The following is a 225,398-nucleotide window of genomic DNA, read 5'->3' as shown; positions in this document are numbered from 1 at the left end:
GGGAGGGGGACGACAGCCTCGCAGCGGGGCGGCGGGGCCGCCTAGGCCCTTGCTCGCTGTCTCTTTGCTGGTTTGTGCCAGGTTTGACGCCTTGCTGCAAAACCTGTGGCAAGGCTTGGAAGGGGCGAACAATTAAAATCACGCTTTATGACTTTTATCGACATGCTGCGCGACGCGTCCACGCGCAATGACTCCATGCTGTGCGTGGGTCTGGACCCTGAACCCAGCCGTTTTCCTGGCGCCATGCAGGGCGATGCGTCCAAGATCTACGACTTCTGCGCAGCCATCGTCGATGCCACCCATGATCTGGTCAACAGCTTCAAGCCCCAGATCGCCTACTTTGCCGCCCATCGCGCCGAAGACCAGCTCGAGAAGCTGATGGAGCACATGCGTCGCGTGGCACCCCATGTGCCCGTCATTTTGGATGCCAAGCGTGGCGATATCGGCTCCACAGCCGAGCAATACGCCAAGGAAGCTTTCGAGCGCTATGGTGCCGATGCCGTGACGCTTTCGCCCTTCATGGGTTTCGACTCCATCACGCCCTATCTCAAGTACGAGGGCAAGGGGGCTTTTTTGTTGTGCCGCACCTCCAACCCCGGCGGTGACGACCTGCAGGCCCAGATCCTGGCCGATGTGCCCGGCAACCCCCATATGTTCGAGCATGTGGCCAAGCTGGCCCAGGGCCCCTGGAACACCAACGGCCAGCTGGGCCTGGTGGTGGGTGCGACCCGTCCCAACGAGATCGAGCGCGTGCGTGCCGTGGCCCCCACCTTGCCGCTGCTGATTCCCGGCGTGGGTGCACAGGGCGGCGATGCCGTGGCGACCGTCAAGGCCGCCCGCATCGGCGGCGGGCCCATCATCATCAACTCCTCGCGCGCCATTCTGTACGCCGGGCAGGGCGATGACTTTGCCAAGGCTGCACGCGAAGCCGCCATCGCTACGCGCGCCACGCTGCAGGCTGCAGCCCAGAGCTGAGCCAGGGTAGGCTCTGGCCATGCAAAGCAAATGGCTGGAAGACTTCCTGCTTCTGGCTCAGGAGCGCAGCTTCACCCGCGCGGCAGAGCTGCGCCATGTCACCCATCCTGCCTTCGGCCGGCGCATTCGTGCGCTGGAGGAATGGGCTGGAACGCCGCTGATCGAAGCAGGTGGCGGGCCGGTCCGTCTCACCCCGGCCGGTGAAGCCTTTCGCGACACCGCCGAGCAGATGGTGCGCACCCTGGCCCAGTCGCATGACGAGCTGCAGGCCGTGGCCGGCCGGCAGGCCCATGTGGTCACGCTGGCCACGGGGCGTACCCTGGCGCGCACCATCGTGGCCGACTGGCTGGCTCGCTACGGCAGCGTGCTGCAGACGGCACAGATGCGCATCGTTACCCGCACACTCGACGAAACCGTGCACATGCTGCAGCGAGGCGAGGTCAGCTTTGCCCTGCTCTATCACCATGCAGCCATTGCCGTGCGGCTGGATGGCCGTCAGTTCAGCTATCTGACGGTGATGAGCGACAAGCTGGTGCCCGTGGCGCGTGCCGATGCCGAAGGCAAGCCCTTGTTTGCACTGGCGCAGGCCCTGCTGCCCGGTGCCAGCCCCGTGCCTTATCTGGCTTTCTCGCACAGCATGGCGCTGGGGCGGCTGGCTGAAGACCATCTGGCCAGCCATCCGTTGTGGCCGCGTCTGCGCCGCTGCATCGAATGCGATTCGGCGGATGCCAATTACGAGTACGTGCTCAAGGGTCTGGGCGTGGCCTGGATGCCCTGGTCCATGGTGCAGCGCGACTGCCAGGACGGTCGTCTGGCGCTGGCCGGGGATGGCAGCCTGGACGTGCATTTCGATGTGCGGCTTTATCGGCCCAAACGCCGCTTGAGCACCGCTGCGGAGCAGTTCTGGACCGATATCACGGGTCGGTAAATGAGCAGTCACTCCTTTTTTGCCTGCGGCCAGACTTGAAGCTGGAAAAACAACAGTGGGTATTGGACTCCTGGCGGTATTGCTCCCTCTCGATGTGCTCAAAAACGCATTGATGTGCTGAAATGGCACGGAAATGTGCCAGATCAGCACCGAAAGGTTTTCTCCGTATTCGGACAATTGCCTCATACAGATTCGGAATAGTTTCATGCAGAACACAAACATTCTCCGCCGTACCGCCATCGCTGCGGGCCTGCTGCTGGGCGCTGCCGCGGCAGTCCCTGCCATCGCCGCCGACAACTATCCCAGCAAGGCCATCACCATGGTCGTGGGCTACCCGGCAGGCGGCAGCACCGACCTCGTCGGTCGTCTGGTGGCCGACGGCCTGGCCAAGCACCTGGGCCAGCCCGTGGTGGTGGAAAACCTGGGCGGTGCCGGTGGCGCCATCGGTGCGCAAAAAGTGGCCAAGGCCCCTGCCGACGGTTACACCATCATGGTGGGTGCCAACAATGAGCTGGCCATTGCCAGGCTCATCAACAAGGCCGTGAAGTACAACATTGGCGACTTCACTCCCATCGGTCTGGTGGGTTCCCAGCCCATGGTGCTGGTCGCATCGCACAAGGCCGGCGTGAAGAACGCGGCCGAGTTCGTGAGCCTGGTGTCCAAGAACCCCGACAAGTTCAGCTACGGCAGCTCCGGCGTGGGCACGGCGCTGCATCTGGCCGGCGAGCTGGTCAAGGAGCAGGGCAAGCTGCAAATGACCCATGTGCCTTACAAGGGCGTGGCTCCGCTGACCACCGACCTGGTGGGCAATAACATCGAGTTCGGCGTGTTCGTGCTGTCCTCGGGCCTGCCCCATATCAAGGCCGGCAAGGTCGTGGCCCTGGGTACGACCGAAGCCAAGCGCTCGGCCATCACCCCCGATATTCCTGCCCTGTCCGAGCTGCCCCAGTTCAAGAACGTGGACATCAACAGCTGGTTTGCACTGATGGCCCCCAAGGGCCTGCCCGCTCCCATCGCCGCCAAGCTCAAGAAGGCGCTGGAAGAAACCATGGCTTCGCCCGAGTTCCGCAAGAAGATGGAAGAGACCGGCAATGTGGTGGCCGATCCCAAGGTGGATGCCGGCAAGTACATCAACACCGAAATTGCCAAGTACGCAAAGATTGTTCAGTTCGCACATATCGAGAACTGATCTTGCTTGGGCTGATGGTGACCTGAGGTCGCCTAGGTTTGAAAACGGCTTGTGCCTCTGGGGCGCAGGCCGTTTTTGCGTTTGGGCTTTTGCGGTGTCGTGCCTGATTTGTTGGTAGGGGCCGGGGCGAACTCCCGGTCTCCGCCCTGAAATAAAGCAAAAATCAGGCTATAGCGCAGTCCCGCAAAGCACAACCAGCTATCAATTCTGAGACGCCAGCTGACAACGCGCAGTCGACACGGCCCCCACATTCACCCTCTGCGCGGCCAGCGCTGCATCCAGCGTTTCGCCGAGCAGCAGATTGCGCGCCAGCAGGCTGTAGCCGGCGGCGCTCTGGATGCCATAGCCGCCCTGGGCGGCAACCCAGAAAAAGCCCGGTAAGGGCGTGGGCGAGGCATCCCAGCCGATCACCAGCTCGCCATCGGCGACAAAACTGCGCAGGCCGGCCCAGGTATGCGAGGGGCGGCGAATTTGCAGCGTGGTGGCTTCCTCGATGTGATAGATGCCGGTCGCAATGTCCAGCTCCTCGGGCACCACATCGTGCGGTGCCACGGGGTCTGCATTGGCCGGCGAGCCCAGCAGTTGGCCGGCGTCGGGCTTGATGTACCAGTTTTCATCGGCGCTGATGATGGCGGGCCAGTGCGTGGCATCCACGCCTTCGGGGGCCGGGAAAGTGAAGGCGCTGCGGCGCTTGGGCGTGATGCCGATGGGAGCGGCGCCCGCCATGGCAGCCACGGCATCCACCCAGGCCCCGGCGGCGTTGACGATGACCTTGGCACGAAGGCTCAGTCCCTGGGGCAGGGCGATATGCCAGCAGTCGTTGACCCGGGTGATGGCCTGGACCTCGGCGTTGCACCACAGGTCGCCGCCGCGCTGGCGCAGGCCGCGGATATAGCCCTGGTGCAGGCCGTGCACATCGATGTCACGCGCACCGGTATCGAGAAAGCCGTCCACCAGCACCTCGGTGTCGAGCACGGGAACCAGGGCCTTGAGCTGTGCGGCGCTCAGGCGCTGGGCATCGGGGGAGTGAACCCGGGCCTCGGCGTAGGCGGCATCCACCAGATCCCTCTGATCGGCCGTGCCCACATAGAGCACGCCGCGCGGCGTGAGGATGGGGGCTTCGGCAAAGCCGGCCGGCGGCGCATCGTAGAAGGCGCGGCTGGCGCGGGTCAGGGCCTGAACCTGGGCGGGACCGTAATGCTCTTCAAACAGCGCGGCCGAGCGGCCGGTGGTGTGATAGCCGGGCTGCGATTCGCGCTCCAGCACCAGCACGGAAGGCGGAGTATCGCCACCCGACTGCGCCAATTGCCAGGCGGTGGATGCACCGGCCATGCCCGCGCCCACGATGACGAAATCCCAGACATCTTTCTGCATTGCTTCTCTCCTCGGTGTAGCCGGTCATGGCCCTGCATGGCTGGCTGAGCTTGGTCAGTCCTGGCCTGTTGTCGATCTGGCTCTGGATTTGGCGGGCGCCTTGTCCAGATAGGGCTTGAGGTAGCGGCCCGTTACGCTGGCCGGGTTGGCCGCAACGTCCTCCGGAGTGCCCTGGGCCACGACCTGGCCGCCGCCCGAGCCGCCCTCGGGGCCCATGTCGATCAGCCAGTCGGCGGTCTTGATGACGTCGAGGTTGTGCTCGATCACGACGATGGTGTTGCCCGCATCGCGCAGCTGGTGCAGCACTTTCAGGAGCAGGGCAATGTCGGCGAAGTGCAGGCCGGTGGTGGGCTCGTCCAGTATGTAGAGGGTGCGGCCCGTGTCGCGCTTGGACAGCTCCTGCGCGAGCTTGACGCGCTGGGCCTCGCCGCCCGACAACGTGGTGGCGCTCTGGCCCAGGCGGATATAGGACAGACCCACGTCCAGCAGGGTCTGCAGCTTGCGCGCAATGCTGGGCACGTCCTTGAAGAAGGCATGAGCGTCTTCGACCGTCATCTCCAGAATCTGTGAGATGTTCCGGCCCTTCCACTGCACTTCCAGCGTCTCGCGGTTGTAGCGCTGGCCGTGGCAGAGGTCGCAGGGCACGTAGACATCGGGCAGAAAATGCATTTCCACCTTGACCACGCCGTCGCCCTGGCAGGCTTCGCAGCGACCGCCCGAGACGTTGAACGAGAAACGCCCGGGGCCGTAGCCGCGCTCCTTGGCGGTATTGGTTTCGGCCATCAGCTCGCGGATCGGCGTGAACAGGCCGGTATAGGTTGCGGGGTTGCTGCGCGGCGTGCGGCCGATGGGGGACTGGTCGACGTTGATGACCTTGTCGAAATAGTCGATGCCCGCGATATCGTCATGCGCCGCCGGCTCGGTGCCTGCGCGGTGTATCTGGCGTGCCGCTTCGGCATACAGCGTGTCGTTGACCAGGGTGGACTTGCCCGAGCCGGAGACGCCGGTCACGCAGGTGAACAGGCCGACGGGGAAGTCCACCGTCACGTTCCTGAGGTTGTGGCCGCGCGCGCCTTGCACGGTCAGCGCCTGCAGGTCGGTGCGCGCCTTGCTCGCGGACTCCCGCTTCTTGGCGGCAGTGACGGGAAAGCGCGATGTACTCTGGACGGCCTCGGCTTCACTTTCCTTGCGCAGCACGGGCAGCCAGGCGGTGCGCTGCCTGGGCACGGGAATGCTCTGTACGCCACTCAGGTAGCGGCCTGTGGGCGAATCGGGGCTGGCCTTGATGTCTTCGTAGCTGCCCTGGGCCATGATGCGACCGCCATGCACGCCGGCGCCTGGGCCCATGTCGATGATCTGGTCGGCCGCCCGCATCATGTCTTCGTCATGCTCGACCACGATCACGCTGTTGCCGATATCGCGCAGGTGCTCAAGTGTCGCAATCAGTTTGTCGTTGTCGCGCTGGTGCAGGCCGATGGAGGGCTCGTCCAGCACATACATCACGCCCGTCAGGCCCGAGCCGATCTGGGAGGCCAGGCGGATGCGCTGGGCTTCGCCGCCCGAGAGCGTGTCGGCGCTGCGATCCAGGCTCAGGTAGGACAGGCCGACATCGTTGAGAAACAGCAGGCGCGAGGCGATCTCGCGCACGATCTTGTCCGCGATCTCGGCCTTGGCTCCGGCCATGCTCAGCTGCTTGAACCAGCCCAGCGCATCGGCCAGCGTGGCATGACTGACTTCATAGATGGAGCGGGCCTGCTCGCCATCGCCCACGCGCACAAAGCGCGCTTCGCGGCGCAGGCGCGTGCCTTCACATTCGGGGCATTTGCGAATGCTGCGCAGCTTGGCCAGATCGTCGCGCACGACCTGCGATTCGGTCTCGCGGAAGCGGCGCTGAATGTTGGGGATGATGCCTTCGAACGGGTGCGACTTGATGAAAGCCTCGCCCTTGCGATCGCCGCTCTCGAAAACATAGTTGAACTCCATGGACTCGTCGCCCGAGCCGAAGAGAATCACGTTGCGCACTTTCTCTGGCAGCTCCTCGAACGCCGTCTCGGTGCTCACGCCATAGTGTTTGGCCACGCTCTCCAGCATGGAGAAGTAGTAATTGTTGCGCTTGTCCCAGCCCCGAATGGCGCCGCTGGCCAGGCTCAGCGACGGGAAGGGCACGACGCGGTCGGGGTCGAAGGCCTCGCTGTTGCCCAGACCGTCGCAGGCCTGACAGGCACCCATGGGCGAGTTGAAGGAGAACAGGCGCGGCTCCAGCTCGGGCAGGGAGTAGTCGCAAAGGGGGCAGGCGAACTTGGCGCTGAACAGATGCTCCTTGCCTCCGTCCATCTCCAGCGCGATGACGCGGCCGCCGGCATCGGCACCGCCGGCGCGCAAGGCGGCCTCGAAGCTCTCGGCCAGGCGCTGCTTGACGTCTTCGCGCACCTTGACGCGGTCTATCACCACATCGATGTTGTGGCGCTCGTTCTTCTCCAGCTTGGGCAGGGACTGGGCGTCGTAGATCTGCCCGTCGACGCGAAAGCGCACATAGCCCTGGGCCTGCAGCTGCACGAAAAGCTCGGCGAACTCGCCCTTTTTCTCGCGTGCCAGGGGGCCGAGGATCATCAGCCTGGTGTCCTCGGGAAGCTGCAGCACGCTGTCCACCATCTGGCTGATGGTCTGGGCCTGCAGCGGCAGATTGTGGTCGGGGCAGAACGGTGTGCCGGCACGGGCGTAGAGCAGGCGCAGATAGTCGTTGATCTCGGTCACCGTGCCCACAGTGGAGCGCGGGTTGTGACTGGTGGCCTTTTGCTCGATGGAAATGGCGGGCGACAGGCCCTCGATCAGATCAACGTCGGGTTTGTCCAGGCGGCCCAGAAACTGGCGTGCATAGGCCGAGAGGCTCTCCACATAGCGGCGCTGGCCTTCGGCGTACAAGGTATCGAAGGCCAGGCTGGACTTGCCCGAGCCCGACAGGCCGGTGATCACCACCAGCTGGTTGCGGGGAATGTCCAGGTCGATGTTCTTGAGGTTGTGCGTGCGTGCGCCGCGAATGGCGATGCGTGTCTGCGCCAGAGAACGGCCTAGGTAGAGGCTGTCATCATGGACTTCAGATGGCGAATCAGGCTTCAGGGACACGGGCGCTCCAGACGGGGGAAAACTCTCCATGATAGTCAGACGGGAATGAGCGTGACTAGGGTCTGTTGAAATTTGGTCGCTGCAACCCAAAGGGAAGGTGCATGGCCGCGACCGCCACTCGTCGTTGCGCTCCTTGTGCGTGTGGCACCCGCACTGCGTCACGCGCCTGGATTGGCAATCGGCCCAATACCTTCGCGACTCCGCGCAAACCTCAATAGACCCTAATGGATCCAGGTTCACGGACAATCTATGGTTTTATTTCCTCTCTTTTGCCCGGCAGTGATTTAGTTAACCTGGGCATAAGACTTTGACTCTTGGCAAAATCTGAGCGTGAAAAAAATCAATACATCCCCCAGCGCGGGCACGCAGGGCACGGACAAATTCTCCACCACCATGACCTCCCAGGAACGCCGCTCCAGCGGCGCCCTGGCGCTGATCTTTGCGCTGCGCATGCTGGGCCTGTTCCTGGTGCTGCCTGTCTTCATGCTGGAGGCGCGCAAATACCCGGGTGGTGACGATCCGGCCATGATCGGCCTGGCCATGGGTCTGTATGGCCTGACCCAGGCCCTGTTTCAGCTGCCCATCGGTCTGGCCTCCGACCGTATCGGCCGCAAGCCGGTCATCGTCGCCGGCCTGCTGGTATTTGCGGCGGGCAGCCTGATTGCGGCCATGGCCGACTCGCTGACCGGCCTGATGGCGGGGCGTGCCATTCAGGGCGCAGGCGCCGTGTCTGCTGCGGTCACGGCCCTGCTGGCCGATCTGACGCGCGATGGCGTGCGTACCAAGGCCATGGCCCTGGTGGGCGGCAGCATCGGTCTGATGTTTGCACTGGCACTGGTGCTGGCACCGCTGCTCAACGCCTGGATCGGGCTGTCCGGCATCTTCGGCCTGACCTGCGCGCTGGCGCTGGCCGGCATTGCCGTGGTTTTGTGGGTGGTGCCGCCCGAGCCCAGGCAGCATGCCAATGCGCCCAAGGGCCGGTTCAGCGAGCTGCTGGGCCAGTCCGATCTGCTGCGCCTGAACTTCGGCGTCTTCATTCTGCATACCGTGCAGATGTCCATGTGGGTTGCCGTGCCGGCCATGCTGGTACAGGCCGGTCTGGCCAAGGAGCAGCATTGGCACATCTATCTGCCGGCCGTGCTGCTGTCCTTTGTGGCCATGGGCCTGCTGTTTTCCATGGAGCGCAAGGGCAGGCTGCGCACCGCCTTGCTGGGGGCCATCGGTCTGGTGCTGGTCGTGCAGATCGGTCTGGGCATGCTGGCCGCCAGCGGCACCATTCCCACGGTCTGGTGCATGGCGCTGCTGATGTTTCTGTTTTTCTGCGGCTTCAATGCTCTTGAAGCCACCCAGCCAAGTCTGGTCTCGCGCATGGCGCCGGCGCCGCTGCGCGGTGCGGCCTTGGGGGCCTACAACACGCTGCAGTCGCTGGGGCTGTTTGCCGGCGGCGCTGTCGGCGGTGCAGTCGCCAAATTTGCCGGCGTGCCGGGCTTGTTCGTCATGACGGCTGTGCTCGTTGCCCTGTGGCTGGTCGTGACCTGGCCGCTGCGTCCGGTGGGGCGTCACTGACTTACAGCAACACCCCCTGAAGCGCTGTGCGCCTAGGCGGCCCCGCCTTCCTCTCTCTACTACGCGGAAGGGGGGACGCAGCCCTCGCAGCGGGGCTGCCCTTGCTCGGCTGCTCGCGCGCAGTGGCCCCTTTCCTGCTGGGGCGCCATGTATCGCCGTGATGGGATATCGGGAAATCCCGAGCTCTTCATGGCTGGCTTGGGGCAAAATACGAGGTTCATTGGTTCGGGACCTTTCCTAATAGCCCGGGCCACTTTTTGAAAAGGTATCTCTATGGCATCCGTCAACAAAGTCATCATCGTCGGCAATCTGGGTCGTGACCCCGAAATGCGCACCTTCCCCAGCGGCGATCAGGTGGCCAATGTGACCATCGCCACCACAGACCGCTGGCGCGACAAGAACACCGGCGAAAACCGCGAAGCCACCGAATGGCACCGCGTCGTCTTCAACGGCAAACTGGCCGAAATTGTGGGTCAGTACCTGCGCAAAGGCAGCCAGGTCTATGTGGAAGGCAGCCTGCGCACCCGCAAGTGGACCGACCAGGCCTCCGGCCAGGAACGCTACGCCACCGAAATCCGTGCCGATGCGATGCAGATGCTGGGCAGCCGCCAAGGCGGCGGTCAGCAGCAAGGCGGCTACGGCAGCGATGATGGCTATGGCGAAAGCAGCTACGAAGCAGCACCCCGCCGTCAGGCTCCTGCACCCATGCAGCAGCAGCGCCCTGCACCGGCACCCATGCAGCAGCGTGCTGCTCCTGCTCCCATGGCTCCTCCTCCCCAGCGCGCAGCTTCGGGGTTTGACGATATGGATGACGACATCCCGTTCTAAATCACGGACAGGTGGCTGCCGCCACTTTGCAAAGATTTGCAAAAAGCCCGCGCTTTCAACGAGCGTGGGCTTTTTCTTATATGGCGACTTGATAGATTACGGGTGCGATTCCAAAGATGCTGCAGGCGAATGGCAGCCAGGTTGAAAATTTCAATCGGTTATCTGGCTTCATCGAATTAGTGAAATAAGATGCTGCATACGAGCGCGTTTCATCCAGTTACGATTGATGATTGAGCGCTGAATCACCCACTCAAGTGGGAGTGGTCCTAGCCAGTGCTGCCAAGCGGGACTTGGCGTTTCCTCAGGAGCTTCGAGCATGCCGACTTTGGTCATCTCAATCGACGGCGCAGTCATCAAGGAAGTACAGCTCACCAAGGAGCGCACGACCGTGGGGCGTCGTCCTTACAACGACATCGTGATCGAGAATCTGGCGGTCAGCGGCGAGCATGCCGTGCTCACCATCTCTGGCGGCAAGGTCAGCATTGAAGACCTGCGCAGCACCAACGGCACCTATGTCAACGGTCGCGCCATCCAGAAGCAGGACCTGCTCAATGGCGACCTGCTGGACATTGGCCGCTACAAGATCCGCTTTCTCGATACCGTGATTGCTGACTCGAATGCCCCGTCGCCTGCCCAGAGCAGCAAAAAGGCGCTGGCGCATATTTCCGAAGAGGCAGACAGCGGTTACGCAAAAGTCGCCAGCCCCTCCGGGTTTGGTGAAATCTCCAGCTTCAGCTCCACCATCCAGGGCTCGCTCGCCGCGCTGCCGCAGCGCCACGCCGTGATTCGCATGCTCACCGGCAGTCTGGCCGGCAGGGAAATACCTCTCTTCAAGGTCGTCACCACTCTGGGCAAGCCTGGTGTAGCCATCGCCTCCATCACCCAAAAACCTCATGGCTTTGTGCTCACCCAACTGGAGGGCGCAAGCGAAGACCTCAAGCTCAATGGTCAGGTCGTGGGCCCTCTGTCTGTGCCGCTGCTCAATGGCGACACGGTGGACCTGGCGGGCAGCACCATGCGCTTCGTCGTGGAGTGACTTGCTGGCTTGACGGGTGTTAAGCGTCTGACAAATTTGTCACCGCTTGCGATTGGATCGCCAAAATTGTTACTCAAACTCGCGTTCGTGTTGCCAAACGTGTCGTCTGTTGCAGGCTCTGCCTCTGTCAAATTGTTGGCATGCAGCTTGCTTGATACGTTGGGTCTCATCCAACTAGGGAGTTTGAAGTGAAGCGTTCCATTCAAAAGGGTTTTACCCTGATCGAACTGATGATCGTTGTGGCGATCATTGGTATTCTGGCTGCCGTGGCTCTGCCTGCTTATCAGGATTACACGGCCAAATCGCAAGTCACTGCCGCCTTGGCAGAAATTACGCCAGCGAAGACAAACATTGAAGCAAAGTATGCTGAAGGCCTGACTACGGCTATTGCTTCTGCAAACGATGCTACAACAGCTCAATCTGTTGGCCTAAGCAGTAATGTCACTTCTCGTTGCAGCGGCATTACTGTTGCCGCTGCTACTGATGGCGCGGCCTCTGTTGCTTGCGCACTCAAGGGTGCTTCTGTATTGGGTACAACACCTACTGTGACATGGACTCGTGCGGCTGATGCTGCTGGTACTGCTGGTGTTTGGACTTGCTCAACAAGTGCGAAGCAAAAATACTCTCCTAAAGAGTGCTCTGGTACAACCTAATTTCATATGAAATGATCAAAAAGGAGCCTTCGGGCTCTTTTTTTATTGGTAGTAGGTGAGGGAGTATTTAATGAATGAAAAATTCATGAAGAATGGATTGTATTTAATATGTCCTATATTGTTTACTCTTTTTTATCTGGTAAATGATACTTTGTTGCCATCGCTTAGTTGGCATGACTCTCAGAGAATTGGTTAGATTGCATTAATAGTATATGCTATTTTTTTTGGTGTTATTTTTAAATTATTTGAGATAAAGGTAGAGCAATTTTACTTTTTACTTGGATTTTTAATATTGGGAGGTATTTCTTCTTTTCAAGCAAATTTGACGATATGGTCATTTACGGAGATGGCCATGCTCCTTGGTTGCTACGGCTTTGGCTTATTCATATGTAAAATATTTTGTTTGAATCAAAATCTTGAAAAAATTTCATTTTTTATATTTTTTGTGACGGCTTCTTCTTTGGTTTTATATTTCATAATTTCTTATATTTCTTCTCTTTTTTTGGGGCTTGGGTTTGATGTGTGGGGGTTTATAAAAGGATTTACGAATCCAAGATTTTTTGGTCAATTTTGTACTTTGATAATTCCCATTATGATTGCCCCAGTTTTGATGAAAAGTAAATGGAATAAAGCTTTTCATACGCTGGTTTGCATGGTTGCATTTATGGCCATTGCATCAGGAACTCGTGGAACTTTTCTTGGAATTGGGGCTGTTGCTGTGCTCTATTATTTTCTGAATTCGGTATGTAGAAAATTCTCATTAACGATAGGGAAAATTTTTCTAACTGCATTTTTTATGCAATTATTTTTTATTGACTTTTTGCCAAAGTATTTAAATATCTTTGTTGAAAACAATGCCTTGGAGAGAAAGGTAATTGGTTTGTCAGCTAGAGATTTTCTTTGGTTGCAAGCGGTGGAGATGATCGCAGATAAACCATTTTTTGGTTTCGGGCCAATGCACTTTGCAAATATTCAAAAAACAATTGCGAGTCATCCGCATCAATTGTTTTTGCAAATTTTCTCAGAATGGGGAATGATTTTCGGATTATTGTTTATTATTGTTTTTATTAAAGTCATCAATCTAATTATAGTGGAAGTAAAATATTCTTATATTAATAATAGTGAAGAATCAAAAATAATATATATTTGTTTGGCTGCATCAATTTTTGCATCTCTAGTGCAGAGTATGGTAGACGGAGTTTTCGTAATGCCGTATACGCAAATATTATTTGTTTATATGGCTGCATGGATTTCATCGATGCATTGTAGGAATATTGAGGTGTTGAATAATAAAATTTTATCCTGGAGAGGGGGAATATTAAGTTTAATACTTATATGTTCCGCATGTATATTGATTTATTCTTTTTTTCCAGGAAGTCATACACATATAGATGCTGAGAGAGATAAATATTTATCTAATTTTGGGTTTTTAAAGCCTCGATTCTGGTTAAACGGTGAAATCTAAATCCATTGCGGTCAATCAGATTTCCCCCCTCGCTTCTCCAGCACCCTAACCCCCTCCATCACCATCCCCTTGTCCACCGCCTTGCACATATCGTAGATGGTCAGCAAGCCGACCTGCACGGCGGTCAGGGCTTCCATTTCCACGCCGGTCTGGCCTTTTAGCTCGACGGTTGCGGTGCAACGGATGGAATTGGATTCGGGCTCCAGCTCGAACTCCACGGCGACGCGGGTCAGGGCCAGGGGGTGGCACAGCGGGATGAGGTCGCTGGTCTTTTTGGCGGCCATGATGGCAGCGATGCGGGCCACGCCCAGCACGTCGCCTTTTTTGGCCGTGCCGGCCTGCACAATGGCCAGGGTCTCGGGCTTCATGGTGATGCGGCCTTCGGCGACGGCGATGCGGTGGGTGCTGGGTTTGGCGCCGACGTCCACCATATGGGCCTGGCCCTGGGCGTCGAAGTGGGTAAGAGAGGACATGGCGGTTCTTTCCGGCAGCAGACGGGTTCGGCTCTGCGGCGCAATCAAGGTTGAGCGGGTGGTGGGTGGCGGCTATACCTGGGCATCACAGGCGGGCATCTCGCCGCATCCCTCAATCAAGGCATCATAGTGGGGTGTTGAATGGTCGGCATATGGAAGATCCGTATGTCGGCAATGCTGTGATTGCCATGCCATTTTTGATGCCAAAACTGCGTACTGTTCATATTCTAAAAGCGCTGACAGCTTCTGTTTTGATAGCTACTCAGGCCGTATCCCCATTGACTTGCTCTGTGCAGGCGGCGGGCTTGCCGACCCTGGGCGACGGTGCATCGTCGCTGACCACGGGTGAGGAGCGGCGCCTGGGCGATTCCATCGTCCGCGAGCTTTACCGCGACCCGGACTATCTGGACGACCCGGTGCTGCAGGAGTATGTGGAAGGTATCTGGCTGCATCTGCAGGATGCGGCGCGCAAGAATGGCGAGCTGTCGCCCGAGCTGGAGGAGCGCTTTGCCTGGACGCTGCTCCTGGGCAAGGATCGCCAGGTCAACGCGTTTGCGCTGCCCGGCGGCTATATGGGCGTCTATCTGGGCCTGATCGGCGTAGTCAGCAGCGGCGATGAGCTGGCCTCGGTCATTGCCCATGAAACCAGCCACATCACCCAGCGCCATATTGCCCGCATGATGGCGCAGCAAGGCAAGCAGACACCGCTGATGCTGGCTTCCATGCTGCTGGGTGCCCTGGCGGCCACGCGCAGCCCCGATGCGGCCATGGCCATCATGATGGGCGGGCCGGCGGCCGTGATGCAGAACCAGCTGAATTTCTCGCGCGCCATGGAGAGCGAGGCGGACCGCATGGGCTACAGCCTGATGTCTCCCGCCGGCTTTGCCCCCCAGGGCTTCGTGAGCATGTTCGGCAAGCTGCAGCAGGCCAGCCGGCTCAATGACAACGGCAGCTGGCCCTATCTGCGCAGCCATCCCTTGACCACCCAGCGTATCGCGGACATGGATTCACGCATTCCGCCCGGCAAGCGCGCGGCCGACCCCGTGCCCACGCTGGAACATGTGATGATGTCGGCCCGTGCGCGCGTGATCTCCAACCCCGGTGTCGAGGTGCGTCGCCAATGGGCCAGGCTGCCGCGTTCCGGCAGTTTCTCCAGCCTGAGCTCGTCCGAGCAGGTCGCTCAGCTCTATGCAGCCACTCTCAGCGCCATGTATCTGCGCGACTGGCCACTGGCGCGCGAGATGGTGCAGCGGCTGCTGGCGGCGACGGCGGGTAATGCGCCAGCGAATATTCAGGCCAGATGGCTGAATGCCGAGCTGGAGTACAAGGCCGACAATCCACAGGCGGCCCTGGCTGCCTTGCCCTTGCAGTCCGGCAATGCGCCCCAGGCGGCACCCAGGGGCACGGCCAGCGGCAATCTGGCCGGGCCGCGCGAGGCCGGGCCCAGCCTGGCCACGATTGATGTAGTGGAGCGGGTTGCGCCGCGCAGGCCCGAGTTGTTGCTCAAGACGGAAATCCTGCTCAGGCTCAATCAGGCAGGCCCCATGGCCAGCCCCTTGCAGACCTGGGTGACGGACCATCCCCGCGATGGCTCGGCTTGGCAGACGCTGGCGCGCGTATGGCGCAGCCAGGGTCAGGAAATGCGTGCCCTGCGGGCCGAAGCCGAGGCCCAGGTGGCGCACTATGACTACGCAGCAGCGGTGGATCGCTTCAAGGCGGCGCAGGATCTGGCCCGCAAGGCCGGTGCCGGTGCCGATTACTTCGAGGCTTCCATCATCGACACGCGCCTGCGTGCTGTCGAAGAGTTACTCCGGGAACAGCTGCGCGACAAGGCGATCAATAAGTAGGCCCAGCACCGAGTAGATCAGCGCACCCAGCATGGCGGCCCAGAAGCCGGTGACATGGAAGCCGCCAAGGATGCCGGAGGCCATCCAGAACATCAGGCCGTTGACCACCAGCAGGAACAGACCCACGGTGATGATGGTCACTGGCAGCGTCAGTATCACCAGGATGGGGCGAATGATGGTGTTGAGCAGGCCGATGACCAGGGCCGCAATCATGGCCGAGCCGAAGCTCTGTACCTGAACGCCGCTGTAGACATAGGCGACTGCGAGAAGAGCCGCCGCGCAAAGAAGCCATTTGACGAGGATTTTCATGCTGGCCAGCATAGCAGCAGGCTGTGTCTGCGGTCATCGCGGCACATCATAAAAAAAGCCTTGCGAGGCTTCGGCCGCGCAAGGCTTTTTCAGAGAGTGCCTGATGCTCTTAAATCGAGAGCGAGTCCTCGATCACAAAGCCCATCATGGCGGCAATCGCCGCCATGGTGCCGGGCAGATTCCAGCGGCCGCCGGTGGCGCCTGTCTTGGCGTTGGCCTTGACGGGGGCGGCTTGCACGACCTCCTGCTTGGGGCGGCGGGCGTCGATGATCTGCGCTGCACCATGTTCCTGCTGCAGCTCGGCGACCAGCTCGGTCAGCGGGCCCTTGGCCAAGACAGGCGTGACCTTGCCGCCGCTCGTCGCCATGACGGGCATCAGCGCCGCAAACAGCTTGTCGGCCCATTTGCCGCGCCAGTTCTCGCGAGCGCGATGGCTGACCCATTTGCTCACACGGTGGGTCATGCGCGGAGCACAGGCCACCAGCAACCAGTGGGAGGAAGCCGCCTGGCTCGATCCCGCCAGTGCCTCGAGCATAGGCTGGGCGTATGTGGCGTCATCCACGTAAACAATGATGGGGTTCAAAGTGCGTCCTAACTGGAACGAAGGTTGAAAAATGCGGCACATCTGTAGGAATGTGCCGACTTGTTTCTATTGTGAGTCGTGAAGGCTGCGGTCAGTTCCCGCATTCCTTCACGAATTGCTGGGTTTTCCAGACTTAGTGGGCTGCAACCGCAGGGCGGCGGCTGGCAATGAACTTGCCAAGGGCCAGAACCAGCAATGCGCCGCCGATATGGGCTGCCCAGTACAGGGTCTTGGAGATCTCGGCCAGACCTTGTGCATCAGTCGTGCCCAGCTTGGGCATCCACAGCCACTTATCGGTGTTCACGAACACGGGGTCGGTCACGAACATGCCGCCCGCAATCCAGCCCAGCAGCATGCCGCCGGCCACGATGATCATGGGGAAGCGCTCCATCAGCTTGATGACCAGCTGCGAGCCCCAGACGATGATGGGCACGGAAATCAGCAGGCCCAGCACGATCAGCAGCATCTGGTGGTCGCCCGAGCTCTGGGCGGCGCCGGCGATGGCGATCACGTTGTCCACGGACATCACCAGGTCGGCCACGATGATGGTCTTGATGGCGGCAAACAGCTTGTCGCTGCCTTGGATGTTGTCGTGACCTTCGTCATCGGGAGCAATCAGCTTGATACCGATCCAGATCAGCAGGACGGCACCCACGACCTTCAGGAATGGCAGCTGCAGCAGCACCATGGCAAAGGCGATCAGGATGATTCGCAGGATGATGGCGCCGGCAGTACCGTAGATGATGCCCTTGCGACGCTGTTCGGGGGGCAGCTTGCGGCAGGCCAGTGCGATCACGACCGCGTTGTCGCCGCCGAGCAGGATGTCGATGATGATGATTTGGCCCAGCGCAATCCAGAAGGGCGTGTGGGTCAGAAAGTCCAGATCCATGTGATTTTTCCTCGTTGTGGAATGCCGCCGGTGCAGTCTGCATAGGTTTAGCACTTGACGCCAGCGGGTGAAGACCAAGGTGACGTAAGTCGAAGCGCAAACCCGCGCGAGGAATCGTGCAGGGGCAGACACTTTGATTGACCGTCATCGGCCTATCAAAGGTCTTGCTCGATTGCAGCTTGGCTGCAAACCGTATGGCCGGAAGCTTGCGCTTCGTATTGACGACCATCCGCTCATGACGCAAAGCATGCGCCCGATAAGCTACTCCCCTTCGAAGCTGCGCATTTCAACACAGCAGGCATGGGATTTCAAGTTTCAAACCCCATCTAGTTCACAGGTTTTATATTGAGTAAACGGCTTGCAGCGCTTTTGCACACAGCATAGGCAGCTACCAAAAACGAAGCAACCTTGCTGAAACAGGTCTCATGGCCGCAGCTTATGATCCCTGCTCCATGACTGCTATCCACATCACCGACATCGAAGCTGCCATCAATTACTGGCGAGGCCGTGCTCCATCGCCCGACGGCGTGCTGCTGGCACCCGAGCTCAAGGCTCTGGCCGAGGTGTATGCGCTGATGATTTATGCCTGCGAGTCGGAGGTGGCGGTGGAGGGCTTCCCGTCACATGCCATGGCTGCCTGGCTGGCCTGGTTCGACACCATGCCCGATACGCCTTGCATTGCCATCTGCTCGACCAGTCAGGGCGACGAGAAATGCAAGGGCTGCGGCCGCAGTTTCGACGAGGTGCAGCACTGGACGGCCATGGAGCCTGCCGATAAGCGGGCCGTATGGCGCCGCATCACGGTCGAGGGCGATTCCTGGCGCTTCACCCGCTATGCGGAACGCGCGGCGGAGCGGCGCGGCCAGAGTTTCTGAAGCTTATTTCCAGCGCGTGGGCTCGACAAACACGGTGCCCAGATTGCTGGACAGTGTGAGCTGGCCTTCCTGAATCGTGGCCTGCAGCTGCATGCTGCGCTCGGCCATCGAACCCAGTTGCTGGGCCACTTCCGAGTCGATGTAATGCACTTCCAGCTTGCTTTGGCGCGCCAGCTTTCCTTCCAGGCCCTTCCACCAGACATGGGAGGCGTGGTTGAAGGGGTAGACCAGCATATGGTCCGACTTGTTGCAGGCTTTGGTGATGGGCTTTTCGTCGGGCTGGCCGACTTCGATCCACAGACGCTTCTGGCCGGTGTAATCGGTGATGTGCACGTCCGGATCGTCGGGGTCGGACAAACCAATGCCAAAGCCCAGCGTGCCATCACCATTGCACAGGTCTTGCAGCTTCCAGGCGTTCAGCGCCAGGGCCACCAGGCGCACCATCATGCGGTCATCGGTTTCGCTGGGGTGGCGCGCCAGTGTCAGATTGTGGTCGGCGTAGTAGTTGTGGTCGATGTCGGCAATCGACAGATTGGCTTTGAAGATGGTGGACTTGATGGCCATAAGAACTTGTTGTTGGTGTGTGTTGGGCTGCTAGATCAAGTCCCAACGCGCACAGTCTTGGAAACTGGCGCGGCGCAATCAGGGGGACACCGAGCAAGGGCCGCCCCGCAGCGAGGGTGTCGTCCCCCTCCTGCATTGCGCAGCAAAGCGAGAGAGGGGGAAGGCGCAAAGCGCCTCAGGGGGAGTTTTGCTTAAACGCGCTTGGCCAGCTCGGCAGCCTTGCCGATGTAGGAGGCGGGCGTCATGGCCAGCAGACGGTCCTTGTCGGCCTGGGGAATTTCCAGGCTGTGGATCAGCTTGTGCAGGTCTTCGGCCAGCACGGTCTTGCCGCGCGTGACTTCCTTGAGCTTTTCGTAAGCGCCTTGCACGCCATAGCGGCGCATCACGGTCTGGATGGGCTCGGCCAGCACTTCCCAGGCGTGGTTCAGGTCGTCCTGCAGGCGCTCTTCGTTGAGCTCGAGCTTGTTCAGGCCGGTCATCAGCGAGGCGTAGGCCAGCGTGGTGTAGCCGAAGGCCACGCCGATGTTGCGCAGCACGGTGGAGTCGGTCAGGTCACGCTGCCAGCGGCTGATGGGCAGCTTCTCGGCCAGGTGCTTGAGCATGGCGTTGGCCATGCCCAGATTGCCTTCGCAGTTCTCGAAGTCGATGGGGTTGACCTTGTGGGGCATGGTGGACGAGCCGATCTCGCCGGCCTTCAGGCGCTGCTTGAAGAAGCCCAGGGAGACATAGCCCCAGATGTCGCGCGACAGGTCGATCAGGATGGTGTTGGTGCGAGCCATGGCATCGAACAGCTCGGCCATGTAGTCATGGGGCTCGATCTGGATGGAGTAGGGCTGGAAGCTGATGCCCAGACCCTTGGGTTCGGCGGATTCCACCACGTTCTGGCTGAAGGCTTCCCAGTCGAACTCGGGCCAGGCCGACAGGTGGGCGTTGTAGTTGCCCACGGCGCCGTTCATCTTGCCCAGGATCTTCACGCCGGCGATGTTGGCAGCGGCCTTTTGCAGGCGCACGACCACATTGGCCAGTTCCTTGCCCACGGTGGTGGGGGAGGCGGTCTGGCCGTGCGTGCGGCTGAGCATGGGCACTTCGGCGTAGAGGTGGGCCATCTCGCGCAGCTTGGCGATGATGCCGTCGATGGCAGGCATCAGCACGGTGTCGCGGCCGACGCGGATCTGCAGGGCGTGGCTGGTGTTGTTGATGTCTTCGCTGGTGCAGGCAAAGTGCACGAACTCGGCCGCCTTTTGCAGCTCGGCGCGACCGTCGAACTTGGACTTGATCCAGTACTCCACGGCCTTCACGTCGTGGTTGGTGGTCTTTTCGATGGCCTTGATGGCGTCTGCATCGGCTTCGGAGAAGTTGGCCACCAGTGCGTGCAGATAGTCACGCGATTCGGCCGACAGCGCGGGGAATTCGGCAAAGCCGGCATCCGACAGGGCGATGAACCAGGTCACCTCGACCTGAACACGGCGGTGCATATAGCCGTATTCGCTCATGATGGGGCGCAGTGCGGACAGCTTGGCGGCGTAGCGGCCGTCCAAGGGAGAGATGGCGGTGAGGGAGGACAGGTTCATGGTGGCGCAATTGTAGGTGCGCGGCATCAGTCGCACGCAGCGCTGGGTTGCTCGGCGGCTGTGGCTGGCATGCCTACAAGCCCTGTGCAGCAGCAGCCGGGCCGCCATGGCAGCGCATAGAATCGTTGCACCGGCCCGTCGCCGGTGACTCGTGTCATGGAACCGCTGCTATGAAACTAATAGGCTCCACCACCAGCCCCTTTGTGCGCAAAGTCCGCGTCGTGCTGGCCGAAAAGAAGCTGGACTATCAATTCGTCGAAGAGAACCCCTGGGAGCAAGCGCTTTCACCCGGTACGGGCAATCCTCTGGGCAAGGTGCCGCGCCTGGTCATGGACGGCACTGAGGCCATGTTCGACTCGCGCGTCATCGTCGAATATCTGGACACGCTTTCGCCGGTCGGCAAGCTGATTCCGGGCACGGGCCGCGAGCGCGCCGAGGTCAAGACCTGGGAGGCCCTGGCTGACGGCATGCTGGACGCTGCGGTTCTGGTGCGGCTGGAGGCCACCTGGCCCGGGCGCAGCGCAGAGCAGCGCAGCCAGGCCTGGATGGATCGCCAGATGGGCAAGGTCCGGGCCGCGCTCAAGGTCATGTCGCAGGGATTGGGCGAGAAGCCGTTTTGCTGTGGTGGCACGCATCTGACGCTGGCCGATATCAGCGTCTGCTGTGCCCTGGCCTGGCTGGATTTCCGCTTTCCCGAGATGGACTGGCGCGCCGAACACCCGAATCTGGCCGCCTTGCTGGCCAAGCTGGCGGCACGCCCCAGCTTTTTGAACACAGTGCCCCACTGAGTGGCAGCATGTCGTCAAAGAAAAGGCCACTCGGAAGTGGCCTTTTTTGAGGGCATAAAAAAGCTGCGAAGCATCCCGAAACGAATTAAGAGAGGGAGGGAGGAGAAGCGCTCCGGGGATTGTTCAATGGGCGTACCCAAGGGCTTCGCAACTGGAAATTGGTGAATGCAGACCTGTCAGTTCATTGCACTTGACTATCAGATAAGACACTGTTGCAGAAGTTCCAGCCCCCGTGGGTTTCATTTTTGTAACAGTTTGGCAATGCCTGTAGGCAAATCTTGACGGATGCTGCCAGCGCCTCGAAAAGCAGGTGCTCACCAATCTCCAGGCCCTTCGAGCCGCTAGCTGCTTTGCGTTGAGGCGACAGGCCCGAACACCGCAGCCCAGAGCTTGAGTACCGCTTCACGCTGGACTTGGGCCTGCTCTGGCTCCAGCTGTCCGGAGCGCTCATCCAGTCTTGCCACGTGTTGCAGGCGACGCAGCTCGCGGTAGGCCTTGGCTGCTTCGTAGCCCACTGCCTTGGGCAGCAGGCCCGCGTCTTCGGCGCGCTGCAGCAAGGCGATATTGCCCACGTTGGCAATCAACTCGCGGTGTGCACCGGATTCGGCCAGCACCAGGTACTGCACGGCAAATTCCACATCCACCATGCCGCCAGGGCTGTGCTTGACGTCAAACAGGCCGCCGCGTACCGGATGGGCGCCGCGCACCCGCTCACGCATGGTTTCAATCTCGTTGCGCAGCGCCGCGGCATCGCGCGGCGCGGTGATGACGGCTTCGCGCACAGCATCAAAGCGCTGATGCAGGTGCAGATCGGTCGCAGGCTCGCCTGCCGGCGAGGGAAAGTCGCGGCTGCCCAGGACAAAGCGGGCACGCGTCATGGCCTGGTGTTCCCAGGTCCAGGCGGTGTTGCTGCCGCGCTGCTGCTGGTAGTTGGCATAGGACTCGAAGCTGGTCACCAGCAGACCCGAGTTGCCGTTGGGGCGCAGCGCGGTGTCGATCTCGAACAGATCGCCTTCACCGGTCTTGACGGTCAGCCAGTTGATGAGCTTGCGCACATAGGCCGCGTAGACCTCGGGCGCGCGGTCATCGTCGTCATCGAAGACGAAGACGATGTCCAGATCGCTGCCGTAGCCAAGTTCCTTGCCGCCCAGTTTGCCGTAGCCCACGATGCCGAAGCGCGGCGTATCGCGATGGCGGCTCTTGAGCCGGCTCCAGCACCATTGGGCCGTGATGCGCAGCACGCTGTCGGCCAGCGCGCTGAGGTCGTCGGCCACCTGCTCCACGGTAATGCGGCCTTCGATATCGCGCGCCAGCGTGCGAAAGACCTCGGCATGGTGGGCGCGGCGCAGCAGATTGAGCAGGGTTTCGTCGTCGTCCTCTCCCGTCGATTGCAGGGCGGCCAGACGCATGGCCAGCTCGTGCTCGAAGTCTGCTGCGACAAAGCGCTCCTTGAGGATGGCATCGCTGGCCAGCTCGTCGATCACGCCGGGGTGTTGCTGCAGGTAACGTGCCGGCCAGCGTGCCGCGCCTAAAAGATGTAGCAATCTCTCGTGAACTGCCGGGCGTTCCAGCAGCAGCGCGAGATAGCTTTCGCGGCGCAGCAGGGGCTCCAGCCATTGCAGAAAGCGTTTGGCGGCTTCTTCGCCGGACTGGCCGCTTTCCACCCATTGCGCGGTGCGCTCCACCAGCCTGAACAAGCGCGCACGGGCCTCGTCGCGCAGGCCGTTGATGCGGGTGTTGCTGCGCCAGTCGGCGACCTGCCCGGCCAGTGAGGGGGGCAGGGCCTCGATGAGGTCTTCGATGTCTCTGGGCGTGGGCGGTCCACCTGCCGCTGCCTTGGCGGCATTGCAGTGGCCGTTGCTGCATTGCTGTGAGTCACCGCCGAGCAAGGTGTCGAACTCCTGTGCCACCAGTTCGCGGTGCTCGTCGAGCTGGTGCAGAAAGCCGCAGGCATCGTCATAGCCCAGGGTGCGCGCAATCCACAGCAGATCATCGTCGCGTGTGGGCAGCACATGGGTCTGCTGATCGTCCAGATACTGGATGCGGTGCTCCACCTGGCGCAAGAAGATGTAGGCGCGGCTCAGCGCATCGGCAATCTCGGCGCTCATCAGATTGGCCTGCACCAGGCGCTGCAGGGCTTCCAGCGTGGGTCGGCGGCGCAGCTCGGGGAACTGGCCGCCGCGCACCACCTGCAGCAGTTGCACGATGAATTCGATCTCGCGGATGCCGCCGCGCGAGAGCTTGACGTCGTTGGCGCGCTCGGGATGGCCCGCACTGCGCTTGGATGCGTGGTCGCGGATCTGGCGGTGCAGGCTGCGCAGCGAGTCGAACACCGCATAGTCCAGATAGCGGCGGAACACAAAGGGCAGCACCACGCCGCGCAGGGCCTGGACGTTGGGGGTCTGGATATCGGCCAGCGGCGCCACGATGCGGCTCTTGAGCCAGGCAAAGCGCTCCCACTCCCGGCCGTGAATCTGCAGATACTCCTCCAGCGAGGACAGCGAGACGGCGGGGGCGCCGGAATTGCCGTTGGGCCGCAGGGCCAGATCGACGCGAAAGACAAAGCCGTGCTCGGTGGTGTCGCCGATCAGGCTGAAGATGCCTTTGACGGCACGGCCGAAGTACTCGTGGTTGGAAATCACGCCGCGCCCGTCGGCCTGGCCCCGGGTGTCGCCGTCATGTTCGTAGACGTAGATCAGGTCGATGTCGCTGGAGACATTGAGCTCGCGGGCACCTAGCTTGCCCATGCCGATGACCCAGAACTGGACTTCCTGACCTGCCGGCCCCTGAGGCGCGCCGTGCCGGGCATCGAGTTCGGCACGCACCTGGGTGCAGGCACGATCCAGGGCCAGCTCGGCCAGCTCGGTGACGGCCTTGGTCACCACGGCGAGAGGTGCCTGCTGTTCGCAGTCCAGAACGATGATGCGCTCCATCACCAGCTGGCGCAGCACGCGCAGCGCCGCGGAGAGGTCCAGGCTGCGCGACTGCAGCGTGCCCAGGGCCTGCTCCATCAGGGAGCGGTCGGGGGCTCCCGGCGGCAAGACGTCAAACCAGTTCTCGTAACGGCGGTGAAGGCGCTGCACAAAGCGCGAGTACTGGGCCGGGGAAGGAACGTTGAGGGCGTTTTCTGCCATTGCTTGCTCTGGGGACTGCATGCGGACCGTAAAAAATGGTGTCAGGCAGGCAGGTAATCAGCTCGGCAACGTGTGGTTACCGAAACGCGCACGGGGCGCCGGTCATAATTCCTGCCATTGCTAGGCCACCGATGATCGAACCGAAACCACTCCCAACTCGCCAAATTCATCGGCTGGCCAGCTTGGCACGGTGGTCTTTGGGACTGGTCCTTAGCCTGTGGCTGCTGCTGGCCACCGTGTGGGGGGTGCTCCATTTCTGGATTGTGCCGCGAATCGAGCAGTGGCGTCCCGAGCTGGAATCCCTGGCCTCACGCAGCCTGGGTATACCGGTTTCCATAGGCCGGCTGCATGCGTACCGATCGGGTCTGGTGCCGACTTTCGAGCTGGGCGATGTGGTCCTGCATGACCCTGCGAACAAGAGTGAGGCCTTGCTGCTGCCCAAGGTGGTGGTGGCGGTCTCCGCCCATTCGCTGATGACCCTGGGCGTGGAGCAGATATACCTTGAAGCGCCGGATCTGACGGTCCGCCGCGATGCCGACGGCCAGATTTTTGTCGCCGGCATTGCCGTGTCATCCGATCCGGGGCATGGGGGCGACTCCGACTGGATCTTCTCCCAGCCCGAAATCGCCATTCGCAGCGGCAAGCTGCAGTGGGTGGACGAGCTGCGTCATGCCGCGCCCTTGCAACTGCAGGATGTGGATCTGGTGCTGCGCAACAAGCGCTGGCATCACTCCCTGCGGCTGGATGCCACGCCGCCAGAGGGCTGGGGCCAGCGCTTTACGGTCATGGGCAATTTCAAGGAGCCTTTGCTGTCGGTGCATGAAGGGCGTCTGGAGCGCTGGAGCGGACAGGCCTATCTGGACTTCACGCATATCGACCTGTCCCATCTGGGCCAGTATCTGGATCCGCAGGACTGGAAGCTGCAGCAGGGCAAGGGCTCGGTCAGGGCCTGGCTGGATGTGGAGCGCGGCCAGCCCGTGGGCGGGGTGGCCGATGTCGCCGTGCAGGCGTTGCAACTTCAATGGCGGGACAGACCTGAGCCCCTGGCCCTGCAGGCCTTGCGCGGGCGCCTGCGGGCCAAGAATCAGAACGGTTACCAGTTTTCCGTCCAGGGATTGCAGTTCACGGCCGAGGACGGCCTGAACTGGCCCAGGGGCGATTTCAGCCTGCGCTATGTGCCCACCGGCGCTTCCGAGCAGGGCAGCCAGGGCGAGCATGGCGACGTTCAGGCCGATGGCATCGACCTGGCCATTGCGGCGCAGATGCTGCAGCGTCTGCCCCTGCCGCAGGCCGTGCAGACCCAGCTCAAGGCGCTTTCGCCGGCAGGACAGCTGAGTGATCTCAAGTTGTCATGGCGCGGACCTCTGCAGCAGCTGGCGCAGTACAAGGCTTCGGGGCGGTTCGAGCAGCTGGGATTGCGCTCCCAGGCTTCGCAGGAGGGCCCTCACAGCATAGGCATTCCAGGCGTGCGGGGCTTGAGCGGCAAGTTCAGCCTGGACCAGGACAGCGGCGAGGCTACGCTAACCAAGGCGCCGGCCGTCAATCAGGCCATGCTGAGCTTTCCCGGCGTGTTTGAAGACCCCGACATCCCGTTCGATCAGCTCGACAGCCTGGTGCGCTGGCAGTTGCTGGACAAGGGCCGGACCATCAAGGTGCAGGTGCCCCGGCTGCGTTTCGCCAATGAGGACACGGCTGGCCAGGCCCAGGCCAGCTGGCAGTCCGGTGCAGGGACCAAGGAGCAGCCGCGCTTTCCGGGGCTGCTGGATCTGCAAGGGCAGCTCAGCCGCGCCAAGGGGGAGCGCATTTATAGCTATCTGCCCCAGGATCTGGGCAGCGATGCGCTGCGCTATGTGCGCGAGGCCATCACCACGGGTCAGGCCAGCGCGGTGAACTTCCGCGTCAAGGGCGAGCTCGAGCATGTGCCGTTTGAAAAACCGGGCAAGGGCGAATTCCACATCAGTGCCCAGATGCATGATGTGAACTACCAGTTCGTGCCCGGCTATCTGCTCGGGCCCGGTGAAAAGCCCTGGCCGCCGCTGACCAGGCTGTCGGGCGAGCTGGTGTTCGAGCGCAACTCCATGCAGGTGCGCAAGGCCAAGGGCTTTCTGGGGCATACCGCCATCGTGGTTGATGAAGCGCAGGCCGGAGTGGCCGACTGGAACCTGACCGAGGTGGAGGTCAACGCCAAGGCTCATGGAGCCCTGGGCGATATGCTGAATCTGGTTCAAGGCTCTGCCCTGTCTGCGCTGACCGCCCACGCGCTGGATAGCAGCAAGGCCACGGGCAATGCCAAGCTCAGCCTCAGGCTGCATCTGCCCACCATGCATATGGAGCGCAGCAAGGTACAGGGTGAAGTGGCGCTGGCGGGCAATACGCTGCAGCTGATGCCCGAGGTGCCCGCGCTCAGCCAGTTGCGCGGCAATGTGCAGTTTTCGGAGACCGGCTTTCAGCTCTCGGGTGTGCAAGCCAAAGCGCTGGGCGGTGATGTGCGCATAGAGGGCGGCATGAAGCCTGCCGCCGATGCCGCCACGGCTGCGGTGCAAGTGCGTGTGGACGGTATTGCCACCGCCCAGGGCCTGCGAGATGCCAGGGAGATGAGCGATTTGGCGGCTTTGGGCAAGCATCTGCAAGGCCAGGCCCGTTATGGCTTGCAGATCAAGGTGCTGCACAGCGTGCCGGAAATCAGTCTGCAGTCCGACCTGCAAGGCATGGCGGTCATGTTGCCAGCTCCTTTGGGCAAGGCGGCCGACAGCTCCCTGGCCTTGCGTGTCAACCGCACAGTGCCAGCCGTGGCCAGGCCGCTGACCGATCAGTTCAGCGTGCAATGGGGCAATCAGGCCGCAGCCTTGCTGGAGCGCGATATCAGCGGGGCGCAGGCTCGCATCACACGCGGCAGCCTGGAGCTGGTGGAGGCGGGCAAGGCGGAAGCCGCTTTGCCGCCTGCGGGCCTGCAGGCCAGGGTGCAGCTGCCGGTGCTTGATCTGGATGCCTGGAGTCGTTTGTGGCCCGATGGCACAGGGGGCGCTGCCGATGGTCCCGGTGCCGAGGAAGAGAGCTGGCGCCAGTTTGTGCCGCAGCAGTTGGCGCTCAAGGCGCGCGAGGTCAAGCTCCATGGCCGCTCGCTCAATGATGTGTCCCTGCAGCTCAGCCATGCCAACAGGGTCTGGACCAGCCAGATCCAGGCACGCGAGCTGGCGGGGCGTGTGGAGTATCGCGAGTCATCTGCGCAGGAGCCGGGCGGCCTGGTCATCGCCAAGCTCTCGCGTCTGAGCATTCCCGACGGCCCGGACGACGGGCTGGATGCTGCTGCTGCGGAACAGAGCGGCAATGTGCGCGAGTTACCGGCATTGCAGGTCAGCGTGGACGACTTCCAGCTGGGCAAGCGTTCGCTGGGCAAGCTGGATGTGGTGGCGCGCAATCAAGGGCTGTCCGCCGGCGCGGGGCAGCGCGAATGGCAACTGTCGCGCTTCAATATCAGCACTCCCGAGGCGACGTTGACGGCCCAGGGCTCCTGGGGGCTGCGCTCCAGTGACAAAAAGCACCCGGGTCAGACCCAGCTGCAGTTCCAGCTCAATCTGCGCGATGTGGGCAAGCTGCTCAATCGCTTTGACATGCCTGGCGTGGTTGCCAATGGACAGGGTCAGCTGCAGGGTGAAATCAGCTGGACAGGAGCGCCCGTGACGCCGGAGTTCAAGACCATGTCCGGCGCTGTACATCTGGAGGTGCAAAAAGGCCAGTTCCTCAAGGCCGATCCGGGGCTGGCCAAGCTGCTGGGCGTGCTCAGCCTTCAGTCCTTGCCCAGGCGGCTGACGCTGGACTTCCGCGACGTGTTTCGCAACGGCTTCTCGTTCGACTTCATGCGGGGCGATGTCACCATAGAGCGCGGCATAGCCAAGACGAATAACATGCAGATGAAGGGCGTGAACGCGGCCGTGCTGATGGAGGGCTCTGCCGACATCGACAAGGAAACCCAGGACCTGCATGTGGTGGTGGTGCCGGAGATCAACGCCCTGTCCGCCTCCCTGGTCGCCACGGCCATCAACCCCGTGGTGGGGCTGAGCAGCTTTCTGGCCCAGATGATTTTGCGTGGCCCGCTGATTGCGGCCACGACCAAGGAGTTCCATATCCACGGCAGCTGGGAAGACCCGCAGGTGACCGAGCTGCCCAGGCGCAGCGTGCCCAAGGCCGGTGCCGACGGTGTCGACAAGCCGCCCGCTGCCGCTCCAGGCTCACAGGAGAAGCCATGAAGATTGCCGCTCTACAAATGGTCTCGGGTCAGGATGTCGCCGCCAACCTGGCGCAGGCACGCAGCCTGATGCAGCAGGCCGCCGCCCTGGGCGCGGAGCTGGTGGTGTTGCCCGAGTATTTCTGTGCCATGGGTGCCAGGGACACCGACAAGCTGGCCTACCGGGAGGCTTTTGGCCAGGGGCCGATCCAGGACTTCATGGCCGCTGCCGCCAGGCAGCTGGGGCTGTGGGTGGTGGCCGGCACGCTGCCGCTGCAGGCCGCTGACGACAGCCACGTGCTCAACACCAGCCTGGTCTATTCACCCGGCGGCGAATGCGTGGCCCGCTACGACAAGATCCACCTGTTTCAGTTCGACAACGGGCGCGAGAGCTATACCGAGGCGGCCGTGGTGCAGGCGGGCAGCCAGCCCGTGGTCTGCGACATACAGGCCAGAAATGGCGTGAGCTGGCGCCTGGGCCTGAGCGTCTGTTATGACCTTCGCTTTCCCGAGCTGTACCGCGCGCTCAGCGCACAGGGGGCCGATCTGCTACTGGTGCCAAGTGCCTTCACCTACACCACGGGCCAGGCGCACTGGGAGGTGCTGCTGCGGGCGCGGGCGATAGAGAACCTGGCGTATGTGCTGGCGCCGGGCCAGGGCGGCGTGCATGAAAACGGTCGTCGCACCTGGGGCCACAGCCTGCTGATCGATCCCTGGGGCGAGGTGCAGGGCCTGCAGGCCAGCGGCGCCGGCGTGGTGGCGGGAGAGCTCAATCGTGACCGCTTGCTGCAGGTGCGCCAGCAATTGCCGGCCTTGAGCCATCGTGTGCTGTGACTGATCCGCTCAATACCACTCTTGACGAGCTGCCCGAGGACCATCCTGCGCATTGGCCCTGGCGGCGCTGGCGCATGGCCTGGAAGCGCTGGTCGCTATGGACCTTGCTGGTGGCACTGGTGGTCAGCATGCTGGTCACCATGGTCTGGCTGGCCGGACGCTATGAAGCATCGCAGGTGCAGGAAAAGCTGGAGCGCGATACCGCCAATGCCGTTGGCGATATCCGTGCAGCGCTGGGACGCAATCTGCAGGACCTGCTGGCGCTGAGCGCCTACAGCGGCAAGCACTCGAGCTGGCGTGAGCATGCGAGCGAGCTGCTGCAGCAGCGCCGTGACCTGATGCGCATCGAGTGGCGGGGCGAAAACATGCGCCTCATCGAGCATGCAGAGACGCCTTATCGCACCCTGCTGGTCGAAGACGAAAGCCATTTGCCCGAGCTGCATTCGGGCGAGGCACTGACCTGTACCCAGGCCAGACGCGTCAACGGGCCATCGTATTCGCCCAGCCGCTTCCAGCTGCTGGGCGAGGGCCTGGGCACGGAGACCATGCAGGTCTGCATGCCGCTGACGGAGAACGGCCATGTGGTGGGCTATGTGCTGGGCACCTACAGCCTGCAAGGCATTCTCATGGCCCAGGTGGGCAAGTCCCTGCCGCGCACCCAGGAGGTTTCGTTCACCGAGCCGGACGGCACGCGTCTGGCCATGGTGGGGGCGGCCTGGCGCGGCTCGCGCATGTTCACGGCCCAGCAACTGCTGGATTTGCCCGGCAACACCCTGGTGCTGCGCATGGACAGCTGGCATCACGCGCCCAGCGTCTTTCCGAATGTGATGACGGCGCTGGTGACAGGCATGTCGATCGCGCTGGTGACCGTGGTGGTGGTGCTGGTGCGCGACAACCGTCGCCGCCTGCGGGCGGAGCGAGATCTGGGCGATGCGCTGGCCTTTCGCAAGGCCATGGAGGACTCCCTGGTCACGGGCATGCGTGCACGTGACCTCCAGGGCCGCATCACCTATGTGAACCCGGCCTTTTGCAATATGGTGGGCTTCAGTGCGCAGGAGCTGCTGGGCCTCAATGTGGCGCCTTACTGGCCGCCCGAGCTGGCCCAGGAATATGTGAGCCGGCGCGATCAGCGCCTTGCCGGCTTGCTGCCCACACCGCGCCAGGGCCACGAGAGCGTGTTCATGCGCAAGGACGGCTCGCGCTTTCCGGTGCTGATTTTCGAGGCACCGCTGATCACCGCCCAGGGCCAGCACACGGGCTGGATGAGCGCCTTCATCGACATCAGCGAGCAGCGCCGCATGGAGGAGATGTCGCGTGCCTCTCAGGAGCGCCTGCAGGCCACGGCACGCCTGGCGACCGTGGGTGAGATGGCCTCCATGCTCAGCCATGAGCTGACACAGCCGCTGGCCGCCATTTCCAGCTATGCCACGGGCTCGCTGAATCTGCTCGAGCATGAGCCTAGCGACCCTCATGCCCCGCATATCAAGGACTTGCGCATGGCTCTGGAGCGCATCAGCTTTCAGGCCGATCGCGCGGGCAAGGTCATCAAGAGCGTGCGCGATTTCGTGCGCCGGAGAGACAATTCCAAAGAGGTGGTGCCGCCCGTGGAGCTGATCGATGCCGTCATGCCTCTGGTCTATCTGCAGGCGCACAAGCTCAATGCAAATGTGCAGCTGGAGCTGGAGCCCGATCTGCCGGGGGTGCTGTGCGATGTCACCATGGTCGAGCAGGTTCTGCTCAATCTGGCGCGCAACGGCATGCAGGCCATGGACCTGCCCGAGCTCAAGGAGAGGGTGTTGACCATGGCTGTCAGGCGCAGTTCTGACGGTAATAACGCGCGTTGGGTAGAATTTTCCATCATGGACTGCGGCGCCGGCATTTCTTCGGAAGTCGCCGAGCAGCTGTTCACCCCCTTCTTCACCACGCGCACCGAAGGCATGGGCCTGGGCCTGAGCCTGTGCCGCACGGTGGTGGAGCAACATGGTGGTCGCCTTGATTACCGCCCGCACCTCCCGCAGGGCACGGAGTTTGTCTTCACGCTTCCGGCCCACAGGGAACCCAGAAAGAACTAGGCTTCATGGAACCTGTCACCGACGCTACCGTCTACGTTGTGGACGACGATGCCGATGTCCGAGAGGCATTGGCATGGCTGCTGCGTTCGCGCCGATTGCTGAGCGAGTGCTATCGCAACGCCGAAGAATTCGAGCAGGCCGTGCTGCAGACCACCCCCGTGACGCGCCGGCCCTGTTGCCTGCTGCTCGATATGCGCATGACGGGCATGAGCGGCCTGTCGCTGTTCAACCGCATGCTGGAGCGCGGCCAGATCGAGGCCATGCCCGTGATCTTTCTGACCGGACATGCCGATGTCCCCACGGCCGTGGATACGGTCAAGCGCGGTGCCTTCGACTTTTGCGAGAAACCGTTTTCCGACAACGCGCTGGTGGACCGTGTGGAGCAGGCTCTGGCGCTGTCTGCCGAGCATCTGGCCGCCTTGCAGGCGCGCGAAGAGGTGCGCAGCCGTTTGGACGAGCTGACCGATCGGGAAAAGGACGTGATGAAACTGGTCGTCGAGGGCGTACCGAACAAGCTGATCGCCGATCAGCTCGACATCAGCGTGCGCACCGTGGAAGTGCACCGCGCGCGGGTCTTCGACAAGATGCAGGTCAAGTCGGCCGTCGAGCTGGCCAATCTGCTGCGCAACGCCTGAATAAAAGCCTCCGAGACCAGCAAAAAAGCCCCGCCAAGCGGGGCTTTTTTGCTGGTCTCGCGCTGGCTTATTGAGGCGCACGTTCGCCCACGAAGATTTCCACGCGGCGGTTGCGCGCACGGCCTTCGTTGGTGGCATTGGAGGCCACGGGCTGGTGCGAGCCCATGCCCTGCACCTGGATGCGGGCGCCGTTGACGCCGCGCGATGTCAGATAGTTGCGGGTGCTCTCGGCGCGCTGCAGCGACAGAGGGTTGTTGATGGCATCGGAGCCTGTGCTGTCGGTGTGACCGATGATGCGCACTTCTGCGTTGGGGTTGTTGCGCAGACCTTCGGCAAAGCGATCGAGGATGGGGGCGAAGTTGCCCTTGATGTCGGCGCGGCCGGTGTCAAAGGAAATGTCGCTGGGGATGTCCAGCTTGAGCTGGTTGTCCGCAGTCTGTGTCACGCCCACGCCTGTGCCCTGGGTCGCGGCTTCCATTTCACGCTTTTGCTTCTCGAGGTTCTGCGACCAGATATAGGAGCCCAGGGCGCCGACACCGGCACCGATCAGTGCACCCTTGCCGGCATGGCCGCCAGCAATGGCTCCGATGGCAGCGCCGCCCAGCGCGCCCACGCCTGCACCGGTGGCAGTACGACGCGTGGTGTCCGACATGCCGCCGGTATTGGCGCAGCCGGTGATCAACAATGCAGAGGCCAGAGCGGCCGTCACAGCCATTTGTTTGCGCATAGAAAACTCCTTAGTTTGATAAACGACCCGGAGGGTCTTGCAAACCAGCTTCGCGTAAAAGCTGCAAGGCCACGAGCGTACTGCCAAGAGAAGGCAAAAAAAGTAGGACGTGGGCCAGCGAGCGGTTTCTGATGCAAAAGATTGTCACATCCGGCCCGCGCTGCAGTGGCTGCAGCGCCATGGGCTAAGCTCGATTAGAGCGATCTTGTTCGGGGTCTGCAAGCACTTCTTTGTGCGGCGCCGGCTCGACCGGGGCCGGCAACTCACCCTTTTTTCGACCCGAGAACATGGTCCACCACACAATAGCGACCAAAATGGCCAATGCCAGCAGTGCTTCAAGCAAAATCAGACCCATGAATTTCCATCTCCTGCGCCGAGCTTCACTGGCGCTGATTGTAGGAACCCTGGTGGCATGCACCACCACCAAGCAGCAAAACGACCCGGCACCGGTGCCAGAGATGGCTCCGCATGGCGGGCCGGCTTCCGCAGCCAAGCCGCCGTTCACCGCCAATGTACCGACTAAAAGCCGCTGGGTGGCGGTGGACTGGGGCGAGCTGCCCGGCGTACCCCAGGATTCTCTGAACGAGGCCTGGAATGCCTGGATCAAGAACTGCGAGCGTCCCAGCACCGTGTTTGCGAATCTGTGCGGCGAGGTGCGCCGCCTGAGCATTGCCTCGGAAGACGAGCAGCGCAGCTGGATGATGAACACGCTGCAGCCCTATCGCATCGAAGCGACCACGGGCAGCCCCGACGGCATGCTGACCGCCTATTACGAGCCCCTGTACGAGGCGCGCCGGGTGCAGGGCAACGGCTTCAATGTGCCCATCTATCAGGTCCCGCAGGGCTTTGGCAAGCGCAAGCCCTGGTTCACGCGCCAGCAGATCGACACCAACCCCGAGGCGCAGGCCGCGCTGGCCGGCCGTGCCATTGCCTGGCTGCGCGACCCGGTGGACATGCTGGTGCTGCATATCCAGGGCTCGGGCCGGCTGATGCTTACCGAGGCCGACGGTCGCCAGCGCATGATCCGCGTGGCCTATGCCGGCACCAACGATCAGCCCTACAAGAGCGTGGGCCGCTGGCTGCTCGACCAGAACCTGGTGCGCGACGCCACCTGGCCCGGCATCAGCGCCTGGATTGCCGCCAATCCGTCGCGGGTCAACGAGATGCTGTGGAGCAATCCGCGCTATGTGTTCTTCCGCGAGGAGGCGCTCAATGACTTCGATGCCCAGTTCGGCCCCAAGGGCGCGCAGGGCGTGGCGCTGACGCCGGGCCGCTCCATTGCCGTGGACCGCAACAGCATCCCCTACGGCACGCCGGTCTGGCTGTCCACGCCCGGCCCCACCGTCTCGCTCAACCGCCTGGTGTTTGCGCAGGATACGGGCAGCGCCATTCTGGGCGCCGTGCGCGCCGACTATTTCATGGGCTGGGGGGCCGAGGCCGGCGATGTGGCGGGCCGCATCAAGCAGCCGCTCAAGCTCTGGGCCTTCTGGCCCAAGGCCCTGGCCGGATCGGCGCCGCATCTGCGCTGATGCAAAAAACAGGAGCTGCAAGCGCTTGTCAGTCAATGGATTTCAATGGATAACTATCTGAAATCCTTGCACTGAAAGCGCTAGCAGCTCTCTTTTAGAGAGCGTCGGTGAAGTAGCGCTGCACCACGGGCGGCTCCTTGCCCTTGTGAAAGCTCAGCTTGCGGTCGCGCAGCGCCACATCGGCGGTCGTCACGCGCTCGAAGCGGCGCAGGTGCTCGGTCCAGGACTCGTCGGTGATCTGCTCCACGAAGCGCTCGGGATGGCTCATGCTGTGCAGCAGGCTCCAGGACAGCGCGCCCTGGCGCAGGCGGCTGCGCCGGCTCAGCTGCATCAGATCGCGGAAGGCGCCGGCCCTGGCCGGATCGATCAGGTACTCGATGGTCACCACCACGCGGCCGGCTTCGGGCGGCAGCGCGGCCGTCGGCGGCGTGAAGGCGCGCGACGGGCTGAGGTCTTCCTCGATGTCGCGGTCCGGGTTCAGGCGCTGCACGATCAGCAGGGCCGTCAGCCCGCTGACGGCGGCCACGGCCATGCTGATCTGCACCGAGCCCAGGCTGGCGACCTTGCCCCAGATGGCGGCACCAATCGCCGTGCTGCCCATGATGGACATCTGGTAGATGGACATGCCGCGTGCCCGCACCCAGTTGGGCAGGGCCATCTGCGCGGCCACGCCCAGCGTGTTGGCCGTGGCCAGCAGGGCCATGCCCGAGAGCATCATGCCCGGCACGGCCACGGCGATATGGGGGGCGAAGGCCACGGTCAGCGTGGCCAGGCTCTGCGCGGCCACACCGGCCAGCACCGTGCGCTCGCCCGACATCATCTGGCGTATGCGCGGCAGCAGCATGGCGCCCAGGATGGCGCCCGCGCCCATGGACGCCAGCAGCAGCGTGAAGGTGCCGGCGCTGCCGCTGCTGGCCGTGCCGTGGTCCAGGCGCTGGGCCGTCAGCGGCAGCAGCGCCATGATGGCGGCGGCCTGCAGAAAGTAGCAGACGGTGCGCAGCAGCACGGCATGCATGCGCGGCGACTCCTGGATGAACTGCAGACCCACCCGCATGGCCGAGCCCAGGCGCTCGCGGCCCAGCGGGTTGGCAGGCTGCTGGCGCTTCCAGCGCAGCAGCACAAAGCCCGAGACGATGGACAGAGCTGCGTTGAGCACGAACACCCAGGCGCTGCCCAGGCTGGCAATCAGGGCGCCCGCCACCAGTGGGCCGATGATGCGCGAGGCATTCATGGCCACGCCGTTGAGCGCCATGGCAAAGGGCAGGTGGTGCTTGGGCACCAGCTCGGGGATCAGCGCCGAGAACACCGGCCAGCGCATGGCCAATCCGATGCCGTTGGCAAACACCAGGGCCAGCAGCAGATAGGGCGTCAGCTGGCCCGAGAGCACGGCCAGGCACAGCAGCAGCGCCACGGCGGCGACCCAGAACTGGGTGACGATGAAATAGCGGCGCCGGTCCAGAATGTCGGCCAGCGCGCCGCTGGGCAGGGCCAGCAGCAGCACCGGCAAGGTGGAGGCCGATTGCACCAGCGCCACCAGCACGGGCGAGGTGGTCAGCGATGTCATCAGCCAGGCGGCCGCCACATCGTTCATCCACATGCAGATATTGGCCGTCATCCAGATCATCCACAGCATGCGGAAGGTGGGGGTGGCCAGTGGTGTCCAGACGCCCGGGGCCGCGGCAGGCGGCGCGCCGCCGTCATGCATGGCCGAGGGATCTTCCAGCAGCTTGCCTGCTGGGACCTGGCCGGATTCTGAAATGTTTGGGGGGTGGGAAGCGCGTGCTGCGGAATCATCGTGGGCCATGGTGCACGATTCTGTCGCAGGAAAGTTGTGCTGACAAATACGTAGTTTCTCAAACCTGCCCGGCCCGGCGCTCAGTGCTGGTCATGCACTGGATGCTATCTATATGTGAGCTTATGGCGCTTGTTCAATAATGATTTCAATATAGATTGAGTCTGTATCGCTTATGAATAAAGCGGTACATGCTTCACTTTTGAAGGATGCCGGCCTGGAGCGGGCGGCACTCAGGCGGCACTCAGGCGTGCGTCAGCGTGCTGGGCAGCGGCAGCGCGCTGCTGGACTTCACTTCGCCCAGCGAGAAAATCGTGTGCACGTCTTTGACGTTGGGCAGGCGCAGCAGCACATTGCGCACAAAGCCGGAAAAGCTCTCCAGATCCCGGGCCACGACCTGCAGCTCGAAGGTGCCCGCGCCGCTGATGTAGTGGCAGGAGGTGACCTCGGGCAGCAGGCGAATCGCTTCCTCCATGCGCAGCGTGATGTCGGCCGTGTTCTGTGCGGCATCCACGCGCACAAAGGCCAGCACGCCCAGGCCCAGCTTGTGGCGGTCCAGCGTGGCGTGATAGCCGGTGATATAGCCCGACTCCTCCAGGGCGCGCACGCGCCGCCAGCAGGGCGCGGCGGACAGACCTACGCGTTGGGCCAGCTCGGCATTGGTGAGGCGGCCGTCCATTTGGAGCTCGTTCAGGATGGCCCAGTCGAAGCGATCAAGTTGATTCATGATTCGAAATTTACAGCAAGATTCTTTCAAAAACTAGGTTAATCCCGGCAATAAAAAGAAAGCTCTATTCAGGGCGTTTTCCGTAAACTTTGGTCAAACAACCCGCGTTCCATGCCTCTGGCGCAGGAATGCCCAAAGCAATATGCTGCTCTGGTAGCCAACAGCTGCCACGGGTGGTCACCCACATGGAGACAAGCCATGAATGCCCCTTTGCCCGATGAAGTCCGTCGTGCCCTGGAGTCTGTGACTCTGGACGACAAATATTCCCTGGCCCGCGGCCGCGCCTTTATGAGCGGCGTGCAGGCCCTGGTCCGACTGCCCATGCTGCAGCGGCTGCGCGATGCGCAGGCCGGACTCAATACCGCCGGCTTCATCAGCGGCTATCGCGGCTCGCCCCTGGGCACTTACGACCAGTCGCTGTGGGCCGCCAAAAAGCATATGGAGGCGAATCACATCGTCTTTCAGCCCGGCGTGAACGAAGAGCTGGGCGCCACGGCCGTCTGGGGCACGCAGCAGCTCGATCTCTATCCCGAAACCAAGAAGTTCGACGGTGTCTTCGGCATCTGGTATGGCAAGGGGCCTGGCGTGGACCGCTGCTCCGACGTGTTCAAGCACGCCAATATGGCGGGCACGGCAAAGCATGGCGGCGTGATTGCGATCGCGGGCGACGACCACATCAGCAAGTCCTCCACGGCCGCGCACCAGAGCGACCACATCTTCAAGGCCTGCGGTACGCCGGTGTTCTTCCCCAGCAATGTGCAGGACATCCTGGACATGGGCCTGCATGCCTTTGCCATGAGCCGCTTCTCGGGCCTGTGGTCGGGCATGAAGACGATCCAGGAGGTGGTGGAGTCCTCCTCCTCGGTCCTGGTGGACCCGGATCGCGTCAACATCATCCTGCCCGAAGACTTTCAGATGCCCGACGGCGGCCTGCATATCCGCTGGCCCGATCCGCCGCTGGAGCAGGAAGCGCGGCTGATGAACTACAAGTGGTATGCGGCCCTGGCCTATGTGCGCGCCAACAAGCTCAACCACAACGTGATCGAGGGACCGAGCGACCGCTTCGGCATCATCGCCAGCGGCAAGGCCTATAACGACACGCGCCAGGCCATGGCCGATCTGGGGCTGGACGAGGACACCTGCCACCAGCTGGGCATCAGGCTGCACAAGGTGAATGTGGTCTGGCCGCTGGAGGCCACCATCACGCGCGATTTCGCGCGCGGCCTGCAGGAGATTCTGGTGGTCGAGGAAAAGCGCCAGGTCATCGAATACCAGATCAAGGAAGAGCTCTACAACTGGCGCGACGACGTGCGCCCCAATGTGGTGGGCAAGTTCAGCGACGAGCATGGCGGCGAATGGTCGCTGCCCAACCCCAGCACCGACTGGCTGCTGCGCCCCACGGCCGATCTGACCCCCGCCATCATTGCGCGCGCCATTGCCCAGCGCCTGAAGAAGCTGGGCGTGCCCGAGCATGTGCAAACGCGCATGCAGCAGCGTCTGGCCGTGCTCGACGCCCGCGAAGCGGCGATCAAGGCGGCCAAGGAAGTCTCCACGGGCGATCGCACGCCCTGGTTTTGCAGCGGCTGCCCGCACAACACCTCGACACGCGTGCCCGAAGGCTCGCGCGCCGTGGCCGGCATCGGCTGCCACTACATGACCACCTGGATGCCCGACCGTCGCACCAGCACCTTCACGCAGATGGGCGGCGAGGGCGTGACCTGGGTGGGACAGGCGCCCTTCACCAAGGAAGCCCATGTCTTCGCCAATCTGGGTGACGGCACCTATTTCCACAGCGGGCTGCTGGCTATTCGCCAGAGCATCGCGGCCGGCACCAACATCACCTACAAGGTGCTCTACAACGACGCCGTGGCCATGACGGGCGGCCAGCGCGTGGGCGAGCGGCCCGAAGGCCATTCGGTGCTGCAGATCATGAACAGCCTGCTCTCCGAAGGCGTGCGCAAGCTGGTCATCGTCACCGACGAGCCCGAGAAATACGATGGCGTGAAGCTGGGCGAGGGCGTGACCGTGCACCACCGCGACGAGCTCGATGCGATCCAGCGCCAGTTCCGCGAGCTCACGGGCTGCACGGCCATCATCTACGACCAGACCTGTGCCACCGAAAAGCGCCGCCGCCGCAAACGCGGCCTGCTATCCACGCCCGACAAGACCGTGGTCATCAACGAGCTGGTCTGCGAGGGCTGTGGCGATTGCTCGGTGCAGTCCAACTGCCTGTCGGTGGAGCCCGTGGAGACCGAGTTCGGCCGCAAGCGCCGCATCAACCAGAACAGCTGCAACAAGGACTATTCCTGCGTCAAGGGCTTCTGCCCCAGCTTCGTCACCGTCGAGGGCGGTCAGCTCAAGAAGCCCAAGCAGGACAAGAAGGGCAGCCTGGAAGCCCTGCCCAATATTCCCGAGCCCATCGTGCCCGTGGCCGAGCAGGCCTGGGGCATCGTGGTGGCCGGTGTCGGCGGCACGGGCGTGATCACCATCGGTTCGCTGCTGGGCATGGCCGCACACCTGGAAGGCAAGGGCGTGGTTACGCAGGATGCGGCCGGTCTGGCGCAAAAAGGCGGCTCCACCTGGAGCCATATCCAGATCGCCAACCGCGCCGATGCCATCTACACCACCAAGGTGGACATGGCCAAGGCCGATCTGGTCATCGGCTGCGACCCCATCGTGGCGGCCACGCCCACCACCTTGTCCGTGATGCAGCCGGGGCGCACCTATGTGGCGCTCAACAGCCATGCCGCGCCCACGGCCAGCTTTGTGGGCAACCCCGACTGGCAGTCGCCTGCCGCACGCTGCGCCACGGCGCTGGCCGAGGCCGTGGGTCATGGCGCCCTGGGCAGCTTCGACGCCGAGAAGGCCTCCACGGCCTTGCTGGGCGACAGCATCTACGCCAACCCCATGATGCTGGGCTACGCCTGGCAAAAGGGCAAGGTGCCGCTGAGCCATGCCTCGCTGATGCGCGCCATGGAGCTCAACGGCGTGCAGGTGGCGCGCAACCAGGAGGCCTTTGAATGGGGCCGCCGCTGCGCCCACGATCTGGAGGCAGTGCGCGCTCTGTATCAGGCATCGCAGGTGATCCAGTTCGTCAAGAAGCCGTCGCTAGCGGAAATGCTGGACAAGCGTGTGGAGTTCCTCACGGCCTACCAGAACGCGGCCTATGCCCAGCAGTACAGCGACTTCGTGGCCAAGGTGCGCGCGGCGGAAGAGCCGCTGGCCCAGGGCACGCGCCTGTCCCAGGCCGTGGCGCGCTATCTGTTCAAGCTGATGGCGTACAAGGACGAGTACGAGGTGGCGCGTCTGCACACCGAGGCGGCGTTCACCCAGAAGATCAGCGACATGTTCGAGGGCGACTACAAGCTCGTGCATCACCTCGCGCCCCCCGGTTTCGCCAAGAAGGACGCGCAGGGCCATCTGCTCAAAAAGTCCTATGGCCCCTGGATGCGCAAGGCCATGGGCTGGCTGGCCGGCATGAAGGGACTGCGCGGCACGGCACTCGATCCCTTCGGTCGCACCGAGGAGCGCCGCACCGAGCGCGCCCTGATCGTCGAATACCGCCAGTGCATCGACACCTTGCTGGCAGGTCTGACGGCTGACAAGCTGGCGCTGGCTGTGGAGATCGCCTCCATCCCCGAAGACATTCGAGGCTACGGCCATGTGAAGGAGCACCATCTGGCGGCTGCGCGCATCAAGTGGCAGTCGTTGATGACGCGCTGGAATGGCTCGGCTGCACCCGCTGCACCAGCGGTCAAGCTGATGGCAGTGAACTAATTGCGCCGAGGCGCATCACAACAAGGCCGGGGCGACCCGGCCTTTGTATTCATGGCCAAAGGCGCGACGCTGGTGGCACTATCTGATTGATAGTTGCAAGCGCTTGTATTGACTGATATTCAAATATAAAACATTAAAAAATAATACAGGTAGTGCGCTGATAGCTATGCTTTTTGTAGGTGTTGTTGATGTGGGACGGGAGGTCCGCATCGCATCAGGGAATGCCTGTGCTGCGCGGCTGCCCATGCCAATCTTGGGCACAAGCCAGCCGAATACAATGTCCCGCTGACCTGGCGAGATCGCGCAAGTGCGTGCCTGCCGGGACCTATTCCTGACAAATTCACTCTTTCGGAGTCTTTTTCGTGTTCATTTCTTCTGCTTTCGCCCAGACCGCTCCTGCCGCCGCTGCTGAAGGCGGCTTCATGGGTTCGCTCACCGGCATGCTGCCTCTGGTGCTGATGTTCGTGGTGCTGTACTTCGTGATGATTCGTCCCCAGATGAAGCGTCAGAAGGAACACCGCTCCATGATCGAGGCGCTGGCCAAGGGTGATGAAGTGGCTACCGCCGGCGGCATCATCGGCACCGTGACCCGTATGGCCGAGCAATTCATCTACATCGAAGTGGCCTCCGGTGTGGAAGTCCAGATCCAGCGCTCCGCTGTGGTGCAGGTGCTGCCCAAGGGCACGGCCAAGTAAGCCTGCCTGCTGTGGATTTTGAGGGGTACGGCGCTCGAGCAGAGTGCGCGTACCCGTTGTGCGTTGCTGTAAAACAAAGAGCGCGATCATGAACCGATACCCGGTCTGGAAGTACGCGATCCTCGTGATCGCGCTGCTGGTGGGGGTGCTCTACACCCTGCCCAATTTCTTTGGTGAAGCGCCTGCCGTGCAGGTGTCCTCGGCCAAGTCCACCGTCAAGGTGGACAACGCTGTGCTGCAAAAGGTGGAATCTGCCTTGAGCGCGGCCAGCGTCAAAGCCACTTCAATGTCGCTGGAAGGCACTTCGGTGCGCGCCCGCTTCGATACGCCTGATGAGCAGCTCAAGGCCAAGGACGTCATCGAGAAGGCTCTGGTTGCCGATCCCACCGACCCCTCCTACATCGTGGCGCTGAACCTGGTGTCGCGCTCGCCCGACTGGCTGACGGCCATCGGCGCCAAGCCCATGTATCTGGGCCTGGACCTGCGCGGCGGCGTGCACTTCATGCTGCAGGTGGACATGGCAGCGGCCCTGACCAAGAAGGCCGAGAGCTATGCGGGCGATCTGCGCTCTTCGATGCGCGACAAGAACATCCGTCACGGCGGTGTCAGCCGCGACGGCAACAACGTCACCATTCGCGTGCGCGACGAAGCCACGCTGACGGCGGCGCGCAACCTGATTACGGATCAGTTCCCCGATCTGGTGGCCGCTTCCTCGCCCGATGGCACTGGCTTCAAGCTGGTGGCCTCGATCAAGCCCGAGGCCCTGCGCAAGGTGCAGGAGCAGGCGCTCAAGCAGAACATCGTCACGCTGCACAACCGTATCAACGAACTCGGCGTGGCCGAGCCTGTGATCCAGCAGCAGGGTCTGGACCGCATCGTGGTGCAACTGCCCGGCGTGCAGGACACGGCCAAGGCCAAGGACATTCTGGGCCGTACCGCCACGCTGGAAGTGCGCCTGGTGGACGAGTCCGCCGAAGCGCGTGCTGCCGAGATGGGCTCCGGCCCCGTGCCTTTCGGCTCCGAGAAATACCTGGACCGCAACGGCCAGAGCATCATCGTGCAAAAGCAGGTGATCCTGACCGGTGAGAACCTGACGGATGCCCAGCCCGGTTTTGACAGCCAGACCCAGGAGCCCACCGTCAACCTGGTGCTGGATGCCAAGGGCGCGCGCATCTTCAAGGACGTGACGCGCGAGAACATCAACAAGCGCATGGCCATCATCCTGTTCGAAAAGGGCAAGGGCGAAGTGGTGACGGCTCCCGTGATTCGTGGCGAAATCGGCGGCGGCCGCGTGCAGATCTCGGGTCGCATGACTACGGCTGAAGCCAACGACACCTCGCTGCTGCTGCGCGCCGGTTCGCTGGCCGCTCCCATGGAGATCATCGAGGAATACACCATCGGCCCAAGCCTTGGCGCCGACAACATCGACCGAGGCATCCACTCCGTGGTCTGGGGCATGGTGGCCGTTGCTGCCTTCATGTGTGTCTATTACATGCTGTTCGGCGTGATCTCCACGATCTCTCTGGGCATCAACGTGTTGCTGCTGCTGGCCATTCTGTCCATGCTGCAGGCCACGCTGACCCTGCCCGGCATTGCCGCCATGGCGCTGGCGCTGGGTGTGGCCATCGACTCGAACGTGCTGATCAACGAGCGCATTCGCGAAGAGCTGCGTGCCGGTGCCTCGCCCCAGGCGGCGATCCATGCCGGTTACGAGCATGCCTGGCACACCATTTTGGACTCGAACGTGACCACCCTGATTGTGGGTCTGGCACTGCTGGCCTTTGGTTCTGGTGTGGTGCGTGGCTTTGCCGTGGTGCACTGCATCGGCATTCTGACCAGCATGTTCTCGGCCGTGTTCTTCTCGCGTGGCCTGGTCAATCTCTGGTATGGCGGTCGCAAGAAGCTCAAGAGCCTTGCCATCGGTCAGGTCTGGAAGCCTGAGGGTGAGGGTCACCGTTCCGTGGCCGGCCGCGGCGGCAACAACTAAGGAGGAAGATCATGGAGTTCTTCCGCATCAAAAAAGACATTCCGTTCATGAAGTACGCGTTGGTCTTCAACGCGATTTCCTTCATCACCTTTGCGCTGGCCGTTTTCTTCCTGTTCTCGCGCGGCCTGCATCTGTCCGTGGAGTTCACGGGCGGTACGGTCATGGAAGTGGCCTACACCCAGCCTGCCGACATCGGCAAGGTGCGTGAAACCGTTTCCAAGCTCGGCTATGCCGATGTGATCGTGCAGAATTTCGGTACATCCAAGGATGTGATGATTCGTCTGCCCGTGCAAAAGGGCGTGACGACTGCTCAGCAAAGTGAGCGGGTGATCACTGCACTGAAGGCCGAGGATGCAGAGGTCACGCTGCGCCGCACCGAGTTTGTCGGCCCGCAGGTGGGCGATGAGCTGATGCACAACGGCCTGATGGCGCTGGGCATGGTGGTGCTGGGCATCATCATCTATCTGGCCTTCCGCTTCGAGTGGAAGTTCGGTGTGGCGGCCATCATTGCCAACTTGCACGACGTGATCATCATCCTGGGCTTCTTTGCCTTCTTCCAGTGGGAGTTCTCGCTGTCCGTGCTGGCAGGCGTGCTGGCCGTGCTGGGCTACTCGGTCAACGAGTCCGTGGTGATCTTCGACCGTATCCGGGAGGCCTTCCGCAAGTTCCGCAAGCTCAGCACCCACGAGGTGATCGACCACGCCATCACGTCGACCATGAGCCGGACCATCATCACTCACGCCTCGACCGAAGCCATGGTGCTGTCCATGTTCTTCTTTGGCGGCCCCAGCCTGCATTACTTTGCACTGGCGCTGACGATCGGTATCTTGTTCGGTATCTATTCTTCGGTGTTCGTGGCGGCTGCCATTGCCATGTGGCTGGGCGTCAAGCGCGAAGATCTGGTCAAGGCTCCAGCCAAGTCCGGGCCGCAGGATCCGAATGATCCCAACTCGGGGGCCGTGGTCTGAAGCTTTGACCATTGCGGCAGGTGCATAACTGCTTCTGCCGCCATTACACTTAGGGAATGGCTCTCTCGCAGTCTTCCTCCACCGCGCCTGCGGCCCCGCAACAGCTGGGCTGGCAGGCGCGCTTGCGTTGGGTCCATGGCATTTGTCAGGGCCTGCCCAAGGTCGCTCAGCAACTGGATGAATTCCTCTCCAACCAGAGCAGTGTCGTCTCCACTGCCAAGGAGATGCAGGAGTGGCGCGAGGCCTGGGTCGGCTTTCAGCAGAACAAGGATGCGTGGTTGCAGGCATGCGCCCAGGCGCTGCAGCAGGCTGCGCGCAAGCCGCGCTCTGGCAGTGCGGAGAGCCACTCGTCGGGCTCGGCTCCGCTGACCTTCGAGCTGCTCAGCGACGAGGTCGTCGAAAACAAGATTCTTGCCTCTCGCATGGCCCTGGCCATGGGAGAAACGCTGCAGCCCGGTTTCGAGGCCATGCGCCTGCGTATCCAGGCACTGGAGGGCCATGAACTGGCTTCCCAGGACATGTTCCGTGCAGAGACCATCTGCCTGCATCTGGTCGAGCAATGGCTGGGCAGCGGCATGGAGCGCAAGCATTTGCTCAGGGCCGTGGAGCCCTTGCAGAATGCGCTGGCTCCGCTGATGGAGTCGGAATACAGCATCCTGCACAAGCTGCTGGATGCCAAGGGAGTCAGCAAGGCCCAGGATGCTCCGTTGCGCGTGCGACGTACCGAGGGCGGCCCGTCCACCGGTGCCATGCATCTGGGTGCCAGCAGTGGCTATGGCAATGCGTCCGATGCGGGTTGGGCCAACTCTGCCATGCAGTACATGCCGGCCGGTATGGCAGCCGGCCTGGGCGCCGGGCCCGGGATGGCCCCAGGACTGATCCTGCCGCCAGGCGCCAGCGCCGGCCTGGGCATGCTGGCGCGGGCGCGACATCGCGCGCTGGATGCCATGAATCAGCTGCGCCAGGTGCTGAGCCAGCCTGCGGTCGGCATTCCAGGTCTGATGCCAGGCACGCCTGTCGTTCCCATGCCGCCGGCGTCTGCCGCTTTGGCGCAGGCGCTGCAGGAGCAGCAACATCTGATGGCGGCCGAGCTCCAGGCCCAGTATCCGTCCGGGGTCGGTTCGGCAATGGCCATGCCTGCCATGGACTACAGCCAGGCAGCGATCGGCCAGCTGGTCAATCTGGTGCGCGAGCGCTCGGCTGACTGGAAGCAAAAGGCCGAGACCAAGAGCGAGAAGGCGACCATCGAGGTGGTGGCGCTGATGTTCCAGAGCATTCTTTCGGAAGACCGGCTGCCGCCGTCCATTCGCGTGTGGTTCGCGCGCTTGCAGGTCCCCGTTTTGCGCGTGGCCCTGGCCGAGCCGCAGTTCTTCAGCGATCTCAACCACCCGGCGCGCAAGCTGATCGACCGCATGGGCTCCTGCGTCATGGGCTTTGATGCCAGCAGCATCAATGGCAATGCGCTGGAGACCGAGATCCGCCGCGTGGTCCAGGTGATAGAGCAGTACCCTGAAACCGGGCAGAAGGTCTTCGCCCTGGTGCTGCGCGAGTTCGAGGAATTTCTCACCAGGCACTTTGCCCAGCATCGGTCCACGGCCAAGATCACCAGCGTGGCTCAGCAGGTGGAGCAGAAGGAGACGCTGGCCATCCAATACACCATCGAGCTGCGCAATATGCTCACTGATATGCCGGTGCGCGAAGAGGTGCGAGACTTTCTCTTCAAGTCCTGGGCCGATGTGCTGGCCATGGCCACTGTGCGCTATGGCGCCAAGGATGCGCGGGCCATGCGCCTCAAGCAGGCGGCCAGCGAGCTGGTCTGGTCGGCCAGCGCCAAGCCGCTGCGTCAGGAGCGCGCGCGTGTCATCCAGGGCTTGCCGACCTTGCTGCAGACCTTGCGTGAAGGGCTGGAGCTGGTGAGCGTGACGGGCGAGGCACAGTCGACCGCGATCAAGATGTTGACCGATACGCTGGCACAGGCCTTCATGTCCAAGACGGCGGCCATTCCGACCGAGCGTATCGAGGCCATGGCCAAGCGCCTGGCGGAGCTGGAAAAATACATCAGCGAGGATGGCAAGCTCGACGATCTGCCGCTGTCCAGCGAGAGCATAGAGCTGATGCTGGGCGTGGATGCGGGCGATCTGAACGTCATTGCCAACACGGACAGCCCGGTGGAGCCCGCCATGCTGGAGTGGGCTCAGTCGCTGGAAAGCGGTCGCTGGTTCACGCTGGACCACAACGGTGCCCGTGTGCAGGTGCAATATGTCTGGCATAGCCGTCGCAAGCATCTGCATTTGTTCGCCTCGCTGGATGGACATTGCTATCTGCTGCAGGCGCAGCGCATGGCGACCTATCTGCAGGCCGGCTTGCTCGCGGTGCATGATGCCGAAGCCCTGACGGTGCGCGCCACGCGCGATGCACTGCAGAAAATCCAGGCGAATCCGGAAAGACTGGTCTAAGCACCTGAGGTGCTTTGTATCTTTTCCCTTTCTCTAGGCGCTGCGCCAGGGAAGGGGAGTGAAACCTTCGGCGCGGAGCGGCCCCTGCTTGGCGTGGTCTTGTCGGGATATGCCGGTTTTGGGGCGTTTCAGCTTTGAGTAAGTCGCTGGTAGAGGCCGCCAGGCAGGCGCGCGACCAGGCCGTCGAGCTCCAACTCCATCAACTGCGCCTGCAAATGGGCGGCATCCCAGCCCGTGCGATCGCTCAAGGACTCCAGTGTCATGGGGTCATGGCCCAGCGCCTGCAGCAACGGGCTCTCGGGTGTCGGCGCTTTATTTTTGATAGCTTCTTGCGCTTGCTCGGCTTTGGTTGGTACGAGCTTCAGTCCTTGAAGCTCTTCAAGCACATTGTCAGCGGTTTCCACCAGCTTGGCCCCCTGGCGTATCAGCGCATGGCAGCCCTTGGCCTGCGGCGCGTGGATGGAGCCGGGCATGGCAAAGACTTCACGCCCCTGCTCGTTGGCCAGACGGGCCGTGATGAGCGAGCCAGACTGCAAGGCGGCTTCCACCACCAGGGTGCCTTGCGACAGGCCGGAGATGATGCGGTTGCGCTGAGGGAAATGCCTGGGCAAGGGCTCGCTGCCCAGCGGGTATTCGCTGATGACCAGCCCATGGAGCGCAATTTGCTGCGCCAGTTTGGCGTGCGCGCGCGGATAGACCTGATCGAGTCCGGTGCCGACGACGGCAATGGTACAGGGGTTGGGGCCTGAGCGGGCCTGGAGTGCCCCCTCATGGGCTGCTGCATCGATGCCGCGTGCCAGACCTGAGACTATGCACAGCCCTTGCTCGGCCAGTGCCTGCGCCATGCTGCGCGCATTGATGACGCCCTGGGCGGATGGATTGCGGCTGCCCACCATGGCCAGGGTGGCGGGATAGGGGAACCAGGGCCGGGCAGATGCCAGCAGTGTTGCTGGACCTTGGACAAACAGCAGCAGGGGGGGGTCTTCGGTCTGCAGCAGGCAGTCCGGATATTGAGAGTTGCCCAGATGGATCACGGTGTGCAAGGTCCCCGGTGCGGGCGAGGCCAGCCATCGAGCCAGGGTGGTGCAATGCCTTTCCCAGTCAGCCGGAAGCGCTGTCAGAGCCTTGATCTGAGCCTGAGTGGCGCATTCCGCCCATGTGGACAGCGGCAGCTGCCAGACCGCGTCTGCACTACCGGCGCTGGCCAGTAGGCGGCGTGCCGTGGTGCGTCCAAGACCTGGTGTCAGCAGCAGGCGCAGCCAGGCCAGAGCTTCGGCATCGGGTAGGGCATGGTGCGCATCTTGTGACGGGGGCGATACCATGCTCACGCTCCATTCAGGGCAGGGGTGACTGCAGGCCATCGCCCACATTCACTCCGCGCTGGGCCGTGGTGATGAGCGCGTAGGAAACTCGGTCAAACACCTTGAAGACCATGGCATAGCCATTGGCCTCGTCGGGCAGCTTCACTCGGTCACGGCTGGGACTGGTCTTGTCCACGATGACATTGCCCCTGTTGACGAGTTCCAGCACCGTGCCGACGTCCATGCCGTCCCGAGCCCCCTTGTTGATGGCAATGACCTGATTCTGAGCCGCGTTATAGCCCACCGAGTCGCCGTAGATGGAGACCACGGCGGCATCCACCGCTTGGCGCGGGGCATGGGGCACATAGCTCAGATACTGCTGCTCGGGCGAGGGCAGCAGACGGTCACCGGCGCGGATTTCGTTCTTGGAGCGGATGATGTCCACTGTTCCAGGCGTGGTCTGTACAGGCTGGCCTGGCGCGGATTCAAGCAATGTTTCACTACGTGCCACGGTGGCACTGCCCAGGTACTTGGCTTCGTAGCCCAGGATTTCTCCGGTGACGGGATCCTTGAGGGGCGTGGCATCGCGGAAGATGCGGTAGCTCGCGGGCTGGCCCTTGCCGGTGGTGATCAGCGCACCGCCGGAGTTGCGCACATAGGCGCGATCGCCATTGGCCATGAGCACGCGCTTGTCCTGGGTGGCGATGATGCGCGGTGCCTGTGCCAGGGCCATTCTGTCCACCACCAGCGGCTCGGCCAGGAAGGGCTCGATCAGATGCGGCGGCAGCGTGGGCAGGGCCAGGTCGTTGAGTGACGATTCACGCGTTTGCGGCGACAGACGCACTACCTCGGAATCGCCGTTGGGGGCAGTGGTCGACAGGCGGGCATAGCCGTTGCTGCGCACCAGATACAGCATCTGGCCGGGGTAGATCAGATGAGGGTTGGCGATGCTGGAGAGGTTCATGCCCCAGAGGTCGGGCCAGCGCCAGGGCTGGCGCAGATACATGCCCGAGATGCTCCATAGAGTGTCGCCACGCTTGACGGTGTATTGCGCGGGAGCGTTGGACGCCAGTTCGTTCTCGGGGATGCCTTGCTGAGCGACTTGCTGTGCGGTGGAGCGCTGGGTGGCGGTCACAGGATAGCTTTGGGCATGGACCGAAGTCAGGGCTGCAAGCAATGTGGCTCCAATGCTCAAGGTGCGTGCAGTGGCAAATGCGGTCATGAAATTCCTTCTGGCGGGATTCGTTTGCTGCAGCGTCCCTCGCGTCGCCGCACTGTGGCCGATCTTGGCATAGCCAGCCAATAAGTCCTACAAATGTGTCGAAATTCTCGATGCAAGGCCTCGATAGATCAATGTTTATTGAGGGCGTGACAAGCGTTTGGCGTCAAATGTTGGGACAATAACGACAGATTTACCAAGACACCATGGCCATTCTTTCCATCCTCTGCTATCCCGATCCCCGTCTTCACAAGGTCGCCAAGCCCGTGGCGCAGGTGGATGAGCGCATCCAGACTCTGGTGAAAGACATGCTCGAGACCATGTATGACGCCCAGGGCATCGGCTTGGCCGCGACGCAGATTGATGTGCATGAGCGCGTCATCGTGATTGACGTGTCCGAGAAGCGCAATGAGCCCATGACTCTGATCAACCCCGAGATTCTCTGGGCCAGCGAGGAAAAGCAGCTTGGCGAGGAAGGCTGCCTGTCCGTGCCCGGCATCTACGACGGCGTGGAGCGCTCCATTGCCGTCAAGGTCAAGGCCCTGGATGAGCGCGGCAACAGCCGTGAGATCGACGCCGAAGGCATGCTGGCCATCTGTATCCAGCACGAGATGGATCACCTGCTGGGTAAGGTGTTTGTCGAGTACCTCTCGCCGCTGAAGCGCAATCGCATCAAGACCAAGCTGGTCAAGGCACAAAAGCAAGCCCTGAGGGCCTGATCGGAGTCCCATGTCCCTGCCTCGCCTGCAAACACTGTTGACCGCCAGTCTGCTGACGTTGGGTTTGGCGGGTTGTATGGTGCCCCAGTGGCAAAAGCCCGGCCTGCCTCAGGCCGAGGTGGAAAAAGGCATGGGCAAACCCACCCTGGTCGTGCCTCTGCCCGACGGCGGCCAGCGTCTGGTCTATAGCCAGCAGCCGGCTGGTCAGCAGGTCTATCACATGGATTTCGATGCCCGGCACAAGCTGGTGCGTGTGGAGCAGGTGCTGAATACGGCGCATTTTTTCGCGTTGCGCAACGGCGTTGACACCCGTGACGATGTCTACCGCGTGTTTGGTCCGCCCGCCATAGTCGAGAGGGTCTACAGTTTCAAAGGTGACATCTGGACCTACCGTTTTCTGGACAATACCTTTGCTCGGCGTGCCCACGTGCACATAGACCCGCAAGGGGTGGTTCAGAAGGTCATGTTCACCGATGAGAGCATCTACTTCAAAGAACCGCATCTTTGAACATCTGGCAGCCGACGGCTGCCTTTTTAATTTGTGAGCCCCATGAAAGTCATTTTTGCCGGCACGCCCGAATTTGCGCGCGTGGCCCTGGAGAGTCTGCTGGCTGCAGGTTTTGAAGTCCCGTTGGTGCTGACGCAGCCGGATCGCCCCGCCGGGCGCGGCATGAAGCTGCAAGCCTCTCCCGTCAAGCAGTGCGCTTTGGAGCATGGCATTGCCGTGGCCCAGCCGCTGAGCCTGCGTCTGGACGGTAAATATCCCGAAGACGCCGCTGCCGCAAAGGTCGCTATCGATGCCGCCCAGGCCGATGTGATGGTGGTGGCTGCCTATGGCCTGATCCTGCCCCAATGGGTGCTCGATACGCCGCGCCTGGGCTGCTTGAACATTCACGCCAGCCTGCTGCCGCGCTGGCGCGGTGCAGCGCCGATTCATCGCGCCATCGAGGCCGGCGATGCCGAAACCGGCGTCACCATCATGCAGATGGATGCCGGCCTGGATACCGGCGATATGTGCGTGATCGAGCGTCTGCCGATTTCTGCGCACGACACCACGGCCAGCCTGCACGACAAGCTGGCCACGCTGGGCGGCCGCCTGATTGTGCAAGCGCTGGAAATGGCGGCCTGCGGAGGTCTCAATCGCACGCCACAGCCTGCCGATGGAGTGACCTATGCACACAAGATCGAGAAGGCCGAGAGCCTGATCGACTGGAGCGAAAGCGCCGACGTCATTGCGCGCCGCCTGCGTGCTTTCAATCCCTTCCCCGGCGGTGCCACCAGTCTGGGCGGCGAAGCCATCAAGGTCTGGGAAGCACAGGCCCAGCAAGGCAGCGGCGCGCCCGGCTGCGTGCTGTCAGCCGATGCCCGGGGCGTGCGCGTGGCCTGTGGCAGTGGCGTCCTCAATATGACGCTGCTGCAGCGCGCGGGCGGCAAGCGCCTGGCCGCAGGCGATTTTCTGCGTGGCTTCGAGTTGCCCGCAGGCGCGCAACTGGGCGAGGATGCTGGCGAGGTATGACGGATATGGTGCTCACGCTGGGTCAGCGTGCGAAATCGATAGTCAGGGATCCGTTCTTCTGGGTCGGCTCCAAAGAGATGGGTGGCACCGCTCTGGGCATTGCCGCCTGGGGTCTGGTGACCGGCGTGGCCATGGTCAAAAGCGGCCTTTCCGTTCCCCTGGCGCTGCTCATGGGCTTGACTGTCTATGCGGGCAGTGCCCAGTTGGCCGTGCTGCCGCTGATGGCCGTGGGAGCTCCGCTGTGGGTGGTCTGGTTCACCGCCATCTGCGTGAACCTGCGTTTTGTGATCCTGTCCAGCATGTGGCGCAGCTATTTCGCCAACCTGAGTCTGCGTCACCGTCTGGCGGTCGCCTATTTCAGCGGCGATGTGATTTTCGTGAACTTCATGCGCCGCTACCCAGAGGCCAGGCCGCAGCCCGAGCAACTGCCCTATTTCTGGGGTGCGGCGCTGACCAACTGGGTGGCCTGGCAGATCCCGTCCACGCTGGGCATTTTCCTGGCCGATCAGATTCCTCTGTCCTGGGGGCTGGGCTTCGCCGGCGTGCTGGCGTTGTTGGGCGTGCTGTTGTCCATGCTCAAGGACCGCGCAACCTGGGTGGCCTCGATCGTAGCCTGTACGGCAGCCGTGGCGGCTTTTGCGCTGCCGCTCAAGCTCAATATCCTGGTGGCGATCGCTGCCGCCGTGGCTGCAGGCCTGACGGCCGAGCAGCTGCAAAAGCAGGCCAGCCGGCTGCCTGCGGTGAAGGATGAGGAGGAGCGGTCATGATGAGCAGTTTCTGGGTCATCGTTGCCTGCATCGGTCTGGCGCTCATCACGCTGATCACGCGTGCTTTCTTCATGATCCCCGAGCGTGAGCTGCCGCTGCCCAACTGGCTCAAGCGCGGGCTCAAATACGCGCCGTTGGCGGCCCTGGCAGCGGTGATTGCGCCCGAGATCGTGATGAGCAATGGTCAGCTGATAGGCAGTCTGGCCGATGCGCGATTGCCTGCGCTGGCTGCTTCGGTGGTGTATTTTTTTTACAAGCGCAGCATTCTTGGCACCATTGCTTTAGGGATGGCGATTTATCTGCCGCTGCATATCGGTCTGGGCTGGTAGCCTCAAGACCCGACAAAACAGGAGCTGCGTGCTCCTGTTTTCATATTAGCTCCCGATAGAAAGGCTTGAAATCCAGTTACAGAGCGCACAAGATGCTCCTGTTTTTGAGTCGAGTAAGCGTGTAAAAGCGATGCCTGAAAGAGGTGATCGCCCTAGAATGCAGGCAGATTTTTTGTTTTCCAACCTTTGTATGGGCGACTTTCGGAGTCGCTTTTTTGCTGCATGAACATCATCCGCTTCTCCGATCTGTGCGCCCAGGGCAATGCCCAGGGACAACGTGTTTTCATCCGTGCCGACCTGAACGTGCCCTTGAACGACGCCGGTGAAATCACCGAAGACACGCGTGTGCGCGCTTCCGTGCCGGCCATCGAAATGGCTTTGAAGGCCGGCGCTGCGGTGATGGTCACCAGCCACCTGGGCCGCCCCACCGAAGGCGAATTCAAGCCCGAGGACTCGCTGGCACCCGTGGCCAAGCGCCTGTCCGAGCTGCTGGGCCGCGATGTGCCCCTGGTGGCCAACTGGGTGGACGGCGTGCAGGTCGCGCCCGGCCAGGTCGTGCTGCTGGAAAACTGCCGCGTCAACGTGGGCGAGAAGAAGAACAAGCCCGAGCTGGCCCAGAAGCTGGCCAAGCTCTGCGACATCTTTGTGAACGATGCCTTCGGCACCGCTCACCGTGCCGAAGGCACGACCTACGGCATCGCAGAATACGCTCCCATCGCCTGCGCCGGCCCGCTGCTGTCGGCCGAGATCGACGCGCTGAACAAGGCACTGGCTGCGCCCGCCCGTCCCCTGGCCGCCATCGTGGCCGGCTCCAAGGTGTCCACCAAGCTGACCATCCTCAAGAGCCTGGCCGACAAGGTGGATCAGCTCATCGTGGGCGGCGGCATTGCCAACACCTTCATGCTGGCTGCCGGCCTGAAGATTGGCAAGTCGCTGGCCGAGCCCGATCTGGTGGCCGATGCCAAGGCCGTGATCGACGTCATGGCTGCCCGTGGCGCCAATGTGCCCGTGCCCACCGACGTGGTCACCGCCAAGACCTTTGCAGCCGACGCCGTGGCCACCGTCAAGAAGGCCTCCGAAGTGGCGGATGACGACATGATTCTGGACATCGGCCCGGAAACCGCAGCCCTGCTGGCCGAGCAGCTCAAGAAGGCCGGCACCATCGTCTGGAACGGCCCCGTGGGCGTGTTCGAGTTCGACCAGTTTGCCAATGGCACCAAGGTCATCGCCCAGGCGATTGCCGAGTCCCCCGCCTTCAGCATTGCCGGCGGCGGTGATACTCTGGCCGCCATTGCCAAGTACGGTATTGAAAAGGATGTGGGCTACATCTCCACAGGCGGCGGTGCCTTCCTGGAAGTGCTGGAGGGCAAGAAGCTGCCTGCCTTCGAGATCCTGGAAAAGCGCGCCAATGGCTGATTTCCATTGAAAAGTGGCGCTAACCCAACTGGGAAGAGCGATGTAAGCTATCAAAAAAGGATCGAATCATCGATCCTTTTTTGCTTTGACGCGGATGAAGAGGCAGACACTTTGGGGAAGTGACAGTAACTCCTCACCGCAAGTGATTGGCGGGACTGTCAGAGTCGCTTAGCATTCAGCCTGCGTTGATGGCGAGCCATGGCGCGCTATGAATTTCTTTTACCCTGAGCGGCCGGGATGTGTATCCGGATTTGTCCAACCGGATGACATGCGGCGTTCGCGTTCTACCCACTGCTTATGTTCGCTTCAACACCTCAGGATTTGTCGGCGCTGATCCAGGCGATGACGACCTCGGTTGCCACCGATACCGCTCAAAACGTACTCAATGCCGCTCAATGGGAGTTGTTGGCGCCGTATCTGCAGCCGATCAATCTGGCAGCCAGCGAGGTGTTGTTTGCCGAAGGGGCGCTGGACCGCAATCTGTACCTGGTGGAGTACGGCTCGCTGAGCGTGCATTACCAGGATTCGAAAGAAAGAATCCGCCTGGCTTTGGTGGGGCCGGGGGCGATTGTGGGGGAAGGGGCTTTTTTCGCCCATCGACCACGCAAGGCCACGGTTCAGGCCGCAGCGCCCAGCCGTCTATGGTGTCTGACTGCGCTGCGTTATTCCGAAATTGCCAACCGCCAGCCTGCTCTGGCGCTGGCGCTGTTGACCATGGCAGGTCAGGTGCTGGCCCGCCGCGCAGGGGACACTCGTCGCCGGGTGGCCAGCACCTGAGTGAAGATTTTTTGTTTTTCGACCGGGCTTGGCGCTTGATCCACGTCGGACAAAGGCTAATATTTCGTTAAATGTCACGAGCTGCTCCAGACCTGGAGGCAGAATGTGTCTTGTTGTAAATACTGCTTGTTCGAGTGTGCTCATGTCCCTGTTCCGATGGTTTTCTCGCGGGCCTCGCCGAGAAGGTAGCACGCAAGCACCGCGCCACGAGGATGATCCTGTAGCGCGTCAGTCGCAGCGCCGTGAGCGCTCTGCCAGACGCGAGCAGCTGTACGTCATCGTGCGTGAAGCCATGGTCAGGGTCGGCATTCTTTCGGCCGGATACAAATTCAAGGTGCTCTCTCTGGACAGCGTTGGCCTGCGCTTTGTTGTGATGGTGGATCTGGCTCCTGCATACGCTGCGGATGCTCAGCAGCAAAGACATATCGAGGCAATGATTGCTGAGCTCGCCAGAACCCGTATGGATGCAGGGGTTCACGCCGTTTACTGGCGCGTGAATGGGCAGCTTCAAAGTGCTGCTAGCCCGGATTTTGTGCAGACGCAGTTTTTTGACGGGGCTGTACCCCCGATGCAGGCACCTCGCCATGCTCCGGTTGCGGCACATTCAGGCCGTTCTTTCGAGCCCATTGACGCGCAGGAAATGGATGCGTTCAAGCAGGCGGTGGCCATGGCTGCTGGATCGCCTGCTAGTGTGCGCCAATCACGCCAGGTGCCATTGCTGGGCCCTGGCTCTGGTCATGAGGAGGGGGGCGAATTTGCCGTGTCTGGACTGGGCTCTCTGGGCACGACCCAGTACGGAGAGCTGCGCTGATCCAGGGCTGCTGCTGGGCTGCTCAGTGCCCGGTAAAGTCAACCAGAGTGAACAGGGGCAGTCCGCTGTCCTTGAGGTGCTTGGAGCCGCCCAGTTCCGGCAGATCCACAATCGCTGCGCCTTCCACCACGGTAGCCCCCAGCTTTTCCAGCAGTTTCTTGCCGGCCATCATGGTGCCGCCGGTGGCGATCAAATCATCAATCAGCAACACACGGTCGCCGGACTTGACAGCATCGGTGTGCAGTTCCACGGTAGCGCTGCCGTATTCGAGCTCATAGGTTTCCTCCACCGTGGTGAAGGGCAGCTTGCCTTTTTTGCGGATGGGTACAAAGCCGATGTTGAGCTCGTGAGCGATCACTGCACCCAGAATAAATCCGCGCGCATCCAGGCCGGCCACCACGTCAGGGCGCAGCTTGGGGTCCATGTAACGGTGAACAAAGGCATCGGTCATGATGCGAAAGACCTTGGGATCTTGCAGCAGGGGTGTGATGTCGCGGAATTGCACGCCCGGCGCAGGCCAGTCCGGCACGGTGCGGATATGGTCGCGCAGATAGTCGTTGACGCTGGTGGAAGTTTGCATGGGGCATGCCTGAGTTCTTGAATGCTCGCCAGTGTATGGGCTCAGGTCTGAAATGCGGGCCAAAGGGATGTTGCCCGCTGCCCGGCAAGCATGGGCTGGCTAAAATCCGGGCATGAATTCTGATGCTGCCAATTCGCGTCTGATTGACGCACCGCGAGCTTTGAGCCTGGCCCGCGAGGCCCTGGATATAGAGGCCGCCGCCTTGGGTGCGATGTCGGCGCGCCTCAATGGCGCATTCACGGCTGTGGTTCAGCGCATTCTGCAGCTGCCGGGCCGTGTGGTGGTCATGGGTATGGGCAAAAGCGGGCATGTGGGCCGCAAGGTGGCCGCGACGCTCGCGTCCACAGGGACCCCCTCCTTTTTCGTGCACCCCGCAGAAGCCAGTCATGGCGATCTGGGCATGCTGACGCAGGACGATCTGGTGCTGGCCTTGTCCAACAGCGGCGAGACCGATGAGCTGACCGGCGTGTTGCCCGCCATCAAGCGCATGGGCGTGCCCCTGGTGGCCGTGACCGGCGGTCTGCAATCGACACTGGCCAAGCATGCAGACTGGGTGCTGGACACCCATGTGGACAAGGAAGCTTGCCCCTTGAACCTGGCACCCACTGCCAGCACCACGGCTCAGCTGGCCATGGGAGATGCGCTGGCCGTGGCCTTGCTCGATGCCCGGGGCTTTGGTGCCGAGGATTTTGCTCGCTCGCATCCCGGAGGAGCTCTGGGTCGACGCCTGCTGACCCATGTGCGCGATGTGATGCGTCGTGGTGTCGATGTGCCCCAGGTTGTCCAGGATGTGAGTAGCGTGGACCTGATGCGCGAAATGAGTGCCAAGGGCCTGGGCTGCTCCGCTGTGGTCAACGCATCCGGTGAGCTGGTGGGGATCTTTACCGATGGTGATTTGCGCCGCTGTGTGGAAGCAGGCGTGGATCTGCGCAGCCGCTCGGCGCAGGACGTCATGCATGCCAGGCCTCTGACGATCAAGCCTGATCTGCTGGCGGTTGCTGCGGCACGCATGATGGAAGAGCATGGCATTACTGCAGTGTTGGTGGCCGACGACAACCAGCTCCTGCAGGGCGTGGTGCATATTCGCGATCTGATGCGTGCCAAGGTGATTTGATGAACCGACCTGCTCTGACACCCCGCCAGCAATGGGATCCACAGCTGTTGCTCAAGGCCCAGGGAATTCGTGTGGCCTTCTTCGATGTGGATGGCGTCCTGACCGACGGCGGCCTGTACTTCTCGGGCGAGGGTGAGGTCCTCAAGCGCTTCCATACGCTGGACGGTCATGGCCTGAAAATGTTGCAAAAGGCCGGCATCACGCCGGCCGTGGTGACGGGGCGAGACTCCGCGCCGCTGCGTTTGCGCTTGAAGCAACTGGGCATTGAACATGCGCGCTTTGGCACGGAGGACAAAGTGCCGGCTGCCGAGTCCATCCTGGCTGAACTGGGTCTGCAATGGCCGCAGGCCGCCGCCATGGGAGACGACTGGCCCGATCTTCCTGTCATGCGTCGCAGCCACTTTTCCTGCGCACCCGCCAATGCCCATGACGAGGCATCGCATGTGGCGGACTGGGTCAGTGCCAAGAATGGCGGAGAGGGGGCGGTGCGGCAGTTCTGCGATCTGCTCCTGGCCGCCAATGGCGCTTATGCGGCGCTGCTTTCGGGGTATGGCTCATGAGTGGGCAATGGCGCCGTGTGGGCGACAAGGCCTCGATGTACCTCCCCGTGCTCATCATGGGCCTGCTGGCTCTGGGCACCTGGTGGCTGGTGCGCAATGCTCCCAAGCCGATTGTCAGCGGCGCGGAGAAGGTCGTGCGGCACGATCCGGACTATTTCCTCAAAGACTTCGTCATCAAGAATTTCGAAGCATCGGGCCGCCTCAAAAATCGACTGAATGGCACGACAGGTGAGCACTTTCCCGATACCGATACGCTGGAGGTCTACGACGCACGCATGCTGAGCTTCACGCCTGATGGGCGCAAGACCGTGGGCAGCTCCAACCGGGCACTGAGCAATGGCGATGGCTCGGAAATCCAGATGTTCGGCCAGGCCGTCATTGAGCGCGAGCCGGTGCCTGCAACTGCAACCCAGAAGGCTTTGCCCGCCATGCGGCTGGAGAGCGAATTCCTGCAAATCTGGCCCAATGACGAGCGCGTCAGTACCAACAAGTCTGTGGTCATGACCCGTGGCAATGACAGATTTACAGGTGACAGCATGCAGTACGCGCACCTTGACCAGATTCTGCAGATGCAGGGACGGGTCAAGGGCGTCATCCAGCCCAGCCAGAAGCCATAAGCCATGGCAGGACATGGGTCCGGACTCGTCTACATCACCGGTGCCTCCAGCGGCATAGGTCAGGCCCTGGCCTGGCACTACTACCAGCTGGGCTGGTCGGTCGCCTTGGTGGCAAGACGTACCGCAGTCATGGAGCAGTGGGCGCAGTCCATGCGAATGGATGCATCCCGCTACGCCGTTTATGGTGCGGACGTCACGAACATCGCAAGTGCTTGCAGTGCTGCGGATGCCTGTCTTGAGCGCCAGGGCCTGCCCGATGTTGTTATTGCCAACGCGGGTGTCAGCTGGGGCGTGGATACCTCCTTGCGCGAGGATCTTGAGGTCATGCAGCAGGTACTGGCCAGCAACACCATGGGGCTGGCTGCGAGCTTTCAGCCGTTTATTGCTCCCATGGTGCGACGCGGCTCCGGGCGTCTGGTGGGTATTTGCAGTGTGGCCGGTATTCGCGGCTTGCCCGGCCATGCCGCATATTCGGCCAGTAAAGCGGCAGCCATTGCTTACTGTGAGAGTCTGCGCGTTGAGTTGCAGAAATCCGGGGTCTCTGTGACCAGTTTATTGCCTGGCTATGTGGACACTCCGTTGACGAAAAATAATCCGTACTCCATGCCTTTTCTGCTCTCGCCCGAGGAGTTCGCAAGGCGTGCCTTTCGGGTTATCGAGCGCAAAGCCAGATATGCGATTATTCCCTGGCAGATGAGGATTGTCGGCAGTGTAATGCGGATGCTGCCCGCTTATCTATGGGATAGATTGACTCTGGGGAAAACCAGAAAGCCCAGGCATCTAAAAAAGGATTGAGTGGAAGACATTGGTAAAATGACTATGCATTTGAATGCCTTCAGAAATAAATAAAGGCACGTTATCGTGCCTTTATTGCCGAGCTGCTAAAAGAAGCTCATTCGCCGTGATTATTGCCACCGCCGTAGCCGCCGCGACCACCGTGGCGTGGGCCTGAGCCATAGGGACTGCGGAAGCCGCCTTCGCCGCGACCACCACCGCCATAGCCGCCGCCGCTATCGCCACGACCATAGCCACCACCTTCACTGCGGCCACCGTAACCGCCATCGCGATTACCGCCGCCAAAACCGCCTTCACTGCGGAAGCCGCCTCCATAACCGCCGGTGCGAGGGGGGCGGGGTTCCATGGGGCGTGCCTCATTCACGATGAGGCTGCGACCCCCGAGGGGCTGGCCATTCATGCCTTGAATGGCAGCTTGTGCTTCTGCTTCGCTGGCCATTTCCACAAAACCAAAGCCTTTGGAGCGGCCGGTGTCTCGTTCCATCATGACGCGTGCACTTGCTACGGCTCCAAACTGGCTGAATGCCTGCTCCAGATCGTTGTCGCGCACACCATAGGGAAGGTTGCCGACATACAGCTTATTGCCCATTAATAACTCCTAGCTCCTCAATGCTTCAATGGCGCGATCGAATTCAGGATGGCCGCCGCATATTCATGGGAAAACATGCCAAAAATCCTGAAAACCTATTCGCTTGTGAACGGGAAATGCCCGAGAAAGGAATTATGACGGAGAACAAGGAAAAAAATAAATGCTCGAAAACCGCGTTGCTAACGTTTAGCAACAAAAAAAGGATCCGAAGATCCTTTTTTTGTTATTGGCAATAACTGATTAGTAGCTATTGCGACGGCCATAGCCGCCACCGTCGCCACGGCCGCCGCCAAAGCCGCCGTCACCACGGCCGCCGCCGAAGCCGCCGCCACCACCTTCACGGCCACCGCCGAAGCCGCCACCAAAGCCGCCGGAGCGGGGAGGACGAGGCTCCATGGGACGTGCTTCGTTCACGACCAGATCACGGCCGCCACGGTTTTGGCCGTGCAGGCCTTGGATAGCGGCTTGTGCTTCGGCATCGCTGCCCATTTCCACAAAGCCGAAGCCCTTGGAGCGGCCGGTGTCACGCTCCATCATCACCTTGGCGCTGTTCACAGTGCCGAATTCGCTGAAGCTGTCTTGCAGATCTTGGTCGCGGAATGTGTAAGGCAGATTGCCTACGTAAAGCTTGTTGCCCATGCTGGACTCCTGAAAAAACTTGAAAACGCGATGGAGCCCTAGGGAGTCAGCCTTGGATGACAACATTAGAGACGCTAACGCACTTGCTTCGATCCGAAAATTGCTTTCCAGACGAAGACTCATACATTATGAGTCACAAGAGAAGCCGTTGTATTACGAAAAGATCAAATTTCGTGTTGGTAACAACATTGTCCCGATGGGAGTTACCCTGAAATACAAAATTTTGAATATTCAAATAAGCAGTTGTCTTACAGGGTTAAACAGATAGAATGATGACTTACTTTCTTTGGGGAGTAGGCCGTTCGGCAGCCAGCTGCCGGATGCATGCGTCAACAGACTTGGGTCCTCGTGACCTATGGCGCATGCGGTACCGCGTGCAATGCGTGGTGCGACCGGTCGAGACCATTGATTACGTACCGAGAAAACCTATGAAGAGATAGGCCGGAGTCGGTGCGTGATCAATGCGCTCTGGCAACTCCGGCCATCTACCCCCATCATGGAAGCCTTTCTCATATCCACCTCCATCGTCGCCCTGGCCGAGATGGGGGACAAGACCCAACTGCTATCATTGGTATTGGCGGCCAAGTTCCGCAAACCCGTCCCCATCGTGGCCGGCATTTTTGCCGCGACGCTGGTCAACCATGCTCTGGCCGGCGCCGTGGGCAACTGGATCACCACGATGCTAGGTCCCGACGTGCTGCGCTGGATCTTGGGGATTTCGTTCATCCTCATGGCGGGCTGGATGCTGATTCCCGACAAGTTGGATGATGACGATACCGGCAATGGCGCCGGGCGTTGGGGTGTCTTTGGTACGACGCTGATGCTGTTCTTCCTGGCCGAGATGGGGGACAAGACCCAACTGGCCACGGTGGGCCTGGCCGCCAAGTACCCTCTGTCGTATTACTGGGTGGTGGCTGGCACCACGCTGGGCATGATGCTGGCCAATGCGCCGGTGGTGTGGTTTGGCGAGAAGATCACCAAGAAGCTGCCGATCAAGACGATTCACCGTGTGTGCGCCGTGATCTTCCTGGTGCTGGGTGTGGCGGCGCTCCTGACCAAAGTGTGACACTACCAAAAGCATAGCTATTTGCACAAGGCTCAAAAGGCCTGGACAGCTATGACTGTCTCCTTTTGAGCTCGGTGCAATGAATGCAGTACACTGCACTTTTCACGCGCCGATTTGCCAAAGCTTGCGGGCGCTTTATAAATCCAGCTAAAGACCCGTCCGCGAAGTGACAGTACACCGACCCGGCCTCGTTTTTAGCGATGCCGGGTTTTTTCATATGTCCTTCATCGCGACACCTCAGTTCATGCATTTTGATGAACCGCTGCCCTTGCAGAGCGGCGGCTCCATCGCCGATTACGACCTTGCCTTCGAGACCTATGGCCAGCTCAATGCCGACAAGAGCAATGCCATCGTGGTCTGTCATGCGCTCAATGCCTCCCACCATGTAGCCGGCAGCTACGAGGGCCAGCCCAGGAGCGAAGGCTGGTGGGACAACATGATCGGCCCGGGCAAGCCTGTCGATACCGACAAGTTCTTTGTCATCGGCATCAACAATCTGGGCTCCTGCTTCGGCTCTACCGGCCCGATGCACACCAACGCGGCCACGGGCAAGCCCTATGGTGCGGATTTTCCCGTGGTGACGGTGGAGGATTGGGTGGATGCGCAGGCCCGCCTGCTGGACCGCCTGGGCATCGTGAGGCTCGCCGCCGTGCTGGGCGGCAGCCTGGGCGGCATGCAGGCCCTGTCCTGGTCGCTGCGCTATCCCGAGCGCATGCGCCATGCCGTGGTGGTGGCCAGCGCGCCGAATCTGAACGCCGAGAACATTGCCTTCAACGAGGTGGCGCGTCGCGCCATCGTCACCGACCCGGATTTCAACGGCGGCCATTTCTACGAGCATGGCGTGGTGCCCGCGCGCGGCCTGCGCATTGCGCGCATGATCGGTCACATCACCTATCTGAGCGATGACGTGATGAACCAAAAGTTCGGCCGCAGCCTCAGGGCCACCACGCTCCCCGCTGCACCTGAATCGCTGCCCCCTGAGGGAGCTGGCCCGACTCGGGGCGGCCCAGCGTCGGATCGGCGCGATTACCTGTACAGCACCCAGGATGTGGAGTTCCAGATCGAGAGCTATCTGCGCTACCAGGGCGAGAAGTTCAGCGGCTACTTTGACGCAAACACCTATCTGCTCATCACCCGTGCCCTGGACTATTTCGATCCGGCCCGTTCCCATGATGGCGATCTGACCCGGGCGCTGGCCGTGGCCAAGGCCAGGTTCCTGCTGGTGAGCTTCACGACGGACTGGCGCTTTGCCCCGGCGCGCAGCCGAGAGATCGTCAAGTCACTGCTGGAGAACAACCGCGACGTCAGCTATGCCGAGATCGACGCCCCCCATGGCCATGATGCGTTTTTGCTTGATGACCCACGCTATATGGGCGTGATGCGCTCCTATTTTGAAGGCATTGCCAAAGAACTGAACACCGCCGAGCGCGCAGGAGACACCGCATGACCGAGTTGACCACCATGAAAGCCATTGCCCAGCTGGTGCCCGAGGGCGCACGCGTGCTGGACCTGGGTTGCGGCGACGGCGCGCTGCTGGAGCATCTGGTGCGAGAGCGCGGATGTACGGGCTATGGCGTGGAGCTGGACGATGCCAATGTGCTGGCCTGCACGCGCCGCGGCGTGAACGTGCTGCAGCTCAATCTGGAGGACGGCCTGGCCATCTTCGGCGACAACAGCTTCGATGTGGTGCTGCAGATCGACACGTTGCAGCATTTGCGCAATGCCGAGGTGATGCTGCAGGAGACGGCCCGCATCGGCAAGCAAGGCGTGGTTGCCTTTCCCAACTTTGCACATTGGCAAAATCGCTTCTCCGTGTTGCGTGGGCGCATGCCGGTCACGCGTCGCCTTCCCTATCAGTGGTATGACACACCGAATATCCGCGTGGGCACCTACAAGGACTTCGAGGTGCTGGCCACCAAGAACCGCTTGCGCATTCGCGACTCCTTCGGTCTGCAAAACGGTCAGGTGGTGAGAAGCTTGCCCAATCTGTTGGCGACAACGGCGGTGTTCCACTTCGAGCATGCCTGATTGCTGCTCTTGAAACAGTAGCTGATTGCGATTCATGGGCAATGAATTGGGTATTGATTCATATCGAATTCATTGCCTGATAAGAGTCGGAAGCTCTTAAATTTGAGAGGGCCGCACTCCTGAGGCAAAGCGGTGCTGCTGCCGCAATGCAAAGATGTAAGCATCTGATTCATAATCAACTGCTTATTTCTTTTTGATCTGAATCAATGCACTGAAGCTTCGGCCGGTGCGCGCCTTGCCATGCGTTTTAGTTCCCGTCTCATTTTTTGCTCGGCTGCACCTGCAGCCTTGTTTGTTTTGGCGCTGCTTAGCAGCCAGTGGGGGCTGACCCGCACACAGTCCGATTTCAACGACTACCTGAGGAACAACCAGGCCGTGGTGGCGCAGCTGCAGGAGCTGTATGCCCAGGGTCTGCAATCGGGCCAGGCTCTGCGCAATATCGTGATGGATCCGTCGGACGGGCAGGCCGTGCAGAACCTGGGCAATGCCCGTCAGGCCTATGACGCCGCCTATGACGATCTGAGCCGGCGCGTGCAGGGCACGGCCATGGAAGTCGCCGTCAAGAGCTTGCAGGCCTTGCGTCAGGCCCAGTCCGAAGCGCAGGACCAGATCGTGACTCTGGCGGCCGAGGACTATGACGCCGCCGCCGCCGCGCTCAAGACCCGGGAAACCCCGGCTTGGCGCAAGCTGCGCGAAGCCGTGCTGCAACAGCTCAAGGCGGCCCGCGATGCGGCCGAAGCATCGCATGCGGCCACGCGTGCCAGCGCCCAGCGCATGCAGCTGTGGTCGGGTCTGCTGGCCCTGCTGGCCGTGGCCATCTCGGCCGCGCTGCTCTGGGTGATGGTGCGCACGCTGCGCAGCGAGCTGGGCGGAGACCCGGCCGATGCGCGCAAGGCGTTACGCCGCGTGGCCGATGGCGACCTGACCGGTGGAAGCTCGGGCGGCATGGCACGGGGCCTGATGGCCGATCTGCAAACCATGCGCGGTGCGCTGCGCGAACTGGTTCAGCGCGTGCACGGCGCATCGGTGCAGATGCAACAAGCATCCAGCGAGATTGCCCAGGGCAATGCCGACCTGTCTGCCCGTACCGAAAGCCAGGCCAGCGCGCTGGAGGAAACGGCGGCCAGCATGGAGCAGCTCAACGCCACCGTGCGCCAGAACGCCGACAGTGCCCAGACGGCCAATCAGTTGGCGCAGAATGCCTCGCAAGTGGCCCGGCAGGGCGGTGCTGTGGTGGCGCGCGTTGTACAGACCATGCAGGACATCAACACCAGCAGCTCGCGCATTGCCGACATCATCGGCGTCATAGACGCCATCGCCTTCCAGACCAATATCCTGGCACTGAACGCGGCCGTGGAGGCTGCACGCGCCGGTGAACAGGGCCGGGGCTTTGCGGTGGTGGCCAGCGAGGTGCGCGCCCTGGCGGGGCGCAGCGCCGATGCGGCCAAGGAAATCAAGACGTTGATCACTGCCAGCGTGGAACGCGTGGCAGACGGCAGTGCGCTGGCCGACCAGGCAGGTCACACCATGGACGAGATCGTCGCCGCCATTCACCGCGTGACGGACATCATGGGCGAGATCAGCGCAGCGAGTAACGAGCAGAGCGCAGGTGTGGCCCAGGTCGGCGAGGCGGTCATGCAGATGGACCAGGCCACGCAGCAAAACGCTGCCCTGGTGGAGGAAAGCGCAGCCGCTGCCGAGGGGCTGCGGCAACAGGCCGAAAGCCTACTGACAGAGGTTTCCCGCTTCCAATTGGAGCGCGGGGCGCTGGCATTGCACTAAACCCTGATCCGCCATGTCAATGCCTGGGAGGCAGGCACCGCCACCAGCATTGGCGCACAATCACGGGCATGGCGCGAGCCCGTCATGGCTCGCAGCACCGTCACTGAAGGAGCCGACCATGAACGCACGTACTCCCACCAATCTGCTGCAGCCACAGGATGCGCTGCAGCACATCACCGAGCAGTGGGATCAGAGCATCGTCCCCGAGCTGACGAACTACATCACCATCCCTGCCAAGTCGCCCATGTTTGCCCCCGACTGGGAGCAGCAAGGCCATATCGCCACCGTACTGCGCAACGCTGCGGCCTGGGTGGAAGCGCAAAAAGTGGCCGGGCTGAAGCTGGAAGTGATTCAGCAGCCGGGGCGCACGCCGGTCATCTTCTTCGAGGTGGAAGGCACGGCCGAGAAAGCCTCGACCAGCCCCACGGTGCTGATGTACGGCCACCTCGACAAGCAGCCCGAGTTCGAAGGCTGGCGCAGCGATCTGGGCCCCTGGACGCCTAAATACGAGGACGGCAAGCTCTACGGCCGTGGCGGAGCCGACGACGGCTATGCGGTCTATGCCAGCGTGGCGGCGATTCAGGAGCTCAAGCGCCAGAACGTGCCTCACCCCCGCATCGTGGCCATCATCGAGACCTGCGAGGAAAGCGGCTCGGCCGATCTGCTGCCCTATGTGGATGCCTTGCGCCCGCGTCTGGGCGATGTGGGCCTGGTGATCTGTCTGGACAGCGGCGCCGGCAACTACGACCAGCTGTGGCTGACCACCAGCCTGCGCGGCATGGCCAGCGGCACGCTCAAGGTGCAGATCCTTACCGAGGGCGTGCACTCGGGCGATGCCTCGGGCGTGGTGCCCTCGTCCTTTCGCATCATGCGACAGGTGCTGGATCGTCTAGAGGACAGCAAGAACGGCCGCGTGCTGCCGCAGAGCTTTCACTGCGAGGTGCCGCTCGAGCGCATGGCGCAGATCCGCGCCACGGCAGACATCCTGGGCGAGGATGCCTATGCGCGCTTTCCCTGGGCGCATTACGACTGCGGCGGCTCGGCCCGTGTGTCCCTGCCCACGACTACCGATCCCGTCCAGGCTCTGGTGCGCCGCACCTGGGAGCCCACGCTGAGCGTGACCGGTGTGGAGGGCATGCCCAATCTGCAAAATGCCGGCAATGTGCTGCGCCCCTACACGGCCTTCAAGCTCAGCCTGCGCCTGCCGCCGCTGGTCGATGCCGCAGCCTGCGTGCAGGAGATGAAGGCTTTGCTGGAGGACAACGCGCCCTATGAGGCCAAGGTGACCTGGGAAGGCCTGTCCAGCTCCAGTGGCTGGAATGCGCCGGGCATGGACGGCTGGTTCGAGAATGCGCTCAATGCCGCCAGCCAGGCCCACTTCGGCGCCGGTTGCGGCTATATCGGCCAAGGCGGCACGATTCCGCTGATGAACATGCTGAGCAAGGGCTTTCCCAAGGCGCAGATGATGGTCTGCGGCGTGCTGGGCCCCAAGAGCAATGCCCACGGTCCCAACGAGTTCCTCCATGTGCCCTATGCCAAGAAGCTCACGGCTTCGGTGGCCGAGGTGATCGCCGCCATGGCCCGCCATCAGACGGAGCCGGCGCAGGCCTGACGTAAGCATCGAGAAGACAGCCGCTGGCGCTTGTACCCAAAGCGTCTGGTGCTATCTATCTTTGATAGCACCATGGCTGGTTTCCTTGGTTGGACCGGGGACTGCCACGGTTGACGTGCGCTGGTGCCGGCTGCATCCTGCAAACTCTTGTCAGACTGAAGAGATCGTGCATGACGCCCACCGATTCCAGTACCTATCCGTCCCGGCTGCTGCATATGGCCGCATCTGACGCCACCCAGCTTGCGCTGCGCGACTGGCCGCTGGCGCCGGGCGTCAAGCCCCGTGCCCAGGTGCTGCTGGTCCATGGTCTGGGCGAGCACAGCGGCCGCTATGCCGCGCTGGCCCGGCGGCTCAATGACTGGGGCTTTGCGGTGCGGGCCTATGACCAGTACGGTCACGGCCTCTCGGGCGGGCCCCAGGGCGGTCTGACCAGCGATATGCGCCTGCTCGACGATCTGGCGGTGGTGCTGGATGCCACGCGTGCAGCCATGCCCAAGCATCAGCCTCTGGTGCTGCTGGGCCATAGCCTGGGTGGGCTGGTTGCTGCAGATTTTGTCGCTTCGGGCCTGCGCCATGTGGACGGGCTGGTGCTGTCCTCTGCGGCGCTGGCCCTGCATCTGTCGGGTGTGCAAAAGGCGCTGGTGGCGAGCTTGCCCAGACTGCTGCCCAATCTGCGCGTGACCAATGGCCTGCAGTCTGCCCATCTCTCGCATGATCCCGAAGTGGCGCTGGCCTATGACGCCGATGCGCTGCAGCACCGGCGCATCAGCGCCCGGCTGGCGCGCTATATGGCCGAGGGCGGCCGCCATGTGCTGTCCAAGGCGCCGGCCTGGTGCGTGCCCACGCTGCTGCTATGGGCGGGCGATGACAAGCTGGTCAACCCGGCCGGCAGCGCCGCCTTTGCCGCCCAGGCGCCACGCGATCTGGTGCAGTCCCAGTGCTTTGAGACGGCCTATCACGAGATATTCAACGAGAGCCCTGAACTTGCCGCGCCGGTATTTGCGCGGCTCGAGCAGTGGCTGGACCAGTGCTTTCCTGCGGCTTGAAGATCACAGCAGGGGCGGCGGCTGCTTGCGGCCTTTTTCCACCGGGTTGGCACGCAGCTTTTCCGCAGGGTAGGGGCGCAGAAACTCCTTGGCCTTGTTCACCTTGGCATTGAGCCAGGCGTCATATGCACCTTCGTTGAGGATGGCGGGCATGGCCTTGTCGTTGCCGGGCTGGCCGTAGCGGTTCATCAGCGCATGGGCATTGGCATTGATGGTGATGAGGGCGTAGCTGACGATGACCTCGCCGTCCTCACCGACCCAGCGCGCCCAGACGCCGGCGGCGCCCATGGGCTGGTTGTCCACGCGGGTGATGCGGGTGGGCAGGGGCTTGCCGGGGCGCAGGTCGTCGACCTGAAAGGCCTGCATGGGCACGATGCAGCGCTGGCCAGCCAGCCAGGCATCGCGAAACGCCGTTCCCGTGGTCAGATTGTCTATTTTTGCGGTCACCAGCTTGAGCGCGCGCAGGCGGCCGTCAGACGCGGACTTGACCCAGTGCGGCACCAGGCCGAAGCTGGCGGGCACCAGTACTCGCTCCACTGGCAGCGCAGGTGCTCCTTCTTCGGGAGCTGCAAACGGTTGACCCAAAAGCGCTGCAGAGGATTCTGCAGCTGCATTGACGATGATGAGACCCATGCGACGCGGGGTCAGTACAGCCTCGGGCAGAGACTCGGGAGCCTCCACGCGAAAGTTCTGCAGATAAAACTCGGGCTTGGCCAGAGAAAGGTGACAGCTGCTCATTGATTTACTCCAGGGCCAGCAGGGACAGGGTGGCAACAGATGCTGTTTCGGCGCGCAGCACGCGGGAGCCGAGGCTGGCAGGTTTCCAGCCTTGCTCCAGGGCCCAGTCTTCTTCCTGGGCGGTCAGGCCCCCTTCGGGGCCATGCAACACCCAGACTGCCTGGGCATCGCCGGCGGCAGCGCGCAGCGGCTGATTGCCCTCGCGCAGCGACAGCACCAGACGCGCTGCATCGGCCGCAGGCGCCTGCTTGCTGCGCAGCCAGTCGGCCAGCGACAGTGGGGCATGAATCACGGGTACCTGGTTGCGCCCGCATTGCTCGCAGGCCGAGACGGCAATCGACTGCCAGCGCTCGATCTTCTTGTCCGCGCGGTCGCCCTTGAGCTTGAGCACGCTGCGAGCCGCCATCACGGGCTGGATGCTGGCAGCGCCCAGTTCGGTGGCTTTTTCCACCAGCCAGTCCATGCGCTCGTTGGCGGGCATGCCCACCACCAGATGCACGGCACGTGAGGCTTCGCGCTCGGCGGGGCTGTGGCTGTCCACGCGCACGCCTACATCGCTGCGGCCCATGCGGGTGATGGTTGCCTGGAACTCGCCTCCGGTAAAACCGTTGCCGGTCTGGCCCTCAAACAGGGTGATGACATCGCCGGGCTGGTGGCGCAGCACCTGCACATGGCGGGCGGCACCTGCAGGCAGGTCCAGTTCGTTGCCGATGTGTAGTGGGATAGGGCAGTGATAGCGCGGCATAGGGGAAATGGATATTTGTTACTTGCGGTTAGAGCTGCTTCGCAGCTTGTAAAACTGGCACCCTCTAACCTAGGGGCACCGCGCAAGGGCCGCCCCGCAGCGCTGGTGTCGTCCCCCTCCGCGAAGCAGAGAGGGGGAAGCCGCAAAGCGGCTCAGGGGGTATATCTACATTCTTCCGTAGGCGTAACCGACCTGCGTCTGGATACCCTCGATCTCGTCGATCAATTTGAGGAACGGACCCAGCGCGCGGTAGCGGTTGCAGGTGGAGCGGATGTAGTGGATGAAACGAGGCGCATCGGCCAGATACTTGGGCTTGCCGTCGCGCAGCGTCAGGCGCGCAAAGATACCCGCAACCTTGAGGTGGCGCTGCAGACCCATCCATTCAACCCCACGGTAGAACTCGCCGAAGTCATCACCCCAGCCGCTGGCGCTGTTGGCACCCACCAGGCCGGCCTTGCGGGCCTTTTCCCAGTAACGGATGGTGATGTCGATGATGAAGTCCTCTTCCCAACTGATGAAGGCATCTCGCAGCAGGCTGGCGATGTCATAGGTGATGGGGCCGTAGACGGCATCCTGGAAGTCCAGCACGCCCAGCGGCGCGCCGCTGGACACCGGTTGCATCAGGTTGCGCATCATGAAGTCACGGTGCACATAGACACTGGGGGCTTGCAGATTGTGGGCGACGATCTGATCGAAGGCCTTGCCGAGCAGGGCCTGCTGCTTGTCGTCCAGTGTGAACTGGCGGTGCTTGGCTATGTACCAGTCGGGGAACAGCTGCAGCTCGCGGCGCAGCAGGGCTTCGTCATAGAGAGGCAAGCTGCCGGTATTGCCGGCCTTGGAGGCCAACTGCCAGTCCAGCAGCACCTCGATGGCCGAGCGGTACCAGGCTTCGGCATCCTGGGGTTTTTCGGGGTGCAGAGCCTCGATGACGGTCTGGCCGCCCAGGTCGCTGAGCAGCATGAAGCCGTGGCCGGCGTCCCAGTCCAGAATCTGCGGTACGCACAGGCCGGCCTGGTTCATCAGGCCCTGAACCTTGGCAAAAGGCGCGCAATCTTCCTTGTCCGGCGGCGCGTCCATGACGATCAGGCTGTTGCCATCGCTGCGATCCAGGCGCAGATAGCGGCGAAAGCTCGCATCGGCCGAAGCGGGGCGCAGGGTTGCAGGAAGCAGCAGGTGCTTTTGAGCCAGCGGTGCCAGCCAGGCGTCGAATGCGGCGTGGCGGGCAGAATCTGCCCAGGCAACGCCAACTGTGGGGGTGATAGGAGCGGTCATGGATAATCGGATTTTACAAACCGATGCCGCCGCATCTGTGGACAGTGGTGCTAGGCTCTCGGTTTTCTGTTGACGTGTGCCTGGGCACGCGCGCTTTTGACGTTCAAGATCATCGTGCAATCCCCATCCCATCCGCGAGATTTCCTACCTGCCTGCCCTGCCCGTTCGACGCGTTCGGGAGCTGCGCGGCCGGTGATTCGTCCTCTGGCATGGGCTGTGGCACTGGCATGGGCGGGTGCTGGCATGCAGGCCTATGCCCAGTCGGCCGAGACGACAGCATCGTCCTCCTCCAGCGTTGCGGGCGAGTTGCCTGCGCTGCAACTCAAGTCCAGCAGTCTGTTGCAGGAGAGCTATCCTCAGGAAGTGCGCGACCAGCAGCCCACCTATATCAAGGGTGACAGCCTCTCCGGCCAGCCCGATCTCAAGGCCTCGGTCCATGGCGAGGCCGAGCTGCGCCGCGGCGACACCATGATCCGAGCGGACAAGCTCGACTATGCGGTTCCGGACGACAGGATCAACGCCGTGGGCTCGGTCCACATCAACCAGGCCGGCAATGTCTACGAGGGGGCGACGCTGGACCTGCAGATGGATGCCTTCAAGGGCCAGTTCGACAATGCCAACTATCGCTTTCTGGCCACGGGCGGCCATGGCGAGTCCTCGCGCGTGGACTTTATCGACAAGGATCGTTCGGTCGTCCATGACGCCACCTACACCACCTGCCAGCGTGATGACGAGGCCAGCTGGGAGCCGAGCTGGGTGCTCGAGGCCAAGACCATTCATCTGGACATGGCCGAAGAGGTGGGGGTGGCCGAGGGGGCGTCCTTGAAGTTCAAGGGCGTGACGGTCCTGCCCGTGCCGCGCATGAGCTTTCCGCTCTCGGACAAGCGCAAATCGGGCCTGCTGCCGCCCATGATAGGCATGGACAAGCTCGGCGGCATCGAGTACTCGCAGCCCTATTACTGGAATATCGCTCCCAATCGCGATATGACCATCACGCCCACGCTGATGACCAAGCGCGGCGTGAACCTGACGGGGCAGTTCCGCTATCTGGAGCCCAGCTACTCTGGTGAAACCTATGCCAGTTACATGCCGGGCGACAATCTGCGCAACCGGGATCGCTGGGGCTATTCCTGGCAGCATCGCACGACCATTGATACACCTGTCGGCGGTCTGGGGCTGAACCTCAATCTGAACCGCGTCAGCGACGGCGATTACTGGCGCGACTTCCGTCTGGCTCCCGTGGCCCTGCGCCAGCGCCTGCTGCCCAGTACGGCCAATCTGAGCTGGGCCAAGGGTGACGGGGTGCTGAGCCTCAATGTGCTGCGCTATCAAGTGCAGCAGGATGTGACTTCGCCGATTGCGCCGCCCTACAGCATGGTGCCGCAACTGCAGTACCGTTACACGCCGCTGGATCTGCCGCATGGGCTGGATTTCACCGTGGTTGCCGACACCACACGTTTCGAGCTGATTCGCCCCATCGCGGGCCAGGTGGGCAACAACGGTCAGCGCAGCTATGTTCAGGCACAGATGAGCCGGCCATTCCTGTCTCCCGGCGCCTTCATCACGCCCAAGCTGATGCTGCATACCTCCATGTATCAGACCGATCAGCTGATGAGCAACGGCAGCAAGAGCGCCAACCGGACCTTGCCCACCTTCAGCCTGGACAGCGGCCTGATCTTCGAGCGCGATACCTCCTGGTTCGGCAAGAATCTGCTGCAGACCTTCGAGCCCCGGGCCTTCTACACCTATACGCCTTATCGCGACCAGAGCATGCTGCCGCTCTATGACACAGGACGCAGCGACTTCAACTTCGCGAGTATTTTTTCCGAGAACGACTATGTCGGCCAGGACCGCATTGCCGACAACCACTTGATGACCCTGGGCGCGACTTCGCGCTTCATCGACCCCGAAAGCGGTGCCGAGAAGCTCAAGTTCGCCGTGGCCCAGCGCGTGCGCCTGTCCGATCAGCGCGTGCTGCTGCCCGGAGAGGTGGCCGCCACCAGCAAGCTTTCCGATATTTTGCTGGGCGCGGCCTTCAACTGGACCGACAAGTGGTCGCTGGAAGGCACGACCCAGTACAACAAGGACTTGAACCGCACGGTCCGTACCACGGCCACGGCGCGTTACAGCCCAGGCAACTATCGCACCTTCAACATCGGCTACCGCACGCAGCTGGATACGGTCACCAAGAAGCCCTCCAGCGAGCTGGTGGATGTGGGCTGGCAATGGCCCATCAATGACCTCTGGGGTGACAAGGGCAAGGATCTGGGCGCCGGTCGCGGTCAGGGCGGCGGCCGCTGGTACGCCGTGGGCCGCCTCAACTACTCCATCAAGGACAACAAGCTGGTGGATACCGTGGTCGGCCTGGAGTACGACGGTTGCTGCTGGATTGGCCGTGTGGTGCTGGAGCGTCTGCAAAGCTCGGTCGTCCAGTCCAATCTGCGTCTGCTGTTCCAGATGGAGTTCGTGGGCTTCTCGCGACTGAGCTTTGGTGCCGACCCCACCTCCAGTCTCAAGCAGAATGTGCCGCGTTACCAATATTTGCGTGAGGCGGTGACTCCGCCCAGCCGCTTTACCAATTACGATTAATCAAGGCTTTTTCATGCGTTTTTTCTCCAAGACATCCAATGCATGTGCTGTTGCCGTGGCACTGGCTGTAATGGCTGCCGGTGTGCAGGCCCAGGGCCTGAAGAGTCCCGGCAGCAAGGCCAAGGCTGTCAATGACCCCTCCATCTCGCGCGCATTGGAGGCTACGGCCCAGCCCTCGGGGCGCCAGGCTCCAGCAGCCACACAGGGTGTTCGCTCGGCTGACTACATCGTGGCCGTGGTCAATTCGGAGCCCATCACCAATAACGAAGTGCGTGCGCGCATGGAGCGCGTGGCGCAGAACGTGACCGAGCAGGGCGGTCAGCTACCCTCCCAGAGCGAGCTGGCCCGCCAGGTTCTGGAGCGCCTGATTCTCGAGCGCGTGCAGCTGCAGGAAGCCAAGGACACGGGCATCAACGTTGACAACATGACGGTCGATCAGGCCGTGGCCAATGTGGCGCGCCAGAACAATACCGACAAGGCCGGTCTGCTGTCGCGCCTGAAGGCCGAAGGGCTTTCCGAAGCGCAGTTCCGTTCGGAGATCCGCAACCAGATGCTGATGCAGCGTGTGCGCGAGCGTGATGTGGATGGCCGCGTCAAGGTCACGGAAGCGGACATCGATCGCTATCTCAAGGAGCAGAAGCGCCCCGGCGATGCGGCCGCTGGTTCGGCAGCCAATCTGGGCCATATCCTGATCACCGTGCCGGAAAACGCCAGCCCTGCCGTGGTGGCGGAGCGCGAAGCCAAGGCCAAGCAGGCGGCAGAAGCGGCGCGCAAGAACCCCGACTTCATCGCTGCCGTGCGTGAGTTCTCGGATGTGCCCAATGGCCAGGGTGGCGGCGCCATGGGCATGCGCCCCATGAGCGATTACCCCGAGCTGTTTTCTCAGCAGGTGGGCAATGCGGCAGTAGGTGCCGTCGTCGGTCCGTTTCGTTCGGGCGCTGGTTTCCACGTGCTCAAGGTGCTGGAAAAATCTCAGGCAGGAGCACCTGTATACATCACGCAGAACCACGCACGCCATATTCTGCTGACCGTAGGCAATGGCATGACCGAAGCCCAGGCTGCCAAGCGTCTGGAGGACTACAAGCGTCGTGTTGAATCCGGTCAGGCCACCTTCGAGCAACTGGCGCAGGAGTTCTCCAAGGACGGCAGCGCGCGCAATGGCGGTGATCTGGGCTGGTCTTCGCCCGGCCAGTTCGTGCCCGAGTTCGAACGCGTGCTCGACAACCTGCAGCCGGGCCAGATCAGCAACCCCGTGGTGTCGCGTTTCGGCGTGCACCTGATCCAGCTGATCGAGCGCCGCCAGGAAAAGCTCACCGAGCGCGAGCAGCGCGAAATGGTGCGCAACGTCGTGCGCGAGCGCAAGGCCGAGCAGGACTACGAAACCTGGCTCAAGGAACTGCGCGGCAAGGCCTTTGTGGAATACCGCGAGCCACCCCAATAAGTCCATTCAATCCGCTTGAAGTGCCCGGTAATGTCATCATTGCGCACCGGGCATCGGAGCTCCCCCCCATTCCAAGCGGTGCCCTGGCACCGCTTTCGCATTCATGAAACATATTCCCCGCAAGCGCTTTGGTCAGAACTTTCTGACCGACGGCGCCATCATCGACAACATCGTCCAGGCCATCGATCCCAAGGCGGGCGAACCCATGGTCGAGATCGGCCCCGGTCTGATGGCGCTGTCGCAGCCCCTGGTCGAGCGCCTGGGCAAGCTCACCGTGATCGAGCTGGACCGCGACCTGGCGGCCCGTCTGCGTCTGCGCGACGATCTCGACGTGGTCGAGTCCGATGTGCTCAAGGTGGACTTCCGTGCGCTGGCCGCACGTCTGGGCGCGGCCAAGCTGCGCGTGGTCGGCAACCTGCCCTACAACATCTCCAGCCCCATTCTTTTCCATCTGCTGGAGCAGGTGGATGTGGTGCAGGATCAGCACTTCATGCTGCAAAAGGAAGTCATCGACCGCATGGTGGCCGATGCCGGCACCTCGGCCTACGGCCGCCTGTCGGTGATGCTGCAGTGGCGCTACGCCATGGAAGATGTGCTGTTCGTGCCGCCGGGCAGCTTCAATCCGCCTCCCAAGGTTGACAGCGCCGTGGTGCGCATGATTCCGCGCGAGCAGCCTGCGGATCTCGATCCCAAGCTGCTGGAAGAGCTGGTGCAGGTCGCTTTCAGCCAGCGCCGCAAGATCTTGCGCAACACCCTGGGCAAGTGGCTGGAAGCCAAGGGCTTTGCCGGCGAGTTCGATCTGCAGCGCCGCGCGGAAGAAGTGCCGGTCGCCGAATTCGAAGCCCTGGCGGCACAGCTTTCCTGAATTGAGATAAAAATGCTTCAATCGCTTGCTGGGTAAGCGATTGAAGCTACTGATTTGATATTTCAGTCAGTGGCCTGCAGCGCATCGCCCAGTACGTTGATTAGTCGCTCGATCTCGGCCTGCTCGCTGATGAAGGGCGGTGCCAGTTGAATCGTGTCGCCGCCGTAGCGCACATAAAAGCCGGCCTCCCAGCATTTCATGGCGATCTCGTAAGGGCGCCTGGCGGGCTCGCCAGGCAGGGGCGCAATCGTGATGCCTGCCGCCAGGCCGATATTGCGGATGTCCAGCACATGCCTGGCGCCCCTGAGGCTGTGCACGGCCTGCTCGAAGAAGGGGGCCAGCGTGCGCACTCGGCCCGGGCCGTCTTCGCGCTCCAGCAGATCCAGCGCTGCAATGCCTGCCGCGCAGGCCACGGGATGGGCCGAATAGGTATAGCCGTGGGCAAATTCCAGCATGTACTGAGGCCCGCCAGCCGCCATGAACTGGTCATAGATGGCAGGCGAGACCACGCAGGCTCCCAGCGGCTGGGCGCCATTGCTGACCTGCTTGGCGATATTCATGATGTCCGGCGTCACGCCAAAGGCCTCAGCCGCCGTCATCGCCCCGAGGCGGCCAAAGCCCGTGATGACCTCGTCGAAGATCAGCAGGATGTCGTGCTGGGTGCAGATCTCGCGCAAACGCTGCAGATAGCCGGCGGGCGGAATCACCACCCCGCCCGAGCCCGACATGGGCTCCACGATCACGGCCGCGATATTGCTGGCGTCATGCAGGGCGATCAGATCGAGCAGCCGGTCTGCCAGGGCGCGTCCGTCGGTCTGGGGCTGGCCCTTGAAGAACGAACCGGGTGGCGGCTGGGTGTGCGGCAGATGGTCGGCTTCAATCCCCTGGCCGAACATCTTGCGGTTGCCCCCCATGCCGCCTACCGAGATGCCGCCGAAGTTCACGCCGTGATAGCCCTTTTCGCGCCCGATCAGCCGGGTCTTGGTGCCCTGGCCCCTGGCGCGCCAGTAGGCGCGCGCCATCTTCAGCGAGGTGTCGGCCGCTTCCGATCCCGAGCCGGTGAAGAACACATGTTCAAGCCCCTGGGGCATCAGCGCCACGATGCGGTTGGCAAGCTCGAACGAGGCAGGGTGGCCGAACTGGAAGGCGGGAGAGTAGTCGAGTTGCAGCGCGGCTTGGCCAATGGCCTCGGCAATCTCGCGGCGGCCATGGCCCAGCCCCGAGCACCACAGGCCCGAGAGGCCGTCGAAAATGCGCCGGCCATCGGCGTCGTTGTAGTAGGCCCCCTGTGCGCCGGTGATGATGCGGGGCCTGGCCTTGAAGTTGCGATTGCCGGTAAACGGCATCCAGTGGGCGCTCAGCCATTGCTCGTCGTGGCGGTTGAGGTCTGCGGATGTCTGGCGGTCTGCAAGCTGCATGGGAACTCCTTGGATTCCCGGCCATTGTTGGCCTTGAGCCCGGTTTGGCAAATAGCCGCAAACCCATGGGCGCGAGGCCGCATTTGCATGCTCTGCATAACTTATCCACAGGATTTTCTGGTGTTGGAGGGCGGGGTTCGGATGGTTTTCAGTTGCAAGTTATCAGAAAATCAGATGGGGCCTAGGATATTCAAGATTTATCGAAGACTTACCCAAAGGCTTGTGCACATGATTTCTACAGGTCATTGAGGTGGCCGTTGAGGTGACCGTTGCAGTCGCCCAGCGTGGCCAGTGACTGCAGCAGCCACTGCGCAAAAGTGGTGGGGTGGTCGGCGTTCATAGGCGGCTCTCAGGCGCTCAGCGCTTGTCCCGCAAGCGCTTGCTGTTCACGTTTCTTCAGGCGGCGCTCCCAGACTTTTTCATGGAAGAAGAAGGCAAAGGCCTGAACCGTGGGCTCCAGCAGGCTCAGCGTCAGCGAGGCAATCAGATTGCCGGTCACGGCATAGGCGACGCAGGCGGCCACGGTGATGTGGATCACGTAGTAACTGGCAGTCTTGGTCAGCGTGAGCTGGTTCTGGCGCAATGTCTTGATCAAGCGTGTCATCTGTTTCTCCCTGAGCGATGAATGAATGGTAGGGAGGGTGGCGATGAATTTCCAATTGAGAATCATTACCATTGCGATAGTGCCTACGGGCTGCTGCGAGATGAGCGGCTTGCTAAGCTGTGTGCTGGGGTTTGATTGAAATTGGCTGTCAGCCATTGACTGATAAGCGCTGACAGCTATTGATTTGAGAGTTTTTGATGCCGGAGTCGATGCCAATCCAGCTGCGCGCGCTGGGCGTGGATGATGTGGATGCCCTGCTGCGCATACAGGAGCATTGCTATGGCGCGGACTTTGCCGAGTCGCGCGAGGTGTTTGTGCGCCGTTTGCGCACCGCCGGGCATTGTTCCTGGGCGGCCGAGCAAGGGGGCGAACTGGTGGCCTATCTGGCCGCCTACTGGTCGCGCCCCGGGGCCATCACGCCGCTCAACGGCGACTTTGCCGACTATGACGACGCCAGCGTGCTCTATCTGCACGATATGGCCGTGTCCGAGGCTGCCGCCGGCCAGGGCCTGGCGGGGCGCATGGTCCAGGCCCTGAAGGCCCAGGCCAGAGCGCGCGGCGTGCAGCGCACGGCACTGGTTTCGGTGCAGGGCTCACGGCTTTACTGGGAGCGTCAAGGCTATGCGGTCCAGTCCGTGACAAATGCTGTGCAACAACAACATTTGGACAGTTATGGCGAGGGCGCGCTCTATATGGTGGGATTTATCTGACACATCGTCGGGTTGGGGCAAGGATAATGCCGGCCATGCCCAATCGCTGGAAACCCAATGTGACTGTCTCGGCCATCATCGAACGCGATGGCCGTTTTTTGCTGGTGGAAGAACAAACGGCGGATGGACTGCGTCTGAACACGCCGGCCGGTCATCTCGACCCCTCCGAAAGCCCTGTCGATGCCTGTGTGCGCGAAGTCATGGAAGAGACGGCCTACAGCTTCACGCCCACGGCCCTGGTCGGCATCTACATGAACCGCTTTGTGCGCACGCGCACGGGCTCGGACATCACCTATCTGCGCTTTGCCTTCACGGGCGATCTGGGCATGCACCATGCCCAGCGCCATCTGGACGATGGCATCGTGCGCAGCGTCTGGCTCTCTCTCGACGAGCTCAAGGCCACCGAGCATCTGCACCGCAGCCCCATCGTGCTGGAGTCGGTGGGCGATTATCTGGCCGGCCAGCGCTATGACATAGGCCTCATCCATGCCGATGCCAGCATCTACAAGGTGCCGCAGCTGACGCGCCCGGTACCTGAAGAGGCCGGTGCCACGCTGGACGATGTGCTGGTGCAGATTCACTGATTGCGGCATGCATTTGTAGTGACTGGCATACAGGCCGGGGCTGTGCACAATGCCCTGTATGTCTGTAGCCAGCCTGATCCGACTCATGACACTGTCCGCCCTCTGGGGCGGCAGTTTTTTATTCATGCGCGTGGCCGTACCCCATCTGGGGGCTGTGCCCACGGCCTTGGGACGCGGCCTGTTTTCGGCGCTGGGCCTTGGCGCGGCGTTGTTTGCCATGGGTTTCCGGCCCAGGCTGGGACGCTATCTTTGGCCCTTGCTGGGGCTGGGGGCCATCAATTCCGGCATCCCCTTTCTCATGTACGCGCTGGCGGCCCAGGTGCTGCCATCGGGCTATAGCGCCATCTTCAATGCCGCCACGCCGCTGGTGGCTACCGTGGTGGGGGCGCTGGTGTTTGCCGAGGCGATCACGCCCGCGCGCGTGGCTGCCGTGGTGCTGGGGATTGGCGGCGTGGCCGTGCTGGCACAGGCCGGGCCGCTGGATCTCAGCACCGCCGTGCTGGGCGGCATGGCGGCCTGTTTTGTTGCCACGGTCTGCTATGCGTTTTCCAGCTATCTGACGCTCAGGCTTGTGGGTGCCGATGCGAGCGTGGACACGCGCGCTGCCGTTTTCATCAGCCAGCTCGGTGCATTGATGGTGCTGACGCCGGCGCTGCTCATCGACATCGCGCTGGAGCCCGGCATGCTCGCCAGGCTGCAGGCCGCGCCGCTGCTGGCATGGGGCAATGTGGCGCTGCTGGGCCTGTTGAGCACGGCGCTGGCCTATGTGCTGTACTTCAGGCTGATTGCCGACGAGGGCCCGCACAAGGCGCTGACCGTGACCTTCATCGTGCCCGTGTTTGCCGTGCTCTGGGGCTGGGTCCTGCTCGACGAGACCTTGACCGTTGCACATGCCATGGGGGGCGGGCTGATTGCGCTGTCGCTCTGGCTGGTGCTGCGCCCCAAGGCGGATTGAGCCAGCGTGAGTGGCCTTCTTTTACCAGGCGGCGGGCAGGCGCAGCTGCAAAAGCTCCAGAAAGGACTGCGCCGCATGCGGCAGCGTGCGGCCGGCCAGGGTCTGCACCTCGATATCGCGCAGATCCATGCCGCGGTCGCTGAGCGCCACGGCCACGAGCGCGCCTGTGGCCACCATGTCGCGGGCGGCGATTTCGCTGGCCACGGCAACCGCCGTGCCCTGGGCCGCAAAGTTCAGCAGCGTCTTGCCGTGATTGCTCTCCAGGGCCGGAGCCAGCATCAGCCCCTGGCGGCTGCAGGCTGCGTCCAGCAACTGGCGCACGGCCGTGCTGGGCGGCGTCAGTGCCAGCGGATAGCGCACCAGCCTGGCCAGTGCCACGCTGCGCTCTTGTGCCAGCTCATGGCTGGATGCCACCAGCGCCAGCACGGGCGCGGCCACGCGGCAGGCGACGGCGATGCCGGGCTCCGGGGCCCGGCTGAAACACAGGCCTATGTCGGCGATGCCGGTGCGCACGGCCCCGGAAACCTCGTGCGTGGGAAGCACCGCCACCTCGAAGACGATGCCGCTGTGCTCGCGCTGGAAGGCCGCGCACAGGCGCGGCAGGAATTCGCTGGCGAAGGCATCGGAGCTGGCAATGCGCACCTTGCCGCTGCGCAGGCCTTGCAGGGCCTTGATCTCGTCCAGAGCGCGCTCCGCGTCCAGCCCCGCGCGGCGCGCATGATCGGCCAGGATCTCGCCGGCGGCGTTGAGCACCATGCCGCGTGGGTGGCGCTCGAACAGCGGCGTCCCCAGCCGCGCCTCCAGCGCCGCGATCTGGCGGCTGATGGCCGAGGCCGCCACATGCAGCCTTGCCGAGGCCTCGCTCAGCGAGCCGCATTGCGCGACTTCGTGGAAGTAGCGCAGCGCGGTGTCTTGGAGCAGCAAATGGCGGGACTCGGGCATGGCAGGCGGTGGCGGTAGAGGGCCATTGTGCCCGGTTTGCTGTTTTGGCAACGATGGCTTGCAAATTTGCCGATAGCGGCAAATGCCCCGGTTTTCTAAGATCTCCCGTTCGATGGTCGCCAGGCAGCGGCCAGCCCTCCATTTCTGCGGGAGTTGCCATGCGGGCACGGTTTACTGTTTCAACGACGCGTCGCCAGTGGCTCCAAGCCGCTGCGGCCGTGGCCGGCGGCTTGCTGGTCTTGCCGGCCCTGGCCCAGGGCGAGGCCGCCTGGCCCAGCCGACCGGTGCGCGTGATCGTGCCGTTTCCGGCCAGCGGCGCTACCGATCTGGTGGCACGCGTGATCGCGCAGCGCGTATCGCAGGAGCTGGGCCAGCAGCTAGTCATCGACAACCGGCCCGGCGCTGGCGGCACCATAGGCACGGCCGAGGCTGCCAAGGCGGCGGCCGACGGCTACACGCTGCTGTTCACCACCAGCAGCACGCATGCCATCTCGCCGCATCTGATGCCCAGGCTGGCCTACAAGGCAGACAAGGACTTCAGCCCCATCGCGCATACGGCGGACGCGGCCAGCGTGCTGCTGGTCACGCCCTCGCTGCCGGTCAAGAGCGTTCAGGAGCTGATCGCCTATGCCAAGGCCAACCCCGGCAAGCTCAACTACGCCACCAGCGGCAATGGCACCATCGTGCACCTGAACACCGCCGCCTTTGCTGCGCAGGCCGGCCTACAGCTCGCCCATGTGCCCTACAAGGGCACGGCCCAGTCGATCACCGATCTGGCGGCAGGCCAGGTGCACCTGCTGTTCGACTCCATCCCCACGGGCATGCCCCATGTGGCCAGTGGCCGCTTGCGCGCCCTGGCTGTGACCGGCGACAGGCGCAGCACGCTGGCTCCGAATCTGCCCACGGTGGCCGAATCGGGCCTGCCGGGCTATTCCTCGGTCACCTGGTTCGGCCTCTACGGCCCGGCCGGCATGAAGCCCGAGCTGGTCGGCCGGATCAACCAGGCCTTCAACCGCGCCATCCAGAATCCCGAGGTGATCGCCAGCCTGGCCAAGCAGGGCGTGGAGCCCGCCAAGCCGCAGACCCCCGCGCAGTTTGCCGCCATGGTGCAGGCCGACAGCGCGCGCTGGGCCAAGGTCATCCGGGACAACCACATTACTTTGGAATAAAACACCCCCTGGGTCGCTTCGCCTGGGCGGCCCCGCGCCTTCCCCCTCAGAGGGGGAGCAGGCCCTCGCTGCAGGGCGGCCCTTGCTCAGCGTGCGCCGTTGGAGGTGCCAGCCTTATGCGCGGCGCCCATGAATCACTGATCGGACTTAGATATATGACCAACCTTGTCAAGGACTGGACGCTTCCCTATGCCTCACACCGCTCGCCGGTGCTGGGGCGCAATGTGGTCAGCACTTCGCAGCCGCTGGCCGCGCAGGCCGGCCTGTCCATGCTGCTGGCCGGCGGCAACGCCGTGGATGCGGCGCTGGCCGCAGCGATGACGCTCACGGTGGTCGAGCCCACGGGCTGCGGCATTGGCAGCGACGGCTTTGCCATCGTCTGGGACGGCAAGGAGCTGCATGGCCTCAACGCCTCGGGCCGCTCGCCTGCGGGCTGGACGCCCGACTACTTTGCCCGCCTCGGCGGCATACCCGAGAAGGGCTGGAATGCCGTGACCGTGCCCGGTGCAGTGTCGGCCTGGGTGGCGCTGTCCAAGCGCTTCGGCAAGCTGCCCTTCGCGCAGGTGGCCCAGCCCGCCATAGCCTATGCGCGCCACGGTTTCGCGGTCTCGCCCACGATTGCCACGCTGTGGGAGCTGGGCGGCCAAAAGCTGGGCGACCAGCCCGGCTTTGCTGAGTGCTTTCTGCCTGGTGGCCGCGCTCCCCGGGCCGGAGAAGTGTTCAGGAGCGAAGCTCATGCGCGCACGCTGGAGGAGATCGCCGAGACCCTGGGCGAGTCCTTTTACCGTGGCGCGCTGGCCAGGAAGATGGTCGAGCATGCGCGGGCCTGCGGCGGCGTGATGAGCGAGCAAGACCTGGCCGCGCACCAGGCCGACTGGGTGGGAACGGTGTCGCAGAAGTTCGGCGATTCGGTGATCCACGAGATTCCGCCCAACGGTCAGGGCATTGCCGCGCTGATGGCGCTGGGCATGCTCGATGAGCTGGGTGTGGGTGGTGATGCGATCGGCGCGCAGCCGCTGGACGGCGTGGACAGCGTGCACCTGCAGATCGAGGCCATGAAGCTGGCCTTTGCCGACCTGCACCAGTACAACGCCGACCTGGAGCATATGCGTGTCACCCCCGCCCAGCTGCTGGAGCGCGACTACCTGCGTGAACGCGCCCGTCTCATAGACCCGAAGCGGGCCGGTGCCCCGGGCTGCGGCGCGCCCCGGCCCGGCGGCACGGTCTACCTGGCGGCGGCCGATGCCAGCGGCATGATGGTCTCCTTCATCCAGTCCAACTACATGGGCTTTGGCTCGGGCGTGGTTGTGCCGGGCACGGGCATCAGCCTGCAGAACCGCGGCCACGGCTTTACCACCGAGGCCGGTCATGCCAACCAGGTCGGCCCGCGCAAGCGTCCCTCGCACACCATCATTCCGGCCTTTGCCATGCATGCCGATGGCACGCCGCAAATGGCGTTCGGCGTCATGGGCGGACCCATGCAGAGCCAGGGCCATCTGCAGATGGCCCTGCGCGTGCTGCGCTACGGCCAGAACCCGCAGGCTGCGGCCGATGCACCGCGCTGGCGCGTGACCGGCGGCAAGGGCGTGGCCGTGGAACCGTCCTTCGATACCGCCGTGGTTGAACAGCTGCGCGCACGCGGCCATGAGGTCAGCGTCGAGGCCGGCCACGGCGTGTTCGCCTTTGGCGGCGCCCAGCTGGTGCTGCGTGACGGCGAGCACTACATTGCGGGTTCCGATCCGCGCAAGGATGGGTGCGCGGTGGGGTATTGAGGTCCCCCCTGAGCGGCTGCGCCGCTTCCCCCGGAGGGGGACGACACCTTCGGTGCGGGGCGGCCCTTCCTCGGTGTCTCTGGCTTGGGGCGCGCCGGTTTTAAGCTTGGCGCGTTGTCACAAAAGCGGTGCGTTCTGCGTCTAAGGCTTGGTGCCTGTCACACTGGGTGGCTGGCCCCAAGCCTATTTGCAGGAGACATCACGTGAGCCCCACTTCCCACGCTGCGCCGTCCGCCGATGCGGGACTGCAGGATTTCGAGCGCCATCGCCCGCGCCTGTTCGGGCTGGCCTATCGCATGCTGGGCCAGCGGGCCGAGGCTGAGGATCTGGTGCAGGATGTCTGGCTGCGCTGGCAGGACAGCGAGCGCGCCGCCATTGTCCAGCCCGAGGCCTGGCTGGTGACCACGGCCACGCGGCTGGCCATAGACCGGCTGCGGCGCCTGCGTGTGGAGCGCGAGCACTATGCGGGTTTCTGGCTGCCCGAGCCGCTGGTCCAGCCCTGGACCGAGGCCGCTCCCTCGGCCGAGGAGCTACTGGAGCAGGCACACGATGTCTCCACGGCGCTGCTGTTCGTGCTGGAGCAGCTGACGCCCGAGGAGCGCGCGGCCTTTTTGCTGCGTGAGGTCTTCGATGCCGACTATGCCGAAGTGGCCCAGGCGCTGGGCCGCAGCGAGGCCGCCTGTCGCCAGCTGGTGCACCGCGCGCGAGCCCATGTGAAGGCGGGACGGCCGCGCTTCGAGGCGCCGGCACAGGCCCATGCCGAGCTGCTGCGCCGCTTTGCCCAGGCTGCGCGGGGCGGCGATCTGGCGCAGATCCAGGCGCTCTTCGCGCCCGACGCCGCGCTGATCAGCGACGGCGGCGGCAAGGTGGCATCCTTTGGCCGCGTGCTGGAGACCGGGCGCCGTCTGGCGCTGCTGTATTTCGCCACGGCTCGGCGTCTGCGCCGCGACGGCCAGGAGCAGACCCTGCATCTGGCGCGGGTCAACGGCCTGCCGGGGCTGGTGCGCTGCGTGGACGGCCAGGTGGAGTCGGTGCAGACGTTGCTGGTCGAGGACGGACTGATCCGGCGCATCTACACGCTGCGCAATCCAGACAAGCTGACCCGCGTGCTGGTGCCAGCGGCCTGATGGGCGACGGCTGTCGGTGAATGTGAAGAAGGCGAATAAAACAATAGCTGCTAGCGCAATTCAATCAACAGACTTAGATAGTTTTATTGCTGAGTTTGTTTTTCGATAAGCGCTAGAAGCTATGTTTATTGATAGACCGGCGATGGATGGCAGCACTTGTCACAAACCGCGCTGCTGCCGCGTCTAAGAGGTATGGGCCGGCCACAGGGGCGGGCCTGCAATGTCCCTCAAGGAGTATTCACATGGCCGACATCGCCAACCCTATCGCCATCCCCACGCCGCGCCTGGACTTCCGTGCGCTGGCCCCCGAGCTCTACAAGGCGCAGGCCGGCCTCAACGCCCAGATCGCGCGCTCCAGCCTCGGTGTGCAACTGCTGGAGCTGGTCTATCTGCGCGTCTCGCAGATCAACGGCTGCGCCTTCTGCGTGGACATGCATGTGCGCGAGCTGTTGTCGCGCGGCGAGGACCTGCAGCGCATCAACAGCGTGGTGGTCTGGCGCGAGGTGGATTTGTTCGAGATGCGCGAGCGCGCCGCGCTGAACTGGGCCGAGCGCTGCACCCAGCTGAGCCAGGCCCATCCCGGACAGCAGGACTTCGAGGCCCTGCGCCCCTACTTCAGCGAGCGTGAAATCGTGGAGCTCAGCTACGCCATCGGCTGCATCAATGTCTGGAACCGTCTGTGCGTGGGCTTTGCGGCGCCGGTGGAGAAAAAACCTATCGCCGCCTGAGCCGCTGCGCGGCCGGCGAGGCCCTTGCTCGCCGCCTTGACCTGGATTGCGTCCAACTCATGCCTTATGCATCGGCGCGAGCGGGGTCGTGCTCTCAGTTCTGGGTGATCTTGCGTTCCTTGACCACCTTGCCCCATTGCTCGTATTCCTTCTTCATGAAGGCTGCGAACTCGGTGCGGGTCGTGGGCTGGGGTGTCAGGCCGTGGACCTTGAGCGCCTCGGCCACGCCGGGGTCCTTGAGCACCTTGACGATCTCCAGGTTCCAGCGGTCCAGCACAGGCGTGGGGGTCTTGCCGGGAGCGACGAAGGCATACCAGTTCAGCGCCTCGAAGCCGGGGAAGCCCGCTTCGGCCACGGTGGGGATATTGGGCATGTAGGCGGGGCGCGTCAGGCCCGTGGTGGCCAGCGGAATCAGCTTGCCGGTCTCGATGTGCGGCAGGGCCGTCGGGGGCGCGGCGAAGTAGGAAGTGACGCGCTCGCCCAGCAGGTCCTGCAGGGCCGGTGCGCCGCCCTTGTAGGGCACATGCACCATCTCCACACCGGCGCGCTGGTTGAACAGCTCGCCCGCCAGGTGGGAGGCCGAGCCTGCGCCGGTGGATGCATAGTCCACGCTGCCGGGGCTCTTCTTGGCCTTGGCCACGAACTCGGCCAGGGTCTTCACACCCGCGCCCTTGTGCACCACCAGCACATTGGGGAAGTTCACGCCGCCCGAGATGGGCGCCAGATCGCTGAAGGGGTTGTAGCCCACCTTCATGATGTGGGGCGCAATCGTCAGCGGTCCGATGGAGCCGAACAGCAGCACCGAGCCGTCGGCAGGGGCCTTGGCCACGAACTGGTGGGCGATATTGCCGCCCGCGCCGCCCTTGTTGTCCACCACCACGGTCTGGCCGATGTTCTCGCCCAGCTTCTTGGCAATCATGCGCGCCGCCGCATCAGCGGCTCCACCAGCGGCAAAGCCCACGACCAGGGTCACGGGCTTGTTGGGCAGCCAGTCGGGGGCGGCCTGCGCCGCCGAGCCCAGGCTCAGCAGGCAGGCGGCCACGGCCGTGGCACGCAGGAAATGGCGTTTGTTCATCATGGGATGTCTCCTTGGTCGGAAAGGAATGCCGGTATCCCGGCTGATTTTTTTGAAAGCAGGCACGGCGGGCGTGCCTGTCATGGGGCTTTGCTCAATCAGCACCCAGGCCGATGGGGCTGGGCTCGCGCTTTTCGGTGTTGTGGCGCAGCAGCGCAGCCGTACGGAACACGCCGTGGGCAAACTTGCCGTAGGGCAGGGTGGCAAACAGAGCGATCACGGCGCCCAGGTGCAGGCACAGCAGCAGAGCCAGCGCCGGCGTGGTGCGGCCCAGCCATAGCGCAAGACCGCTGGCGGCCACCAGGAACAGCAGGGCGATGAAGCCGAGGTCCATGGGCTTTTGCTTGGCGTCGCCATGCAGCGGATGGCGGGCGCGGTTCAGCATCCAGAGGCCGGCCGTGCCGATCATCAGGCTCACGCCGCCCAGTGCGCCCAGAATCTTGGGCAGGCTGGGCAGCTCGTAAGGCGCGGGCAGATCGAAGACATAGTGATAGACCGTGGCCAGGCCCGTGGCCGCAAAGCACAGCATGAAGCCGTAGAAGGTCAGGTGGTGGAAGCGGCGGCGCTTGAGCGTGTACGCGTCGTCCTCGTTGTGGCAGCCGTCGCCATGGCCGCCGTCCAGGTATTTCAGGCGCAGCACGTCGTGCGCGGCTTCGGCAGCGGCCGGGCCGCTGACATCCACATGGCTGGTGGCAGGCTTCACATCCTTCCAGAAGCGGCGCACGCCCATGAACAGCGCGAACACCACGAACAGAAACACGGGTGCGAAGATGCCGACCAGCAGATTGTGCGGGAACAGGTTGTAGAAGTTGTTGCCCAGATTGCTGCTCCACAGCTGGCCAATGCCGCCTTGCGCCGCGACGGCCAGCGCCAAAAACAGGAAGAGGCCGGCGACCAGTGCCAGGGACAGGGTCAGGCCGTTCTTCTGGTAGAGCTTGCCCATGGCGGGCGGCCAGGCATAGTCGGCATAGGTCTGGCCGCGCACCTCGGCCATGGCCTTGGGGATGTTGATGCCGAATTCGTGCGGCGGAGCGTACTGGCAGGCATGCAGGCAGGCGCCGCAGTTGTGGCAGAGATTGGCCAGGTAATGCACATCGGCCTTGCCGAACTCCAGACGGCGCGTCATGGCCGGGAACACGGCGCAAAAACCTTCGCAGTAGCGGCAGGCATTGCAGATCTGCATCACGCGCGCAACTTCGTCTTCGGCAGTGGTTTCCGTCGGTGCAGGAATGATGGGGATGACCTTGCCGGTGGCCAGGGTCTGGGCTTCCTTGCCCAGTTCTTGCAGGGATTGGATGCTCATTTAGACCTCGTCTTGAACTGCGCCACGGATAGCGGCTTTGCCAGCGGCAGCCAGCGCAGCATTGCGTCCGGCAATGCGGCCAAAGGCCGTGCCGATCGACATGCCCACACCGGCGGTGTAGCCCTTGCCCAGCACATTGCCGGCCATCATTTCTCCGGCCACAAACAGGTTCTGGCTGGGTTGGTCGTTGAAGCGCACGGCGGCCGTGTCGTCCACCTTCAGGCCCAGGTAGGTGAAGGTCACGCCGGGGCGCAGTGCGTAGCCGTAGTAAGGGCCGGTATCGAGCGGGCGCGCCCAGTGCGTCTTGGCCGGAGCCAGGCCTTCGGTGTGGCAGTCGTCCAGCGCGGTATGGTCGAAGTGCCCGACCTTGCAGCTGCGGTTGTAGGCATCGAGCGTGGCCATGAAGGTGTCCACGTCCAGACCCAGCTTCTGCGCCAGCTCGGGCAGGGAGTCGGCCTTCACGCCAGGGAACACCGGCGGCATGAAGCGGCCTATGGCCTTGCTGTCGATGATGGAGTAGGCCGTCTGGCCGGGCTGCTGGGCCACCAGACGGCCCCAGATCGCATAGCGCTTGGGCCAGAAGTCCTCGCCCTCGTCATAAAAGCGCTGGGCATCGCGGTTCACCACCACGCCCAGCGAGACGCAGTCGATGCGCGTGCAGATGCCGCCGTCGTACAGCGGGGCGCGGGCATCGATGGCCACCATATGCGCCTGCGTGGGATCGCCCAGGCCGTCGGCCTGCTGCTCTTGCAGCATGTGCTTGAGCAGCACGCCCTGGTTGAAGGCCGTGCCGCGGATGATGAAGTTGTCGGCCGGCCATTCGCCGCGCTCGTTCTGACCCCAGGCCTCGCGCAGCCATTCGCGGTTGGACTCGAAACCGCCGGCCGCCAGCACGCAGCTTTTGGCTGTGATGCGCTGGCTTCCGTCCTTGGTTTTGACCCAGGCAGCCTGGAACCGGCCGTTCTCGATTTCGAGCTTGTCCACGGGCGACTCGTAGCGGATTTCCACGCCCAGCTTTTCAGCGCTGCGGAAATAGGCATTCACCAGCGCCTTGCCGCCGCCCATGAAGAAGGCATTGGTGCGCGCCACATGCAGCGCGCCCGACAGCGGTGGCTGAAAGTGCACGCCATGCCTGCGCATCCAGTTGCGGCAGGTCGAGGAGGCGCGGATCACCATGCGCGCCAGATGCTCGTTGGTGATGCCGCCCGTGACCTTGAGCAGGTCCTGCCAGTATTCTTCTTCGGGATATGCCTCGACCAGCACGTCCTGGGGGGCGTCGTGCATGCAGCGCAGATTGCGGGTGTGGCCGGAGTTGCCGCCGCGCCAGGCGCGCGGAGCGGATTCAAGCAGCAGCACGCGGCTGCCGGCTTCGCGCGCCATCAGTGCGGCGCACAGGGCGGCATTGCCACCACCGATGACGAGTACATCGGTGTCAAAGGCTTCAGTTTTCATGATGGGCTGCCACGGGGCGATGCCTGCAGCGGTTCAACGTGGGTGGATGTCCTCTGCCATCCCCGCGCCGGAGCGCGGTTGACAGGGTCAGATTGGGGTTGAACGCCACTGTAGTGAGCACCGCCTCACCCGTGCAGCGGGTCGAGGGGATGGGGGTATCACCAATCGTGATGGATTGGTTATGCCGCAGGCGGAAGGCCGCACGCATGTCGCCATGCGCCACGGCGGCAGGCACCAGGGCCGCGCGCTGCAGCCCTGGTGGCCATGACGGCTGGTCTCAATGCACGGTGATGAGCGCGTTGAAGAGCAGCACCATGACCAGGCCCACCACGGCCACGATGGACTGCACGACCGAGATGGTCTTGGTGGCTTCGCCCATGGTCATGCCGAAGGACTCCTTGACCATCCAGAAGCCGGCGTGGTTGGCATAGTTGAAGAACAGCGAGCCGCAGCCGATGGACAGGGCCAGCAGGGGCAGGTTCAGGCTGGGGTCGGCCCCTGCCAGCGGCGCCAGCAGACCGGCAGCGCCCACGATGCCCACGGTGGCCGAGCCGGTGGAGACGGACAGCAGCATGGCGATCAGCCAGCCCAGGATCAGCGGCGGGAAGGCGAATTGCTGGGTCAGATGGACGATGGCATCACCGACCTTGGCACTGGTCAGCATCTGCTGGAAGGCGCCGCCGCCGGCAATGATCATGATGATGGAGGCAATCGGCTTGAGACTCTTGCCCAGCGCGTCGCGCAGCTTTTCGGTGTCGCCGCCGCGCGCCATGACCAGGGCCACGATGGCGAACAGCACGCCCAGCAGCATGGCGATCAGGGGATTGCCCAGAAAGCTGGCCACATGCATGGCTGCCGCGTCCTTGGGCAGCAGCATTTCGGCGACGGCATGGATCAGCATCAGAATGGCGGGCAGCAGGGCTGCCAGCACGCCCAGGGCGATGCTGGGCTGCGAGCCGGCAGTGGCTTTTTCGGTGATGGTGAACTGGTCCAGCAAGGCCTGGTCGGGCTTGGTGCTCATGCGCGGGGCGATGAACGCGCCATAGAGCGGGCCGCCGAGCACCATGGCCGGAATGGCGGCCAGAAAGCCGTACAGCATGGTCGGGCCGACCGTGGTCTTGAGGGTGGCGATGGCAGTCAGGGGGCCGGGGTGGGGCGGAACCATGCCGTGCATGGCCGCCAGTGCCGAGATCACGGGCACGCCGACGTAGACATAGGCCGAGCCCTTGAAGCGGGCCTGACCTTCCAGCTTGCGCGCCACGCTGAAGATCAGCGGCAGCATGACCACCAGGCCGACTTCGAAGAACATCGGGATGCCGACGATGAAGGCCACCAGGGTCATGGCCCAGGGGATCATGCGATCGGAGGAGTGCCTGAGAATGGCTTCGGCGATCTGCTCGGTGATGCCGGCATCGGCCAGGATCTTGCCCAGCATGGCTCCCAGCGCGATCACGACCCCTACGGCTCCCAGTGTTTTGCCCGCACCGTTGGTCAGCTGCTTGACGATGGTTTCCGGATCCATGCCGGTGGCAAAGCCGACGCCGACCGAGACGATGAGCAGGGCCAGCAGCGGGTGCAGCTTGATGCGCGACACGATCAAGGCGACCAGCACCAGCACGCTGGCCAGGGCGGTCAGCAGCAACTGAATATCGAGAGATGTCATGAATGAGCCTTGGTTTTGGCTGGCTGTCCTGAAGCGCACTTCACATCCAGCACGAGCCAAGGCTCATAAAAAAACGCACTCACACCCGCTGTAGGCTGGCGCCGCCGGCGTGATGCAAGTTGGATGTCGAGATGCGGCCCAGGGGGCGCAACAGCAATGTTGTAATGAAGATCTAGGTTTGCCACTAGGTATGAGCTTCACATGGCAACAAAGTTGCTGTGGAAATTACGTAAGGCCTGAGCCTTGATTTCCCGGCGTCGCCCATGGACGGCCGGCGCTTTCATCCTCTGCCCGGAAGACGGGGGCTCAATCCGTCAGCGATGCTCCCCGCCACACTCCTGAGCGCACCAGCTGCCTGGCGCAGTCCGTCAAGACAACGCGTGCCGCCAGGGCGGCGGGCGAGAGCTCGTCATCCGACAGGCTGCACAGCGCGGCCTTGCGCCGCACCGAGTCATCGGCGATCTGTGACCACTGAAAACGCTCGGCCGCATCCCGGTACATGCCCACGGCCGACCAGGGCTGTACTGTGGCGCCCATGCCGGCATCGACTGCTTCCATCAGCAGGGTCAGCGAGTCGATCTCCATGGCCATCTGCGACTGGAAACCGGCGCTGGTGAACGAGGCCATGATGGAGCTGCGCAGGCCGTGGCTGCCCGAGGGCAGGATCAGAGGCACTTGCTGCAGCTGCTCCAGGCTGATGGGCACTTCATGCTGAATCTGCGGTGCCACCGGTTGCTGGCGTGACTGGATCAGAAACAGCTGCTCTTCCAGCAGCGGCATCACGCTCCAGCGCCGGGCGCTCTGCGTATCGAAAAGGATAGCCAGATCCAGCTGTCTGGCGTTGAGAAGACTTGTCAGATGCCCCGAGAGGGCGGACACCATGTGCAGCCTCACATCGGGGTAGCGCTCGCGCATGGCGCGCATCAGCGGCAGGCCCAGCACATTGGCAATCGTGGGCGACAGACCCATGCTGACGGCACCCGACAGCCGCGCTTGCTGGGCCGCGTGAATGGCCTGCTGGGCATGGCGCAGGGTCAGCTGGGCCTGGTGGAAAAAGGCCTGGCCGGCCTCGGTAGGAATCACGCCGCGCGGTGTGCGCTGCAGCAGCCGTGTCGAGAGTTCGGACTCCAGGCGGCTGATCTGCTGGCTCAGCGCCGACTGCACCATGTCCAGATCCAGCGCTGCCCGGCTCATGGAGCCCAGCTCAACAATTCGTACAAAGTAGCGCAGCTGGCGCAGTTCCATGGCAAATCCTCACGCTCGCAGCAGTTGACGGGCGCTGGGATAATCGCATACCTATGAGCAACAAGCAGCGTGTCGTGGTGGGTTTGTCTGGCGGTGTGGATTCCGCTGTCACCGCCTATCTTCTCAAAAAGCAGGGCCACGAGGTCGTCGGCATCTTCATGAAGAACTGGGAAGATGACGACGACAGCGAGTACTGCTCGTCGAATATCGACTTTGTCGATGCGGCGGCCGTGGCCGACGTGATCGGCATCGAGATCGAGCATGTGAACTTTGCCGCAGACTACAAGGACCGCGTGTTTGCCGAGTTCCTGCGCGAGTACCAGGCTGGTCGCACGCCCAACCCGGACGTGCTGTGCAATGCGGAGATCAAGTTCAAGGCCTTTCTGGACCACGCCATGCGCCTGGGAGCAGAAAAGATAGCCACCGGCCACTATGCACGTGTGCGCCAGAACCCCTCCACCGAGCTGTTCGAGCTGCTCAAGGGCCTGGATAACAGCAAGGACCAGAGCTATTTCCTGCACCGCCTGAACCAGGCCCAGCTGTCCAAGGCCATGTTCCCCGTGGGTGAGCTGCACAAGACCGAGGTGCGCCGCATTGCCGAAGAGATCGGCCTGCCCAACGCCAGGAAGAAGGACTCGACGGGCATCTGTTTCATCGGCGAGCGCCCGTTCCGCGACTTTCTGAACCGCTACATCAGCAAGGAGCCGGGTCTCATCCTGGACGACCGCAACCGCAAGCTGGGCAAGCATGTGGGCCTGTCCTTCTACACGCTGGGACAGCGCTCGGGTCTGGGCATTGGCGGCGTCAAGGAAAAGGGTGCCGCCCGTGGTGCTGGCGACCATGCGCCCTGGTTTGTAGCGCGCAAGGAAATGGACAAGAACATTCTGCGCGTGGTGCAGGGCCATGACCATCCGCTGCTGCTGTCGCATGCCTTGGTGGCCGACCAGATCAGCTGGGTGGCCGGCCATGCCCCGGCCGAGGGCAAGGCCTACGGCTCCAAGACTCGCTACCGTCAGCCCGATTCGCCCGCGCTGATTTCCCAGGCCACGGATGCCGGCTTCCGTCTGGACTTTCCCGAAGCGCAATGGGCGGTCACGCCGGGGCAGTCCGCCGTGCTCTATGACGGCGATGTCTGCCTGGGCGGTGGCATCATTGCGCAGGTCGACCCTGCGTAATCCTAGTAATCGCGGTTTTCATCAAACCACTGCTGGGCCTGCTCATCCGTCAGCTTCAGTGACAGCGCCGCAGGCAGTTGTGCCAGTTGCTGCACGGCCAGCCCCAGGTCTTCACGTTCGCTGGTTTCAATGCCCTTGACCGTGTTGAAGCGGGTGGCAAAGGCCGTCAGTGCAGCTTGCACATGACCAAGGCTGCTGGCTGTGCCGATTTCTTGCTCGGCCAGGTCGTAAGCCGCATGCGCAATCCTGGCACGGGCCGCGGGCCATCCCGCAAATGGCCGCCCATATTCTTTGGCCCACCATTCAGGCTTGCGCAACTGGCTGACGGATGTGTAGTCAGCCCAGGGCCGTGCCTTGGCACGGTCCTTGAGTTGCTGGCGCAGGCGTTTGCCAGCGGCCTCTTCCACGTTGTAGGCGATGAAGAAGTCCAGCTCCGGCCAGGTGTGCAGCGCAGGCAGTCCTGACAGATGGCGCATAAAACGCAGTGATAGCGCCTTGAGCTGCGTACATGATGAAAGCTGGTCCAGATCGCTGTGATTCCCCCACAGGGACAGCGAGCCCAGCTTCGAGAACTGCAACAGATTTTGCAGCGAAACAGCTTGTTTGCCCGCACCGTTGCGCAGCTCCAGCGTGCCGACCTGTTTCAGGCTGCCCATGTCAGGCAGCTGGAAGGCATCGTCGGCCGGGTTCTTGCTGGTGGCCGGGCTCAAACTCAGGCTTTCAGGCAGGCCTGCGGTGACGGTGATTTGCTCCAGATTGCCCTGCAGATGAAGGCGCATGCCCTGCTGCGGCAGTTTCAGGTGGATGTGGCCCTGATTGCCCGCTTGCAGATGAATGCTCAGATCGCGAATCTGTGACTGGCTGGCGTCGATATGCACATCCTGCTGCAACTGCGGGTGCCAGCTGAAGTTTTCGATAGGGCGCAGCTGCGCCCATGTGAAGAAGCCGCTGTCATTGCCCGTGTAGTAGAAGCTGCGCGGCCAGGGCGAGCCAGCGGGCGTGGCAAAGGGGTCAAAGCAGGACCAGAGCACGCAGGCGTCGACAGGCAGCCACAGGTCCGCTGTTTTCAACAGCTTTCTGGGGCCAAGGGTCAGGCTGCCCTGACCGGGGCTGGTTTTGAGTCTGTGCGGCGCGTCAGGCGTCAGCTCAAGGGTGAAGACGCCGTCTTCATGCGGTGTTCCGTCGATAAGCAGGGGCATGCAGAAAGCTTAGCGCAGTTACCAGATGCTCTGGGGAGACGGCACGGAGCTCTGTACTTCGGTGTGGCGTTGCACCTTGCCGAACAGCGGCAGGCTGGCCCGCAGCTCGGTACAGCCGGGGCGGGACTGTATGACCAGAGTGCCTTGCAGGCGCTCCAGTCGCGCCAGCATGCTGCGCATGCCCACGCCCATGCTGTTGATCTGTGTGCTATCCAAATCAAAGCCTGTGCCGTTGTCCTCGATCTGCAGCTGCAACTCCCTGGACTCGGGAATCTCCAGCCGAACCTGGACTTGGCTGGCACGGCTGTGCTTGATGACATTGGTCAATGCCTCTTCCAGCACGCGGGTCAGCGTCAGGCACTGAATGGGGCTGGGCGCGTGAGTCCAGTATTCGGGCAGACACCACTTCACCTGAATGTCCAGCTCCTCGAACAGCCGTGCAAAGCGGTGGCGCAGCGGAGCAAGCCACTGCATGGGTGTCTCGGGAACCTGGATGGCGGTGCTGGTGCCGGTATCAATCATCTGACGCAGGTCATCACGCATGAGCTTGAGCATGGACAACACCTGGGCATTGGGCAAAGGGGCGCTGCTCTGCTCGACCAGGGCAATGGAGCGCACCAGGGAGCCGCCCAGACCGTCGTGCAGATCCTGGGAAATGCGCAGACGTTCCTGCAGGCGGGAGTGGCTCAGAGCCAGATGGTGTTCCCTCTCCAGGGTCTGGCTCAGGTCGTCGCAAGCCTGTGTGACGGTGAGGCTGAGTTCGTGGTTGAAGTGCTCGATGCGGCGCATATTCCACACGATCTGTCGCCCCAGCAACCACGCGATCACCAGCATGCTCAGCAAGGTGGTGTAGGGAGTCAGCGTCAGATTGTGATCCAGGGTCTTGGTCAGCAGCAGCAGGTCGTGCACGCCGATGGCCAGGTAGAGCACGAAGCAGAGGCTGAAAACGATGTGGGCTGGCGTGCGTGTCTGCAGCGCGCGCAGTGGAAACAGCAGGCAGACTAAAGCGCAAAGACAGAACATCAGCAGCCAGACGGCCTGGCTCAGCGCTATCTGTGCATCGGGCACAGACAGTGCAAATACAGCGCAGAGGCTGCATATGCAGGCGAGCGTAAGCTCCAGGCGCATGAGGCGTAGTTCCGCAAAGCGCAGCGTAAAAATGCAGAAAGTGTAGGTAAAGGCAATGAAAACCAGCAGATTTCCCTTGGCAAAGGCCGGCGTGCTGCTGAAGGGCCAGGGATCGGTCATGACCATAAAGCAGAGCATCAGTGCCCAGCACATCAGATTGAGTGCGTACCAGCCATAGAGTTTTTGATTGCGGTTGTGGAGCCAGGCAAACGAAAACAGCAGACATAGCACCAGGCTGACCGTGATGCAGGCCATATAAATGGTGCGTAGGCTCCAGGTGGCCTGTGCCGTCCATTGCCTGAGCTCGGACGGATGGCCTATGTGCAGCCTCCCCAGGCCTGGCGTCTGGCTGCTGAGTCCGTGGACGCGCACCCAGATGCTGTTGCCCTGTTCCTTGAGCAGCGCCTTGGGCAGCAGCCAGTAGCGCGGCATATTCCAGCTGCGACTCAGCGGCTCCACCAGCGATTGATCGCGCCAGATCAGTTCTGAATTCACGAACACCTCGCCCGCCATCACGATATTGACGACGGCCAGCGCCACGGGCTGTTCGCGCCCGCAGGGGCTCTCCCAATCGATGCGGTACCAGGCGGCACCGTCATAGCCGGGCCAGCGCTGACTCCAGTCATCCAGCCCCGGCACATCCACCCATTGCAGCAAGGCCGCATCGGGCGGAGGCCCCTCCGGCAGTGCCTTGGCCGATTGGCGGGCCACAATGCGCGGTTCACAGAGCAGGTCCTGAGGCCTGAGCTCCTGCGCCCAGGCCACGCCGCAACTCAAGCCCATGACGAGCGCAAATATCAGGCGGAGCAGGAGAGTCGGCCGCTTGAACATTCAGCTCAGCAAACCGCGTGCCCGGGCCTCGCTGACCGCCTTGGTGCGCGAAGGCACGGCCAGCTTGCGGTAAATGTTTTTCACATGGCATTCCACGGTGTAGCGCGACAGAAAGAGCGACTCTGCGATCTCCCGGTTGGTCATGCCGTCTGCGACCAGCTTGAGGATCTGGATTTCGCGGGCGCTGAGTATGGCTTCAGGCGGCATCTCCTTGTGCGCTTCCGTGGGCTGGGAAGGCTGCAACTCGGCAATGATGCGCCGTGCAATGAAAGGGTCGATGGGGGCGCCACCACGCAGCACGCTGCGTATGGACAGGGTGACTTCCAGGTCGTCGCGCTCCTTGAGCACATAGCCGTTGGCCCCGGCACGCAGCGCCGACAGAATGGCGTCCTCGGTGCTCCAGGCGGAGATGACCAGAATGCCCATGCCGGGGTCGGCGGCGCGCAATTGGCTGATCAGCTCTATACCGCTGCCGTCGGGCAAGCCCAGATCCACCAGTGCCATGGCGACCGGATGCTCCGCCAGCCGGGCACGTGCCTGCCCCAGGGTTGCAGCAAAGATGAGAGCATCATCCGCATATCCGAGGCCATGCAAAATGCTTTCCAGCCGATTGCGGATCAACGGCTCATCCTCCACCACGATCAACGGGCTGGGGAGAATGGACTCTGTAGGGAGGGAAAAAGTCTCTGCCATATTGTGTGAGGTGCCGCTGGTTTTCGTGTCCCACTGTTACCGAGATCAAGTCGCTTGGCTATCACTGAAAACTGGTAATTTGAGGGGTCTGGGGCGTCTGTCCCAAAGCGGATGCAATTCCCATGACGTCAGAAGCAATACGCCGACAGCGGCTCCAAGAGGCAGTTGGCTAAACTTCCCTGCATTGATCACGCCTGGCTTTGCAATGCCGGGCGTCTGTCCGTTCAAGGTGCAACGGACAGAGAACTCAGGAATATTTTCCATGGATGCCATGTTCGGTGCCGATTTCTGGATCGGCTTGTTCAAGATCGTCTGGATCAACATCATTCTCTCGGGTGACAACGCGGTGGTCATTGCTCTGGCCGCACGTGGCCTGCCGCCGGAGCAGCAGAAAAAAGCGGTGCTGCTCGGCTCCGGTGCCGCCGTGGTGTTGCGTATTGCCCTGACGGTGGTGGCTGCCAAGCTGATGCAGCTGCCATTCGTCGAGGTGATCGGTGGCCTGCTGCTGCTGTGGATTGGCGTGGGCCTGCTCAAGGCAGAGGATGAAGAAGAGAGTTCCGGCAGTGTGGTCAGACAGGGCATGATGGCTGCCGTTCGCACCATTTTGCTCGCCGATCTGGTCATGAGTCTGGACAATGTGATTGCCGTGGCTGCGGCAGCGGGTGGCGATATGCTGCTGCTGATTCTGGGGCTGGCCATCAGCATTCCGCTGGTCATCTTTGGCTCCACGCTGATGATCAAGCTGATGGAGCGTTTTCCGGTCATCGTCACTCTGGGCGCGGCACTGATTGGCTGGGTGGCCGGCGAAACCATCACCAGCGACCATGTGCTCGAAGATCTTGTGCAGCTCAATCCATGGGCGCATTACGCAGCGGCTGCCTGCGGCGCCGTACTGGTGATTGCAATGGGCAAGTGGATGCAGCTCAAGGCTGCCAGTCAGGGCCGCACTGTCTGAGCCTTTGTTCTGAAAGCAAAAATGCCCGCATTCAAGGCGGGCATTTTGTGTGGCGTGCGCCGCAGCAGCCGACCTATAGGAATGAGTAGAAGCAGCGGAAGGCAATCTTGCGCTCTGCCCAGAAGTCCGCAGTATCGCGGAACACGTCCAGCAACTGCTCGCGCACTTCCTTGTCGAACTTGGGAGTGGTCGGGATCTGGTCGAGCACCACCACAAAACCGGGTTGCGGGCCGGATTTGTTGATCGGGTCGGTCATGCAGTCATACAGCGCATCCCAGTTCTTGCCAAAGTGTGCCGGCAGGTAGAACTGGGTGGACAGCAGCTCGAAAACATCGGCCTTGGTCTGGGCATGGGCCAGATTGGCATAGAGGAAATGGGAGCCCAGCGCCTCTGCTGCTGCCTGAAGATCAGGTATGCGGAAGGCACGAATGGATTGCACGATGTTCGGGCGAACATTGCGCAACGGTGTTTCCGAGGGCTTACGAAGTGGCGTGTCCATCTCCGTGATTCTTTCTAAAAACATCAAAACTGGTGGCAGAGGCGGTACTGACAGCGCTGTAGGCTATCTGCGCAAACCGCCGCTGCGGAAATTAAGAGGACAAGAGCCGCTGTATGGCGGGCCTGCAGAGCGTCGTTGAATGTCATTGAACGATCTGCTGAAAGCTGTTGTAGTGGTCGCCTGTGTAGAAGCAGGCATCGGGCACCTGGGGCTGCAAGCCGCCGCAGACGATGCGCCGCGCACCCCGGTTTTTCGCACCCGGCGTGCGCACCGTGTATTCACGGTAGTAGCCTCTGGCCTGGCGCGGAAGTATGCGCTCGCGGTTGCCAAATACTGTGCCATCCTTGTCGCTGGAGAACGGACCGCCTTGGAGGATACGACCATAGGTGGTGCGGCCTTCGCGGGGCAGTTCGGCCAGGCTCACGGTCTCAAAGCCGGGAACGGTGGCACCGACTTCGGGCGCTTTTCGCGCCAAAGCCGCAGGGGATGCCAGCGCAAAAGCGGCACCCAGCATCAACGCTAAACCCGTCTGATATACCTTGGCTGCAGCGGCCTTGAGCATTCACTAAACCTTTCAGAATCTCAGGTAATGCCTGAAATTTCGACCCGTAAGTGTGACGGATAGGCCTCGAAAATGCAAGTTGCGCCTATTTTTTGTGCAGTTGCCGGGGCGGCTGGCTGGGCTCCCTGGGCATCCTCGTGCCGGCTGTCTCGGCCACAAAAAAAGCCCTGCCGGCATGGCCGGGCAGGGCCTTGGCGCAGCAGCCCAAGCTGCTTATTCGCCGTGGGCAGCGATTTCCGCCTCCACCTCGCGGTGCTTGGCCGTGATCGTGGCCGAAGGCGCTTTGTCCAGTAGGCTTATCACTATGATTGCGATAGCGGAGAACGTAAACCCGGGAACGATTTCATAGAGCTTGAACCACTGGTAGTGCTGCCAGACCAGAACCGTGACCGCGCCCACGACCATGCCGGCCAGCGCACCGTTGCGCGTCATGCGGCCCCACAGCAGCGAGATCAGCACCAGCGGGCCGAAGGCGGCACCAAAACCGGCCCAGGCATTGCTGACCATGCCCAGCACCTTGGCCTTGGGGTCCTGGGCAATCAGGATGGCGATCACGGCAATGGCAAACACCATGGTGCGGCCGAACCAGACCAGCTGCTTCTGGCTGGCGCTCCTGTGCAGAAAGGTCTTGTAGATATCTTGCGTGAGGGCGCTGGAGCAGACCAGCAACTGGCAGGACAGAGTACTCATCACGGCCGCCAGCACGGCAGCCAGCAGCACGCCGCTGATCCAGGGGTTGAACAGCAGCTTTGCGACTTCCAGGAACACGAGTTCATGGTTGCCGTTGACGTTTGTCGCAAGATCGGGGCGGCTGGCAAAGAAGGCAATGCCGAAGAAGCCCACGGCCACGGCGCCGCCCAGGCACAGCACCATCCAGGTCATGCCGATGCGGCGCGCGTTGGGAATGGTCTTGATCGACTCGGCGGCCATGAAGCGCACCAGAATGTGAGGCTGGCCGAAGTAGCCCAGGCCCCAGGCCAGCAAAGAGATGATGGCAATCGAGCCCTGGCCCTTGAACATGTCGAAGGCGCCGCTGCGGGCGGTTTCGATGATGGCCGCGCTGGCACCCACGCCGCCGTCGGCATAGATCACCATCAGGGGCGCCATGACCAGCGCGGTGATCATCAGCGAGGCCTGAATCGTGTCGGTCCAGCTCACGGCCAGAAAGCCGCCGATGAACACATAGGCCATGGTGGCCACGGCACCCACCCATAGCGCGGTCTGGTAGTCCATGCCGAACATGGACTCGAACAGACGGGCACCAGCGACCACGCCGGAGGCGCAGTAGACGGTGAAGAACACCAGGATCACCAGTGCCGTGACGATGCGCAGCAGGCTGCTGCCATCCTCGAAGCGGTTGGTGAAGTAATCGGGCAATGTCAGCGCATTGCCCACCTTCTCGGTATAGACGCGCAGGCGTGCCGCGACATAGCGCCAGTTGAGCCAGGCACCCACGCATAGGCCGATGGCAATCCACGAGGCCGACAGGCCGGTGGCAAACACCGCCCCGGGCAGGCCCATGAGCAGCCAGCCGCTCATGTCTGATGCCCCGGCCGACAGGGCCGTGACCACCGAGCCCAGACTGCGCCCGCCCAGAATGTAGTCGGACAGGTTGGACGTGGCTTTGTACCCCGCCCAGCCTATGAGCAGCATGCCCAGCAGGTAGATGGCAAAGGTGACGATGGTTGGCGTATTGGCGGTCATGTCGGCTCCGGGTCGGCGCAGCGCTATCGGCATGTGGGTTTCATGCCCGGCGAAAACAAATCCGCCAGCGGCCTCCTGGTGGGAGACCTGCTGGCGGGTGTCGGTGCGCAATTGGACCAGTTATTCGACAGCCCAGTGGGGCATGTGGCTGAAAACTGCGCTACTGGCTGTCCTGCGGCGCATTCAGTGGTGCCGCTGGCGGCAGCGGTGTGCCTATATCGCTCCAGCTTGAGGGCGCGGGGGCTTTGCTTGGTGCAGGCCCAGGCACCATCTCGCCGGGAGCCAGTCCAGGGCTGCTATCCAGATCGGGTGGCTGGACGCTGCTGTCGGCTGGCGCGGGTTGGCCCATGGCCGAAGGCGGCGCTGCGGGCGTGCTCTCCATGATGTCGACCTCGCTGCCATTGCTCCTGTTGGGTGCTGTATGAGCGGGAGCTGCCGGCGTTGTGCGATCGGGATCGCTGCCCTCAGCTGCGGGCCCGCTCCATTCCTGAAGCTTGTCGCGCAGGCGGCCCACCATATCGCTCCACCAGTGGCTGGTGTTGGGCTCGGTGAACCGGGCCTTTGCATTGAGCAGCGGGCTGCGCATGGCGCGCGACATGAAGTCGCCCACCATGGGCAGGGCGCTGCGTGAACCCTGGCCCCACTGGTCGCTCCTGAGCGTGATGCGCGCATCGTTGAAGCCGGCCCAGGCACCGGCCACGATCTGCGGGTGCATGAGGATGAACCAGCCGTCGGCATTGCCCTGGGTGGTGCCGGTCTTGCCGGCCACATCGGCTCGAATGCCGTATTGCTTGCGAATGGCGCGGCCCGTGCCCTTGTCGATCACGGCGCGCATCATCTCCAGCAGACCGTAGTTCTCTTCCTCGTCCCAGACCTGATCGGGCTTGGGCGGGATGAATTCGGCCAGCAGCTCGCCGTCGGCATTCTCGATACGGGTGACCAGCTGGGGCGGAATATAGCGGCCCGAGTTGGCAATGCTGCCGTAGGCGTTGACCATCTCCAGCAGCGTGACGGGGCTGGAGCCCAGCGCCAGCGAAGGCACGGGCTCCAGCGGGCTCTGGCGCACGCCCAGACCGCGGGCCAGCTTGATGACGCGGTCCATGCCCACTTCCTGGCCCAGCTCGGCGGTGATGGTGTTCTTGGAATAGGCCAGCGCATCGGTCAGCGTGATGGGCATGCCCGTGGGGGCCACGGCATCGCTGGGACGCCAGACCTCGCCGCCGGGCAGCTTGATCTCCACTTCCTCATCCTTGCGCGTGTCGCTTGGCTTGGCACCTTGTTGCAGGGCCGCGCCATACACAAAGGGCTTGAAGGTCGATCCGGGCTGGCGACGCGCCTGCGCCACATGGTCAAACGCATCCTGGGCATAGTCGCGGCTGCCCACCCAGGCCAGTACGGCCGAGGTGCGCGGGTCTATGGCCAGAAAGCCGGCCTGCACGCGGGTCTTGTCCTCGCGCAGCTGCCTCATGAAGGCCTTGTCGGCCAGCAGCTTCTTGAGCGCTTCTTCTTCGCTGATATCGGAAGGCTTGCCACTTCTGGCGAGCTTGCGAAAGGCCTCCGTCTCGCGCACCAGCTGCAGCACCAGGGCGTTGTCGGCGCTCCAGCCGTCGCGGTGGCTCCAGTTGCTGTTGGCAATGCCCTGCAGCGTTTGCATCTGGCGGTTCACTGCCTGCTGCGCCCAGTTCTGCAGGCGCGAGTCCAGCGTGGTGCGCACGATCAGGCCGTCCGTATAGATGTTGTAGTCGTTCTTGTCAGCCCAGGCGATCAGCCATTTGCGCAGTTGCTGGGAAAAATGCGGCGCCATGCCCGTGGGCTCCTCCTGGCGCTCGAAGTCCAGACGCATGGGGCGTTTCTTGAGGCGCTCGAACTCTTCGTCCTTGAGCTCGCCGCGCTTGACCATCTGGCTCAGCACGGTGTTGCGCCGGGCAATGGCGCGGTCGGGGTTGATCACCGGGTTGTAATAGGCATTGCCCTTGAGCATGCCCACCAGCGTGGCGCTTTCCAGCACCGTGAGCTTGGCCGCCGGCTTGTCGAAATAGGTGCGCGCCGCCATCTCTATGCCATAGGCGTTGTAGAGAAAGGGCACGGTGTTCAGATAGGTTTCGAGAATCTCGTCCTTGGTGTAGAGCGCCTCGATCTTGAAGGCCGTGATCGCCTCCTTGAGCTTGCGGTTCACATTGCGGGCGCGGCCGATTTCCGTGGGATAGAGATTGCGCGCCAGCTGCTGGGTGATGGTGGAGCCGCCCTGGGGATTGCCGCCCAGCGTATGGATGGCCGAACCCACGGTGCGCGTCAAGTCCATGCCATGGTGCTCGTAGAAGCGGTGGTCTTCGGTGGCCACGAGGGCCTTGACCACGGCAGGCGCAATCTGCTCCAGCGGCACCCACTGGCGGTTGCTGCGCTTGAACTCGCCGATCAGCTTGCCGTCAGCACTCAGGATCTGCGCAGGCTGCTCGAGCTTGGCCTTGCGGATGTCGCTGATGCTGGGCGTGAATGGAATCAGCAGCAGCACATAGACGACAAACAGTGCCGGCAAGGCCGCGGCAAACCACAGCCATTCACGCCGCGTCGGCCAGCGACGCCACCAGGGCAGGGCCGCAATGCGCTGGCCGGCAGTGCTGGCACGAGCGCGCGTCCACGCAGCCGTGGCCTGAGCCACCCATTTTTCTTTCAATTCGTTCAAGGACAAACGCACGTTGCAAGGCAGCCCGCCAAGGGCCGCAAGAAGGCAAGACTGCGAAGAATGCCCAAAAAACAGGCGCTCTGCTTGCGGGGATCGGTTTTTCTATGGTCGCAGCCCCGGTATTGTCTCCGTGGCGTGGCGGTGCAGGCTTGTTTCCAGTGGTGAGATGTTTTGCCGACTGCCTTAAGCTTGGGGCTTCACTTTGGCGGGAGAGCAGCATGGCAGACAGCGTTTATGACTTTGAAGCCACCGACATCCAGGGACGCAGCGTTCCTCTGTCGCAGTACCAGGGCAAGGTATTGCTGATCGTGAATACCGCCAGTGCCTGTGGCTTCACGCCCCAGTACAAGGGGCTGCAGGCACTGCACGAGCAATATGCGGACCGGGGCCTGGTGGTGCTGGGCTTTCCCTGCAACCAGTTCGGTGCCCAGGAAAAAGGCTCGGATGACGAGATCGCGAGCTTTTGCGAGCTGAACTTCGGCGTGAGTTTTCCGCTCATGCACAAGATCGAGGTCAACGGCGATGGCGCGCATCCGCTGTACCGCTGGCTCACCGCCGAAGCGCCGGGCGTGCTGGGCACCAAGTCCATCAAATGGAATTTCACCAAATTCCTCGTGGGCCGCGACGGACAGGTGATACGCCGCTACGCGCCCCAGGACAAGCCCGAGAAGCTGGCGGACGATATCCAGGCGGCTCTGGGCTGATGCTGCAGTTATCGTTTCGATAGCTGACAGCGCATGCCCAGCAACTGCTGGAGGCCGTTTTGATGCTCAGTCTTCCGACAAGGTCCTGAAGGACTGGGCCAGATGGTCGAGCAACGCGCGCACGGCGGGCAGCTGACCACGGCGCGAGGCGTAGACGGCGTGGATGATCTCGTGCCGCGGCTGCCAGCCCGGCAGCACCTGCACCAATGTGCCGCTGCGCAGCTCCTCGCGCACAAACATATTGGGCAGCTGCACCACGCCGGCACCCAGCAGGGCCGCGTCGCGCAGCGCCAGCATGGACTGCGTCACCAGCCTTGGCTGGTGCCGGACCTCGGCGCGCACGGCGTTGGGGCCGTACAGCACCCAGCGGTGGGTTTCCTGCACGCCGCCCATGTCCAGACTGGGCCAGTCCGACAGATCCATGGGCCCGCCGGGCTGACCCAGGTGCCGCAGCAGCTCGGGGGCGGCCACCAGGCATTGGCGGCGCTCGGCCAGCGTGCGCAACACCAGATCGCTGTCCTGCAGCGGCGGCGGGCGCACGCGCAGGGCCAGATCCAGTCCTTCGCCGACCACGTCCACGCGCCGGTTGGTCTCGTCCACCTGCAGCTCCACGCGCGGGTACTGGCGCATGAATTCGCCCAGCATGCGGCCCACGCGTGAGGCCAGCAAGGCCACGGGGCAGCTCATGCGCACCTTGCCGCAGGGCTCGGAATGCACCAGTGCCACCGACTCTTCGGCGGCCTCTGCCTCGGTCAGCATGGCGCGGCAGTGCTGGTAATAGCGCTTGCCCACCTCGGTCACGGCAAAGCTGCGTGTGGAACGCAGCAGCAATTGCGCGCCCAGGCGCTCCTCCAGCAGTGCCACGCGGCGGCTGAGCTTGGACTTGGGCAGCCCCAGGGCGCGGCCTGCGGGCGCGAATCCACCGTGCTCCACCACTTGGGCGAAGTAGTACAGCTCATTGAGGTCTGGCAGCTTCATCGTTTTAAAAATAGAACTCTGAGGCTGAATATTGTGGACTACTCAAGTCATCGTTCCAAATCCATACTTTGTCCATGTTCAACACCTGCAGCGACCAACGGGACTGCAGGCCTGCCGCAAGGAGAAATGTCATGCTCAAGAAAATCCTGGGGGTCTATGAAGCGCCCCGTCCACACTGGGTGGGCAATGGCTTTCCCGTGCGTTCGCTGTTCAGCTATGGCGACCACGGCAAGGCCCTGAGTCCTTTCTTGCTGCTCGATCACGCCGGTCCCCAGAGCTTCACGCCCACCACGGCGCGGCGCGGCGTGGGCACGCACCCGCACCGGGGCTTCGAGACCGTGACCATCGTCTATGAGGGTGAGGTGGCCCACCGCGACTCCACAGGTGCCGGCGGCACCATCGGCCCCGGCGATGTGCAGTGGATGACGGCTGCCTCGGGCATCCTGCACGAGGAGTACCACTCCGAAGCCTTTGCCAAGAGCGGCGGACCGCTGGAGATGGTGCAACTGTGGGTCAACCTGCCGGCCAGGGACAAGATGTCCGCCCCCGGCTACCAGACCCTGCTGAACGCCGACATCCCGCAGGTCGCGCTGCCGGACGGTGCGGGTCATTTGCGTGTCATTGCCGGGGACTACCTTGGCAGCACGGGCCCCGCCTATCGCGGCCCGGCCAAGACCTTCACGCCCATCAATGTCTGGGATGTGCGGCTGAACGCCGGAGCCTCCACCGAGCTGCAGGCGCGGGCCGGCCACACGCTGGCGCTGGTGGTGCTGCACGGCACGCTGCTGGTCAACGGACAGGAGATTGCCCGCGCCGGACAGCTGGTGCATATGGACCGCGCGGCCGACAGCGTGCATCTGGAGGCTAACAGCGACGTCACGCTGCTGTGGCTGTCGGGCGAGCCGATTGACGAGCCCGTGGTCGGCTACGGCCCGTTCGTCATGAACAGCGACGAGGAAATCCAGCAGGCGCTGGAGGACTTCCGCAGCGGCCAGTTCGGCCGCATTGCGGCAGCCGAGCGCCATGGCGCAGCAGCCTGAGCAGGTCGCACGGTATCGAGTTTTCCCACCGGCGGGCAAGCCCGCCGGCTTTCACCCCCTCCACTCTTGAAGGAGATTCCCATGAGCCAAAAGCCTTACGTTCGCCTCGACAAAGACAATGCCGCCGTGCTGCTGGTGGATCACCAGACCGGTCTGCTGTCCCTGGTGCGCGATATCGACCCCGACAAGTTCAAGAACAATGTGCTGGCCCTGGCCGACATGGCCGAGTACTTCAAACTGCCCACCATTCTGACCACCAGCTTCGAGACCGGCCCCAACGGCCCGCTGGTGCCCGAACTCAAGGCAAAATTCCCTACAGCTCCCTATATCGCCCGTCCGGGCCAGATCAATGCCTGGGACAACGAGGATTTCGTCAAGGCCGTCAAGGCCACGGGCAAGAAGCAGCTCATCGTGGCCGGCGTGGTGACCGAGGTCTGCGTGGCCTTCCCCGTGCTGTCGGCCCTGGCTGAAGGCTTCGAGGTGTTCGTGATTGCCGATGCCTCGGGCACCTTCAACAGCATGACCCAGCAGGCGGCCTGGAGTCGCATGGAGCAGGCCGGCGCCCAGCTCATGACCTGGTTCGGCGCGGCCTGCGAGCTGCACCGCGACTGGCGCAACGACATTGAAGGTCTGGGGACTCTCTTCTCCAACCACATCCCCGACTATCGCAACCTGATCAACAGCTACACCACGCTGACCGCCGGCAAGTAAGCGCGGGGCTTCAGACCCAAGCCCGCAGGCTTTTGCAGCCTGCGGGCTTTTTGCTGTCGATCTATTTAAATTGATAGCTATCAATGCTTGATGGGTAAGCGTTCAAGCCTGTTTTTGCTTCAATTCTGGCAGGCAGCTTGCGCTGTTCTGATCTGCGTCATGCAAGGGATCGGCCGCAGCAAAGCTCTTGCTGTATTCGGTGCCCCAGTTGCGCATGGCAATCAGCACCGGCTGCAGGCTGCGGCCAAGCGCGGTCAGCTCATAGTCCACGCGCGGCGGCACTTCGGCATACACCGTGCGCTCCACAATGCCGGCTTCTTCCAGCTCGCGCAGCTGCAGCGTCAGCATGCGCTGGGTGATGCCGCCAATACTGCGGCCCAACTCGCCAAAGCGCTTTTTGCCGTGCAGCAGGTGGAACAGGATGATGGGCTTCCAGGTGCCACCCATGACGGACAGCGTCACCTCCACGGCGCAGCCGCTCTTGCTGTTCAAACGTTTCATGGGGACCTCGGGGCAGTTCTGGACTGCAAGCATCGTAGCGCCAGCCAGCGCCCATGCATTACTTACATTTTTAATACTACCCAACAAATATGTTGGTACTGGTGGTTGGCGTGTATTGACGGCACCATGCAAAGCATCTGTTTCACCCCCCTTGAGGAGCACTCCATGAAAGTCATGCAACTGGCCGCCCCCGGCGGTTTCGAACACCTGCAGCTTGTCGACTTGCCTGCACCTGCGGCACCCGCCGCCGGCGAGATCCAGGTACGCATTCACGCCAGCTCGCTCAACTACCACGACCTGGGCGTGGTGCGCCGTCCCGGTGCGGCGGCTGACGGCCGCATTCCCATGGCCGACGGCGCCGGCCTGGTCACGGCCGTGGGCGCAGGCGTGACGGAATTTGCCGTGGGCGATGCCGTGGTCTCCACCTTCTTTCCGCAATGGCTGTCAGGCCGCCATGTGCCCTCCGACTTCCAGCTTGTGCCCGGCGACGGCGTGGACGGCTTTGCACGCGAGTTCGTGAACCTGCCCGCCACCAGCTTTACCCATGCCCCCAAGGGCTGGAGCCATGCCGAGGCCGCCACGTTGACCACGGCCGGTCTCACGGCCTGGCGCGCGCTGGTGGTGGACGGGCATCTCAAGGCCGGCGACACCGTGCTGGTGCTGGGCACGGGCGGCGTCTCCATCTTTGCGCTGCAGATGGCCAAGAGCATGGGCGCCACCGTCATCGCCACCACCTCCAGCGCAGCCAAGGCCGAGCAGCTCAAGGCATTGGGGGCCGATCTGGTGATCAACTACAAGGACGAGCCCGAATGGGGTGATGCCGTGCTGGCCGCCACCGGCGGTCGCGGTGCCGACATCGTGGTCGAGGTCGGCGGCCCCGGCACCTTGCCCCAGTCGATTCGCGCCTGCGCCGTCGGCGGCCATATCGCGCTGATCGGCGTGCTGACCGGTTTTGCGGGTGCCGTGCCCACGGTGGAGATGATGCGCAAGCAGCAAACCCTCAAGGGCCTGATCGTCGGCAGCCGCGAGCAGCAGCAGGACATGGTGCGCGCGCTGGAGAACTTCGGCTGGAAGCCCGTGATCGACAGCCGCTATCCGCTGGAGCAGATGGTGGCGGCCTTCGAGCACCAGGCCGCTGGCAGGCATTTCGGCAAGATCTGCCTCGAATATTGATAGCTGATGGCGCTTTGTGCGCCTGAGTTTGAGGCTGATTGGGCATGTGGTTCTTGCTGGGTCACATGCCCTTCTTGTTTTGATAGCTGTCAGCGCTTGGTCTGCCTTGCGCTAAGGCCGATTTGGCTTGAGTTTTTTGTTACGGGGACATCCCTTGCCGGCGGACAGGAGGCGGGTCTCGGCCCGCCAGCCGACCTACTTTCTTCTGCAAGAAAGTAGGCAAAGAGCCGGCTCCTGCTGCCCACGACCCCTTCGCTGCGCTACGGGGCAACCTGCGCCGTCAACCTCTTGTGGCTGTACGGCAAAACTCACTGCGTGCTTGCAGCACTCCGTTCAGACACATTGCCGTACGTCAGAGCACGATGCGTCTGCACTCTACGGTGCAGTCGCCCGCCCCAAGAGGCTGCCGTCGCAGGCGTGAGCACAAGGGGCAACATCGGGTGCGGGATAGCTTCTTTGTGCTTTTGATAGCTGCTTGCGTTTGCTGAATAAGCGTTACAGCCCGATTTGCTCATAGCTCTCGCAGGCGCATTCACCCGTGTGTCTGCGCCTGCGGCACGCGGTTCGGGCTGCGGGCATTGGCACCGCAGAGTGCCAATGCTTTGACATCAAATTTGCGGCAACCTGTTTGAGCGGCGCGCGTAGCGCAAAGCGAGTTTTGCCGCACCGCAGCCTGAATGGCGTGATGCAGGTTTGCCCGTAGCGAAGCGCAGGGACGCGGACAGTCGGGGCGCATTCTTTGGGTTACGTTTCTTGTGCGAGCAAGAAAGGTAACTCGCCTGCCGGGGCGAGACCCGGCGCGGCCGGCACGGCCTCTGTCGCAGGCGACAAAAATGAATCTACATCGATAGCTGCCAGCGCTTATTACACAAGCCCCACAGCCCAAAAATCTCAGTCCTCAGAACCCAGCACCACCCTCGCCGTCAGCGCCGTCCGCCCCGGCGACGACTCAATCCCCAGCAGGCCACCGACCCGCGCAATGCGCACCGCCATGGAGCGCATGCCAACGCCCAGGCCCGATGCCTCCACGGCCTGCACATCAAAGCCCACGCCGTCGTCCTCGATCTCCAGCAGGAGCTCCTGCGCTTGAGGCTGCTCCAGGGACAGGCGCACATGGCGGGCCTGGCTATGCTTGATGACGTTGGTCAGCGCCTCTTCGATCAGCCGGGTCAGCGCCAGGTATTGCAGCGCGTTGGGCGGCTGGCTCCAGCTTTGCGGAAACTGCCAGTCGCAGCGCACACCCAGGGCCTCGAACAGGTCGTTGAAGCGGCGGCGCAAGGGTGCCAGCCATTCCTGTGGAGTGGCTGGTACGCGCACCTGGGCCGAGGCGTTGCTGTCTATGCTCTGGCGCAGATCGTTGCGGATGAGCTTGAGCATGGACAGCACCTGAGTCCGGGTCAGGGCTTCGCTGCCCTGCTCGACGGAAGCAATCATGTGGACCAGCTCGCCGCCCAGGCCGTCGTGCAGGTCGTGTGTCAGGCGCAGGCGCTCCTGCAGGCGCGCGTTGGAGAGCTTCTGGGCTTCCAGCTCGGCCCGCAAATGCTCGGATTTTTTCTGCTCGGTGATGTCGAAGGTGAAGCCGATCAGCGCTGTGGGCTGGCCCTGTTCGTCGCACAGCACATGCACGACTTCCTTGACCCAGACAAAGCGGTTGTCGCTGGTCAGCGCACGATACTCGGCCTCGTGATCCACGCCCGCCAGGCACAGCTCCACGCAGCGCGAGACGGTTTGCTCGCGCTCGTCGGGGTGGATGCGTTCGGCCCAGTCGTTCACGGTCTCCCAGCTCTCGGGGCTCCAGCCCAGCAGATCAGCGATCTGCGGGCCGATATAGCTGTATTTCTTCGTGGTCCAGTCAATCTTGAAGGGAATCGCCAGGGTGGATTCCAGCAGCGTCTGGTAGAGGCCGTTGTCCGTGTCGGGTTCGAGGGTGCGCAGGCGGGGGCGGGCTTCAAGCATGGGACGCTCCTGTCAGATCGAGAAGAGGGTGGGTGGTGGGCAGCTCGTTCCAGAACCAGTAGAAATAGCCGCCTTCGGTCTGCAGCAGGGTCTGGGTTTTGACGCTGGAGCGTTCTATCCCGCGCCAGCAGGCCAGGGCCGAATTGCGGTTGCCGTGCAGATCCAGGCAAGTCTGCCCGGGCAGATTGGGCCGGGGAGGCACATACAAGGCCATGCCACGAGGCAGCCAGAGGTCGGCCAGACAGATTTTCTGCTGCTGTGGCCAGTACTTTCCCACCGAAATCACCAGCGGCAGGTGCGGGTCGATGGAGGTGAAGACATGCGGGAAATCGTGATGTTCGAGGTCGGTACAGACCTTGCCCAGCAGGCGGTAGCCGGTTCCCTCATAGGGCGAGCGGTGCCCGGCAAACATGCCGTACTCATAGTCGACCAGCGAAAGATGTGGTTGGGGGCTGGTGATGCGAACTCCCTGGCCCGGCTCAATCAGCGTCATGCCGAAGGCCGCTGCAGTTTGATGCGTGACTGCAATGGCTTCGTACTCGACCTGATCGGCCAGGAACTCCAGTCTGGTCTGATTGCCGTACTTGGGGTCGGGGTGGGTGGTGGTCGCAGAAAGGACGCGGTATGCGTTGCCGATGACGGCCTCGGGGTCACTGGTGGCGGGCTCCAGCAGCTTCAAGCCTGTGGGCGGCTCTGCGCAATAGTGCGGGAACCCGTGGATATTGCAGAAAAACGGTGTCTGCGACAGATCGACCGACGCCGGCGCATCTTCTTTGATGAACAGCACGGGATCGAAAAACTCTTGCGCCATTGCCTGTCACTTCGCGGTGATTGATAGCAGAGATCGCTGCCTTGTGCGGCGGTACGGCACCTGCAGTCATGGGTTGTTTGATATCTCGGTCAGTGATGCAGTCTAAATGAAGGTGGTTACAAATACCCGGGTGCGCAGGCGCTGCGGGCCAGGGCGCCTGAGGGTGTCAGTGGCCGTTACGGCAAAGTGCGAATTATTTTGATAGCTGCCAGCGCTTGATACATAAGCGATGCAGCCATGAGAGCTTCTATTTCACGAGCACCGATTCGCCAATCGCGAAGAACTGCCCGCCCGCCACATAGTGCAGGGTGCGCAGCTCGGCAGGCGCGGAACCGAACTCCCAGTGTCCATTGCGGAACACGCGCTCGTCGGCCCAGGCCGCCACGACTTCGGCGATGAACAGGTCATAGCTTTGCTGGTTATGCGGCTCGGGGATCAGCTTGCAGACCAGCCAGGCGGCGCAGCCTGCCACCAGCGGGACATCGAAGCCCGGTGCATCGAACAGCTGCACGCCATGCTTGGCGAGTTTGTGGGTTTCGGTCACGGCACTGTCCGTGCCTATGCCCACCGTCAGGGCGGCCTGGGGCACGGTGGGCAACTGCAGGGCGAAGAAGCCGCTGCCCTCGACCAGCGCACGCGTGCGCGTGGCCTTGTCGAGCACCACGCTGATCTTGGGCGGCGCGAAATCGAGTGCGCAGGCCCAGGCCGCGCTCATGGCATTGGACTCGCCCGCATGCTGAGCCGAGACGATGACCGTGGGGCCGTGATTGAGCAGGCGGTAGGATTTGTCCAGGGGAACCGGGGTGAAATGGTCTGGCAGCATGGTGGGCTGAAAATGGGTGACAGAAGAGGACGGCAAGCTCCCGTTACGATGGCTTGCCGATTTCCCATCTTCGCCCGAAACAGGGCTTTTCCAGGAGACAACCATGTTTAGCCACATCATGCTGGGTGTAAATGATCTGGAGTCCAGCAAGCGCTTTTACGACGCGCTGCTGGGTCAGCTCGGCATTGCGCCCGGCGTTGCCAACAAGAACCGCTTCTTCTACCGCAGCCCCACTGGCGTGTTTGCCATCTCCACGCCCATCAACGGCGAGTCGGCCAGCTCGGGCAATGGCGCGACCACGGGCTTTCTGGCCCAGTCCACCGATCAGGTGAACGCGGCCCATGCGGCTGGCCTGGCAGCGGGTGGTGTGTCGGTCGAGGACGCGCCGGGCTGGCGCGGCGACTCCATGTATCTGGCCTATCTGCGCGACCCCGACGGCAACAAGATCTGTCTGGCCTATCGCCCCGCCAAGGCGTGATCCACGCCTCATGAATCAGGGCTGCGCAAGCGGCCCTTTTACATGGCAGGAGTCAGCCCGCGTTATTGGGACTTGAGGGCGTTGGCCAGGGCCTGGATCTTGAGGGACTGACGCGCCAGATTGTTGCGCGCCAGCTGTTTTTGCTCCGCCGATACAGGCAGCTTGGCCACTTCGGCATCCATTTCGGTCAGCAGCTCAGGCGGGAGCTTACTGAAGTCCACAGGAGCGGCATCGGCCGAAGCGGGCTGCAGCAGCGCCGGTGCTGTGCCGACCGAAGCAGGTGCCTCCACGGCTGCGGGCTTGGCCCTGAGCCAGAGCAGGGCCACGATTTCGGGTGTGCCCTGGGTCTGCGCAATCTGCAGCGCATTCATGCTCAGCCCCGTGCCCACCAAGGCCGCCAGCTACGTTTTCTTGTACACAAACCGCTCCCTTGTTGTTCGTTTGCTTAAGTCCGAAGAATAGCGATACCGAATCATTTGGTAACAAATATGGGCGAAGATGCTTGGAAAAAGACGGGCCCGGGCCGGCTTCACGGTCGGTCATGCCCTACCTGCAAGCGGTGATGCTGCGACGGCTGCCGGTGCAAAACCGGGGCAGGCGGCACAATGGCTGCTTTGCAGCGCGGGCGTATGTCCGGCACCTGCACCACATTCAGTAGTTTTTTCATGACCAACACCACCACCCCTGCCGAAGACCATCTGTGCGATGCCTGTGCCGGCATTCAGCGCAACTGGCGCAAAGCCCCCGGCCATGCCGAACTGATGCAGCGCGGCAACCGCAAGGAGGAGCGCGGCTCGAGCACGGCGACGGTGACCCGTTATGTCTGCGAGCGCTGCGGCACGGTGTGGGACTACGAGAACAACAAGCAGGACCAGCGCAAGGGCTGGTCCGTGGTCGGCAGAATTTAACCCTCTGAGGCGCTGCGCGCCTTCTTCTGGAGGGTGGGGCGACAGCCTCGCTGCGGGGCGGCGGGGGCGCCTGGGCCCTTGCTGGCTGCCTCTTTCCTGAGTCAGCGTCGGTTTTTGAAGTTTCGGCGTCTTCGGGCGCCGTTTGTTTTTTGAAGGAGGCTGCGTGCAATCAGCAAGCAACGAGTGGTTTGACGAGGCGTATTACCAGCGCTTTTACTTTGACAAAAAGACCAGCGTGATCGACCCCGAGCACGCGCGTCGGCTGGGTGCGTTCGTCTGCTCGTATCTTGCGTATCTGCGCGTGCCAGTGCAGCGGGTGCTTGATGTGGGCTGCGGCATAGGCCTGTGGCGCGAGGCGGTGCAGAGGCATTTCCCGGGCGTGCAGTATCAGGGCGTGGAGTTCAGCCCCTATCTGTGCGAGCGCTATGGCTGGGAGCGGGGCTCGGTGGTGGATTGGCAGCCCAAAGATGGCCAGCCTTTCGATCTGGTGATCTGCCAGGGCGTGCTGCCCTATCTGAGCCCGGCCGATCTGAAAAAGGCACTGGCCAATCTGGGCCGGCTGTCGCGCGGCGGGCTCTATATCGAGGCGGTGGCACGTGAGGATTACGAGCGCGACATCATTGACGAAGATCTGACCGACCCGCGCCTGTATCGACACCGTGGCGAGCTGTACCGCCGCGGCCTGCAGCCTCACTTCAAGGAGCTGGGCGGCGGCGTATGGCTGAGCCGTCAGGCGGATATGCCGCTGTTCGAGCTGGAGTGCCTTGGGGGCTGAAACCTCTCGTTCTTGGTGATTTCGGGGCCTGCACCTATATTGCGGGGCTTGCGAACTCACAAGGATATGCAGATGCTTCATTGCTGGATCAAACGCTGCGGAGTCTGGAGCGTTGCCATGGCTGGCGCGGCCCTGCTGCTGGCCTGCTCGGATTCCAAGACCGAAGCCACCGCGCCCCCGGCACAGGCTCCGGCCGCAGCACCGGCCCCTGCGCCTGCCGCCCAGGCCAAGCGTGTGATCGACCAGTTGTTCAGCACCGAGACCATAGGCATGAATCTGGCCTATGCGCAAAAGATTGCCGGCCCGGCCATGCGTTCGGAATTCCACCGCCACCAGTTCCGCGCCGACGGCTGCGATATCACCCTGGTCAGCGACGAAGCCGACAAGGTGATCGAGTCTGTCGAGATCGATATCGCGCCCAGCTGCAATCTCTCGCTCAAGAGCGTGCTGAACGTGTCCGAGGGCCAGCCCGATATCAAGCTCGGCGATCTGACCTTTGGCAGCTTCGAGCCTTTGCTGGACAGCCGCTATTACGCCGACTGCCTGACGCTGTGCGGCAATGCCGCCGACCCCGTGGTCTATCTGGAGGCCAAGGGCTCGCGTCTGACCAACTTCATCAATTACTCGGTGCAGGCCCCCATGGTGGACGGCAAGGTGCTGGATGCGACGGCCGCCTGGCGCGATGCCATGACCAAGGCAGAGTCCGAGGACTATGTGCTGGACACGCGATTCAACTGCGAGCCGGAGCGCTTCAGGAACGTGATTGCCGCCGGACTCAGGCATGCCAGGCCCACGGTGTTCAGCTTTGGCCGTGGTCCGACCTTTGAGCAAGGTGACTGCGACTGAGCGGCGCTCCGGGAGCGTCAGCACTGGAATTGGCAAAGGCGGGACAATCCGGGCATCTGTCCGAACCCGCTGGTGTCCGTCTTGCCCGCTTCCACGCCTTTGTCTCTCACCGCTCTGACCCCGCAGAAAACCGTTGCCTCCACGCTGCCCCCGCACGCCGTCTCGCGCTTGCGCCTGGCGCGGCTGGCGCGCAGCACGCGGCCGTTTATGGCGCGCGGCGGCCCCAAGGGCGAGCGCTGCGAGGGCTGCCGTTTGCGCCCCTCGCACTGCATGTGCGCGTTGCGCCCCGAGCTGGCCACGCGCGCAGCCTTCTGCCTGCTGATGCATGATGCCGAGCCGCTCAAGCCCAGCAACACGGGCTGGCTGATTGCCGATGTGGTGAAGGACACCCATGCTTTCGGCTGGGCGCGTACCGAGGTGGACCCGCAGCTCGGGGCCTTGCTGGCCGATCCACAATGGCAGCCCTATGTGGTGTTTCCCGGCGAATATGCCGAGCCCGCCGAGCGTGTGGTGGAGACGCTGGACGGCGGCGACAGCCGTGCGCTGCAGCCTGGCAGGCGCCCGCTGTTCATACTGCTGGATGCGACCTGGTCCGAGGCGCGCAAGATGTTTCGCAAAAGCCCCTATCTCGATGGCTTTCCCGTGCTCAGCCTGCATCCGGATCTGATCTCTCGCTATCAGTTGCGCAGGTCCAAGCGCGACGACCATTTCTGCACCAGCGAGGTGGCGGCCCTCTGTCTGGAGCTGGTGGGCGATGTCGGCGATATGCAGGCCGGCCGCGTGCTGGAGAGCTATCTGGGCGTGTTCACCGAACGCTATCTGCAGGCCAAGCACCAGCAGCCGGTCGATGAGGCCAGCAGTGCTCACCTGCGCCTGCGTGAACTGATGGGGATGCCCCCCGCCAAACGCGACGCATGAAGCGCCGTGCAGGCATAAGCATTCCACTCAAAGCAATAAACGAACACGGACAATCGGGCCAGGGCCTCATGAGTGCATGAGGTGTGTGCCGGATCGGGTGGGTGATGAGCGCCGATGACCAGAGGTCTCGGCGCTTTTATTTTTCTGGAGTGGGTGATGGACAAGTCGTCGAAATGGGTTGGGCTGGCAGCAGCGCTGGTATGCGCGGGTTCGGCCATGGCTGCGGGCAAGACTGAAGCGGCGAGCTCCACGATCGGTGCCAATATCGACACGGCCGTGGATCTGTCCGCATCGCCCACGCTGCAGCGCTGGCAGGCCGGCGGCACGGTGGTGCTGGGCGTGCGCGAAGCCGCTGTCCCCATGTCCTATGTGATCGGCGCGAACGAAAAATTTGTGGGCTATCACATGGACCTCTGCGAGCGTGTGGTGCAGGCGATTGCGCCCAGGGCGCAGATCAAGTACATGGTGCTGACGCCGCAGAACACCATGCCGCTGATCAACAACGGCACGGCCGATTTCAACTGCGCCAGCATGACCAACAACCTCACGCGCCAGAAGCAGGTGGCGTTTGGTTTGACCACCTATGTCAGCGAGGTGCGCATGGCCGTGCGTGCCGACTCGGGCATCACCTCCTTCAAGCAGCTGCAGGGGCGCAATGTGGGCGCGATCGCGGGCACGACGGCGGTGCAGATTCTGCGCAAATACGCCAGCGACAACGAGCTGAACTTCAAGACGCTGATGAGCAAGGACCAGTTCGAGAGCTTTCTGATGCTGGAGTCGGGTCGCGTCGATGCCTTTGTGCTGGACGACAACATGCTGGCCGGCGTGATCGGCCAGAGCAAGAATCCCAAGGGCTACAAGATCGTGGGCGAGGTGATTGGTGCCGAGCCGATTGCCATCCAGTTCAGCAAGAACGACCCGCAGATCAAGAAGGCCGTGGACGGCGCCATTTTGCAGATGATCCGCTCGGGCGAGCTGCACAAGCTCTACAACAAATGGTTCATGCAGCCCATTGCGCCCAAGAGCGTGAACCTGAACCTGCCCATGGGCGAGGTGCTCAAGAAGCAGCTGGCCGCGCCCAATGACACGCCGCTGGAGCAGTTTGTATTGCACCAATAAAGCGGCAAAGCCACATCAGCCGATAGACTGCAGGGCAAACCGCAAGGGGAGTGTTTGCCGTGCTGGAATACCTGGTCTATCCGCTGATTGCGCTGCTGTTCGTGGTGGTCTTCACGCGTGAGGTGATTGCGCCCGCCTCGCGCAATCTCTGCGACCGGCGCTGGCTGATCTACAGCAGCGCCCTGGGCGCGCTGACACTGGCCTGCACGCTGGCGCTGGGCTGGTTGCTGGAGGAGCGCATTCGCCAGAATGCGCTTTTCGATGTGGGTGCACGCTGGAGTCCGCTGCTGGTGGGGCTGCTGAGCTTTTTCATCACCAGCTTTGTCTTTTACTGGTGGCACCGTGCCACCCATGCGTCCGACCTGCTGTGGCGCGTGTTCCACCAGCTGCATCACAGCGCGCGCCGCATCGAGGTGCTGACCTCGTTCTACGCCCACCCGCTGGACTCCTGCGCTGCCATGCTGCTGAGCGTGATCTCCAGCTACTGGGTGCTGGGCGCCAGCCCGGCGGCGGCGGCCGTGGCCCTGGGGCTGACGGCGGCCTTCGATCTGTTCACCCATGCTGACATACGCACGCCGCGCTGGCTTGGCTATGTGCTGCAGCGCCCGGAGATGCATACCGTGCACCATCAGCATGGCCACCATGCGCAGAACTACGGTCTGCCGCTGTGGGACATGCTGTTCGGCACCTGGATCAATCCCGCCGAGCGCGCGCAGAAGCTGGGCTTTGATGACGACAAGTCCGAGCGCGTGGCCGAGATGCTGCTGTGGCGCGATGTTCACCAGAGTGCACCTGCCTGCGGCCGCCGCAAGTCATCCTGAAGCTTCGAATTTGATAGCTGATGGTGCCGATGGGTGGAGCGCGGCCTGCTGTTTTTGTTCTCAATTGTTAACACGGCCTGCCAAGACCCTGCCAGAGCCCGGCAAGCTCTGTGCCTGGCTTGGGCCGGCGGTAAAAATCTGTTCAAATTGCCCCGGTCTGTTCACCTGTCAACAGATGCCAAGCCGTCTGGCTGCGGGCATTCATAACAATCTGCCGTCTCACCGTCAGTGAGCTGAAGCAGACAAATCGCCTGCCAGGTTCCGGCCCCCCCGAGCGCGTTTTCATGCGCTCTGCGACCCCCGGGTCGCTGCAAAGAGCTGTTACTGCCTCTTTGCTCAAATTCTGAATACTGCTTCAGCCATGTCCTGTACATGGCTGTGATTGTTTGTCTGCAAGCCCGGCCTGTGCCTGGGCGAAAGGAAAGGTGTCCGGTTTTGGTGGAGTCGGCGTTCAAGCTGCGCTACAACCCAGCGCTTGATGGATTGAGAGGCATAGCCATTGTGCTGGTGCTGCTCTCGCACGCACATGCCCCGATGTTCGACGGTGCCTTCTTTGGCGTCGATCTGTTCTTCGTGCTCAGCGGCTTTCTGATCACCTCCTTGCTGCTGATGGAGTATCGGCAGCATGGCAAGCTTGATTACTGGCGTTTTTACCGCCGCCGCTTCTTCCGGCTCATGCCTGCGCTGGCGCTGTTCCTGCTCGCGTACTGCTTGTTCGCCCCCTTTATCTGGCCAGACCTTACGGATATTTATTCGGACGCCCTGGTCTCCATCCTCTACCTGGCCGATTACGGCATTGCCTTCTTCGACAGTCCGGACACGCTGCTGCATATGTGGTCGCTGTCGGTGGAGGAGCATTTCTATCTGATCTGGCCGCCGCTGCTGGTGCTGCTGCTGCGCAAGGCCACGCCGGGCCGGGTCTGGGCGCCGCTTGCGGCGCTGTGGCTGCTGGGCACGCTGTGGCGCATCTTCTGGGTGGTGCAGGGTCAGCAGTTCTACGAAATCTTTTTCCGCTTCGATACGCGGGCCTCGGGTCTGCTGGCCGGCGCCTTGCTGGCGGCGCTGATGATGGAGCGTCCCCAATGGATAGAGCGTCTGCAGTCGTTGCGCGCCTACACCATGTGGTTTGTACTGGCCGTGCCGCTGATCATGGAGCTGGAGTGGGACAACCAGCACGCCATGGTCTGGGGCATTACGGTGGTGGAGTGCGCGGCACTGGTCGTGCTGCTGTCCGTGCAAAAGCCCGCAGGACTGGTCTATGAAATGCTGACGGCACCGCTGCTCATCAAGCTGGGCCAGCTGTCCTATGGCATCTACCTCTGGCATTACCCGGTGGTGCGCTATCTGCGTGCCGATTACTCCTGGCCCGTGACGGTGGTCGCAGGCCTGCTGATCTCTACCGCGCTGTCGGCCCTGTCGTTCTACACGGTGGAGCGCTGGGCCATGCGCCACCGCGACCTGGGGGCGGGCAAAAAGCCCGCGCGCCAGCCTCAGGCGCGCCAGGAGCACGCGCTGCGCGAGGCTACGCGCGGCTCGTGATCGCCCTAAAAGCCTGACCCTGGCTGGGCCAGATACTCGGCCTCTTCGGCGGTGCTGGTGCGGCCCAGAATGTGGTTGCGGTGCGGGAAGCGGCAAAAGCGCTCTATCACCACCTGATGGCGATGGGCGTAGTCCAGCGTTCCGGCCAGATATTCGCGCAGCTCGGCGTCCGTGGCGCTCTGCAGCAAAGCCTCGAAGGCGGCTACGCTGCGTTGCTGCATGGCCGGGTCTTCGGCATGCTCCAGCGGCAGATACATAAAGACGCGGGCCACCTCGGGCAGCAGCCGGTCGCTGCCGGAGTCCATTGCCTGCAGAGCCAGGACCAGCGCCTGCGCGTCACCTGCGAAGCTCTTGGGGGTGTTGCGGTGGATATTGCGTGTGAACTGGTCCAGCAGGATCACCAATGCCAACTGCTGCCACGGACCCTGTGTGCTCCAGTGCTGCAGCGCACCGCCCAGAGCGGCTTGCACCGCAGTGCCAAAGCGCTGGCGCAGCTCCTCGTCGAAGGCCGCCGATTTGGTGAACCACTGCGCCTTGTGCTTGAGGGCATCGGCATTGCCGGGCCTGGCGCTGCCGAACCACTGGGTCAGCACTTGATCGGGCAGGCTGGTGTCCTGGGCAGCAGCGGTCAGCGCCTCGTGGCTGAGGGAAGAGGGATATGCAGTCATGCAAATCATTGTGCATGCACTGCTGCCGTGTGCCGACGGTCAACCCCTGGTGGCGTCGGACGTTAGATAACAGTCTTTTACCTGCAGATTGCGTCAGATAGGGAACTGCGAACACCCATCGAGACTCTGTGGAATAGCAGGCTCAGAGACAATGGATTGCTCAAAAACCATAGCTGACAGCGTTGGTTTATCAAGCGTTTGCATGGGTTTTGAATCAGGTTTTACGGAGTTCGGTGGTCGTGATGAATCGGCGCGCATGGTTGGCAGTGACAGTGTTGGGATTGGGAATGGCTGCCACGGGCTGCTCGGGCAAGTCTGTGCCCAGCAGCGTGAGCGTGAGCCAGCAGAAGCTGCAGGAGATGCTGGCCAAGCGTTTCCCCAGGCAGTTTCCCGTGGCGGGTTTGCTGCATCTGGACCTGAAGGCGCCGCAGCTGAGCATGCGGCCCGAGCGCAATATGCTCAACGCCGTGATCCCGGCCGAGCTCAGCGGCAAGGTGCTCAAGGAGCAGTACAGCGGCCTGCTCAATGTCGATTTCGCGCTGCGCTATGAACCCACTGACCGCTCCTTGCGCGCCTATCAGATCAAGGTCAACCAGCTCAGCATGGACGGGCTGTCGCCTGCACTCAGCGATATGCTGGGCACTTATGCCACGGCCTTGGCTGAGCAGGCCATGGGCCAGGTGGTGCTCTATCAGCTGCAGGACCAGGAGTTGGCGCTGGTCGATGCGCTGGCCATGGAGCCTGGCGCCATCACCGTCACCGCCCAGGGACTGACCGTGGCCCTGGTGCAGAAAGCCGGCCCCGGCAGCAAGCGCTGAGCTGGCAGGCGACAAAAAAGCCCGCAGGCATTTGCCTGGCGGGCTTTTTTGCGGGGCCGTGCGGCGCTCAGCGAGGCTTGGCAATGGGCTCCAGGCCGGTTTCCCGAATCGTCTTGGCGGCGGCGGGCGAGGTGTAGTACTTGAGCAGTTGCTCCAGTCCCTGCGGGTTGGTGGAGGTGTTGGCCGTGCCGGCCGAGAAGATGGTGTAGTGCTGCACCGAATCGGGCAGGGTGCCGACATAGCTGATGCCCTCGATAGGCAGCAGCTCGCTGACCTGTTGCAGGCCGATCTCGGCCTCGCCCCGCGCCACGATGGTGCCCACGCGCTCGGTCACGATCTTCCTGCTCTTGGGCATGACCTGATCGTGAATGCCGAGTTTCCTGAGCATCTGGGTTTCGTAATAGGTGCCGCTGGCGCTGGCCGAGTAGGCAATGCTCTTGGCGTTGAGCAGCACCTGGCGCAGCTTGTCCTCGCTGCTGATGTCGGGGATGGGGGCGCCCTTCTTCACGGCCACGCCCACGGCAGAGCGCACCAGGTCGATCTGGGTGCCGTTGCGCACCAGGCCCTTGGCGGCCAGATCGTCGAGCGCGCCACGCGCCAGAATCACCACATCGGCCTTCTCGCCCTTGCTCAGGCGATTGGGAATGGAGGTGGGCGAGGCGCCCATGGACGAGCCGTAGGCCGACTCCACCGCCAGGCCGGTCTGGGCCGTGAACTGCGGCGCCAGCAGCTTGTGCGCTGCGGTGAAGCCGCCCGAGGTCATGAGGCGCACAGGCTCCTTGGGCGGGCTGCTTGGCTGCTGGGCGCAGCCTGCGGCCAGCGCCACGGCGCTGATCAGCAGGGCTCGGCGGACGGTGAAAAGGGGAAATGGCTTCATCAATGTCTCTCTGTATCGGGCGGGCCTGGTCAGGCCTTGAACCCTTTTTGAATCAACGCAGGCAGCTACGGTTGTCATAGCTTGTGCGGCTTAGCGGATTGTGAAAAGCGGCGACTATTGCGTCCAATACCGTTTGCGTCTGGACTTGATACGAAAATCGTCCTATGGATTTGCGCCGCCTGACCTGTTTTCTGGCTGTGGCCGAGGAGCTGAATTTCAGCCGTGCGGCCCAGCGTTTGCATATGAGCCAGCCCCCGCTGAGCCAGCAGATCCGTCTGCTGGAGCAGGAGATGGGGGCGCAGTTGTTCGAGCGTTCGCGCCGCGCCGTGGCGCTGACGCCAGCAGGCCTGCTGCTGCAGGACAAGGCGCGGCAGATCGTGGAGCTGCACCAGCAGGCGGGCGAGCTGGTGCGCATGGCGGCCCATGGCCTGGCGGGGCGGTTGCGCATCGCCTTCACGGCATCGGTGCCGCTGTTTGATGAGTTCTCCACCATGCTGCGCGACTTTCGCAGCCGCCACCCGCAGGTGGAGCTCGATCTGCAGCATATGACCACGGGCGAGCAGATCGCGGCGCTGACGGCGGGGCAGATCGATATCGGCTTCATGCGCCCGTCGCCAACGTTTCGCATCCCCGTGCCGATCCGGGAGCAGACGCTGTGGCGCGATGAGCTGAAGCTGGCCCTGCCGGTGGCACATGCCAAGGCGGTTGCCGGCGAAGCACTGGCGCTGAGCAGCCTGGCCGATCAGCCTTTTGTGCTGCACCCGGCCGTGCTGGGCGGTGGCCTGCACGAACATATTCTGGCGCTGTGCAGCGAGGCCGGCTTTGTGCCGCGCATCGCCCAGCCGGCGCGCGAGACCTCGACCATGATGGCTCTGGTGGCCGCCGGCCTGGGCCTGTCCATCGTGCCCAGCGTCTACGAGCGAATCTGCCCGCCCGGCGTGGTGCTGCAGCCGCTGGCCGATGCTGCGCGCCACTCGCGCATTGCGCTGGTCAGCATGCAGCAGGCGCCATCACCCTGCGTGCAGATGTTCTGGCAGTTGCTGCGCTGAGCGGCCTGTGCCGTTACGATGCGACAAACCCTTTTTCAGGAGCCTGCCGCATGACCCGCACCCTTGCCGATTTTTCCGTGACCCGCAAATGGCCCGCGCAGCACCCCGAGCGCATCCAGCTGTACTCGCTGCCCACGCCCAACGGCGTGAAGGTGTCGATTGCGCTGGAGGAAATGCAGCTGCCCTACGAGGCGCACCTGGTCAGCTTCCAGACCAATGACCAGCTCACGCCAGAGTTTGTCGGCACTTTCCCCAACAACAAGATTCCCGCCATCATCGACCCGCAAGGTCCGGGCGCAAAGCCGCTGGCGCTGTTCGAGTCGGCGGCCATCCTGATCTATCTGGCCGAGAAGAGCGGCAGCCCGCTGCTGCCGGCAGACCCCGCAGCGCGCTACGAGACGCTGCAGTGGCTGATGTTCCAGATGGGCGGCGTGGGCCCCATGTTCGGCCAGGTCGGCTTCTTCCACAAGTTCGCGGGCAAGGACTTCGAGGACAAGCGCCCGCGCGACCGCTACATCAACGAGTCCAAACGCCTGCTGGGCGTGCTGGAGCAGCGCATGCAGGGCCGCGAGTGGATCATGGGCGAGCAGATCACGATTGCCGACATCGCCCTCTGGCCCTGGGTGCGCAATATGGTTGACGAGAACGGCTACAACGCCGCCGAGCTGGTGGGCTGGAGCGAGTTCCCCGAGTTGCAGCGCGTGCTCAAGGCCTTCATGGCCCGCCCGGCGACGCAAAAAGGCCTGAACATTCCGGCGCGCGGCTGAGCACCGGCTCGGGCAGTTGCAGGCTTGCCGTTGTTGCAAAAGCGGCAAGTACTGTCCCAGCGGTGATGTCTTTCAAACCCGTGGGCTGGCCTTATCTTCGAGACTTCAGGCCCTGCAGCTGGCAGCGGCTTCTCAAGAGGAGAACTCCATGACCACGAATCGCCCACCCATTCTGGAAAGTGCCCCCCTGGGCCCGCGCTGGCCCTGCCTGGACCCCTTCCTGTTCTGCGCTCACCACGATGACAGCTATCCGGCCAGCAACGGAAAGATGGGCGTGCAGGCCGTGGAGTTCCAGGGGCGCGAAATGGGCAGCGACTTCAGCGCCAGAGACGGTTTCTCGATGTACCACGGCGAGCCGATTCCGGGCTTCCCGGGCCACCCGCATCGCGGCTTCGAGACCGTGACCCTGGTGCGCAAGGGCCGCATCGACCATGCGGACTCGCTGGGCGCAGCCGCGCGCTTCGGCGGCGGCGATGTGCAGTGGCTCACGGCCGGCAAGGGCATCCAGCACTCGGAGATGTTTCCGCTGCTGAGCAGCGACCAGCCCAATCCGCTGGAACTGTTCCAGATCTGGCTGAACCTGCCCGCCAGGAACAAGATGGTGGAGCCCCACTTCACCATGTTCTGGAACGAGCAGATTCCGCGCCTGAGCTTCAGCGACGCGGCGGGCAGGAAAACCACCGTCACCGTGGTGGCTGGTGCCCTGGACGGTGCGGACAAGGCTTTGCCGCCACCACCCGAATCCTGGGCTTCCCAGGCCGACAGCGATGTGGCCATCTGGACGCTGGAGCTGGAGCCCGGTGCCCGCTGGAGCATGCCCAGGGCAGCAGGTGACCAAACTCACCGCATGCTCTACTTCTTCGTCGGCAAGAGCATGACTGTGGGTGGCGAAACCGTGAACGGCCATCTGGCCATGCATGTCGACGCTCAGCGTGAGCTGGAGCTGGTCAACACCGGCGATGTCAGTGCAGAGCTGGTGCTGCTGCAGGGTAGGCCGATTGGCGAGAAGGTGGCGCAATACGGCCCCTTTGTGATGAACACGCAGGAGGAGATCATGCAGGCCATGCAGGACTATCGCCGCACCCAGTTCGGCGGCTGGCCCTGGAAGGACAACGACCCGGTGCATGGCACCGAGAACCGCCGCTTTGCACGCTACCCGGGCGCCGACGTCGACGAGCTGCCGCCCGGGGCCTGATAAGACCGGGTTCAGGGGGCGAAGCTGGCAGCCTCCGGCATGCGCCCCAGCTCCCCGAGCACCCTGAGCGTGACCGCCATGCCGGTGTTGCCCGCAGGCACACCGGCATAGACGGCGGTCTGCAGCAGCACCTCGCGAATGGTGTCCAGATCCAGCGGCGCGGCCTCGCTGTCGGCCGGGTCGGCCTGCAGTCCCGTGCGTATGTGCAGCTCGAACTCCTCCCAGCGCCCCATGGCGGCCGTGATGGCCAGCACCATGATGCGGCGCGTGCGGCGCTCCAGGCCCGGGCGGCTCCAGATGCCGTCCCAGGCATAGGCGGTGATCATGCGCTGGAACTCCACATTGAGCACATTCGCGTTCTCCACGGACCGCTGCACCCAGGCATCACCGAGCACGCGGCGGCGATTGGCCAGGCCGCGCTGCAGGCTGTCGGTGGTTTCAGGGACAGGGGGCGGTGTGTTGTGCATTGACGGGGCTTTCTTCAAGGGTGGCCGCCGCACGGCTGGCCAGAAGGGCCAGGCATTCGCGCTGCGAAGCCTGTACGGCCTGCTGCGGGTCGCAGGCCAGTGACAACGCGCGTCGCAGTGCGGCCAGCTGTTCGGGGGTGAACTCGGGAGCGGTGCGGCTGGCGGCCCATTGCACGAGCAGCTCCTGCAGGTCGCACTGCTGCTCCAGCGCCAGGGGGGCGAGCTGCTCCACGGCGGCCAGGGCTTCATGCTTGCCGGTGAAGGGCGCCAGCGCATGCACGCAGGCCTCAGAAAACACCAGGCCTCGCAGGCCGGCCACATGCTCCAGCATGCGCCGCGGGTGGACCTGGAGCGTCTGCGCGGCCTGGCGCAGTGCGGCGGCCGCGCCATGGGCATGGCGCCACAGATCGGGCCAGTGGGCGACCTCCGCCTGCCATTCACCCAGCGCGCGCTCGTGGGCCTGGGCCATGCAGCTCAGCAGCAGGGCGGCCAGCGGCGGCACGGCCTGGGTCTGGGCGACGGCCTGCATGCAGTGCACGGGATTGCGCTTGTGCGGCATGGCGCTGGAAGTGCTGCCGCGCGCGGCCTCGCTGATCTCTGCGACCTCGTACTGCGACATCAGCGACCAGTCGCGCGCCAGCTTGGACAGGCTGCCGCAGCACACGGCCACTTCCATGGCCAGGCGCATCCAGCTGTCGCGCTGCGTATGCCAGCTGTGGCCGCAGGCCTCCAGGCCCAGCTGCCGCGCCAGCGCCTGCTCCACCGCCAGCCTGTGCGTGCCCAGGGTTGCGCCATTGCCCACGGCGCCGCCCAGCTGCACGCACAAGGCCAGGGGCGCCAACTGGGCGAGCTGGTCGATGCTGCGTTGCAGCGCCGCAGCCGACTGTGCGCATTTGAGGCCGAAGCTCGTGATCTGTGCGGGTTGCAGCAGGCTGCGCGCCAGCATGGGCGTGGCCGCATGCCGTGCGGCCAGCTCCCGCAGTGCTGCGACCAGGGCCTGCAGCTCGGCCCGCAGGGCCTGCAGTGCCTGCCGGGTGAGCAGGGCACTGGCCGTGTCCACGGCATCCTGTGTGGTCGCGCCCCAGTGCAGCCAGGGCAGGCCCTGGGGGGCATGCGCCTGCAGCCACTGCTGTAGCGGCTTGACCAGGGCCAGGCCCAGCGCACCGCTGGCGCGAGCTTGCTCGGCAATGCGGTCGCGGTCCAGAGGCGCCTGCGCGCAGGCGCTGGCAATGGCCTGGGCTGCGGGCTCCGGAATCAGTCCGCAATCGGCTTGCGCACGGGCCAGGCCGGACTCGAAGCGCAGCAGTGCCTGCAGCCACTGCGCATCGGAAAACCAGGCGCCGCCGTCGGCCGGGCCCAGATAGTCTTTCACCAGGGTCATATTGCTCGCTCCGGCCTCAGGCCGTGGCTCCCGATGCCTTGATCACCGCTGCCCATTTGCTGCTTTCCTGGCGGATGCGGGCTGCGTATTGTTTGCTGTCGCCCAGCAGCGGCACGGCCCCTTCCACCTCCAGGCGCGACTGGAAGCTGCTGGAGGCCGCTACCTTGAGGATGTCGCGACCCAGCGCGCCGACGGTCTCTTGCGTCGTGCCCTTGGGGGCCAGCACGCCATAGGTCAGCGAGCTCTCGAAATCCGCCAGGGCCGGCACACCGGACTCGGCCACCGTAGGCACATCGGGCAGCTGGGGCTGGCGTTTGGCACCGGTCACGGCCAGGGCGCGCAGCTTGCCGGCCTTGACCAGGGCCATAGCCGCCGGGATCACTCCGAAGCTGAAGTCCACATTGCCGCCGACCAGATCGGTCAGCGATGGCGCGGTGCCCTTGTACGGCACATGGATGGCCCTGGCGCCCAGGGCATGGGCGAACATCTCGCCCGTGAGGTGACCGCCCGTGCCGGCGCCGCTGGAAGCGTAGTTGAGTTCACCGCTGCGGCGGCGCAGCAACTCGGCCAGCTGGGCCACGTTCCTGGCGGGCGAGGCTGCAGGCACCACCAGCAGCAAGGCCGAGGAGGCGAACATGGCTACCGGTTGCAGATCGGTGGAGGCATTGAACTTGAGGCCCGGGTAGAGCGAGGGATTGATGGACACCGTGCCCGTATGGCCGAGCAGGAAGATGCTTCCGTCGGCGGGAGCGCGCACCACCATCTCCGTGCCCAGATTGCCGCCCGCACCGGCCTTGTTCTCCACGATCATGCCGTAGCCCAGGGAGCCGTTGAGGCCGTGGGCCATTTGCCGCGCCAGCACATCGTTGCCGCCGCCGGGCGCGAAAGGCACGACGATGCGCGTGCTGCGACGCTGGGCCCAGGCGGGCAGGGCGGCAGCACCCATGCCGGCCGTTGCGATGGACAGCCAGTGGCGACGGCTGAGGAAATCGGACTCGCGCATTTTCTTGTCTCCTTGTCAATTCGTTGCCCGCAGTGTGGTCCAGGCCAGCGCCGGAAAACAGGGCTTGCGGCTGGCATTTGTTTGAAGAAAATGTGTGAAATGGACGTTAAGTACATACACAATTTCTTGCGCGTCGTGCAGACCGGCTCCATGTCCGAAGCCGCGCGCCAGCTCGACCTCAGCCCTTCGGCCATCGCCCAGCAGATGCGCGTGCTCGAAACCGGGCTGGGCGCTGCCCTGCTGGTGCGCCATGGCCGCAGCGTGCGCGCCACCGCAGCCGGCGAGCGCCTTTTCGAGCGCGGGCAGCGGCTGCTGCAGGACTTCGACGGTCTGCGTGAATGGGTGCAGGGCGATGCCGATGGCGGTGAGCTGCGCCTGGGCACGGTGAACACGGCCCTGCACGGTTTTCTGCCCGCCGTCCTGCAGGCCTTCGTGGCCCGTCACGAGCAGGTGCGCATCAGCGTGCGTGCGGGGCTCACGCCTGAGCTGTACACCGCCCTGGTGCAGTCCGAGCTCGACGTGCTGATCTGTCTCAAGCCCTCCTTCGACCTGCCCAAGACCGTCTGCTGGGCCGAGCTGCGCGACGAACCCCTGGTCGTGCTGTGCCGCCGTGAGGACGCGCATCAGGACCCGCTGGCGCTGCTGCGCAGCCGCCCCCTGGTGCGCTATGACCGCGCGCTGGCCGGCGGGCGCCTGGCCGACCGCTACCTCAAGGCCCAGGGCATAGTTCCCGTGGAGCGCATGGAACTCAACTCGGTCCTGGCCGTGGCCATGATGGTCGACCAGGGGCTGGGCGTAGGCCTGGTGCCCGACATCGGCAGCGTACTGGCCCAGGGACGCGAGGTGTGTGCGCTGGCGCTGCCGGACGGGAGCACGGGCTGCGGGTCTGGCGGCACGGGCGACCGCGCCCCGGACGCTCGCAAGGTCGGCCTGCTGTGGCTCAACACCTCGGCCCGTGCGCGCTGGGCGCGCAGCCTGCTCGACTGCGCGCGGCAATGCCTGGGGTGACGCCCGCTCAGCTGAACTCTCCTGCGAGAAAATCCACCACGGCGCGCACGCGCGGTGCCAGGGACCTGCCGCGCGGATACAGCAGATAGAAGCGGTCGTCCTCGCTGCGCTCCTGGAACTGCGGCAGCAGCGGCACGAGGGTTCCGCGCTCCAGGTCGGCGGCGATGTGGAAGTGGGCCAGCCGCACCACGCCGTGGCCCAGCAATGCCAGGCTGCGCAACAGCTCGCCCTGGTTGGCGCCGATGTGGCTGGGGATGTCTATGGTCTTGAGCCCGCCTTCCTCGTGGAAGGTCCAGCGGTTCCACTGCGTGCGTATGGTGAAGTTCAGGCAGCGGTGCTGCAGCAGGTCCTCGGGTTGTTCGGGATGGCCAAAGCGCTCGAGATACTGCGGAGCCGCGGCTATCACCCAGGGCCTGAGCATCAGCGGGCGGCCGATCAGCGTCTGCTCCGTTGGCCTGCCGCTGTGGATGGCGACGTCTATGCCCTGGCGTACGAAGTCGCCGCGTTCCGTGCCAAGGACGAAGTCCAGATGCAGGCGCGGATGCCGGTCAAGCAGCAGGTGCAGGCGCGGTGCCACCAGGTACTTGGCCGTGGTCAGCGCCGTATGGATGCGCACCGTGCCCGAGATTTCGGCATCGGCCACGCGCACACAGGCCTCGGCCTGCTCCATGGTCTGCACCACGCGCTGGCTGGCGATGCGAAAGCGCTCGCCTTCTTGGGTGAGGCGTATGGCTGCGGCAATCCGCTCGAACAGCCGCACGCCAAGTCGTGCCTCCATGCGCGCGATGAGCTTGCTCACCGCCGAAGGCGACATCCCAAGCCTTCGGCCGGCACCGGAAAAACTACCTTCCTCGATCACGCGCAGGAATACCGTCATCTCGCCGAACTGGTCCATCTAAGGTCTTCGCTCCCTGTGAAATTGATTCACATGCGCTGTGCGCGCGCATGCGTTGTCTCTTGAAAAACGACTGTACAGAATGGCTTCAGCCCCCAGGTCTGGGGGAACAACGGAGACAAGCGCAATGAATGACAGCAAGATCCTGCGCATAGGCGCGGGAGCCGCCTGGTGGGGTGACCGCATCGAGCCCGCGGCGCTCAACGCCGAGCATGGCCGGCTCGACTACCTGTGCTTCGAGACCATGGCCGAGGCCACGGTCTCCGCCGCGCAGGTCAGGGCCAGACGGGACCCGTCCTTCCCGGGCTACGACACCTATCTCGACGACCGCATGCGCGCCGTGCTGCCTGCATGCATGCGCCAGGGCACGCGCATCATCTCCAACCAGGGCTGGATCAACCCGCAGGGCGCGGCCCGGCGCATCGTCGAGCTGCTGCGCGAGCTGGACATCACCGGCGTCAAGGTGGCGGCCGTGGGCGGCAGCCTGATCACCGACCGCGTGCTGTCGCTGGCCCCCACCATCCTGGAGACCGGCGAGCCCACGCAGAGCATTGCCCACTCGCTGATCTCGGCAGAAGCCTATCTCGGGGCCGGCCCCATCGTCGACGCTCTGGCTGAAGGCGCGCAGATCGTGGTCACGGGCCGGGTGGCCGACCCTTCGCTGTTTCTGGCCCCCATGGCGCATGAGTTCGGCTGGGACCTGCTGGACCATGAGCGCGTGGGAGCCGGCAGTGCGATAGGCCATCTGATGGAGTGCGGGGCCCAGGTCACCGGGGGGTATTTTGCCGATCCGGGCCTCAAGGACGTGCCTGAGCCCTGGAACCTGGCCTTTCCCATCGCCGAGGTCGATGCCGAAGGCGGCGTGACCCTGTCCAAGGTGGACGGCACGGGCGGCATGATCAGCTTGCAGACAGTCAAGGAGCAGATGCTCTACGAGGTGCACGACCCCGCGAACTACATCACGCCCGATGTGGTGGTCGACTTCACACAGGCCCGCATCGAGCAGCTGGCGCCGGACCGCGTGCGCGTGACGGGTCTCACTGGCAAGCCGCGCACGCCCACGCTCAAGGTCTCCATGGGATGCACCGAAGGCTTCATCGGCGAGGACATGTTCTTCTACGCCGGCCCCGGCGCGCTGCGCCGCGCCCAGCTGGCCAGGCGCATCCTGGAGGAGCGCTTGCGCATCGTGAAGCTCGATGCTGAAGAGGTGCGCATCGACTTCCTCGGCCTGAATGCCGTGCATGGCGCTGCCACCCCGGCGGATGCGCCCGAGCCCTATGAAGTGGCCGTGCGCGTGGCGGCTCGTACCCGTTCGCGCGAGGAGGCGGTCAAGGTGGGGCGGGAAGTGGACGGCATGGCGGTCTCGGGGATTGCCCACACCGGCAAGCGCGTGCCGCATCAGGAGCGCACGCGCGAGGTGATAGGCGTGTGGTCCTCGCTGGTGGCGCGCGAGCAGGTGACGGCGCATATCGACTACTTCACGAGCTGAGCAGGAGAGCAAAGCATGCAGGACATGAACCAGGACATCCGGGTGCCGCTGGAGCGGGTGGCGCACACGCGCTCGGGCGACAAGGGCAATACTTCCAACATCGCCGTGTTTGCCTATGAGCCCGAGCTCTATGCGCTGCTCAAGCAGCAGCTGAGCGCCGAACGCTTCAAGGCCTTTCATGGCCGGGCCATCACCGGCGAGGTGCTGCGCTACGAGGCCGATAACCTGCACGCGCTGAACTTCGTGGCGCACGGTGCGCTGGGCGGCGGCGTCTCGCGCAGCCTGTCGGTGGACAACTACGGCAAGGCGCTGTCGGCGGCCATCCTGGGCTTCGAGCTGCTCGTGCCCGCAGCGCTGGTTCCGCTGCTGCGCAGCCGTGCGCCGGGCTGAACTGGCACCGACATCCAGTACGGGCATCTGCCGCATATTCCAAAAAACACCACCAGGAGACACCGCAATGACTTCGCATCTGTTTCGCGCCCTGGCTGCCGCGCTGGCCATGGCGGCCTGCACGGCCGTCGCCTTCGCGCAGGCCCCGACCTATCCCGCCAAGCCCGTGCGCATCATCGTGCCCTATCCGGCAGGAGGCACCACGGACATCATCGCGCGGCTGGCGGCGGCCCAGCTGTCCGAGCGGCTGCGTCAGCCTTTCGTCGTCGAGAACCGGGCCGGCGCCAGCGGTGCCATAGGCTCGGTGGCCGTGGCCCAGGCCGCTGCCGACGGCTACACCCTGGTCATGGGAACGGCCAGCTCGCACGGCATCAACTCGGCGCTGCAGAAAAACCTGCCCTATGACGCCGTCAAGGACTTCGCGCCCGTCACCGTGGTGGCCAGCACGCCCAACATCATCGTGGTCCATCCCAGCGTTCCCGCGCGCACCCTGGGCGAGTTGCTGGCGCTGGCCAAGTCCAGGCCCGGGCAGATCAACTTCGGCTCGACCAGCCCCGGCGGCTCTCCACACATGAGCGCCGAGCTGCTCAAGATGATGGCCGGCGTGGACATGACCCATGTGCCTTACAAGGGCGCATCGCCCATGCTCACCGATCTCATGGGCGGGCAGATACAGGCAGGCTTCGACAATCTGCCGTCCACCATCGCCTTTGTGCGCAGCGGCAAGCTCCGGGCGCTGGCCGTGACCACGGCACAGCGCTGGCCCGGGGCGGCAGACATCCCCACCGTCGCCGAAAGCGTGCCCGGCTACGAGGTCTCGGGCTGGTTCGGCCTGCTGGCTCCGGCGGGAACGCCCAAGGCGGTGCTCGACACGCTGCAGACGGCAGTTGCCCAGGCCGTGCGCGACCCCGAGGTGACCCGGCAGCTGCGCAGCCTGGGCGCCGAGCCTGTGGCCAGCAGGCCCGAGGCCTTTGCGCAGCAGATCCGCGCCGATGTGGACAAATGGCGCGGCGTGGTTAAGGCCACGGGCGTGACACTGGAATAGCCCGAGTCGCCGACAATGGCAGCTTTGTGCGGTGCATGACTCGGGTTCAGGCACCGCCCCACTCGAAATCCACCGTCATGAACATCACCAAAGACACTGCCGTCACCATCAACTACAAGATTCACGAGCTGCTCGCGGGCGGCGTGGCCATCAAACTGCTGGACAAGGGCGATGTGGCCTATCTGCACGGCGGCTATGACAACATCTTCGCCAAGGTCGAAGCCGCTCTGGATGGCAAGCAAAAAGGCGATACCGTGACCGTGGATCTGGCTGTGGCGGACGCCTTCGGCGAGCGCGACGAAAGCCTCAAGCGCACCATCCCCAAGGGCGAGTTCCCTGCGGGCGTGAAGGTGGGCGGCCAGCTGCGCGGCACCAACGACCAGGGCCTGCCCCAGATCTACAACGTGGTGAAGATCAAGGGCCCCGTGGTGCTGCTGGACGGCAACCACCCCCTGGCCGGTTTCGCGCTGCGCTTCAGCGCGGTGGTCAACGAAGTGCGTGAGGCCTCCGAAGAAGAAATTGCCCACAAGCATGTGCACGGCGGTCACGGCCATCACCACTAAAAACATAGCTGTAAGCGCTTGTCCATAAAGGATTTCAGCATTATTTCAAGCTGAAATCCTTTATCTATAAGCGCAAGCAGCTATCAAAAAAAGGCCCCCGGATTTCTTTTCCGGGGGCCTTTTGTTTGCTTGGGGCTGATCGCTCAGGCGGTCAGGCGATCCAGCGCTTCGCGGTACTTGGCCGCCGTCCTGTCGATCACTTCCTTGGGCAGGCGGGGCGCGGGAGCCTTCTTGTCCCAGACCTTGCCGTTGACCTGCGCCTGCTCCAGCCAGTCGCGCACGAACTGCTTGTCGTAGCTGGGGGGGTTCTCGCCCTTGGCCAGCGCGTCCTCGTAGCCTTCCACAGGCCAGTAGCGCGAGCTGTCGGGGGTCAGCACCTCGTCCATCAGCACCAGGGTGCCGTCTTCGGTCAGGCCGAACTCGAACTTGGTGTCGGCAATGATCATGCCCTTGGTCAGAGCGATCTCGGCCGCTTCCTTGTAGATGCGGATGGCGGTGTCGCGGATCTGGGCTGCCAGCTGCTCGCCCACCATCTCCACGGTGCGTTCGTAGGTGATGTTCTCGTCATGGTCACCCATTTCGGCCTTGGCCGCAGGGGTGTAGATGGGCTCGGGCAGCTTGGCGGCATTGGTCAGGCCGGCGGGCAGCTTCACGCCGCAGACCGATTGCGATTCCTGATATTCCTTCCAGCCGCTGCCGGCCAGGTAGCCGCGCACCACGGCCTCGATCAGCACGGGCTTGAGGCGCTTGACCAGCATGGAGCGGCCCTCGACCTGCTTGACTTCTTCGGGCTTGACCACGGACTCGGGCGCTTCGCCGGTCAGGTGGTTGGGGCAGATATGGCCCAGCTTGTCGAACCAGAACAGCGCCATCTGCGTCAGCAGCACGCCCTTGCCTGGGATGGGCTCGCCCATGATCACGTCAAAGGCGGACAGGCGGTCGGAGGCCACCATCAGGATGCGGTCATCGCCCACGGCGTAGTTGTCGCGGACCTTGCCGCGCGCGAGCAGGGGCAGCGAGGCAATGTTGGAGGTATGCAGGGCGGAGGGCTGGGTGGTCATGGTCGAGATAGGGGCTGTCAGGCAATTCAGGCGTGCAGTCGGTCAGCAGGCGCCTGAAAGCCCAAGGGGCTGCCAGCGTCGCAGGCCCGAGAGGCGGCTGCGTAAAAACGCGATTTTAATGGCGCAGGCAGGGGTTTGGACGGTCACGGTCTTTGCCAGTGCGTGCCTGCTGCGATCGAGGCCCTGGGGCATGCAGGCGTATCCCTTGCATACGGGTCAAAGCCACTCATTGTGGCGGCAAAACCGGCTGTCATCAAACCGTCAAACAAGGCCCCTGGCGAGCCTGCGCTATCACGGTCATTTCGTTGCCTTTGGTGTGGGGCGGGCGCATAGTGGATTCACAGCAAAGACGAATGCGCATTCCGAACTGCCAGGCTGCGGCACAGCCATCAGGCGCTGTGAAACCGCAGTGATTTCACCGAGAGCTAAGGAGTGTTTTGTTATGAATTTGACGATTAGCGGGCATCACCTGGAGGTCACTCCCTCGCTGCGCAGCTATGTCATGGCCAAGCTGGAACGCATTCTCAGGCACTTCGATCAGGTTGTGGACGTGAAGGTACTGCTCACAGTCCACAAGCAAAAGGAAAAAGACAAACGACAGCGCGCCGGTTGCACGGTGCGCGTTAAAGGCCAAGACTTGTTCGTGGAAACGCAGCATTTCGACCTCTATGCCGCCGTGGACGCCCTGGCCGACAAACTCGACCGTGTGGTGATGCGCTACAAGACTCGTCAGCAAGGCCCGCGTGCCACAGCCAAGCGACTGGATTCCGGGGGCTTGCAGCTGGCGCAGGTGTCAGGTTGATGAAAGCGAGGCGCAAACCCAGCGTTTGCGCCGATTTGTTGCAGGGCTGTCGCCTTGTTACAACGCTAAAAGCGCCGCCCTACGGGGCGGTTTTTGATGGTGATCAGGGTTTCCCCACGGTTTTCAGCGCTGCGGTGCATAATTGTTGATCACACCATGAATCGCCTAGCTTCTATCCTTCCCGCCGCTCAAGTGCTTGTGAGCGTTGATGTCACCAGCAAGAAACGCGCTTTCGAGGAAGCGGGTTTGCTCTTTGAGAGCTTGCATGGTCTGTCTCGTGCCCTGATCACCGATAGCCTGTTCGCACGCGAACGCCTGGGCTCTACCGGTCTGGGGCATGGAGTTGCCATTCCCCATGGCCGCATCAAGGGCCTGACGGCTCCCATGGCGGCAGTGTTCCAACTCGCCAACCCCATCGGCTTCGATGCGCCTGATGAGCAGCCGGTCGGCCTGCTGATCTTCCTGCTGGTGCCCGAGGCGGCGACGCAAAAGCATCTGGAAATTCTCTCCGAGATCGCCGAGTTGCTCAGCGACAGCCAGTTGCGAGAGCGTCTGAAGTCGTCCACCGATGCGCAGCAGCTGCACGGCATGATCGACAACTGGCAGTCCTCCATCACCTCCCAGGCCTGAGTCCTGGCCCTTCTTTTTGACTGACAGGGCCTTGCCATGAGACCCAGCGCCATCAGTGCCGACGTACTGTTCGAGGCATTTCGCAACTCCAGCCTGCGCTGGCAGTGGATAGCGGGGCTGGGCGCCTCCGAGCGCCGCTTCGACGAAATGGCCGTGCGCTCGGCGCGCTCGGGTGCCGATCTGGTGGGCTATCTCAACTACATCCACCCCTACCGGCTGCAGGTGCTGGGCGAGCGTGAAATCGCTTACCTGACCAATGCCACCTCCCAGGACTGCCTGCGCCGCATCGCCCGCATCGTCACGCTGGAGCCGCCGGTGCTGGTGCTGGCCGACGGCCAGGATGCGCCTGACGAGCTGATCTCCATGTGCGAGCGCGCGCATATCCCGCTGTTCTCCACCAAGGAGCAGTCGGCCTTCGTCATCGACGTGCTGCGTGCCTATCTGTCCAAGCATTTCGCCGATCGCATCACCATGCACGGCGTGTTCATGGATATTTTAGGCATGGGCGTGCTGATCACGGGCGAATCGGGCCTGGGCAAGAGCGAACTGGGGCTGGAGCTGGTCACGCGCGGCAATGGCTTGGTGGCCGACGACGCGGTGGACCTGTACCGCATCAACCAGACCACGGTTGAAGGCAAATGCCCCGAGCTGCTGCAGAACCTGCTTGAGGTGCGCGGCATCGGCCTGCTCGATATTCGCGCCATCTTTGGCGAGACGGCTGTGCGCCGCAAGATGCGGCTCAAGCTCATCGTGCATCTGGTGCGCAAGGAAACCATGGAGCGCGAATACGAACGCCTGCCCGCCGAGCCGCTGACCCAGGATGTGCTGGGCGTGCCCGTGCGCAAGGTCGTGATTCAGGTGGTGGCGGGCCGAAACATCGCCGTGCTGGTGGAAGCCGCGGTGCGCAATGCCATCCTGCAGCTGCGCGGCATCGACACCTACCAGGAATTCGTGATGCGCCACCGCCGCGCCATGGAAAGCGGAGAGTCGTTCTAGACCAGCTGCAGCCTGCCGGGCTGCGAGGCCGGAAAGATCTGCTGAAGCTGCGATGCGTTCAAGCCGTACATCCGGGCAAACAGGCCGCCGAGCAGGGAGCGGTATTCGTTGAGCACGGGGTAGTCGCGGTTCTGGAACAGCGCTTTTTCGGTGACTTCGATCTGCTCGCCCAGCACCTTGCCGCCGGCCTGGGCCGACAGGCCGCCGCCGAGAAACCAGTAAGCCGTGCCATGGCCGTGATCCGTGCCCTTGTTGCCGTTTTCGCGGAAAGTGCGGCCGAACTCGCTGATCACCGCCACCACGGTATGGCGCCAGACATCGGCTCCCATGGACTCGGCGAACGTCGCCAGGCCCTGGCTCAGATCGCTGAGCCGGTTGGCCAGATTGCCGCTGGCGGCGCCCTGATTGACATGGGTGTCCCAGCCTCCGATATCGACAAAGCCCAGGTCGAACTGCTCGCGCATCAGGTGGGCCATGCGCTGGGCTACCAGGCTGAAACCCTTAGCACTGATGGCATTGCGCCCGGCCTGGTCCATTTCCTCCTGCATGCTGCGCTGCACGGCACGCTGCACCGCAAAGCCTTCGCGCACCGGGGCTTCCAAGGCCGAGCCCTGGTACATGGAGGCAATGATCTGGTTGCGCTGTTCGTCCACGGCCGTCTTGCGCACGGAGGCCAGCGCCATGTTCGCCACCTGGGCACTGCCGCGCAGGCATAGCGGCAACTGGGCGGTGAACGCCATGGGGCTGAGGCCGGTCCGGCTCTGGCTGTCGGTTTGCAGCACCCGGGTCAGCCGGTTCAGAAAGCCGCTCTGATAGCTCTTGCCTCCTTCCTGGGGCTGGCCCAGCTCGATCGAGTCCTGGGTTTCGAAATGGCTGCGCGAGAGGTCGTTGCTGCCCGCAAACGGCACAAAACAGGCCTGGCCCTGTTCGTACAGCGGCAGCAGAGTGCTTTGCAGCGCGGGATGCAGTCCCCATTGAGGTGTCAGGGCCAGTGCCCCGTCGGCCGATCCCGGGCGCGCTATGGCGATGCTGGGTCTGGCCTGATAGTAGAAGTCGCTATGGGTTGGCACCAGCAGGCTGTTGCTGTCGTAGGCGCCGCGCAGGAAGACCAGCAGAAAACGGGGCGAGCCGCTTTGCAAGGGCGCGGCCAGACCTTGGCCCAGCTGGCAGAGCAGCGGCAGGGCAGCGCCGAGGCTGAGAAATTGACGTCTTTGCATGGCTGCCCTCCTTAGCGGTACATCATTTCGGGGGCGGAGAGGAAAAAGCTGTTCCAGTCCGCCGGGTTCCTGGCCTGGGCCAGCGCGGTGCGTGTGGCGGCACCCAGTGTCGGCAGGCGCGCCTGGACGCTGCTGCGCTTGTCCAGTTCGGGATAAGGCGGCTTCTCCAGAGGCTGCTGCGGGCTGTTGCGGAACAGCAGCGCGCCGCGGCTGCCAATTTGCCTTGCCACATCGAAACGCGCATTCATCTGGCCGGAGCTGGACCAGTCCGACTGGGTCAGAGGGTAGCCGTCGGGAGTTTCGTGGCCGTACAGCGGCTGGCCCAACTGATTGAGCCAGTTCTGTACCGGCCCCACATCGCTGGCCACGCGCTGGTCGTAGGCCAGGCGTGTGGCGCCCAGCACATAGTGGACCGGGTCCTTGAAGCCCTGGCCGAATTGCTGAGCCTGAGGGTCGCTCAGCAGGGCCGCCAGCGTGGCGGCAATATCGCCATGACTGCGCTCGAAGGCCTGGGCCGTGTGCTCGACCACGGCCGGGGGCGGCTTGTCGCCGAGAAAATAGACGGACAGCTTGCGTGCGATGAAGCGTGCGGTGACTGGCGAAGCCACTATGCGGTCTACCGCCTCGTTCACCTGGGCCAGGCCGCTTTTTTCCAGCGGCTTGCCGAGCAAGACCTGGGGTGCGTAGTCGTGGCGGTTGGGGTTGAATTCGAAGAAGCCATGGCGCACATAGTCACCCTGGCGTTCGGGGCGCAGCTTGGGCGGCGGAGCGTCGGCCTCCCGGTTGCTGAAGCCCACTCCGGTCAGCACATGGGCCATGGCCTGCACGTCGGCCTGGGTGTAGCCGCTGCCCACGCCCATGGTGTGCAGCTCCAGCAGTTCGCGCGCATAGTTCTCGTTGATGCGGCCAGCGGCATTGCTGGCGTTGTCCAGATACAGCAGCATGGCCGGATGGCGCATGCTGGCAGTCAGCAACTCGCGGAACTTGCCCAACGCATGGGGGCGAATGGCGCGCTCCTCGTAGTCAGCCACCCACAGGCGTACATCGCCCTTGCGGGTGCTGACGTTGAAGTGGTTCATCCAGAACCATGTCATCTGCTCCTGCAACTGGTGAGGTGAGTAGAGCGCGCGCCAGATCTGGCGTTTCTGGGCTTCTGCGCCCAGTTGATTGAGCTGGCGCTGCAGCTCGCTGCGCAGTTTCGCGGCTTCCTCGGCGCTCTGGCTGTTGCGAATCGCGAGGCGCTGCTCTGCAATCTCGCGCTGGATCTGCGTCATGGGCTTCTGGCTGATGCCCAGGGCGTCGATGTGCTGCTGCACCTCGGCCGGCATGGGCTCGGATGACGGGCTGAGCTGGGCGGCCAGCCAGCGCTTCAGCCCCTGCTGCTGCAGCCGGGCCGCATCATGGTCGGTGGCACCCCAGGTGACCCGGTCCAGCCATTGCTGGCTTTGCAGCGCGCTGGGCTTGTCGGGCAGGGCGCTGCTGCTCAGCGTCTGCAGCATCTCGGGGCTGGGGCGGCCCGATGAGGGGGCCAGCGGTGCGCAGGCGGTCAGGGCGACAGCAGCCAGGCTGAGCAGGGTCTTGGTGGGGAAAAAGTGCAGCAGCCGCATGGGCCAGACCTCCTCAAACGCGGGAATGACTGCAGCATAAGCAGTCCGGCTTGATATTGGCTTGAGGCCTGGCGGAACTATGTAAAGAAGTCCTCTCCAAATGTAAAAAGGGCAAGACATCTGCATGTCCTGCCCCGGGGCTCACTGGCCGAGTCCTTACTTGGCGGCGCGTGTGGCGCACTCGGCGCACTGGCCATAGAGTGCCATGGAGTGATCCTGGATCACCCAGCCCTTTTCCTTGGCGATCAGGTTCTGGCGCTTCTCGATCTCGGCGTCATAGAACTCCTCGACCTTGCCGCAGCTGGTGCAGACGAAGTGGTCGTGGTGCTGGCCTTCGTTGAGCTCATAGACGGCCTTGCCGCTTTCGAAGTTGCTGCGGATCAGGATGCCGGCCTGCTCGAACTGGGTCAGCACGCGGTAAACGGTGGCCAGGCCAATGTCCGAGCGCTCGTCCAGCAGCACGCGGAACACGTCTTCGGCCGTCATGTGGCGCTGGGCACCCTTCTGGAAGATTTCCAGGATTTTCAGACGCGGCAAAGTGGCTTTGAGGCCCGTGCTTTTGAGTTCATCAATATTTTTCATGTCGGTATCTCTTGGTGGACTACGGGCACATGGAAGGCTGGAATCACTTGTTTGAAGAAGCTTTACACGCGGATAAAGGGAATCTCCAAGTGCCTCCGGGGCCTGCCGCTACAATGAACCCGATCATATCCCTATGCCATTACCCATGCATGTTCAAGCCCGTAGCCGCTCAGGTCTGGTCCTGACGTTGGCAATCGCAGCGGCACTGGCCGGCTGCAACAGTATCGATGGCGCCGCGCACCGTGTCGCCAATGCCGTCACTCCCTACAAAGTCGATGTCGTGCAGGGCAACTTCGTGTCCAAGGAGCAGGTCGAGGCCTTGCAGCCCGGCATGAGCCGTCAGCAGATTCGCGACATCCTGGGCACCCCCCTGGTGACCAGCGTGTTCCACGGCGATCGCTGGGAATACGTGTTCACCATCAATCGCCCCGGCGTGGAGTCGCAGATCCGCAAGCTCACCGTCTTCTTCAATGGCGATGCCTTTGCGCGCGCCGAAGGTGACGAGATGCCTTCCGAGTCCGAGTTCGTGGCCAGCCTCAAAGGCATGAAGGGCACACCCAAGGTTCCGCAGCTGGAAGCCAGCGAAGCCCAACTGGCCAAATACCCCGCACGCAATAACGCCGAAGCCGAGCAGGCTGCTGCCAATCTGCCGCCCGCCGCCACCAGCTATCCATCACTGGAATCGCGTTAAGCATCACAACAGGTTGTTCCCCGCTTGCAGAAAGCGGTGGATGCTCTCTTTTTATGACGGCGTGGATGCGATCCTGCCGTCTTTCATTTGATCGAGTGATAGCGCCATGACCGCATCCACCACCCTTTCCTCCACCCCTCAGCGCGTTGCTGTGGCGGGTGCCTCCGGCCGCATGGGCCATATGCTGATCGAAGCGATTCTGAACAGCAGCGACTGCGTGCTGGCTGCGGCACTGGACCGCGCCGACAGCCCTTGCATCGGCACCGATCCTTCTGCATTCCTGGGTAAGCCCAGCGGGCTGAAGATCGAAAGCGATGTGCGCGCAGCCCTGTCGAAGGCAGACTGCCTGATTGACTTCACGCGCCCCGAAGGCACGATGGAGCACCTGGCCGTGGCGGCCGATCTGGGTGTGGGCGTGGTCATCGGCACCACGGGCTTCTCGGATGAGCAAAAGGCGCAGATCGCCGAGTTTGCCCAAAGAACTTCCATCGTTTTCTCCCCCAATATGAGCGTGGGTGTGAACGTGACCTTCAAGCTGCTGGAAATGGCGGCCAAGGCCTTGCAGCAAGGCGGCTATGACATCGAAATCGTCGAAGCCCACCACAAGCACAAGGTCGACGCACCCTCGGGCACGGCCCTGAAGATGGGCGAGGTGATTGCCCAAGCCCAGGGCACCAAGCTGGCCGACCGAGCCGTGTATGAACGCTTTGGCTACACCGGCGAGCGCAAGGCAGACACCATTGGCTTTGCCACCGTGCGCGGCGGCGATATCGTTGGCGACCACACCGTACTGTTTGCAGGTACGGGCGAGCGCATCGAGATCTCGCACAAGTCCAGCAGCCGTGCAGGCTATGCCAACGGCAGTCTGCGCGCCGTGGGCTATCTGGCCGACAAGAAGACTGGCCAGTACGATATGTACGATGTGCTGAAGCTGCGCTGACCGCGCATTTGCAAAAGGGGCCGTGACGGCCCCTTGCTGTTTCTGGGAGCGAGGTGAGATATGTCTGCAGGAATGTGGCATTGGCTGGCAGAGGGCGATGCGGTCACATGGGCCACGGCGGCCTTGATGCTGCTGATGTCAGTGCTCAGCTGGGTGGTCATCCTCTACAAGCTCTGGTTTATGGCCGTAGCGCGCCGCAGCGTGCCGCAGGCCGTGGCTGCGTTCTGGCAGATGCCCGATCTGGTCCAGGCTGCGGCGCAGGTCAAGGCGCTGGATAGACAGGGGCTGGTGCAGGCCATGGCCGATGCCGTGGAGCAGGGCGCAATGGCTGCGCAAGGCTCTCTGGCACAAAGCGCGGCGCAGGGGCAGCGGCTTTTGCGCAGCCTGCGTGAGGCTCTGGGCCAGGCATCCGTCCAGCTGCAGTGGGGTCAGACCTTGCTCGCCACCATTGGTGCAACGGCACCGTTTGTGGGTCTGTTGGGTACGGTCTGGGGCATTCACCATGCGCTGGGAACGCTGGCGGGCAGCGGGCAGGTCGATATCGCTCAGCTTGCTGGGCCTGTGGGTGAAGCCCTGGTCATGACGGCCGCCGGTCTGGCCGTCGCTTTGCCTGCTGTGCTGGCTTATAACCTGCTGGGGCGTTCGGCCAGCCAGCTGGAGACTGTGCTGGAGGGGTTTGCCCATGATCTGCATGCCCAGTTCGGAGTGGATGCTTCATAAAGGATGACGTCATGGCATTCGGTCGCATGAGCCGCCGTGAGGGGGCACAAACTCCGATCAGCACCATCAATGTCACGCCGCTGGTGGATGTGATGCTGGTGCTGGTGGTGATCTTCATTCTGGCTGCTCCCATGCTGGCAGCCACCTTGCGAGTGCAACTGCCCAAGGCGCAGGCCGCACTACAGCAGGCTGCTGAGAGCAAGAGCGATGCCTTGATGGTTGAGGTCAGCCCTGCCGGCGAAATCTGGATTCAGGGTGCCGTGACGGACGATGCGGCAGTGCAGCAGCAACTGGAAGAGCTGGGGCGGCGCAATCCTCAGGCCGAGGTGCAGCTGCGCGCCGACACCAGCGTTCCCTACGGTCGCGTGGTACAGGTCATGGGCTGGGCCCACGCAGCAGGCCTGACGCGCATCGGCTTTGTGGCCGAGCCTGAATCGAAGGCTGGCATTAACTGACGGGCCGAGGCGTAAGAACGCTTACTTTTTGCAAATCACCGGGCAGCATTTTTTGCTTTGGCTCAAGGGCAAAGCTCGTAGAGACTACCCTTGTTGCTATCTCTTTCAAATCAGGGCGAAGCTGCCTCCACAATGGTCAAAGCCCCTGTCCTTTGCTGGCGTAACAAGCCCCGATGGGCAGAACAAGGTTCTGGCGTTACGATGTTTTCGCCTGCCTTTATGGCACCCCTACAGATTTCGCCGCAGTGGTTGCGGCATTTGGTGACTAGGAGGATTTGCATGCAAGTACAGGTTCATGCCGACGATTCCATCCAGGGTGGAGAGTCTCTGGCTCAATGGGCGCAGGAGGAGATCAATGCCAAGCTGGCCCGCCTGAAGGAGTATGTGGTGCGTGTGGAGGTCTTCCTCACGGGCGTTGATGCCCTCAAGACCACGGGCGGCCCAGGCAAACGCTGTGTGCTCGAGACCCGGGCCACAGGTCGCCCCCCCATTGCAGTGAATGCGGAAGCCGAAAAGGTCAAGGATGCCTTCAGCGCCGCGATCGAAAAGCTCAAGCGCGCGGTGGAGACCGATCTTGGCAAGCTCAAGGACAAAAATCTGCGTGAAAGCGTACGCGGCGTGGATGATCCCAGTGACGAGAATGCCGCAGTGGCTTGAGTATGAGGTGTTTTTGGCTTCCTGCCCTTTGAATACAGGCGTAGCAAGCTATTAAAACGATATCGACCAAAAAGGGCATGTTCATGGCGAACATGCCCTTTTGCATTGTCGATAAAGAGTGTGCCTATGCGGCGGTCAATGCGCCGGCCTGGGTCAGCTTGTCGGCGACCAGCAGCTTGTTCATTTCGGCCCGGCTCATGATGCCCAGTTCTTCCGCCACTACGGCAATCTGCTTGCCGTTGGCAATGGCGGTCTTGGCAATCTTGGCGGCCTTTTCGTAGCCGATCAGAGGGTTCAGCGCCGTCACCAGCGTCACTGACTCGGCAATGCGGGAATCCAGCAGCGCTTCATTGGCCACAATGCCTTCCACGCAGTTGACTTGCAGCGTCTTGCAGGCGCTGCTCAGGTGGCTGAGGCTCTTGTGCAGAGCCCAGGCCATCAGCGGCTCGAAGGCGTTGAGCTGCAACTGGCCGGCTTCCACGGCCATGGTGATGGCGGCATCGTTGCCTATCACCTCGAAGCAGACCTGGTTCATCACCTCGGGGATCACGGGGTTCACCTTGCCGGGCATGATGGACGAGCCGGCCTGGCGTGCCGGCAGCTTGATGTCTGCCACACCTGCTTGAGGGCCCGAGGAGAGCAAGCGCAGGTCATTGCTGATCTTGGATAGCTTGACTGCAACACGCTTCAAGATACCGGAAATGTCGGCAAAGGCGCCGGTGTCGCCGGTGGCGGCGATCAGGTCTGCCGCCCTGACCACGGGTACGCCCGAGATTTCCGCCAGTGCCTTGACCACGGCATCGGTGTAGCCCACGGGGGCATTGATGCCGGTGCCGATGGCCGTGCCACCCATGTTCACTTCGGTCATCAGATAGGCGGACTCGCGCAGACGCTTTTCATCGTCGGCGATCATGGCTGCAAAAGCCGAAAACTCCTGTCCCAGAGTCATGGGTACGGCGTCTTGTAATTGTGTGCGGCCGATTTTCAGGATATGGGCGAATTCGCCGGCCTTGGCTTCGAAAGCAGAGCGCAGCTCGGCCAGGGCGATCAACAGCTTCTGAATGCCAGCGTAGGTGGCGAGCTTGACGGCCGTGGGGTAGGAGTCGTTGGTGGACTGCGACGCATTGACATGATCGTTGGGATGGATCACGTCATAAGTGCCTTTGGGCAATCCCAGGTGCTCGAGTGCACGGTTGGCGATCACCTCATTGGCGTTCATATTCGTGGAGGTGCCAGCGCCGCCCTGGATCACATCGACCACAAACTGCTCGTGCAGCTGGCCGGAAATCAGATCATCACAGGCTTGGGAGATGGCGGTGGCTTGTTTGAGATTGATGGCGCCAAACTGCAGATTGGCCTGGGCCGCTGCCTTTTTGACAAAGGCAAACGCGCGGATCAGCTCGGGCATGTGCGCGACCGAGTGACCGGTGATGGGGAAGTTTTCCACTGCGCGTGCGGAATGAACGCCCCAGTAGGCGTCGGGAGGGATGGTTTTGATGCCAATGAAGTCATGTTCTTGACGCATTGATCGGCTTTCTTTGCAAAGTTGAGTTGGGCAGGACGTGGCAACGCCCCGGACGAAAAGCGGCGGTCGCATTCTCGTGGCCAGGGCGTTGGCTCGATTATGAAAGCTTGGCATGCATGAGTCCAAACGTTTCATGCATAACGTCCGGGTCGCCTTCTCTTGAGGAGAGTGCATTGCCGCTAAAAGCGTTCAAAAGCTATCAAAACTTGCAAAGATGCTTTTATTTTTCTTTTTGGAAAATTCAATTCGCACCAAATTGGTGCGAATTGAATAAGCGCTGGCAGGATTATCTGGAGGCTCGCAGGCTGACGCCAGCCAGTGAGGGAGAGTGCAGAGACTTCAGGGGCGAGGCCACGGGCTTGCCGAAACGGCGTGGCTGGCCGTTGACGAGTTCCGCATCAGTGGCTGCCTCTGCCTCCCATTGCTGCTGGGCCTGTTGCATCTCTTCGGTGGTGCGGGCCACAAAGTTCCACCACAGCAAGATGGCTTCATCCATGGGTTCGCCCCCGATGATGATGAGGCGGCTGCCGGGCGTGCATTCCAGCTGCACTTCCCGCGTGCCCACAGGCAGATAAATCAGCTCCTGTGAGGGCAGAACCTGGCCTTCGACCTTCACCTCGCCTGACAGGCTCATCACCGCATGCTCGAAGTCGGCGCGCAGCGGCATGGTGGCGCACGCTTGGCCGGCTGTGCCGCAGGCCAGAAGGTCCACGCCCATCAGCGGGGAGTGGACTTCTGCGGGGGCCGCCAGACCGAGGGCTTCACCGGCCAGCACGGTCACGGCAAAGTCGCCGATCTCGGTCCTGGGCAGGTCGGGATAATGCTGGAAGCGGGGTGCAGTATGGCGATGGCTGTCGGGCAAGGCAATCCACAACTGGGCTGCATGCACGCCCAGTGTCTGGGCTTCTTCGGAATGGGCAATGCCGCGGCCGGCCGTCATCAGATTGACCTGGCCGGGGCGGATGATCTGCTCGCTGCCCAGGCTGTCGCGGTGCAGTACCTCGCCCTCGATCATCCAGGTGAAAGTCTGCAGGCCGATATGAGGATGGGGCCCGACCTGCATGCCGGGTGGAGGGGGGACGGCCGGGCCGGCGTGGTCGAGGAAGCACCAGGCCCCTACTTTGCGCAGCGCGGCCTGAGGAATGGCACGGTGGATGGGGATGCCGCCAACATCGGCTATACGGGTGGGTAGACGTTGTAAGTTCTTTGATTCACTCATGACAAATCCTGACGGCGAAGAGATTCGAGTGTCAGGGATATGCGGTATTCGCGCAATCAGACGGCAGAATGCAGCAACGCCTTGCACGCAGTTACATCACTGTGAGGATTCAGCCAATAGGCTGACAAGGACTCCGCCAGGAGTCGGCTAAGTTAAGGCGTAGGCCGCTAGCAGTGGCTTTCACGTTGCGCAATTCGTGCGCAGCGACCTAACAACTGCAGGAGGAATAAACATGAACGAACACAGCACTCAAGGCAACCAGATCTCGGCAGTCGAGATCCAGCTGTATCCCGAGCACTTTGCCGCTCGCGTCACTGGCAAGGTGGAGCATCGTGTCGGAGATGGTCCGTCCGAGCAGATTCCCATGGGCATAGAGATGAAGGTCGATACCGCCATCGCCAGCTATGTGCTGTCCTGGGTCGACCCCGAGGACCAGCAGCCCGAGACCGCATCGCTGGCCAAACGTGAGTTCGAACACTATGTGGAAGTCGGTGCGCTGGAGGTGACGGTGTAATCAAGTTACACACCACAGCGACCAAAGCCCTGCAGGTGACTGCAGGGCTTTTTTTATCGCCGGGCAGTCCCCCGGGATGAAAAGCGTCCCTCCCGGAGGGGGCGAGCACCATGCAGTGTCCGGCGTGAGGTGCCTTTTTTCATGCCTGTGCGGCTTCGGTCAAGGCGGTAGGGATCGAAACCTTGCCTTCCAGCAGTTTGTGCACGGGGCAGGCATTGGCAATCTGCAGCAGGCGCTGGCGCTGCTCGTCGTCCAGCTCGCCATGCAAGGTGATGCTGCGCGTGATCTGGTTGGCATCTGCGGGCTTGCCATCGGGGTTGAGTTGCAGATCCACATCGACATGGCTTAGCGGCCACTGCTTGCGACCCGCGTACATGTGCAGGGTAATGGCCGTGCAGGCTCCCAGGGCCGAGAGCATGAGCTGCATGGGGTTGGGCGCGGTGTCGGCGCCGCCATCATTCACGGGTTCATCGGCATGCCAGACATGGCCTTGGGCATCGGTCAGAGTGATGCGATACGGGGTGGGGCTGCTTTGTGCGTGTGCGCTGTGAATCATTCGCTGCTTCTCCATAAAACCTGGGCCACTTTAAGCGCTGCCTGCAATCCTTGCAGTCATATCCGTTATCAGGTCAAGGCTGCTTGGCCAGCAAGCATGACTGCAAAAGCATTTACGGGGTTTTTGGCAAGCGAAAAAAGCAATATGCCGGCTGTTTATCGGTATTTGGATTCAGGGCGAATTTCTACCGCAGAATTCCGCAATGACCCGATTTCAAAGAAAAATCGGGCAATAACAGAGCGGATTAGGTCACTGCAAGCGGGCTTGCAGATGATTCATCAAACCGAGAGTGGGAGAGCAGGCATTGAATTCGATACGTGGTGTTCACCAAAAAGGTGATTCTTCCGACTGGAAAATCCCTCCGTTCTGGCAAAAGCTCAATAGCTTTTTTCTGTTTCCTCTGCAGACCGAGCCTTTGCTCTATGCATTGCTGTTGTCGGCATGCAGTTATGGCTTGATGTTCGGGTGGATTGGAGTCTTGTTTGTGGGTCTGGGCTTGATGCTGGCAGTCAGCCGTTATGCATTCAAGGTTTCGGCGCTGGCATCTCGTGGAATTACCCATAGCTCCGATTTCCGATCCAGTCAGGTCGATGAGGACTGGAAATGGCTGCCCTGGAAATTCTTCGGGGTACTCGTCGTTTTCGGGATATTCGTGGGCTTTATGGCGACCCGCAGCCTGAGCTTGGGCGTGGTTGCCAATCTTCTGGTGGCCTTCCTGATTCCTGCCACCTGGATGGTGCTGATCAATACCAATAGCCTGAGCTCGGCCGTTAATCCGTTCGAGCTGCTGGCGACGATTTTCGGTATCGGCAAGTCCTATCTGCTGCTGTGCTTTTTCCTGTTTCTGCTGCAGCAGGGCTCGCCCATGGTCCTGGCGATGCTGCTCAAGGTTGCGGCACCCGGATTGGTGCTGCCCCTGGTGAGCTTTGTGATGATTTATTTCAGCTGGGTGATGGCGGCCATGATCGGCTATGTCATGTACCAGCACCATGCGGCACTGGATATCGACCCCGTGCAAGCGCCCGAGGGGCCTGCGACCGTGCAGATCGACCCTGCGGCCCTGGAGGCCAGGCGTCGCGATGCGCTGGTGGCCAGGCTGGTGCAGGACAACAAGATGGACGAGGCCGTGAATCAGGCGCGCGAATGGCAGCGGGAGGACTATGAGAGCCTGCCCGATTGCCGCCGTTACTTCCGGGTGCTCAAGCTGACCGAACGCGCGGAGGCCCTGGTGGAGCTGGGCCAGCGCTTCATTCCCATGCTGCTCGCCCAGCAGCGCGCCAGCGAGGCCCTGGAGGCCTGGGTGAGCTGCGTCAAGCGCAAGCCGGACTTCAAGCTCGATTCGGCCCAGCTCAGTTACGAGTTGGCACAGCAGGCCTGGAAGGCCGGCAAGCCCAGGTATGTTTTGATCCTGGCCAAGGATTTTGAGAAGCGCTTCGCCGGCAGCAGTCTGATTCCGTTCATGCTGGAGTTGATGGTGCGCGCCTACAAGCAGGGCGTGGAGCAGCCCATGCAGGGGGTGGCCGTTTACATGCGCATGAAGCAGCTCTTTCCCGAGCACGAGAGCACCAAGGAGGCGCAGTGGGTGCTGCGTGAGGAGCTGCAGGAGCTTGAGGCCAAGATCTGAGCGTGACTCGACGCTGGCTAGTGCTGTTGTGCCAGCCAGCGCGTGAGAGCTTCCTCAGGAGCCGATTGCTGCAGCAGGGGCAGCCAGGCTTTGGCCTCCTGCACACGTCCGGCCTGGGCCAGGCCGTTGACCAGCAGCAGCAAGCTTGCCGGCCATTGGGGGTGATCTGCCAGCTTGTGCAGGCTGCGGCATAGTTTTTCGGCCTCGGGCAGGGCTCCCAGGTGCACGAAGCTGCGCACCAGTCCATGCATGGTGTCGGCGCTTATGCGCGTTGCGGGCTGTGCGCGCTGCCGATAGCTGCGATAGCTGGCCAGTTGCAGCTGGCGTTCGGCGTCCGTGGTGGCCGGCAGCTTGAAGATACGTCGCGCCGCAGCATGAAAGTCCTCGCTGGCGGGCTGATGGCGAGAGCTTTCAAACCAGGCCCGCAGAATGGCCAGATCCGAGGGGGCCAGACGTGCCGCTTCGCGCCAGGCCGGAGCAGCGCGGTCAAATGCCAGCGCATCGGTATGGCGCTGGGCACGGGCCACGGCCTCGGCCAGCGGCCGGGCGGCGGCCAGTGCCTGCTCTTCTTCGTTGACCGGCGCGGCGACGGTCTGCAGACGCATATAGCCCCACATCAGCAGGGCGCCCGTCAGCAGACCGCCAAAGTGCGCCATATAGGCCACCTGCTTGCCACCCAGAAGATGCTGCAGCAGCTCCACACCCATCCAGACCGGCAGCATGATCAGGGCCGGCCAGCTTGCGTAGTTGAAGTAGAACAGCAGCATGTAGAAGAAGCGGATGCGCCGCATGCGGTACATCACCGCATACATGGCCATGAGGGCCGAAATCGCACCCGATGCCCCTAGGCCGTAACCGCCCATGCCGGCGTAGAACATCAGTGCGAACAGCGAGGCGCCGATGCCGCCGATCACATAGAAGGCCAGATAGGTGAAGGCCCCCAAAGCCAGCTCCAGGGTGAAGCCGAACAGGAACAGAAACACCATATTGCCCAGCAGATGACTGGTGCTGCCATGCAGGAAGGTGGAGGTGAAGGCCTGCAGGGGCTGCCAGCCGGCGCCGTTCTCATAGCTCATGGACCAGCGCTCGGTAAAGCTGCCGCGCGGCTCATGGGGCGCAAAGGCGGCACGCGCAGCTTGCCAGTGCGCATGGCGTGGGTGGCTGGCGGTGATGACCTGGCCGTCCAGCAGGCGCTGGCGGAATTTCTTTTCCTGCCACAGCAGCGCATAGAGCTGGGCATAGGCCTTGTGCTGATAGAGCTTTCGTACTGCCTGCAGCGTGTGCCGGTCAAAACGCTTGCTGCCCTGGGCGGATTGCTCCTCAAGATAGGCCAGGAACGGTGGCAGCTCCAGCGTTGGCAAGGCGGTCTGGGCATATTGCCGGGCCGCTTTTTCCACGGCATGTTCCTCGGGGGCCTGCCAGCCCCAGAAGATCACGCAGTTGATGATGATGAGCAGCACCGTCATCCAGGGCGGTGAGCGCCAGGAAGGCTTGTTCTCAAGAGGAATCGCAATAAACATGGCGGCCTAGTCTGAGGAAGTGGCATCGCTTCGTGCCCTTGGGTGTTGGTGGCGGCTGCGCGTTACAAATGTATCCGAGACATGCTCCGGCCGATTCCGGTCTTGCGGGGCGAAAAAAAGCCAGCATGGCGTCCCATGCTGGCTTTTTGATAGCTTTCAGCGCTTATCTGATAAGCGATTGAGCCTGTTTTGGCATGTAATCGTGAAGATTACTTGGCCACCACGCGCACCATTTCCAGGCACTTGTTCGAATAGCCCCACTCGTTGTCGTACCAGGACACGACCTTCACAAAGGTCTTGTCCAGGGCGATACCGGCTTCGGCGTCGAACACGGAGGTGCAGGTCTCGCCGCGGAAGTCGGTGGCGACGACCTTGTCTTCGGTGTAACCCAGCACGCCCTTCAGGGCGCCTTGGGACTGGGCCTTCATTTCGGCGCAGATTTCTTCGTAGGTGGCTTCGCTGTTCAGCTCCACGGTCAGGTCGACCACGGACACGTCAGACGTAGGCACGCGGAAGGACATGCCGGTCAGCTTCTTGTTCAGCTCGGGGATCACCACGCCCACGGCCTTGGCAGCGCCAGTGCTGGAGGGGATGATGTTTTCCAGAATGCCACGGCCGCCGCGCCAGTCCTTGTTGGAAGGGCCATCCACGGTCTTTTGCGTGGCAGTCGCTGCGTGCACGGTGGTCATCAGGCCGCGCTTGATGCCCCACTTGTCGTTGAGCACCTTGGCCACGGGAGCCAGGCAGTTGGTGGTGCACGAAGCGTTGGAGATGATGGCTTCGCCCTTGTAGGTGCCGTGGTTCACGCCGAACACGAACATGGGGGTGTCGTCCTTGGAAGGAGCGGACAGGATGACCTTCTTGGCACCGGCGTCGATGTGCTTCTGGGCAGTTTCCTTGGTCAGGAACAGGCCGGTGGACTCGATCACGATGTCGGCGCCGACTTCGTTCCACTTCAGGTTGGCGGGATCGCGCTCTTGGGTCAGGCGGATCTTCTTGCCGTTGACGACCAGGGTGTTGCCTTCGACAGAAACTTCACCGTCGAAACGACCGTGCACGCTGTCGTACTTCAGCATGTAGGCCAGGTAGTCAGGCTCCAGCAGGTCGTTGATGCCGACGATTTCGATGTCGGAGAAGTTTTGCACTGCGGAGCGCAGCACGTTGCGGCCAATGCGGCCGAAGCCGTTGATACCAACCTTGATCGTCATAGTTGCCTCGTAGATAGTGAGTAATGAAAAACCGGAGCGGATTGTGCCCGGACTCGGCACCCTGGGGCCTGGTCCGGATGGCTGAGGACTGCGGGTGAGCAAACTTCAGCCGGAAAAAAGGGGCACGAGGCCCCTTTTGCGCTTACTTGGCAGCGTTCTGCAGGGCCACTTGCACGGTGTCGGCCACATTCTCTGCGGTGAAGCCGAAGTGCTTGAACAGAACGCCTGCGGGAGCGGATTCGCCGTAGGTGTCGATGCCGACCACGGCGGCGCAGCCGTACTTCCACCAGAAGTCGGTCACGCCCATTTCCACGGCGATGCGGGGCAGGCCGGCGGGCAGCACGGCTTTCTTGTACTTCACATCCTGCTTGTCGAAGGTCGTTGTGCTGGGCATGGAGACCACGCGCACGGCGATCTTGCGTTCGGCCAGCTGCTTCTGGGCAGCCAGAGCCAGCTGCACTTCGGAGCCGGTGGCGATGATCACGGCCTGGGCCTTCTTGCCCTTCAGGCCCACATCCTTGGGCTCGGAGAGCACATAGGCGCCGCAGGCGATGTCGTCCAGAGCGTCTTCGCTCTTGGGCGAGTAAGCCAGGTTCTGGCGGCTCAGCAGCATGGCTGTGGGCTTGTTCTTCTGGCTCAGGGCCACGGCCCAGGCCACTGCGGTCTCGGTGGTGTCGGCAGGGCGCCACACGTCCAGACCGGGGATCAGGCGCAGGGAGGCTGCGTGCTCGATGGACTGGTGGGTGGGGCCGTCTTCGCCCAGGCCGATGGAGTCGTGCGTGAAGACGTGGATCACGCGCTGCTTCATCAGGGCCGCCATGCGGATGGCGTTGCGGCTGTAGTCGGAGAAGGTCAGGAAGGTGCCGCCGTAGGGGATGAAGCCGCCGTGCAGCGCCACACCGTTCATGATGGCTGCCATGCCGAACTCGCGCACACCGTAGTTGATGTGGCGGCCGATCTGGCCTTCTTCGGTCTTGACCACGGCACCCTTGTCGTCCACGCGGAAAGAGGGAGTGGACTTGGTGTTGGTCAGGTTGGAGCCGGTCAGGTCGGCAGAGCCGCCCAGCAGCTCGGGCAGAGCGGCTGTCAGGCCTTCCAGAGCCAGCTGGCTGGCCTTGCGGCTAGCCACGGTGGCGCCGGCGTCATGGGCGTCGGAGGCGATCTTGGCGGCGATTTCACCGAAGTTGGCGGGCAGATCGCCAGCCATGCGGCGGGTGAACTCGGCGGCCTGCTCGGGGAAGGCGGCCGTGTAGGCGGCGAACTTTTCGTTCCAGGCGGCTTCTGCCTTGGTGCCCAGATCCTTGGCGTTCCAGTCGGTGTAGACGTCGGCAGGGATCTCGAAGGGGCCGTAAGTCCAGCCCAGAGCCGCGCGGGTCAGCGCGATTTCTTCGGCACCCAGAGGTTCGCCGTGGGCCTTGGCCGTGTCCTGACGGTTGGGCGAGCCCTTGCCGATATGGGTCTTGCAGCAGATCAGCGTGGGCTTGTCGGCGCTCTTCTTGGCGGCAGCGATGGCCTTGTCCAGGGCGTCCACATTGTGGCCGTCCACGGCGCGGATCACGTTCCAGCCGTAGGCTTCAAAACGCTCGGGCGTGTTGTCGATGAACCAGGGGGTCACCTTGCCGTCGATGGAGATGCCGTTGTCGTCGTACAGGGCGATCAGCTTGTTCAGCTTCCAGGCACCGGCCAGGGCCGCAGCTTCATGCGAGATGCCTTCCATCAGGCAGCCATCGCCCAGGAACACATAGGTGTGGTGGTCGACGATCTCGTGCTTGTCCTTGTTGAACTCGGCAGCCAGCAGCTTTTCAGCCAGTGCAAAGCCCACGGCATTGGTGATGCCCTGGCCCAGAGGGCCGGTGGTGGTTTCCACGCCGACAGTGATGCCCACTTCGGGGTGACCGGCAGTCTTGCTGTGCAGCTGACGGAAGTTCTTCAGCTCTTCGATGGGCAGGTTGTAGCCGCTCAGGTGCAGCAGCGCATAGATCAGCATGGAGCCGTGACCGTTCGACAGAATGAAGCGGTCGCGATTGGCCCAGTGAGGGTTCACGGGGTTGTGCTGGAGGTGGCGGCTCCACAGCGCTACGGCCATGTCGGCCATGCCCATGGGGGCACCGGGGTGGCCGGAATTGGCTTGTTGAACGGCATCCATTGCGAGTGCACGGATTGCATTCGCCATATTTTGAGTGTTGGCCATCAGGGCGCTCCGAAAAGGAGGGGTAATTCTGCTAAGCCCATCATTTTAATGGAGGCCCAATTTTCGCAGGCGGGATGCGGGTCAATGCTCTACAGTACAACCCCAGAAACAGGTGTCTTGCGCACCCCAAACCGTGTTGAAACGCTGATTGCAATGACTGTAGAAAACGCTGCGTCCCTCTTGGTGCAACCCCCTGCAATGCTGCTGGCCGCAGGCCGGGGCGAGCGCATGAGGCCGCTGACCGATGTCACGCCCAAGCCGCTGCTCAAGGTGCAGGGCGTGCCGCTGTTGCAGCTGCACATGCAGGCGCTGCTTGCTGCCGGCGTGCCGCGGGCCGTCATCAATACCGGCTGGCTGGGGGCGCAGATTCCCGCGTATTTCGGCGATGAATTTGTGTCGCAGCCCGATGGGCGCGCGAGCGCGAAGCTATTGCTCTGCTATTCGGCGGAGCCCGAGAAAGCCTTTGAAACCGCTGGCGGCATCAGTCGCGCCCTGCCGCAGCTGGACCGGGTTTTCTGGCTGGCCGCAGGCGATGTCTATGCCCCGGATTTCAGCTTTGCGGCGAAGGCTGCCCAAGCGTTTGCGCAAAGCGATGAACTGGCCCACCTGTGGCTGGTGCCCAATCCTGCCCACAATCCGCGCGGCGACTTCGGCCTGAGCGAGGACGGCAAGGCGCTGGACCTGCCTGCCGACGATGCGCGAGCACGCTATACCTACAGCACGATTGCGCTGCTGAAAGCCGAGTTGTTTGCGAAGCCCTGGCTCGATGTGGAGCCGGGCAACCCCGAAGGCCTGCGCGAGCCGCTGGCACCGCTGCTGCGCCGCGCCATGCAGGCAGGCCGGGTGGGAGCCTCGCTCTACACCGGTCGCTGGGTCGATGTGGGCACGCCCGAGCGACTGGCCCAGCTCAATAAGGGTTGAGGCATGAGCGCACGCAGCATCGCCTGGCCAGGCTCGCACATCGTCCACGCCTGCACTACGCAGGCTGGCTGGGGCCAGTTGCTGCTGCTGACCCGGGACGGTGGCTTGCATGCGCTGAAGCTACCAAACGGCCGAAGCCAGCAACTGGCGCTGCTGGATTTGCCTGAGCCGACACCGCCTACGCCGCACTGGCCGCACGGCTTCAAAGTGCATTGCGCGCTCAGTGGCGACTACGCGGCGATTGCCGATGATGGCGGTACATGGGGCGTGCTGGTGAACTTGCGTACCGGCGAGCGCATCGCGCAGCTTTTTGGAGGCGACTACCACCCCCAAACCGTGCCTTTTTCCATCGCCTTTATCCAGCACCAGGGCCGCGATGTGCTGATTCACCGCACGCAGTGGAACCGGCTCGATGCCATGGATTGCGCGACGGGCGAGAACCTGACCGAACGCGACGGGCTGGCGTTCGAGCAGCCGCACTATCTGGACTATTTTCATGGTCGTCTTCTGCCTAGCCCTTCGCAGCAATGGTTGCTGGACGACGGCTGGGTCTGGGCGCCCGTGGGCATTCCCTCCGTGTGGTCGCTGCCCGCCTGGCTGGATGGCAACCGCTGGGAGTCCGAAGACGGCCCCTCGCGCAAGCTGCTGGCCCAGGGCGAGGGCTGGGAGCAGCCCTGTGTGTGGCTGGATGACTCGCGCGTCGCCATCTGGAACGTTGGCAACTGGGATGACGATGGTTTTGGCGACTGCCAGCATGCGCCTGGCGTGGTGATCTTCGATATCCATGCGCCTGTGGCCGAGGAAGGCCATGCGGGCCAGGTCTGGCCCATGCCCGGCTTGCCGCGCGCCCTGCATCTGCACTGCGTGAATGGCCAGTTGCTGGTGGTGGGTGAAGGGCAGAGCTGGCTGTGGGATGTGCCAACCCGCGAGCTGCTTTGCCATTGGCCGGATTTCGCGCCCCAAGGCTGGCATGCGCAGCGTGGCGAGCTGATCGAGTGGTCGGCGCAGCAGATCAAAATACTGACTCTATAAACTGCCTTGGAACACATGCCAGGAAGTGCTCCAAGCTAAGAGTTCAGGAGCTTCTCTGTGGATGCGCGGATGCTTGCCATGACCGGTCGCTGGGTCGATGTGGGCACGCCCGAGCGACTGGCCCAGCTCAATGAGCCCCTGGGCCAGGCCGGGTTCTCAGATCTGTCTCATGGGCAGCACGGTTTGGGAGGGCATGGCCGTGGCTTCGGTGGGTGCAAGGGCGCTGCCCGCCAAAGCCGGTGCTGTCTGCGCTAGTGCGCTGCTGTCCGGCGTCGAGAGCATGCCGGCCAGGCTGTGAGCCATGCCAGTGATGCCTTCGTTGGACAGGCCTGCGTCCTTCATTACTGCATCCACGATCGGTTTTGCGATCTGGTATTGCAGCGCCGAGTTCATGACCTGCTCAGGAAACGTGCCCTGAGACGCGCTGGCATGGGATTGGCCGGAGCCTCCGGTGCCGGGCATGCCGCCCACCTGCACGATGCGGATGGAATCGATCTTCTCCATCGGGCGTACGGCCTCGGCGAGGATCTGGGGCAACTGATGCAGCAGCTGGGTTCGCACTTGCAGATCGACCTGGGCTGCCGACAAGGTGTTGAGGGCCTCGTTGATCGCACGTTTGCCTTCCGCTTCGGCCAAAGCGGCAGCTTGGCGTGCCCGGGCTTCGATGGTCAGAGCCTCGGCACGGTCCATGGCCGCCTCTTTTTCGGCGGCTGCTGAAACCTTGACGGAAATTGCGTTCTGTTCGGCCTCTTTGGAGGCCTCGATCAGCTGAATGTCTTTTTCGCGTTCGGCGACGGCCACCTGGCGGGCAGTGTTGACGGCTTCCTCGGCCTTGACCGCGTCGGCTCGGGCCAGATTGGCTGCGGCATCGGCATCGGATTGTTCGCGTGATTTGGTCGAGATGGCAATTTGCGTGTCCTGGCGTGCGATCTCGACTTGCTTGCGCTGCTCGGCACGTTTGGTTTCTGTGTGACGTTCCAGCTCGATTTCACGGGTCTGGATGACCAGGTTTTTCTCGATTTCGGCAGCCCGGATTTCGCGTTCAGCCTCGATGCGCTGCTGACTGACCTGGCGCTCTGCCTCGATGCGTTGCTGGCTGACCAGTCGTTCGGCATCGATCTTGGCGCCTTCGGCATCGCGATTGCGTTCGGCTTGCTGCGTGGCGATCAGGGCCGACTGTTCTGCTCGCGTGTTTTCGATCTCGCGCTGTTGGGAAAGCGTGGCAAATTCCTGATCTTTCTCGATCGTGAGCTTCTGGCGCGTGGCATCAAGATTCTTGGTGCGCACCTGCACTTCTGTGTCCTGCTCGACGTCGTTGCGCTGTTTGCGGCGCGCCTCGGTTTGCTCCGTCAGGCGTGTCAGACCTTCTGCGTCGAAAGCGTTGTTGGGGTTGAAGAACTGCTTGTCGGTTTGATCCAGGCTTGTCAGGGATACCGATTCCAGTTCCAGGCCGTTCTTCTCCAGGTCTTCGGCCACTGCGTTCTGCACAGCTTGCACGAAGTCCCTGCGCATGTCCTGCAGTTCCTGAATGGTCATGGTGGCGGCAGTAGCGCGAAGCGAGTCGACAAATTTGTCTTCGACCAGGGCCTTGAGCTCGTCGGGGCTCATGGTGCGTGTGCCCAGCGTTTGCGCTGCAATGCTCACCGCCTCTTCGGTCTGCTTGACGCGTACAAAGAAAGCCGCGGTCACGTCCACACGCATGCGGTCCTTGGTGATCAGACTTTCCCGCTCACGACGCTGTACTTCGAGCTTGAGCGTGTTCATGTTGACCAGCACGCGCTCATGGAATACGGGCAGCACGATGGCGCCGCCATCCATGATGACTTTCTGCCCGCCCAGGCCTGTGCGCACAAAGGCAATTTCTTTGGTCGAACGCTTGTACAGCCGAGAGAAGATGATGCCGATGGCCAGCAGCGCCACTAAGACAACGGCAGTCAGGATGCCCAGGTCTATCAGGTTGTTCATTTGCTAACTCTCCCGAGATGGTTGTGAATATTTTTGCTTGCTTGTCGAAAGGGTCACAGAATCGATGGATGCGGGTTGACGATGCAGCGATGGATGGCACCGATCTTGCGCACCACCAGGATTTGCACACCTTCTTCAAATACATCACTGTCGATATCTGGCTCTACCATCAGATAGTGCGTTCGGCCATGAGCATCCAGCACGCGCGCCTGAGCGGCCATGCCGCGCCTAGCCCTACCGCCGGAGACCACTCCGGTACGGCCCACCAGCGATCGCTCGCTGATGATGCTGGTTTCGTCCTGCGGAATGATGTGAGCGACCAGTGCACCTAGGCCACGTACCGTGGCCAGTCCCGATGGCACTGCCAGCAAGCTTGCTGCCCAGGTGGGCAGATAGGAGCCCATGAGTCCATGGGCCACCATCTGCAGGCCATAGCCGAACAGTGCATAGCCAGCCAGGAACAGGATCAGCAGCACCAGAGACGGAACGCGGCCCAGATGCAGCCAGCCAAGCATCTGGTCGAGCCCGCCATCTCCGTGAATCTCTGGCAGCACGTTATCGATCAGGTTGCTGGGGCTCATGGCAATCAGCATGCCCAGGCCTTCGATCAGCGCGATTGCCACGATGAGGGCAAAGGCGACCCCGAAGGGCAGGGTTTCAGGGGCAGTGAACAGATTCACGATGAGCGGGTGCGCAGTTGTGCCAGGCGTTCGTTGATCTGGTTCGTTCGCACCAGCTCCTCAAGTTCACGCAATTGGTTGGCTTGCTCCAGCGCAGAGCCTGTCGCAGCGGGAGTCAAACCGGTATGACGTTGGTAGAGGCGGTTGAAAGAGCCGGTGGCCGACTCCAGCCTCTGCTGTGTGGGCACGGCCGGCGTTGCCTTGGTGCCGGAGGTCGTTGCGGCGCGGCTGCGTATGAACTCCTCGATGGCCTCGCTCATTTCGCGCTTTTTGGCCAGCAAGGCGGCGGCATAGCCTTTGAGCTCTTCCTCCTTGTAGGCATGCTCGGCCAATGTCGTCTCCAGTACCGGGATCTGCGCTTCGATGTCCAGTTGGCGCGCGATGGCCGCGCGAGCCAGGTCATCGCGATCCAGGGACAGCGCCTGCTGCACCTGGTCCACCAGTTGAGCGTGGTGTCCGTTGAGTTTGGAGTGCTGCTGCTGGGCCAGATGGCGGTTGGCGCTGACGATTCCCAACTCGTGGCGAACGTCGGCGATGATGGTGTCCACCTCACGCACGGTCTGCTCCATCGTCGCCTGCGGCGCCTGGTTTTCCAGATGATCAACCAGTGCATGGGCGCTGCCCGCGATGATGCGGCCAACACGGGTCTTCAGAGAATCAACCATCTCACGCTCCTTTAAGGGGGTTGGGAATATTGTTGGCCAGCTCGATGGTGGTGCCCATATGCCGACGCACGACTGCCGGGTCATAGGCCTGAGCCTGCTCGGTGGTGGCCTGGCGCAGCAGGCTGGAGCTCAGGCCGAAGAGGCGACGCACCAACAGCTCTTCAAGCTCTGCAGCCTCGGTTTCGGTAGCAGGGGTGTGGCTCACGATCATGGCCAGGCTGGCGGTGACGTGATCGAGCAGCAGATTGAGAACTTCCGAGGTCTTGCCTGTCTTGTCTTCAAGACTTACCAGCGCATCGCGCAGTGGCGCGGCAATATCGCGCGCCCAGCTGTGGGCTGTGGGATAGTCCATTGCTCCGTCGTGCTGGCGTTTGATTCGGCTCAGCAAAACCCGCAATTTGTCGCTATTGGTCGTGGCCCCCTCGACCGGCAGTTGCGCGAGCCATAGATAGAGGTCGCTTGGGATGCGGGCCGATAGCGGTTCCATGGTGGTTGGCGGTGCTGGCATGAGACGTTTCCCGATGTGTTGAATTGATTGTATTCAAACGAATTCAAACGTCAACATTGTGATTGGAAGAGGGCTGGAATGGGCCGCGCTGCGCAGGGAGTCGATGAGCGCAGAGCTGGCGCCATGGCGCTTTGCAGTGCACCGCAGGGAGCGGGTGCTGCACGAGGCGGGCTGCTTTGTTGGAGGAGCCGGCTCATGGCTGCAATCTGCCCCCAAACAGACCCTCAGACCCTCAGACCGGGCGGCATTCGTTGTCTCGGATCTGTGCACTCTGCCATGTCGCCACTTGATTCGCTGTACTTGCCATCACAAGTTCATCGCCAGCGTCTGCTAAGCTCCTGCGCTCTTCAGACAGGCACTCCCGGATGCATCTGTGCGCATTCTCCTGGGGCCGTCATCGGGTGAGTGCATGCAAATCGTTTTCTTCATGGCTTTGGTGGGGCTGGCCGCGTTCTGCCAGAACCTCACGGGCTTCGCGTTCGGGCTGATCTTTGTGGGCGTGGCAGGCGCCACGGGCCTGATGAATATTGCCGATGCGGCCAATGTGGCCTGTCTGCTGTCCATCATCAACGGCGTCAGCTATATGCGCGCCTACCGCTTCGAGCCGGACTGGGCCATGCTCAAGCCCATGCTCATCAGCAGCGTGCTGGGCGTGGTCGGCGGGGTGCTGCTGCTGCACTGGCTCAGCGGCAATACGCTCAATGGCCTGCGCATGCTGCTGGGCCTGGTGATCGTGCTGTGCGCCATGTTGCTGCTGATGCAGAAGAAGGCGCTGGAGCGGCCCTCGGGGCCCGTCGCCCTGTGGGTGGCAGGCGTGTCCTCGGGGCTGCTCGGTGGCTTGTTTGCCACGCCCGGCCCGCCCATGGTCTATCACCTCTACCGCCAGCCGCTGGATCGCCTGCTGGTGCGCCACTGCCTGTTTGCCATGTTTGTCTCCTGCTCCTTGCTGCGCGCTGCCATGGTGGCGGTGGAGGGGCAGTTGAACTGGGCGGTCATGGGCTGGACGGCACTGGCCTTTCCTGTCGTCACGGGCGTGACCTGGTGGAGTGCCAGGCATCCGCCCGCCTGGCCCAGAAGGCTGGTGGAATGGCTGGTCTGCGGCCTGCTGATCCTGTCGGGCGCAAGCCTGCTCTGGTCGGGTTGGCGCGCGAGCCAGCCCGAAGCCCTGGTGCCCGGTGACGCGATGGCGCTGCAGACGGTCCCGCCTTGGGCGGGCACGCAGACGGGGCTGTGTCGAAATAGCTGACATTCGCAGATGTAAGCTGATGTGCAGATGCCCGGCCAGCATTACGATATGCCCATGACTTCTGTATATGCCCAACGCCGCGCACGCTTGGCCGCCCAGTTGGGCGACGGCGGTGTCGCCATCATCCCCACGGCTCCCGAGCTGCATCGCAACCGCGATACCGAGTATCTGTATCGCCACGACAGCTACTTCTACTACCTCACGGGCTTTAGCGAGCCCAATGCCTGTCTGGTGCTGACCGGCGACGGCAAGAGCGTGCTGTTCTGCCAGCCCAAGGATCTGGAGCGCGAGGTCTGGACCGGCTATCGCCTGGGGCCCGAGGCGGCCAAGGCCAGGCTGGGCATGGAGCAGGCCTTCTCCAGCGACGAGATCGATGCCCGCCTGCCGCGCCTGCTGGAAAACCGCGAGCGTGTCTGGTTTCCCTTCGCCACCCACAAGGGTCTGGCCGAACAGGTCGAAGGCTGGCTCAGCCAGGTGCGAGCCCGCTCGCGCTTTGGCGTGATCTGCCCCACGCAGCAGGGCGATGCCTGTGCGCTGCTGGACGAGATGCGTCTGCTCAAGGACGAGCATGAGCAGGACATCATGCGCCGCGCCGCGCAGATCAGTGCCCAGGCCCATGTGCGTGCCATGCAGCGCTCGGCCCGCATGATCCGCAATGGCGAGGAGGTGCGCGAATACCACCTGGACGCCGAGCTGCTGCACGAGTTCCGCCAGCATGGCTCGCAATACGTGGCCTACGGCTCCATCGTGGCTGCCGGCGCCAATGCCTGCGTGCTGCACTATCAGGCCGACAAGGCGCCGGTGCGTGCGGGCGAGCTGGTGCTCATCGACGCAGGCTGCGAGCTGGACGGCTATGCCAGCGACATCACGCGCACCTTTCCGGCCGACGGCAAGTTCAGCGCAGCGCAGCGTGCGCTGTACGAGCTGGTGCTGGCCAGCCAGGAAGCGGCGATTGCCGTCACCAGGGCCGGCAAGCGCTTCAACGACCCGCATGACGCCACTGTTGCCGTGCTGGCCCAGGGCATGCTGGACCTGGGGCTGCTGGACCGTACCAAGTACGGCACGGCCGAGGATGTGATCGAGTCGCGTGCCTACTTCCAGTTCTACATGCACCGCACCGGCCACTGGCTGGGCATGGATGTGCATGACTGCGGCAGCTATGTGGAGCCCAGCGAGCTGGGCGTGGTCAGCGAGCGCAAGGACCCGATCTCGGGCGAAACCATTGCCAATCGCCCCAGCCGCATCCTGCGCCCCGGCATGGTCATGACGATAGAGCCGGGCATCTATGTGCGTCCTGCGCCTGGCGTGCCCGAGCAGTTCCACAACATCGGTATCCGCATCGAGGACGATGCCATCGTCACCGAGACTGGCTGCGAGCTCATCACGCGCGGCGTGCCCGTCAAGGCCGACGAGATCGAAGCGTTGATGCGTGACTGAGAGGCTTGAACCAGAGCTCGGCATGCCGCAGACCTTCAACCACCTGTCCCATGGCGCTGCGGCCAGGCCTTTGCCAGCCGCGCGCATGGGCTTGCTGCTGTGGTTGCTGGGTCTGCCTGGTGTGGTGGCGCTGGCCTGGACGGTGCCGCCGGCCTGGCTGAGCTTTCTGAGCGGAGGCGGTCCGGAGATCGTGGGCACCTGGGTGGTGACGGCGGGGCTGAGCGCCCTGCTGGCACTGAGCGTGGGGTTCGGGATCCGGCTGGGCCCGAAGCTGGGCCTGAGCGCGCCCTTGATTCATGCCCTGGCCGAGGGGCGCGTGCCCTGGCGCGGCATTCGTGTGCTGAGCCTGCCCGGCCTGGCGGGTGGCGTGATCGGCGCGGCCTGGCTGGTGACGCTGGCCGTGGTCTGGCCTGAGAGCATGCCTTTTGTGGACCCGGTCTACGGCCTGCCGCTATGGCCCAAGCTGTTCTACGGCGCGATCACCGAAGAGCTGCTGCTGAGGCTGGGCATGCTCACGGGCGTGATGTGGCTGATGTGGACGCTCTTTGGCAGTCGCAGGCAGCGCCCGGACTGGCGGCTGGGCTGGGCGGCCATCGCACTGGCCGCCCTGTTGTCCGGCTGCATTCCGGTGTTTCTGAACTGGACCGTGGTCGGCGATCTGTCGGCGCCTGTCGTGCTGCAGCTGCTGGTGTGTGAAAGCGTCTATGGCCTGCTGGCAGGCATCATGTTCTGGCGCTACGGACTCGAGGCCGCCATGCTCACGCATGTGGTGACCTATCTGCTCTCGCACGGCCTGATCTGAGGCCCGGACATTTGAACCTGCCGGGCAAAACTGTTTCGACGCGCTCATTGATGCGCTGCACAAGGCTTGTCGGTTTCAGCGCGAGTTTCCCTCTTGTGCTTCTTAATTAATAGCTGCAAGCGATTTATATATAAGCATTTCAAGCATTATTTACCTTGATATCAATGATGGGTAAGCGCAAGCAGCTACTATTTTTTCTGTTCTGGGGCGTGCTTGCCTGGTGCCGCATCGCTGTGCAAGATGCAGTCATGTAACCGCATTCGTGCCAGAATTGAAACCCGATTACATTCCATCGCGAGAGAGACATTTCATGCAAGTGAGTCGTGCTACCAAGATCGTCGCCACACTGGGCCCTGCTTCCAGCGATCCGCAACTGCTTGAACAAATGGTGCGCGAAGGCGTGAACGTCGTGCGCCTGAACTTCAGCCATGGCAAGGCGCAGGACCATATCGACCGTGCCACCATGGTGCGCGAAGCCGCCCAGCGTGCAGGCCGCGAAGTGGCCATCATGGCCGACCTGCAGGGGCCCAAGATCCGTGTCGGCAAGTTTGCCGAGGGCAAGGTCATGCTCGAGCCCGGCGAGCGCTTTGTGCTCGACGCATCGCGCACCGAACCCGGCGACATCAACGGCGTGGGCCTTGATTACAAGGAGCTGCCCCGCGATGTGAAGGCCGGCGACGTGCTGCTGCTCAACGACGGCCTGATCGTGCTGACCGTGGACGCCGTGCGCGGCGAAGAGGTGCACACCATCGTCAAGCTGGGTGGCGAGCTGTCCAACAACAAGGGCATCAACAAGCAAGGCGGCGGCCTGACGGCTCCCGCACTGACCGCCAAGGACATGGAAGACATCAAGACCGCGATGTCCTTCCAGGCCGACTACGTGGCCGTGAGCTTCCCCAAGAACGCCACCGATATGGAAATGGCGCGCCAGCTGTGCAATGTGGCCGCTGCCCAGTACGGTCACAAGCCCAGCCTGATCGCCAAGATCGAGCGCGCCGAGGCCATTCCGCGTCTGGAAGAGATTCTCAAGGTCTCCGACGGCATCATGGTCGCCCGTGGCGATCTGGCCGTGGAAGTGGGCAATGCCGCCGTGCCCGCGCTGCAAAAGAAGATGATCCGCATGGCGCGCGACATGGACAAGGTGGTGATCACCGCGACCCAGATGATGGAGTCCATGATCACCAACCCCGTGCCCACCCGTGCCGAAGTGAGCGACGTGGCCAATGCCGTGCTGGACGGCACCGATGCCGTGATGCTGAGCGCCGAAACCGCTGCCGGCAAATATCCGCTGGAGACTGTGCGTGAAATGGCCGCCATCTGCGCCGCTGCGGAAGCGGCCGAAGACCGCGTCAAGGATGCCGATTTCAGTAACAGCCAGTTCAAGCGTACCGACCAGGCCATCGCCATCGGCGCGCTGTTCACCGCGCATCACCTGGGTGCCAAGGCCATCGTGGCGCTGACGGACTCCGGCTCGACTGCGCTGTGGATGAGCCGTCATCGCATCCATATCCCCATCTACGCCCTGACGCCCAAGCTGGCCACGCAGCGCAAGATGGCGCTGTATCGCAACGTGCGTCCTTTGCTGATGGATACCAGCGCCGAGCGTGACATGGCGCTGGACCAGGCCAAGGGCCATTTGCTGGCCCGCGGCATCGTGCAGTCCGGCGATGTCTACGCCATCACCTGCGGCGAGCCCATGGGCCAGCCCGGTGGTACCAATATGCTCAAGATCTGCAGGGTGGAATAAGCCCCCTGAGCGGCTATGCCGCTTCCCCCCGAGGGGGACGGCATCTTCGCTGCGAGGCGGCTCTTGCTCGATGCCTCTGACTTGACGCATGCCTTATAAAAAAGCTGCCAGCGCTTATGGTCAAAGCGCTGGCAGCTTTTGTTTTTGTAGCGTGCCTCAGGTGACCTGGGGTTGCAGGCGGCGCTTGAGCTGTTTGCGACGCCGGGCTTGCTGGATCTGCAGGGCGCTGCGCCAGACCAGCACGGCGCTGGCGGCACCGATCAGCATGCCGGCCAGAACGTCCGACGGGAAATGCACGCCCAGCACCACGCGGCTCAGCGCCACGCTGGTGGCGAGAAACCATGCGACAACAACCAGCCAGCGCTGGTGTCTGCCCATGCCCAGATTGATGCCCTGAGCCAGGGCAAAGGCGCCGGCGGCGTGCATGCTGGGAAAGCTGGCGCTGGCACCATGTGCTATCCACTGCATGCCCATGCCCAGTTGCGCAGGTCTGGGCATGGGCAGGCCCCAGCGAATCAGACGGCAGGCCAGCCAGGCACATGCCATGGACAGCAAGGCCAGTTGCAGGCTGCGCCGCCAGCCTTTGCCAAGCGCCAGCATGGCAGCAATCACCGGCAGGGCGCACAGGCCGGGCAACCAGTTGGAGGCAAAGCGCGAGGCCTGAATCCACCACAGCGGGCTCTGGGTGTTGGCATTCAGAAAGTGAAATACGGGGGCATCGAAAAGCAGCATGAATGACCTTTGCATGTGCGCAGCGTTCAGTCCCGGGCCAGCAGCTCGTCGGGAGACATGGCGGCATCCGCCGGTGCCTGGCGCGCCATGCGGCGGGTGGTCAGCAGATCGTAAAACCAGCTGGTCGTCCAGCAAAGCCAGGCGGTCCACAGGGTGTGGCTCATGAAGTGAGCGCCGCGCATCTGCTGCGCCAGACCCAGGGCAAAACCGGCCACCAGGGCCGTGGCCAGCCACAGGCGCGCGGCACGCGGCAGGTCGTGGCGCAGCGCGAAGTAGCCGCTGATGAAGGCAAAGCCCGCCGAGGCGTGACCGGCCGGAAAGCAGTGGCCGCCGCCGCCATCTATGACACCCCAGGCCCAGTGCGAGACATAGTGGCCTACACCGCCGAAGTCGGCGAGGTCCCAGGGGCAACTGGTCACGCTGATGCGTTTCATCAGCGCCATGATGATGAGCGAGACCAGTGCGCCCACCACCAGTTGTATCCGGCGTGGGTAAGACACTTTTCGCATCCAGCCGACGGGCCACCAGATCGCCAGGCTCAGCCCCATCACGATGATCCAGGCCAGCTTGCGCGCGCCTTCATGGGCAATGTTGACCATGAACCAGTCGTTTTGCAGGGCAAAGCCCTGGCTGCTGCCAAACCAGTGCGCCATGGGCATGTCCAGGGCGCTCATGTCCCAGGCCAGCACGCAGGCCAGGGCGATGACAGTCCAGCCCAGAAGGGCTGGAGAGGAGGCTGCGCGAAGAGGAGGGTAAGGGATCGAGGGGGCGGACGACTTCATGCCCGCCACGATAGAAAGCGCTGCTTAACAAGCGCTTAAGAGCACGCTCAACCCTGGGCCGTCCAGGCGCTGCGCAGGCGTTTGAGATGCGGCATGAGGCGCAGATGACGGCGGCGGCGCAGCTGGAAGGCGATATGCCAGACGATGAGAGCGCCGCTGATGCCGACCAGCGCGCCGGCCATCAGATCCGAGGCAAAGTGCACTCCCAGATGGACACGGCTCCAGGCGATGCCGATGGCGGCTATCCAGGCCAGCCAGACCAGCGGCTTGCGGTGGCGGGTTGCACCCAGGCTGAGGGCCATGGCCAGGGCAAAGGCTCCGCTGGCATGCAGACTGGGAAAGCCGGCGCGTCCGCCATGCTGAATCCAAAGCGTGCCGAGATTGAGCTGGAACGGACGCGGAGCCGGGAAGCCCCAGCGTATGAGTCTGGCGATCAGCCAGGCCGTGGCCATGGACAGCAGCAGCATCAGCATGGTGCGGCGTGTTGCCGGTGAGCCGAACACCAGGGCCAGCAGGACCAGAACGCCGCTGAGATTGGGCAACCAGGCCGAGAGCGCACGTGCCAGCTGGATGCTGAACCAGTGCGTCTGAGCATCGGCATTGAACAGCGCAAACAGAAACGGATCGAAGAAGAACATGAAGGCGCTGCGGCAGATTGCGGCAATGAAAGGTGGCCGATGTTAAAGCGAAATGCTCGCTTGCGGATGTCAAGCCCATGCGCAAGCAGGGGCGGTGGGCATCGGCGTTGATCGGCCAGTTGAGTGGATTGCGGATTGCCGCGCACAATGCGTGCATGCGAATTCTGGTGGTCGAAGACAACGAAGGCATTGCAGCAGGGCTGCGAGCCAATCTCATGCAGCGCGGCTATGCGGTGGACGTGTGCGCCAGCGTGGCCGAGGCCTGGCATGCCCTGAGTGCCGAGCGCTTCGATGCCGTGTTGCTGGACCTGGGACTGCCCGACGCTGATGGCAGCGAGGTGGTGCGCCGCCTGCGTCAGCAGAGCGGTCGGCCCGGCGTGCCGCAACTACCGGATCCGGCCACGCCGGTGCTGATCCTTACGGCACGCGATCAGGTGCAGGACCGGGTCGCGGGGCTCAATCTGGGCGCTGATGACTATCTGGTCAAGCCTTTTGACATGGACGAGCTGGAGGCCCGCTTGCGCGCCATGATGCGCCGCGCGGTCGGTCAGGCATCGCCGGTGATCCGCCATGCGGATCTGGAGGTGGACCCGGCTGCCCGCATCATCAGGCAGGCGGGACAGAAGGTGGAGGTTTCACCGCGCGAATTTGCCGTGCTCTGGGCCTTGCTGCTGGCGCGCGGGCGGGTGCTCTCACGCCCGCAAATCGAGGAGCATCTCTACAGCTGGGGCGATACGGTGGAGAGCAATGCCGTGGAGGTCTATGTCCACCATCTGCGCAAGAAGCTGGGCCAGAAGATCATCGTGACCATGCGCGGCGTGGGCTACTTCATGCCACAGGAGCAGGAATGAGCGAGCTGCCGCAGACGGGCAAACGCCGCAGCTCGCTGCAGCTGAATCTGCTGGCCTGGATGCTGGGCGCGCTGGCGCTGGTCTGGGGCAGCTTCGTCATCTGGGGCTACCAGACCGGAGTCCACGAGGCCGACGAGCTGACCGACGGGCATTTGGCCGGAGTGGCCGCACTGACCTTGAACTGGCATGTGCAGGACGATGTGCCGGTCGGAGAGACCACGGCGGTCCAGCCGCCTGCAGGCCTGCACGCCCACGACTATCAGGAGTCGCTGAGCGTGGTGCTCTGGAATGCGCAGGGCCTGCTGATCTCGCGCACCGGTCAGGCCCCCTTGCCTGACTTCAACATCGAGCAGGGCTTTGCCACGATTGGCGTGGACGAACGCCAGGCCTGGCGCAGCTATACCCAGTGGAGCCACGACAAAACCGCCAAGGTCACGGTGATGATCGACCTGGCCGAGCGCGACAGTCTGGCCGACGACATTGCCATGCAGATGATTGAGCCGGGGTTCTGGCTGCTGCCCGTGATCGTGGTTGCGCTGGGTGTTGCCATGCGCCGCGGCATGCGCCCGCTCAATCAGCTCACGCAGCGCGTGGATGCGCTGGATCTGAGTCGTGACCAGCGCCTGTCCGACGCCCATGTGCCGCGCGAGCTCTCGCCTATGGTCAGCTCCATCAACACCTTGCTCGACCGCCAGCAGGAAGCCTTGGAGCGCGAGCGCAATCTGGCCAATGAAGTGGCCCACGAACTGCGCACGCCGCTGGCCTCCATTGTTTTGCAGGCCCAGGCACTGAAGTCGGGGGGGCAGACCGATACGGCTGTCATGCAGGCCGCGCTGCAGCGCATCGGTCAGGACGCCCTGCATGCCGGCCATGTGCTCGATCAGTTGCTGACCCTGGCCAGGGCCGGGCGCGGCATGCTGGATGCGCCTTTGCAGACCGTGAACTGGGCCGATGTGGTGCGCGATGTGGCGGCGGCACAGGCTCAGCATGCCTGGCAGCGCGGGGACATGATCTCCGTGGACGCCCCGCAGGAGCTGCCTGTGCGCGGCAATGCGCTGCTGCTCGATTCGGCCCTGCGCAATCTGGTGGAAAACGCCGTACGCCACACGCCGGGCGGCACCCAGATCGAGGTGCAGGCCGGTCTTGATTCGAGCCGGGCGCTGGCTTGGGTGCAGGTCTGCGATGACGGCAGACGCGACGCGGCGCTGGTCCATGTGCCGCCCGTGGACAGTCTGCATCTGGGCCATGAAATCGTCAGCCGCGTCATGCAGGCCCATGGCGGGCGCTTCATCGTGGCCGAGGCACCGCAAGGCTTCACCACCTGCTATCGCATGGAAATACCGCTAGCCGGTTAAAATATCCGGTTACTAAGCGGTTACGAAGCGTGGCCGCTGGTCTTTCCCCGGGCCACAGCTGTCGTGCGGCGCACTGCAGTGATTCATCGCCGGGGGCGTTGCCTCTCAAAACTTTGAACGGAACCCACCATGCCTTTGATCTCGATGCGCGAAATGCTGGACCATGCTGCTGAAAACGGCTATGGCATCCCCGCCTTCAACGTGAACAACCTGGAGCAGGTCCAGGCCGTGATGTCGGCGGCTGACGAAGTCGGCGCGCCCGTGATCCTGCAGGCCAGCGCCGGTGCCCGTAAATACGCCGGTGAGCCCTTCATCAAGCACCTGATCCAGGCGGCTGCCGAGATGTATCCCCACATCCCCCTGGTGATGCATCAGGACCATGGCACCACGCCTGAAGTCTGCCAGGGCGCGCTGAACCTGGGCTTCGGCTCGGTGATGATGGACGGCTCGCTGATGAGCGACGGCAAGACGCCTTCGTCCTTCGACTACAACGTGGACGTGACCCAGAAGGTGGTGGCCATGGCCCACCAGATCGGCGCCACCGTGGAGGGCGAGCTGGGTTGCCTGGGCAACCTCGAAACTGGCGAAGCCGGCGAAGAAGACGGCATCGGCGCCGAAGGCAAGCTGGACCACAGCCAGATGCTGACCGACCCCGAGGAAGCTGCCGTGTTCGTCAAGGCCACCCAGCTGGACGCACTGGCGATCGCCATCGGCACCAGCCACGGTGCCTACAAGTTCAGCCGCAAGCCCACAGGAGACATCCTGGCGATCTCCCGCGTCAAGGAAATCCACGCCCGCATCCCCAACACCCACCTGGTGATGCATGGCTCCTCTTCCGTGCCCCAGGAACTGCTGGCCATCATCAACCAGTACGGCGGCAAGATGAAGGAAACCTACGGCGTGCCCGTGGAAGAGATCCAGGAAGCCATCAAGTACGGCGTGCGCAAGATCAATATCGACACCGACATCCGTCTGGCCATGACCGGCGCGGTGCGCAAGTTCCTGGCCGAGAACCCCGACAAGTTCGACGCCCGCGAATGGCTCAAGCCTGCCCGCGAAGCGGCCAAGCAAGTCTGCAAGGCCCGCTACATCGAGTTCGGCTGCGAAGGCCAGGGCGGCAAGATCAAGGGCTACAGCCTGGAGCAAATGGCCAAGAAGTACGCCGCCGGCGATCTGGCCCAGCTGGTCAAGTAAACTCAAGTTTGATAGCTGTCAGTGCTTTACCCGTAAGCGCTGACAGCTGAAAACCCTCAAAGCCCGCAGTCTGTTGCCTGCGGGCTTTTTTCATGGGTTTTGACTTCTGTTACCAAGGTGACTCGGCTTGTTTCCTAGGGTTACTACAGTATCGAACGATCGTGCTTTTTATCACAATGGCCGGATCAGACGATAAGACAGGGAGACAGAGCAATGAGTAAGCGTCCTTGGCTGAATGCCTATCCAGAGGGAGTTCCTGCGGACATTGACGCGTCCCAGTATCCATCGCTGGTGGCCTTGATGGAGGAGGCGTTTGCCAAGCATGCCGACAAGGTGGCCTATTCCTTCATGGGCAAGGAACTGAGCTTCGCCGAGGTCGATGCGCAGAGCAAGCTCTTTGCCGCCTATCTGCAAAGCCTGGGACTGCAGCGAGGCGACCGCGTGGCGCTGATGATGCCCAATATTCCTCAGTACCCGGTGGCCGTGGCAGGGGTGCTGCGTGCCGGCTATGTGCTGGTCAACGTCAACCCGCTCTACACGGCACGCGAGCTCGAGCATCAGCTCAAGGACTCGGGTGCCAAGGCCATCGTCATCATCGAGAACTTCGCCAAGACCCTGCAGGACGGCATGCATGGCAGCGCCGTGCAGCACATCGTGCTTTGCGCCATGGGCGACGAGCTGGGGCTTTTGAAGGGCATGCTGGTCAATTACGTGGTGCGCTCCGTCAAGAAGCTGGTGCCGCCCTTCAACCTGCCCGGTGCCGTGCGCTTCAAGGACGCACTGGCCAAGGGGCGTGGCGCCAGCCTGAACGCACCGGTGCTCAAGGCCGACGACATGGCGGTGTTGCAATACACGGGCGGCACCACGGGCGTGAGCAAGGGGGCCGTGCTGCAGCACAGGAACATCATCGCCAACGTGCTGCAGTCCGAAGCCTGGAACGAGCCCGCCATGAAGAAGGTGCCGGCAGGTGAGCAGCCCACCAGCATCTGCGCGCTGCCGCTCTATCACATCTTCGCGTTCACGGTGAACATGATGCTGGCCATGCGCACCGGCGGCAAAACCGTGCTTATCCCCAATCCGCGCGATCTCAAGGCTACACTCAAGGAGCTGTCCAGGCACCGTTTCCACAGCTTTCCGGCCGTGAACACCTTGTTCAACGGACTGGCCAACCACCCCGATTTCGGCACCGTGGACTGGAGTCACCTCAAGGTCTCGGTGGGTGGCGGCATGGCCGTGCAGAGTGCCGTGGCCGAGCTGTGGCTCAAGAAGACTGGCTGTCCCATCTGCGAGGGTTACGGCCTCTCGGAGACCAGTCCCTCGGTGACCTGCAATCCGGTCACGGTCACGGCTTACTCGGGCACCATCGGCGTGCCCCTGCCCAGCACCTATGTGAAGCTGGTCGGCAGCGACGGCCAGGACGTGAACGAGCCGGGTCTGCCCGGCGAAGTCGCCGTGCTGGGTCCCCAGGTCATGGCCGGCTATTGGCAACGCCCCGACGAAACCGCCAAGGCCATGACGGCCGACGGCTACTTCCTGACCGGCGACATCGGCACCATTGACGAGCGCGGTTTTGTGAAGATCGTGGACCGCAAGAAAGACATGGTCATCGTCAGCGGCTTCAATGTCTACCCCAACGAGGTCGAGGACGTGGTCTCCAACTGCCCCGGCGTGCTGGAGTGCGCGGTGGTCGGCGTGCCCGACGAAAAGTCCGGTGAGGCCATCAAGCTCGTCGTCGTCAAGAAAGACCCGGCGCTGACGGAACAGGCCATCCGCGACTATTGCCACGCCAATCTGACAGGCTACAAGCGTCCGCGCCACATCGTCTTTCGCACCGATCTGCCCAAGACTCCTGTGGGCAAGATCCTGCGCAGGGAGCTGCGCGACGCCTGAGAGTTTTCATCTTGTCCTTCAAGGCGAGTTCACAGGAGCGCTTGGCGCTCCTTTTTTTGCGCCTTTTTTAGCGCGCTGCCTGTGCGAGTCGGGGCGAAACGTCATGCCCAAACCGGTCTCCACCGCGCCGACAAGGAAATGTGCTTGTTGATATCGGGCAAGTCTTCTTATAATTGTTTCGCCAAATGAACCTGGTTTTATTAGTAAAACAAAAAGCAGATTGCTTTTTGTGTTCACCAACGGTTTCAGGAGAGACATATGAGCGAGATCGCACAAGACAACGGCGCCCGTACTTGGGATCGCCCCGAGGGCTCCAGCTTTGAAGACTGGATGAGCACACGCATTGCGCGCTTTGCCACGCGCAAGTACGACTTCGATGCCCTGAAGTTCCAGGCCGACTTTGACCCCAAATACCGCCGCGGCCAGATGCGTTACATCGGCACGGGCGGCACGGGCGTGGCCTCCGACAGCAACACCATTCCGTCGGAAAACTTCACCTTCTCCACCATGGTGATTCCTGCCGGCCATGAAGGCCCTTCGCATCTGCACACCGATGTGGAAGAAGTGTTCTTCGTGATGCGCGGCAAGCTCAAGCTGGTGCTGGAAAAGGACGGCGAGCGTTTCGAGACCATCCTGACCGATCGCGATGTGGTTTCGGTGCCGCCCGGCGTGTACCGCGAAGAGATCAATGTCGGTGATGAAGATGCGCTGATGTGCGTGATGCTGGGCGCCAAAAAGCCCGTCACCCCGACTTATCCGCCCGAGCATCCTCTGGCCAAGATCAAGCGCTGAGCTTGGCCATGCACGAGGATTTGCTGTCGCTGAAACTGCAGCAGCTGCAGACCGGTTTTCCCGAGCGGCTGGTGAAGCTTGCGCAGAATGCCCAGGTCGCCTGGCGCGAGGCAGGCGACGCCAGCTCCGACTTTGCGGTGGTGCTGCTGCATGGCATCAGCTCCGGGGCTGCATCCTGGCTGGATGTGGCGCTGCAGCTGGCTGACAAAGTGCGCGTTCTGGCCTGGGATGCTCCCGGTTATGGCGTGTCGACGCCGCTGGCCCAATCGGAGCCTGCCGATGCCGACTATGCGCAGGTGCTGGCCCAGTCGCTGCTGGTGCTGGGCGTGCGGCGCTGCATCCTGGTCGGGCACTCGCTGGGCGCCCTGATGGCCGCCAGGCTGGCTGCCATGGCCGCGCCGGGACTGGTCGAGCAACTGGTGCTCATCAGCCCGGCAGGCGGCTACGGCGCCCCAGCCAAGGTCGAGCAGCAAGCCAAGGTGCGCGAGGGACGGCTGGCGGCTTTGGCCGACAAAGGCGTCGCCGGTCTGGCGGCCGTCATCGACCAGCGCCTGGTGTCCTCCGAGGCGCCTGAAGCCGTGCGTGCCTGGGTGCGCTGGAATACGGCGCGCATGCAGCCGCAGGGCTATGCGCAGGCGGTCGAGCTGCTGTGCGGCAGCGATCTGGCACAGGCGCAGGGCAGGCTTGGCATGCCGGTCAAGGTGTGGGTCGGCGAGCACGATGTGGTGACCACACCTGCAGCTTGCAAGTCCTGGTCCGAACTGCTGGGCGCGCACTACGGTACGCTTGCGGCTGCCGGTCATGCTTCACCCGTGGAACAACCAATGGAGGTTGCGCATAGGCTGGCATCTTTGTTGAACCAAAGCTATTGCCCCAATACCAGCTGATTGCCATGAGCGAAACCCCCGAGATTTCAACCAACGAACAAGATCGTTACACCGTGCCCGCTTTGGACCGAGGACTGCGCCTGCTGGCCTGCTTTGGCCCGGCGCAACCGGTCTGGACTGCGCCCGAGCTGGCACGCAAGCTCGAGCTGCCGCGCTCCACGGTGTTTCGCATGTTGACCACGCTTGAAAACTCGGGGTATCTGCAGCGCAGCGGAACCGAATACCGGCTCGGTCTGGCCGTGCTGCGTCTGGGCTATGACTATCTGTCCACCCAGCCGCTGGCGCAACTGGCCGAGCCGGTGCTGCAGGCCTTGTGCGAGGAGCTGGGCATGACCAGCAATCTTGCATTGCGCGACGGCACTTCGGTGGTCTATGTGGCACGCGTCACTCCGTCCGGAGCATTCCAGGGCGCGGTGCGCGTTGGCTCGCGTCTGCCGGCGCATGCGACGGTGCTTGGACGAGCCCTGCTGCATGACATGGACGGCGCGCAGTTGCGCTCGGTGTTTGGCGGCGAGGAGCTGCCCCAGTTCTCCGAGAGCACGCCGCGCAATGTCGACGAGCTGCTGCGCCTGCTGGCCGAGGATCGCGAGCGCGGCTATGCCATGGGCGAGGGCTTTTACGAGCCTGGTGTTTCCAGTATTGCGGCGCCGGTGCGTGCCGCAGACGGGCGGGTGGTTGCGGGACTGGCCATGGCCATTCCGTTTACCGAGCTGGGGCCCGAGAAAACCCAGCTCTGGGTGCAGAAGGTGCAGCAGGCGGCAGAGACTCTGTCCGCCCATTTGCGCCAGCAGCACCCGGACCATTTGCGCTGACCCAGATCACGCCGGGCCAGCGCATTTTTCAGGAGGCTAGAGATGAAAAATATTGCTTTGATTGGCTGCGGCGCGATTGGCTCCAGTGTTCTGGAGCTTTTGAGCGGAGACGCCCGGTTGCAGGTGGGCTGGGTACTGGTTCCCGAGATCACGCCGGCCGTGCGCGAGACGGCTGCCCGCCTGGCGCCGCAGGCGCTGCTGCTGCAGGGCTTGCCCGGCGATGCGGTGCCGGATCTGCTGGTGGAATGCGCGGGTCATGCAGCCATCGAGGAGCATGTGCTGCCGGCGCTGGCGCGCGGCATTCCTGCGGTCATCGCATCCATAGGCGCTTTGAGCGCACCGGGCATGGCCGAGCGCGTACAGGCTGCGGCCGAGGCTGGCAAGACGCAGGCACAGTTGCTGTCAGGTGCCATCGGCGGCATTGATGCCCTGGCTGCGGCGCGCGTGGGCGGCCTGGAGACGGTGGTCTACACGGGCCGCAAGCCGCCCAAGGCCTGGAGCGGTACCCCGGCCGAGCAGGTCTGCGATCTGGACAGCCTGACCGAGGCCTTCTGCATTTTCGAAGGCTCGGCGCGCGAGGCCGCGCAGCTCTATCCCAAGAATGCGAATGTGGCGGCCACCTTGTCGCTGGCCGGACTGGGGCTGGACAAGACCATGGTGCGTCTGTTTGCCGATCCTGCTGTTCAGGAGAACGTGCACCAGGTCGAGGCGCGAGGTGCCTTCGGTGCCATGGAGCTGACCATGCGCGGCAAGCCGCTGGCGGCCAATCCCAAGACCTCGGCGCTGACCGTCTACAGCGTTGTGCGCTCGGTACTCAACAACGTGGCGCCACTGGCCATCTGATCCGGCGCCAGGCCTGCGGCGTCATGGGCGCCATGGGCTTGGCACCTCTCTTGCTTGTTGTTGCAAGCCTGCAAGCAGACCTTCCCACTTCAGCATGGTGTCCTGCCTGTGCGAATATTTCCTTGTGCTTCGTCAAACAGGGGCGCATCGAGCATCGGCTGGCCTGACATCTCCACCTTCTGGAACCCTCATGCAACGCTCCGACTTTCTCAAATCCTGCCTGGCGCTGGCCAGCGTCCTGGCCCTGCCCGCCGCCCATGCAGCGACTGCCACAGAGCAGCTTTCCGCCGCGCCGTTCACCGTCATTGCGCCTTTCCCTGCCGGCGGCCCTGTGGACATTCTGGCGCGCATTCTGGCGACCGGCCTGACCGAGCATTACAAGCAGGCCGCCATCGTCGATAACCGTCCCGGCGCCAGCGGCAATATCGGCATCGATATGGTCAAGCGTGCCAAGCCCGACGGCCATACGCTGCTGGTCGTGCCGCAGGGCAATCTGACCATCAACCCGACGCTGATGCCCAAGCTGCCCTACAACGTGTTCGGCGACTTCGTGCCCGTGGCTTCCATGGGGCGCACGGCCAATGTCATTGCAGTCAATCCGCAGGTGGCGGCCAAGTCGGTTCAGGAACTGGTGGCGCTGTCCAAGGCCAGGCCCAACTCCATCAGCTACGCTTCGCCCGGCGTGGGCTCCAGCCTGCATCTGGCCGGCGAGCTGTTCAAGGACAAGTCGGGCGCGGACATCATGCATGTGGCCTACAAAGGCTCGGCCCAGGGCGTGACCGATGTGCTGGGCGGCACCATCCCCATGATCGTGGCCAATCTGCCCACCGTGCTGCCCCATTTGCAGTCGGGCAAGCTGCGCGCGCTGGCCGTGACCGACGGCTCGCGCTCGGGCTTTTTGCCCAATGTGCCGACCCTGGCCGAAGCCGGCGTGCCGGGGATTGCCATTTCCTCCTGGTATGGCGTGCTGGCTCCGAAGAACACGCCTGCAGAGGTGGTCAAGCAGCTGGGCGAGGATATCGACAAGATTCTGAAGACCCCGGCGGCGCTCAATCAGCTCAAGGCACAGGGCATGACGCCCTGGGTGGTCAAGGGCGAGGCCTTCGGCGAGCTGATCCGCAAGGAAACCGGACTCTGGGCGCCCATCATCAAAAGTCATGAGATCGAGGCGCAGTAAGCCCCCGTGCTCTAATCGCGCCTCTTGCGCATCCCCCACAAGCGGCCTGGTGCCGCTTTTGTGCTTTCACCAGGGCCGCCCGGCCCCTGTTCCGGAGTATCCCCATCCATGACGCTTGCCATTCTCAGCGCTCTTGCCGAAGAACAACACGGCCTGGTCGACGCCATGCAGGACATGCAATGCCTGCGCCATGCCGGGCGCGACTTCTGGCTGGGCCGCCTGCACGGGCATGAGGTGGTGTGTGCGCTGTCGGGCATCGGCAAGGTGGCCGCTGCCACCACCACCGCCGCGCTGATCGAGCGCTTTGGCGTGCGCGGCATTCTGTTCACCGGCGTGGCCGGCGGCATCGGTGCGGATGTGAACGTGGGCGATGTGGTGATCGCGCGGACTTTCCTGCAGCATGACATGGATGCCTCGCCGATCTTTCCGCGCTGGCAGTTGCCCGGCTACGGCTGCAGCACCCTGGCTTGCGACGAGGCGGCGACGGACAGGCTGGTGCAGGCTGCCGACTCGGCGGTTCGCTCCGGCATCGTGGCTGCGTATGCTTCGGCTCGCGTCCATCGGGGCTTGATTGCCAGCGGCGATCAGTTTGTCAGCTCGCGCCAGGCCAGCGCACAGCTCAGAGCCGATCTGGAGGCCGCCGGCCATGCCGTGCTGGCCGTGGAGATGGAGGGCGCCGCCGTGGCCCAGACCTGCCTGGATTACGGCACGCCGTTTGCCGCGATGCGAACCATCTCGGACCGGGCGGACGACAGCGCCCATGTGGATTTTTCGGATTTCGTGCGCACGGTGGCAAGCCGCTACGCGCAACGCGTGGTGCTGGACTTTCTGCGCCAGACACCTGCGAAGAAGCAGGCTGTGTGCTAATTTTTTGATAGCTGTAAGCGATTGATTAATATGATTTTCAAGGTGTTTTATGCCTGAAATTATTCATTGGTAAGCGCTATAAGCTATCGATATTGATATTGATGAATTCCGATCCGGCCTGCCGACAGTTCAGGCCGGATACCTTTTGTTGCCTCGTTTTCCTTTCAACCGCGCTTGTCGCGGTTTTTTTACGTCCGTGTGTCGCTATGGCTAGGGGCTACGGGTTTCTCCGGGTATTGACTCAAAAGAAGGCTCACTAAACTGCAGTCCTGTTTCAAGAAAAAAGTGTCATTTCATATTTGAAACAAACAAGGTTTAAGATGACCCTCAACACCATGCCTTCCACCGGTCAGCTCGCTGGGCGCCGGATCCTTGTGACCGGCGCTGCGCGCGGCCTGGGTTTTGCTTTTGCGCAGACGCTGTGCCGGCAGGGGGCGCAGCTTGTGATGGCCGATCTGCGCGCCGAATTGCTGAGCGAAGCCGTTGCCAAGCTGCGCGCCATGGGCTTCGAGGCTCACGGCGTCGCCTTTGATGCGAGCAACCCGGCTTCCATCGAACAGTGCGCACAGCAGGCCGTGCAGACCCTGGGCGGTCTGGACGGCCTGGTCAACAACGCGGCCGTGACGGACTCCGGCGGCAAGGGCATGGATGACATCGCCCTGGAAAAGTGGGATCAGGTGATGAACGTCAATGTGCGTGGCGTCTGGCTGATGACCCGTGCCTGCCGTGCGGCGCTCAAGGACAGCGGGCGCGGTGCCATCGTCAATCTGGCTTCCGACACCGCCATGTGGGGCGCGCCCAACCTGATGGCCTATGTGGCGAGCAAGGGCGCCGTGATGGCCATGACGCGTTCCATGGCGCGCGAGCTGGGCGCGGATGCCATCACCATCAATGCCGTGGCGCCGGGCCTGGTGCTGGTCGAGGCCACCGAGTACGTGCCCGAGCACCGCCATCGCCTCTACATCGACCAGCGCGCACTGCAGCGCGAGCAGGGGCCCGAGGATGTCTCGGGTGCCGTGTCCTATCTGCTGTCCGACGGTGCGCGCTTTGTGACGGGGCAGGTCCTGCCCGTCAACGGCGGCTTCGTCATGAATTGAAAAATGAAGAGCCCCCTGAGTCGCTTCGCGCCTTCCCCCCAAGGGGGACGACACCCTCGGTGCGGGGCGGCCCTTCCTCGGTGTCCCCGGCTTCTGGCCACGCCTGCAACGAATTGAGGAGTTGAAGATGTCAGGTTCTTCCCTTTCCGGTAGCGCGACCGACAGCGTCGTCGACGGCGGCTCCGACAAGTACATGGTGCCGGCGCTGGAGCGCGGTCTGCGCCTGCTGCAGGAGTTCGGCCGCGACAACCCCGCGCTGGGTGCGCCCGAGCTGGCGCGTCGCATGCAGCTGCCGCGCGCCACGGTGTTTCGCATGCTCAACACGCTGGAGAGCATGGGCTTTCTGCAACGCGCCGAGGGCGGTAACGACTACCGGCTGGGCCTGTCCGTGCTGCGCCTGGGCTTCGAGTTCCTGTCCTCCATGGACCTGACCGAGCTGGGCCAGCCCGTGATCGCGCGGCTGTGCGAGGAAATCCGCTTCCCCTGCAACATCGTGGTGCGCGACGGCCGCTCCATCGTCTATGTGGCCAAGGTCACGCCGCCGACGCCGCTGACCAGCTCGGTGCGAGTGGGCACGCGGCTGCCCGCCCATGCCACGCTGCTGGGACGCATCCTGCTGGCCGACCTGTCGCTGCCGGAGCTGCGCGCCCTCTATCCCGAAGAGCATCTGGAAGGCCATTCGCCCAATACGCCCAGGACCGTGGGCGAGCTGTTCGACCTGGTGCAGTCCGATCGCGAGCGCGGCCATGTGGCCGGTGCAGGTTTCTACGAAAGCTCGATCTCCACCATCGCCGCGCCCGTGCGTGACCACAGCGGTCGCGTCATCGCGGCCCTGGGTGTGACCCTGGCCTCGGCCCAGATCGACCCCGGTCGCCAGACGGAGCTGGTGCCGCGCGTGTGCGCGGCGGCGGACGAACTGTCCGAGCTGCTCAACTACCGGCCGCAGTCCAGCGCGCAGGTTCTGTCCATCACTTCAAGGCGCGCAGGAGGCGGCCATGCATGATTTCAAACTCGACGCCACGGCCGTCGTCACTGGCGGCTCTTCCGGCATAGGCCTGGCCACGGTGGAGCTGCTGCTGGCCCAGGGCGCACGCGTGGCCCTGTGCGGCCGCAATCCCGAGCGCCTGGAGCAGGCCGTCGAGCAACTGCTCGAGCGCCACCCCGAGGCCCGCGAGCGCCTGTTCGCACAGGCCTGCGACGTGCTCGATGCCGGGCAGGTGCAGCAGTTCGCCCGCGCCAGTGAAGCGGCTCTTGGCCCGGCTTCCATCCTCATCAACAACGCCGGTCAGGGCCGTGTCTCCACCTTCGAGAACACCAGCGACGAAGCCTGGACCGAGGAGCTGCACCTGAAGTTCTTCTCGGTGCTGCATCCCACGCGCGCCTTTCTGCCCCAGCTCGAACGCGGCAGCGAGTCGGCGATTGTCTGCGTGAACTCGCTGCTGGCCTCCCAGCCGGAGCCGCATATGGTGGCGACCTCGGCGGCGCGTGCCGGCCTCAAGAACCTGGTGCGCTCCATGGCCACCGAGTTCGCGCCCAAGGGCATACGCGTCAACGGCATCCTGGTCGGCCTGATCGAGTCCGGCCAGTGGCGCCGCCGCTTCGAAGCGCGCGAGGACAAGAGCCAGACCTGGGAGCAGTGGAGCGGCGCGCTCGCAAGCACAAAGCACATCCCCATGGGGCGCCTTGGCAAGCCTGCCGAAGCGGCCCGCGCCATTTTCTTTCTTGCCACGCCACTGTCGTCGTACACGACGGGCAGCCACATCGACGTTTCCGGAGGCCATTCTCGTCATGCCTAAGCAAAATCAAATCACCGTGGGCGCTGCCGTCGCCGAATTCCTCGAGCATTGCGACGTGAAGGCTGCCTTCGGGGTGATCTCCATCCACAACATGCCCATCCTCGATGCGATGTTTGCTCGCGGCAAGGTGCGCTTCGTGATGGCGCGCGGCGAGGCAGGCGCCGGCAATATGGCCGACGCCTGCGCGCGCTCCACATCCAGCCTGGGTGTGTGCATCACCAGCACCGGCCCGGCCTCCGGCAACATCGCCGGCAGCCTGGTGGAAGCCTATACGGCCGGCACGCCGCTCTTGCACATCACGGGCCAGATCGAGACCCAGTATCTGGACAAGAAGCTGTCGTACATCCACGAGGCGCCGGACCAGCTGACCATGCTGAAGTCCGTCTCCAAGGCCGCTTTCCGCGTGCTGAGCGCCGAGACCTGCCTGTCCACGCTCAAGGCTGCGGTGCAGACCGCGATGACTGCCCCTACGGGCCCGGTCAGTGTGGAGATCCCCATCGACATCCAGCAGGCGCTGATCGCCATGCCCGCCGACCTGTCGCCGCTGCCGGTGGCGGTGCTGGCTCCCGGCGAGGCCGCGCTCGATGCGCTGGCCGAGCAACTGGCCAAGGCCAGGCGTCCGCTGCTGTGGCTGGGCGGCGGCGCCCGCCATGCCGGTGCTGCGGTGCAGCGCCTGAAGGCCCTGGGCTTCGGCATCGTGAGCACCGGCCAGGGCCGCGGCATCGTGCCCGAGGACGACCCGGCCTCACTGGGCGCCTACAACATCCAGAAGCCCGTCGAAGCCTTCTACCAGCGCTGCGACGCCATGCTGGCCGTGGGCACGCGCCTGCGCAGCAACGAGACGCTGAAGTACGAACTCAAGCTGCCGCGCCCGCTGCTGCGCATCGATGTGGACGCCGCCCAGCAGGGCCGCTGCTATAGGGATGACGGCTTTGTCTGCGGCGACTCGGCCCTGGCCCTGAACGGCCTGGCCGACCGCCTGGAAGCGCGCGGCTATAAGGCCGACCCCGAGCTGCTGGCCGACCTGCGCCAGGTGCACGACGAGGTCGTGGCCACCATGCGCGACGGCCTGGGCCCCTACAGCGCCCTGGTGCAGCAGCTGCAGCAGGCCGTGGGTCGCAACTTCAATTGGGTGCGTGACGTGACCGTCTCCAACAGCACCTGGGGCAACCGCGAGCTGCGCTTCTTCGCGCCCAACGCCGGCGTGCACGCCACGGGCGGCGGCATCGGCATGGGCATGCCCATGGCCATCGGTGCGGCCATCGGCGCGGCCGAAAGCGGCTCGGGCCGCAAGACCCTGGGCCTGGCCGGCGACGGCGGCTTCATCCTGAACCTGGGCGAGCTCGCCACCCTGGTGCAGGAAGAGTGCGACACCATGATCGTGCTGATGAACGACCAGCGCTATGGCGTGATCCAGAACATCCAGGACGCCTCCTACGGCGGCCGCCGCTGCTATGTGGAGCTGCACACGCCCGACTACGCCCAGCTGTGCGCATCCATCAAGCTGCCCCATGCCCGCGTGAGTCATCTCGACGAGCTGCCCGCAGTGCTGGAAGGCGCCTGGGGCAGGAAGGGGCCCTTCCTGCTGGAGATCGACATGCGCGCCATCGGCAGCTTCAAGACCACGTTCTCGGGCCCGCCGGTGAACAAGCTCGATCAGATCCCGGCCACCACCAAGGCTCAGTGAGGAGTTTCACCATGTCCAAGCTAGAACTGCTCCCCATCAATATCGGCGGCGAATGGCGTCTTGGCGGCGGCGATGAGTCCGCCTCGCTCTACCCCGCGACCGGCGAGGTGGTGGGCCGCCTGCGCGCCCCCAGCCTGGCCGATGTGCAAGAGGCCATAGAGAAGGCCGACCATGCCTTCCGCACCAGCGGCTGGGCCCAGAAAAAGCCCCATGAGCGCGCCGCCGTGCTGCACCGCGTGGCCCAGCTGATCCGTGAGCGCGCCGAGCCTCTGGCCCAGCTGCAGCGCCTCGATAACGGCAAGCCCATCAGCGAGACGCGCGCCCTGGTGGCCAGCGCCGCCGGCACCTTCCAGTTCTTCGCTGCGGCCTGCGAGACCATGGAAGAGACCATCACGCCCTCGCGTGGCGACTTCATGACCATGAGCGTCTACGAGCCCATGGGCGTGGTCGCGGCCATCACGCCGTGGAACTCGCCCATTGCCAGCGAGGCGCAAAAGCTCGCTCCCGCGCTGGCCGCCGGCAATGCCGTGGTCGTCAAGCCTGCCGAAGCCACGCCGCTGCTGGCGCTGGAGCTGGCCCGGATCTGCGAGGAAGCGGGTGTTCCGAAGGGCATCGTCAGCGTGCTGCCCGGTCGCGGCTCGGTGATCGGCGACGCCATCACCAAGCACCCGCTGGTCAAGCGCGTGTCCTTCACAGGCGGCACTTCCACGGGCAAGCACATCGCCCGCATCGCGGCCGACAAGATGATGCCCGTCTCTCTGGAGCTGGGCGGCAAGTCGGCCACCATGGTGCTGGAGGACGCCGATCTCGACCACGCCGTCAACGGCGTGCTCTACGGCATCTTCAGCTCCTCGGGCGAGTCCTGCATCGCCGGTTCGCGCCTGTTCGTGGCGAGGAAGCTCTACGGCGACTTCATGGAGCGCCTCACGGCCAAGGCCGCCGCCTTGCGCGTGGGCGATCCGGCCGACGAGCGCACCCAGATGGGCCCGCTGATCACCGCCAGGCACCGCGAATCCATCGAAAGCTATGTGCAGCTGGGCCTGTCCGAAGGCGGCCGGCTGCGCACCGGCGGCCACCGCCCCGAGGGCGCGCTGTACGAGCGCGGCTACTACTACCGCCCGACCATCCTCGAAGGCGTGACCAACAACGACCAGATCTGCCAGCAGGAGATCTTCGGCCCCGTGCTCGTGGCCATGCCCTTCGACGACGAGGAGGCCCTGCTTGAGCAAGCCAACGACAGCGTCTACGCGCTGGCCGCCGGCATCTGGACGCGCGACTACAAGGCCGCCTGGCGCATAGGCCGCGCCGTGCAGGCCGGCACCGTGTGGATCAACACCTACAAGCAGTTCTCCATCTCCACACCCTTCGGCGGCTGGCGCGACAGCGGCCTGGGCCGTGAAAAAGGCCGTCTGGGCATACAGCAGTACATGGAGCAGAAAAGCCTGTACTGGGGCTTGAACGAGAGCCCCATCGCTTGGGCGAATTGAGATGCAACACCCCCTGAGTCGCTTCGCGCCTTCCCCCTCTCTCGCTGCGCGGGAGGGGGACGACACCTTCGCTGGGGCAGCCCCTGCTGCGGGGCGGCCCTTGCTCGGCGTCCGCCGATGCATCGCGCCGGTTGCAGGCGATGTGGGCAGCGCATGGCGTGTGATCGGGTAAAGAAAGGATTTTTTATGAGCGTACTGGGCATTGACGAAATCAGCTACGGCGCCGACGACCTGGCGGCCTGCCGCCAGTTCTTCCTCGATTGGGGCCTGAGCCTGGTCGACGAGCAGGCCGAACGGCTGGTGTTCGAGACCCTCAACGGCTGCCGCGTGATCGTGGCCGCCACCGAGCATCCCGATCTGCCGCCCGCGATCGAAGCCGGACCCACGCTGCGCGAGGTGGTCTGGGGCGTGGAAAGCGAAGCCGACCTGGCCCTCTACGAAGGCCGTATCGCTCAGCTGCCGGGCTTTGTGAAGCAGGGCGGCCCGAACGGCGGACGCATCGGTTGCACCGACCCCAACGGACTGGCCGTGCGGCTGCAGCTCACGCAAAAGCGCGATGTGCAGATGCAAAGCGCCGAGTACAACACCTGGGACCGCAAGGGTCGCGTCAACCAGGCCAGCCCGGCCTACGAACGCGCCCAGCCCATCGAGGTTGGCCATGTGGTGTTCTTCGTCCGCGACGTGCAGGCCTGCGAGCGCTTCTATGTGGAGAACTTCGGCTTTGCGGCCTCGGACCGCTACCCAGAGCGCGGCGCCTTTCTGCGCACCGCGCCCGACGGTGGCCACCATGACATCTTCTTGCTGCAGCGCCCTGACAAGCATGCAGGCCTGAACCATGTGGCCTTCACCGTGCGCGACATCCACGAGGTCTTCGGCGGTGGCATGCACATCTCGCGCTGCGGCTGGGACACCCAGCTCGGCCCGGGTCGCCACCCCGTGTCCTCGGCCTATTTCTGGTACTTCAAGAATCCGGCCGGTGCACTGGTCGAGTACTACGCCGACGAGGACCAGCTCACGGCCGAATGGCAGCCGCGCGAGTTCGAGCCCGGTCCGACAGTGTTCGCCGAATGGGCCATCGACGGCGGCCTGGACGGCAACACCCGGCGCCAGAAGGGCGTGGGCGCTGCCGACGGCAAGTTCCTGACAGACAAGAAATGAAACACCCTCTGAGTCGCTTCGCGCCTTCCCCCTCTCTCGCTTCGCGGGAGGGGGACAACACCCGCGCTGCGGGGCGGTGCGGGGCGGTGCGGCCGGCTCAGGCCCTTGCTCGGTGTCTCTGATGTGAGCGAATTCTCCAGATCCTCTGGCTGGCTAGAGGCTTAACCACAACCCCACGGGCTATTTCATGAAAAACATTCGTCGCCAGGTAGTTATCACTGCTGCATTGCTGGCTGCAGCCCAGATGTCCGGTTCCGCGCTGGCGCAAGCCTATCCGAGCAAGCCCATCACCATCGTCGTGGCCTATCCGGCCGGCGGCGATACCGATGCCATGGCGCGCCTGTATGCCGAGAAGCTGGGTCAGCGACTGGGCCAGCCCGTGGTGGTGGACAACCGGCCCGGTGCCAGCGGCACCATCGGCACCGTGCATGTGGCCAAGGCCGCGCCCGACGGCTATACCCTGCTGCTGGCACCCAATACCTTTGCCATCGCCCAGTTCGTGCTCAAGACCAATGCGGGTTCGAGCTACGATGTGCTCGGCGGCTTCACGCCCATCGTGCAGACCAGCGTGCAGCCCATGTTCGTGGCTGCCAGCCAGGGCTCGGGCATCAAGGACATCAAGACCCTGGCGAGCCAGGGCAAGCGCGACGGCCTGACCTATGCCAGCCCCGGCAGCGGCTCGCCCATGCACATCCTGGGCGAGATGTTCAACAAGGCCGCAGGCACCAAGCTGTCCCACATTCCCTACAAGGGCGTGGCTCCCGCAGTCAACGACCTGATCGGCGGCCATGTGCCTACGACCTTCATGACCTGGGGGCCCATCGCGCCCTACGCGGGCGGCAAGGTCAACGTGCTGGCCGTGGCCGATGCGCAGCGCAGTCCGCTGGCACCGAATGTGCCCACGCTGGCCGAGCAGGGCGTCAAGGACGTGGAAGTGTCGGCCTGGCAAGGCCTGTTCGGCCCCAAGGGCATGAAGCCCGAGACCGTCAAGCTGCTGAACACCCACCTCAATGAAATTCTGAGGATGCCCGACGTGGTCTCCAAGATGGCGGCCTTCGGCGCTCTGCCCGCAGGCGGCGAGCCGGCACGTCTGGAAAAGACCAATGCTGCCGACTACAACCGCTTCGGCAAGCTGATCAAAGACCTGGATATCCGGGCTGATTGAATGACCTACCCCCTGAGTCGCTTCGCGCCTTCCCCCATGGGGGACGACACCCTCGGTGCGGGGCGGCCCTTCCTTGGTGTCCCTGAGGTCGGGCTGCGCCAGATTCACGCGATATGGGTGAAGGGCAACGCTCCGGGCAATGAAACCAAACCACGATTCAAGACAGTTTTCGAAGGAGAGAACCATGGCCGCTGATCGATATCTCGAGCCGCATCAGGCGCGCGAGCGCGCCTCCACCCTGTTTGAGGACCTGCTGGGCGACTCCATTGAGCGTGCCTTCGGCGAGGGCGTGCAGACGCTGCCCGAACTGGTGGCCTACATCAACCGCAGCGGCCCGGCCGGCGAGAACGGCGAGCCCTGGACCGAAGACAGCTTTCAGGCGCTGATGGCCCGGCTGGGCTATTGAGACAGAACAGGACAGGAGTACTCCATGAACGTACAAACCATCACCATCGATCCGGTGGACCGTTTGCTCAACACGGGTCTGAAGAACCTCTGGTATGCGGTCTGCCCTTCGGGTTTCGTCAAGACCGAGCCCGTCTCGCTGCGCCGCTTCGGCCGCAAGATCGCGCTGTGGCGCGATGCCGCCGGCCAGGTACATGCGCTGGAAGACCACTGCCCGCACCGCGGCGCGCCGTTGTCCCAGGGCGTGATCCTGGGCGACCGCCTGGCCTGCCCCTACCACGGCGTGGAAGTGCGCTGCGACGGCACGGTGACCAAGGTGCCCGGCAGCCCCGGCTGCAAGCTCGAAGGCTCGCGCGCCGCGCTGGCCTTCCATGTGCGCGAGATGCACGGTGCGATCTTTCTCTACAACAGCGACAAGCATGTGGACGAGGCTCCCGAGTTCTCCTTGCCCGAGGAGCTGAGCTCACCCGAGTACTCGAACTTCCTGTGCTATGCCGAGTGGCGCAGCGACTACCGCTACGCGCTGGACAACGTCATGGACCCCATGCACGGCACCTTCCTGCACAAGCAGTCGCACTCCATGGCCGAGGGCGACAGCAAGGCCAGCTTCCAGGTGCGTGACACCGATCACGGCTTTGTGTTCGAGAAGGTCGGCCAGCGTGGCGTGAACTTCGACTGGACCGAATACGGCGAAACCGGCGTGCAGTGGATGCGCCTGGAGATTCCGTACCCCAAGACCGGCGGCCCTGGCGGCAACTTCGCCATCGTGGCCTGCGTCACGCCCATCAGCGCCGATCTGTGCGCCGTGTTCTTCTGGCGCGCACGCAAGGTGCAGGGCTGGATGCGCGACACCTGGCGCTTCCTCTACCGCAACCGCCTTGAGGCTCGTCACTGGGCCGTGCTGGAGCAGGACCGCATCATGATGGAGCAGATGGAAGCCGACGCCAACGAGCGCGAGAACCTCTACCAGCATGACATCGGCCTGGTGCGCCTGCGCCGCCACCTGCGTCGTCAGGCCCAGGAACAGATCGACGAAGGCATCGCATCATGAGCAACAGCTTGCAGGCCTTTGTGCACACGCTGCGCTTCGAGGCCCAGGACACCATCAGCGTGGAGCTGCGCCCGGTCGATGGCGGCGAGTTCCCGGCTTTCACGGCCGGCTCGCATATCGATCTGCACCTGCCCAACGGGCTGGTGCGCAGCTATTCCCTGTCCAACGACAGCCGCGAGCGCCACCGCTACGTGGTCGGCGTGCTGCGCGACCGCGCCAGCCGTGGCGGCTCGCGCTGCGTGCACGAGTCGCTGCGCGTGGGCATGCCCATCACCATCTCGGAGCCGCGCAACCACTTCGCGCTCGACGAGGCGGCAACGCACTCGGTGCTGGTGGCCGGCGGCATCGGCATCACGCCCATGCTGTGCATGGCACGCCGGCTCAAGGCCCAGGGACATTCGTTCGAGATGCTGTACTTTGCGCGCGAGCGCAAGAGCGCGGCCTTTCTGGACGAGCTGCAGGCATTGGGCATGCCGCTGCAACTGCATTTCGATGCGGAAGCGGGCGGCCCGCCCGACCTGCGGGCATTGCTGGCGCAGCGCGCCCCCGAGGCGGGGCTGCACCACTATTCCTGCGGCCCCACGCCCATGCTTGATGCCTTCGAGAAGTTCTGCGCCGAGCTCGGCCATGCCAATGCCCATATCGAGCGCTTCACGCCGGTGGAGGTCAAGGCATCGTCCGATGCGCGCAGCAACTACACGGTGGAGCTCAAGCGCAGCGGCCGCTTCATCGAGATCACGCCCGACAAGTCCCTGCTGGACACACTGCTGGACGCCGGTGTCGATGTGGACCACAGCTGCTGCGAAGGCGTCTGCGGCTCGTGCGAGACCCGCGTGCTGGAAGGTGTGCCCGACCACCGCGACTCGGTGCTCAGCCCCAAGGAGCGCGCCGGCAACAAGGTCATGATGGTCTGCGTCTCCGGCTGCAAGAGCGAGCGGCTGGTCCTGGATATATGACACCCCCGGAGTCGCTGCGCGCCTTCCCCCTCTCTATCTCCGCTGTGCGGGAGAGGGGGCGACACCCTCGGCGTGGGGCTGCGCGGCCGGCCCGGGCCCTTCCTCGGTGTCCCTGAGCTGGACCGTGCTGAATTGACGATCGAGGCCCTGGGCCAGCAACTGAAGACAACCCACCACCCCTAGAGGAGACAAACCATGAAATCCATCCATACGCCGGTCCTCGGCGTGGCGCTAGCCTGCCTGGCGTCTTTGCCTGGTGCCGTTTCGGCACAGTCCAAGGTCGAGCTTTTCGGCGTCGTCGACGTCGGCGTGGCCCATCTGGGCGGCTCGGGCGCTTCCAAGACCGGCCTTTCCACAGGTGGTGCCAATATCAGCCGTCTGGGCTTTCGCGGCACCGAGGATCTGGGCGGTGGCCTGAAGGCGGGCTTCTGGCTTGAGGCCGGCCTGGACGTGGACAGCGGCGCCGGCAAGGCTGCGGGCGGCGGCCTGAGCTTCAACCGCCGCTCCACCGTGAGCCTGATGGGCAACTGGGGCGAGGTGCGCCTGGGGCGCGATGACTCTGCCACTTTTCTGAACACGCTGATCTTCGATCCCTTCCTGACCAATGGCGTCGGCGGCACGGGTGCCTTCACCATGCTGGGCATCCCGGGCGTTCCCTCGACCGGCGGTGCGCCCATACAGATCAGCAATGCCGTGAGCTATTTCCTGCCCCAGAACCTGGGCGGCTTCTACGGCCAGGCTCAGCTGGCATTCGGCGAGCAGCCCAGCGGTGCGGCCAACAAGCGCGAGGGCGACTACCGCGGCCTGCGCCTGGGCTATCGCCAGGGGGCATTCAACGGCGCGCTGGCCACAGGCCGGCTCTACGGCAACACCAGCGACACCAATCTGACGGCGAACAATGTGGGCCTGTCCTACGACTTCGGGGTGGCCAAGCCCATGCTGCTGTGGGCCTCGGAAAAGCGAGGCGGCACCAAGATCACGGCCGTGCAGCTGGGCGTGACCGCTCCCGTGGGCAATGGCGAGGCCCGTGCCTCCTTCGGCCACTACAACCTGTCCGGCAGCAATGCGGACTGGAACAAGATCAGCGTGGGCTATGGCTACAACCTCTCCAAGCGCACCCAGGTCTACGGCACTTATGCCTACCTGAAGAACAAGGGCTCGGCGGCGAAGTCCATCGGCGTGCAGGGGCTCAGCGCTCCCGGCACCACGCCGGGCGGCAACGCGAGCGGCCTGGAACTGGGCATCCGCCACTTCTTCTGATCCTGCCCCTAGGGCCGGCATGGGCCGGCCCCGGGGTTTCGGCAGCAGCACGGCTGCCGTACCGCGCGCCCGCCAGGACGTGCGCCCTGGCGGGGCCGGCGGGTGCCGGTCCCGGCTTTTCTCTCTCTCAACGCTAGCCGGACCCTATCATGAAAGACTCACGCTCGTTGCGCTGGTGGGGCGTGGTCACGCTGTTCGTGATCGTCGCCATTTCCTACGTGGACCGGATCAATATCTCGGTCCTCATCACCGATCCCGACTTTCTGTCGCACATCGGCCTCACCCCTGACGACCGAACGCGTCAGGGCCTGCTGGCCACGGCCTTCATGGTCGGCTATGGTGTTTCATCCTTTGTGCTCACGCCGTTCTGCGCGGCGCTGTTCGGCGTGCGCCGCAGCCTGTTTGCCGGCTTGCTGCTGTGGGGCGTGGTGACATTCCTGTCACCGGCCATGAACAGCTACGGGCTGCTGCTGGCATCGCGCATTCTGCTGGGCGTGTCCGAGGGGCCGCTGTTCTCCCTGGCCGGCAGCTACATCAAGGCGCATTTCGAGAGCCGCGAGAACGGCAAGCCCAACTCCCTGGTCAATATGGGCACCGGACTGGGCCTGGCGGTGGGCTATCCCTTCGTCGGCTACCTGGTTGTAGGCCACAACTGGGAGACCTCGTTCCATGTGCTGGGCCTGATCAATGTGCTGCTGGGCGTTCCGCTGGTCTGGGCCTTTGTGCGCATGCCCAAGGTGGAGACCGGCATGCCCAAGCCCCAGTCGCTGGGCGCGGCTGTGGGTCAGGTGGGCCAGATCGTGCGCGGCGCCATGCACACGCGCTATCTGTGGCTGATCACCATTCTCACGGCGGCCTTTCTGTCCTATCTCTGGGGCAGCAGCAACTGGCTGCCCGCCTATCTCAAGGAGTCGCGCGGCTTTTCCATGCGCGAGATGGGCTGGCTGGCTTCGCTGCCGCAATATGCGAGCGTGGCAGCGGTCTTCGTGGGTGGCATGATCATCGACCGCATCGCGCGCCGTCAGGTGCCGCTGATCTTTGTCTTCGGCAGCATGGGCGTGGCGGTTGCCGTGTGGCTGGCCATCCATATGGAAGACCGCTATGCGGCGGCCTATTGCCTGATTGCCGCCAACTTCTGCTGGGGGCTGATGAGCCCGGCCATCCCCAGCACCGTGCAGCACTGCGCGCGGCCCGAGCATGTGGCCAGCGCCTATGGTGTGGTCAACGGCGCGGGCAGCCTGGTCGCAGGTTTCATGCCGGCGATCATGGGGGCGGTGATAGGCGCGCTGTCGGCCCGCGGCGGCGTGAGTGCGGGATTCTTCGCGGGCTTTGCAGCACTGATAGGCACGCAGGTGATCGTGATGCTGTGCGGCATCGTGCTCTGGGTGCGCGAGCGCCATGCCGAACCGCAGTCATCGTGATGCAGATATAAAAAAGGAGCGCCTGGCGCTTATTTTTTATGGGTTTCAGCATCTTTAGAGTCTGAGATGACGGTCAGTCAGGCGTAAACAGCTCCTGTTTTGATGGCAAACGCCTTGAGCCTGGCGCGGTGCATCTGTGCAGACACCGAGCATGGGCTGCCCCAGCATGGGCTGCCCCAGCGTGGGCTGCCCCAGCACGGGCTGCCCCAGCAAGGAAAGGTGTCGTCCCTCTCGGGGGAAGGCGCGTAGCGCCACAGGGGGTCTACTTCAGCCAGCCGCGTTTGCGGAAGTACAGCATGGGGCCGACGGCGCTCAGAATCATCAGGGCGACCACGTAGCCGTAGCCGAATTCCCATTCCAGCTCGGGCATGAACTTGAAGTTCATGCCGTAGACGCTGGCAATCAGCGTGGGCGGAAGCAAGGCCACGCTGGCCACCGAGAAGATCTTGATGATCTTGTTCTGATTGATGTTGATGAAGCCGACCGTGGCATCCATCAGGAAGTTGATCTTGTCGAACAGAAAGGCGGTGTGACTGTCCAGCGACTCGATGTCGCGCAGGATCTGGCGCGCTTCCTCGAACTGCTCGGCATTGAGCATCTTGGAGCGCATCAGAAAGCTCACGGCGCGGCGCGTGTCCATGACGTTGCGGCGGATGCGGCCGTTCAAGTCTTCCTGGCGGGCAATCGCTCCCAGCACTTCCTTGGCCATCTCGTCGGTCACGTCGCCGGACAGCACCATCTTGCTGGCTTTTTCCAGGTCGTCGTAGATGCGCTCCAGCGTATCGGCCGAGTATTCGGCGTCAGCGTCAAACAGCTTGAGCAGCACGTCCTTGGCGTCATCGATCAGGCCGGGCGCACGGCGCGCTCGCATGCGCAACAAGCGAAAGACAGGCACATCCTCGTCGTGGATGGAGAACAGCACGCCATGGCTGCGCAGCGCTGCGTTTTGCTGGTTGACGATGAAGGCCACGCGCACCGAGCGGGGGTCTTCGTCGTCGTCGATCAGAAAGTCGCTGCGGATATGCAGCTCGCCGTTGTCTTCTTCGTAAAAACGCGCCGATTCCTCGATATCGTCGTCCATCGCATCTTCAGGGATGGACAGCTCGTAGTGCTGCTTGATCCAGCGCTTTTCTTCGAGGGTTGGCGATTCCAGATCGACCCAGACGGGGCGAAAGCGTTCAAGGTCTGCCAGGGACTCGATTTCTTCCTGAACGAGTCGGCCATTGGCTAGCGTAAAGATGTTGAGCATCAGCTCACTCCCGGTTGTTCTTGAGGTTCTGCAGGGATCAGGGCGCTTTCAACCCCCACAGTCTTTACCGGGAGCTGAAAGCTACCAACTAGGGTAGGTTTCCACGGATGTCTTTCAATAAATCGAAGCCAGTGATTATGCTACGTTGCACTGCAGCATGTCGCGTGCGGCATCGTTGGGAGAGTGGGCAAGCGGGGCTTGTCTCCCGCCTGTCACAGCCCCTTGGTAAATGCGTCGGCCTGCACCAGGTCGGCCCAGGCTCCGGCCTTGGCCTGCGGCGCACGCAGCAGATAGTTGGGGTCGTAGGTCACCACCGTGGGCACGCCCGCAATGTGGTGCGGCTCGGCCCGCAGCCGGCCCAGCGCATCATGGCGGCCCAGCACGGCGCGTGCACTGGCCAGGCCCAGAACCAGTACGCAGTCAGGGCGCAGCTCTCGCAGCAGAGCCTCCAGAGCGGGTTGCAGCGCCTGGGCATGACTGAGGTCGGCATCGGGCGGCGCGCGGTGCAGTGCGGCGCTGAAGACGCGCGGTTTTTCCTGCAGTCCGAGGGCGCGCAGCATATTGTCCAGCAGCTTGGCGGCATCGCCCTGCAGCGCCGTCTGGGCGCTGTCGGCCGCAGGCCTTTGCGCCGGGCTCAGCAGGGGCGGGTTGGCGGCAGGCTCCAGCAGGATCAGCCAGCCGCCTTGCTCAGCGCTTTGCACATGCTGAGGCGCATGGGGGTAGACCAGCTGGGCGGGACTGATGGTCCAGCCAAGGCCGGGCTCGCCTGCTGGCCCTGCGGCGGGTTGCTGCACAAACTGACGCGGCTCGTGCGGCCGGTGGCCGGACAGGTTCTGGGGCGGTGGGCTGGCGGGCCTGGGGGTCTGGGCGGGCGGCTGGGCCGGTGCCGGCGCTACCTCCGCTGCGGGAGCGGCTGCTTGTACCACGGGCGGGCTTGCGGGCGGCGCCACGCGCATTGCCGGCGCCGCGACGGGCAGGGGCTCGGCGACCGGTGAGGGTGCCACGGCGACTGCAGTGGCAGCGGTGACAGCAGCCACTGCTGCGGGTTCCACGGGCTTGGGCAGCCAGACGGTAATGCCCATGGCTTGCAGCATGGCCCGCTGGCGGGCATCCAGGTTCAGGGCCATAGTTTCAGACTCATGAGCACCGCATGTTCGCGCGGGCCGTTGGGGTTGGGGTAGTAGTTCTTGCGCAGGCCGACTTCGGCGAAGCCGTGCCTGAGATAGACCTCGCGGGCGCGGGCATTGCTTTCGCGCACTTCCAGCCAGATCCATTGGGCATTCTGCTGCCGCGACCACAGCGCCAGTGCATCGAGCAGCACGCGCGCCCAGCCCTGGCGCTGGCAGGCCGGATTGACGGTGATATTGAGCAGATGCACCTCGTCCAGCGCCTGCATGGCGACAAAGTAGCCCAGCAGCTGGTGATCGGCATCGACCAGCAGCTGTATCTGGTAGCCGGCCACCATGGCGTCCTGGAAGTTGCCGCGTGTCCAGGGATGGGCATAGGCCTGCTCCTCGATCGGCAGCAGGGTGTCGAGCCAGAGCCCGGACAGCGGCTCGAAATGCACCAGAGATGCCGCATCCTGGGTGCTGGCGTCGGTAGCGAGTGTGGAGCGGCTGGGCAAGGTCATGAGGTGCTTATCGGGAGGCGGCGTCGGAGGCAGCAGCAGCGGCGGCCTTCTCGGCTTCGCGCTCGGCCGTGGTTTTTGCCACTTTATCGCGGATATAGCGCGGCAGCGCCTCTTCAGCCGGCACCGCGCAGCCTTTTGCCAATAGTGCCGGTGCCAGGCGCAGCATGGCCGTGGCCGTGGGCATGGCGTGCACATGGCGGGCAGCGGGCGCCAGCAACTCGGGGTAGACGGGCTGGGCATTGCCCGCCACGGCATGGCTGGCTGCAGCCTGCAGAGCCTCCGGGGCGCACAGGCCGAAGTCCTCGGGCTCGATCCACTGGCCGTCCACATAGCGGAACGCGGCGTGATAGACCTCGTGCATGCGCGCGTCGAGCACGGCCTCGACCTCGGTGCAGCCATGCAGATGACGGGCCTCTTCGGCCACGGTGAGCAGCGAGTCCACGGGCAGCACGGGAACCTTGGCGGCAAATGCCAGACCCTGGGTGATGGCGCAGGCCGTGCGCAGGCCCGTGAAGGAGCCGGGACCGCGCCCGAAGGCAATGGCGTCCAGCTGCGCGAAGCTCAGCCCCGCATCCTTCATGAGCTGGCGGATGGCCGGCAGCAACTGGGCCGACGACTGCTGCGCGCCCGGCCCGCTGTGCTGCCAGATGGCATCACCACGCTGGACGGCAACAAACAAGGTATCGGTACTGGTGTCGATGGCGAGAAGATTCATGTTCGGCGGGGCGTCAGCCGCAGGCGGGCTGGAGCGCAATATGGGCTGCACTGGACTGCACTGGGCTGCAGCAGAGGGCAGCGTAGCCCTGCATTATCGGACGCCCGCCGCCAGCTTGCCGCAGGCGCGGCCAATGCCCGGCATGGGCGAAGCCCGGCGTAGACTCTGGCCCCATGCTGCAGACCCCCTTCTTTCTTCGCAAGACCCTGAGCGCGCTGGGCGCATCGCTGCTGGCGCTGCTGGCCCAGCCCGCGCTGGCGCAGTCCCTGCCTGCCGACACCCGCATTCCCGCCGCCGTGGACGCGGCGCTGCAACGCGCCAAGATTCCGCGCGATGCCGTATCGCTGCTGGTGATGAATGTGGACGGCAGATCGCCGCCGAACCTGGCCTGGCGCACGCACCAGGCCATGAATCCGGCTTCGGTCATGAAGCTGGTCACCACCTATGCGGCGCTCGACCAGCTGGGCCCGGCCTATGTCTGGCGCACGCCCGTCTATCTGGGCGGCCCGGTGGTCGATGGTGCCCTGCGCGGCAACCTCTACATCCAGGGCCAGGGCGACCCCAAGCTGGTGCTGGAGCGCCTGTGGCTGATGCTGCGCCGCCTGCAAGGCATGGGCATCAAGGTCATCGTGGGCGATATCGTGCTGGACCGCAGCGCCTTTCAGCTGCCCGCGCATGATGCGGCGGTCTTCGACAATGAGCCCTGGCGGCCCTACAACGCCTCACCCGATGCGCTGCTGATCAACTACAAGGCCGTGGCGCTGAATATTGCTCCTGATACAGGAGCTGGTGTCGCTCGTATTCAGTACGATCCACCAATGTTCGGCATGGAAAACCAGCAAGCAGTTGCGCTGGCTGCTCCTACTTCTGATTGCGGCGACTGGCGCAGCAAAATGCAGCTGGACATGAACAATCCGCAGCGCATCGCCTTCAACGGCAGCTATCCGGCAAGCTGTGGCGACAAGAGCTGGTCCATCGCACCAGCGCAGCCCGAGCGCTTTGCGGCCAAGGCCATAGAAGGCATGTGGCGCGAGCTGGGCGGCAAGCTCACCGGCGCCGTGCGCGACGGCAGCGTGCCCCAGGGCCTGCAGCCGGCGTTCCAGCTGGAGTCTCCGGCATTGTCCGAAGTGGTGCGCGACATCAACAAATACAGCAACAACATCATGGCCCAGCATGTGCTGCTCACCCTGGGCATGCAGCGCACCGGCGTGGCCAGCTTCGACTCTGCCAGGCAGTCGCTGGCCCAGTGGTGGGCCGCGCGCTGGGGCAATGCCGAGCAGCCCGTGGTGGACAACGGCGCAGGTCTGAGCCGCAATGCCAGCATTACGGCCAGCGGACTGGGGCAGATGCTGCAGAACGCCTGGGTCTCGCCCGTGATGCCCGAGTTCGTCTCCTCCATGCCCATCGTCGGCGTGGACGGTACGCTGCGCCGCAGCAAGAGCCGGTTTGCGGGCGCGGCCCACCTCAAGACCGGCAGCCTGCGCGATTCGGCCGCGCTGGCCGGCTATGTCGACGGTGCCAGCGGCCAGCGCTATGTGCTGGTGGCCATGGCCAACCACGCCAATGCGGCCGCGGCGCGCACGGCCTGGGATGCACTGGTGGACTGGACGGCGGCCCAGTAGTCGCCAGGGGGCGGCCGCTCTATCCCTGCTCAACCTGCTCAATCGCCGCCCTTTGCCAGCCTCGACAAACCGGACCTTGGTCCGGTTTTTTGTTGCGTGACAGCCTGATGACCAAGTTATTGGGCGTTGGATTTTTGTCCAACCATCGGTAATTGCCCGATAACAACGCCTGGATGAGTGTCGCTACGATGACGCTGAGGAAAAAAAGCACGACCGTGCGATTCACAACACCTCAGGAGAACATCATCTTGGCAAGCAAACTCAAACTCTTGGCGGCTGCAATGGCAACGGTGGGCCTGCTGGCGGCCTGCGGCGGCGGAGGCGGAGCCGATACCACCCCCAAGGCCAAGGTCACTTCGGTCAAGGTCATGGGCGACAGCCTCTCGGACAGCGGCACCTTCGGCTTCAAGTTCACGGTACAGGGCTCGGCGCTCACCGGTGCCGGCTCGACCATGATCTGGCCTGAGCGCATTGCCGACCAGTTCAGCCAGAGCTTGTGCGCCCACTTTCGTGCCGGTGACGAGAATCTCACGACTTATCAGGAAGTCGCTACCTGCACCAACTACGCAGTGGGCGGTGGCCGCGTGAACCCGCTGGATGCGCCGACATCGCCCAAGTCGGTTCTGGTTCAGATCCAGATCGCATCCAAGGCAGGCTTCAGCGCTGATGATCTCGTCGTCATCGATGGCGGCGCCAACGATGCCGCCGACGTGATCGGGGCGCTGATTGCTGCGGCCAAGGGCAATTCGCAGCCGCTGAACGCCATGGTGGCCTGGCTGGATTCCAAGGCTCCGGGCACGTCCACGGCCCTGATGACCCAGGCCGGAGGCGATGCCTCCACGTTTGCCGGCCTGGCGGCGGGTGCCTATCTGCAGACCCTGGCCAAGACTCTGGCCGGCTCCATTGCGCAGAATGTGGTTGCCAAGGGCGCCACGCGTGTGGCCGTGCTGAATGTTCCCGCCATCACCAAGACACCTCGCTTCCAGATGGTCCTGGCCAGCATTGCCCAGGCCGCAGGCGGCGGCGATCAGGGGGCTGCTGCGGCCGCCAAGCAGGAAGCGTCGTTCGATGCCCTGGTACAGGTCTTCAACAACCAGCTGGCCGCCAGCCTGGCAGGCCTGTCCCAGGTGGCCCTGGTCGACTTCTACACCGAGTTCAAGAGCCAGATCAGCAACCCGGCCCAGTACGACTTTGACAACGTGAAGGACCCGGTCTGCCCGATCACTGGCGTTGACGCAAGCGGCCTGCCCACCTACACCTTCCCCACCTGCACGGCAGCGGCCTTGAGTGCGACACCCGGCAAATCCAGCCCTGACTGGTGGCAGCACCATGTCTTTGCCGACAGTTTCCACCCCACGCCTTATGGCCATCAGCAAATGAGCCAGCTGGTTTCCCGCTCTCTGGCCCGGAAGGGCTGGCTGTAAATCCGTCCGCACCTCAATAACAAGGAGACAAAACCGTGAAAATTTCTGTGCGGATCATTGCAGCCGCTGCTGCGCTGACGGCCTGCGGTCTGGCCAGTGCCCAATCGGCCGGAAGCTGGATGGCGCGTGTAGGCGTGACCCATCTGGCGCCCGATGTGAGCAGCGGCAATCTGTCGGCGCCATCGTTTCCCAACACCAAGGTCGACGCCGGCAGCAACACCCAGCTGGGCGGCGGCATCACCTATATGGTGACCGACAATCTGGCGCTGGATGTGCCCCTGGCCACACCTTTCAAGCATGACCTGTCGGGAGCCGGCTCGATTGCCGGCGTGGGCAAGCTGGGTAGTACCAAGGCCATTCCCGTGACCTTGATGCTGCAGTACCGCTTCAATGAAGTGAATGCTCCATTTCGTCCCTATGTGGGCCTGGGCGTGACCTATGCCCATTTCTATGGCGAGAAGACCACGGCCACGCTCAACGGCCTGACGGGGGGCACCCAGGCGAATCCGACCACTGCCAAGTTGGATGACAAGTTTGGTGCCCTGGCGCAACTGGGCTTTGTCTATAACTTCAGCGAACGCTGGTTCGTGGATGCCTCCTACGCAAAGAGCTTTCTGAAGACCAAGATCCACTTGTCTTCGGGCCAGAGCATCAGCGTCAGGCTCAATCCCGATGTGTTTAACCTGGCCATCGGCTACCGCTTCTGAGGCGCTGAAAGGCACTCATGGAAAAGTCCGGGTATGCCCGGACTTTTTATTGCTGAACCCACTCGGCTGCTCGGCTAAGCAGCGGCCTCTGCGCGGCTGGACTTAGCCCGCAGCCGCCGCACGCTGCAGGCGGTCGCGCACACCTTCCCAGTCGGCGGTGTCTGGCGGGGTTTCGATCCAGATCAGCTTGGCGCCCCAGTCGTCGAAATTGCGCAGCATGCCAAACAGCTCGCGGGCCACGTCGCGCGGCTCGTCGGACATGCGGCGCAGCAGCAACTGGGCCGTTGTGACATGGAGGGGGCTGCGGTGATAGATGGCAATATTCCTGCCATCCCGGCCCAGGATGTCCAGCGCCGATTGCAGCTGCCTGGCATCCATGAGCCGCACCTTGGCGTTGGGCGCGTAATGGGCCAAAAGAGTTCCCGATGCACGCGGGGTATCCGCAGTCAGCTCTTCTTTCGACAGCGGCCGCAGGCCGCAGGCACGCTCGATATCGTCACGTGTGATGGCGCCGGGGCGCAGCAGCACGGGCACGCCACGCGTGCAGTCGACGATGGTGGATTCAATGCCCACTTCGCAGGCACCGCCATCGAGTACCAGCAGTTCTTCGCCAAACTCGGTGGCCACATGCTCGGCCGTGGTGGGACTGACGCGGCCGAACTTGTTGGCGCTGGGGGCCGAGACGCCCCAGACCGGCGGATCAAGCTGCTGGCAGGCCTTGAGCACCGCATGGGCCACGGGGTGGGACGGGCAGCGCAGGCCCACGCTGTCCTGACCGCCGGTCGATGCCTTGGCGGCATGCGGCAGGCGCGGCAGGATCAGGGTCAGTGGGCCGGGCCAGAACGCATCGATCAGTTGCTGGGCAAAGACCGGTACTTCCTTGGCATAGCGGGTGATGGCGGCGGCGTCGGCCACATGCACGATCAGCGGATGGTTGGCCGGGCGGCCCTTGGCGGCAAAGATCTGCGCCACGGCCGCATCGTTGTCGCTGTCTGCGGCCAGCCCATAGACCGTCTCGGTGGGCAGGCCCAGCAGCCGGCCTTGCTGCAGCGCAGCCGCAGCGGCGTGCACCGAGGACTCCAGCGTTCCATCCAAGATCATTTCAATTCCTCTTTCATGCACTGCGCCGCCGTATGTGCGGTGCTTTTGCGCTTGCAGAGCATCAGCGAAGGACGCCGAGCAAGGGCCGCCCCGCAGCGAGGGCGTCGTCCCCCTCCCGCGTAGCGAGAGAGGGGGAAGCGGCAAAGCCGCTCAGGGGGTGTTATCAGAACGCTTCAATGCCGAGGATTTCAGCGGCCTTCAAAGCGGTTTCACGCGCTTTTTCGGGGCTTGCCGCGGTGATGTTCAAGTGACCCATTTTGCGGGCCGGCTTGGCATCGACCTTGCCGTACAGGTGCAGGTGGGCACCGGGCAGGGCCAGGACCTGGTCCCAGGCCGGAGCCTGTGCCGTGCCGTCGTTCTTGAACCACAGGTCGCCCAGCAGGTTGAGCATGACGGTGGCGCTGTGCTGGCGCGGCTGCACCAGGGGCAGATTGGTCATGCAGCGCACCTGCAGCTCGAATTGCGACACATCCATCGCGTTCTGGCTGTAGTGGCCGCTGTTGTGCGGGCGCGGGGCAATCTCGTTGACCACCAGCTGGCCGTTGTCCAGCACAAAGAATTCCACGCAGAGCACGCCCACGTAATCGAGGCCGATAGCTACGGACTTCGCAGCGGCTACCGCTTGCTCGGCCTGTGCTGCGGGCACGTTGCCTTCGTAGACCTCGGTCACGGCCAGAATGCCGTCGCGGTGCAGATTGCGCTGCACGGGCAGGTTGACGATGTCGCCATTGCGGCCGCGCGCCACGATGACCGAGCATTCATGCGCCAGTGGCAGCATTTTTTCGAGCACGCAGGCCACCTGCTTGAGCTCGCTCCAGGCCTTGACCAGCTCGTCGCGGGTCTTGACGCGGATCTGACCCTTGCCGTCATAGCCCATGCGTGCGGTCTTGAGAATGCCGGGCAGCAGCGCGTCGTTGACGGCCGCCAACTGCTCGGCCGTCTCGATCACGGCATAGGGGGCGCAGGGCACGCCGCACTTCACGAAGTGGGCTTTCTCGGCAGCGCGGTCCTGGGCGATCGCCACGGCAGAGCCGGCGGGCGATACGGGCAGGCTCTCGGCCAGCTTGTTCAGCGAGCCGGCGGGCACGTTTTCGAACTCGGTGGTCACGGCTGCGCAGAGTCTGGTCAGCTCGGCCAGGCCCTGGGGGTCTTCGTAGCCGGTGCGCACATGCTGGTGGCTGACCAGGCCGGCAGGGCTGGTCTCGTCCTTGTCCAGCACGGCGGTGAAATAACCCATGGCCTGTGCGGCATGGGCAAACATGCGGCCCAGTTGACCGCCGCCCAGCACGCCGAGCGTCGCACCCGGCAGAATGGGTGCCCCCACGTTTGCCACTGCGTGTGCAGCAGGGGCCTTCGCGCCTTGGGACGGCCCGGTGGCGCTCATTGCTTGCGTGTCGCGGTCGCTCATGCGTTCACCGGCAGGGTCATGTTGCGGGCCGCGTCGGTCTGCTCGGCGCGGAAGGCTTCGAGCTTTTTGCGCAGCTCGGCATCCTCGTTGGCCAGCAGGGCCACGGCAAACAGGGCCGCATTGGCCGCACCGGCATTGCCGATGGCAAAGGTGGCCACGGGCACGCCCTTGGGCATCTGCACGATGGAATGCAGCGAATCCACACCCTGCAGGTGACGGCTGGCCACAGGCACGCCCAGCACCGGCACGGTGGTCTTGGCGGCAATCATGCCGGGCAGGTGGGCAGCACCTCCGGCGCCGGCAATGATGGCCTTGATGCCTCGGTCGGCGGCAGCTTCGGCAAAGCGGAACATGTCGTCCGGCATGCGGTGGGCCGATACGACCTGCGCTTCAAAAGCGATACCGAATTGCTGGAGGATGGCAACTGCGTGTTGCATGGTGTCCCAGTCGCTGCTGGAACCCATGACTACGCCAACTTGGATGGGGTTCATGTTCTTCAGGGCGCTGCCGCCCGGCCTAGTGGAACCCCCGATTTTACGGTTTCGCTGCATTGCCGGCCGACTGTGGGGCATAGCCGTCCGGGCAAAGCAACTATGACTCCCGGATGTGGGCCGCCGCGTTATCGCGTGCAAAGCCCAGCACGCGGTCCCTGAAGACATGGATGACCCAGGCCAGCGTGACCAGTATCTGCAGGCTCAGAGAAGCCCAGGGCACATAGCTGACCCAGGCGCCGACTCGCTCTATGCCGTCCGGCGAGCTCATCCACATGGCCACCACAGGCTGAACAAACATGGCGCCCGTATGGCCGCCCATGCCATAGGCCAGCAGCGGAGCGGCGATGTTGAGGATCAGCCAGGCGACGACAAACGAGGCCAGGGGGGACTTGAGTCTGCCCGCCAGCAGGGCGAAGCCGGTCAGCAGCAGGCAGTCGCGCAGCAGATGCAGGCACAGATAGAAGGTGAAGCTGTTGAGCTTGCCGCTGATGGCCGCCTCAAGTGACTGGGGGGCGAACAGCAGCAGCAAGGCCATGGCAAAGCCCAGCAGCAGGCTGACCGGCCACAGCGGCAGCGCCTCCAGCGCCTCGCGCCAGCGCTGGCGGCTGGCCGACCATTGCACCTGGCGCCAGGCGCGCAGATGCTGGTCCATATGTTGCAGGGCGACATAGGCGGTGCCGATCAGCGCGATCCAGGCGGTGCTGCTGAAAAATTCGGCAATGCCCAGGTTGAGCGAGCCGGCTGCGAAAAATCCCGCCAGTGCCAGGCCCAGAGGCCAGGCCCAGGGCAGGGTGCGCACATCGAGTCGAGTGCAAAGCTGGCGCCACAGGGCCAGCAGCCCCAGGCCCAGCACCAGGGTGCCGGCCAGATAGGCCAGGCCCAGGCCGCCCACGTCCAGGCCCCACCAGAAGACCGGCTCGACGTCGAAGTCCACAATGGCCTTGTAGACAGGGGTGGTAAAGGGGCCGGGTGCGAAGAACAGGATCAGCAGAGGCATCAGTGCTGCTCGCCGGCGATTGATGGGCCTGTCCCTCAGCCCCCAACTCATGAGCACGGAATTCATGGCCCAGGTCTGCAGGCCCAGGCCCCAGATCACGGCCAGGCCAATCGTGTGTTGCAACTTCAGGGGCTCCAGCGCCCAGAAGTGGGTCACACCCGCCACGGCCAGCGCAAACCACAGCACATAGAGCCAGGCAGGCAAGGTGGCGCCCAGCAGCTTTCCCCAGGCCATCTGCCAGGGGGTGAGCACGGACAGGCGTTGCCAGTCCCAGGTGTTCTGGCTGGCTTCCTCGGCCAGGCTGCGCCCGGCCAGCACGCTGCCATAGATGATGGCAGCCAGGTACAGGCCGGCAATGGCGGTCATGCTCAGCGTACCGGGCAGTCCTTTGGCAGAGGACAGGGCGAAGGGCAGGGCCAGGATGAGCAGGCTCAGGCCCAGGCTCCAGGCCAGCAGCGAGGGGCGCCAGTTCAGCCAGAGCTGGCGCTGGAATTCGGGATTGCGTTGGCTCATGCTTGCTCCTGACTTTCGGTATCGCGGGCCTGGGCCGTGCGGGCATAGCGGTCCTGCAGCCGCTCGCGCACCGGGTACAGCGCGGCGACGGGAATGCCTGCCTGCACCATCTGGGCCAGCCATTGGGCGCGTGCGCTGGCGCCAGCAGGCAGCCACAACTGGATCGGCCGGCGGCCCGTGGTGTCGAAGTCCTGCACCGAGGCGCTCAGCAAGGCCTGACGCAGGCGGGCCTCAAAGCCTTCGCTTGGCTCCATGGCCACTTCCAGTGCATAGAGCTGGGGCTGCTGGTCAACTGCGACGGGTTGGCCTGGGCCGTGGGCGTTTTGCAGTGCCTCATGGCTTTCGATGCGGCCGTCGCGGATGCTCAGGATATGGGTGCAGTACTCGTCCAGCTCGCTGAGGATGTGGCTGGAGACGATCAGAGTCATGCCCTGGGCCTGAAGCTGGCGAAACAGCGTCGAGAGGCTGCTGCGCGCATCGGGGTCGAGGCCGCTGGCGGGCTCGTCGAGCAGCAGCACGCCGGGCTGGTGGACGATGGCCTGGCCGATCGCCACGCGCTGGCGCTGGCCGCGCGAGAGCTCGGTCGGGTGGCGGTGCAGCAGCTCCGTCAGGCCCAGTTGCTGGGCCACCTGCTGCACGCGGCCATCCACGTCGGCGGGCGCAGCGCCCATGGACAGGGCCGAGTACTGCAGGCAGCGCATCACGCTGAGCCTGTCGTACAAGCCATAGAAATCCGAGAGATAGCCCAGGTGGCGGTGCACTTCGCGCGGCTGCTCCTCGACTGACAGGCCTTTGACGCGGATATGGCCAGACAGCGGCTGCTCCAGTCCGGCAATGCAGCGCATCAGTGTGGATTTGCCGGCGCCGTTGGGGCCGACGAGTGCCGTCACGCTGCCCGCAGCGATGGACAGGCTCACGCCGTCAAGGGCGCGGTGGCCCGGATATTCAAACACCAGTTGTGAAACTTCAATCAAGTCTGCGCTCCTTGGTTCGCGATCAATATAGCCCAGGGGCGCGAGGCACGGTGGGGTGGTCACTCTTTAAACCGTAGCTGCTTGCGCATGCCGTTCATTGATTGCCGGCATAAAACACCTTGAGTTGACCTTGAAACATGCGCAAGCTGCTCCCATCTGAGTAGCAAAGACCCGGTCCATTCTGGTCTATGGCTTGCGCTCGCGCATTTGCGTGGAGAATCGCAGCATCGTGCGGTGGGCACTCTGCTGGAGTGGCCGGTTCGCAGACTTTTCAGCGCCGCTGCCCGCGTGGCAGCGCACAAGCAGCATTGGGAATCACATGATTGACGTCACCCTCGAGAATTTTGAAGCCGAAGTCGTAGCCGCCTCCATGGCTGTGCCCGTGCTGGTGGACTTCTGGGCGCCCTGGTGCGGCCCCTGCAAGACGCTGGGTCCGGTGCTGGAGAAGCTGGAAGTCGCCTATGAAGGCCGCTTCAAGCTGGTCAAGATCGACTCCGATCAGGAGCAGCAACTGGCCAGCATGTTCGGCATCCGCTCCATCCCGACCTGCGTGCTGATGATCGGCGGCAAGCCCGTGGACGGTTTCATGGGTGCCCAGCCCGAGGGCAAGCTGCGCGAGTTCCTGGACAAGCATCTGCCCTCCGAGGGCGAGCTGGCGGCCGAGGCTGATGCCGACGAAGCCCAGGCCCTGCTGGAGTCCGGCGACACCCAGGCAGCGCTGCAGAAGCTGGCCGATGCGCTGGCGGCCGATCCGGCCAACGACGATGCGCGCTTTGACTATGTGCGCCTGCTGATCGCCACCGGCAGCTTCGAGGAAGCTGCGGCCCTGCTGGCCGAACCCATCAAGCGCATTCCCCAGCCGCTGCGCTTCGAAGCGCTGAACCAGTGGCTCAAGGCGCTGGAATTTGCCGTGCAGGACGACAATGCCGATGTGGCCAAGTACGACGCCGCCATCGCTGCCAACAAGCGCGACTTCGACGCCCGCTTTGGCCGTGCGCGCGCGCTGCTGGCCCACAGTCGGTGGACCGACGCCATGGACGAATTGCTGGAAATCATCATGCGCGACAAGACCTGGAACGATCATGCCGCGCGCAAGCTGATCGTCGGCGTGCTGGAGCTGTTGACCCCGCCCAAGCCCAAGAAGCAGGACGCCGTGCCCGGCAAGACCGGCGGCGGCATCGAGCTGCTGGGCAAGAACAGCACCGAGCAGGATGAGGCCACGGCCATGGTCAATAGCTACCGTCGTCGTTTGAGCATGGCGTTGAACTAGAGACTCCCCCTGGCCGGGCGCCCCTCTCTCTACGCGCTTCGCGCTATGGGAGGGGGACGACAGCTTCGCTGCGCGGCGGTGGGGGCCGTCCAGGTATTGCTCGCTGTCCCCTGCTTTTGGGGGCGCCAGTTTTGGCGATTGCGTTGAACGAGACTCGCGATGGATCAGATCTTTTCAGTGGCCTTTCAGGGCCTCTTTGTTTATCTGGGGCTGGCGCTGGCATTCGCGGTGCTGGCGGCCGTGCTGCGCTCGCCACGCTTCAAGGGCTGGCGCGGCGAGCGGGCCGTGCAGGCGGCGATTCGCCGGCAGCTCAATCCGCTGATCTATGTGGACATGCACAACGTCACCCTTCCCACGGCGGATGGCGGCAGCACGCAGATCGACCATCTGATCTTTTCGCCCTATGGCCTGTTTGTGCTGGAAACCAAGAACTTCCAGGGCTGGATTTTCGGCACTGAAAAGCAGCGTGAATGGACGCAGCAGATTTTCAGGAAACGCAGCCGCTTCCAGAACCCGCTGCGCCAGAACTACAAGCACATCAAGACCTTGCAGTCGCTGCTGGACATTGCACCGGAGCATCTGCACTCGGTGATCGCCTTTGTGGGCGACTGCGAATTCAAGACCGAGATGCCGGTCCATGTCACGCGCGGCCTTGGCTTTGTCGGCCATATCCAGAGCTTTACCAAGCCCGTGTGGAGCCCCGAGCAAATGCAGGCGCTGCTGGACAAGCTCTACGAGCTGCGGTTGCAGCCCGGTCGTGCCACCGACAGGCAGCATGTGGCGCATGTCCGGCAATTGCAGGCGGCCAGCAAGGCGCGCAAACCCCGCAAACCCCGGCTGGAGCCGGCGGCAGAAGCCTCGGCCCAACTGGTCAGGCTGCCCGCACCCGGGACGGTGAATATTCACCTGGAGCCTGTCATGTCGGCGCCGCCTTCGGCCGCAGTCGATAGGGAGTTGTCAGCGCAGGTACAGCCCACCCAGCCAGCCGTTGCGGCTCCTGCCAAGATGGTTGACACTGCGGCAGAGGCAGCAGAGCCACTCTGCCCGCAGTGCGAATGGCCGCTGCGCAAGTTGCTGATGCAGCGCGGGCCGCTGGCGGGGCAGGCCGTCTGGCGCTGTACCAATGCGGCGGCCTGCAGTTTTGTGCGCGGGCACGTCTGATACTCCTGAAATATGAGCTGTCAGCGCTTTTTCTGTCTGTGCCGATGGCCGGAGAGGTGTTTGTGATGACTGCTTTCTCGAACCTGCGCGCCTTGCTTGCTCCGGCACTGGGGGTGCTCCTGCTGTTGGGCGTCCTGGCTGGCGCCGCTGCAGATGCAGGGAGCGTGGCGACCGAGGGCGAAGCCATGGCCGCCGTGCCGGCACCGCTGCTAAATACCTATTGGAAGCTGGTGCAGCTGGGCGATGGCTCGCATGTCAGCGCCTATGACAACCAGCCCGAGCCGCATCTGGTGCTGGAGGTCGGCAGCGGCCGCTTTCATGGTGCAGGCGGCTGCAATCGCCTGCGCGGCAACTACAGCCTGGATGGGCGCTGGCTGCGTTTTTCGGCGGTGGGCAGCACCCGCATGGCCTGTGTGCAGGGCATGCGCCGGGAGCAACTGCTGATGGCAACCCTGGCCCTGGTCAGCAGCTATGCCGTGCAGGGGCAGAAGCTGGTGCTCAGCGATGCCGAGGGGCGTGCGCTGCTACGGTTCGAGGCGGTGTATCTGCGCTGAACCTCAGTGCGTCAGTTGCGGGCTGGCGGACTGGAGTGACGGGGCATTGCCCAGCGAACGAATCGGTATGCCCATGTCCTGCGGAATCTCGCCCGACAGCTGCAGCGCCAGATAGCGGGTGCAGCACACGCGCAAGAAAGAGCTGAAGTTGCTCACCGCTTTGCGCTCTGCCAGCAGCTCGTCGTAGAGCTTGGTGCAGAGCTGGGGAACGGTATAGCCGTCCCGCGCGGCAATCTCTTCGAGTACCTGCCAGAACAGGTTTTCCAGCCGGATGCTGGTCGCCACTCCATGCAGGCGGATGGAGCGGGCCCGGTGAGCCCAGAGCTGCGGATCGGCGCTGATAAAGACCTGGCACATGGCGCGACTCTCCAAAACAAAACCGGGCCATGGTGTGGCCCGGCGAGTACGGCGTCAAGTGGGCGACTCTTGAATTGATAGCTTGCTGCGCTTGATGGGAAAGCGCTGAAGGCCAATTTCAGTGTGAGATCTTCGTGCCCAGCAGCGCGAGAAACTGTGCAATCCAGGCCGGATGAGCGGGCCAGGCCGGAGCGCTGACCAGATTACCTTCGGTATGGGCCTGGTCGACGGGAATGTCCGCATAGCTGCCCCCGGCCAGTTCCACCTCGGCTCGGCAGGCGGGATAGGCCGAGCAGGTGCGGCCCTTGAGCACGCCGGCGCCGGCCAGCAGTTGCGCGCCGTGGCAGACGGCGGCCACGGGTTTGTTGGTGTCGAAGAAGTGACGAACGGCCGCGCGCACGCTTTCATAGCCGCGCAGATACTCGGGGCCGCGGCCGCCGGGGATGACCAGCGCGTCGTAATGCTCGGGCTTCACATCGGCAAACGTGGCGTTGAGCGTGAAGTTGTGGCCGGGCTTTTCGCTATAGGTCTGTGCGCCTTCAAAGTCGTGGATGGCAGTCTTGATCTGGTCGCCGGCCTTTTTGTCGGGGCAGACGGCGTGCACGGTATGGCCCACGGCCAGCAGGGCCTGGAACGGGACCATGGTTTCATAGTCCTCGCAGTAGTCGCCGCAAATCATCAAAATCTTCTTGCCTGCCATGGTCTGTCTCCTGTTGAAGTGTCAAACCATTGTGGACAGGCATGCGGTGCTACGGGTATTAACGGGCTACTACATTTTGGCGGCTGGGTAGTGTGTGCCGTAGTCCGACGAACGCTGATACAGCGTCAGTCCGAACTGCGGCAGCACACCGATCAGATGGTCGAAGATTTCGCCCTGTATACCTTCGTACTCCACCCAGACGGTGGTGTTGGTGTAGCAGAACAGCTGCAGAGGCAGTCCGGTGGGCGATGTCTCCATCGTGCGCACCATGAGGAACATGCCCGGGCCTTTGCCAATGCGCGGGTGGCCCATCAGATAGGCGTAGGCATAGGCCTTGAAGGCGGCCAGATTCGTCACCTGGTGGGCGGCGATGGCCTGGGTAGGCATGGCGGCCTCGGCCGCGCCGGGCATGGCCTGCAGGCCGTCACGCTCGCTCCAGTAGGGTTGCAGCAGGGCGATATGGCCCATGCCTGCGCGTTCCTCGGGCGAGAGCAGATGCACGGTGTTGGCGTCCAGGTTCAGCGAGCGCATGATGCGGCGTCCGCCCGAGTCGAACATGCCGCGCCAGTTCTTGAAGCTGTCCGTCATCAGCCGCCAGGTCGGAATGGTGGTGATGGTCTTGTCCCAGTTCTGCACCTTGACGGTATTGAGCGCGATATCGGTCACAAAGCCGTCGGCACCGACCTGGGGCATCTCTATCCAGTCGCCCACGCGCAGCATGTCGTTGCTGCCGAGCTGAACGCCTGCGACAAAGGAGAGGATGGTGTCCTTGAACACCAGCATCAGCACCGCCGACATGGCGCCCAGGCCCGAGAGCAGCAGCAGCGGCGAGCGGTCCATCAGCGTGGCCACGATGAGCACCACGGCAAAGCTGCAGACCAGCAGCTTGCCCAGCTGCACATAGCTCTTGATGGAATGGGTCTGGACGGCGGTCTTGCGCGCCTCGTCGCGTTCGTGGGCCTCGTTCGTGGCATTGAGCAGATCGCACAGCACGCGCGCCAGGTGGTAGAGCGTGAAGGCAATCGCCACATTGGTGATCAGCGTGGTCCAGCGCGGCTCCAGATGCGGCACGCCCTGGATGCCGAACTGCACGATCAGCGAGGGCACGACCTTGGCCAGGCGGCGCAGCACCTTGTCGTGCATGAGGATCTGGGCCCAGCCGGTCCTGAGGGTGTCGCGCATACGGCGAAAGACCTTGAGCCCCAGCCACTGGGTCAGCCAGCCGGCCACAAGGGCGGTCAGGGCCAGGACGCAGAGCGAGACCAGAATTTGCATGGCGGGATTCCAGTCAGAAACAAAAGACCAGCGGGAAAGCAATAGCAGCTCCTCAGAAGAATGGACCGGGGCAGGAGCGCAAGTCTGGCAACTTCGGGCAGAAGGCAGGCGATGGCGTCGGGCACGGAAACAGGCCGGTCAGACCGGCAGCCGTGCAAAAAGTTTAGCAATGTGTGAACAACCACTAGCTTACGCAAAGCCTTATTTCCCAGCGTGGCGTGCAGGAAGGTCGCCCGGATGGCGCAGCGGGTTTTGCGGTAATGCGGGGCTAAACCGGCGCAAGCGGTCGGGCAGCCTAAAATCCCTGTTGATTTCAGATTTCTACCTTGCCGGATCCCAAGTGGGGCTGGCGGCCACTGCACTGCACCATGCAAGAAAAATTCAACCACATCGAGGTCGAGCGCGCCGCGCAAGAACACTGGCAAGCCAAGGACGCCTACCGCGTCAGCGAAGACGGAAGCAAGCCCAAGTACTACGCCTGCTCCATGCTGCCCTACCCCAGCGGCAAGCTGCACATGGGCCATGTGCGCAACTACACCATCAACGACATGCTCACGCGCCAGCTGCGCATGAAGGGTTACAACGTCCTCATGCCCATGGGCTGGGACGCCTTCGGCCTGCCTGCCGAGAACGCCGCGCTGAAGAACAAGGTGCCGCCTGCCAAGTGGACGTACGAGAACATCGCGTACATGAAAAAGCAGATGCAGGCCATGGGTCTGGCCATCGACTGGAGCCGTGAGGTCGCCACCTGCGAACCCGAGTACTACAAGTGGAACCAGTGGCTGTTCCTCAAGATGCTGGAAAAAGGCATTGCCTACCGCAAGACCCAGGTGGTGAACTGGGACCCGGTGGATCAGACCGTGCTGGCCAACGAGCAGGTCATTGACGGGCGCGGCTGGCGCACCGGCGCTTTGGTGGAAAAGCGCGAGATCCCTGGTTACTACCTGGCCATCACCCACTACGCCCAGGAGCTGCTGGATCATGTGCAGCTCGGCAACGAGAAGGCCACGTTGAACGGCTGGCCCGACAAGGTGCGCCTGATGCAGGAAAACTGGATCGGCAAGTCCTCCGGCGTGCGCTTTGCCTTCACCCATGACATCAAGGGTGCAGACGGCCAGCTGATCCAGGACGGCAAGATGTATGTCTTCACCACGCGTGCCGACACCATCATGGGCGTGACCTTCTGTGCAGTCGCCCCCGAGCACCCGCTGGCGCTGCATGCGGCGGCCTCCAGCCCCGAGCTGGCAGCCTTCATCGAGGAGTGCAAAAAGGGTGGCACCACCGAAGCCGAGCTGGCCGCCAGGGAAAAGGAAGGCAAGCCCACGGGCCTGTTCGTCACTCACCCCATCACCGGCGCGCAAGTCAAGGTGTGGATCGGCAACTATGTGCTGATGAGCTATGGCGACGGCGCCGTGATGGGCGTGCCCGCCCACGACGAGCGCGACTTCGCCTTTGCCAACAAGTACGGCCTGCCCATCAAGCAGGTGGTGTCCGTGCAAGGCCAGGCCGCTTATGACGACAAGCAGTGGAGCGACTGGTACGGCGACAAGGAGCGCGGCGTACTGATCAACTCCGGCGATCTCGACGGTCTGAGCCACAAGGATGCGGTGCAGGCCGTGGCCAAGATCGTGGGCGACAAGGGCCTGGGCGAGCTCAAGACCACCTGGCGTCTGCGCGACTGGGGCATCAGCCGTCAGCGCTACTGGGGCACCCCCATCCCCATCATTCATTGCGCCGATTGCGGTCCTCAGCCCGTGCCCGAGAAGGATCTGCCCGTGGTCCTGCCCCAGGATCTGGTGCCCGATGGCTCCGGCAATCCGCTGGTCAAGTCCGAGGCCTTCCACGCCGGCGTGGTCTGCCCCTGCTGTGGCAAGCCCGCCCGCCGTGAAACCGACACCATGGACACCTTTGTGGATTCGTCCTGGTACTTCATGCGCTACTGCGATGCCAAGAACAGCGAGCAGATGGTGGCCGATGGCGCCGATTACTGGATGCCCATGGACCAGTACATCGGCGGCGTGGAGCACGCCATCCTGCACCTGCTGTACGCGCGCTTCTGGACAAAGGTCATGCGCGACCTGGGTCTGGTCAAGATCGACGAGCCCTTCAGCAAGCTGCTGACCCAGGGCATGGTGCTCAACCACATCTACAGCCGTCGCACGGCCAAGGGCGCCAAGGAATACTTCTGGCCCAAGGATGTGGAGCATGTGTTCGACGAGTCCGGCAAGATCATCGGCGCCAAGCTGAAGGTCGAAGTGGACAGCGCCGACGGCCTGCTGCCCGTGGGCACCGCCATCGACTACGAAGGCGTGGGCACCATGTCCAAGTCCAAGAACAACGGCGTGGACCCTCAGGATCTGATCGAGAAGTACGGCGCCGACACCGCACGTCTGTACACCATGTTCACCTCGCCGCCCGAGCTGACGCTGGAGTGGAACGATGCCGCCGTGGAAGGCAGCTATCGCTTCTTGCGTCGCGTCTACAACTTCGGCAGCAAGCTGACAGGCATGGACATGGCTTCCGCGGTGCAGGGCGTGGCCGGTGCCAAGTCGCTCGATGATGTGGAGTTCGGCAAGGCGGCCAAGGCCCTGCGTCTGGAAATCCACAACGTGCTCAAGCAGGTCGAGTACGACTACTCGCGCATGCAATACAACACCGTGGTCTCCGGCGCAATGAAGATGATCAATGCGCTGGAAGACTTCAAGGCCCTGGATGACGCCGGTGCCAAGGTGGCTCTGATCGAAGGCTTCGGCATTCTGCTGCGCGTGCTCTACCCTGCAACGCCTCACCTGGCGCATGTGCTGTGGAGCGAGCTGGGCTATGCCAACCACCTGGGCGATCTGCTCGACGCCCCCTGGCCGCAGGTCGACCCCAAGGCTCTGGTGCAGGACGAGATCTCGCTGGTGCTGCAGGTCAACGGCAAGTTGCGCGGTGCGATCCTGGTGTCCGCCACAGCCGACAAGGCGGCCATCGAGGCGGCGGCGCTGGCCAATGAGGAGTACCAGAAGTTTGCCGAAGGCCGCGAGCCCAAGAAGATCATCGTGGTGCCGGGCCGTCTGGTGAATATTGTCGTGTAAATGACTCCCCCTGAGGCGCTTCGCGCCTTCCCCCTCTCTCGCTTCGCGGGAGGGGGACAATACCTTCGCTGCGGGGCGGCCCTTGCTCGGTATTTCTCGAGCAAGAGTCGATGCTCGCAGCAGGGCTTGAAGATTAGAGGACAGTTGATGCAAAAACGTACGCTGCTGGCCGCGATGGCCTTGACGCCTTTGCTGGGAGCCTGCGGCTTTCGCCTGCGCGGTGCGCCGAATTTTGTGTTTCGCTCCATTTACGTGCAGTCGGGGCGTGGTGCGCCCGTGGGCACCTTGCTGCGTCGCAGTCTGGAGTCGGCCAGCGACAAGCTGACCGTGATCAAGGACCCGGCTTCGCCCGATACGGCCGAAGTGATCTGCCAGATCATCAGCGAGCTGGCCCAGCGCGTCATCATTGGCTCCAATGTGGCCGGTCAGGTGCGTGAAATCGAGCTGCGCCTGATTGTGCGCTTCTCGCTGCGCACGCCCGGCGGCGACGAGTTGATCGAACCCGTCGAAATTCGCCAGATCCGCAACGTGACCTATAACGAAACCAATGCCTTGTCCAAGGCGGCGGAAGAGGAAATGCTGAACAAGGATATGCGCAACGACATCGTGCAGCAGATCATTCGCCGCCTGGCTGCGGTCAAGAGCCTGCAGGTGTCATAAGCCATTGCCTGAGTCGCTGCGCGGCGGGGCGTCGCCTGCCGCCCCCTGGCGGAGGCCGCGAGCCGTCAGCGATGACCTGCTGAATTTGATAGCTGCTGGCGCTTGAAATCAGTGCGTTTCAGATACTTTTAATAGAAAAATTTTCTCCATGCAGCTTGCGCTGAATCAGCTTCCCTCCCATCTGGCCAAGGGCTTGCGCTCGCTCTATGTGCTGCATGGCGACGAGCCGCTGCAGCAGCAGGAAGCGGCCGATGCGATTCGTACAGCGGCGCGTGCTCAGGGCTATACCGAGCGCAGCAGCTATACCGTCATGGGCGCGCACTTTGACTGGAGCGGCGTTCTCGCGGCAGGTGGCAGCCTGAGCCTGTTTGCGGACAAGCAGATTCTGGAAATTCGCATCCCCAGTGGCAAGCCCGGCAAGGATGGCAGCGCCGCGCTGCAGCAGCTGGCCAGCAGCGCTCAAGGCAACGACAGCACGTTGACCCTGATCAGTCTGCCGCGCCTGGACAAGGCCACCAAGACCGGGGCCTGGTTTGCGGCGCTGGACGGCAACGGCGTCTCCATCCAGATCGACCCCGTGGAGCGCGGCGCGCTGCCGCACTGGATTGCCCAGCGTCTGGCGCTGCAGAATCAGCGTGTGGCCGCAGGTGAAGAGGGGCAGCGCACGCTGCAGTTCTTTGCCGACCGCGTGGAAGGCAATCTGCTGGCCGCGCACCAGGAAATTCAGAAGCTCGCCCTGCTGCACCCCGAGGGCGAGCTGAGCTTGGCGCAGGTGGAGCAGGCCGTGCTCAATGTGGCGCGCTATGACGTGTTCAAGCTGTCCGAGGCCGTGCTCTCGGGACAGGTGGCGCGCAGCATGCGCATGCTGGATGGCCTGCAGGCCGAAGGCGAGGCCGAGGTGCTGGTGCATTGGGCGCTGGCCGAGGATATTCGCAACATCAAGCGGGTCAAGGACGCCATGGCGGGCGGCAAGCCCCTGCCCATGGCGCTGCGCGAAAACCGCATCTGGGGCCCCAAGGAGAGGCTGATGGAGCGGCTGCTGCCGCGTGTCAGCGATGCACGCGCAGCCGAGTTGCTGCAAGCTGCCCATGCGGTGGACGGCATTGTCAAAGGCCTGCCCAGCGAGGGCTGGCCACGCGACAGCTGGCAGGCCCTGCGACAGCTGGCCATGCAGCTGGCGACAATAGGGAACACCAACTGAGGCGCTGCGCGCCTGGGCGGCCCCGCCTTCCCCCTCTGTCTTCGGGGGCGGCACCTTCGTTGTGGGGCGGCGCGGCCGGCGTAGGCCCTTCCTCGGTGTCCCTTGCGCTAGAGCTGAGTCGGTTTCTTGCGCTGTGCGCGGCTCAGTGCACCTTCTCCAGTTGTATCTGCGCTTTGTCCGCCCAGGCTCGGAGGTTGTCCAGCAGGTCCTTCTGGCTGAAGGAACAGCTTTCCTCGGTGAACAGCGCGCTGGATTCGAGTCGGTCCAGTAGATTGAGCAGCACTTCGCCATAGCGTGGCGGCAGCGCCTGCAGCAGTGCGGTTGCGGCGCGTGCCTGCCGGCCGAGGGCGCTGGCGCTGATCTGCGAGTTGGCGAGCTGCTCGAATCCGCTGCGCAGCTGCTGGAGCTGGCGGGCGCTTTCCTGCAGCGCTTTGGTGTTGTGGCTCATAAGTCTCCTTGCGATTCAGAGGCCGAGTGTAGGTGTCCGCAGGGCCATAAACCCCCTCATGCTCGGACTTGTCTGCGCAACTTGCGTATCTCGGCGAAAATCACTCCATGAACGCGCTCAACACCGTCGAATACATGCACAACCTTGGTGTACAGGCAAAAGCCGCCTCCGCACTGATGGCGCGTGCGTCTGCAGCTACTAAAAACAAAGCACTCAAGGCGCTGGCCCGTCTGCTGCGCGAGAACGTCGAGCCGCTGCAGATCGACAATGCCCGCGATCTGGAGCGCGCCATGGCCAATGGTCTTTCGGCACCCATGGTCGACAGACTGCGCCTGACGCCCAAGGTGCTGCAGACCTGTGCCGAAGGTTGCGAGCAACTCGCTTCCATGCCCGATGTGATCGGCGAGATCAGCGGCCTCAAGCAAATGCCCAGCGGTATCCGCGTGGGTCAGATGCGTGTGCCTCTGGGCGTGTTCGGCATGATTTATGAAAGCCGCCCGAATGTGACCATCGAAGCGGCCAGCCTCTCGATCAAGAGCGGCAATGCCTGCATCTTGCGTGGCGGCTCGGAGGCGATTGACTCCAACAAGGCGCTGGCCAGGCTGGTGGTCCAGGCGCTGGCCGAAGCCGGTCTGCCTGAAGACGGTGTCAAGCTGGTGGAGACCACCGACCGTGACGCCGTGGGCCAGCTCATCGCCATGCCCGACTATGTGGACGTCATCATCCCCCGTGGAGGCAAGGGCCTGATCGAGCGCATCAGCCGCGAAGCCAAGGTGCCCGTCATCAAGCATCTGGATGGCAATTGCCACACCTATGTGGATGACCCCTGCGACATCGCCATGGCCGTGAAGGTGGCCGACAACGCAAAGACCAACAAGTACAGCCCCTGCAACGCCAGCGAAAGCCTGCTGGTAGCACGTGCCGTGGCTGCAGACTTCCTGCCCAGAATCGGTGCCGTCTATGCCGCCAAGGGCGTGGAGATGCGTTGCGATGCGGAGGCGCTGGCCATTTTGCAAACCGTCAAGGATACCAAGCTGGCCGAGGCAGTGGAGCAGGACTGGTATGAGGAATACCTGGCGCCCATCATCAGCGTGAAGCTGGTGGACGGTGTGGATGAGGCCATTGCCCACATCAACAAGTACTCCAGTCACCATACGGAGTCGATTCTGACGACCAATCACCTGCACGCACAGAAATTTCTGCGCGAGGTCGATTCCGCCAGCGTCATGGTCAATACCAGTACCCGTTTTGCCGATGGCTTCGAGTTCGGACTCGGTGCCGAGATCGGCATCAGCACCGACAAGTTCCATGCGCGCGGGCCGGTAGGCATCGAGGGGCTGACCTCGCTCAAATACGTGGTCTTGGGCGACGGCGAAGTCCGTTCCTGAAGTCCGTCTGCCGGAGAAGCCGCAGGCGGGGTCTTTTCCGGATATGACTTAATGCCGCAGCTTGGATCCCTTTCCATAACACCATGAAAATCATTATTCTGGGTGCCGGGCGCGTAGGCCAGAGTGTGGCCGAAAGTCTGGTGTCCGAGCAAAACGGAATCACCGTCATCGACACGGATGCGCGTGCATTGCGCGAGCTGGAGTCGCGCTTCGACCTGCGCGGCGTGGTCGGCAACGGCATCGATCCCCAGGTGCTGGCCGAGGCGGGCGCCAAGGACACCGATCTGCTGATCGCCTGTGCCTCCATGGACGAGACGAACCTGGTGTGCTGCAAGATTGCCCAGGCCGTGTTCGATATTCCCACCCGCATTGCGCGAGTGCGCTCGTCCAGCTTTGCGGTGGACGACCCGGTGCTGGGCAAGGAGGGTTTTGCGGTCGATCGCATCATCTGTCCCGAGGAATCCGTCACCAATTACATCCGCAAGCTCATCGAATACCCGGAAGCCATGCAGGTGCGGGCCTTTGCGGGCGGACGAGCCGCCTTGGCCTCGGTGCGCGCACGCGCCGGCGCGCCTGCCGTGGGCCTGCAGATCGCCCAGGTGCGCGAGCGCATGCCCGAGTTGGCCATGCGCATCGTGGCGATCTACCGCCGCTTCATGGACGAGCCCGACCGGTTTGTGCGCTGCGACGGGGCTACGCGCATAGAGCCCGGCGACGAAGTCTTCATGCTGGCCGCGACCGAGCATGTGTCCGAGGCGCTCAAGGCCATCAACCTGCCGGAAGGTCGCACGAGCCGGCCGGTGTTCCGCATCATGATTGCGGGCGGGGGTCAGGTCAGTCTGCGACTTGCCAAGAAGCTGGCGCAGACGCCCGGGCGCTTTCACGTCAAGATCATCGAGTCCAATGCCCAGCAATGTCTGGGCCTGTCGTCGGTGTTGCCTGCCGAAGTGCTGGTGCTGGAAGGCGATGCCACCGATGAGGCCTTGCTGGAGGAAGAGGGCATCGAAGATGTGGATCTGTTTCTGGCGTTGACGGACGATGACGAGGACAACATCATGTCCAGCCTGCTGGCCAAGCGCATGGGCGCGCGCCGCGTTCTGTCGCTGATCAATCGCCGCGCCTATGCTGACCTGATGCACGGCACGCAGATAGATATTGCGCTGTCGCCTGCTCAAGCCATGCTGGGCGAGTTCCTGGCCTACGTGCGCCGCGGCGATGTGCAAGCCGTGCACAGCCTGCGCCGTGGTGTGGCCGAGGCACTGGAGATCGTGGCGCGCGGCGACCGCAAAAGCTCGCGTGTGGTGGGCCGCAAGGTGGAAGAGCTGCGCCTGCCCGAGGAAGTGCATATCGGTCTCATCGTTCGCGGCATTCCAGAAGGCAAGACCTGCGAGGAAGTGGCAGGCGCGGCACTGGAGGCCGAGGTCATCATTCCGCGCAGCCATACCGTGATTGAATCCGGCGACCATGTGGTGTTCTTCCTGCCCAACAAGCGATTGGTGCGCAACGTGGAAAACCTGTTCCGCGTCAGCGCCACCTTTTTCTAAGCTGCGCTCATGAAAGACCTGCTCCCTGTCCTGCGTGTGCTGGGCATGCTGATGATGATGTTTGCCGGCGCCATGCTGCTGCCCTTTGGCATCTCCTGGTTCACCCAGGATGGCATCTGGCGCATCTACCCCTGGTCGATCGGACTGACGGTTGGCGTGGGCCTGCTGCTGTGGGGGGGGCTGCACCGTCACAAGCAGGATCTGCAACCGCGTCATGGCGTGATTCTGGTGACCTTGGTCTGGGTGGTGCTGCCGCTGTGCGCCATGGTGCCGCTGGTGATGGGGCTGAACCGGGTGGGCATCTCCATCAGCCTTACCCATGCCTACTTTGAGGCCGTATCGGGCCTGACGACAACCGGGGCCACGGTGCTCAGCGGTCTGGACCAGCTGCCGGTGTCCATCAATGTCTGGCGTACCTTCATGCAATGGATGGGGGGCATGGGGATTCTGATTCTGGCCGTGGCCGTGCTGCCGCTGCTGGGTGTCGGAGGTGCTCAGCTTTTCAGGGCGGAGGCCGCCGGCCCCGTCAAGGACACCAAGCTCACGCCGCGTATCACCGAAACGGCCAAGGGCCTGTGGGGCGTGTACGCGCTGTTCTCCATTGGCTGTTTTGTGACCTTCTGGGTCTGCGGCATGCAGCCCCTGGATGCGCTGATGCATATGTTTGCCACGGTGAGTCTGGGCGGGCTGTCATCGCACGATGCCAGCTTTGCCTATTTCAACTCGCCACTGCTGGAGGTCGCGGCCCTGCTGTTCATGCTGTTGGCCAGCTGCAACTTTGCGCTGTACTTCGTGGCCATGCGCAAGGGCCGCATCGAGAGCTTTATGCGCGACCCCGAAATGCGCGCCACGATTGGCGTGCTGCTGGGCTCGGGCCTGCTGGTGGCGCTGCTGCTCTGGATCAAGGGTGTCTATGGGCCGCTGGATGCCTTGCGCAACGGCATGTTCCACACCGTCTCGGTAGCCACGACCACCGGTTTTTCCACCACGGACTATCTGGCTTGGCCGGTGTTCATTCCTGTCTTGCTGTTGCTGCTGTCGGGGGTGGCCACCAGTGCGGGCTCGACCGGAGGCGGCATCAAGATGGTGCGCATGCTGATTCTGGTCAAGCAGGCCAGGCGCGAGATGACACGTCTGGTGCACCCGCGAGCCGTGCAGCCGGTGCGGCTGGGCGATGCGGTGGTAGATAACCCGATGATTTTTTCGGTGCTGGCCTACATGCTGGTTTACGGTGCCACCGTCATTGTGCTGAGCATGGTGCTGCTGCTGACCGATCTCGACCCTCTGACCGCGTTCTCTGCCGTGCTGGCCAGCGTGCACTGCATGGGGCCGGGGCTGGGTGCGGTTGGCCCATCATCCAACTACACGGTGTTGACGGATTTCCAGATCTGGGTGTGTACTCTGGGCATGCTGTTGGGGCGGCTCGAGATACTGAGTTTCATGGCTTTGCTGTCACCGGCATTCTGGCGTCGTTGAAACAAAGACTGGGGAAAACACCTATCTCATGCTTCAATCTCTACAATTGCCCCCCACCATCGTCTCCTGAGGGTATTTATGGTTCCACATCTCGTCACGGCTTTGACCGGCCCCATTAACGAACTTGAGCAGCGCATTCTCGACTCCATGCCTGCCATTGAGCGTTGGTTCCGCCTGGAATGGATGGAGCACACGCCGCCGTTCTACTGTTCGGTGGATATTCGTAATGCGGGTTTCAAGCTGGCACCGGTGGATACCAACCTGTTTCCAGGCGGCTGGAACAACCTGACCGATGAAATGCTGCCACTGGCTGTCCAGGCTGCGATGGCTGCTATCGAAAAGATATGCCCCGAGGCACGCAATCTGCTCATCATCCCCGAGAACCACACGCGCAACACCCACTATCTGGCCAGCGTGCTGCAGCTCAAGCGCATCTTCAGCATGGCGGGTCTCAACGTGCGTATCGGCTCCATCAGCCCCGAGATCAAGAAGACGCTGTCCATCACGCTGCCGCTGGGTGACGAGATCAAGCTGGAGCCGGTGATCCGCAGCAAGCGCCGCCTGGGCCTCAAGGATTTCGACCCCTGCACCATTTTGCTCAACAACGATCTCTCCACCGGCGTGCCCGGCATCATCGAGGAGCTGTACGAGCAATATCTGCTGCCGCCGTTGCATGCAGGCTGGAATGTGCGTCGCAAGAGTCGCCACTTCCAGAGCTACGAGGAAGTCGGCAAGCGCTTCGGAAAGCTGCTGGGCATCGACCCCTGGCTGATCAATCCCTTGTTCGGCCATGTGGAGAACATCGATTTTGCCGAAGGCACGGGCATGGAGGCCCTGGCCGAGCAGGTGGACGTGATCCTGGGCAAGGTGCGCCGCAAGTACAAGGAATACGGCATCAAGGAAAAGCCGTTTGCCGTGGTCAAGGCCGACAACGGCACTTACGGCATGGGCGTGATGACCGTGCGCGATGCCAAGGAGCTGGCCGCGCTGCCGCGCAAGAGCCGCAACAAGATGGGAGTCATCAAGGACGGCCAGACCGTGCATGACGTCATCGTGCAGGAGGGCGTGCTGACCTATGAGCGCATGCACAACGCCGTGGCCGAGCCTGTGGTCTATATGATGGATCGTTACGTGGTGGGCGGCTTCTACCGCATGCACCCCGAGCGCGGCGAGGACGAGAACCTCAATGCCCCTGGTGCGGGCTATGTCCCCCTGGCTTTCCAGCAGAGCAATCACCTGCCTCAGGTCAGCGCGCGCCCGGGCGCCAGCGCCCCGAACCGCTTCTACATGTATGGCGTGATAGCACGTTTGGCCATGTTGGCTGCCAGCTACGAGCTGGAAGCCACTAATCCCGACGCAGAAATCTACGACTGATTTCACAGGCGCTGAGGACAGCGCACAATGCCGACAATTTCCCCAATCGGTGACTGCCTTACGAGTCGCTCCTGACCTGTGCAAAATTCGAAATCCTCGCTAGGCGCCCTGACCCTGGGTGCGATCGGTGTCGTCTATGGAGACATCGGCACCAGTGTTTTGTACTCGGTCAAGGAGGTTTTCGGCTCAGGCTATGTGCCGTTCACGCCAGACAACGTCTATGGCGTGCTCTCGGTACTGTTCTGGACGCTCACGGTCATCGTCTCCCTCAAATACGTGACACTGGTGCTGCGCGCCGACAACAACGGCGAGGGCGGGCTGGTGGCCATGCTGGCCCTGGCCTCGCAGACGGTCAAGGACAAGCCGCGACTGTCCGGCACGCTGTTTCTGGTGGGCATGTTCGGCACCTCGCTGTTTTATGGCGACGGCGTGATCACTCCGGCGATTTCCGTGCTCTCGGCGGTCGAGGGCCTGGAAGTCATCTCGCCGCATTTCACCAAGGCCGTGATTCCGCTGACGCTGGTGATCCTGTTTTTGCTGTTCTTCGTGCAAAAGCGCGGTACAGCAGGCATCGGCAAGTTCTTTGGCCCTGTCACTGTGACCTGGTTTGTCTGTATTGCCCTGCTGGGTGTGCACCAGATCATGGGGCATCCGGAAATCCTGGCCGCGCTCAGCCCGCATTACGCGGTCCGCTTCATCTGGAGCAGCCCGGGCATCAGCTTCATCATTCTGGGCTCGGTCGTGCTCTGCGTGACCGGTGCCGAGGCGCTGTATGCCGATCTCGGGCATTTCGGCAAGAAACCTATCCGTCTGGCCTGGTTCAGCGTTGCCATGCCGGCGCTGACATTGAACTACTTTGGTCAGGGCGCCTTGCTGCTGGCCAATCCCGAGGCAGTCAAGAACCCGTTTTTCATGATGGCACCCAGCTGGGCGCTGCTGCCGCTGGTCATCATGGCCACCATGGCCACGGTGATCGCCTCGCAGGCGCTGATCACGGGGGCCTTCAGCGTGACGCGTCAGGTCATTCAGCTGGGCTACTTCCCTCGTTTTGAAGTGCGCCACACCAGTGTGAAGGAGACTGGCCAGATCTATATGCCTCTGGTCAACTGGGGCCTGTTTGTGGCGATTGCGCTGGCTGTTCTGCTGTTTCGCAATAGCGGCAATCTGGCGGCGGCCTACGGTATTGCGGTGACGCTGGACATGCTGATCACCACCATGCTGACCTTCTTTGTCATCCGCTATCGCTGGAACTACTCGCTGGCCTTGTGCCTGCTGGCAACGGGTTTCTTCTTCGTGGTGGATCTGGCTTTCTTCGCCTCGAACCTGCTCAAGCTGTTTGAAGGCGGCTGGTTCCCGCTGCTGATCGGTGGCACAGTCTTCACCCTGATGATGACCTGGCGCCGCGGGCGCGAGCTGCTGCATCAGAAGTTGCAGGCGGATGCGCTGGATCTGCGTCAGTTTCTGGAATCCACCTGGCGCCATCCGCCCACGCGCGTGCCCGGCACGGCGGTTTTTCTCTCGGGGGAGCCCGGCACCGTGCCGCATGCGCTTCTCCATAACCTCAAGCACAACAAAGTGCTGCATGAGCGCAATCTCTTTGTGACCGTGCGCAACCACGAAGTGCCCTGGGTGGTGATGGACAAGCGGGTAGAGGCAGAGTCGCTGGGCGGCGACTGCTGGGAAGTCATCATTCACTACGGCTTCAAGAACGAGCCCGATGTGCCTGCTGCGCTGGCGCAGCTGCGTACCCAGGGCTGCAAACTGGATTCCATGTCCACCAGCTATTTCCTGTCGCGTGATGTGATCATCCCGCGCATGAACAACTCCATGGCGCACTGGCGCGAAAAGCTGTTTGCGCAGATGCACAAGAACGCGAGCCGTGTGGCTGACTTCCTGCACCTCCCGAGCAACTCGGTGGTGGAGCTGGGCTCCAAGATTGAGTTGTAAATGCTTTGAGTCAAATATGCCTTTAACGCTTTACCGGTAAGCGCTAGTGGCTATGATTTTTGAAGTTATGGCGGGCTTCGTCATTCATGCTCACACGGGGTGCATCATTTTCGGTGGGGCTGGTGCCAGAATGCACGGATGCGCTTTTTCAAAGACTTGAGTCCTGCAGCCGTGGCCGCAGGCTTTGTGGCCGTGCTGGTAGGCTTTACCAGTTCGGTAGCCCTGGTGTTTCAGGCGGCGCAGGCCTTTCATGCCACGCCTGAGCAAATCACTTCCTGGATTTGGGCGCTGGGCCTGGGCATGGGTCTGTGTTCGCTGGTCCCTTCATTGATTCTGCGCATGCCGGTCATGGTGGCTTGGTCCACCCCGGGGGCGGCGGTGCTGGCGACCGCTGGGCTGGCAGGTGGTTTCTCCATGGCAGAGGCGATCGGTGCCTTTATCGTCAGCGCGGCCCTCATCATCCTGGCCGGGGTGACCGGCTGGTTCGAGCGCATCATGAACCGCATCCCCATGGAAATCGCTTCGGCCCTGCTGGCCGGCGTGCTGGCCAAGTTCGGCATGCAGGCTTTCTCTGCGGCCGAGACCAATCTATCCCTGGTGCTGGTCATGCTGCTCGCCTATCTGCTGTCGCGGCGCATGGCTCCGCGCTATGCGGTCATCATCACCTTGCTGGCTGGAACCGCCTGGGCGGCGCTGCGCGGGCAGATGCAGTGGTCGGCCGTACACGCAGGTCTGGCCATGCCGGTCTATACGGCTCCCGAGTTCTCGCTGCATGCGCTCATCAGCCTGGCTTTGCCCCTGTTCGTCGTGACCATGGCCTCGCAGAATCTGCCGGGCGTGGCGGTGATTCGCGCCACAGGCTATCCGATACCGGTTTCCAGGGTCATCAGCATGACCGGCGTGGCGACCTTGCTGTTGGCGCCTTTTGGCGGCTATGCCCTCAACCTCAGTGCCATCACGGCGGCGATCTGCATGGGAGACGAGGCGCATGAGGACAGAAACAAGCGCTATACCGCTGCTGCCGTGTGTGGACTGCTATATATATTGATAGCTATCTTTGGTGCAGTGGTTACCGGTCTGCTGACCGCCTTCCCCAGGGAGTTGGTGGCCTGCATCGCCGGACTGGCCCTGCTGGGCTCCATAGGCGGCGGCATGGCGACGGCCTTCAAGGAGGAAAAGCACCGAGAGGCGGCGCTCATCACCTTTCTGGTCACGCTCAGCGGCGTCGTCATCGCAGGGGTGGGCTCGGCCTTCTGGGGCGTGGTCGCTGGCAGCCTGGCCTTGCTTGTCCAGAGCCTGCGTGCGCGCAAGACCTGAGTATCTGCCGTCATATTGTGGTGTTATGCCCGGCTGGGCATGATGCCGGTATCTACCTCTACCGCTAGAGTTTTTCACCATGAAAATACTGTTTGTCGCCGATCCGCTGGAATCCTTTGTCATATACAAGGACTCCACCTTTGCCATGATGCGTGAGGCTCAGCGCCGAGGTCACCAGATCGTGGCCTGTGAGCCCCGCCACATCTCCTGGCAAAGCGGCTCCAAGGTCATGGCGCGGGTGCGGCATATCACCCTGACAGGGGACAAGGGGCGATGGTTCGAGGAAACCCAGTCTGCGCAGATGGTGCTGGCAGACTTTGACGCCATCGTCATGCGCAAAGACCCGCCGTTCGATTCCGAGTTCTTCTATGCCACGCACATGCTCGGTCAGGCGGAGCGCGAGGGGGCCAAGGTCTTCAACAAGCCCAGTGCCCTGCGCGAGCACCCCGAAAAGCTTGCCATCATGGAGTTTGCGCAATTCATCTCGCCGACGCTGGTCACGCGCAGTGCCCAGGATATCCGTGCCTTTCATGCGGAGCACAAGGACATCATCCTCAAGCCGCTGGACGGCATGGGGGGAATGGGCATCTTCCGGGTTGGCGAAGACGGCCGCAATCTAGGCAGCATCATCGAAACCCTGAATCAGGGCGGCTCCACCAGTGTCATGGTGCAGAAGTTCCTGCCCGACATCGTCCATGGCGACAAGCGGGTGCTCATCATCGGTGGCAAGCCTGTGCCGTTCTGCTTGGCTCGCATTCCGCAGGGCAATGAGGTGCGCGGCAATCTGGCGGCTGGCGGCAAAGGGGTTGCCCGGCCGTTGGAGAAGCAGGACAAGGCAATTGCCGAGTTCATTGGAGAGCGCCTGGTGCAGCGCGGCCTGCTATTGATCGGGCTCGATGTCATCGGCCATAACGTCACCGAGATCAATGTGACCAGTCCCACCTGCTTCCAGGAGATCTTTGATCAGACCGGCTGCGATGTGGCGGCGCTGTTTGTTGACGCACTGGAGCAGGCCGCTCGCGCTTGAGAAGCGATAAAGAACCCCGGCAGGCTTTGCCTGCCGGGGTTCTTTATCTGGATGTCTGTGCAGGTGTTGCCTGGGCTGCAAAAATCTGTGTACAATGCAAGGCTTCACTGAGCGGAATGCAAATTTTTCGCTAGTCGATCTGAAAGAAATCAGGCGACAAAGTTGTGATAGAATTCAAGGCTTCGCTGATCGCAGCAAGCAACGAGATTCAGGATCAAGTTTTTGATTTTGCGCTCGGTTCCTTAAAAAAATACAGCCGATAAGCGTGGGCGTTTGAGGGCAAGCAGCCAGTTCTTCGGAACAAACTCTTCGGAGTTATCAAGCGCTCACAAAAACAGTAATGAGGAA

At 63.1% G+C, this 225,398-nt stretch carries 206 protein-coding genes; 127 read left to right on the top strand and 79 right to left on the bottom strand.

Annotated features, from left to right (window positions below):
- The first annotated feature begins 147 nt into the window (after positions 1-147).
- From pyrF to QYQ99_RS10775, 3 genes are all read left to right on the top strand, one after another.
- Positions 148-975 (top strand): orotidine-5'-phosphate decarboxylase, encoded by an 828-nt coding sequence (gene pyrF, locus QYQ99_RS10785; RefSeq protein ID WP_302092625.1) that lies wholly within the window; start codon positions 148-150, stop codon positions 973-975.
- Positions 976-994: 19 nt separating this feature from the next.
- Positions 995-1,903, top strand: a complete 909-nt coding sequence (locus QYQ99_RS10780) for a LysR family transcriptional regulator (RefSeq protein ID WP_302092624.1) — start codon at positions 995-997, stop codon at positions 1,901-1,903.
- A gap of 205 nt (positions 1,904-2,108) precedes the next feature.
- On the top strand, positions 2,109-3,092 hold the full coding sequence (locus QYQ99_RS10775) for a Bug family tripartite tricarboxylate transporter substrate binding protein (protein WP_302092623.1): 984 nt from the start codon (positions 2,109-2,111) through the stop codon (positions 3,090-3,092).
- Between the two features lie 201 nt (positions 3,093-3,293).
- Here the strand turns inward: QYQ99_RS10775 and QYQ99_RS10770 are convergent, their stop codons facing one another.
- Both QYQ99_RS10770 and uvrA read right to left on the bottom strand, forming a co-directional pair.
- Positions 3,294-4,466 (bottom strand): NAD(P)/FAD-dependent oxidoreductase, encoded by a 1,173-nt coding sequence (locus QYQ99_RS10770; RefSeq protein WP_302092622.1) that lies wholly within the window; start codon positions 4,464-4,466, stop codon positions 3,294-3,296.
- A 54-nt stretch (positions 4,467-4,520) separates the two neighbouring features.
- Positions 4,521-7,589, bottom strand: a complete 3,069-nt coding sequence (gene uvrA, locus QYQ99_RS10765; RefSeq protein WP_302092621.1) for an excinuclease ABC subunit UvrA — start codon at positions 7,587-7,589, stop codon at positions 4,521-4,523.
- Between the two features lie 393 nt (positions 7,590-7,982).
- On the opposite strand from uvrA, the gene QYQ99_RS10760 reads away from it, so the two are divergent.
- From QYQ99_RS10760 to QYQ99_RS10740, 5 genes are all read left to right on the top strand, one after another.
- Positions 7,983-9,155 (top strand): MFS transporter, encoded by a 1,173-nt coding sequence (locus QYQ99_RS10760; RefSeq protein ID WP_302093153.1) that lies wholly within the window; start codon positions 7,983-7,985, stop codon positions 9,153-9,155.
- Positions 9,156-9,428: 273 nt separating this feature from the next.
- A complete protein-coding gene (gene ssb, locus QYQ99_RS10755; protein ID WP_302092620.1) occupies positions 9,429-9,983 on the top strand; it encodes a single-stranded DNA-binding protein in 555 nt (184 codons plus the stop codon).
- A 316-nt stretch (positions 9,984-10,299) separates the two neighbouring features.
- Complete coding sequence (locus QYQ99_RS10750) at positions 10,300-11,019, top strand: FHA domain-containing protein (protein ID WP_302092619.1); 720 nt, start codon at positions 10,300-10,302, stop codon at positions 11,017-11,019.
- A 188-nt stretch (positions 11,020-11,207) separates the two neighbouring features.
- Positions 11,208-11,672 (top strand): pilin, encoded by a 465-nt coding sequence (locus QYQ99_RS10745; RefSeq protein ID WP_302092618.1) that lies wholly within the window; start codon positions 11,208-11,210, stop codon positions 11,670-11,672.
- Positions 11,673-12,075: 403 nt separating this feature from the next.
- Positions 12,076-13,137 (top strand): O-antigen ligase family protein, encoded by a 1,062-nt coding sequence (locus QYQ99_RS10740; protein ID WP_302092617.1) that lies wholly within the window; start codon positions 12,076-12,078, stop codon positions 13,135-13,137.
- A gap of 11 nt (positions 13,138-13,148) precedes the next feature.
- Here the strand turns inward: QYQ99_RS10740 and moaC are convergent, their stop codons facing one another.
- Positions 13,149-13,610 (bottom strand): cyclic pyranopterin monophosphate synthase MoaC, encoded by a 462-nt coding sequence (moaC, locus tag QYQ99_RS10735; protein WP_302092616.1) that lies wholly within the window; start codon positions 13,608-13,610, stop codon positions 13,149-13,151.
- Between the two features lie 200 nt (positions 13,611-13,810).
- Here moaC and QYQ99_RS10730 point away from each other — a divergent pair, with 200 nt between their 5' ends.
- Positions 13,811-15,457, top strand: a complete 1,647-nt coding sequence (locus QYQ99_RS10730; RefSeq protein ID WP_302092615.1) for a M48 family metalloprotease — start codon at positions 13,811-13,813, stop codon at positions 15,455-15,457.
- On the opposite strand, the gene QYQ99_RS10725 is transcribed toward QYQ99_RS10730, so the two are convergent.
- The 3 genes from QYQ99_RS10725 to QYQ99_RS10715 all read right to left on the bottom strand — a co-directional run bounded on the left by QYQ99_RS10725 (position 15,416) and on the right by QYQ99_RS10715 (position 17,238).
- Positions 15,416-15,766, bottom strand: coding sequence for a phage holin family protein (locus tag QYQ99_RS10725; protein ID WP_034348032.1), 351 nt, complete (start codon positions 15,764-15,766; stop codon positions 15,416-15,418). The two genes, QYQ99_RS10730 and QYQ99_RS10725, sit on opposite strands and share 42 nt — an antisense overlap.
- Before the next feature lie 109 nt (positions 15,767-15,875).
- Positions 15,876-16,349 carry a hypothetical protein gene (locus tag QYQ99_RS10720; protein ID WP_302092614.1) on the bottom strand — a complete coding sequence of 158 codons (474 nt, stop codon included), beginning with the start codon at positions 16,347-16,349 and terminating at the stop codon, positions 15,876-15,878.
- 133 nt (positions 16,350-16,482) lie between these two features.
- Complete coding sequence (locus QYQ99_RS10715) at positions 16,483-17,238, bottom strand: TerC family protein (protein WP_302092613.1); 756 nt, start codon at positions 17,236-17,238, stop codon at positions 16,483-16,485.
- Between the two features lie 452 nt (positions 17,239-17,690).
- Between QYQ99_RS10715 and QYQ99_RS10710 the strand changes: the two genes are divergently transcribed.
- On the top strand, positions 17,691-18,113 hold the full coding sequence (locus tag QYQ99_RS10710) for a DUF3717 domain-containing protein (protein WP_302092612.1): 423 nt from the start codon (positions 17,691-17,693) through the stop codon (positions 18,111-18,113).
- Between the two features lie 3 nt (positions 18,114-18,116).
- On the opposite strand, the gene QYQ99_RS10705 is transcribed toward QYQ99_RS10710, so the two are convergent.
- Together QYQ99_RS10705 and purB are read right to left on the bottom strand one after the other, a co-directional pair.
- Positions 18,117-18,677 (bottom strand): YaeQ family protein, encoded by a 561-nt coding sequence (locus QYQ99_RS10705; protein ID WP_302092611.1) that lies wholly within the window; start codon positions 18,675-18,677, stop codon positions 18,117-18,119.
- A 191-nt stretch (positions 18,678-18,868) separates the two neighbouring features.
- Entirely contained in the window at positions 18,869-20,248 is a 1,380-nt protein-coding gene (gene purB / locus QYQ99_RS10700; protein WP_302092610.1) for an adenylosuccinate lyase, read from the bottom strand.
- Between the two features lie 170 nt (positions 20,249-20,418).
- Between purB and QYQ99_RS10695 the strand changes: the two genes are divergently transcribed.
- Positions 20,419-21,036, top strand: a complete 618-nt coding sequence (locus QYQ99_RS10695) for a glutathione S-transferase C-terminal domain-containing protein (RefSeq protein WP_302092609.1) — start codon at positions 20,419-20,421, stop codon at positions 21,034-21,036.
- Positions 21,037-21,377: 341 nt separating this feature from the next.
- Here the strand turns inward: QYQ99_RS10695 and glnE are convergent, their stop codons facing one another.
- Complete coding sequence (gene glnE / locus QYQ99_RS10690) at positions 21,378-24,170, bottom strand: bifunctional [glutamate--ammonia ligase]-adenylyl-L-tyrosine phosphorylase/[glutamate--ammonia-ligase] adenylyltransferase (RefSeq protein ID WP_302092608.1); 2,793 nt, start codon at positions 24,168-24,170, stop codon at positions 21,378-21,380.
- Between the two features lie 197 nt (positions 24,171-24,367).
- On the opposite strand from glnE, the gene QYQ99_RS10685 reads away from it, so the two are divergent.
- Genes QYQ99_RS10685 through QYQ99_RS10670 form a run of 4 tightly spaced genes read left to right on the top strand, consistent with a single transcriptional unit; the run spans position 24,368 to position 31,936 of the window.
- On the top strand, positions 24,368-28,417 hold the full coding sequence (locus tag QYQ99_RS10685; RefSeq protein WP_302092607.1) for a YhdP family protein: 4,050 nt from the start codon (positions 24,368-24,370) through the stop codon (positions 28,415-28,417).
- Positions 28,414-29,229, top strand: a complete 816-nt coding sequence (locus QYQ99_RS10680; RefSeq protein WP_302092606.1) for a carbon-nitrogen hydrolase family protein — start codon at positions 28,414-28,416, stop codon at positions 29,227-29,229. Before QYQ99_RS10685 ends, QYQ99_RS10680 begins: the two co-directional genes overlap by 4 nt.
- Complete coding sequence (locus QYQ99_RS10675; RefSeq protein WP_302092605.1) at positions 29,226-31,301, top strand: two-component system sensor histidine kinase NtrB; 2,076 nt, start codon at positions 29,226-29,228, stop codon at positions 31,299-31,301. Before QYQ99_RS10680 ends, QYQ99_RS10675 begins: the two co-directional genes overlap by 4 nt.
- Positions 31,302-31,306: 5 nt before the next feature.
- Entirely contained in the window at positions 31,307-31,936 is a 630-nt protein-coding gene (locus QYQ99_RS10670; protein WP_302092604.1) for a response regulator transcription factor, read from the top strand.
- 67 nt (positions 31,937-32,003) lie between these two features.
- On the opposite strand, the gene QYQ99_RS10665 is transcribed toward QYQ99_RS10670, so the two are convergent.
- Together QYQ99_RS10665 and QYQ99_RS10660 are read right to left on the bottom strand one after the other, a co-directional pair.
- On the bottom strand, positions 32,004-32,663 hold the full coding sequence (locus tag QYQ99_RS10665) for an OmpA family protein (RefSeq protein ID WP_003066797.1): 660 nt from the start codon (positions 32,661-32,663) through the stop codon (positions 32,004-32,006).
- 184 nt (positions 32,664-32,847) lie between these two features.
- Positions 32,848-33,018, bottom strand: coding sequence for a hypothetical protein (locus QYQ99_RS10660; protein ID WP_003072234.1), 171 nt, complete (start codon positions 33,016-33,018; stop codon positions 32,848-32,850).
- On the opposite strand from QYQ99_RS10660, the gene mltA reads away from it, so the two are divergent.
- Positions 33,017-34,192: a murein transglycosylase A gene (gene mltA / locus QYQ99_RS10655; protein ID WP_302092603.1), complete on the top strand. Its 1,176-nt coding sequence runs from the start codon at positions 33,017-33,019 to the stop codon at positions 34,190-34,192. The two genes, QYQ99_RS10660 and mltA, sit on opposite strands and share 2 nt — an antisense overlap.
- 94 nt (positions 34,193-34,286) lie before the next feature.
- On the opposite strand, the gene QYQ99_RS10650 is transcribed toward mltA, so the two are convergent.
- Together QYQ99_RS10650 and QYQ99_RS10645 are read right to left on the bottom strand one after the other, a co-directional pair.
- Positions 34,287-35,996 (bottom strand): MFS transporter, encoded by a 1,710-nt coding sequence (locus QYQ99_RS10650; RefSeq protein ID WP_302092602.1) that lies wholly within the window; start codon positions 35,994-35,996, stop codon positions 34,287-34,289.
- Between the two features lie 232 nt (positions 35,997-36,228).
- Entirely contained in the window at positions 36,229-36,711 is a 483-nt protein-coding gene (locus QYQ99_RS10645; protein WP_003060152.1) for an Lrp/AsnC family transcriptional regulator, read from the bottom strand.
- A gap of 198 nt (positions 36,712-36,909) precedes the next feature.
- Between QYQ99_RS10645 and QYQ99_RS10640 the strand changes: the two genes are divergently transcribed.
- From QYQ99_RS10640 to QYQ99_RS10620, 5 genes are all read left to right on the top strand, one after another.
- Positions 36,910-40,488 (top strand): indolepyruvate ferredoxin oxidoreductase family protein, encoded by a 3,579-nt coding sequence (locus QYQ99_RS10640; protein ID WP_302092601.1) that lies wholly within the window; start codon positions 36,910-36,912, stop codon positions 40,486-40,488.
- A 362-nt stretch (positions 40,489-40,850) separates the two neighbouring features.
- Positions 40,851-41,183, top strand: a complete 333-nt coding sequence (yajC, locus tag QYQ99_RS10635; protein ID WP_302092600.1) for a preprotein translocase subunit YajC — start codon at positions 40,851-40,853, stop codon at positions 41,181-41,183.
- Between the two features lie 88 nt (positions 41,184-41,271).
- Positions 41,272-43,170: a protein translocase subunit SecD gene (gene secD, locus QYQ99_RS10630; RefSeq protein WP_302092599.1), complete on the top strand. Its 1,899-nt coding sequence runs from the start codon at positions 41,272-41,274 to the stop codon at positions 43,168-43,170.
- Between the two features lie 11 nt (positions 43,171-43,181).
- Positions 43,182-44,138, top strand: a complete 957-nt coding sequence (secF, locus tag QYQ99_RS10625) for a protein translocase subunit SecF (RefSeq protein WP_302092598.1) — start codon at positions 43,182-43,184, stop codon at positions 44,136-44,138.
- Positions 44,139-44,194: 56 nt separating this feature from the next.
- Positions 44,195-46,594, top strand: coding sequence for a DUF1631 domain-containing protein (locus QYQ99_RS10620; protein ID WP_302092597.1), 2,400 nt, complete (start codon positions 44,195-44,197; stop codon positions 46,592-46,594).
- A gap of 128 nt (positions 46,595-46,722) precedes the next feature.
- Here QYQ99_RS10620 and dprA read toward each other — a convergent pair whose 3' ends face one another.
- A complete protein-coding gene (gene dprA, locus QYQ99_RS10615; protein WP_302092596.1) occupies positions 46,723-47,916 on the bottom strand; it encodes a DNA-processing protein DprA in 1,194 nt (397 codons plus the stop codon).
- 13 nt (positions 47,917-47,929) lie between these two features.
- Positions 47,930-49,117, bottom strand: a complete 1,188-nt coding sequence (locus tag QYQ99_RS10610) for a LysM peptidoglycan-binding domain-containing protein (RefSeq protein ID WP_302092595.1) — start codon at positions 49,115-49,117, stop codon at positions 47,930-47,932.
- A 203-nt stretch (positions 49,118-49,320) separates the two neighbouring features.
- Here QYQ99_RS10610 and def point away from each other — a divergent pair, with 203 nt between their 5' ends.
- From def to QYQ99_RS10570, 8 genes are all read left to right on the top strand, one after another.
- Positions 49,321-49,833, top strand: coding sequence for a peptide deformylase (def, locus tag QYQ99_RS10605; protein ID WP_302092594.1), 513 nt, complete (start codon positions 49,321-49,323; stop codon positions 49,831-49,833).
- Between the two features lie 10 nt (positions 49,834-49,843).
- The gene (locus QYQ99_RS10600) at positions 49,844-50,341 is read left to right on the top strand and encodes a hypothetical protein (protein WP_302092593.1); all 498 of its coding nucleotides are present in this window, start codon (positions 49,844-49,846) and stop codon (positions 50,339-50,341) included.
- A gap of 42 nt (positions 50,342-50,383) precedes the next feature.
- A complete protein-coding gene (gene fmt, locus QYQ99_RS10595) occupies positions 50,384-51,349 on the top strand; it encodes a methionyl-tRNA formyltransferase (protein ID WP_302092592.1) in 966 nt (321 codons plus the stop codon).
- Positions 51,346-52,116, top strand: coding sequence for an AzlC family ABC transporter permease (locus tag QYQ99_RS10590; RefSeq protein WP_302092591.1), 771 nt, complete (start codon positions 51,346-51,348; stop codon positions 52,114-52,116). The genes fmt and QYQ99_RS10590 overlap by 4 nt, the downstream gene beginning before the upstream one ends.
- Positions 52,113-52,445 (top strand): AzlD domain-containing protein, encoded by a 333-nt coding sequence (locus tag QYQ99_RS10585; RefSeq protein ID WP_302092590.1) that lies wholly within the window; start codon positions 52,113-52,115, stop codon positions 52,443-52,445. The genes QYQ99_RS10590 and QYQ99_RS10585 overlap by 4 nt, the downstream gene beginning before the upstream one ends.
- Positions 52,446-52,667: 222 nt before the next feature.
- Positions 52,668-53,861 (top strand): phosphoglycerate kinase, encoded by a 1,194-nt coding sequence (locus tag QYQ99_RS10580; RefSeq protein WP_302092589.1) that lies wholly within the window; start codon positions 52,668-52,670, stop codon positions 53,859-53,861.
- A gap of 297 nt (positions 53,862-54,158) precedes the next feature.
- Positions 54,159-54,638 carry a Crp/Fnr family transcriptional regulator gene (locus QYQ99_RS10575; protein WP_302092588.1) on the top strand — a complete coding sequence of 160 codons (480 nt, stop codon included), beginning with the start codon at positions 54,159-54,161 and terminating at the stop codon, positions 54,636-54,638.
- Positions 54,639-54,780: 142 nt separating this feature from the next.
- Positions 54,781-55,449: a hypothetical protein gene (locus QYQ99_RS10570; protein WP_302092587.1), complete on the top strand. Its 669-nt coding sequence runs from the start codon at positions 54,781-54,783 to the stop codon at positions 55,447-55,449.
- 22 nt (positions 55,450-55,471) lie between these two features.
- Here QYQ99_RS10570 and QYQ99_RS10565 read toward each other — a convergent pair whose 3' ends face one another.
- Entirely contained in the window at positions 55,472-56,029 is a 558-nt protein-coding gene (locus tag QYQ99_RS10565) for an adenine phosphoribosyltransferase (protein WP_302092586.1), read from the bottom strand.
- 112 nt (positions 56,030-56,141) lie between these two features.
- Here QYQ99_RS10565 and QYQ99_RS10560 point away from each other — a divergent pair, with 112 nt between their 5' ends.
- The 4 genes from QYQ99_RS10560 to QYQ99_RS10545 are packed head-to-tail and all read left to right on the top strand — an operon-like array spanning position 56,142 to position 59,115.
- Positions 56,142-57,143 carry a KpsF/GutQ family sugar-phosphate isomerase gene (locus tag QYQ99_RS10560; protein ID WP_302092585.1) on the top strand — a complete coding sequence of 334 codons (1,002 nt, stop codon included), beginning with the start codon at positions 56,142-56,144 and terminating at the stop codon, positions 57,141-57,143.
- Positions 57,143-57,703, top strand: coding sequence for a KdsC family phosphatase (locus QYQ99_RS10555; protein WP_034350998.1), 561 nt, complete (start codon positions 57,143-57,145; stop codon positions 57,701-57,703). The genes QYQ99_RS10560 and QYQ99_RS10555 overlap by 1 nt, the downstream gene beginning before the upstream one ends.
- Positions 57,700-58,320 carry an LPS export ABC transporter periplasmic protein LptC gene (gene lptC / locus QYQ99_RS10550; RefSeq protein ID WP_302092584.1) on the top strand — a complete coding sequence of 207 codons (621 nt, stop codon included), beginning with the start codon at positions 57,700-57,702 and terminating at the stop codon, positions 58,318-58,320. The genes QYQ99_RS10555 and lptC overlap by 4 nt, the downstream gene beginning before the upstream one ends.
- A 3-nt stretch (positions 58,321-58,323) precedes the next feature.
- On the top strand, positions 58,324-59,115 hold the full coding sequence (locus QYQ99_RS10545) for an SDR family oxidoreductase (RefSeq protein WP_302092583.1): 792 nt from the start codon (positions 58,324-58,326) through the stop codon (positions 59,113-59,115).
- 97 nt (positions 59,116-59,212) lie between these two features.
- Here the strand turns inward: QYQ99_RS10545 and QYQ99_RS10540 are convergent, their stop codons facing one another.
- Both QYQ99_RS10540 and QYQ99_RS10535 read right to left on the bottom strand, forming a co-directional pair.
- Entirely contained in the window at positions 59,213-59,704 is a 492-nt protein-coding gene (locus QYQ99_RS10540; RefSeq protein WP_302092582.1) for an RNA recognition motif domain-containing protein, read from the bottom strand.
- A 240-nt stretch (positions 59,705-59,944) separates the two neighbouring features.
- Entirely contained in the window at positions 59,945-60,343 is a 399-nt protein-coding gene (locus tag QYQ99_RS10535) for an RNA recognition motif domain-containing protein (RefSeq protein ID WP_302092581.1), read from the bottom strand.
- 496 nt (positions 60,344-60,839) lie between these two features.
- On the opposite strand from QYQ99_RS10535, the gene QYQ99_RS10530 reads away from it, so the two are divergent.
- The 6 genes from QYQ99_RS10530 to QYQ99_RS10505 all read left to right on the top strand — a co-directional run bounded on the left by QYQ99_RS10530 (position 60,840) and on the right by QYQ99_RS10505 (position 67,877).
- The gene (locus tag QYQ99_RS10530) at positions 60,840-61,409 is read left to right on the top strand and encodes a TMEM165/GDT1 family protein (protein WP_302093152.1); all 570 of its coding nucleotides are present in this window, start codon (positions 60,840-60,842) and stop codon (positions 61,407-61,409) included.
- Positions 61,410-61,626: 217 nt separating this feature from the next.
- Positions 61,627-62,856, top strand: coding sequence for a homoserine O-acetyltransferase MetX (gene metX, locus QYQ99_RS10525; RefSeq protein ID WP_302092580.1), 1,230 nt, complete (start codon positions 61,627-61,629; stop codon positions 62,854-62,856).
- Positions 62,853-63,437 carry a methionine biosynthesis protein MetW gene (metW, locus tag QYQ99_RS10520; RefSeq protein ID WP_003066861.1) on the top strand — a complete coding sequence of 195 codons (585 nt, stop codon included), beginning with the start codon at positions 62,853-62,855 and terminating at the stop codon, positions 63,435-63,437. Before metX ends, metW begins: the two co-directional genes overlap by 4 nt.
- A 297-nt stretch (positions 63,438-63,734) precedes the next feature.
- The gene (locus QYQ99_RS10515) at positions 63,735-65,219 is read left to right on the top strand and encodes a methyl-accepting chemotaxis protein (RefSeq protein WP_302092579.1); all 1,485 of its coding nucleotides are present in this window, start codon (positions 63,735-63,737) and stop codon (positions 65,217-65,219) included.
- 118 nt (positions 65,220-65,337) lie between these two features.
- The gene (locus tag QYQ99_RS10510) at positions 65,338-66,831 is read left to right on the top strand and encodes a M20 family metallopeptidase (protein WP_302092578.1); all 1,494 of its coding nucleotides are present in this window, start codon (positions 65,338-65,340) and stop codon (positions 66,829-66,831) included.
- Positions 66,832-67,001: 170 nt separating this feature from the next.
- Positions 67,002-67,877, top strand: a complete 876-nt coding sequence (locus tag QYQ99_RS10505; RefSeq protein ID WP_302092577.1) for an alpha/beta hydrolase — start codon at positions 67,002-67,004, stop codon at positions 67,875-67,877.
- Between the two features lie 3 nt (positions 67,878-67,880).
- Here QYQ99_RS10505 and QYQ99_RS10500 read toward each other — a convergent pair whose 3' ends face one another.
- The 3 genes from QYQ99_RS10500 to QYQ99_RS10490 all read right to left on the bottom strand — a co-directional run bounded on the left by QYQ99_RS10500 (position 67,881) and on the right by QYQ99_RS10490 (position 70,632).
- Positions 67,881-68,615 carry an SOS response-associated peptidase gene (locus tag QYQ99_RS10500; protein WP_302092576.1) on the bottom strand — a complete coding sequence of 245 codons (735 nt, stop codon included), beginning with the start codon at positions 68,613-68,615 and terminating at the stop codon, positions 67,881-67,883.
- A gap of 4 nt (positions 68,616-68,619) precedes the next feature.
- Positions 68,620-69,360: a 16S rRNA (uracil(1498)-N(3))-methyltransferase gene (locus QYQ99_RS10495; protein ID WP_302092575.1), complete on the bottom strand. Its 741-nt coding sequence runs from the start codon at positions 69,358-69,360 to the stop codon at positions 68,620-68,622.
- A gap of 165 nt (positions 69,361-69,525) precedes the next feature.
- On the bottom strand, positions 69,526-70,632 hold the full coding sequence (locus tag QYQ99_RS10490; protein WP_302092574.1) for an aminoglycoside phosphotransferase family protein: 1,107 nt from the start codon (positions 70,630-70,632) through the stop codon (positions 69,526-69,528).
- 192 nt (positions 70,633-70,824) lie between these two features.
- Here QYQ99_RS10490 and QYQ99_RS10485 point away from each other — a divergent pair, with 192 nt between their 5' ends.
- The 3 genes from QYQ99_RS10485 to rsmA all read left to right on the top strand — a co-directional run bounded on the left by QYQ99_RS10485 (position 70,825) and on the right by rsmA (position 75,527).
- Positions 70,825-73,221, top strand: a complete 2,397-nt coding sequence (locus QYQ99_RS10485; protein WP_437439068.1) for an LPS-assembly protein LptD — start codon at positions 70,825-70,827, stop codon at positions 73,219-73,221.
- Positions 73,222-73,234: 13 nt separating this feature from the next.
- Complete coding sequence (locus QYQ99_RS10480; RefSeq protein WP_302092573.1) at positions 73,235-74,662, top strand: peptidylprolyl isomerase; 1,428 nt, start codon at positions 73,235-73,237, stop codon at positions 74,660-74,662.
- A gap of 103 nt (positions 74,663-74,765) precedes the next feature.
- Positions 74,766-75,527 carry a 16S rRNA (adenine(1518)-N(6)/adenine(1519)-N(6))-dimethyltransferase RsmA gene (rsmA, locus tag QYQ99_RS10475; RefSeq protein WP_302092572.1) on the top strand — a complete coding sequence of 254 codons (762 nt, stop codon included), beginning with the start codon at positions 74,766-74,768 and terminating at the stop codon, positions 75,525-75,527.
- A gap of 62 nt (positions 75,528-75,589) precedes the next feature.
- Here rsmA and QYQ99_RS10470 read toward each other — a convergent pair whose 3' ends face one another.
- Both QYQ99_RS10470 and QYQ99_RS10465 read right to left on the bottom strand, forming a co-directional pair.
- Entirely contained in the window at positions 75,590-76,945 is a 1,356-nt protein-coding gene (locus QYQ99_RS10470) for an aspartate aminotransferase family protein (protein WP_302092571.1), read from the bottom strand.
- A gap of 349 nt (positions 76,946-77,294) precedes the next feature.
- On the bottom strand, positions 77,295-77,549 hold the full coding sequence (locus QYQ99_RS10465; protein WP_003066898.1) for a DUF2061 domain-containing protein: 255 nt from the start codon (positions 77,547-77,549) through the stop codon (positions 77,295-77,297).
- 197 nt (positions 77,550-77,746) lie between these two features.
- Here QYQ99_RS10465 and QYQ99_RS10460 point away from each other — a divergent pair, with 197 nt between their 5' ends.
- Genes QYQ99_RS10460 through QYQ99_RS10450 form a run of 3 tightly spaced genes read left to right on the top strand, consistent with a single transcriptional unit; the run spans position 77,747 to position 79,798 of the window.
- Entirely contained in the window at positions 77,747-78,259 is a 513-nt protein-coding gene (locus QYQ99_RS10460) for a GNAT family N-acetyltransferase (RefSeq protein ID WP_302092570.1), read from the top strand.
- 26 nt (positions 78,260-78,285) lie between these two features.
- Complete coding sequence (locus QYQ99_RS10455) at positions 78,286-78,843, top strand: NUDIX hydrolase (RefSeq protein WP_003066904.1); 558 nt, start codon at positions 78,286-78,288, stop codon at positions 78,841-78,843.
- Positions 78,844-78,901: 58 nt separating this feature from the next.
- Positions 78,902-79,798 (top strand): DMT family transporter, encoded by an 897-nt coding sequence (locus tag QYQ99_RS10450; protein WP_302092569.1) that lies wholly within the window; start codon positions 78,902-78,904, stop codon positions 79,796-79,798.
- Between the two features lie 21 nt (positions 79,799-79,819).
- Here QYQ99_RS10450 and QYQ99_RS10445 read toward each other — a convergent pair whose 3' ends face one another.
- Entirely contained in the window at positions 79,820-80,740 is a 921-nt protein-coding gene (locus tag QYQ99_RS10445) for a LysR family transcriptional regulator (RefSeq protein WP_302092568.1), read from the bottom strand.
- Positions 80,741-80,898: 158 nt separating this feature from the next.
- Between QYQ99_RS10445 and QYQ99_RS10440 the strand changes: the two genes are divergently transcribed.
- The 4 genes from QYQ99_RS10440 (at position 80,899) to QYQ99_RS10425 (ending at position 85,536) form a co-directional block, all read left to right on the top strand.
- On the top strand, positions 80,899-81,909 hold the full coding sequence (locus tag QYQ99_RS10440) for a Bug family tripartite tricarboxylate transporter substrate binding protein (RefSeq protein ID WP_302092567.1): 1,011 nt from the start codon (positions 80,899-80,901) through the stop codon (positions 81,907-81,909).
- A 155-nt stretch (positions 81,910-82,064) separates the two neighbouring features.
- A complete protein-coding gene (locus tag QYQ99_RS10435; RefSeq protein ID WP_302092566.1) occupies positions 82,065-83,681 on the top strand; it encodes a gamma-glutamyltransferase family protein in 1,617 nt (538 codons plus the stop codon).
- Between the two features lie 203 nt (positions 83,682-83,884).
- The gene (locus tag QYQ99_RS10430; protein WP_302092565.1) at positions 83,885-84,808 is read left to right on the top strand and encodes an RNA polymerase sigma-70 factor; all 924 of its coding nucleotides are present in this window, start codon (positions 83,885-83,887) and stop codon (positions 84,806-84,808) included.
- 242 nt (positions 84,809-85,050) lie between these two features.
- Positions 85,051-85,536: a carboxymuconolactone decarboxylase family protein gene (locus QYQ99_RS10425; protein WP_302092564.1), complete on the top strand. Its 486-nt coding sequence runs from the start codon at positions 85,051-85,053 to the stop codon at positions 85,534-85,536.
- A gap of 94 nt (positions 85,537-85,630) precedes the next feature.
- On the opposite strand, the gene QYQ99_RS10420 is transcribed toward QYQ99_RS10425, so the two are convergent.
- From QYQ99_RS10420 to QYQ99_RS10400, 5 genes are all read right to left on the bottom strand, one after another.
- Positions 85,631-86,614 (bottom strand): Bug family tripartite tricarboxylate transporter substrate binding protein, encoded by a 984-nt coding sequence (locus QYQ99_RS10420; RefSeq protein WP_302092563.1) that lies wholly within the window; start codon positions 86,612-86,614, stop codon positions 85,631-85,633.
- Positions 86,615-86,705: 91 nt separating this feature from the next.
- On the bottom strand, positions 86,706-87,914 hold the full coding sequence (gene tcuB, locus QYQ99_RS10415; protein WP_302092562.1) for a tricarballylate utilization 4Fe-4S protein TcuB: 1,209 nt from the start codon (positions 87,912-87,914) through the stop codon (positions 86,706-86,708).
- On the bottom strand, positions 87,915-89,366 hold the full coding sequence (gene tcuA, locus QYQ99_RS10410; protein WP_302092561.1) for an FAD-dependent tricarballylate dehydrogenase TcuA: 1,452 nt from the start codon (positions 89,364-89,366) through the stop codon (positions 87,915-87,917).
- A gap of 277 nt (positions 89,367-89,643) precedes the next feature.
- Complete coding sequence (locus tag QYQ99_RS10405; RefSeq protein WP_302092560.1) at positions 89,644-91,029, bottom strand: GntP family permease; 1,386 nt, start codon at positions 91,027-91,029, stop codon at positions 89,644-89,646.
- A gap of 306 nt (positions 91,030-91,335) precedes the next feature.
- The gene (locus tag QYQ99_RS10400; protein ID WP_302092559.1) at positions 91,336-92,274 is read right to left on the bottom strand and encodes a LysR family transcriptional regulator; all 939 of its coding nucleotides are present in this window, start codon (positions 92,272-92,274) and stop codon (positions 91,336-91,338) included.
- A 53-nt stretch (positions 92,275-92,327) separates the two neighbouring features.
- Between QYQ99_RS10400 and mnmA the strand changes: the two genes are divergently transcribed.
- Positions 92,328-93,449, top strand: a complete 1,122-nt coding sequence (gene mnmA, locus QYQ99_RS10395; protein ID WP_302092558.1) for a tRNA 2-thiouridine(34) synthase MnmA — start codon at positions 92,328-92,330, stop codon at positions 93,447-93,449.
- A gap of 2 nt (positions 93,450-93,451) precedes the next feature.
- Here mnmA and QYQ99_RS10390 read toward each other — a convergent pair whose 3' ends face one another.
- The 3 genes from QYQ99_RS10390 to QYQ99_RS10380 are packed head-to-tail and all read right to left on the bottom strand — an operon-like array spanning position 93,452 to position 97,300.
- Positions 93,452-94,648, bottom strand: coding sequence for a transcriptional regulator (locus QYQ99_RS10390; protein WP_302092557.1), 1,197 nt, complete (start codon positions 94,646-94,648; stop codon positions 93,452-93,454).
- A gap of 18 nt (positions 94,649-94,666) precedes the next feature.
- Positions 94,667-96,559, bottom strand: a complete 1,893-nt coding sequence (locus tag QYQ99_RS10385) for a sensor histidine kinase (RefSeq protein ID WP_302092556.1) — start codon at positions 96,557-96,559, stop codon at positions 94,667-94,669.
- Between the two features lie 48 nt (positions 96,560-96,607).
- On the bottom strand, positions 96,608-97,300 hold the full coding sequence (locus QYQ99_RS10380; protein ID WP_034347946.1) for a LuxR C-terminal-related transcriptional regulator: 693 nt from the start codon (positions 97,298-97,300) through the stop codon (positions 96,608-96,610).
- A 262-nt stretch (positions 97,301-97,562) separates the two neighbouring features.
- On the opposite strand from QYQ99_RS10380, the gene QYQ99_RS10375 reads away from it, so the two are divergent.
- Positions 97,563-98,255, top strand: a complete 693-nt coding sequence (locus QYQ99_RS10375; RefSeq protein ID WP_302092555.1) for a TerC family protein — start codon at positions 97,563-97,565, stop codon at positions 98,253-98,255.
- A 73-nt stretch (positions 98,256-98,328) separates the two neighbouring features.
- Here the strand turns inward: QYQ99_RS10375 and QYQ99_RS10370 are convergent, their stop codons facing one another.
- The 4 genes from QYQ99_RS10370 to QYQ99_RS10355 all read right to left on the bottom strand — a co-directional run bounded on the left by QYQ99_RS10370 (position 98,329) and on the right by QYQ99_RS10355 (position 103,709).
- Entirely contained in the window at positions 98,329-98,754 is a 426-nt protein-coding gene (locus tag QYQ99_RS10370; protein WP_302092554.1) for a barstar family protein, read from the bottom strand.
- A 142-nt stretch (positions 98,755-98,896) separates the two neighbouring features.
- Positions 98,897-99,316 carry a ribonuclease domain-containing protein gene (locus QYQ99_RS10365; protein ID WP_003066953.1) on the bottom strand — a complete coding sequence of 140 codons (420 nt, stop codon included), beginning with the start codon at positions 99,314-99,316 and terminating at the stop codon, positions 98,897-98,899.
- A gap of 213 nt (positions 99,317-99,529) precedes the next feature.
- Positions 99,530-101,020 (bottom strand): sodium/proline symporter PutP, encoded by a 1,491-nt coding sequence (gene putP, locus QYQ99_RS10360; RefSeq protein ID WP_437439077.1) that lies wholly within the window; start codon positions 101,018-101,020, stop codon positions 99,530-99,532.
- A 160-nt stretch (positions 101,021-101,180) separates the two neighbouring features.
- Positions 101,181-103,709 carry a transglycosylase domain-containing protein gene (locus QYQ99_RS10355; protein ID WP_302092552.1) on the bottom strand — a complete coding sequence of 843 codons (2,529 nt, stop codon included), beginning with the start codon at positions 103,707-103,709 and terminating at the stop codon, positions 101,181-101,183.
- Positions 103,710-103,921: 212 nt separating this feature from the next.
- On the opposite strand from QYQ99_RS10355, the gene QYQ99_RS10350 reads away from it, so the two are divergent.
- Complete coding sequence (locus tag QYQ99_RS10350) at positions 103,922-104,407, top strand: glutathione peroxidase (protein ID WP_302092551.1); 486 nt, start codon at positions 103,922-103,924, stop codon at positions 104,405-104,407.
- Between the two features lie 66 nt (positions 104,408-104,473).
- Here the strand turns inward: QYQ99_RS10350 and QYQ99_RS10345 are convergent, their stop codons facing one another.
- Positions 104,474-105,385 (bottom strand): LysR family transcriptional regulator, encoded by a 912-nt coding sequence (locus QYQ99_RS10345; RefSeq protein WP_302092550.1) that lies wholly within the window; start codon positions 105,383-105,385, stop codon positions 104,474-104,476.
- A 131-nt stretch (positions 105,386-105,516) separates the two neighbouring features.
- Between QYQ99_RS10345 and QYQ99_RS10340 the strand changes: the two genes are divergently transcribed.
- Positions 105,517-106,425 carry a pirin family protein gene (locus QYQ99_RS10340; RefSeq protein WP_302092549.1) on the top strand — a complete coding sequence of 303 codons (909 nt, stop codon included), beginning with the start codon at positions 105,517-105,519 and terminating at the stop codon, positions 106,423-106,425.
- Positions 106,426-106,506: 81 nt separating this feature from the next.
- Positions 106,507-107,136 carry an isochorismate family cysteine hydrolase YcaC gene (ycaC, locus tag QYQ99_RS10335; protein ID WP_302092548.1) on the top strand — a complete coding sequence of 210 codons (630 nt, stop codon included), beginning with the start codon at positions 106,507-106,509 and terminating at the stop codon, positions 107,134-107,136.
- A gap of 102 nt (positions 107,137-107,238) precedes the next feature.
- Here ycaC and QYQ99_RS10330 read toward each other — a convergent pair whose 3' ends face one another.
- On the bottom strand, positions 107,239-107,637 hold the full coding sequence (locus tag QYQ99_RS10330) for a winged helix-turn-helix transcriptional regulator (protein WP_302092547.1): 399 nt from the start codon (positions 107,635-107,637) through the stop codon (positions 107,239-107,241).
- 165 nt (positions 107,638-107,802) lie between these two features.
- Here QYQ99_RS10330 and QYQ99_RS10325 point away from each other — a divergent pair, with 165 nt between their 5' ends.
- Entirely contained in the window at positions 107,803-108,810 is a 1,008-nt protein-coding gene (locus QYQ99_RS10325; RefSeq protein WP_302092546.1) for a zinc-dependent alcohol dehydrogenase family protein, read from the top strand.
- Positions 108,811-109,701: 891 nt separating this feature from the next.
- Here the strand turns inward: QYQ99_RS10325 and QYQ99_RS10320 are convergent.
- The 3 genes from QYQ99_RS10320 to QYQ99_RS10310 form a co-directional block, all read right to left on the bottom strand.
- A complete protein-coding gene (locus tag QYQ99_RS10320; protein ID WP_302092545.1) occupies positions 109,702-110,766 on the bottom strand; it encodes a sensor histidine kinase in 1,065 nt (354 codons plus the stop codon).
- Complete coding sequence (locus QYQ99_RS10315; RefSeq protein WP_302092544.1) at positions 110,759-111,577, bottom strand: hypothetical protein; 819 nt, start codon at positions 111,575-111,577, stop codon at positions 110,759-110,761. The genes QYQ99_RS10320 and QYQ99_RS10315 overlap by 8 nt, the downstream gene beginning before the upstream one ends.
- A 247-nt stretch (positions 111,578-111,824) precedes the next feature.
- Positions 111,825-112,400 carry a flavin reductase family protein gene (locus QYQ99_RS10310; RefSeq protein WP_302092543.1) on the bottom strand — a complete coding sequence of 192 codons (576 nt, stop codon included), beginning with the start codon at positions 112,398-112,400 and terminating at the stop codon, positions 111,825-111,827.
- Positions 112,401-112,503: 103 nt separating this feature from the next.
- Between QYQ99_RS10310 and QYQ99_RS10305 the strand changes: the two genes are divergently transcribed.
- Positions 112,504-112,878 (top strand): VOC family protein, encoded by a 375-nt coding sequence (locus tag QYQ99_RS10305; protein ID WP_302092542.1) that lies wholly within the window; start codon positions 112,504-112,506, stop codon positions 112,876-112,878.
- Positions 112,879-112,940: 62 nt separating this feature from the next.
- Here the strand turns inward: QYQ99_RS10305 and QYQ99_RS10300 are convergent, their stop codons facing one another.
- On the bottom strand, positions 112,941-113,249 hold the full coding sequence (locus QYQ99_RS10300) for a hypothetical protein (RefSeq protein WP_302092541.1): 309 nt from the start codon (positions 113,247-113,249) through the stop codon (positions 112,941-112,943).
- A gap of 294 nt (positions 113,250-113,543) precedes the next feature.
- Between QYQ99_RS10300 and QYQ99_RS10295 the strand changes: the two genes are divergently transcribed.
- From QYQ99_RS10295 to QYQ99_RS10265, 7 genes are all read left to right on the top strand, one after another.
- Positions 113,544-113,786 (top strand): hypothetical protein, encoded by a 243-nt coding sequence (locus QYQ99_RS10295; RefSeq protein WP_003066979.1) that lies wholly within the window; start codon positions 113,544-113,546, stop codon positions 113,784-113,786.
- A gap of 163 nt (positions 113,787-113,949) precedes the next feature.
- Complete coding sequence (locus QYQ99_RS10290) at positions 113,950-114,561, top strand: class I SAM-dependent methyltransferase (RefSeq protein ID WP_302092540.1); 612 nt, start codon at positions 113,950-113,952, stop codon at positions 114,559-114,561.
- Positions 114,562-114,633: 72 nt separating this feature from the next.
- On the top strand, positions 114,634-115,407 hold the full coding sequence (locus tag QYQ99_RS10285) for a hypothetical protein (protein ID WP_302092539.1): 774 nt from the start codon (positions 114,634-114,636) through the stop codon (positions 115,405-115,407).
- 81 nt (positions 115,408-115,488) lie between these two features.
- Positions 115,489-116,325 (top strand): tRNA-uridine aminocarboxypropyltransferase, encoded by an 837-nt coding sequence (locus QYQ99_RS10280; protein WP_302092538.1) that lies wholly within the window; start codon positions 115,489-115,491, stop codon positions 116,323-116,325.
- Between the two features lie 156 nt (positions 116,326-116,481).
- Positions 116,482-117,444, top strand: a complete 963-nt coding sequence (locus QYQ99_RS10275; protein WP_302093150.1) for a transporter substrate-binding domain-containing protein — start codon at positions 116,482-116,484, stop codon at positions 117,442-117,444.
- A gap of 59 nt (positions 117,445-117,503) precedes the next feature.
- Positions 117,504-118,265, top strand: coding sequence for a sterol desaturase family protein (locus QYQ99_RS10270; protein WP_302092537.1), 762 nt, complete (start codon positions 117,504-117,506; stop codon positions 118,263-118,265).
- Positions 118,266-118,700: 435 nt separating this feature from the next.
- Positions 118,701-119,804 carry an acyltransferase family protein gene (locus tag QYQ99_RS10265; protein ID WP_302092536.1) on the top strand — a complete coding sequence of 368 codons (1,104 nt, stop codon included), beginning with the start codon at positions 118,701-118,703 and terminating at the stop codon, positions 119,802-119,804.
- Positions 119,805-119,809: 5 nt separating this feature from the next.
- Here the strand turns inward: QYQ99_RS10265 and QYQ99_RS10260 are convergent, their stop codons facing one another.
- Positions 119,810-120,472, bottom strand: coding sequence for a DUF924 family protein (locus QYQ99_RS10260; protein ID WP_302092535.1), 663 nt, complete (start codon positions 120,470-120,472; stop codon positions 119,810-119,812).
- 287 nt (positions 120,473-120,759) lie between these two features.
- Between QYQ99_RS10260 and QYQ99_RS10255 the strand changes: the two genes are divergently transcribed.
- Positions 120,760-121,290: a DUF1439 domain-containing protein gene (locus tag QYQ99_RS10255; RefSeq protein WP_302092534.1), complete on the top strand. Its 531-nt coding sequence runs from the start codon at positions 120,760-120,762 to the stop codon at positions 121,288-121,290.
- 67 nt (positions 121,291-121,357) lie between these two features.
- On the opposite strand, the gene QYQ99_RS10250 is transcribed toward QYQ99_RS10255, so the two are convergent.
- Entirely contained in the window at positions 121,358-122,167 is an 810-nt protein-coding gene (locus tag QYQ99_RS10250) for a substrate-binding domain-containing protein (protein ID WP_302092533.1), read from the bottom strand.
- Positions 122,168-122,331: 164 nt separating this feature from the next.
- On the opposite strand from QYQ99_RS10250, the gene QYQ99_RS10245 reads away from it, so the two are divergent.
- The 3 genes from QYQ99_RS10245 (at position 122,332) to QYQ99_RS10235 (ending at position 125,178) form a co-directional block, all read left to right on the top strand.
- Positions 122,332-123,216, top strand: coding sequence for a LysR family transcriptional regulator (locus QYQ99_RS10245; RefSeq protein ID WP_302092532.1), 885 nt, complete (start codon positions 122,332-122,334; stop codon positions 123,214-123,216).
- Between the two features lie 50 nt (positions 123,217-123,266).
- Complete coding sequence (locus tag QYQ99_RS10240) at positions 123,267-123,983, top strand: glutathione binding-like protein (protein ID WP_302092531.1); 717 nt, start codon at positions 123,267-123,269, stop codon at positions 123,981-123,983.
- A gap of 148 nt (positions 123,984-124,131) precedes the next feature.
- A complete protein-coding gene (locus QYQ99_RS10235) occupies positions 124,132-125,178 on the top strand; it encodes a pirin family protein (RefSeq protein WP_302092530.1) in 1,047 nt (348 codons plus the stop codon).
- 11 nt (positions 125,179-125,189) lie between these two features.
- Here QYQ99_RS10235 and QYQ99_RS10230 read toward each other — a convergent pair whose 3' ends face one another.
- Genes QYQ99_RS10230 through QYQ99_RS10220 form a run of 3 tightly spaced genes read right to left on the bottom strand, consistent with a single transcriptional unit; the run spans position 125,190 to position 128,029 of the window.
- Entirely contained in the window at positions 125,190-125,645 is a 456-nt protein-coding gene (locus tag QYQ99_RS10230; protein ID WP_302092529.1) for a carboxymuconolactone decarboxylase family protein, read from the bottom strand.
- Positions 125,617-127,026, bottom strand: a complete 1,410-nt coding sequence (locus QYQ99_RS10225) for a lyase family protein (protein WP_302092528.1) — start codon at positions 127,024-127,026, stop codon at positions 125,617-125,619. The genes QYQ99_RS10230 and QYQ99_RS10225 overlap by 29 nt, the downstream gene beginning before the upstream one ends.
- A 16-nt stretch (positions 127,027-127,042) precedes the next feature.
- Positions 127,043-128,029: a Bug family tripartite tricarboxylate transporter substrate binding protein gene (locus QYQ99_RS10220; protein WP_302092527.1), complete on the bottom strand. Its 987-nt coding sequence runs from the start codon at positions 128,027-128,029 to the stop codon at positions 127,043-127,045.
- 99 nt (positions 128,030-128,128) lie between these two features.
- On the opposite strand from QYQ99_RS10220, the gene QYQ99_RS10215 reads away from it, so the two are divergent.
- Positions 128,129-129,037 carry a LysR family transcriptional regulator gene (locus QYQ99_RS10215; protein WP_437439067.1) on the top strand — a complete coding sequence of 303 codons (909 nt, stop codon included), beginning with the start codon at positions 128,129-128,131 and terminating at the stop codon, positions 129,035-129,037.
- 7 nt (positions 129,038-129,044) lie between these two features.
- Here the strand turns inward: QYQ99_RS10215 and QYQ99_RS10210 are convergent, their stop codons facing one another.
- On the bottom strand, positions 129,045-129,932 hold the full coding sequence (locus QYQ99_RS10210) for a LysR family transcriptional regulator (protein WP_302092525.1): 888 nt from the start codon (positions 129,930-129,932) through the stop codon (positions 129,045-129,047).
- 127 nt (positions 129,933-130,059) lie between these two features.
- Between QYQ99_RS10210 and QYQ99_RS10205 the strand changes: the two genes are divergently transcribed.
- The 4 genes from QYQ99_RS10205 (at position 130,060) to QYQ99_RS10190 (ending at position 133,419) form a co-directional block, all read left to right on the top strand.
- A complete protein-coding gene (locus QYQ99_RS10205) occupies positions 130,060-131,421 on the top strand; it encodes an acyclic terpene utilization AtuA family protein (protein WP_302092524.1) in 1,362 nt (453 codons plus the stop codon).
- Positions 131,422-131,436: 15 nt separating this feature from the next.
- The gene (locus QYQ99_RS10200; protein ID WP_302092523.1) at positions 131,437-131,811 is read left to right on the top strand and encodes an AtuA-related protein; all 375 of its coding nucleotides are present in this window, start codon (positions 131,437-131,439) and stop codon (positions 131,809-131,811) included.
- A 67-nt stretch (positions 131,812-131,878) separates the two neighbouring features.
- Positions 131,879-132,856 (top strand): Bug family tripartite tricarboxylate transporter substrate binding protein, encoded by a 978-nt coding sequence (locus tag QYQ99_RS10195; protein WP_302092522.1) that lies wholly within the window; start codon positions 131,879-131,881, stop codon positions 132,854-132,856.
- Between the two features lie 77 nt (positions 132,857-132,933).
- Positions 132,934-133,419, top strand: coding sequence for an FKBP-type peptidyl-prolyl cis-trans isomerase (locus QYQ99_RS10190; RefSeq protein WP_302092521.1), 486 nt, complete (start codon positions 132,934-132,936; stop codon positions 133,417-133,419).
- Between the two features lie 143 nt (positions 133,420-133,562).
- Here the strand turns inward: QYQ99_RS10190 and QYQ99_RS10185 are convergent, their stop codons facing one another.
- Complete coding sequence (locus QYQ99_RS10185) at positions 133,563-134,480, bottom strand: phosphoribosylaminoimidazolesuccinocarboxamide synthase (protein ID WP_302092520.1); 918 nt, start codon at positions 134,478-134,480, stop codon at positions 133,563-133,565.
- A 442-nt stretch (positions 134,481-134,922) separates the two neighbouring features.
- Here QYQ99_RS10185 and hpf point away from each other — a divergent pair, with 442 nt between their 5' ends.
- The 3 genes from hpf to hprK all read left to right on the top strand — a co-directional run bounded on the left by hpf (position 134,923) and on the right by hprK (position 136,908).
- A complete protein-coding gene (gene hpf / locus QYQ99_RS10180) occupies positions 134,923-135,282 on the top strand; it encodes a ribosome hibernation-promoting factor, HPF/YfiA family (RefSeq protein WP_034374682.1) in 360 nt (119 codons plus the stop codon).
- Positions 135,283-135,438: 156 nt separating this feature from the next.
- Positions 135,439-135,912, top strand: coding sequence for a PTS sugar transporter subunit IIA (locus QYQ99_RS10175; protein WP_302092519.1), 474 nt, complete (start codon positions 135,439-135,441; stop codon positions 135,910-135,912).
- 36 nt (positions 135,913-135,948) lie between these two features.
- A complete protein-coding gene (hprK, locus tag QYQ99_RS10170; RefSeq protein WP_003060345.1) occupies positions 135,949-136,908 on the top strand; it encodes an HPr(Ser) kinase/phosphatase in 960 nt (319 codons plus the stop codon).
- Here hprK and QYQ99_RS10165 read toward each other — a convergent pair.
- From QYQ99_RS10165 to fur, 3 genes are all read right to left on the bottom strand, one after another.
- Entirely contained in the window at positions 136,905-138,125 is a 1,221-nt protein-coding gene (locus QYQ99_RS10165; RefSeq protein WP_302092518.1) for a DUF1501 domain-containing protein, read from the bottom strand. The genes hprK and QYQ99_RS10165 overlap by 4 nt on opposite strands.
- An 11-nt stretch (positions 138,126-138,136) precedes the next feature.
- Positions 138,137-139,732, bottom strand: a complete 1,596-nt coding sequence (locus tag QYQ99_RS10160) for a DUF1800 domain-containing protein (protein WP_302092517.1) — start codon at positions 139,730-139,732, stop codon at positions 138,137-138,139.
- A 156-nt stretch (positions 139,733-139,888) separates the two neighbouring features.
- Positions 139,889-140,314, bottom strand: coding sequence for a ferric iron uptake transcriptional regulator (gene fur / locus QYQ99_RS10155; protein ID WP_003060349.1), 426 nt, complete (start codon positions 140,312-140,314; stop codon positions 139,889-139,891).
- A 145-nt stretch (positions 140,315-140,459) separates the two neighbouring features.
- On the opposite strand from fur, the gene QYQ99_RS10150 reads away from it, so the two are divergent.
- The 5 genes from QYQ99_RS10150 to QYQ99_RS10130 all read left to right on the top strand — a co-directional run bounded on the left by QYQ99_RS10150 (position 140,460) and on the right by QYQ99_RS10130 (position 143,777).
- Positions 140,460-141,005 (top strand): outer membrane protein assembly factor BamE, encoded by a 546-nt coding sequence (locus QYQ99_RS10150; RefSeq protein WP_302092516.1) that lies wholly within the window; start codon positions 140,460-140,462, stop codon positions 141,003-141,005.
- A 106-nt stretch (positions 141,006-141,111) separates the two neighbouring features.
- The gene (gene dapB / locus QYQ99_RS10145; RefSeq protein ID WP_302092515.1) at positions 141,112-141,945 is read left to right on the top strand and encodes a 4-hydroxy-tetrahydrodipicolinate reductase; all 834 of its coding nucleotides are present in this window, start codon (positions 141,112-141,114) and stop codon (positions 141,943-141,945) included.
- Between the two features lie 60 nt (positions 141,946-142,005).
- Positions 142,006-142,665, top strand: coding sequence for a MotA/TolQ/ExbB proton channel family protein (locus QYQ99_RS10140; RefSeq protein WP_302092514.1), 660 nt, complete (start codon positions 142,006-142,008; stop codon positions 142,663-142,665).
- Between the two features lie 11 nt (positions 142,666-142,676).
- On the top strand, positions 142,677-143,120 hold the full coding sequence (locus QYQ99_RS10135; RefSeq protein WP_302092513.1) for an ExbD/TolR family protein: 444 nt from the start codon (positions 142,677-142,679) through the stop codon (positions 143,118-143,120).
- Positions 143,121-143,399: 279 nt separating this feature from the next.
- Positions 143,400-143,777 carry an HPF/RaiA family ribosome-associated protein gene (locus tag QYQ99_RS10130; RefSeq protein ID WP_302092512.1) on the top strand — a complete coding sequence of 126 codons (378 nt, stop codon included), beginning with the start codon at positions 143,400-143,402 and terminating at the stop codon, positions 143,775-143,777.
- A gap of 124 nt (positions 143,778-143,901) precedes the next feature.
- Here the strand turns inward: QYQ99_RS10130 and QYQ99_RS10125 are convergent, their stop codons facing one another.
- Both QYQ99_RS10125 and QYQ99_RS10120 read right to left on the bottom strand, forming a co-directional pair.
- Complete coding sequence (locus QYQ99_RS10125) at positions 143,902-145,302, bottom strand: aspartate ammonia-lyase (protein ID WP_302092511.1); 1,401 nt, start codon at positions 145,300-145,302, stop codon at positions 143,902-143,904.
- Positions 145,303-145,588: 286 nt separating this feature from the next.
- Positions 145,589-146,521, bottom strand: coding sequence for a pirin family protein (locus QYQ99_RS10120; RefSeq protein WP_302092510.1), 933 nt, complete (start codon positions 146,519-146,521; stop codon positions 145,589-145,591).
- A 232-nt stretch (positions 146,522-146,753) separates the two neighbouring features.
- On the opposite strand from QYQ99_RS10120, the gene QYQ99_RS10115 reads away from it, so the two are divergent.
- Positions 146,754-147,035 (top strand): hypothetical protein, encoded by a 282-nt coding sequence (locus QYQ99_RS10115; RefSeq protein ID WP_003072434.1) that lies wholly within the window; start codon positions 146,754-146,756, stop codon positions 147,033-147,035.
- A 139-nt stretch (positions 147,036-147,174) separates the two neighbouring features.
- On the opposite strand, the gene QYQ99_RS10110 is transcribed toward QYQ99_RS10115, so the two are convergent.
- Complete coding sequence (locus tag QYQ99_RS10110; RefSeq protein ID WP_003072435.1) at positions 147,175-147,591, bottom strand: OsmC family protein; 417 nt, start codon at positions 147,589-147,591, stop codon at positions 147,175-147,177.
- 96 nt (positions 147,592-147,687) lie between these two features.
- Between QYQ99_RS10110 and QYQ99_RS10105 the strand changes: the two genes are divergently transcribed.
- Both QYQ99_RS10105 and QYQ99_RS10100 read left to right on the top strand, forming a co-directional pair.
- Entirely contained in the window at positions 147,688-147,930 is a 243-nt protein-coding gene (locus QYQ99_RS10105) for a hypothetical protein (RefSeq protein WP_302092509.1), read from the top strand.
- Positions 147,931-148,048: 118 nt separating this feature from the next.
- Positions 148,049-149,215, top strand: coding sequence for a hypothetical protein (locus QYQ99_RS10100; RefSeq protein ID WP_302092508.1), 1,167 nt, complete (start codon positions 148,049-148,051; stop codon positions 149,213-149,215).
- Between the two features lie 17 nt (positions 149,216-149,232).
- Here the strand turns inward: QYQ99_RS10100 and QYQ99_RS10095 are convergent, their stop codons facing one another.
- The 3 genes from QYQ99_RS10095 to tkt form a co-directional block, all read right to left on the bottom strand.
- Positions 149,233-150,735 carry a rhomboid family intramembrane serine protease gene (locus QYQ99_RS10095; protein WP_302092507.1) on the bottom strand — a complete coding sequence of 501 codons (1,503 nt, stop codon included), beginning with the start codon at positions 150,733-150,735 and terminating at the stop codon, positions 149,233-149,235.
- Between the two features lie 209 nt (positions 150,736-150,944).
- Positions 150,945-151,943 (bottom strand): type I glyceraldehyde-3-phosphate dehydrogenase, encoded by a 999-nt coding sequence (gap, locus tag QYQ99_RS10090; RefSeq protein ID WP_003060372.1) that lies wholly within the window; start codon positions 151,941-151,943, stop codon positions 150,945-150,947.
- Between the two features lie 142 nt (positions 151,944-152,085).
- A complete protein-coding gene (tkt, locus tag QYQ99_RS10085; RefSeq protein WP_302092506.1) occupies positions 152,086-154,134 on the bottom strand; it encodes a transketolase in 2,049 nt (682 codons plus the stop codon).
- A 153-nt stretch (positions 154,135-154,287) separates the two neighbouring features.
- Here tkt and QYQ99_RS10080 point away from each other — a divergent pair, with 153 nt between their 5' ends.
- Both QYQ99_RS10080 and QYQ99_RS10075 read left to right on the top strand, forming a co-directional pair.
- Positions 154,288-155,055, top strand: a complete 768-nt coding sequence (locus QYQ99_RS10080) for a nucleotidyltransferase family protein (RefSeq protein WP_302092505.1) — start codon at positions 154,288-154,290, stop codon at positions 155,053-155,055.
- Between the two features lie 3 nt (positions 155,056-155,058).
- Positions 155,059-156,087: a hypothetical protein gene (locus QYQ99_RS10075; RefSeq protein WP_302092504.1), complete on the top strand. Its 1,029-nt coding sequence runs from the start codon at positions 155,059-155,061 to the stop codon at positions 156,085-156,087.
- Between the two features lie 156 nt (positions 156,088-156,243).
- Here the strand turns inward: QYQ99_RS10075 and QYQ99_RS10070 are convergent, their stop codons facing one another.
- The 4 genes from QYQ99_RS10070 to QYQ99_RS10055 are packed head-to-tail and all read right to left on the bottom strand — an operon-like array spanning position 156,244 to position 159,905.
- The gene (locus QYQ99_RS10070) at positions 156,244-158,052 is read right to left on the bottom strand and encodes a flotillin domain-containing protein (RefSeq protein ID WP_302092503.1); all 1,809 of its coding nucleotides are present in this window, start codon (positions 158,050-158,052) and stop codon (positions 156,244-156,246) included.
- A gap of 53 nt (positions 158,053-158,105) precedes the next feature.
- Entirely contained in the window at positions 158,106-158,732 is a 627-nt protein-coding gene (locus tag QYQ99_RS10065; RefSeq protein ID WP_302092502.1) for a YqiJ family protein, read from the bottom strand.
- The gene (locus tag QYQ99_RS10060; protein ID WP_302092501.1) at positions 158,729-159,397 is read right to left on the bottom strand and encodes a PspA/IM30 family protein; all 669 of its coding nucleotides are present in this window, start codon (positions 159,395-159,397) and stop codon (positions 158,729-158,731) included. The genes QYQ99_RS10065 and QYQ99_RS10060 overlap by 4 nt, the downstream gene beginning before the upstream one ends.
- 1 nt (position 159,398) lies before the next feature.
- On the bottom strand, positions 159,399-159,905 hold the full coding sequence (locus QYQ99_RS10055; protein WP_302092500.1) for a hypothetical protein: 507 nt from the start codon (positions 159,903-159,905) through the stop codon (positions 159,399-159,401).
- A gap of 409 nt (positions 159,906-160,314) precedes the next feature.
- Between QYQ99_RS10055 and QYQ99_RS10050 the strand changes: the two genes are divergently transcribed.
- The 4 genes from QYQ99_RS10050 (at position 160,315) to pyk (ending at position 165,137) form a co-directional block, all read left to right on the top strand.
- Positions 160,315-161,151 (top strand): sulfite exporter TauE/SafE family protein, encoded by an 837-nt coding sequence (locus QYQ99_RS10050; protein ID WP_302092499.1) that lies wholly within the window; start codon positions 160,315-160,317, stop codon positions 161,149-161,151.
- A 27-nt stretch (positions 161,152-161,178) separates the two neighbouring features.
- A complete protein-coding gene (locus tag QYQ99_RS10045) occupies positions 161,179-162,588 on the top strand; it encodes an aminopeptidase P N-terminal domain-containing protein (RefSeq protein ID WP_302092498.1) in 1,410 nt (469 codons plus the stop codon).
- Positions 162,589-162,610: 22 nt separating this feature from the next.
- On the top strand, positions 162,611-163,390 hold the full coding sequence (locus tag QYQ99_RS10040) for an abortive infection protein (protein WP_302092497.1): 780 nt from the start codon (positions 162,611-162,613) through the stop codon (positions 163,388-163,390).
- Between the two features lie 310 nt (positions 163,391-163,700).
- Positions 163,701-165,137 (top strand): pyruvate kinase, encoded by a 1,437-nt coding sequence (gene pyk / locus QYQ99_RS10035; protein ID WP_302092496.1) that lies wholly within the window; start codon positions 163,701-163,703, stop codon positions 165,135-165,137.
- Between the two features lie 156 nt (positions 165,138-165,293).
- On the opposite strand, the gene QYQ99_RS10030 is transcribed toward pyk, so the two are convergent.
- Genes QYQ99_RS10030 through QYQ99_RS10020 form a run of 3 tightly spaced genes read right to left on the bottom strand, consistent with a single transcriptional unit; the run spans position 165,294 to position 167,289 of the window.
- Positions 165,294-165,869, bottom strand: a complete 576-nt coding sequence (locus QYQ99_RS10030) for a phosphatase PAP2 family protein (RefSeq protein ID WP_302092495.1) — start codon at positions 165,867-165,869, stop codon at positions 165,294-165,296.
- Between the two features lie 26 nt (positions 165,870-165,895).
- Positions 165,896-166,651: a phosphatase PAP2 family protein gene (locus QYQ99_RS10025; RefSeq protein ID WP_302092494.1), complete on the bottom strand. Its 756-nt coding sequence runs from the start codon at positions 166,649-166,651 to the stop codon at positions 165,896-165,898.
- 47 nt (positions 166,652-166,698) lie between these two features.
- Entirely contained in the window at positions 166,699-167,289 is a 591-nt protein-coding gene (locus tag QYQ99_RS10020) for a phosphatase PAP2 family protein (RefSeq protein WP_302092493.1), read from the bottom strand.
- Between the two features lie 155 nt (positions 167,290-167,444).
- On the opposite strand from QYQ99_RS10020, the gene QYQ99_RS10015 reads away from it, so the two are divergent.
- The 4 genes from QYQ99_RS10015 (at position 167,445) to QYQ99_RS10000 (ending at position 172,579) form a co-directional block, all read left to right on the top strand.
- Entirely contained in the window at positions 167,445-168,140 is a 696-nt protein-coding gene (locus QYQ99_RS10015; RefSeq protein ID WP_302092492.1) for a response regulator transcription factor, read from the top strand.
- Positions 168,137-169,495 carry a histidine kinase dimerization/phospho-acceptor domain-containing protein gene (locus QYQ99_RS10010; protein WP_302092491.1) on the top strand — a complete coding sequence of 453 codons (1,359 nt, stop codon included), beginning with the start codon at positions 168,137-168,139 and terminating at the stop codon, positions 169,493-169,495. Before QYQ99_RS10015 ends, QYQ99_RS10010 begins: the two co-directional genes overlap by 4 nt.
- 129 nt (positions 169,496-169,624) lie before the next feature.
- Positions 169,625-170,689 (top strand): class II fructose-bisphosphate aldolase, encoded by a 1,065-nt coding sequence (gene fba / locus QYQ99_RS10005; protein WP_003072472.1) that lies wholly within the window; start codon positions 169,625-169,627, stop codon positions 170,687-170,689.
- Positions 170,690-170,902: 213 nt separating this feature from the next.
- Entirely contained in the window at positions 170,903-172,579 is a 1,677-nt protein-coding gene (locus QYQ99_RS10000) for a long-chain-fatty-acid--CoA ligase (protein ID WP_302092490.1), read from the top strand.
- A gap of 18 nt (positions 172,580-172,597) precedes the next feature.
- Here the strand turns inward: QYQ99_RS10000 and QYQ99_RS09995 are convergent, their stop codons facing one another.
- Positions 172,598-172,837 carry a hypothetical protein gene (locus QYQ99_RS09995; RefSeq protein ID WP_302092489.1) on the bottom strand — a complete coding sequence of 80 codons (240 nt, stop codon included), beginning with the start codon at positions 172,835-172,837 and terminating at the stop codon, positions 172,598-172,600.
- Here QYQ99_RS09995 and QYQ99_RS09990 point away from each other — a divergent pair, their 5' ends adjacent.
- The 18 genes from QYQ99_RS09990 to QYQ99_RS09905 all read left to right on the top strand — a co-directional run bounded on the left by QYQ99_RS09990 (position 172,838) and on the right by QYQ99_RS09905 (position 191,440).
- Entirely contained in the window at positions 172,838-173,371 is a 534-nt protein-coding gene (locus QYQ99_RS09990) for a cupin domain-containing protein (RefSeq protein ID WP_302092488.1), read from the top strand.
- An 8-nt stretch (positions 173,372-173,379) separates the two neighbouring features.
- Positions 173,380-174,258 carry an alpha/beta fold hydrolase gene (locus QYQ99_RS09985; RefSeq protein ID WP_302092487.1) on the top strand — a complete coding sequence of 293 codons (879 nt, stop codon included), beginning with the start codon at positions 173,380-173,382 and terminating at the stop codon, positions 174,256-174,258.
- 5 nt (positions 174,259-174,263) lie between these two features.
- Positions 174,264-175,070, top strand: a complete 807-nt coding sequence (locus tag QYQ99_RS09980) for an IclR family transcriptional regulator (protein ID WP_302092486.1) — start codon at positions 174,264-174,266, stop codon at positions 175,068-175,070.
- Positions 175,071-175,112: 42 nt separating this feature from the next.
- Entirely contained in the window at positions 175,113-175,913 is an 801-nt protein-coding gene (locus QYQ99_RS09975; protein WP_302092485.1) for an aspartate dehydrogenase, read from the top strand.
- A gap of 190 nt (positions 175,914-176,103) precedes the next feature.
- Positions 176,104-177,090: a Bug family tripartite tricarboxylate transporter substrate binding protein gene (locus QYQ99_RS09970; protein WP_302092484.1), complete on the top strand. Its 987-nt coding sequence runs from the start codon at positions 176,104-176,106 to the stop codon at positions 177,088-177,090.
- A gap of 108 nt (positions 177,091-177,198) precedes the next feature.
- Positions 177,199-177,957 carry a 5'-methylthioadenosine/adenosylhomocysteine nucleosidase gene (locus QYQ99_RS09965; RefSeq protein ID WP_302092483.1) on the top strand — a complete coding sequence of 253 codons (759 nt, stop codon included), beginning with the start codon at positions 177,199-177,201 and terminating at the stop codon, positions 177,955-177,957.
- A 320-nt stretch (positions 177,958-178,277) separates the two neighbouring features.
- Positions 178,278-179,054 (top strand): SDR family oxidoreductase, encoded by a 777-nt coding sequence (locus QYQ99_RS09960; protein ID WP_302092482.1) that lies wholly within the window; start codon positions 178,278-178,280, stop codon positions 179,052-179,054.
- Positions 179,055-179,181: 127 nt separating this feature from the next.
- Positions 179,182-180,057, top strand: coding sequence for an IclR family transcriptional regulator (locus tag QYQ99_RS09955; RefSeq protein WP_302092481.1), 876 nt, complete (start codon positions 179,182-179,184; stop codon positions 180,055-180,057).
- The gene (locus QYQ99_RS09950) at positions 180,050-180,850 is read left to right on the top strand and encodes an SDR family oxidoreductase (protein WP_302092480.1); all 801 of its coding nucleotides are present in this window, start codon (positions 180,050-180,052) and stop codon (positions 180,848-180,850) included. Before QYQ99_RS09955 ends, QYQ99_RS09950 begins: the two co-directional genes overlap by 8 nt.
- Complete coding sequence (locus QYQ99_RS09945; protein ID WP_302092479.1) at positions 180,843-182,537, top strand: thiamine pyrophosphate-binding protein; 1,695 nt, start codon at positions 180,843-180,845, stop codon at positions 182,535-182,537. Before QYQ99_RS09950 ends, QYQ99_RS09945 begins: the two co-directional genes overlap by 8 nt.
- 11 nt (positions 182,538-182,548) lie before the next feature.
- Entirely contained in the window at positions 182,549-184,024 is a 1,476-nt protein-coding gene (locus QYQ99_RS09940; protein WP_302092478.1) for an aldehyde dehydrogenase, read from the top strand.
- A gap of 186 nt (positions 184,025-184,210) precedes the next feature.
- On the top strand, positions 184,211-185,182 hold the full coding sequence (locus QYQ99_RS09935) for a VOC family protein (RefSeq protein ID WP_302092477.1): 972 nt from the start codon (positions 184,211-184,213) through the stop codon (positions 185,180-185,182).
- A gap of 187 nt (positions 185,183-185,369) precedes the next feature.
- Positions 185,370-186,347, top strand: coding sequence for a Bug family tripartite tricarboxylate transporter substrate binding protein (locus tag QYQ99_RS09930; protein ID WP_302092476.1), 978 nt, complete (start codon positions 185,370-185,372; stop codon positions 186,345-186,347).
- A 184-nt stretch (positions 186,348-186,531) separates the two neighbouring features.
- Positions 186,532-186,753, top strand: a complete 222-nt coding sequence (locus QYQ99_RS09925) for a recombinase-like helix-turn-helix domain-containing protein (RefSeq protein ID WP_003060438.1) — start codon at positions 186,532-186,534, stop codon at positions 186,751-186,753.
- Positions 186,754-186,777: 24 nt separating this feature from the next.
- Positions 186,778-187,803 carry an aromatic ring-hydroxylating oxygenase subunit alpha gene (locus QYQ99_RS09920; RefSeq protein ID WP_302092475.1) on the top strand — a complete coding sequence of 342 codons (1,026 nt, stop codon included), beginning with the start codon at positions 186,778-186,780 and terminating at the stop codon, positions 187,801-187,803.
- Complete coding sequence (locus QYQ99_RS09915; protein WP_302092474.1) at positions 187,800-188,759, top strand: PDR/VanB family oxidoreductase; 960 nt, start codon at positions 187,800-187,802, stop codon at positions 188,757-188,759. Before QYQ99_RS09920 ends, QYQ99_RS09915 begins: the two co-directional genes overlap by 4 nt.
- Before the next feature lie 195 nt (positions 188,760-188,954).
- The gene (locus tag QYQ99_RS09910) at positions 188,955-190,019 is read left to right on the top strand and encodes a porin (RefSeq protein ID WP_302092473.1); all 1,065 of its coding nucleotides are present in this window, start codon (positions 188,955-188,957) and stop codon (positions 190,017-190,019) included.
- A 149-nt stretch (positions 190,020-190,168) separates the two neighbouring features.
- Positions 190,169-191,440 (top strand): MFS transporter, encoded by a 1,272-nt coding sequence (locus tag QYQ99_RS09905; RefSeq protein ID WP_302092472.1) that lies wholly within the window; start codon positions 190,169-190,171, stop codon positions 191,438-191,440.
- A 262-nt stretch (positions 191,441-191,702) separates the two neighbouring features.
- Here QYQ99_RS09905 and corA read toward each other — a convergent pair whose 3' ends face one another.
- The 4 genes from corA to tsaB all read right to left on the bottom strand — a co-directional run bounded on the left by corA (position 191,703) and on the right by tsaB (position 195,034).
- Positions 191,703-192,689, bottom strand: coding sequence for a magnesium/cobalt transporter CorA (gene corA / locus QYQ99_RS09900; protein ID WP_302092471.1), 987 nt, complete (start codon positions 192,687-192,689; stop codon positions 191,703-191,705).
- A gap of 212 nt (positions 192,690-192,901) precedes the next feature.
- Positions 192,902-193,816, bottom strand: a complete 915-nt coding sequence (locus tag QYQ99_RS09895; RefSeq protein WP_302092470.1) for a uracil-DNA glycosylase family protein — start codon at positions 193,814-193,816, stop codon at positions 192,902-192,904.
- Positions 193,807-194,319: a ribosomal protein S18-alanine N-acetyltransferase gene (gene rimI / locus QYQ99_RS09890; protein ID WP_302092469.1), complete on the bottom strand. Its 513-nt coding sequence runs from the start codon at positions 194,317-194,319 to the stop codon at positions 193,807-193,809. Before rimI ends, QYQ99_RS09895 begins: the two co-directional genes overlap by 10 nt.
- A gap of 7 nt (positions 194,320-194,326) precedes the next feature.
- Positions 194,327-195,034 (bottom strand): tRNA (adenosine(37)-N6)-threonylcarbamoyltransferase complex dimerization subunit type 1 TsaB, encoded by a 708-nt coding sequence (gene tsaB / locus QYQ99_RS09885; RefSeq protein WP_302092468.1) that lies wholly within the window; start codon positions 195,032-195,034, stop codon positions 194,327-194,329.
- 173 nt (positions 195,035-195,207) lie between these two features.
- Here tsaB and dacB point away from each other — a divergent pair, with 173 nt between their 5' ends.
- From dacB to QYQ99_RS09870, 3 genes are all read left to right on the top strand, one after another.
- Entirely contained in the window at positions 195,208-196,656 is a 1,449-nt protein-coding gene (gene dacB, locus QYQ99_RS09880; protein WP_302092467.1) for a D-alanyl-D-alanine carboxypeptidase/D-alanyl-D-alanine endopeptidase, read from the top strand.
- 248 nt (positions 196,657-196,904) lie between these two features.
- Positions 196,905-198,080 carry an SGNH/GDSL hydrolase family protein gene (locus QYQ99_RS09875; RefSeq protein ID WP_302092466.1) on the top strand — a complete coding sequence of 392 codons (1,176 nt, stop codon included), beginning with the start codon at positions 196,905-196,907 and terminating at the stop codon, positions 198,078-198,080.
- A gap of 35 nt (positions 198,081-198,115) precedes the next feature.
- Positions 198,116-198,787: an OmpW/AlkL family protein gene (locus QYQ99_RS09870; RefSeq protein ID WP_302092465.1), complete on the top strand. Its 672-nt coding sequence runs from the start codon at positions 198,116-198,118 to the stop codon at positions 198,785-198,787.
- A gap of 102 nt (positions 198,788-198,889) precedes the next feature.
- Here QYQ99_RS09870 and QYQ99_RS09865 read toward each other — a convergent pair whose 3' ends face one another.
- The 5 genes from QYQ99_RS09865 to QYQ99_RS09845 all read right to left on the bottom strand — a co-directional run bounded on the left by QYQ99_RS09865 (position 198,890) and on the right by QYQ99_RS09845 (position 204,274).
- Positions 198,890-199,888: an L-threonylcarbamoyladenylate synthase gene (locus tag QYQ99_RS09865; RefSeq protein WP_302092464.1), complete on the bottom strand. Its 999-nt coding sequence runs from the start codon at positions 199,886-199,888 to the stop codon at positions 198,890-198,892.
- Positions 199,889-200,051: 163 nt separating this feature from the next.
- Positions 200,052-201,149 (bottom strand): 5-(carboxyamino)imidazole ribonucleotide synthase, encoded by a 1,098-nt coding sequence (locus tag QYQ99_RS09860; protein WP_302093149.1) that lies wholly within the window; start codon positions 201,147-201,149, stop codon positions 200,052-200,054.
- Positions 201,150-201,292: 143 nt separating this feature from the next.
- Positions 201,293-201,787, bottom strand: coding sequence for a 5-(carboxyamino)imidazole ribonucleotide mutase (purE, locus tag QYQ99_RS09855; protein WP_302092463.1), 495 nt, complete (start codon positions 201,785-201,787; stop codon positions 201,293-201,295).
- Positions 201,788-201,887: 100 nt separating this feature from the next.
- The gene (locus QYQ99_RS09850; RefSeq protein WP_302092462.1) at positions 201,888-203,300 is read right to left on the bottom strand and encodes a hypothetical protein; all 1,413 of its coding nucleotides are present in this window, start codon (positions 203,298-203,300) and stop codon (positions 201,888-201,890) included.
- Positions 203,297-204,274: an ABC transporter ATP-binding protein gene (locus QYQ99_RS09845; protein WP_302092461.1), complete on the bottom strand. Its 978-nt coding sequence runs from the start codon at positions 204,272-204,274 to the stop codon at positions 203,297-203,299. The genes QYQ99_RS09850 and QYQ99_RS09845 overlap by 4 nt, the downstream gene beginning before the upstream one ends.
- Positions 204,275-204,593: 319 nt before the next feature.
- Here QYQ99_RS09845 and trxA point away from each other — a divergent pair, with 319 nt between their 5' ends.
- From trxA to QYQ99_RS09830, 3 genes are all read left to right on the top strand, one after another.
- Positions 204,594-205,544 (top strand): thioredoxin, encoded by a 951-nt coding sequence (gene trxA, locus QYQ99_RS09840; RefSeq protein ID WP_302092460.1) that lies wholly within the window; start codon positions 204,594-204,596, stop codon positions 205,542-205,544.
- A 159-nt stretch (positions 205,545-205,703) separates the two neighbouring features.
- Complete coding sequence (locus QYQ99_RS09835; RefSeq protein WP_302092459.1) at positions 205,704-206,705, top strand: nuclease-related domain-containing protein; 1,002 nt, start codon at positions 205,704-205,706, stop codon at positions 206,703-206,705.
- A gap of 65 nt (positions 206,706-206,770) precedes the next feature.
- Entirely contained in the window at positions 206,771-207,259 is a 489-nt protein-coding gene (locus QYQ99_RS09830) for an META domain-containing protein (protein WP_302092458.1), read from the top strand.
- Positions 207,260-207,262: 3 nt separating this feature from the next.
- On the opposite strand, the gene QYQ99_RS09825 is transcribed toward QYQ99_RS09830, so the two are convergent.
- From QYQ99_RS09825 to QYQ99_RS09815, 3 genes are all read right to left on the bottom strand, one after another.
- Positions 207,263-207,616: a ribbon-helix-helix domain-containing protein gene (locus tag QYQ99_RS09825; RefSeq protein ID WP_302092457.1), complete on the bottom strand. Its 354-nt coding sequence runs from the start codon at positions 207,614-207,616 to the stop codon at positions 207,263-207,265.
- A gap of 118 nt (positions 207,617-207,734) precedes the next feature.
- A complete protein-coding gene (locus tag QYQ99_RS09820) occupies positions 207,735-208,316 on the bottom strand; it encodes a DJ-1/PfpI family protein (RefSeq protein ID WP_053282459.1) in 582 nt (193 codons plus the stop codon).
- A gap of 69 nt (positions 208,317-208,385) precedes the next feature.
- Complete coding sequence (locus tag QYQ99_RS09815; protein WP_302092456.1) at positions 208,386-209,591, bottom strand: mechanosensitive ion channel family protein; 1,206 nt, start codon at positions 209,589-209,591, stop codon at positions 208,386-208,388.
- Between the two features lie 368 nt (positions 209,592-209,959).
- Here QYQ99_RS09815 and leuS point away from each other — a divergent pair, with 368 nt between their 5' ends.
- The 3 genes from leuS (at position 209,960) to holA (ending at position 214,529) form a co-directional block, all read left to right on the top strand.
- Positions 209,960-212,668 carry a leucine--tRNA ligase gene (leuS, locus tag QYQ99_RS09810; protein ID WP_302092455.1) on the top strand — a complete coding sequence of 903 codons (2,709 nt, stop codon included), beginning with the start codon at positions 209,960-209,962 and terminating at the stop codon, positions 212,666-212,668.
- 147 nt (positions 212,669-212,815) lie between these two features.
- Positions 212,816-213,328, top strand: coding sequence for an LPS-assembly lipoprotein LptE (gene lptE / locus QYQ99_RS09805; protein WP_302092454.1), 513 nt, complete (start codon positions 212,816-212,818; stop codon positions 213,326-213,328).
- 148 nt (positions 213,329-213,476) lie between these two features.
- Positions 213,477-214,529, top strand: coding sequence for a DNA polymerase III subunit delta (holA, locus tag QYQ99_RS09800; protein WP_302092453.1), 1,053 nt, complete (start codon positions 213,477-213,479; stop codon positions 214,527-214,529).
- 142 nt (positions 214,530-214,671) lie between these two features.
- Here the strand turns inward: holA and QYQ99_RS09795 are convergent, their stop codons facing one another.
- Positions 214,672-214,977 (bottom strand): hypothetical protein, encoded by a 306-nt coding sequence (locus QYQ99_RS09795; protein WP_302092452.1) that lies wholly within the window; start codon positions 214,975-214,977, stop codon positions 214,672-214,674.
- Between the two features lie 107 nt (positions 214,978-215,084).
- Between QYQ99_RS09795 and QYQ99_RS09790 the strand changes: the two genes are divergently transcribed.
- The 7 genes from QYQ99_RS09790 (at position 215,085) to gshB (ending at position 225,050) form a co-directional block, all read left to right on the top strand.
- Positions 215,085-216,365: a glutamate-5-semialdehyde dehydrogenase gene (locus QYQ99_RS09790; RefSeq protein ID WP_302092451.1), complete on the top strand. Its 1,281-nt coding sequence runs from the start codon at positions 215,085-215,087 to the stop codon at positions 216,363-216,365.
- An 83-nt stretch (positions 216,366-216,448) separates the two neighbouring features.
- On the top strand, positions 216,449-217,909 hold the full coding sequence (trkA, locus tag QYQ99_RS09785) for a Trk system potassium transporter TrkA (protein WP_302092450.1): 1,461 nt from the start codon (positions 216,449-216,451) through the stop codon (positions 217,907-217,909).
- A 9-nt stretch (positions 217,910-217,918) separates the two neighbouring features.
- Positions 217,919-219,385: a TrkH family potassium uptake protein gene (locus tag QYQ99_RS09780; RefSeq protein ID WP_302092449.1), complete on the top strand. Its 1,467-nt coding sequence runs from the start codon at positions 217,919-217,921 to the stop codon at positions 219,383-219,385.
- 78 nt (positions 219,386-219,463) lie between these two features.
- The gene (gene gshA / locus QYQ99_RS09775; RefSeq protein ID WP_302092448.1) at positions 219,464-220,759 is read left to right on the top strand and encodes a glutamate--cysteine ligase; all 1,296 of its coding nucleotides are present in this window, start codon (positions 219,464-219,466) and stop codon (positions 220,757-220,759) included.
- Positions 220,760-220,837: 78 nt separating this feature from the next.
- Entirely contained in the window at positions 220,838-222,706 is a 1,869-nt protein-coding gene (locus QYQ99_RS09770) for a potassium transporter Kup (protein WP_302092447.1), read from the top strand.
- Between the two features lie 138 nt (positions 222,707-222,844).
- Positions 222,845-224,023, top strand: coding sequence for a benzoate/H(+) symporter BenE family transporter (locus tag QYQ99_RS09765; RefSeq protein ID WP_302092446.1), 1,179 nt, complete (start codon positions 222,845-222,847; stop codon positions 224,021-224,023).
- A gap of 79 nt (positions 224,024-224,102) precedes the next feature.
- The gene (gene gshB / locus QYQ99_RS09760) at positions 224,103-225,050 is read left to right on the top strand and encodes a glutathione synthase (protein ID WP_302092445.1); all 948 of its coding nucleotides are present in this window, start codon (positions 224,103-224,105) and stop codon (positions 225,048-225,050) included.
- Positions 225,051-225,398: the final 348 nt, after the last annotated feature.

The organism is Comamonas testosteroni (assembly GCF_030505195.1).
Taxonomy (GTDB): Bacteria; Pseudomonadota; Gammaproteobacteria; order Burkholderiales; family Burkholderiaceae_C; genus Comamonas; species Comamonas testosteroni_G.
This window is presented reverse-complemented; position numbering and strand designations above follow the sequence as displayed.

Excerpts from the sequence above, each read along its gene's own strand:
- QYQ99_RS10460 (WP_302092570.1), top strand. The coding sequence starts at position 77,747 with ATGCCGGAGTCGATGCCAATCCAGCTGCGCGCGCTGGGCGTGGATGAT.
- QYQ99_RS10245 (WP_302092532.1), top strand. The coding sequence starts at position 122,332 with ATGGATTTGCGCCGCCTGACCTGTTTTCTGGCTGTGGCCGAGGAGCTG.
- QYQ99_RS10185 (WP_302092520.1), bottom strand. The coding sequence starts at position 134,480 with ATGACCACCCAGCCCTCCGCCCTGCATACCTCCAACATTGCCTCGCTG.
- QYQ99_RS09850 (WP_302092462.1), bottom strand. The coding sequence starts at position 203,300 with ATGAGCCAACGCAATCCCGAATTCCAGCGCCAGCTCTGGCTGAACTGG.
- holA (WP_302092453.1), top strand. The coding sequence starts at position 213,477 with ATGCAGCTTGCGCTGAATCAGCTTCCCTCCCATCTGGCCAAGGGCTTG.
- QYQ99_RS10405 (WP_302092560.1), bottom strand. The coding sequence starts at position 91,029 with ATGACATCTCTCGATATTCAGTTGCTGCTGACCGCCCTGGCCAGCGTG.
- QYQ99_RS10725 (WP_034348032.1), bottom strand. The coding sequence starts at position 15,766 with ATGAAAATCCTCGTCAAATGGCTTCTTTGCGCGGCGGCTCTTCTCGCA.
- QYQ99_RS10760 (WP_302093153.1), top strand. The coding sequence starts at position 7,983 with ATGACCTCCCAGGAACGCCGCTCCAGCGGCGCCCTGGCGCTGATCTTT.
- QYQ99_RS10435 (WP_302092566.1), top strand. The coding sequence starts at position 82,065 with ATGACCAACCTTGTCAAGGACTGGACGCTTCCCTATGCCTCACACCGC.
- QYQ99_RS09975 (WP_302092485.1), top strand. The coding sequence starts at position 175,113 with ATGAAAAATATTGCTTTGATTGGCTGCGGCGCGATTGGCTCCAGTGTT.
- QYQ99_RS10600 (WP_302092593.1), top strand. The coding sequence starts at position 49,844 with ATGTCCCTGCCTCGCCTGCAAACACTGTTGACCGCCAGTCTGCTGACG.
- QYQ99_RS10620 (WP_302092597.1), top strand. The coding sequence starts at position 44,195 with ATGGCTCTCTCGCAGTCTTCCTCCACCGCGCCTGCGGCCCCGCAACAG.
- QYQ99_RS10100 (WP_302092508.1), top strand. The coding sequence starts at position 148,049 with ATGTTCGGGTGGATTGGAGTCTTGTTTGTGGGTCTGGGCTTGATGCTG.
- QYQ99_RS10490 (WP_302092574.1), bottom strand. The coding sequence starts at position 70,632 with ATGACCGCTCCTATCACCCCCACAGTTGGCGTTGCCTGGGCAGATTCT.
- lptE (WP_302092454.1), top strand. The coding sequence starts at position 212,816 with ATGCAAAAACGTACGCTGCTGGCCGCGATGGCCTTGACGCCTTTGCTG.
- QYQ99_RS10470 (WP_302092571.1), bottom strand. The coding sequence starts at position 76,945 with ATGCAGCTTGCAGACCGCCAGACATCCGCAGACCTCAACCGCCACGAC.
- QYQ99_RS10070 (WP_302092503.1), bottom strand. The coding sequence starts at position 158,052 with ATGAACAACCTGATAGACCTGGGCATCCTGACTGCCGTTGTCTTAGTG.
- QYQ99_RS10340 (WP_302092549.1), top strand. The coding sequence starts at position 105,517 with ATGCTCAAGAAAATCCTGGGGGTCTATGAAGCGCCCCGTCCACACTGG.
- QYQ99_RS10030 (WP_302092495.1), bottom strand. The coding sequence starts at position 165,869 with ATGCTGCTTTTCGATGCCCCCGTATTTCACTTTCTGAATGCCAACACC.
- QYQ99_RS10425 (WP_302092564.1), top strand. The coding sequence starts at position 85,051 with ATGGCCGACATCGCCAACCCTATCGCCATCCCCACGCCGCGCCTGGAC.
- leuS (WP_302092455.1), top strand. The coding sequence starts at position 209,960 with ATGCAAGAAAAATTCAACCACATCGAGGTCGAGCGCGCCGCGCAAGAA.
- purE (WP_302092463.1), bottom strand. The coding sequence starts at position 201,787 with ATGAACCCCATCCAAGTTGGCGTAGTCATGGGTTCCAGCAGCGACTGG.
- QYQ99_RS09930 (WP_302092476.1), top strand. The coding sequence starts at position 185,370 with ATGAAAAACATTCGTCGCCAGGTAGTTATCACTGCTGCATTGCTGGCT.
- QYQ99_RS09790 (WP_302092451.1), top strand. The coding sequence starts at position 215,085 with ATGAACGCGCTCAACACCGTCGAATACATGCACAACCTTGGTGTACAG.
- QYQ99_RS10195 (WP_302092522.1), top strand. The coding sequence starts at position 131,879 with ATGACTTCGCATCTGTTTCGCGCCCTGGCTGCCGCGCTGGCCATGGCG.
- QYQ99_RS10330 (WP_302092547.1), bottom strand. The coding sequence starts at position 107,637 with ATGAAACGTTTGAACAGCAAGAGCGGCTGCGCCGTGGAGGTGACGCTG.
- QYQ99_RS10660 (WP_003072234.1), bottom strand. The coding sequence starts at position 33,018 with ATGGGTCTGATTTTGCTTGAAGCACTGCTGGCATTGGCCATTTTGGTC.
- QYQ99_RS10000 (WP_302092490.1), top strand. The coding sequence starts at position 170,903 with ATGAGTAAGCGTCCTTGGCTGAATGCCTATCCAGAGGGAGTTCCTGCG.
- QYQ99_RS10320 (WP_302092545.1), bottom strand. The coding sequence starts at position 110,766 with ATGCTTGAAGCCCGCCCCCGCCTGCGCACCCTCGAACCCGACACGGAC.
- QYQ99_RS09765 (WP_302092446.1), top strand. The coding sequence starts at position 222,845 with ATGCGCTTTTTCAAAGACTTGAGTCCTGCAGCCGTGGCCGCAGGCTTT.
- QYQ99_RS10560 (WP_302092585.1), top strand. The coding sequence starts at position 56,142 with ATGAATTCTGATGCTGCCAATTCGCGTCTGATTGACGCACCGCGAGCT.
- rsmA (WP_302092572.1), top strand. The coding sequence starts at position 74,766 with ATGAAACATATTCCCCGCAAGCGCTTTGGTCAGAACTTTCTGACCGAC.
- moaC (WP_302092616.1), bottom strand. The coding sequence starts at position 13,610 with ATGTCCTCTCTTACCCACTTCGACGCCCAGGGCCAGGCCCATATGGTG.
- QYQ99_RS10120 (WP_302092510.1), bottom strand. The coding sequence starts at position 146,521 with ATGAGTGAATCAAAGAACTTACAACGTCTACCCACCCGTATAGCCGAT.
- QYQ99_RS10275 (WP_302093150.1), top strand. The coding sequence starts at position 116,482 with ATGGACAAGTCGTCGAAATGGGTTGGGCTGGCAGCAGCGCTGGTATGC.
- fur (WP_003060349.1), bottom strand. The coding sequence starts at position 140,314 with ATGAAAAATATTGATGAACTCAAAAGCACGGGCCTCAAAGCCACTTTG.
- metX (WP_302092580.1), top strand. The coding sequence starts at position 61,627 with ATGTCCTTCATCGCGACACCTCAGTTCATGCATTTTGATGAACCGCTG.
- QYQ99_RS10350 (WP_302092551.1), top strand. The coding sequence starts at position 103,922 with ATGGCAGACAGCGTTTATGACTTTGAAGCCACCGACATCCAGGGACGC.
- secD (WP_302092599.1), top strand. The coding sequence starts at position 41,272 with ATGAACCGATACCCGGTCTGGAAGTACGCGATCCTCGTGATCGCGCTG.
- QYQ99_RS10045 (WP_302092498.1), top strand. The coding sequence starts at position 161,179 with ATGCCCGGCCAGCATTACGATATGCCCATGACTTCTGTATATGCCCAA.
- QYQ99_RS10465 (WP_003066898.1), bottom strand. The coding sequence starts at position 77,549 with ATGACACGCTTGATCAAGACATTGCGCCAGAACCAGCTCACGCTGACC.
- QYQ99_RS10150 (WP_302092516.1), top strand. The coding sequence starts at position 140,460 with ATGCATGTTCAAGCCCGTAGCCGCTCAGGTCTGGTCCTGACGTTGGCA.
- QYQ99_RS09920 (WP_302092475.1), top strand. The coding sequence starts at position 186,778 with ATGAACGTACAAACCATCACCATCGATCCGGTGGACCGTTTGCTCAAC.
- QYQ99_RS10385 (WP_302092556.1), bottom strand. The coding sequence starts at position 96,559 with ATGGGCTTGAGTTGCGGCGTGGCCTGGGCGCAGGAGCTCAGGCCTCAG.
- QYQ99_RS10060 (WP_302092501.1), bottom strand. The coding sequence starts at position 159,397 with ATGGTTGATTCTCTGAAGACCCGTGTTGGCCGCATCATCGCGGGCAGC.
- QYQ99_RS10230 (WP_302092529.1), bottom strand. The coding sequence starts at position 125,645 with ATGCACAACACACCGCCCCCTGTCCCTGAAACCACCGACAGCCTGCAG.
- QYQ99_RS10555 (WP_034350998.1), top strand. The coding sequence starts at position 57,143 with ATGAACCGACCTGCTCTGACACCCCGCCAGCAATGGGATCCACAGCTG.
- QYQ99_RS09935 (WP_302092477.1), top strand. The coding sequence starts at position 184,211 with ATGAGCGTACTGGGCATTGACGAAATCAGCTACGGCGCCGACGACCTG.
- dapB (WP_302092515.1), top strand. The coding sequence starts at position 141,112 with ATGACCGCATCCACCACCCTTTCCTCCACCCCTCAGCGCGTTGCTGTG.
- pyrF (WP_302092625.1), top strand. The coding sequence starts at position 148 with ATGACTTTTATCGACATGCTGCGCGACGCGTCCACGCGCAATGACTCC.
- QYQ99_RS10375 (WP_302092555.1), top strand. The coding sequence starts at position 97,563 with ATGGATGCCATGTTCGGTGCCGATTTCTGGATCGGCTTGTTCAAGATC.
- QYQ99_RS10250 (WP_302092533.1), bottom strand. The coding sequence starts at position 122,167 with ATGAAGCCATTTCCCCTTTTCACCGTCCGCCGAGCCCTGCTGATCAGC.
- QYQ99_RS10535 (WP_302092581.1), bottom strand. The coding sequence starts at position 60,343 with ATGGGCAACAAGCTTTACGTAGGCAATCTGCCTTACACATTCCGCGAC.
- QYQ99_RS10420 (WP_302092563.1), bottom strand. The coding sequence starts at position 86,614 with ATGATGAACAAACGCCATTTCCTGCGTGCCACGGCCGTGGCCGCCTGC.
- QYQ99_RS10210 (WP_302092525.1), bottom strand. The coding sequence starts at position 129,932 with ATGGACCAGTTCGGCGAGATGACGGTATTCCTGCGCGTGATCGAGGAA.
- QYQ99_RS10010 (WP_302092491.1), top strand. The coding sequence starts at position 168,137 with ATGAGCGAGCTGCCGCAGACGGGCAAACGCCGCAGCTCGCTGCAGCTG.
- QYQ99_RS10095 (WP_302092507.1), bottom strand. The coding sequence starts at position 150,735 with ATGTTTATTGCGATTCCTCTTGAGAACAAGCCTTCCTGGCGCTCACCG.
- QYQ99_RS09960 (WP_302092482.1), top strand. The coding sequence starts at position 178,278 with ATGACCCTCAACACCATGCCTTCCACCGGTCAGCTCGCTGGGCGCCGG.
- QYQ99_RS09905 (WP_302092472.1), top strand. The coding sequence starts at position 190,169 with ATGAAAGACTCACGCTCGTTGCGCTGGTGGGGCGTGGTCACGCTGTTC.
- fba (WP_003072472.1), top strand. The coding sequence starts at position 169,625 with ATGCCTTTGATCTCGATGCGCGAAATGCTGGACCATGCTGCTGAAAAC.
- QYQ99_RS10260 (WP_302092535.1), bottom strand. The coding sequence starts at position 120,472 with ATGACTGCATATCCCTCTTCCCTCAGCCACGAGGCGCTGACCGCTGCT.
- QYQ99_RS10135 (WP_302092513.1), top strand. The coding sequence starts at position 142,677 with ATGGCATTCGGTCGCATGAGCCGCCGTGAGGGGGCACAAACTCCGATC.
- QYQ99_RS09980 (WP_302092486.1), top strand. The coding sequence starts at position 174,264 with ATGAGCGAAACCCCCGAGATTTCAACCAACGAACAAGATCGTTACACC.
- QYQ99_RS10240 (WP_302092531.1), top strand. The coding sequence starts at position 123,267 with ATGACCCGCACCCTTGCCGATTTTTCCGTGACCCGCAAATGGCCCGCG.
- QYQ99_RS10730 (WP_302092615.1), top strand. The coding sequence starts at position 13,811 with ATGCCAAAACTGCGTACTGTTCATATTCTAAAAGCGCTGACAGCTTCT.
- rimI (WP_302092469.1), bottom strand. The coding sequence starts at position 194,319 with ATGACCTTGCCCAGCCGCTCCACACTCGCTACCGACGCCAGCACCCAG.
- QYQ99_RS09835 (WP_302092459.1), top strand. The coding sequence starts at position 205,704 with ATGGATCAGATCTTTTCAGTGGCCTTTCAGGGCCTCTTTGTTTATCTG.
- QYQ99_RS10650 (WP_302092602.1), bottom strand. The coding sequence starts at position 35,996 with ATGGCCCACGATGATTCCGCAGCACGCGCTTCCCACCCCCCAAACATT.
- QYQ99_RS10775 (WP_302092623.1), top strand. The coding sequence starts at position 2,109 with ATGCAGAACACAAACATTCTCCGCCGTACCGCCATCGCTGCGGGCCTG.
- tsaB (WP_302092468.1), bottom strand. The coding sequence starts at position 195,034 with ATGAATCTTCTCGCCATCGACACCAGTACCGATACCTTGTTTGTTGCC.
- QYQ99_RS10495 (WP_302092575.1), bottom strand. The coding sequence starts at position 69,360 with ATGCCGCGCTATCACTGCCCTATCCCACTACACATCGGCAACGAACTG.
- QYQ99_RS10750 (WP_302092619.1), top strand. The coding sequence starts at position 10,300 with ATGCCGACTTTGGTCATCTCAATCGACGGCGCAGTCATCAAGGAAGTA.
- QYQ99_RS10445 (WP_302092568.1), bottom strand. The coding sequence starts at position 80,740 with ATGCCCGAGTCCCGCCATTTGCTGCTCCAAGACACCGCGCTGCGCTAC.
- QYQ99_RS10780 (WP_302092624.1), top strand. The coding sequence starts at position 995 with ATGCAAAGCAAATGGCTGGAAGACTTCCTGCTTCTGGCTCAGGAGCGC.
- QYQ99_RS10390 (WP_302092557.1), bottom strand. The coding sequence starts at position 94,648 with ATGCCCCTGCTTATCGACGGAACACCGCATGAAGACGGCGTCTTCACC.
- QYQ99_RS10380 (WP_034347946.1), bottom strand. The coding sequence starts at position 97,300 with ATGGCAGAGACTTTTTCCCTCCCTACAGAGTCCATTCTCCCCAGCCCG.
- ssb (WP_302092620.1), top strand. The coding sequence starts at position 9,429 with ATGGCATCCGTCAACAAAGTCATCATCGTCGGCAATCTGGGTCGTGAC.
- QYQ99_RS10255 (WP_302092534.1), top strand. The coding sequence starts at position 120,760 with ATGGCTGCCACGGGCTGCTCGGGCAAGTCTGTGCCCAGCAGCGTGAGC.
- QYQ99_RS10285 (WP_302092539.1), top strand. The coding sequence starts at position 114,634 with ATGCTTCATTGCTGGATCAAACGCTGCGGAGTCTGGAGCGTTGCCATG.
- gshB (WP_302092445.1), top strand. The coding sequence starts at position 224,103 with ATGAAAATACTGTTTGTCGCCGATCCGCTGGAATCCTTTGTCATATAC.
- QYQ99_RS10530 (WP_302093152.1), top strand. The coding sequence starts at position 60,840 with ATGGAAGCCTTTCTCATATCCACCTCCATCGTCGCCCTGGCCGAGATG.
- QYQ99_RS09780 (WP_302092449.1), top strand. The coding sequence starts at position 217,919 with ATGAAAGACCTGCTCCCTGTCCTGCGTGTGCTGGGCATGCTGATGATG.
- QYQ99_RS09865 (WP_302092464.1), bottom strand. The coding sequence starts at position 199,888 with ATGATCTTGGATGGAACGCTGGAGTCCTCGGTGCACGCCGCTGCGGCT.
- QYQ99_RS09965 (WP_302092483.1), top strand. The coding sequence starts at position 177,199 with ATGACGCTTGCCATTCTCAGCGCTCTTGCCGAAGAACAACACGGCCTG.
- QYQ99_RS10110 (WP_003072435.1), bottom strand. The coding sequence starts at position 147,591 with ATGATTCACAGCGCACACGCACAAAGCAGCCCCACCCCGTATCGCATC.
- QYQ99_RS10585 (WP_302092590.1), top strand. The coding sequence starts at position 52,113 with ATGATGAGCAGTTTCTGGGTCATCGTTGCCTGCATCGGTCTGGCGCTC.
- mnmA (WP_302092558.1), top strand. The coding sequence starts at position 92,328 with ATGAGCAACAAGCAGCGTGTCGTGGTGGGTTTGTCTGGCGGTGTGGAT.
- secF (WP_302092598.1), top strand. The coding sequence starts at position 43,182 with ATGGAGTTCTTCCGCATCAAAAAAGACATTCCGTTCATGAAGTACGCG.
- QYQ99_RS10645 (WP_003060152.1), bottom strand. The coding sequence starts at position 36,711 with ATGAATCAACTTGATCGCTTCGACTGGGCCATCCTGAACGAGCTCCAA.
- QYQ99_RS10455 (WP_003066904.1), top strand. The coding sequence starts at position 78,286 with ATGCCGGCCATGCCCAATCGCTGGAAACCCAATGTGACTGTCTCGGCC.
- QYQ99_RS09995 (WP_302092489.1), bottom strand. The coding sequence starts at position 172,837 with ATGTCTCTCCTGAAACCGTTGGTGAACACAAAAAGCAATCTGCTTTTT.
- putP (WP_437439077.1), bottom strand. The coding sequence starts at position 101,020 with ATGACCGCCAATACGCCAACCATCGTCACCTTTGCCATCTACCTGCTG.
- hprK (WP_003060345.1), top strand. The coding sequence starts at position 135,949 with ATGAGACCCAGCGCCATCAGTGCCGACGTACTGTTCGAGGCATTTCGC.
- QYQ99_RS10715 (WP_302092613.1), bottom strand. The coding sequence starts at position 17,238 with ATGGATCTGGACTTTCTGACCCACACGCCCTTCTGGATTGCGCTGGGC.
- QYQ99_RS09945 (WP_302092479.1), top strand. The coding sequence starts at position 180,843 with ATGCCTAAGCAAAATCAAATCACCGTGGGCGCTGCCGTCGCCGAATTC.
- QYQ99_RS10050 (WP_302092499.1), top strand. The coding sequence starts at position 160,315 with ATGCAAATCGTTTTCTTCATGGCTTTGGTGGGGCTGGCCGCGTTCTGC.
- QYQ99_RS10480 (WP_302092573.1), top strand. The coding sequence starts at position 73,235 with ATGCGTTTTTTCTCCAAGACATCCAATGCATGTGCTGTTGCCGTGGCA.
- QYQ99_RS10075 (WP_302092504.1), top strand. The coding sequence starts at position 155,059 with ATGAGCGCACGCAGCATCGCCTGGCCAGGCTCGCACATCGTCCACGCC.
- QYQ99_RS09925 (WP_003060438.1), top strand. The coding sequence starts at position 186,532 with ATGGCCGCTGATCGATATCTCGAGCCGCATCAGGCGCGCGAGCGCGCC.
- def (WP_302092594.1), top strand. The coding sequence starts at position 49,321 with ATGGCCATTCTTTCCATCCTCTGCTATCCCGATCCCCGTCTTCACAAG.
- QYQ99_RS10020 (WP_302092493.1), bottom strand. The coding sequence starts at position 167,289 with ATGTTCTTCTTCGATCCGTTTCTGTTTGCGCTGTTCAATGCCGATGCT.
- QYQ99_RS10140 (WP_302092514.1), top strand. The coding sequence starts at position 142,006 with ATGTCTGCAGGAATGTGGCATTGGCTGGCAGAGGGCGATGCGGTCACA.
- QYQ99_RS10160 (WP_302092517.1), bottom strand. The coding sequence starts at position 139,732 with ATGCGGCTGCTGCACTTTTTCCCCACCAAGACCCTGCTCAGCCTGGCT.
- gap (WP_003060372.1), bottom strand. The coding sequence starts at position 151,943 with ATGACGATCAAGGTTGGTATCAACGGCTTCGGCCGCATTGGCCGCAAC.
- QYQ99_RS10215 (WP_437439067.1), top strand. The coding sequence starts at position 128,129 with ATGGACGTTAAGTACATACACAATTTCTTGCGCGTCGTGCAGACCGGC.
- QYQ99_RS10235 (WP_302092530.1), top strand. The coding sequence starts at position 124,132 with ATGACCACGAATCGCCCACCCATTCTGGAAAGTGCCCCCCTGGGCCCG.
- QYQ99_RS10680 (WP_302092606.1), top strand. The coding sequence starts at position 28,414 with ATGAAGATTGCCGCTCTACAAATGGTCTCGGGTCAGGATGTCGCCGCC.
- QYQ99_RS10345 (WP_302092550.1), bottom strand. The coding sequence starts at position 105,385 with ATGAAGCTGCCAGACCTCAATGAGCTGTACTACTTCGCCCAAGTGGTG.
- QYQ99_RS10105 (WP_302092509.1), top strand. The coding sequence starts at position 147,688 with ATGACTGCAAAAGCATTTACGGGGTTTTTGGCAAGCGAAAAAAGCAAT.
- QYQ99_RS10200 (WP_302092523.1), top strand. The coding sequence starts at position 131,437 with ATGCAGGACATGAACCAGGACATCCGGGTGCCGCTGGAGCGGGTGGCG.
- QYQ99_RS10175 (WP_302092519.1), top strand. The coding sequence starts at position 135,439 with ATGAATCGCCTAGCTTCTATCCTTCCCGCCGCTCAAGTGCTTGTGAGC.
- ycaC (WP_302092548.1), top strand. The coding sequence starts at position 106,507 with ATGAGCCAAAAGCCTTACGTTCGCCTCGACAAAGACAATGCCGCCGTG.
- hpf (WP_034374682.1), top strand. The coding sequence starts at position 134,923 with ATGAATTTGACGATTAGCGGGCATCACCTGGAGGTCACTCCCTCGCTG.
- tcuB (WP_302092562.1), bottom strand. The coding sequence starts at position 87,914 with ATGAGCATCCAATCCCTGCAAGAACTGGGCAAGGAAGCCCAGACCCTG.
- QYQ99_RS10365 (WP_003066953.1), bottom strand. The coding sequence starts at position 99,316 with ATGCTCAAGGCCGCTGCAGCCAAGGTATATCAGACGGGTTTAGCGTTG.
- QYQ99_RS10505 (WP_302092577.1), top strand. The coding sequence starts at position 67,002 with ATGACGCCCACCGATTCCAGTACCTATCCGTCCCGGCTGCTGCATATG.
- QYQ99_RS10545 (WP_302092583.1), top strand. The coding sequence starts at position 58,324 with ATGGCAGGACATGGGTCCGGACTCGTCTACATCACCGGTGCCTCCAGC.
- QYQ99_RS10040 (WP_302092497.1), top strand. The coding sequence starts at position 162,611 with ATGCCGCAGACCTTCAACCACCTGTCCCATGGCGCTGCGGCCAGGCCT.
- glnE (WP_302092608.1), bottom strand. The coding sequence starts at position 24,170 with ATGGCAGAAAACGCCCTCAACGTTCCTTCCCCGGCCCAGTACTCGCGC.
- QYQ99_RS10305 (WP_302092542.1), top strand. The coding sequence starts at position 112,504 with ATGTTTAGCCACATCATGCTGGGTGTAAATGATCTGGAGTCCAGCAAG.
- gshA (WP_302092448.1), top strand. The coding sequence starts at position 219,464 with ATGGTTCCACATCTCGTCACGGCTTTGACCGGCCCCATTAACGAACTT.
- QYQ99_RS10610 (WP_302092595.1), bottom strand. The coding sequence starts at position 49,117 with ATGACCGCATTTGCCACTGCACGCACCTTGAGCATTGGAGCCACATTG.
- QYQ99_RS10540 (WP_302092582.1), bottom strand. The coding sequence starts at position 59,704 with ATGGGCAATAAGCTGTATGTCGGCAACCTTCCCTATGGTGTGCGCGAC.
- QYQ99_RS10640 (WP_302092601.1), top strand. The coding sequence starts at position 36,910 with ATGAATGCCCCTTTGCCCGATGAAGTCCGTCGTGCCCTGGAGTCTGTG.
- QYQ99_RS10695 (WP_302092609.1), top strand. The coding sequence starts at position 20,419 with ATGAAACTAATAGGCTCCACCACCAGCCCCTTTGTGCGCAAAGTCCGC.
- trkA (WP_302092450.1), top strand. The coding sequence starts at position 216,449 with ATGAAAATCATTATTCTGGGTGCCGGGCGCGTAGGCCAGAGTGTGGCC.
- QYQ99_RS10225 (WP_302092528.1), bottom strand. The coding sequence starts at position 127,026 with ATGACCCTGGTGAAAGACTATCTGGGCCCGGCCGACGGCGGCGCCTGG.
- QYQ99_RS10325 (WP_302092546.1), top strand. The coding sequence starts at position 107,803 with ATGAAAGTCATGCAACTGGCCGCCCCCGGCGGTTTCGAACACCTGCAG.
- QYQ99_RS10500 (WP_302092576.1), bottom strand. The coding sequence starts at position 68,615 with ATGAGCAGCTGTCACCTTTCTCTGGCCAAGCCCGAGTTTTATCTGCAG.
- QYQ99_RS10565 (WP_302092586.1), bottom strand. The coding sequence starts at position 56,029 with ATGCAAACTTCCACCAGCGTCAACGACTATCTGCGCGACCATATCCGC.
- QYQ99_RS10670 (WP_302092604.1), top strand. The coding sequence starts at position 31,307 with ATGGAACCTGTCACCGACGCTACCGTCTACGTTGTGGACGACGATGCC.
- QYQ99_RS10015 (WP_302092492.1), top strand. The coding sequence starts at position 167,445 with ATGCGAATTCTGGTGGTCGAAGACAACGAAGGCATTGCAGCAGGGCTG.
- QYQ99_RS09955 (WP_302092481.1), top strand. The coding sequence starts at position 179,182 with ATGTCAGGTTCTTCCCTTTCCGGTAGCGCGACCGACAGCGTCGTCGAC.
- QYQ99_RS10770 (WP_302092622.1), bottom strand. The coding sequence starts at position 4,466 with ATGCAGAAAGATGTCTGGGATTTCGTCATCGTGGGCGCGGGCATGGCC.
- QYQ99_RS10080 (WP_302092505.1), top strand. The coding sequence starts at position 154,288 with ATGACTGTAGAAAACGCTGCGTCCCTCTTGGTGCAACCCCCTGCAATG.
- QYQ99_RS09825 (WP_302092457.1), bottom strand. The coding sequence starts at position 207,616 with ATGTGCCAGGTCTTTATCAGCGCCGATCCGCAGCTCTGGGCTCACCGG.
- QYQ99_RS09910 (WP_302092473.1), top strand. The coding sequence starts at position 188,955 with ATGAAATCCATCCATACGCCGGTCCTCGGCGTGGCGCTAGCCTGCCTG.
- QYQ99_RS10705 (WP_302092611.1), bottom strand. The coding sequence starts at position 18,677 with ATGGCCATCAAGTCCACCATCTTCAAAGCCAATCTGTCGATTGCCGAC.
- QYQ99_RS09990 (WP_302092488.1), top strand. The coding sequence starts at position 172,838 with ATGAGCGAGATCGCACAAGACAACGGCGCCCGTACTTGGGATCGCCCC.
- QYQ99_RS10025 (WP_302092494.1), bottom strand. The coding sequence starts at position 166,651 with ATGAAGTCGTCCGCCCCCTCGATCCCTTACCCTCCTCTTCGCGCAGCC.
- QYQ99_RS10580 (WP_302092589.1), top strand. The coding sequence starts at position 52,668 with ATGAACATCATCCGCTTCTCCGATCTGTGCGCCCAGGGCAATGCCCAG.
- QYQ99_RS10295 (WP_003066979.1), top strand. The coding sequence starts at position 113,544 with ATGACCAACACCACCACCCCTGCCGAAGACCATCTGTGCGATGCCTGT.
- QYQ99_RS09795 (WP_302092452.1), bottom strand. The coding sequence starts at position 214,977 with ATGAGCCACAACACCAAAGCGCTGCAGGAAAGCGCCCGCCAGCTCCAG.
- QYQ99_RS09830 (WP_302092458.1), top strand. The coding sequence starts at position 206,771 with ATGACTGCTTTCTCGAACCTGCGCGCCTTGCTTGCTCCGGCACTGGGG.
- QYQ99_RS10300 (WP_302092541.1), bottom strand. The coding sequence starts at position 113,249 with ATGAATGCGCTGCAGATTGCGCAGACCCAGGGCACACCCGAAATCGTG.
- QYQ99_RS09915 (WP_302092474.1), top strand. The coding sequence starts at position 187,800 with ATGAGCAACAGCTTGCAGGCCTTTGTGCACACGCTGCGCTTCGAGGCC.
- QYQ99_RS10440 (WP_302092567.1), top strand. The coding sequence starts at position 80,899 with ATGCGGGCACGGTTTACTGTTTCAACGACGCGTCGCCAGTGGCTCCAA.
- QYQ99_RS10220 (WP_302092527.1), bottom strand. The coding sequence starts at position 128,029 with ATGCGCGAGTCCGATTTCCTCAGCCGTCGCCACTGGCTGTCCATCGCA.
- QYQ99_RS10370 (WP_302092554.1), bottom strand. The coding sequence starts at position 98,754 with ATGGACACGCCACTTCGTAAGCCCTCGGAAACACCGTTGCGCAATGTT.
- QYQ99_RS10665 (WP_003066797.1), bottom strand. The coding sequence starts at position 32,663 with ATGCGCAAACAAATGGCTGTGACGGCCGCTCTGGCCTCTGCATTGTTG.
- fmt (WP_302092592.1), top strand. The coding sequence starts at position 50,384 with ATGAAAGTCATTTTTGCCGGCACGCCCGAATTTGCGCGCGTGGCCCTG.
- mltA (WP_302092603.1), top strand. The coding sequence starts at position 33,017 with ATGAATTTCCATCTCCTGCGCCGAGCTTCACTGGCGCTGATTGTAGGA.
- metW (WP_003066861.1), top strand. The coding sequence starts at position 62,853 with ATGACCGAGTTGACCACCATGAAAGCCATTGCCCAGCTGGTGCCCGAG.
- purB (WP_302092610.1), bottom strand. The coding sequence starts at position 20,248 with ATGAACCTGTCCTCCCTCACCGCCATCTCTCCCTTGGACGGCCGCTAC.
- QYQ99_RS10205 (WP_302092524.1), top strand. The coding sequence starts at position 130,060 with ATGAATGACAGCAAGATCCTGCGCATAGGCGCGGGAGCCGCCTGGTGG.
- QYQ99_RS10570 (WP_302092587.1), top strand. The coding sequence starts at position 54,781 with ATGTCCCTGTTCCGATGGTTTTCTCGCGGGCCTCGCCGAGAAGGTAGC.
- QYQ99_RS10130 (WP_302092512.1), top strand. The coding sequence starts at position 143,400 with ATGCAAGTACAGGTTCATGCCGACGATTCCATCCAGGGTGGAGAGTCT.
- dprA (WP_302092596.1), bottom strand. The coding sequence starts at position 47,916 with ATGGTATCGCCCCCGTCACAAGATGCGCACCATGCCCTACCCGATGCC.
- QYQ99_RS10165 (WP_302092518.1), bottom strand. The coding sequence starts at position 138,125 with ATGCAAAGACGTCAATTTCTCAGCCTCGGCGCTGCCCTGCCGCTGCTC.
- QYQ99_RS10310 (WP_302092543.1), bottom strand. The coding sequence starts at position 112,400 with ATGCTGCCAGACCATTTCACCCCGGTTCCCCTGGACAAATCCTACCGC.
- QYQ99_RS09815 (WP_302092456.1), bottom strand. The coding sequence starts at position 209,591 with ATGCAAATTCTGGTCTCGCTCTGCGTCCTGGCCCTGACCGCCCTTGTG.
- QYQ99_RS09950 (WP_302092480.1), top strand. The coding sequence starts at position 180,050 with ATGCATGATTTCAAACTCGACGCCACGGCCGTCGTCACTGGCGGCTCT.
- QYQ99_RS10190 (WP_302092521.1), top strand. The coding sequence starts at position 132,934 with ATGAACATCACCAAAGACACTGCCGTCACCATCAACTACAAGATTCAC.
- lptC (WP_302092584.1), top strand. The coding sequence starts at position 57,700 with ATGAGTGGGCAATGGCGCCGTGTGGGCGACAAGGCCTCGATGTACCTC.
- QYQ99_RS10575 (WP_302092588.1), top strand. The coding sequence starts at position 54,159 with ATGTTCGCTTCAACACCTCAGGATTTGTCGGCGCTGATCCAGGCGATG.
- QYQ99_RS09860 (WP_302093149.1), bottom strand. The coding sequence starts at position 201,149 with ATGTTTGCCCATGCCGCACAGGCCATGGGTTATTTCACCGCCGTGCTG.
- QYQ99_RS09895 (WP_302092470.1), bottom strand. The coding sequence starts at position 193,816 with ATGGCCCTGAACCTGGATGCCCGCCAGCGGGCCATGCTGCAAGCCATG.
- QYQ99_RS10315 (WP_302092544.1), bottom strand. The coding sequence starts at position 111,577 with ATGGCGCAAGAGTTTTTCGATCCCGTGCTGTTCATCAAAGAAGATGCG.
- QYQ99_RS09970 (WP_302092484.1), top strand. The coding sequence starts at position 176,104 with ATGCAACGCTCCGACTTTCTCAAATCCTGCCTGGCGCTGGCCAGCGTC.
- QYQ99_RS10400 (WP_302092559.1), bottom strand. The coding sequence starts at position 92,274 with ATGGAACTGCGCCAGCTGCGCTACTTTGTACGAATTGTTGAGCTGGGC.
- QYQ99_RS10510 (WP_302092578.1), top strand. The coding sequence starts at position 65,338 with ATGAACGCACGTACTCCCACCAATCTGCTGCAGCCACAGGATGCGCTG.
- tcuA (WP_302092561.1), bottom strand. The coding sequence starts at position 89,366 with ATGAAAACTGAAGCCTTTGACACCGATGTACTCGTCATCGGTGGTGGC.
- pyk (WP_302092496.1), top strand. The coding sequence starts at position 163,701 with ATGCAAGTGAGTCGTGCTACCAAGATCGTCGCCACACTGGGCCCTGCT.
- QYQ99_RS10450 (WP_302092569.1), top strand. The coding sequence starts at position 78,902 with ATGTCTGTAGCCAGCCTGATCCGACTCATGACACTGTCCGCCCTCTGG.
- QYQ99_RS09985 (WP_302092487.1), top strand. The coding sequence starts at position 173,380 with ATGCACGAGGATTTGCTGTCGCTGAAACTGCAGCAGCTGCAGACCGGT.
- trxA (WP_302092460.1), top strand. The coding sequence starts at position 204,594 with ATGATTGACGTCACCCTCGAGAATTTTGAAGCCGAAGTCGTAGCCGCC.
- corA (WP_302092471.1), bottom strand. The coding sequence starts at position 192,689 with ATGCTCAACATCTTTACGCTAGCCAATGGCCGACTCGTTCAGGAAGAA.
- tkt (WP_302092506.1), bottom strand. The coding sequence starts at position 154,134 with ATGGCCAACACTCAAAATATGGCGAATGCAATCCGTGCACTCGCAATG.
- QYQ99_RS10055 (WP_302092500.1), bottom strand. The coding sequence starts at position 159,905 with ATGCCAGCACCGCCAACCACCATGGAACCGCTATCGGCCCGCATCCCA.
- dacB (WP_302092467.1), top strand. The coding sequence starts at position 195,208 with ATGCTGCAGACCCCCTTCTTTCTTCGCAAGACCCTGAGCGCGCTGGGC.
- QYQ99_RS10710 (WP_302092612.1), top strand. The coding sequence starts at position 17,691 with ATGACTGCTATCCACATCACCGACATCGAAGCTGCCATCAATTACTGG.
- QYQ99_RS09940 (WP_302092478.1), top strand. The coding sequence starts at position 182,549 with ATGTCCAAGCTAGAACTGCTCCCCATCAATATCGGCGGCGAATGGCGT.
- QYQ99_RS10590 (WP_302092591.1), top strand. The coding sequence starts at position 51,346 with ATGACGGATATGGTGCTCACGCTGGGTCAGCGTGCGAAATCGATAGTC.
- QYQ99_RS10115 (WP_003072434.1), top strand. The coding sequence starts at position 146,754 with ATGAACGAACACAGCACTCAAGGCAACCAGATCTCGGCAGTCGAGATC.
- QYQ99_RS09820 (WP_053282459.1), bottom strand. The coding sequence starts at position 208,316 with ATGGCAGGCAAGAAGATTTTGATGATTTGCGGCGACTACTGCGAGGAC.
- QYQ99_RS10125 (WP_302092511.1), bottom strand. The coding sequence starts at position 145,302 with ATGCGTCAAGAACATGACTTCATTGGCATCAAAACCATCCCTCCCGAC.